Origin of the sequence: Zooshikella sp. RANM57, from assembly GCF_050749885.1 — a bacterium.
Classification (GTDB): Bacteria; Pseudomonadota; Gammaproteobacteria; order Pseudomonadales; family Zooshikellaceae; genus Zooshikella.
In genome coordinates this window covers 691,264-921,949 of record NZ_JBOIUB010000001.1, presented here as the reverse complement: position 1 = coordinate 921,949, position 230,686 = coordinate 691,264, and the positions used below count along the sequence as shown (strand labels likewise).

Annotated in this window: 190 protein-coding genes, 1 tRNA gene and 1 riboswitch (2 of these 192 running past the window's edge); of the genes, 89 read left to right on the top strand and 102 right to left on the bottom strand. The window is 39.8% G+C overall.

Going from position 1 to position 230,686, the window contains the following annotated elements; all coding sequences use genetic code 11:
* From ACQ96U_RS03530 to ACQ96U_RS03495, 8 genes are all read left to right on the top strand, one after another.
* Positions 1-536 carry the end of a flagellin gene (locus ACQ96U_RS03530; protein WP_431719852.1) on the top strand. Its footprint begins 1,537 nt before the window's first position, so the window shows 536 of its 2,073 coding nt (coding positions 1,538-2,073); its start codon lies beyond the left edge, outside the window; its stop codon occupies positions 534-536.
* Between the two features lie 57 nt (positions 537-593).
* Complete coding sequence (locus ACQ96U_RS03525) at positions 594-1,490, top strand: MBL fold metallo-hydrolase (protein ID WP_431719851.1); 897 nt, start codon at positions 594-596, stop codon at positions 1,488-1,490.
* Between the two features lie 42 nt (positions 1,491-1,532).
* Positions 1,533-3,260: a SulP family inorganic anion transporter gene (locus ACQ96U_RS03520; RefSeq protein ID WP_431719850.1), complete on the top strand. Its 1,728-nt coding sequence runs from the start codon at positions 1,533-1,535 to the stop codon at positions 3,258-3,260.
* Positions 3,261-3,392: 132 nt separating this feature from the next.
* Complete coding sequence (locus tag ACQ96U_RS03515) at positions 3,393-3,971, top strand: YdcF family protein (protein WP_431719849.1); 579 nt, start codon at positions 3,393-3,395, stop codon at positions 3,969-3,971.
* 269 nt (positions 3,972-4,240) lie between these two features.
* Positions 4,241-6,235 (top strand): methyl-accepting chemotaxis protein, encoded by a 1,995-nt coding sequence (locus tag ACQ96U_RS03510; protein WP_431719848.1) that lies wholly within the window; start codon positions 4,241-4,243, stop codon positions 6,233-6,235.
* Between the two features lie 47 nt (positions 6,236-6,282).
* Complete coding sequence (locus tag ACQ96U_RS03505) at positions 6,283-7,071, top strand: substrate-binding periplasmic protein (protein ID WP_431719847.1); 789 nt, start codon at positions 6,283-6,285, stop codon at positions 7,069-7,071.
* A gap of 202 nt (positions 7,072-7,273) precedes the next feature.
* Positions 7,274-7,843 carry a flavodoxin family protein gene (locus ACQ96U_RS03500; protein ID WP_431719846.1) on the top strand — a complete coding sequence of 190 codons (570 nt, stop codon included), beginning with the start codon at positions 7,274-7,276 and terminating at the stop codon, positions 7,841-7,843.
* Positions 7,844-7,964: 121 nt separating this feature from the next.
* The gene (locus tag ACQ96U_RS03495; RefSeq protein ID WP_431719845.1) at positions 7,965-8,864 is read left to right on the top strand and encodes a LysR family transcriptional regulator; all 900 of its coding nucleotides are present in this window, start codon (positions 7,965-7,967) and stop codon (positions 8,862-8,864) included.
* A 342-nt stretch (positions 8,865-9,206) separates the two neighbouring features.
* On the opposite strand, the gene blaOXA is transcribed toward ACQ96U_RS03495, so the two are convergent.
* On the bottom strand, positions 9,207-9,971 hold the full coding sequence (gene blaOXA, locus ACQ96U_RS03490; RefSeq protein WP_431719844.1) for a class D beta-lactamase: 765 nt from the start codon (positions 9,969-9,971) through the stop codon (positions 9,207-9,209).
* Between the two features lie 488 nt (positions 9,972-10,459).
* On the opposite strand from blaOXA, the gene ACQ96U_RS03485 reads away from it, so the two are divergent.
* Positions 10,460-11,875 carry a S8 family peptidase gene (locus ACQ96U_RS03485; protein WP_431719843.1) on the top strand — a complete coding sequence of 472 codons (1,416 nt, stop codon included), beginning with the start codon at positions 10,460-10,462 and terminating at the stop codon, positions 11,873-11,875.
* A 91-nt stretch (positions 11,876-11,966) separates the two neighbouring features.
* Here the strand turns inward: ACQ96U_RS03485 and ACQ96U_RS03480 are convergent, their stop codons facing one another.
* Both ACQ96U_RS03480 and ACQ96U_RS03475 read right to left on the bottom strand, forming a co-directional pair.
* Positions 11,967-13,328 (bottom strand): sensor histidine kinase, encoded by a 1,362-nt coding sequence (locus ACQ96U_RS03480; RefSeq protein ID WP_431719842.1) that lies wholly within the window; start codon positions 13,326-13,328, stop codon positions 11,967-11,969.
* Positions 13,259-13,930: a response regulator gene (locus ACQ96U_RS03475; RefSeq protein ID WP_431719841.1), complete on the bottom strand. Its 672-nt coding sequence runs from the start codon at positions 13,928-13,930 to the stop codon at positions 13,259-13,261. Before ACQ96U_RS03475 ends, ACQ96U_RS03480 begins: the two co-directional genes overlap by 70 nt.
* A 254-nt stretch (positions 13,931-14,184) precedes the next feature.
* Between ACQ96U_RS03475 and ACQ96U_RS03470 the strand changes: the two genes are divergently transcribed.
* From ACQ96U_RS03470 to ACQ96U_RS03460, 3 genes are all read left to right on the top strand, one after another.
* Positions 14,185-14,742 (top strand): cytochrome b, encoded by a 558-nt coding sequence (locus tag ACQ96U_RS03470; RefSeq protein WP_431719840.1) that lies wholly within the window; start codon positions 14,185-14,187, stop codon positions 14,740-14,742.
* Positions 14,743-14,929: 187 nt separating this feature from the next.
* A complete protein-coding gene (locus ACQ96U_RS03465; RefSeq protein ID WP_431719839.1) occupies positions 14,930-15,688 on the top strand; it encodes an SDR family NAD(P)-dependent oxidoreductase in 759 nt (252 codons plus the stop codon).
* Between the two features lie 20 nt (positions 15,689-15,708).
* Complete coding sequence (locus tag ACQ96U_RS03460; protein WP_431719838.1) at positions 15,709-16,314, top strand: isochorismatase family cysteine hydrolase; 606 nt, start codon at positions 15,709-15,711, stop codon at positions 16,312-16,314.
* Here the strand turns inward: ACQ96U_RS03460 and ACQ96U_RS03455 are convergent.
* Entirely contained in the window at positions 16,311-17,177 is an 867-nt protein-coding gene (locus tag ACQ96U_RS03455) for a LysR family transcriptional regulator (RefSeq protein WP_431719837.1), read from the bottom strand. The genes ACQ96U_RS03460 and ACQ96U_RS03455 overlap by 4 nt on opposite strands.
* Positions 17,178-17,285: 108 nt before the next feature.
* Between ACQ96U_RS03455 and ACQ96U_RS03450 the strand changes: the two genes are divergently transcribed.
* The 7 genes from ACQ96U_RS03450 (at position 17,286) to ACQ96U_RS03420 (ending at position 23,271) form a co-directional block, all read left to right on the top strand.
* Positions 17,286-17,699: a VOC family protein gene (locus ACQ96U_RS03450; RefSeq protein WP_431719836.1), complete on the top strand. Its 414-nt coding sequence runs from the start codon at positions 17,286-17,288 to the stop codon at positions 17,697-17,699.
* A 172-nt stretch (positions 17,700-17,871) separates the two neighbouring features.
* The gene (locus tag ACQ96U_RS03445) at positions 17,872-18,600 is read left to right on the top strand and encodes a substrate-binding periplasmic protein (protein ID WP_431719835.1); all 729 of its coding nucleotides are present in this window, start codon (positions 17,872-17,874) and stop codon (positions 18,598-18,600) included.
* Between the two features lie 402 nt (positions 18,601-19,002).
* On the top strand, positions 19,003-19,947 hold the full coding sequence (locus ACQ96U_RS03440) for a hypothetical protein (RefSeq protein WP_431719834.1): 945 nt from the start codon (positions 19,003-19,005) through the stop codon (positions 19,945-19,947).
* A 75-nt stretch (positions 19,948-20,022) separates the two neighbouring features.
* Complete coding sequence (locus ACQ96U_RS03435) at positions 20,023-20,490, top strand: GNAT family N-acetyltransferase (protein ID WP_431719833.1); 468 nt, start codon at positions 20,023-20,025, stop codon at positions 20,488-20,490.
* A 251-nt stretch (positions 20,491-20,741) separates the two neighbouring features.
* On the top strand, positions 20,742-21,554 hold the full coding sequence (locus ACQ96U_RS03430; RefSeq protein ID WP_431719832.1) for a substrate-binding periplasmic protein: 813 nt from the start codon (positions 20,742-20,744) through the stop codon (positions 21,552-21,554).
* Positions 21,555-21,713: 159 nt separating this feature from the next.
* Positions 21,714-22,442, top strand: a complete 729-nt coding sequence (locus tag ACQ96U_RS03425) for a substrate-binding periplasmic protein (RefSeq protein WP_431719831.1) — start codon at positions 21,714-21,716, stop codon at positions 22,440-22,442.
* A 103-nt stretch (positions 22,443-22,545) separates the two neighbouring features.
* The gene (locus ACQ96U_RS03420) at positions 22,546-23,271 is read left to right on the top strand and encodes a substrate-binding periplasmic protein (RefSeq protein ID WP_431719830.1); all 726 of its coding nucleotides are present in this window, start codon (positions 22,546-22,548) and stop codon (positions 23,269-23,271) included.
* Positions 23,272-23,349: 78 nt separating this feature from the next.
* Here the strand turns inward: ACQ96U_RS03420 and ACQ96U_RS03415 are convergent, their stop codons facing one another.
* Positions 23,350-27,225, bottom strand: coding sequence for a G8 domain-containing protein (locus tag ACQ96U_RS03415; protein WP_431719829.1), 3,876 nt, complete (start codon positions 27,223-27,225; stop codon positions 23,350-23,352).
* A gap of 585 nt (positions 27,226-27,810) precedes the next feature.
* Between ACQ96U_RS03415 and ACQ96U_RS03410 the strand changes: the two genes are divergently transcribed.
* Entirely contained in the window at positions 27,811-28,479 is a 669-nt protein-coding gene (locus ACQ96U_RS03410) for a hypothetical protein (RefSeq protein WP_431719828.1), read from the top strand.
* 319 nt (positions 28,480-28,798) lie between these two features.
* Complete coding sequence (locus ACQ96U_RS03405; protein ID WP_431719827.1) at positions 28,799-29,083, top strand: hypothetical protein; 285 nt, start codon at positions 28,799-28,801, stop codon at positions 29,081-29,083.
* Between the two features lie 110 nt (positions 29,084-29,193).
* On the opposite strand, the gene ACQ96U_RS03400 is transcribed toward ACQ96U_RS03405, so the two are convergent.
* The gene (locus tag ACQ96U_RS03400; protein ID WP_431719826.1) at positions 29,194-30,099 is read right to left on the bottom strand and encodes an ADP-ribosylglycohydrolase family protein; all 906 of its coding nucleotides are present in this window, start codon (positions 30,097-30,099) and stop codon (positions 29,194-29,196) included.
* 314 nt (positions 30,100-30,413) lie between these two features.
* Between ACQ96U_RS03400 and ACQ96U_RS03395 the strand changes: the two genes are divergently transcribed.
* Positions 30,414-30,980 carry a hypothetical protein gene (locus ACQ96U_RS03395; protein WP_431719825.1) on the top strand — a complete coding sequence of 189 codons (567 nt, stop codon included), beginning with the start codon at positions 30,414-30,416 and terminating at the stop codon, positions 30,978-30,980.
* 117 nt (positions 30,981-31,097) lie between these two features.
* Here the strand turns inward: ACQ96U_RS03395 and ACQ96U_RS03390 are convergent, their stop codons facing one another.
* The 5 genes from ACQ96U_RS03390 to ACQ96U_RS03370 form a co-directional block, all read right to left on the bottom strand.
* Entirely contained in the window at positions 31,098-31,460 is a 363-nt protein-coding gene (locus ACQ96U_RS03390; RefSeq protein ID WP_431719824.1) for a hypothetical protein, read from the bottom strand.
* 413 nt (positions 31,461-31,873) lie between these two features.
* Positions 31,874-33,595 (bottom strand): DEAD/DEAH box helicase, encoded by a 1,722-nt coding sequence (locus ACQ96U_RS03385; RefSeq protein WP_431719823.1) that lies wholly within the window; start codon positions 33,593-33,595, stop codon positions 31,874-31,876.
* A 322-nt stretch (positions 33,596-33,917) separates the two neighbouring features.
* Positions 33,918-34,382, bottom strand: coding sequence for a methyltransferase family protein (locus tag ACQ96U_RS03380; RefSeq protein WP_431719822.1), 465 nt, complete (start codon positions 34,380-34,382; stop codon positions 33,918-33,920).
* Between the two features lie 152 nt (positions 34,383-34,534).
* A complete protein-coding gene (locus ACQ96U_RS03375; RefSeq protein WP_431719821.1) occupies positions 34,535-39,895 on the bottom strand; it encodes a C80 family cysteine peptidase in 5,361 nt (1,786 codons plus the stop codon).
* Between the two features lie 681 nt (positions 39,896-40,576).
* Entirely contained in the window at positions 40,577-41,131 is a 555-nt protein-coding gene (locus tag ACQ96U_RS03370; protein WP_431719820.1) for a helix-turn-helix domain-containing protein, read from the bottom strand.
* 111 nt (positions 41,132-41,242) lie between these two features.
* Here ACQ96U_RS03370 and ACQ96U_RS03365 point away from each other — a divergent pair, with 111 nt between their 5' ends.
* Positions 41,243-41,983, top strand: a complete 741-nt coding sequence (locus ACQ96U_RS03365) for an SDR family NAD(P)-dependent oxidoreductase (RefSeq protein ID WP_431719819.1) — start codon at positions 41,243-41,245, stop codon at positions 41,981-41,983.
* 114 nt (positions 41,984-42,097) lie between these two features.
* Here ACQ96U_RS03365 and ACQ96U_RS03360 read toward each other — a convergent pair whose 3' ends face one another.
* From ACQ96U_RS03360 to ACQ96U_RS03340, 5 genes are all read right to left on the bottom strand, one after another.
* Positions 42,098-42,505, bottom strand: a complete 408-nt coding sequence (locus tag ACQ96U_RS03360; RefSeq protein ID WP_431719818.1) for a GFA family protein — start codon at positions 42,503-42,505, stop codon at positions 42,098-42,100.
* 65 nt (positions 42,506-42,570) lie between these two features.
* Complete coding sequence (locus ACQ96U_RS03355) at positions 42,571-43,005, bottom strand: hypothetical protein (RefSeq protein WP_431719817.1); 435 nt, start codon at positions 43,003-43,005, stop codon at positions 42,571-42,573.
* Positions 43,006-43,038: 33 nt separating this feature from the next.
* On the bottom strand, positions 43,039-43,788 hold the full coding sequence (locus ACQ96U_RS03350; protein ID WP_431719816.1) for a DUF2182 domain-containing protein: 750 nt from the start codon (positions 43,786-43,788) through the stop codon (positions 43,039-43,041).
* A gap of 46 nt (positions 43,789-43,834) precedes the next feature.
* On the bottom strand, positions 43,835-44,848 hold the full coding sequence (locus ACQ96U_RS03345; protein WP_431719815.1) for a tyrosinase family protein: 1,014 nt from the start codon (positions 44,846-44,848) through the stop codon (positions 43,835-43,837).
* Positions 44,849-45,064: 216 nt separating this feature from the next.
* Positions 45,065-45,871 (bottom strand): substrate-binding periplasmic protein, encoded by an 807-nt coding sequence (locus ACQ96U_RS03340; RefSeq protein ID WP_431719814.1) that lies wholly within the window; start codon positions 45,869-45,871, stop codon positions 45,065-45,067.
* Between the two features lie 290 nt (positions 45,872-46,161).
* Here ACQ96U_RS03340 and ACQ96U_RS03335 point away from each other — a divergent pair, with 290 nt between their 5' ends.
* Positions 46,162-46,914: a substrate-binding periplasmic protein gene (locus tag ACQ96U_RS03335; RefSeq protein WP_431719813.1), complete on the top strand. Its 753-nt coding sequence runs from the start codon at positions 46,162-46,164 to the stop codon at positions 46,912-46,914.
* A gap of 104 nt (positions 46,915-47,018) precedes the next feature.
* Here the strand turns inward: ACQ96U_RS03335 and ACQ96U_RS03330 are convergent, their stop codons facing one another.
* Positions 47,019-47,465: a MarR family winged helix-turn-helix transcriptional regulator gene (locus ACQ96U_RS03330; RefSeq protein ID WP_431719812.1), complete on the bottom strand. Its 447-nt coding sequence runs from the start codon at positions 47,463-47,465 to the stop codon at positions 47,019-47,021.
* 112 nt (positions 47,466-47,577) lie between these two features.
* Here ACQ96U_RS03330 and ACQ96U_RS03325 point away from each other — a divergent pair, with 112 nt between their 5' ends.
* Together ACQ96U_RS03325 and ACQ96U_RS03320 are read left to right on the top strand one after the other, a co-directional pair.
* Positions 47,578-48,000 (top strand): organic hydroperoxide resistance protein, encoded by a 423-nt coding sequence (locus tag ACQ96U_RS03325; protein WP_431719811.1) that lies wholly within the window; start codon positions 47,578-47,580, stop codon positions 47,998-48,000.
* Positions 48,001-48,146: 146 nt separating this feature from the next.
* A complete protein-coding gene (locus ACQ96U_RS03320) occupies positions 48,147-48,629 on the top strand; it encodes a GNAT family N-acetyltransferase (RefSeq protein WP_431719810.1) in 483 nt (160 codons plus the stop codon).
* Between the two features lie 101 nt (positions 48,630-48,730).
* Here the strand turns inward: ACQ96U_RS03320 and ACQ96U_RS03315 are convergent, their stop codons facing one another.
* The 6 genes from ACQ96U_RS03315 to purL all read right to left on the bottom strand — a co-directional run bounded on the left by ACQ96U_RS03315 (position 48,731) and on the right by purL (position 57,309).
* Positions 48,731-49,573, bottom strand: a complete 843-nt coding sequence (locus ACQ96U_RS03315) for a tetratricopeptide repeat protein (RefSeq protein ID WP_431719809.1) — start codon at positions 49,571-49,573, stop codon at positions 48,731-48,733.
* A gap of 2 nt (positions 49,574-49,575) precedes the next feature.
* On the bottom strand, positions 49,576-50,106 hold the full coding sequence (locus ACQ96U_RS03310; RefSeq protein ID WP_431719808.1) for a hypothetical protein: 531 nt from the start codon (positions 50,104-50,106) through the stop codon (positions 49,576-49,578).
* 277 nt (positions 50,107-50,383) lie between these two features.
* On the bottom strand, positions 50,384-51,151 hold the full coding sequence (locus tag ACQ96U_RS03305) for a substrate-binding periplasmic protein (protein ID WP_431719807.1): 768 nt from the start codon (positions 51,149-51,151) through the stop codon (positions 50,384-50,386).
* A 112-nt stretch (positions 51,152-51,263) separates the two neighbouring features.
* The gene (locus tag ACQ96U_RS03300; RefSeq protein ID WP_431719806.1) at positions 51,264-52,235 is read right to left on the bottom strand and encodes a hypothetical protein; all 972 of its coding nucleotides are present in this window, start codon (positions 52,233-52,235) and stop codon (positions 51,264-51,266) included.
* 85 nt (positions 52,236-52,320) lie between these two features.
* Positions 52,321-53,208 (bottom strand): PhzF family phenazine biosynthesis protein, encoded by an 888-nt coding sequence (locus ACQ96U_RS03295; protein WP_431719805.1) that lies wholly within the window; start codon positions 53,206-53,208, stop codon positions 52,321-52,323.
* A 180-nt stretch (positions 53,209-53,388) separates the two neighbouring features.
* Positions 53,389-57,309, bottom strand: coding sequence for a phosphoribosylformylglycinamidine synthase (gene purL / locus ACQ96U_RS03290; RefSeq protein ID WP_431719804.1), 3,921 nt, complete (start codon positions 57,307-57,309; stop codon positions 53,389-53,391).
* A gap of 258 nt (positions 57,310-57,567) precedes the next feature.
* Here purL and mltF point away from each other — a divergent pair, with 258 nt between their 5' ends.
* Positions 57,568-59,043 carry a membrane-bound lytic murein transglycosylase MltF gene (gene mltF, locus ACQ96U_RS03285; protein ID WP_431719803.1) on the top strand — a complete coding sequence of 492 codons (1,476 nt, stop codon included), beginning with the start codon at positions 57,568-57,570 and terminating at the stop codon, positions 59,041-59,043.
* 6 nt (positions 59,044-59,049) lie between these two features.
* Here the strand turns inward: mltF and tadA are convergent, their stop codons facing one another.
* Positions 59,050-59,613 carry a tRNA adenosine(34) deaminase TadA gene (tadA, locus tag ACQ96U_RS03280; RefSeq protein ID WP_431719802.1) on the bottom strand — a complete coding sequence of 188 codons (564 nt, stop codon included), beginning with the start codon at positions 59,611-59,613 and terminating at the stop codon, positions 59,050-59,052.
* Positions 59,614-59,702: 89 nt separating this feature from the next.
* Here tadA and ACQ96U_RS03275 point away from each other — a divergent pair, with 89 nt between their 5' ends.
* Both ACQ96U_RS03275 and ACQ96U_RS03270 read left to right on the top strand, forming a co-directional pair.
* Entirely contained in the window at positions 59,703-60,902 is a 1,200-nt protein-coding gene (locus ACQ96U_RS03275) for an HDOD domain-containing protein (protein ID WP_431719801.1), read from the top strand.
* Positions 60,903-60,959: 57 nt separating this feature from the next.
* A complete protein-coding gene (locus tag ACQ96U_RS03270; RefSeq protein ID WP_431719800.1) occupies positions 60,960-62,348 on the top strand; it encodes a class II fumarate hydratase in 1,389 nt (462 codons plus the stop codon).
* 29 nt (positions 62,349-62,377) lie between these two features.
* Here the strand turns inward: ACQ96U_RS03270 and ACQ96U_RS03265 are convergent, their stop codons facing one another.
* Positions 62,378-62,992, bottom strand: coding sequence for a hypothetical protein (locus tag ACQ96U_RS03265; RefSeq protein WP_431719799.1), 615 nt, complete (start codon positions 62,990-62,992; stop codon positions 62,378-62,380).
* A gap of 372 nt (positions 62,993-63,364) precedes the next feature.
* Between ACQ96U_RS03265 and ACQ96U_RS03260 the strand changes: the two genes are divergently transcribed.
* Positions 63,365-63,940, top strand: coding sequence for a DUF3011 domain-containing protein (locus ACQ96U_RS03260; protein ID WP_431719798.1), 576 nt, complete (start codon positions 63,365-63,367; stop codon positions 63,938-63,940).
* A 257-nt stretch (positions 63,941-64,197) separates the two neighbouring features.
* Here the strand turns inward: ACQ96U_RS03260 and ACQ96U_RS03255 are convergent, their stop codons facing one another.
* The 5 genes from ACQ96U_RS03255 to ACQ96U_RS03235 all read right to left on the bottom strand — a co-directional run bounded on the left by ACQ96U_RS03255 (position 64,198) and on the right by ACQ96U_RS03235 (position 69,951).
* On the bottom strand, positions 64,198-65,649 hold the full coding sequence (locus ACQ96U_RS03255) for a phosphatidylserine decarboxylase (protein WP_431719797.1): 1,452 nt from the start codon (positions 65,647-65,649) through the stop codon (positions 64,198-64,200).
* A 249-nt stretch (positions 65,650-65,898) separates the two neighbouring features.
* Positions 65,899-66,378, bottom strand: a complete 480-nt coding sequence (locus ACQ96U_RS03250; protein WP_431719796.1) for a DUF2569 domain-containing protein — start codon at positions 66,376-66,378, stop codon at positions 65,899-65,901.
* A 386-nt stretch (positions 66,379-66,764) separates the two neighbouring features.
* Complete coding sequence (locus tag ACQ96U_RS03245; protein WP_431719795.1) at positions 66,765-68,252, bottom strand: glycine betaine ABC transporter substrate-binding protein; 1,488 nt, start codon at positions 68,250-68,252, stop codon at positions 66,765-66,767.
* Position 68,253: 1 nt separating this feature from the next.
* The gene (locus tag ACQ96U_RS03240; RefSeq protein WP_431719794.1) at positions 68,254-69,000 is read right to left on the bottom strand and encodes an ATP-binding cassette domain-containing protein; all 747 of its coding nucleotides are present in this window, start codon (positions 68,998-69,000) and stop codon (positions 68,254-68,256) included.
* A gap of 411 nt (positions 69,001-69,411) precedes the next feature.
* Positions 69,412-69,951 (bottom strand): acyloxyacyl hydrolase, encoded by a 540-nt coding sequence (locus ACQ96U_RS03235; RefSeq protein ID WP_431719793.1) that lies wholly within the window; start codon positions 69,949-69,951, stop codon positions 69,412-69,414.
* Positions 69,952-70,346: 395 nt separating this feature from the next.
* Between ACQ96U_RS03235 and ACQ96U_RS03230 the strand changes: the two genes are divergently transcribed.
* The 5 genes from ACQ96U_RS03230 to ACQ96U_RS03210 all read left to right on the top strand — a co-directional run bounded on the left by ACQ96U_RS03230 (position 70,347) and on the right by ACQ96U_RS03210 (position 76,263).
* On the top strand, positions 70,347-71,090 hold the full coding sequence (locus ACQ96U_RS03230; protein ID WP_431719792.1) for a hypothetical protein: 744 nt from the start codon (positions 70,347-70,349) through the stop codon (positions 71,088-71,090).
* Positions 71,091-71,937: 847 nt separating this feature from the next.
* Positions 71,938-72,276 carry a UxaA family hydrolase gene (locus ACQ96U_RS03225; protein WP_431719791.1) on the top strand — a complete coding sequence of 113 codons (339 nt, stop codon included), beginning with the start codon at positions 71,938-71,940 and terminating at the stop codon, positions 72,274-72,276.
* Positions 72,273-73,448, top strand: a complete 1,176-nt coding sequence (locus ACQ96U_RS03220) for a UxaA family hydrolase (protein ID WP_431719790.1) — start codon at positions 72,273-72,275, stop codon at positions 73,446-73,448. Before ACQ96U_RS03225 ends, ACQ96U_RS03220 begins: the two co-directional genes overlap by 4 nt.
* A gap of 26 nt (positions 73,449-73,474) precedes the next feature.
* Complete coding sequence (locus tag ACQ96U_RS03215; protein WP_431719789.1) at positions 73,475-74,599, top strand: mandelate racemase/muconate lactonizing enzyme family protein; 1,125 nt, start codon at positions 73,475-73,477, stop codon at positions 74,597-74,599.
* Between the two features lie 59 nt (positions 74,600-74,658).
* Complete coding sequence (locus ACQ96U_RS03210; protein ID WP_431719788.1) at positions 74,659-76,263, top strand: BCCT family transporter; 1,605 nt, start codon at positions 74,659-74,661, stop codon at positions 76,261-76,263.
* A 51-nt stretch (positions 76,264-76,314) separates the two neighbouring features.
* Here ACQ96U_RS03210 and ACQ96U_RS03205 read toward each other — a convergent pair whose 3' ends face one another.
* From ACQ96U_RS03205 to ACQ96U_RS03170, 8 genes are all read right to left on the bottom strand, one after another.
* Entirely contained in the window at positions 76,315-76,971 is a 657-nt protein-coding gene (locus ACQ96U_RS03205; RefSeq protein ID WP_431719787.1) for a GntR family transcriptional regulator, read from the bottom strand.
* Between the two features lie 257 nt (positions 76,972-77,228).
* On the bottom strand, positions 77,229-77,762 hold the full coding sequence (locus ACQ96U_RS03200) for a cytochrome b (RefSeq protein WP_431719786.1): 534 nt from the start codon (positions 77,760-77,762) through the stop codon (positions 77,229-77,231).
* Between the two features lie 107 nt (positions 77,763-77,869).
* On the bottom strand, positions 77,870-80,305 hold the full coding sequence (locus ACQ96U_RS03195; protein ID WP_431719785.1) for a M28 family peptidase: 2,436 nt from the start codon (positions 80,303-80,305) through the stop codon (positions 77,870-77,872).
* A gap of 192 nt (positions 80,306-80,497) precedes the next feature.
* Positions 80,498-81,592, bottom strand: coding sequence for a methyltransferase (locus ACQ96U_RS03190; protein ID WP_431719784.1), 1,095 nt, complete (start codon positions 81,590-81,592; stop codon positions 80,498-80,500).
* 120 nt (positions 81,593-81,712) lie between these two features.
* Positions 81,713-81,916, bottom strand: coding sequence for an MbtH family protein (locus tag ACQ96U_RS03185; RefSeq protein ID WP_431719783.1), 204 nt, complete (start codon positions 81,914-81,916; stop codon positions 81,713-81,715).
* Positions 81,917-81,981: 65 nt separating this feature from the next.
* Complete coding sequence (locus ACQ96U_RS03180; protein ID WP_431719782.1) at positions 81,982-86,493, bottom strand: amino acid adenylation domain-containing protein; 4,512 nt, start codon at positions 86,491-86,493, stop codon at positions 81,982-81,984.
* On the bottom strand, positions 86,490-89,876 hold the full coding sequence (locus ACQ96U_RS03175; RefSeq protein ID WP_431719781.1) for a non-ribosomal peptide synthetase: 3,387 nt from the start codon (positions 89,874-89,876) through the stop codon (positions 86,490-86,492). The genes ACQ96U_RS03180 and ACQ96U_RS03175 overlap by 4 nt, the downstream gene beginning before the upstream one ends.
* Positions 89,877-89,919: 43 nt before the next feature.
* Positions 89,920-95,418 carry an amino acid adenylation domain-containing protein gene (locus ACQ96U_RS03170; RefSeq protein WP_431719780.1) on the bottom strand — a complete coding sequence of 1,833 codons (5,499 nt, stop codon included), beginning with the start codon at positions 95,416-95,418 and terminating at the stop codon, positions 89,920-89,922.
* 849 nt (positions 95,419-96,267) lie between these two features.
* On the opposite strand from ACQ96U_RS03170, the gene ACQ96U_RS03165 reads away from it, so the two are divergent.
* The 8 genes from ACQ96U_RS03165 (at position 96,268) to ACQ96U_RS03130 (ending at position 105,871) form a co-directional block, all read left to right on the top strand.
* Positions 96,268-97,479 (top strand): leucine-rich repeat domain-containing protein, encoded by a 1,212-nt coding sequence (locus tag ACQ96U_RS03165; RefSeq protein ID WP_431719779.1) that lies wholly within the window; start codon positions 96,268-96,270, stop codon positions 97,477-97,479.
* 63 nt (positions 97,480-97,542) lie between these two features.
* Complete coding sequence (locus ACQ96U_RS03160; protein ID WP_431719778.1) at positions 97,543-98,727, top strand: hypothetical protein; 1,185 nt, start codon at positions 97,543-97,545, stop codon at positions 98,725-98,727.
* A 152-nt stretch (positions 98,728-98,879) separates the two neighbouring features.
* Complete coding sequence (locus tag ACQ96U_RS03155; protein WP_431719777.1) at positions 98,880-99,905, top strand: hypothetical protein; 1,026 nt, start codon at positions 98,880-98,882, stop codon at positions 99,903-99,905.
* Positions 99,906-99,943: 38 nt separating this feature from the next.
* Positions 99,944-100,603, top strand: coding sequence for an O-methyltransferase (locus tag ACQ96U_RS03150; RefSeq protein WP_431719776.1), 660 nt, complete (start codon positions 99,944-99,946; stop codon positions 100,601-100,603).
* 326 nt (positions 100,604-100,929) lie between these two features.
* On the top strand, positions 100,930-102,408 hold the full coding sequence (locus tag ACQ96U_RS03145) for a cytochrome P450 (protein ID WP_431719775.1): 1,479 nt from the start codon (positions 100,930-100,932) through the stop codon (positions 102,406-102,408).
* Positions 102,401-103,012, top strand: a complete 612-nt coding sequence (locus ACQ96U_RS03140; protein ID WP_431719774.1) for a class I SAM-dependent methyltransferase — start codon at positions 102,401-102,403, stop codon at positions 103,010-103,012. The genes ACQ96U_RS03145 and ACQ96U_RS03140 overlap by 8 nt, the downstream gene beginning before the upstream one ends.
* Positions 103,013-103,111: 99 nt before the next feature.
* A complete protein-coding gene (locus ACQ96U_RS03135; protein WP_431719773.1) occupies positions 103,112-104,623 on the top strand; it encodes an FAD-dependent monooxygenase in 1,512 nt (503 codons plus the stop codon).
* 486 nt (positions 104,624-105,109) lie between these two features.
* Positions 105,110-105,871 (top strand): substrate-binding periplasmic protein, encoded by a 762-nt coding sequence (locus ACQ96U_RS03130; protein WP_431719772.1) that lies wholly within the window; start codon positions 105,110-105,112, stop codon positions 105,869-105,871.
* On the opposite strand, the gene ACQ96U_RS03125 is transcribed toward ACQ96U_RS03130, so the two are convergent.
* The 6 genes from ACQ96U_RS03125 to rbsD all read right to left on the bottom strand — a co-directional run bounded on the left by ACQ96U_RS03125 (position 105,839) and on the right by rbsD (position 111,741).
* On the bottom strand, positions 105,839-106,843 hold the full coding sequence (locus ACQ96U_RS03125; RefSeq protein WP_431719771.1) for a substrate-binding domain-containing protein: 1,005 nt from the start codon (positions 106,841-106,843) through the stop codon (positions 105,839-105,841). The two genes, ACQ96U_RS03130 and ACQ96U_RS03125, sit on opposite strands and share 33 nt — an antisense overlap.
* Positions 106,844-106,860: 17 nt before the next feature.
* Entirely contained in the window at positions 106,861-107,787 is a 927-nt protein-coding gene (gene rbsK, locus ACQ96U_RS03120) for a ribokinase (RefSeq protein WP_431719770.1), read from the bottom strand.
* A 91-nt stretch (positions 107,788-107,878) separates the two neighbouring features.
* Positions 107,879-108,790, bottom strand: a complete 912-nt coding sequence (rbsB, locus tag ACQ96U_RS03115) for a ribose ABC transporter substrate-binding protein RbsB (protein ID WP_431719769.1) — start codon at positions 108,788-108,790, stop codon at positions 107,879-107,881.
* Positions 108,791-108,813: 23 nt separating this feature from the next.
* Complete coding sequence (rbsC, locus tag ACQ96U_RS03110) at positions 108,814-109,803, bottom strand: ribose ABC transporter permease (RefSeq protein ID WP_431719768.1); 990 nt, start codon at positions 109,801-109,803, stop codon at positions 108,814-108,816.
* Positions 109,800-111,311: a ribose ABC transporter ATP-binding protein RbsA gene (gene rbsA, locus ACQ96U_RS03105; RefSeq protein ID WP_431719767.1), complete on the bottom strand. Its 1,512-nt coding sequence runs from the start codon at positions 111,309-111,311 to the stop codon at positions 109,800-109,802. The genes rbsC and rbsA overlap by 4 nt, the downstream gene beginning before the upstream one ends.
* 10 nt (positions 111,312-111,321) lie before the next feature.
* Complete coding sequence (gene rbsD / locus ACQ96U_RS03100) at positions 111,322-111,741, bottom strand: D-ribose pyranase (protein ID WP_431719766.1); 420 nt, start codon at positions 111,739-111,741, stop codon at positions 111,322-111,324.
* A 674-nt stretch (positions 111,742-112,415) separates the two neighbouring features.
* Between rbsD and folM the strand changes: the two genes are divergently transcribed.
* Both folM and folE read left to right on the top strand, forming a co-directional pair.
* Positions 112,416-113,138: a dihydromonapterin reductase gene (folM, locus tag ACQ96U_RS03095; RefSeq protein WP_431719765.1), complete on the top strand. Its 723-nt coding sequence runs from the start codon at positions 112,416-112,418 to the stop codon at positions 113,136-113,138.
* Positions 113,139-113,151: 13 nt separating this feature from the next.
* The gene (gene folE, locus ACQ96U_RS03090) at positions 113,152-113,727 is read left to right on the top strand and encodes a GTP cyclohydrolase I FolE (RefSeq protein WP_431719764.1); all 576 of its coding nucleotides are present in this window, start codon (positions 113,152-113,154) and stop codon (positions 113,725-113,727) included.
* 351 nt (positions 113,728-114,078) lie between these two features.
* Here folE and ACQ96U_RS03085 read toward each other — a convergent pair whose 3' ends face one another.
* The 5 genes from ACQ96U_RS03085 to guaB all read right to left on the bottom strand — a co-directional run bounded on the left by ACQ96U_RS03085 (position 114,079) and on the right by guaB (position 120,904).
* Entirely contained in the window at positions 114,079-115,668 is a 1,590-nt protein-coding gene (locus ACQ96U_RS03085) for a Na+/H+ antiporter NhaC family protein (protein ID WP_431719763.1), read from the bottom strand.
* Positions 115,669-116,007: 339 nt separating this feature from the next.
* Entirely contained in the window at positions 116,008-116,541 is a 534-nt protein-coding gene (locus ACQ96U_RS03080) for a hypothetical protein (protein ID WP_431719762.1), read from the bottom strand.
* Between the two features lie 180 nt (positions 116,542-116,721).
* Entirely contained in the window at positions 116,722-117,198 is a 477-nt protein-coding gene (locus tag ACQ96U_RS03075) for a Dps family protein (RefSeq protein ID WP_431719761.1), read from the bottom strand.
* Positions 117,199-117,672: 474 nt separating this feature from the next.
* Complete coding sequence (gene guaA / locus ACQ96U_RS03070) at positions 117,673-119,250, bottom strand: glutamine-hydrolyzing GMP synthase (RefSeq protein ID WP_431719760.1); 1,578 nt, start codon at positions 119,248-119,250, stop codon at positions 117,673-117,675.
* Positions 119,251-119,434: 184 nt separating this feature from the next.
* Positions 119,435-120,904 (bottom strand): IMP dehydrogenase, encoded by a 1,470-nt coding sequence (gene guaB / locus ACQ96U_RS03065; RefSeq protein WP_431719759.1) that lies wholly within the window; start codon positions 120,902-120,904, stop codon positions 119,435-119,437.
* A 228-nt stretch (positions 120,905-121,132) separates the two neighbouring features.
* Here guaB and xseA point away from each other — a divergent pair, with 228 nt between their 5' ends.
* The 8 genes from xseA to ACQ96U_RS03025 all read left to right on the top strand — a co-directional run bounded on the left by xseA (position 121,133) and on the right by ACQ96U_RS03025 (position 135,323).
* A complete protein-coding gene (gene xseA / locus ACQ96U_RS03060; RefSeq protein ID WP_431719758.1) occupies positions 121,133-122,494 on the top strand; it encodes an exodeoxyribonuclease VII large subunit in 1,362 nt (453 codons plus the stop codon).
* Between the two features lie 482 nt (positions 122,495-122,976).
* Entirely contained in the window at positions 122,977-123,327 is a 351-nt protein-coding gene (locus tag ACQ96U_RS03055) for a hypothetical protein (RefSeq protein WP_431719757.1), read from the top strand.
* 364 nt (positions 123,328-123,691) lie between these two features.
* Positions 123,692-124,696, top strand: a complete 1,005-nt coding sequence (locus ACQ96U_RS03050) for a DUF1015 family protein (protein WP_431719756.1) — start codon at positions 123,692-123,694, stop codon at positions 124,694-124,696.
* A gap of 70 nt (positions 124,697-124,766) precedes the next feature.
* Positions 124,767-125,897 (top strand): cysteine synthase family protein, encoded by a 1,131-nt coding sequence (locus ACQ96U_RS03045; RefSeq protein ID WP_431719755.1) that lies wholly within the window; start codon positions 124,767-124,769, stop codon positions 125,895-125,897.
* A gap of 100 nt (positions 125,898-125,997) precedes the next feature.
* A complete protein-coding gene (locus ACQ96U_RS03040) occupies positions 125,998-127,344 on the top strand; it encodes a hypothetical protein (protein WP_431719754.1) in 1,347 nt (448 codons plus the stop codon).
* Positions 127,345-127,460: 116 nt separating this feature from the next.
* Positions 127,461-130,631, top strand: a complete 3,171-nt coding sequence (locus ACQ96U_RS03035; RefSeq protein WP_431719753.1) for a response regulator — start codon at positions 127,461-127,463, stop codon at positions 130,629-130,631.
* 206 nt (positions 130,632-130,837) lie between these two features.
* The gene (locus tag ACQ96U_RS03030; protein ID WP_431719752.1) at positions 130,838-134,329 is read left to right on the top strand and encodes a response regulator; all 3,492 of its coding nucleotides are present in this window, start codon (positions 130,838-130,840) and stop codon (positions 134,327-134,329) included.
* A complete protein-coding gene (locus tag ACQ96U_RS03025; RefSeq protein WP_431719751.1) occupies positions 134,301-135,323 on the top strand; it encodes a response regulator in 1,023 nt (340 codons plus the stop codon). Before ACQ96U_RS03030 ends, ACQ96U_RS03025 begins: the two co-directional genes overlap by 29 nt.
* A gap of 41 nt (positions 135,324-135,364) precedes the next feature.
* On the opposite strand, the gene ACQ96U_RS03020 is transcribed toward ACQ96U_RS03025, so the two are convergent.
* A complete protein-coding gene (locus ACQ96U_RS03020) occupies positions 135,365-137,329 on the bottom strand; it encodes a sensor domain-containing phosphodiesterase (RefSeq protein ID WP_431719750.1) in 1,965 nt (654 codons plus the stop codon).
* A gap of 479 nt (positions 137,330-137,808) precedes the next feature.
* Here ACQ96U_RS03020 and ACQ96U_RS03015 point away from each other — a divergent pair, with 479 nt between their 5' ends.
* Both ACQ96U_RS03015 and ACQ96U_RS03010 read left to right on the top strand, forming a co-directional pair.
* Entirely contained in the window at positions 137,809-138,420 is a 612-nt protein-coding gene (locus ACQ96U_RS03015) for a hypothetical protein (protein WP_431719749.1), read from the top strand.
* Between the two features lie 152 nt (positions 138,421-138,572).
* On the top strand, positions 138,573-138,899 hold the full coding sequence (locus ACQ96U_RS03010) for a protease inhibitor I42 family protein (protein WP_431719748.1): 327 nt from the start codon (positions 138,573-138,575) through the stop codon (positions 138,897-138,899).
* Between the two features lie 73 nt (positions 138,900-138,972).
* Here the strand turns inward: ACQ96U_RS03010 and moeA are convergent, their stop codons facing one another.
* Positions 138,973-140,208 carry a molybdopterin molybdotransferase MoeA gene (moeA, locus tag ACQ96U_RS03005; protein ID WP_431719747.1) on the bottom strand — a complete coding sequence of 412 codons (1,236 nt, stop codon included), beginning with the start codon at positions 140,206-140,208 and terminating at the stop codon, positions 138,973-138,975.
* A gap of 86 nt (positions 140,209-140,294) precedes the next feature.
* On the bottom strand, positions 140,295-140,942 hold the full coding sequence (narL, locus tag ACQ96U_RS03000; RefSeq protein WP_431719746.1) for a two-component system response regulator NarL: 648 nt from the start codon (positions 140,940-140,942) through the stop codon (positions 140,295-140,297).
* A 395-nt stretch (positions 140,943-141,337) separates the two neighbouring features.
* Between narL and ACQ96U_RS02995 the strand changes: the two genes are divergently transcribed.
* The gene (locus ACQ96U_RS02995; RefSeq protein ID WP_431719745.1) at positions 141,338-142,951 is read left to right on the top strand and encodes an MFS transporter; all 1,614 of its coding nucleotides are present in this window, start codon (positions 141,338-141,340) and stop codon (positions 142,949-142,951) included.
* Between the two features lie 91 nt (positions 142,952-143,042).
* On the opposite strand, the gene ACQ96U_RS02990 is transcribed toward ACQ96U_RS02995, so the two are convergent.
* Positions 143,043-144,878 carry a histidine kinase gene (locus tag ACQ96U_RS02990; protein WP_431719744.1) on the bottom strand — a complete coding sequence of 612 codons (1,836 nt, stop codon included), beginning with the start codon at positions 144,876-144,878 and terminating at the stop codon, positions 143,043-143,045.
* Between the two features lie 433 nt (positions 144,879-145,311).
* Between ACQ96U_RS02990 and ACQ96U_RS02985 the strand changes: the two genes are divergently transcribed.
* From ACQ96U_RS02985 to narI, 4 genes are read left to right on the top strand one after another with little or no spacing between them, the layout of a single operon-like run.
* Positions 145,312-149,049 carry a nitrate reductase subunit alpha gene (locus tag ACQ96U_RS02985; protein WP_431719743.1) on the top strand — a complete coding sequence of 1,246 codons (3,738 nt, stop codon included), beginning with the start codon at positions 145,312-145,314 and terminating at the stop codon, positions 149,047-149,049.
* Between the two features lie 14 nt (positions 149,050-149,063).
* A complete protein-coding gene (narH, locus tag ACQ96U_RS02980) occupies positions 149,064-150,596 on the top strand; it encodes a nitrate reductase subunit beta (protein ID WP_431719742.1) in 1,533 nt (510 codons plus the stop codon).
* A 3-nt stretch (positions 150,597-150,599) separates the two neighbouring features.
* Complete coding sequence (gene narJ, locus ACQ96U_RS02975) at positions 150,600-151,382, top strand: nitrate reductase molybdenum cofactor assembly chaperone (RefSeq protein WP_431719741.1); 783 nt, start codon at positions 150,600-150,602, stop codon at positions 151,380-151,382.
* A complete protein-coding gene (gene narI, locus ACQ96U_RS02970; protein ID WP_431719740.1) occupies positions 151,379-152,065 on the top strand; it encodes a respiratory nitrate reductase subunit gamma in 687 nt (228 codons plus the stop codon). The genes narJ and narI overlap by 4 nt, the downstream gene beginning before the upstream one ends.
* Before the next feature lie 72 nt (positions 152,066-152,137).
* Here the strand turns inward: narI and moaD are convergent, their stop codons facing one another.
* The 4 genes from moaD to ACQ96U_RS02950 form a co-directional block, all read right to left on the bottom strand.
* Entirely contained in the window at positions 152,138-152,392 is a 255-nt protein-coding gene (gene moaD, locus ACQ96U_RS02965; RefSeq protein WP_431719739.1) for a molybdopterin converting factor subunit 1, read from the bottom strand.
* 59 nt (positions 152,393-152,451) lie between these two features.
* Positions 152,452-153,426 (bottom strand): GTP 3',8-cyclase MoaA, encoded by a 975-nt coding sequence (moaA, locus tag ACQ96U_RS02960; RefSeq protein WP_431719738.1) that lies wholly within the window; start codon positions 153,424-153,426, stop codon positions 152,452-152,454.
* Positions 153,415-153,546: riboswitch (molybdenum cofactor riboswitch) on the bottom strand. Its footprint overlaps the gene before it by 12 nt.
* A 561-nt stretch (positions 153,547-154,107) precedes the next feature.
* The gene (locus ACQ96U_RS02955) at positions 154,108-155,007 is read right to left on the bottom strand and encodes a DMT family transporter (RefSeq protein ID WP_431719737.1); all 900 of its coding nucleotides are present in this window, start codon (positions 155,005-155,007) and stop codon (positions 154,108-154,110) included.
* On the bottom strand, positions 155,004-155,888 hold the full coding sequence (locus ACQ96U_RS02950) for an aspartyl/asparaginyl beta-hydroxylase domain-containing protein (RefSeq protein WP_431719736.1): 885 nt from the start codon (positions 155,886-155,888) through the stop codon (positions 155,004-155,006). Before ACQ96U_RS02950 ends, ACQ96U_RS02955 begins: the two co-directional genes overlap by 4 nt.
* 459 nt (positions 155,889-156,347) lie before the next feature.
* Between ACQ96U_RS02950 and ACQ96U_RS02945 the strand changes: the two genes are divergently transcribed.
* A complete protein-coding gene (locus ACQ96U_RS02945) occupies positions 156,348-157,106 on the top strand; it encodes a substrate-binding periplasmic protein (RefSeq protein ID WP_431719735.1) in 759 nt (252 codons plus the stop codon).
* Between the two features lie 111 nt (positions 157,107-157,217).
* On the opposite strand, the gene der is transcribed toward ACQ96U_RS02945, so the two are convergent.
* From der to trmJ, 19 genes are all read right to left on the bottom strand, one after another.
* Positions 157,218-158,753, bottom strand: coding sequence for a ribosome biogenesis GTPase Der (gene der, locus ACQ96U_RS02940; protein WP_431719734.1), 1,536 nt, complete (start codon positions 158,751-158,753; stop codon positions 157,218-157,220).
* A 272-nt stretch (positions 158,754-159,025) separates the two neighbouring features.
* Complete coding sequence (gene bamB / locus ACQ96U_RS02935) at positions 159,026-160,207, bottom strand: outer membrane protein assembly factor BamB (protein ID WP_431719733.1); 1,182 nt, start codon at positions 160,205-160,207, stop codon at positions 159,026-159,028.
* Positions 160,208-160,882 carry a YfgM family protein gene (locus ACQ96U_RS02930; RefSeq protein ID WP_431719732.1) on the bottom strand — a complete coding sequence of 225 codons (675 nt, stop codon included), beginning with the start codon at positions 160,880-160,882 and terminating at the stop codon, positions 160,208-160,210.
* Between the two features lie 328 nt (positions 160,883-161,210).
* Positions 161,211-162,497 carry a histidine--tRNA ligase gene (gene hisS / locus ACQ96U_RS02925; protein ID WP_431719731.1) on the bottom strand — a complete coding sequence of 429 codons (1,287 nt, stop codon included), beginning with the start codon at positions 162,495-162,497 and terminating at the stop codon, positions 161,211-161,213.
* Between the two features lie 143 nt (positions 162,498-162,640).
* Entirely contained in the window at positions 162,641-163,753 is a 1,113-nt protein-coding gene (gene ispG, locus ACQ96U_RS02920) for a flavodoxin-dependent (E)-4-hydroxy-3-methylbut-2-enyl-diphosphate synthase (RefSeq protein WP_431719730.1), read from the bottom strand.
* A 6-nt stretch (positions 163,754-163,759) separates the two neighbouring features.
* Positions 163,760-164,809, bottom strand: coding sequence for a RodZ domain-containing protein (locus ACQ96U_RS02915; protein WP_431719729.1), 1,050 nt, complete (start codon positions 164,807-164,809; stop codon positions 163,760-163,762).
* Entirely contained in the window at positions 164,796-165,563 is a 768-nt protein-coding gene (pilW, locus tag ACQ96U_RS02910; RefSeq protein ID WP_431719728.1) for a type IV pilus biogenesis/stability protein PilW, read from the bottom strand. Before pilW ends, ACQ96U_RS02915 begins: the two co-directional genes overlap by 14 nt.
* A gap of 60 nt (positions 165,564-165,623) precedes the next feature.
* On the bottom strand, positions 165,624-166,751 hold the full coding sequence (gene rlmN, locus ACQ96U_RS02905; RefSeq protein ID WP_431719727.1) for a 23S rRNA (adenine(2503)-C(2))-methyltransferase RlmN: 1,128 nt from the start codon (positions 166,749-166,751) through the stop codon (positions 165,624-165,626).
* A gap of 40 nt (positions 166,752-166,791) precedes the next feature.
* Complete coding sequence (ndk, locus tag ACQ96U_RS02900; RefSeq protein ID WP_431719726.1) at positions 166,792-167,223, bottom strand: nucleoside-diphosphate kinase; 432 nt, start codon at positions 167,221-167,223, stop codon at positions 166,792-166,794.
* 169 nt (positions 167,224-167,392) lie between these two features.
* Positions 167,393-167,593: a Fe-S cluster assembly protein IscX gene (gene iscX / locus ACQ96U_RS02895; protein WP_431719725.1), complete on the bottom strand. Its 201-nt coding sequence runs from the start codon at positions 167,591-167,593 to the stop codon at positions 167,393-167,395.
* Between the two features lie 81 nt (positions 167,594-167,674).
* On the bottom strand, positions 167,675-168,013 hold the full coding sequence (gene fdx, locus ACQ96U_RS02890; protein ID WP_431719724.1) for an ISC system 2Fe-2S type ferredoxin: 339 nt from the start codon (positions 168,011-168,013) through the stop codon (positions 167,675-167,677).
* Positions 168,013-169,881 (bottom strand): Fe-S protein assembly chaperone HscA, encoded by a 1,869-nt coding sequence (gene hscA, locus ACQ96U_RS02885; protein WP_431719723.1) that lies wholly within the window; start codon positions 169,879-169,881, stop codon positions 168,013-168,015. Before hscA ends, fdx begins: the two co-directional genes overlap by 1 nt.
* Before the next feature lie 24 nt (positions 169,882-169,905).
* Positions 169,906-170,451, bottom strand: coding sequence for a Fe-S protein assembly co-chaperone HscB (gene hscB, locus ACQ96U_RS02880; protein ID WP_431719722.1), 546 nt, complete (start codon positions 170,449-170,451; stop codon positions 169,906-169,908).
* Between the two features lie 23 nt (positions 170,452-170,474).
* Positions 170,475-170,798 carry an iron-sulfur cluster assembly protein IscA gene (gene iscA, locus ACQ96U_RS02875; RefSeq protein ID WP_431719721.1) on the bottom strand — a complete coding sequence of 108 codons (324 nt, stop codon included), beginning with the start codon at positions 170,796-170,798 and terminating at the stop codon, positions 170,475-170,477.
* A gap of 77 nt (positions 170,799-170,875) precedes the next feature.
* Positions 170,876-171,292 (bottom strand): Fe-S cluster assembly scaffold IscU, encoded by a 417-nt coding sequence (gene iscU, locus ACQ96U_RS02870; RefSeq protein WP_431719720.1) that lies wholly within the window; start codon positions 171,290-171,292, stop codon positions 170,876-170,878.
* A gap of 36 nt (positions 171,293-171,328) precedes the next feature.
* Positions 171,329-172,543: an IscS subfamily cysteine desulfurase gene (locus ACQ96U_RS02865; RefSeq protein ID WP_431719719.1), complete on the bottom strand. Its 1,215-nt coding sequence runs from the start codon at positions 172,541-172,543 to the stop codon at positions 171,329-171,331.
* A 46-nt stretch (positions 172,544-172,589) separates the two neighbouring features.
* Positions 172,590-173,099 carry a Fe-S cluster assembly transcriptional regulator IscR gene (gene iscR, locus ACQ96U_RS02860; RefSeq protein ID WP_431719718.1) on the bottom strand — a complete coding sequence of 170 codons (510 nt, stop codon included), beginning with the start codon at positions 173,097-173,099 and terminating at the stop codon, positions 172,590-172,592.
* A gap of 132 nt (positions 173,100-173,231) precedes the next feature.
* Positions 173,232-174,077, bottom strand: coding sequence for a serine O-acetyltransferase (cysE, locus tag ACQ96U_RS02855; protein WP_431719717.1), 846 nt, complete (start codon positions 174,075-174,077; stop codon positions 173,232-173,234).
* A 98-nt stretch (positions 174,078-174,175) separates the two neighbouring features.
* On the bottom strand, positions 174,176-174,913 hold the full coding sequence (trmJ, locus tag ACQ96U_RS02850) for a tRNA (cytosine(32)/uridine(32)-2'-O)-methyltransferase TrmJ (RefSeq protein WP_431719716.1): 738 nt from the start codon (positions 174,911-174,913) through the stop codon (positions 174,176-174,178).
* Positions 174,914-175,267: 354 nt separating this feature from the next.
* Here trmJ and ACQ96U_RS02845 point away from each other — a divergent pair, with 354 nt between their 5' ends.
* A complete protein-coding gene (locus ACQ96U_RS02845) occupies positions 175,268-176,086 on the top strand; it encodes an inositol monophosphatase family protein (RefSeq protein WP_431719715.1) in 819 nt (272 codons plus the stop codon).
* An 85-nt stretch (positions 176,087-176,171) separates the two neighbouring features.
* Here ACQ96U_RS02845 and ACQ96U_RS02840 read toward each other — a convergent pair whose 3' ends face one another.
* From ACQ96U_RS02840 to queA, 6 genes are all read right to left on the bottom strand, one after another.
* Entirely contained in the window at positions 176,172-176,864 is a 693-nt protein-coding gene (locus ACQ96U_RS02840) for an SDR family oxidoreductase (RefSeq protein ID WP_431719714.1), read from the bottom strand.
* A gap of 104 nt (positions 176,865-176,968) precedes the next feature.
* Positions 176,969-177,883: a protein translocase subunit SecF gene (gene secF, locus ACQ96U_RS02835; protein WP_431719713.1), complete on the bottom strand. Its 915-nt coding sequence runs from the start codon at positions 177,881-177,883 to the stop codon at positions 176,969-176,971.
* 24 nt (positions 177,884-177,907) lie between these two features.
* Positions 177,908-179,770 carry a protein translocase subunit SecD gene (gene secD, locus ACQ96U_RS02830; RefSeq protein WP_431719712.1) on the bottom strand — a complete coding sequence of 621 codons (1,863 nt, stop codon included), beginning with the start codon at positions 179,768-179,770 and terminating at the stop codon, positions 177,908-177,910.
* Positions 179,771-179,855: 85 nt separating this feature from the next.
* Positions 179,856-180,188 (bottom strand): preprotein translocase subunit YajC, encoded by a 333-nt coding sequence (gene yajC / locus ACQ96U_RS02825; protein WP_431719711.1) that lies wholly within the window; start codon positions 180,186-180,188, stop codon positions 179,856-179,858.
* 70 nt (positions 180,189-180,258) lie between these two features.
* Positions 180,259-181,380 (bottom strand): tRNA guanosine(34) transglycosylase Tgt, encoded by a 1,122-nt coding sequence (gene tgt, locus ACQ96U_RS02820; protein ID WP_431720128.1) that lies wholly within the window; start codon positions 181,378-181,380, stop codon positions 180,259-180,261.
* Positions 181,381-181,436: 56 nt separating this feature from the next.
* On the bottom strand, positions 181,437-182,471 hold the full coding sequence (gene queA, locus ACQ96U_RS02815) for a tRNA preQ1(34) S-adenosylmethionine ribosyltransferase-isomerase QueA (RefSeq protein ID WP_431719710.1): 1,035 nt from the start codon (positions 182,469-182,471) through the stop codon (positions 181,437-181,439).
* A gap of 196 nt (positions 182,472-182,667) precedes the next feature.
* Here queA and ACQ96U_RS02810 point away from each other — a divergent pair.
* The 3 genes from ACQ96U_RS02810 (at position 182,668) to ACQ96U_RS02800 (ending at position 183,933) form a co-directional block, all read left to right on the top strand.
* Positions 182,668-182,754, top strand: a tRNA-Leu gene (locus tag ACQ96U_RS02810).
* Positions 182,755-183,167: 413 nt separating this feature from the next.
* Entirely contained in the window at positions 183,168-183,320 is a 153-nt protein-coding gene (locus tag ACQ96U_RS02805) for a hypothetical protein (RefSeq protein ID WP_431719709.1), read from the top strand.
* Between the two features lie 115 nt (positions 183,321-183,435).
* Positions 183,436-183,933, top strand: a complete 498-nt coding sequence (locus ACQ96U_RS02800) for a hypothetical protein (protein ID WP_431719708.1) — start codon at positions 183,436-183,438, stop codon at positions 183,931-183,933.
* A 16-nt stretch (positions 183,934-183,949) separates the two neighbouring features.
* Here the strand turns inward: ACQ96U_RS02800 and ACQ96U_RS02795 are convergent, their stop codons facing one another.
* Positions 183,950-185,560: a methyl-accepting chemotaxis protein gene (locus tag ACQ96U_RS02795; protein ID WP_431719707.1), complete on the bottom strand. Its 1,611-nt coding sequence runs from the start codon at positions 185,558-185,560 to the stop codon at positions 183,950-183,952.
* 592 nt (positions 185,561-186,152) lie between these two features.
* On the opposite strand from ACQ96U_RS02795, the gene ACQ96U_RS02790 reads away from it, so the two are divergent.
* Positions 186,153-186,326, top strand: coding sequence for a hypothetical protein (locus tag ACQ96U_RS02790; RefSeq protein ID WP_431719706.1), 174 nt, complete (start codon positions 186,153-186,155; stop codon positions 186,324-186,326).
* A 232-nt stretch (positions 186,327-186,558) separates the two neighbouring features.
* Positions 186,559-186,978 (top strand): hypothetical protein, encoded by a 420-nt coding sequence (locus ACQ96U_RS02785; protein WP_431719705.1) that lies wholly within the window; start codon positions 186,559-186,561, stop codon positions 186,976-186,978.
* 104 nt (positions 186,979-187,082) lie between these two features.
* Here ACQ96U_RS02785 and ACQ96U_RS02780 read toward each other — a convergent pair whose 3' ends face one another.
* On the bottom strand, positions 187,083-187,472 hold the full coding sequence (locus ACQ96U_RS02780; RefSeq protein WP_431719704.1) for a hypothetical protein: 390 nt from the start codon (positions 187,470-187,472) through the stop codon (positions 187,083-187,085).
* Between the two features lie 452 nt (positions 187,473-187,924).
* Between ACQ96U_RS02780 and ACQ96U_RS02775 the strand changes: the two genes are divergently transcribed.
* A complete protein-coding gene (locus ACQ96U_RS02775; protein WP_431719703.1) occupies positions 187,925-188,404 on the top strand; it encodes an RDD family protein in 480 nt (159 codons plus the stop codon).
* A 126-nt stretch (positions 188,405-188,530) separates the two neighbouring features.
* Here ACQ96U_RS02775 and lptG read toward each other — a convergent pair whose 3' ends face one another.
* Entirely contained in the window at positions 188,531-189,595 is a 1,065-nt protein-coding gene (lptG, locus tag ACQ96U_RS02770) for an LPS export ABC transporter permease LptG (RefSeq protein ID WP_431719702.1), read from the bottom strand.
* A 4-nt stretch (positions 189,596-189,599) separates the two neighbouring features.
* Positions 189,600-190,712, bottom strand: coding sequence for an LPS export ABC transporter permease LptF (gene lptF / locus ACQ96U_RS02765; protein WP_431719701.1), 1,113 nt, complete (start codon positions 190,710-190,712; stop codon positions 189,600-189,602).
* 625 nt (positions 190,713-191,337) lie between these two features.
* On the opposite strand from lptF, the gene ACQ96U_RS02760 reads away from it, so the two are divergent.
* The 4 genes from ACQ96U_RS02760 to ACQ96U_RS02745 all read left to right on the top strand — a co-directional run bounded on the left by ACQ96U_RS02760 (position 191,338) and on the right by ACQ96U_RS02745 (position 197,304).
* Positions 191,338-192,834, top strand: a complete 1,497-nt coding sequence (locus tag ACQ96U_RS02760) for a leucyl aminopeptidase (protein ID WP_431719700.1) — start codon at positions 191,338-191,340, stop codon at positions 192,832-192,834.
* A 203-nt stretch (positions 192,835-193,037) separates the two neighbouring features.
* Positions 193,038-193,487, top strand: a complete 450-nt coding sequence (locus ACQ96U_RS02755; protein WP_431719699.1) for a DNA polymerase III subunit chi — start codon at positions 193,038-193,040, stop codon at positions 193,485-193,487.
* A complete protein-coding gene (locus ACQ96U_RS02750) occupies positions 193,484-194,131 on the top strand; it encodes a hypothetical protein (protein WP_431719698.1) in 648 nt (215 codons plus the stop codon). The genes ACQ96U_RS02755 and ACQ96U_RS02750 overlap by 4 nt, the downstream gene beginning before the upstream one ends.
* A 314-nt stretch (positions 194,132-194,445) precedes the next feature.
* Entirely contained in the window at positions 194,446-197,304 is a 2,859-nt protein-coding gene (locus ACQ96U_RS02745) for a valine--tRNA ligase (RefSeq protein ID WP_431720127.1), read from the top strand.
* A gap of 86 nt (positions 197,305-197,390) precedes the next feature.
* Here the strand turns inward: ACQ96U_RS02745 and ACQ96U_RS02740 are convergent, their stop codons facing one another.
* Positions 197,391-198,137 carry a TrmB family transcriptional regulator gene (locus tag ACQ96U_RS02740; protein WP_431719697.1) on the bottom strand — a complete coding sequence of 249 codons (747 nt, stop codon included), beginning with the start codon at positions 198,135-198,137 and terminating at the stop codon, positions 197,391-197,393.
* A gap of 97 nt (positions 198,138-198,234) precedes the next feature.
* Between ACQ96U_RS02740 and glmS the strand changes: the two genes are divergently transcribed.
* Positions 198,235-200,070: a glutamine--fructose-6-phosphate transaminase (isomerizing) gene (glmS, locus tag ACQ96U_RS02735; protein ID WP_431719696.1), complete on the top strand. Its 1,836-nt coding sequence runs from the start codon at positions 198,235-198,237 to the stop codon at positions 200,068-200,070.
* A gap of 154 nt (positions 200,071-200,224) precedes the next feature.
* Here the strand turns inward: glmS and tatA are convergent, their stop codons facing one another.
* From tatA to ACQ96U_RS02715, 4 genes are all read right to left on the bottom strand, one after another.
* Positions 200,225-200,461 (bottom strand): twin-arginine translocase TatA/TatE family subunit, encoded by a 237-nt coding sequence (gene tatA, locus ACQ96U_RS02730; RefSeq protein WP_431719695.1) that lies wholly within the window; start codon positions 200,459-200,461, stop codon positions 200,225-200,227.
* Positions 200,462-200,561: 100 nt separating this feature from the next.
* On the bottom strand, positions 200,562-203,432 hold the full coding sequence (locus ACQ96U_RS02725; protein WP_431719694.1) for a DUF5336 domain-containing protein: 2,871 nt from the start codon (positions 203,430-203,432) through the stop codon (positions 200,562-200,564).
* A 567-nt stretch (positions 203,433-203,999) separates the two neighbouring features.
* Positions 204,000-204,473: a hypothetical protein gene (locus ACQ96U_RS02720; protein WP_431719693.1), complete on the bottom strand. Its 474-nt coding sequence runs from the start codon at positions 204,471-204,473 to the stop codon at positions 204,000-204,002.
* Positions 204,466-205,215 carry a winged helix-turn-helix domain-containing protein gene (locus tag ACQ96U_RS02715; RefSeq protein WP_431719692.1) on the bottom strand — a complete coding sequence of 250 codons (750 nt, stop codon included), beginning with the start codon at positions 205,213-205,215 and terminating at the stop codon, positions 204,466-204,468. Before ACQ96U_RS02715 ends, ACQ96U_RS02720 begins: the two co-directional genes overlap by 8 nt.
* Positions 205,216-205,609: 394 nt before the next feature.
* On the opposite strand from ACQ96U_RS02715, the gene ACQ96U_RS02710 reads away from it, so the two are divergent.
* The 4 genes from ACQ96U_RS02710 to ACQ96U_RS02695 all read left to right on the top strand — a co-directional run bounded on the left by ACQ96U_RS02710 (position 205,610) and on the right by ACQ96U_RS02695 (position 209,365).
* The gene (locus ACQ96U_RS02710; RefSeq protein ID WP_431719691.1) at positions 205,610-206,842 is read left to right on the top strand and encodes a hypothetical protein; all 1,233 of its coding nucleotides are present in this window, start codon (positions 205,610-205,612) and stop codon (positions 206,840-206,842) included.
* A 561-nt stretch (positions 206,843-207,403) separates the two neighbouring features.
* Entirely contained in the window at positions 207,404-207,673 is a 270-nt protein-coding gene (locus ACQ96U_RS02705) for a GIY-YIG nuclease family protein (protein WP_431719690.1), read from the top strand.
* A 103-nt stretch (positions 207,674-207,776) separates the two neighbouring features.
* Positions 207,777-208,286 (top strand): metal-dependent hydrolase, encoded by a 510-nt coding sequence (locus ACQ96U_RS02700; protein ID WP_431719689.1) that lies wholly within the window; start codon positions 207,777-207,779, stop codon positions 208,284-208,286.
* Positions 208,287-208,444: 158 nt separating this feature from the next.
* Positions 208,445-209,365, top strand: a complete 921-nt coding sequence (locus ACQ96U_RS02695) for an alpha/beta hydrolase (protein ID WP_431719688.1) — start codon at positions 208,445-208,447, stop codon at positions 209,363-209,365.
* A 26-nt stretch (positions 209,366-209,391) separates the two neighbouring features.
* On the opposite strand, the gene ACQ96U_RS02690 is transcribed toward ACQ96U_RS02695, so the two are convergent.
* Positions 209,392-210,387, bottom strand: coding sequence for a YHYH protein (locus ACQ96U_RS02690; protein WP_431719687.1), 996 nt, complete (start codon positions 210,385-210,387; stop codon positions 209,392-209,394).
* Between the two features lie 199 nt (positions 210,388-210,586).
* On the opposite strand from ACQ96U_RS02690, the gene ACQ96U_RS02685 reads away from it, so the two are divergent.
* Positions 210,587-211,396: a DODA-type extradiol aromatic ring-opening family dioxygenase gene (locus ACQ96U_RS02685; protein WP_431719686.1), complete on the top strand. Its 810-nt coding sequence runs from the start codon at positions 210,587-210,589 to the stop codon at positions 211,394-211,396.
* A 167-nt stretch (positions 211,397-211,563) separates the two neighbouring features.
* Positions 211,564-211,959, top strand: a complete 396-nt coding sequence (locus ACQ96U_RS02680; protein ID WP_431719685.1) for a DUF2007 domain-containing protein — start codon at positions 211,564-211,566, stop codon at positions 211,957-211,959.
* A gap of 36 nt (positions 211,960-211,995) precedes the next feature.
* Here the strand turns inward: ACQ96U_RS02680 and ACQ96U_RS02675 are convergent, their stop codons facing one another.
* The 5 genes from ACQ96U_RS02675 to ACQ96U_RS02655 form a co-directional block, all read right to left on the bottom strand.
* Positions 211,996-212,847, bottom strand: coding sequence for a hypothetical protein (locus tag ACQ96U_RS02675; protein WP_431719684.1), 852 nt, complete (start codon positions 212,845-212,847; stop codon positions 211,996-211,998).
* A 281-nt stretch (positions 212,848-213,128) separates the two neighbouring features.
* Positions 213,129-214,394, bottom strand: a complete 1,266-nt coding sequence (gene fabF, locus ACQ96U_RS02670) for a beta-ketoacyl-ACP synthase II (protein WP_431719683.1) — start codon at positions 214,392-214,394, stop codon at positions 213,129-213,131.
* Between the two features lie 63 nt (positions 214,395-214,457).
* Entirely contained in the window at positions 214,458-214,973 is a 516-nt protein-coding gene (locus tag ACQ96U_RS02665) for a winged helix-turn-helix transcriptional regulator (protein ID WP_431719682.1), read from the bottom strand.
* A gap of 78 nt (positions 214,974-215,051) precedes the next feature.
* A complete protein-coding gene (locus ACQ96U_RS02660; RefSeq protein ID WP_431719681.1) occupies positions 215,052-216,053 on the bottom strand; it encodes a Gfo/Idh/MocA family protein in 1,002 nt (333 codons plus the stop codon).
* A gap of 488 nt (positions 216,054-216,541) precedes the next feature.
* Positions 216,542-218,101 carry an RNA-binding protein gene (locus ACQ96U_RS02655; protein WP_431719680.1) on the bottom strand — a complete coding sequence of 520 codons (1,560 nt, stop codon included), beginning with the start codon at positions 218,099-218,101 and terminating at the stop codon, positions 216,542-216,544.
* Positions 218,102-218,430: 329 nt separating this feature from the next.
* Here ACQ96U_RS02655 and ACQ96U_RS02650 point away from each other — a divergent pair, with 329 nt between their 5' ends.
* A complete protein-coding gene (locus tag ACQ96U_RS02650) occupies positions 218,431-218,754 on the top strand; it encodes a late competence development ComFB family protein (protein WP_431719679.1) in 324 nt (107 codons plus the stop codon).
* 124 nt (positions 218,755-218,878) lie between these two features.
* Here the strand turns inward: ACQ96U_RS02650 and ACQ96U_RS02645 are convergent, their stop codons facing one another.
* Positions 218,879-220,387, bottom strand: coding sequence for a fumarate hydratase (locus ACQ96U_RS02645; protein WP_431719678.1), 1,509 nt, complete (start codon positions 220,385-220,387; stop codon positions 218,879-218,881).
* A 571-nt stretch (positions 220,388-220,958) separates the two neighbouring features.
* On the opposite strand from ACQ96U_RS02645, the gene ACQ96U_RS02640 reads away from it, so the two are divergent.
* Complete coding sequence (locus ACQ96U_RS02640; RefSeq protein WP_431719677.1) at positions 220,959-221,930, top strand: 2Fe-2S iron-sulfur cluster-binding protein; 972 nt, start codon at positions 220,959-220,961, stop codon at positions 221,928-221,930.
* Between the two features lie 146 nt (positions 221,931-222,076).
* A complete protein-coding gene (locus ACQ96U_RS02635; RefSeq protein WP_431719676.1) occupies positions 222,077-222,835 on the top strand; it encodes an enoyl-CoA hydratase in 759 nt (252 codons plus the stop codon).
* A 62-nt stretch (positions 222,836-222,897) separates the two neighbouring features.
* On the opposite strand, the gene ACQ96U_RS02630 is transcribed toward ACQ96U_RS02635, so the two are convergent.
* A complete protein-coding gene (locus ACQ96U_RS02630) occupies positions 222,898-223,143 on the bottom strand; it encodes a hypothetical protein (RefSeq protein ID WP_431719675.1) in 246 nt (81 codons plus the stop codon).
* A 152-nt stretch (positions 223,144-223,295) separates the two neighbouring features.
* On the opposite strand from ACQ96U_RS02630, the gene ACQ96U_RS02625 reads away from it, so the two are divergent.
* The 4 genes from ACQ96U_RS02625 to ACQ96U_RS02610 all read left to right on the top strand — a co-directional run bounded on the left by ACQ96U_RS02625 (position 223,296) and on the right by ACQ96U_RS02610 (position 226,654).
* Complete coding sequence (locus ACQ96U_RS02625; protein WP_431719674.1) at positions 223,296-223,853, top strand: thioredoxin family protein; 558 nt, start codon at positions 223,296-223,298, stop codon at positions 223,851-223,853.
* Between the two features lie 53 nt (positions 223,854-223,906).
* Entirely contained in the window at positions 223,907-224,884 is a 978-nt protein-coding gene (locus ACQ96U_RS02620) for a phosphatase PAP2 family protein (RefSeq protein WP_431719673.1), read from the top strand.
* A gap of 208 nt (positions 224,885-225,092) precedes the next feature.
* On the top strand, positions 225,093-225,548 hold the full coding sequence (locus tag ACQ96U_RS02615; RefSeq protein WP_431719672.1) for a methylglyoxal synthase: 456 nt from the start codon (positions 225,093-225,095) through the stop codon (positions 225,546-225,548).
* 296 nt (positions 225,549-225,844) lie between these two features.
* The gene (locus ACQ96U_RS02610; RefSeq protein WP_431719671.1) at positions 225,845-226,654 is read left to right on the top strand and encodes a hypothetical protein; all 810 of its coding nucleotides are present in this window, start codon (positions 225,845-225,847) and stop codon (positions 226,652-226,654) included.
* Between the two features lie 31 nt (positions 226,655-226,685).
* Here the strand turns inward: ACQ96U_RS02610 and ACQ96U_RS02605 are convergent, their stop codons facing one another.
* Positions 226,686-227,756: a M15 family metallopeptidase gene (locus tag ACQ96U_RS02605; protein ID WP_431719670.1), complete on the bottom strand. Its 1,071-nt coding sequence runs from the start codon at positions 227,754-227,756 to the stop codon at positions 226,686-226,688.
* A gap of 337 nt (positions 227,757-228,093) precedes the next feature.
* Positions 228,094-228,801 carry a glutathione S-transferase family protein gene (locus ACQ96U_RS02600; RefSeq protein WP_431719669.1) on the bottom strand — a complete coding sequence of 236 codons (708 nt, stop codon included), beginning with the start codon at positions 228,799-228,801 and terminating at the stop codon, positions 228,094-228,096.
* A gap of 212 nt (positions 228,802-229,013) precedes the next feature.
* Between ACQ96U_RS02600 and ACQ96U_RS02595 the strand changes: the two genes are divergently transcribed.
* The 3 genes from ACQ96U_RS02595 to ACQ96U_RS02585 all read left to right on the top strand — a co-directional run bounded on the left by ACQ96U_RS02595 (position 229,014) and on the right by ACQ96U_RS02585 (position 230,602).
* The gene (locus ACQ96U_RS02595) at positions 229,014-229,349 is read left to right on the top strand and encodes a DUF3301 domain-containing protein (RefSeq protein ID WP_431719668.1); all 336 of its coding nucleotides are present in this window, start codon (positions 229,014-229,016) and stop codon (positions 229,347-229,349) included.
* Positions 229,350-229,365: 16 nt separating this feature from the next.
* The gene (gene efpL, locus ACQ96U_RS02590; RefSeq protein ID WP_431719667.1) at positions 229,366-229,932 is read left to right on the top strand and encodes an elongation factor P-like protein EfpL; all 567 of its coding nucleotides are present in this window, start codon (positions 229,366-229,368) and stop codon (positions 229,930-229,932) included.
* 67 nt (positions 229,933-229,999) lie between these two features.
* Entirely contained in the window at positions 230,000-230,602 is a 603-nt protein-coding gene (locus ACQ96U_RS02585; protein WP_431719666.1) for a DUF416 family protein, read from the top strand.
* 79 nt (positions 230,603-230,681) lie between these two features.
* Here the strand turns inward: ACQ96U_RS02585 and ACQ96U_RS02580 are convergent, their stop codons facing one another.
* Positions 230,682-230,686, bottom strand: partial view of a hypothetical protein gene (locus ACQ96U_RS02580; protein WP_431719665.1) — the 3' portion only. 592 nt of this gene lie beyond the right edge of the window; only the last 5 of its 597 coding nucleotides appear in the window; its start codon lies beyond the right edge, outside the window — the gene reads right to left on this strand; the stop codon is at positions 230,682-230,684.

Sequence of the window (230,686 nt, the reverse complement as noted above, 5' to 3'; positions counted from 1 at the left end):
TTCGTTTAATTGCTGAAGATGGCCGGAATATTAACCTGGCCAATGACAGTGCTAATGTGACTGAGGCTGGTTTTAATGTTGCCTCCATTGGTGCCGATACAGGCTCTTCTATTTTACTAACGGGCGCAGGACAAATAGATATATCAACTCAAAACCCTTTTACCGCGATTGACCGGTCAGGCTTTCGTGTGGGTGAGTTTGGCAATGTCGAAGATGGCGAGTTATTGGAAAATATTGATATCACCACCGCCGATAATGCTACTGATGCTTTAACTTCTATTGATAATGCACTGGATCAGGTGAGTAGCCTGCAAGCTTCATTAGGTGCACTACAAAATCGTTTTCAGTCCAGTGTAAATAATTTAAGTGTGTTTAGTGAAAACTTATCTGCGGCTAATTCTCGTATCGTTGATGCCGATTTTGCAGCGGAAACTGCTGCGTTTTCCCGAAGCCAAGTACTACAACAAGCAGGTATTTCAGTATTGGTTCAAGCCAATGCGAATGCACAACAGGTGTTGGCTCTGTTAGAATTTTAAGATAACGTAATGTTAAATACCCCTGGCGAAGGGTATATAAGTAATGGAGAATTAAGCATGGACTGCGTTTTACCCATCACCCCCAATTTAGCTGTTCAACCTGAAGTTATCCCTTTTTATGACCAGCATACACAAACCCTGTCTTATATCGTAAGAGACCCTGATTCATCAGCATGTGCAATCATTGACCCTGTCGCCGATTTTGACTATGCCTCAGGTGGTTTACATTTTGCCCAAGCCGATCAGCTCATTCATTACATTGAAGAACATCATTTATCATTAGAGTGGATATTAGAAACCCATATTCATGCAGATCATCTTACCTCCGCAAATTACCTGCAACAACACATAGGTGGTAAGCTAGCTATTGGTAATAAAGTCACTGAGGTACAATATACTTTTGCCAAATTCTTTAATGATATTCACTCGCTCCCCTGTGATGGCTCACAATTTAATACGCTCTTTAATGATGGTGACTGCTTTAAAATTGGCCAGCTAACAGGCCATGTTTTACATACGCCGGGTCATACCCCAGCATGTGTTAGCTATGTCATGGGCAATGCGATGTTTGTAGGCGATACCCTCTTTATGCCTGACAGCGGTACCGCACGTACAGATTTCCCTGGTGGAGACGCGAAAATACTTTATCAATCAATCCAGCGAATATTCAGTTTACCTGATAGTATGCGTCTTTTTATGTGTCACGACTACTGTCCCGATGGACGACAGTTACAGTTCGAATCATCCGTAAAAGAAGAGCGCGAAAAAAATATTCATATTAATTCACAGATCTCTGAACAGGATTTTATTACGCTACGTCAACAGCGTGATGCCACCTTAGCAATGCCACAGCTTATTATTCCATCCTTACAGGTTAATGTTCGTGCAGGAAAGCTCCCTGCGCCTGCAGACAACGGTGCAATTTACCTTAAATTACCCATTAATGGTTTTTAACGGATAGTTACCTTTTAACAACATCATTAAAAGAAACCACTCATGCAGCCAAATTCTCGCATCCTATCCGTCATTAATCGTTTACTCCCTGCAGGACAATGGCTCAAAAACTATAAAGCAGAACACTTCAATGGTGATCTTATTGCTGCGCTTATTGTCACTATTATGCTCATTCCTCAATCATTGGCTTATGCACTTTTAGCAGGTTTACCTGCAGAAATGGGTTTATACGCCAGTATTTTACCATTGGTTTTATACGGTTTTTTTGGTTCCAGCTATAGTTTATCCGTAGGGCCTGTGGCTATTATCTCATTAATGACGGCCAGTGCCATTATGCCACTGGCCTCTGCTGAATCACCCACTTATGTCACTTTGGCTATTTTACTGGCATTTATTTCTGGGTTAATGCTTATTGTGCTTGGCATTTTTCGTTTTGGTATTATTGCCAATTTTTTATCTCACCCAGTGGTTTCCGGCTTTATCAGCGCCTCAGGCATTATCATCATCATTAGCCAGCTAAAACACTTACTGGGAATCTCCGTGAGTGGTGATAACCTAATAACACTAGGCACTACTCTTTTTCAATCAATCTCACAAATACACATCACCACCTTTCTTATGGCGATAAGTTGTTTAGGTTGCCTATGGTGGTTACGTCACCATTTTTTTACTCGCTTACCACAATGGGGTATACCTTTACATTTCGCTCAACTATTATCAAAAACGGCACCTGTCATTGTTATCAGCCTTGCGACATTAGCCACCTACCTTTTTCGACTGGATTTAACAGGCGTGGCAATTGTGGGTGAAATTCCAAAAGGCTTACCCCAATTAACCTGGCCCACCATCACCCTTGAACACTGGCAACAAATCACCAGCTCTGCATTATTGATTGCAATTATTGGGTTTATTGAATCCGTATCTATAGGTAAAACCCTTGCCGCTAAAAAACGCCAACGCATCACACCTAATCAAGAGCTTATTGGTCTCGGTGCCGCTAACTTAGCCTCTGCATTTTCAGGGGGACTTCCGGTCACAGGGGGTTTTTCACGGTCAGTTGTCAATTATGATGCAGGTGCATCAACTCCTGCCGCGGGTATATTCGCAGCCTTGGGTATTGCGATTGCCACACTCTGGCTAACACCACTGCTATATTTTCTACCCAAAGCCGCCCTTGCAGTTACCATTGTCATGGCTGTCCTCTCTCTTATCGATATCGATTTAATTCGAAAAGCATGGCAATACTCTCGAGCAGAGTTTGCAGGTATTACCACCACCCTCATTATCACCTTATTTTTAGGTGTAGAGTATGGCGTATTAAGTGGTGTTGCCATTTCAATTAGTCTGCACTTATTTAAAACAGCACGTCCACATATTGCTGTGGTTGGCGAAATACCAGGAACTGAACACTTTCGTAATATCCAACGACATAATGTCATCACTTATCCTCATATTATCTCTATTCGCGTGGATGAGAGTCTTTACTTTGCCAACACCAGCTTTTTAGAGGATAAAATTTACAGTCTGGTTGCTCAAAATACTAAAGTACAACATGTTATTCTGATGTGTACCGCGATTAATGAAATTGATTTAAGTGCACTGGAAACACTGGAAGTTATAAACCAACGATTACAAGAATTAAATATTCACTTCCATTTTTCTGAAGTGAAAGGTCCTGTGATGGATACATTACAAAAAACCACATTTACCAAACAGCTCAATGGCAATATATACCTCAGTCAACATCAAGCGATTGAAGACCTAAAATAAGCGCATTACTTTATTTTTGAATAGACCATTTTTATGTTAATACCGTATCGTCAGCTTCATAAAAAGCTTATAAAACCCCTGATATTTTTACTTATTATCGACTTACTATGCTCAATTGTCTGGTTATACTACGTGATTTATCCGCTTAATCACAATGAACTCACCGACTCACCCAACGTTGATGGCTTAATTATCCTTATGGGAGATTTTAACGATAGTTATACTGCTTTAGGAAACCAAACACTCCGCAGACTCAACTATGCCCTGACGTTAGCGAGAAAAAAAACCATTAAAAACTTTTTATGCGTTGGCGGCTCACGACCCAATAATAATATCTATGGCGCCACCCTCATGAAGCAATATTTGATAAGTCAAGGTATTGATAAAAACAATATTTTAACAGAAACACAGTCCTACGACAGTCAGACTAACTGGCAAAATGCCAGTTCAATGATAACCCAACAAGGCTGGCAAACCGTTTACTTAGTGAGTACCCCGCTTCACTTTCAGCGCTTTAAGACAATTATTGAACAAAACCCAATTAACACAGAAGTCATCTTGCAGCCCATTTCATACAAAACTGCAAAGCCCGAAATCACTTATTGGGAACTTTGGCTAAATGTCCATTATAACTGGGCAGCCAATATCAGCCTTTTTTTACCAGAGTCATTCCGTACCCGACTTTTAATGTTTATTCGACCTCAACAGTAGCGCTATCGACTGTTTATTCAAGAATAAACCACAGTAAAATTTATAATAATGCCAAGATACGACAAAGCAATTTGACAGATTATTCATTAATTCCTTTCTCTATTGAAAATATTCCTCTTTTTTTAAAGACTTATATAAACAGATCACTGACAGAAAACACGATCACATCTAAACTAAATTAATTATACCAATCATAATTCTTAAGTATTCTGAGAATAACGATAATACCCTCTGTTAAGGGCATATACGCTGCAGTCTGGATAATTAATATGCTAACGAAACTTAAAACCCGTTATAGTATCTTTCTATTCACATTTATTGTGATTATGTTGTTATTGACAATTATTGGGTTACGAGTATTCCTCGCACCGAAATTACTGACACTAGAAAGCAAACTCGTGCGAAATGAACTCACTCAGATTGGAGAAGAAATCCGTAGAGAGTTATCTCAAGTTCAGTCGCAACAGCGTTCAATTACACAATTGATTCCGGTACTTGAAAGTGAGCAAATCGATCAACTATTACCAAGTTTATTAGATCAATATGGCGAGGCAAAAGTCTTTGGTGGCGGTATCTGGCCACTACCCAATATGAGAACACAAGATCGTCAAAAACACAGTACGTTTTACCATCGTAATGCGACGGGCAACATGACCGTCAATACTTACTGGAACTCAGCAGAAGCCCCTAATTATTATGAACAGCCTTGGTATGCAAATGGACAAAATGCACCAAAAGGTGAATGCGCCTGGGCCCATGCCTATAAAGACAATGCCAGTACAGAACCGAGAACAAACTGTGCAATGGGTATTTATAAAGGAAGCTCACTTTATGGCGTAGCCACTATTGATGTCACACTTGGTTTTTTTAATAACTTAGTTGCTCGCAGTGAAAAACGTATTGGAGGTCATATTGTTATTCTTGAACAAGACGGCACGCTAGTGAGCAACACCTCGGCAATTTCCAATGACATCGTGCTAACCAAAGTGCAAGACCAGGCCAAACAAGCCAGCATTACAGCCAAATTGGCTAGTTTACCCACGCTCAATGACAGCCAATCAACGCAAGTAGAGTATGAAGGTAATGACCAGGAGAACCTCACATTATTAGTAGAACCCATTAGTGGTACACCTTGGGTTATGGCTGCCAGCGTGCCCACTTCTGCCCTACAACAACAAAGTAACACACTTATAACCTTGTTACTCTCTTTTCAAATTCCTTTATTGTTATTGTTACTGGCAACAGTTGCCTTTGCTCTTTATCGGTTAATGGCAAGACTGATTCGCTTGAAAAAAAGTATTGATGATTTATCTGCCGGTGAAGCAGATCTAACGCGTCGCTTAAGTATCGGTAAAGGCGATGAGCTTGATGATATTGCAGGGTCAATCAATAATTTTATTGCCTATCTACAAAACATGATTAGGAAAATTACTGATGCCAGTGATGATATCAACCAGTCACTCACCCAGTTAAAAACAGGCGCCAAGCACAGTGGCAATATTTTAGAATCACATGCACAAGAAACAGATCAAGTAGTCACTGCAGTTAATGAAATGAGTGCTTCATCAGATGAAGTTGCTAATAATGCAAATGGTACCGCTGATTTTATTCACAAAGTCAATGATCAAGCTGAAGAATCGAAAGCACTCGTTCAAAAAGCATCTCAAGCCGTCCAAACCCTATTAAATAATGTAGATAATGCTACTGCAGAAGTCGATAAAATGCGTGATGCAGTACAACAAATTACGCCCATTTTAGAAACAATTGCAGGTATTGCAGAACAAACTAATTTACTTGCGCTTAATGCAGCAATTGAAGCGGCCCGAGCAGGTGAACAAGGTCGAGGGTTTGCCGTCGTGGCTGATGAAGTACGAGCTTTAGCCGCCAGGACTCAAAATAGTACAGAAGAAATCAGTACTCGCCTAAGCCAATTAACTGAGAGTGTTGGCCTGGTTGTCAACTCTATTGATCACACTCGCGAAAGTTCCAATACAACAGCAGAACATACCGCTTCAGTGAATCAAGGATTAGATGAGATGGCAAATGCAGTCAATCAAATCTTGGATTTAAGTACTCAAATAGCCACGGCTGCGGAAGAACAAAGTATGGTTTCCCGCCAAATTGACAACAGTATGGTGAGCATTAAAGAAATGGTCGAGTCCCTGGTCAGTCAAGACAAAAATAATGAACAGTCCACAGAAACGCTTTCCAATGCTAATAACTTGCTCGTTCAACTCATCCAAGGTTTTAAAACAAAAGGCTAATTGATTCTGTAAAGAGCACATAAAAATGGATCAAGATTGGTATAATTATGCCTGTTAATTTTATGGTGGCGTTCTCACTTATCACCAGCATATGGCTCATTAGTTTTCCATCTATTGCCATTGCTAAACAAGCTGTTTCTTTAGTTTACAATAGTGAGCCTAACCCCCCATTTAATATGGGCAATCACTTATTAGACAAACCAGGTGTTACCATTGAAGTATTAAACAAAGTAGCCGATAAACTTAATTTAAAAATAAACTTTATGCGAATGCCTTGGAAACGTTGCTTATACTGGGTAAAAACCAATAAAGCTGATGGCACAATTGATGCCAGCTTCAAAGAAGAACGATTAAAGATTGGGGTCTACCCAATGAAAAACAACAAATTAGATCAAACCAAGCGAAATAACACACAACAGTACTCAATTTTTACAATACCTAACTCAAAGATTACACAGTTTGATGATTTACTTGATAATAAAAAAGTGAGTGTCACTTTAGGCTATTCAGTCATCTCTGAACTTTACCAAAAAGGGATTCCTCCTGATAATCTTACTGAAACTAAAGGTTCTCTGAGTAGTTTAAACATGCTTATCAATGGACGAGTTGATGCAATAGTAGACCTAGACACAAATATTGAGAATCAACGTCAACGTTATCAGTCAATGTTTAACGAAGTAATTAAGATTAGTCCTCCTGTTATCAGTAAAAATTATTATTTATTATTTTCATACAAATTTATTAGTAATAATAAAGCGCTTGCAAATCAAATCTGGTCCTCCATTGCACAAATACGAGACTCAAAAGAATACCAAGAAATTCTTGGTCACTACTAATAAATATCATATATCTTTTATTAATAAAGTTGGATTCTTTTTCATTCATTGCCCCTTACGATGTACCTTATAAACATATTCTATTCTTTCGAATGCTATAAACGAAAAGTTTGAATTCTCACCTCCACTCTTCCTTGTTATCTTAATTCCATCAAATATGACTCATGATTTTCCTAGCATACGCTCCACAGGAAGTTTAAACATGAAAAAAGTTGCTGTTGTTTACCATAGTGGATTTGGACACACTGAAGTACAAGCCCAAGCGGTTGTCAAAGGCGCAAGATCCGTATCTGGGGTAACATCAAACTTGTTTGAAGTTACTCAAGTCACTGAAAAACCTGAACAGCTCAATGCCTACGACGCCATAATCTTTGGAGCACCAACTTATATGGGTTCTCTCTCAGCTCCATTCAAAACATTTATGGATGCCTCATCCAAAGTTTGGTTTAACCAAGGCTGGAAAGACAAATTAGCCGCGGGGTTTACTAATTCTGGTAGTATGAGCGGCGATAAATTAAATAGCCTGATTCAACTTTCTACTTTTTCCGCCCAACACGGTATGCTCTGGGTTTCGCTTGGTCAAATGAATGAGTCCAGTGAGCCGGGTATTACCAATGGACACCCTGAGGCCATAAATCGCATAGGCTCTTACCTGGGAGCAATGGCACAATCTGACAACTTACCGACAAATCAAACACCACCTTCAGGGGACTTGAAAACGGCAGAATTATTAGGTAAGCGTGTTGCAGAAGCCGCAATACGTTGGCAATAGATATTTAAAAATTATTGATTTAACCTAATGCACCTTAAGTAATAAATAAAAGTTAAAACTACCCCATGAATTGAATAAAATAATAACTCTAATGATGTAACTGTATAGGCAACAGCATACGATGATAAAAACAACTCTTGAACAATGGCGTATGTTCAAAGCTGTCGTTGATCATGGCGGATTTAACCAGGCAGCAGTAATTATCCATAAAAGTCAATCGACTATTCATCATGCCGTTCATAAATTAGAGGAAGTTCTTGGGGTTTCATTACTAACCACTGAAGGTCGTAAAACGGTGTTGACTGAAGCCGGCGAGCTTATGCTAAGGCGTGCAAACTATCTGCTTGAGGAAGCCGCCAAATTAGAAGCAATCGCAGGCACGCTCGGCAGTGGAATTGAAACCAAAATAAATATTGCGGTTGATGCGGCTTTTCCTCATGAAGAACTTTATAAAGTCCTTGATACTGTCTCTGCTCAATACCCTCTGCTGCGCATCGAACTGATTGAAACTATTTTATCTGGTACTAATGAACTTGTTGCACAAGGACAAGCTCAAATTGGTTTATCGGCATTTCCTATGCCTAATGGGCTAAATGAAGAAATTTGTCAGATCAACTTTATAGCTGTTGCTCATCCTGAACATTCACTACATTCAACTGGGCGCAAACTGAAGTATGAAGATCTAAAGTCACACCGCCAAATTGTTATACGTGACTCAGCTATTAATACAAATACCGATTCAGGCTGGCTAGGAGCTGAACAACGCTGGACAGTCAGCCATTTACGAACGTCTATTGACTTAGTCAGCAAAGGTTTTGGCTTTGCCTGGTTACCAGAGCCAAGCATTAGGCCATTACTCGAAGAAGGCCTATTGCGTCCTCTTAATCTAGAGCTAGGTTTAAAGCGTTCCGCTCGATTCTTTTTAAACTTTAATGATGCCGATAAATTGGGTCCTGCCGCACGAAGTTTTATTGGTGAGTTACGTTATCAAACCCAGCATATTGTGGTTTCTGATAGTTAACTGCTTTAACTACATATTAGGTGCAAAATTTACCTTATATTATCTACGAAGGGACCTGACTATATAGGCAAACCTGTGAAGTCTACGATCATATCCAATAATAAATATTAGGGCCTGTTAACACTATTTGAATCACCACTGCCGTAGACTATTGTTTTGCTTAGCAAGGCACAACTCGTTGTTGCTCATTGTTCATTTAGAACAACTAAACTTCACACTTCGCCTAGATGAGTGCTTTTACCGTCATAATAGTGATTTTCAAATAGTGTTAACAGGCCCTAGCAGGCTTTCACTTTAAACTACAACAGTAATATACTCACTTAGCAAAAAAATACTTAAAAGCTATAACATATTTTTAGCTTTTAGTGTTTCAACTACAATTTTCTTTCGAATAGGCGCTTGCTTGATATCTGGCATATCAATATTTAATGCAAACAACCATGGACCTGACTTAGAGTCTACAAACCCGACAAACCAACCAATTTTCTGAGACCAACCTGTTTTCGCATACAATGTATAGTTATCATTGCTATCCTGAACCATTATATGTTTAAGCGTTGCAATATCTTCCTCTGCATAAGGAAGATTTTCTTTGTATACTTTTCGTATAAACTCAATTTGTTGTTGTGCAGAAATTCTTAAGTCCCCATCAAGCCAAAAACGTTGCACATCAGGACCCGTTTTTGCATTACCATAACCAATCCGCTTAAAATGACCAAGATACTTGGTATTACCTACTTGACTGGCAACTTGCTGGTAACACCATACACATGAAAACCCGAAAGCTGACTTCAACGTCTGATCTTTATTCCATGCCTCCCAACCTTTATCTTTACCATCCCACTTAAAAATAGATTTTTTCGTAATTACACCTTCATCAAGACCTATCAACGTATTTAATATTTTAAATGTAGACGCTGGTACAAAACCTTGATGACTTCTTTGCTCGTTGAAGATTAACTTGTTTTTACCATCCAAAGAAGATACAACCAACGTACCATTAACATGGTACTTATCAAATAGTTTTTTTATTGTTACATCTTCATTTGCAAAGCAAAACAGTGGTACTACTAAAATAGATATCAAACACTTCGAAAAAAAATGCATTAGATGCCTCACATGTTAATAAATTTAACTACTTTGATCACAGCACAAATAAAGTTTATGAACTAGTTATTGGAATCGGTATTATTCAATATTATGACCGAGTCAAAAAAAAGTATAGGGAAGAAAAATGATGAATTATGACCAAAAATGGCAAAACAAACATTCGTACCAAACAAAAAAATATTAACAATTTCAACTCAGAGCAAATTAAATAACATAAAAAAACCATTTAAAGAAAAATATTTAAACTAAAAACAGCCTCACACCAAACCTAAAATCCAACATAATACATTTTGATACACTATTCATTTTAATAAAACACAAAAAAAACACACCATTAATACAGCTCGCAGCAGCGTAACAAGGCCTCCCCACTTAATATAATAAATACAAATCACCTCTCAAATTCCGACCATAACAACTCTACTTATAGAATATATATTTCTTTTCGTGTTTAAATATTTACTCACAAAAACTCTGGAGGAATTATGCGAAAGAAAATACTATGCTTTACAATCGGAATGCTGTCTTCTTTTTATGTTGCTGCTAGTAGTGAAAAAGATGAAATTCTTAATGGCATTCAAAACACTAGTAAAGCATCTAATGCTGTATTTCAATCAGCACAATCTATCAATGATATAAATGAAGGGCTACTTTCTCTTGAAGTACAACTGTCTAGCAATAGCAAAGATGATGCTCAGTCAGTTATTAGCAGTTTAAAAGCCCCCATCCTTAATCAGCATATTAATAGCGATGGAAATAGTTTTTATATTGTTACAACACTTAAAGGGCTTCTAGAAATTTCTAGGAATAACCTTACCAAAACAATAAAAAGTGGTTCAGGAACAAACTTTTCTTCAAGTTCAGGTAATACATATGTACCTACAACTAGTCTTTCACCTTCAGATTATAAAGGTAAGGGTGTTAAAGTTGCTGTGCTAGATAGTGGTATAAACAATAAACATCCTCAAATTCAAGGAAAAATTATTGAGGAGTATTGTTTTCAAAGTATTAATCCAAATAATATAACATTAAGTCAAGCTATCGCCCTTGAAAAGAAATATGGTAAAGATTACGGTGCATGTGCTAATGGTTTAAAGTTTCAACAAGGTAAAGACTCTGCAGTAGATGATAATGGCCATGGTACTCATGTAACCGGTATTATTGCAGCCAGCAAATCAAGTGATCCAAATGCTGCTCCAGAAGGCGATGCTTCTCAAGCAGAAATTATCTCCATAAAAGTTACCAATAGCAAAGGGAGTTATTTAAATACAGATTTAATTGATGCATTAAATCTTCTAGCAACTGACCCTAATCTTCAAGATGTAAAAATTATTAATCTAAGCTTGGGGCAGGATTTAAATCTACCTGGCTCATGTGATAAATATGTAATCGGTGATTTACCCAAAGTAATAGAAAAACTGACCTCTCAAGGTAAAATCATTGTTGCTGCTTCAGGCAATGAAGGGTTAACTGGGGGAGAAGGTGTACCTAGTTGTTTAGATAAAACCATTTCAGTTGCAGCCCATAGTACTCACTCTAGTCCTGATTTTCAGCTTCTTGGCAATTGCGGACATGAGTCTTTATCTGAAGATGAAATTATTTGCTTTTCTAACGTGAGTAAAACTACAGACATGGCAGCACCAGGTCATAATATTATTTCACTGAATCATTTATCAAATAATACAACCATTATGTCTGGTACATCACAAGCAACACCAGCCGTAACGGCCTGCATAGCTAGAATGTTAGAGAAAAATCCAACCTTATCTCCAGCTGATGTAAAAATATATTTACAGCATGGAGGCAATTACATTAAAAAAGCTGTAGACAGTGATGCATACATCCCCAAAATGGACTGTGATGCTTCTTTAGACTTAGTACCTGCAATGACCAAAAAGTAATACCTATAAATAAATTAACGCAAGCATAATTAAGATCTTTATAGCCTCTTCCATAGAGGCATTTTATTCTTACTTACTCATTTAGATAAATTCAATCGACAATACCTTTAAAAGAGACTGTTACTTTTAACCCACTTAGTATTTGACTTTCCGTTAAAATCACTTCCCCATCATACTGAGTAACCACACCATTAACAATATTTAGGCCAAGGCCAGCTCCTTCTACACTCTGCCCTGGTACACGATAAAACCGCTGAAGCACTTTATCTCGATATTGTTCATCAATACCATGACCACCATCTTCTATAGAAAGCACCACCATTTCATCATATCTTTGACAGCTTAATATTAGCTTCACTTTGCCATCTTCACTTGATTGACCGTAACGTAATGCATTTTCTATTATGTTTTTTATAACCATCTCCATCGCAAGAGGGTCTGCTTCTACGTCAAGTGTGGTTAAACCTTGTATTTGGCAATCACACTGTTCGTGATCATGTACAAGTTCAATCACCATCTGACGTAGTAGTTCACAAAGGTCAAACCTTTCATGCTGCTCTTTAAGTAGCTCACGATTATGACTTTTAGCCAGGCTTAAAAACTGATTTGCTACGCGTACAACACGCAGTGCCGCATTGTTAATGTTTATTAGAAAACTATCTAAATTCTTATCAATCTTATGCAAGCTTTGTATTTGAGCAATAAATGCTGTTACTGGCGTTCTTAACTCATGAGTACAGGTATCTAAAAATTGTCTCTCTTTTAGCAACTGTGTTTTCATATTAAACATTAACTGATTAAGCGCTTGAATGAGAGGAAGCAACTCTTTTGTATTCGATTCATCCTGCAATGACGTTAGTTTATCAACTGAAGCACATGATACTTTTTCAGCTAATGTATTGAGAGGCCGTAATCCGGATTTAACCGCAACGTTCATGGCAAGCATGGTTAAAACAAAAATGATGAACAAAGGTAAGAATATTAAAACAACTAAAATCTTAACCGTACACCGCCTTTCAGTATCCTTAAGGCCTACCAATACACACGCATTATTTTGACAAAAAGTAGTAATAATCCACTTTTCCTGTCCTATTTTTGTGTCATAAGTTTCTTTATTACTTGGTTTATCAAATTCGCCATGACCTTGTTTAATCACAGGCTTATCATTTAGCCAGCCAAATAATATAAAATTTGGTTCCTCAGTTAATGTTAAGCCTTCAATCCCTCCCTGCTCAACAACAGCAATCCAACTTTTAGCCATTAATTGCGTTTGATGCTCAATCAATTCCTGAGTCTTATGCCAGACAACACTGTTAGAATAAATAACCTCAATAATCCAGGTTATTGTTAGCACAAGGCCAACTCTAAGTAAGAGTCGTTGTTTTAAAGATGACGTTTCTGTTTGGCGATCAGGTAACCAATTCCTCGAATTGTCTTGATGAGCTCGGGCCATAGATGCTTTCTCAACTGCGAAACGTAAACTTCAATGGTATTTTCTTCAATATCTTGATCCCATCGATACAGCGCATCAATAATCTGCCGTTTGGTTTTAACACGGCCCTGTGACTCCAGAAGATATTGAAGTAAGCGGAACTGACGTAATGGAATGACAACCTCTTGTTGATTCAGTGTGACTTGCATTTGACCTGGATCCAAGGTTAAGTTTTTATATTCAATGACAGCAGCAGCCCTTCCCATACTTCGTCTAAGTAAGGCTCTGATCCGAGCAATCAATTCATCCATATTAAAAGGTTTAATTAAATAATCATCTGCACCACTGTCTAAGCCAAGTACTCTATCTCTAGGTTCATCTCTAGCGGTTAATACTAAGACAGGAAGCGCTAAACCTTGTCGACGAATTTGATGCAAAAGTGTTAAGCCATCTCCATCAGGCAAACCCAGATCTAGCACAATCAACCCAATAGCTTTATCACTTAGTGATTTTCTTGCGTCGCTAAGACTGATTATGTGCTCTACTTGCAACGCTGCGTCACATAAACTACGAACGACGCCATCAGCAATCATTAAGTCATCTTCAACTAACAATACTTTCATTGTTATAACCACTGTAATCACTTAATCATTAACGACAGAATGTTTTTTGGGCACAGTCAGGTTCTCGTCAGATTTCATCATTATATTTGTTTTCAATAAAAAAGATATGAACTTACCTCGCCAGTAATACGTATATATTATCAGAGGTCATTATTTTATAGGAAAAATTGAGAATACTCTTCTCATAGCATCACCTTTATGTCTTACGTTAGTTCAAATTACTTTCTATAAGTCACACGTTAAAGGTAGTAAAAATGCGTGATACCAAAGAAAAACTTACATTAACAACCATTATTTTACATTGGATTATAGCTTTAGGGATGATCAGCTTAATTATTCTTGGAATATATATGACTGAAAATCATACATATGCCTTATACCCCATACATAAATCACTCGGCGTAATCCTCTTATTTATTGCACTCTTTCGTACAGTTTGGCGATTTGTAAATAAACTACCCAAGCCGGTACGGCAATGCACACCTCTGGAGTTGATTCTATCAAAGGTAGTTCATTACTCACTTATTATTGGGACCTTACTCATACCCATTTCAGGAATTGCAATGTCCACTTTTTCTGGTCATGGCGTTCAGCTATTTAATTTTGTACTGATTGAACCAAATTTAAACCCTGCCGAATCAGGTAAAGTGATTGCATTAAATACATTTTTAGCAGATGCAGCATCTTTAATACATGCTATCTCCAATTATATAGTTATTCTTTGTATTAGCTTACATATTTTGGCCGCATTAAAACATCATTTCTATGATCGAGACTCTGTTCTAAAGCGTATGCTTGGCCAACGTGTTTAACTGTACTAATTACCAACCTCAAGCCTTGTCAGAACAATGCAGACAAGGCAACTACTACTATTTACGTTCCTCATCTTACTTCAACAGAAAAACTTATGTATAGCATCAGTATTTCCAGCTAAAACAATCAATCATCTTAAGTTACAGTTCTATACTTCATGAATGTTCTTAAGTTTGGACAATATCGATGATATCTCTGAAAAATAAAACAATCCTATTGACCGGCGCCTCAGGGGGCATTGGTTTAGCCACCACTCGATGCTTATTAAAAACAGGTGCAAAGGTAGTTCTTCACTATAACAGCGCTTCAGACAATATTGAGTTACTCCGAAAAGAATTCGGCTCAAATCGTTGCAAGACAGTTCAAGCTAACTTAGCTAACCCCCAAGAGGTCAACCAACTATGGCAACATGCTGTTGACTGGCAAGGTTCTATCGATGGAATAATCAATAATGCGGCCTTTGAAAGCGCTATAACGATCGACTCCCCCTTAGAAAAGTGGCGAACTGTTTGGCAAACTACACTTGATATCAATGTTATCGCTGTTGCCGATTTATGCCGTTATGCCATAGCTCACTATCAACAACGTTCTGGTGGTATGATTATTAACTTAGCCAGTAGAGCGGCATTTAAAGGTGATTTACCTGATATGATGCATTATGCTGCATCAAAGGGAGCTATTGTTTCACTGACGCGCTCAGTGGCTAAAGCCTATGCAAAAGACAATATTTTTGCATTTATTATTGCTCCTGGCTGGGTAAATACCAATCGTATCCAGGCAAAATTAGCTAAACCCGGTAATGAAGCCTTACTAAATGAGGTACCCACTGGCAGACCCGCGCCACCAGAAGAAGTTGCAAATATCATAGCATTTTTACTGTCTGGTTTGTCTAATCATGCAACAGGTGCAACCATTGATATTAATGGGGCTTCTTATTTTCACTAATAGCAGAAAACACTGTTACCATGACCAAAAAACTTCCTGATTTAGCCAATAGTGCAGTTGTTATTATCGACGTACAGTCTGATTATATTAGTGATACGACGACATTATTAGACCAGCAACAGATTAGTCTATTTGAACAATTTCCTAAATTCCCAGAAAAAGTCAATTTACTACTGTTTAATGCACGAAAAAATAAAGTACCAGTTATTCATGTTCGAGAAAAAGATGATAACCAAATAAGTACTTGGATTCCCTGGTGGAACAAGTTGCACCCTCCAGGGAACATTGCACTAGGTGAAGGTACACCAGAACCTTATGCAAAAGAGCTGAATAATGAAAAAGTATTTATCAAGTGGACTTATGATTTATTTCATAGTGTAGGTGATGAATTTGAAGCCTATCTAAAAAATAATAATATCAAACGGTTATATATGTGTGGTGTACTGACCAAAGCCTGTGTTATGTTTTCGGCTAACTCTGCTTTCTGTAAAGGGTATGAAGTATACATTCTCGAAGACTGTTGTGCTGACCGAAGCAAAGATCACCATGAAGCAATACTTAATATTTACGATGGATATCACCTTAAAGTTATTAGCTCAAATGAATTATGGGAAAAAGTCAATTAAACCTCCTCACCATTAACCAAACTAACCAAAAAATTTATTAAACGATGATTAATCGTTTGTACTGGATATAAAAGGACAATCTCCCTTTGGTATTTTTTTATATCCACACAGTGCACCACGATATTATTTGCAATTTTTTCCAATCCCTTCCAATAAGGAACTAAACTCACACCAACCCCCTCCGATACAAGTATGGCAATGGCTTCAAGACCATCTAAGTCACATAAAGGATCCACGATTATTTTTTCACCTTCCAAGTATTCTGTCACTAATCGCCCGCCCCATGAATGTGGATCATATTGAATATAGGGCACAGTTTGCATGGCTTCTTTAATGGATAGAGATACGGACTTAGGCTTTATAAACGCGAGAGGCTCAGAGTACAGTGTTACTTTTTTGACCATTTTAGGCATATCAAACGGAGGATTGACAACAATAACAAGATCTAACTCCTCAGCCATGAGTCTTTCATACAACGAAGCTGATGTACCAGGTATTATACTTAGTTTGACATCAGGCGCTTGAGCCATCAGTTTTTTCAGGAGTGACGGTATTAACCCCGTTAATACCGTTGATATTGCCCCAATACGCAGTTCTCCTGTTAGCCCTATTGGGTCTAGATCGGTTTTTAATGCTTGTATTTCTTGCACAATTTTTCTGGCCCGAGGAACTAACCTCATGCAACTTTCTGTTGGTTTAGCCGAGTGTCCAATACGCGAGAATAGTGTTACACCTAACTCCTTCTCCAGTGCTTGGATTCGCTGACTGACAGCTGAAGACGTTAAATTTTCATGTCTTGCGGCATCAGCAATTGAACCTTTATCAATTACAGCCAGTAAACTTTTTAAAAAACGTACATCCATAAGTTTTCCCTGTGGTCAGCAACATTAATTTTCAGCTTTTGTCAGTTTCTAATGCTTATTGAATCAGTTAGGATGAATTTGATAATTCAAAACTAAGGAAAGACCATTATGCAATCACTTTTTCATCTAGCCTACCACGTAAATGATTTATCTGTAGCCAAATCCTTCTATAGTAATGTTTTAGGTTGTAAAGAAGGTAGAAGCACTGATACATGGGTTGATTTCAACTTCTTTAATCACCAAATATCACTTCACCTTGGTAAACCGTTTACCACAACCCTAACAGGATTTGTGGGTGAACACCAAGTTCCAATGCCCCACATTGGGCTCATTTTAGAGCTAAACGAATGGCAGAAACTTGCTAAGCGCCTATGCAAGGCTAACATCAACTTCATCCTCCCACCAACGATTAGATTTAAAGGCCAACCCGGCGAACAACATACTATGTTTTTCTCTGACCCAGCTGGAAACCCTCTTGAATTTAAAGGTTTTAAAAATTTTGAACAAGTTTTTGCCAAGTAACCTACTTGGCAAATTCATTAAACAATAGCTATTTCAAATTTAGTTTGCTCACATCCAATTTTTTAATAAATCCTCATACTCTAATTATAAAGGAAAAATATTTGTATCTTATGAACCCTCAGTACATCTATACTTATTTTTATGATTCATAGAGTGATAACCGTATCATTTAATGTTAGCTTTTATACATTTTTTAAAAAAGTCATATTTATACTCAGTCATTTTTATAATAAATAATATTTATGCTAATCAAATACAGGAGGTCAAAGTAGGTGTAGGTGAATGGCCTCCTTATATAAGCAAATCACTCCCCCAATATGGATCTCTTGCTCAACGAGTAAGACAGTCACTTAATGCGGTTGGTATTAATAACATCATTTTTCTCTGGTTACCTTGGAAACGAGCTTTTCATATGATTAAAACAGGGGAAATTGATGCAACACCCGGGTGGTCTAAAAATACAGAAAGAACGCAATTCAGCCTTTTTTCTGAAAGTATTGTACTTACACAATATGCACACCTATTCCACAAAAAAGACAATCCAATTCAATGGAATACGATTAAAGACTTAACTCAGTATCGATTTGTTGGTTTTATTGGCTATAACTACGATTATTTAGAAGCTGAAGGCGTCACTATTTATTATGTCAAAAATGAAAAACAAGCGCTCAATATGATATTATCGAACCGAGCAGATGTCTTTGAATCAAACTTACGTGTTGGCCAAAAAGCAATCGATCAATATTTAGCACCAGAACAAAAGTCCATGGTGAGCATCTCAAAAAAACCTATCAAACAATTCGAATATCATGTTCTTTTCCCCAAAACGACAAGGGGAGAACAAGTCAAAGAATTATTTGATAAAGGGTTCAACCTCACAAACACATCTTCACCGCAATGATATGCTTACAAGCTGTTATAAATAATTTTTTCCAACACCAAGGTACTAAAACAGCGTTAATTCCGCTTATACCCAGTTAATTTTATAGCCCCAAATAAATATTCTCTTTATTAAACCTGAAACATTCAAATAGCTAACGCTAAAATGTAATTTTTTACAAAAAATTCAAACTTACTAATACTGACACCTTTATATTTAGGACCTAGGAAGGGGTATCTGACACCTTAATACATTTGTATCAACACTGTTACACTATTTATTGTGAATCGTGTCTGTTTTTTTTGTTAGCTCACTTCCGCTTTCTACCCGCCTATATAAAATTCATACCATTATTGAATATAAAAATAAATTTAACAAAGATTAATACTGGATAATTTTTACAATCACTAAAAAGGAACCCACATGAAACTTTCTACAGTTTTATTTTCTAGCACTGCTTTTTTATTTTCGATGGCAAGCTCAAATATAGTTCTTGCAGCAGAAAAAAGTCAAAATATTGAAACAGAGACTAGGACCCCAACGTCTATTACTCGCACTTCATCATGCTCCGGCTCAGTTAGCTGTTCAACTTCTACTTCCGTCTCTACCACAGAACTGAAACCTACCTCTTCCACAACAACGAGTACTACTAGAACACGTTTTACAGAAAATAATAACTCTAACTCAAATAACCAATGGAGTTCCTGGTTTAATAATAACAACTCAAACGTGACTAAAACGTTTACAGAAACTAAAACACCTACTTCTATCACTCGCACATCATCATGTAAAGGCTCTGGTAGCTGTTCTAGCACTACATCAGTTTCTACTACTGAGTTAACACCCGTTACCAACAAAGCACAGACGCAAAATCAGGCTAAAGCAACGAATAACAACGCCGTAGACTGTTCTGCTTTTGCGGATGCTGGCAGCAAGCTTAATGGTTGGTTTTTTATTGAGTTTGACTTCTTTGGTGACTATACACGGTCTGAGCTAACACCTACTACTTCAGCAGCGTGTGCAGGTAAACAGTATTATCAGATAAACGAGTCTGGTTATGATGGTAACAAAGTCACCTTCCGTAGTTCCCATGTAGAAGGTGAGCATAAAAGCCAACCAGCACAATTCACCTTCTGGTTACGTGCAGCTGATGCTTATAACTACCAGTCCGTTGACTTCAAATGTACACTTAGCAAACGTAATGCAACAAAGTTAGGTAAAAAACTTCGTACTTATCCTAAGCAAGGTGTAGAACTAAAAGCAGACCAAATTACTAAAGTAATCTTAGATGGCCCATGCGACAGTGCATCGGTATTCTCTTCGGTCTATGGTGAATTCCAAATTATCAATGTTGAAGCAAGCTACTAATCCAATAATAATAAAGCGTTTCTTAACCTCACTCTAAACGGCACCTCTGTGCCGTTTTTTTTAATGGCGGTTTATATGATTACTTTACGATCAATGAATTCTAGTGAGTTTAAACACTTTCTTGAAAATGAAATCAATGAATATGCACAGTGGATACAATGTGCTTATAATCTATCTAAAAAAGATGCTTACTCTAGTGCAACCCAACAACTATCATCCTATAAATACAAAGAAGGCTTAAAAACCCCTAATCATAAGTTCTATATTATTGAAAATAAGCAACAGATTAATATTGGAACGTTAGTGTATTCATTCAACCAAACTGATAATTCAGTTTGGCTAGACTGTATAGAAATTGATCCATCTTATAGAAGCAAAGGTTATGGCCAAACTGCACTAAAAACTATAATCAACATGCTTAAAGAACAAGGCTATCATCATATTACACTTCACGTATACCATGACAATAAAGTAGCTCAAGCACTTTACCAAAAAAATGGTTTTGAACAGATTAGCCATATTATGGTTAAAACATTAGAATAGCATTTTATTAAAAATACTATTAAACATTAATAATTATAACAATTAGATTATCAATTATTTCATAGCGGATTTCACTCAACAAATAGTAATCCCGCAGACAAAAAAAACTCTACCCAACAAAAAAGCTTCTAAAAAACTCAAATCTATAGTATTTTTTTATAACTCGCATTTCAGATACAATAATAAAAAGCGAGTATTTTTTAGCTATACTCTGAAATCAATTCTTTACTTACATGTGAAGTTTGTGTTCTATGCCTACTATTAAACAAAACAATATACGCTTATCATTTAAACAAATAATAAAATTCAACATATTATTGAGCATATTATTCTCAACAGTGTTATTAGGCGAAGAGATTAAACTAGCGACTGTACACGAATTTCCTCCTTATAGTTTTAACACAAAGGAAAATGGTCTCTCTGGTATTGATATTGAAATAATCGCTGAACTTTTCAAACGTATGAATAGAGCTTATTCAATAAAACCTTATCCTGTACAACGAGCTCAATACTTAGTAGAAAAACAATCGCTTGATGGTATGGTGACAACAACCCCCTATATGACGGATAAATTGTCAGAGAGATTATGGCGTTCAGATACTCTTTATACGGCAACGGTATCAATCTTTATTAATCGTCAGCATAAGCCAGCGCTCAATCAACGTCTTTCACATAACAAGTTTTGTGTAAGTATTGGATTTTTAAGCAGCACATCGCCAAAGTCTGTTGGGCTAACGCAATCTGACTACCTCGATGTTCGACTTGTACAACGACTTCCTCAATTAGTCAATTTACTTGTACAAAATCAAGTTGACTGTGTCATTGCCGAAGATATCTCTTTTATTTATCAGGCAAAATTAATGCAAAAAGCCGATCAAGTATTTCTTCTTCAAGAACTAGCTGATAGAGATAGCTTTATAACCTTAAATAAAAACTTAGCCCAACAAAATCCTCAACTTACAAAATCTATTAATAGTACAATTGCTAAGCTTCAGAAAGCGCAGTTTATTGATGACCTAATTATTAAATATTTAGAATTACCACTTCGATCTTGGAAGCAGTAATAACCACTTAGCAAGTACACTTCACTCAGTAAATATACCTTATTACCTCTATTCTTATTTTTTCTTTAAAATCAATAAGTCAATATAAAGAACCTGCCTTTCATGTGGTCTATACTGTTACTCATTAGTTATTATCTACTCAATGAAAGGATAATAAGAATGAAATTAATCTTAATACTATGGCTTTCGTTACTCACAAGTCTTTGTTTTGGTGAAAAAATCACTGCTGCTGGCGATCCATGGCCTCCTTTTCTTTCACCAGATTTACCTAATCAGGGTCTTTCTGTAGCAATCGTTACAGAAGCATTTAAGCGGGAGGGATATGATCTTACAATGAATTTTGTACCCTGGGCTAGGGCCATAGATGGCGTAAAAAAAGGGAGTTACGATATATTAGTCAGCACATGGTGGACTGAAGAACGGACTAAATTTTTACTTTACAGCGATCCTTACCTAGAAAATCAGATTAAGTTCATTAAGCGTAAGGGTGATAATTTTGAATATAATGGTTTAGCAAGTTTAGATGGCAAGAAAGTCGGTATTGTTAGAGGATATGGTTATGGCGACGACTTTATGAATGCTACTAATTTTACCCACCATGAAACCAGTAACCTAATAAAGAATTTAAAAAAGCTTGTTGCTAACCGCATAGACTTGACGCTAGAAGATGAAATTGTGGCACGAGCCCTAATTATGAGTAGTGATCCTAAAATAATGGAACAAGTAGAGTTCACCAAAAACATGCTATCCACAAAAAAAGTGCATGTCACTTCAGGCTTAAAAAACAAAAAACATAAAGAAATTATTGAAGCTTTTAACAAAGGATTAAAAGCTATTAAAGGTGATGGTACCTTTGATAAGATACTAAAGGAACATAATATAAAATAGGCAACCATCATTCATTGAATACTCAATTGGATTTTGATCATATTGGCAATGTAGTTCAATGTGCAACCTAGTGTTTTTTAAAATACTCTTAGTAGCACTATCCTTGACTAGTCTGGTTAGCCATGGACAAACTTGTAATAAAAATTTCAAACATCGTTTAACAAGTACTCATCCAAAAGTAACGTTTTACTTAACGGTTGTTAGTACCAAATATCCTCCTTACTGGATTAAAAAAGGTGATTTTATAGAAGGATATGCTGCAGATATTGCTTGTGAAGTTATAGGAAATGCTGGTTTTCATTTTAAAATGCTGACATTTTCATGGGCTAGAGCCTACAAAATGGGACTTGACCATAAAAATACCATTTTAGTTTCTGTAGGAAGAACTGAAGCAAGAGAAAGTAAGCTTCAGTGGATAGGGCCTGTATCAAAAAAATTTTGGAACTCCTTTATCAAATTAAAGCAAACAACTTTGGATAAAGAATCCCAAGACCTAAAATCAATGCCTATTGTTGTCGAAAGGGACTCTTTCAATCAATCCTATTTACAAAAAAACGGGTTTAAAAAAATTATAGACATAACCCAACAAGACCAACTAATCCTTATGTTAGCTAAAGGCCGTGTTAAGCTTACATTATTTCAAGAAGATCAATTTTTTGCCCTTGCAAAAGAAAACAATTTAAAAAAAGACCAGTTTTCAATTTTACAAAGAGTATTTTCCGTTCAAGAGTATATGGCTGCCAGTCTATCTACAGAGAAAAAATATGTTAAACAGCTTAAAAAATCGTATACCGAGCTAGAAAAACAAGGAAAGATTATTCTTAGATAGCCTCTATACAACACAAATCCTTAAAATCCAACAAGTATATCCCTATAAGAGCTGCAAAAATGCAGCTCTTTTCAGTAATTACCTATCAGATATCAAGTAAACATTATTACCTGTACCTTTGGGTAACTCAGTTCTGGTTTGCAATAAAAAGCTTTGAAAATTATTAGCACCATTAAGTACATGAATTTCCATGCTTGCTACACCTGTACGCTTAAATCCAACCAAGTCAGGCACACCATCCTGGTTGTAGTCTGCCACTCGGAAACTCCAATCCTCATTAGTCGCATGCAGTGCAGTTGGAGTATGCAAAGTGAAATTTTTAAAGCCACTCTTGTTCCCTAATATATGAACCTCTGTGGTATTGGATGCACCTTGTTTTGCAATGTACCAAACATCTGCACTTCCATCATTATCGTAGTCATGCACTAAAAACTCATCAGAAGTGTTAGGAAGTAAACTTAGCGGTGTTGCGCTATGCAATAAAAAACGTTGGGGGCTGTTACCATCCACCACATGCACTTCAGTACGACCACTGCCTGTTGCATTATGCATGATAGACCAAATATCAGGTTTACCATCCGCATTATAGTCTCGAAGTGCCATATGATCATTGGTATTCAAATAGCCCAAGCCCGTGCCAGACTGAAAGATAAAACGCTGTAAATTACTCTTACCATCCATAACATGTAATTCTGTTGAACCTGTGCCTGTTCGCTGCATTTTGAATCCTGCAACATCCATATAGCCATCATTATTCCAGTCCGTCAGATCAAATTGCCAGGCTTCATCTGTTGCTTCAAGAGCACTGTTTTGAACAGATGTTGCGATCAAATCTTTGGTTCTCAACAACTGTTGAAATGTTGTTTTTCCGCCACTCCCCTGCTTATTAAGTGCATAAATACTCAGTGGCAAAGGCTGGTTTGCTCCAGGTGTGCACCCTGGATTCAAGCAGATAAACAGTGACCCCAATATTCCAGGGTTTTGAAAATTTGCACCCGCAGGTGCCTTAAAACGAATATACAAGCTACCCCTCTCATAAGCCCATGCATTTCCATCAAAAGCTTTCAATGCAGCCACTGAGCCCACAGAACCTAATTGAATCAAATTACCTGAGTAGCCATATTGTCCAGCAGGATTACCAAGGTATACATTGGCATTTTGGGGTACACCAGGTAATTCAAGCGTCACATATTCACCCACACTCATACTGTGGTAGTCAAACCTGGTAATGCTAGGAATTGCATCATGGAAGATATAACTATATGTGTACTTTCCATCAACCATTGGTAAGAGGCTAACACCCTCAATTTCTTTACGGGTTTCAGTATAACGAACACCATCACTGCGTAAAAAAGTGCTGGCTTGGCGACGCGAACTAACCAAAACTGGTGTAGGTAACCAGATTTCATCAGATGGACGTACTTCAACATAAGCATAGCGATATGAACTTTCCACACCGCTCAATCCTTGTTTTATCTGACGGCTATTATCGTCTACCAATATAGGATGATCTTGGGAAATAGCTGTCATCGCCTTACCTGTAAAAGCACCATCAACGTCATAAATAACGGCGTTGAACCAGACCGGCCCTACATAATCATTTCGATACCTTACCTGGTAACTGTTGGCAGCAACTGTTGTATTTATAAGTGAGTGCCCAGAGTATTTAATGTTAGCGCCCCACTGGTCGAACAGAGTAAAGTTTTTACGTTCAAAACCTGTAAAGTGAGAGTCTTTGATATGGACGGGACCATCATAAAGTATGTGACCAATCACAAGCCCCAAAACACCACTCGAAGCAGAGCGACCCAACGGCACAACAGACTCATAATTTTCTGAGGCACCTACCCACAGTACTTGGTTATAATCCGTGATCCATGTGCTTGCCTCTCCCTCATAATTATCCGCTACGATGAAATTGTTATAGGTACTTTTGAGACTATTACCTCCTACTCTTGAGTATGACCCCAGATAATTTTTATAAACCGTTAGCCCATTTATAACGGGTGCCTGACTTGGCATGTAATCATTATTTAAATTGGGGGTTTGTGTTGCATCATTTGCCACAGGGGCCATTCCTAATAACCAGCCATGGAAGCTTGAATGTGCCGTATTATTATCTATGTTCCCAGCAGGGAGGTTAATTACATTTGGATTTAAACCTTGCTCGTAAACAGGACTGTTAGGGTTTTGGTGGAACGCAAACCAAAAACCAGAGCCATCTGAACCCGCCGCGTGATTATTTCTCACTATATTGTTGGGATGAGTAATCCAAAAAGTGGAAGGCCCGCTGGCATTTCTTAATCGACCATCCGTTGTATCGCTAGGTAACAATGCATTTTCTTTAGCAGGTCTACGCGTGACTAGCCCCAGATTTCTAACGATTGTATTACCTATTTCATTACCATCCTCCATGAAAATAGCATGACCAAGATTGTCATAGCAGACATTATCTTCCACTCGTGCGTTGTCTGTGCCATGTATTGTGATAGCTCTGTTATAGGTATGATAAATGCTGGAATTACGAATGTACTGACCTGCAGCGTTACCTGCAAGATGCCAATGAAAAGGATATCGCCCCAGTGTGCCCCGTTGTCCCATTCTGGTTAATTCAACATTTGACAGCCGACCTATAGCCCCCCTCATCACCATAATGTTGCCACCATAAGCAAGCTGGCTACTGTCTTCATCACCTTGAACCGTTAAATTCCGTGATAAAAGACCAACCTCTGCTCGCTCGTCCAATACCCATTCCTGACCATTATCGCTATATTGTTGTAGTTTTCCGAAGTGCTTAAATGACAAGTTATCGCTAAGAGTAAGTGTACGATTATCTGAGCTGACAGCACTAATCGTAAATTCTTCAGCATGATTCATATCGAAATCTGATGAAGCAATGACGATTCTGTCACCCACTTGCCAATTCACAGCTTCTTTTAAGGTAATGGTATTGCTACCAGCAACAGCGGTTGTTTCCAGTTGTGTCCAAGACAATTGTGGTTTTCCATGCAATTCAATTCGACCACGATTCATAGCACGAATAAATTTCGAATCTGTCGTTGGATTATTACCGATTAATGTAATTGTTCCCTCTGCTTTAAAAGGGCTTCTTTCTCTGCCAATTTCCAGCACGCCGCCAGCATTTATATGAACTTCATTTGCTTCAAGCGAAAAATTTTTATTCAGAGGAACCGTTAAAGTGCCGTCTACAGTGATAACGTTAGCTTCATTTTGATCATCCATGACAATCGTGGAATTAGAAGGAATAAATATATCACTACCTGCTGTAGGTACTGTGTTTTCCTGCCAGGACGCCGCTTTTGACCACAGAGGTAACTTTTCTAACTGGATAGTATCAACCAGAGCAGTATTGTCTCCACTAGCATTTATCCCTTCCACTATTAGCGTATACGACCCAGAAGGTAACCATAAAGCAGCTGAATAATATAATTGATATTCCGCTCTCAAAGGTCTTATATTACCCGCATTGATGCCACCTAGTGTAACATTTAATACTTGTCCACTGGCTGAATTTACACAACCACGTTGTGCCGCCAACATGTTAATACGATATGCACCTTCACTAGGGACTGTAATTGTCTTTTTGGCAAACCCTGTTTTTTGTATAAAAAGTACCTGCTGTCCTTGTGGTGCCGCCGGATTACACGAAGTGAATCCTGAACTGTTTTCAGCAATACCTGAAGCGCCAGAAAAAGACCACTCAGCACTCTCAGGAGCATACTGAAACCCCCCAGAGGGAATATCTGGAGACTCAAAACCAGCCTGTTTAATGGGAATCAGCTCTTTAATGATGACCGCGGTTTCTGCAACGACTCGTTCACTTTGAATGAAAAAGACAACGACGATCAAAAAAAATTTTAACCATACAAACAAGGAAAAATTATTTTTCCTACATGCTCCATATATATGCTGTATACATCCATCAATAATCATTCAGCTACTCCCTTGTAATATATAACCTTCACAAATCATTTTTATATGTGAACTTCATAGCGATTACCCTAAGAATTTTCATTATGGGTATATTTATAACAAACAACAGAACAGTTTACTGGGTTGACCATTTTTATTTGTAATTTTTTGTAGCAGTTCTATCAGCATCAAATGATGGATAAATGCAAATCGATTTCACCCGTCACTCAAGGTAACCTAAAAGCTTAAACGATTAAGTGCTTTCTAATAGCATACAAAATAGCACTATAGTTTAGCAACTAATACTCAATATTCCTTTAATTCAGTTGTCAGCCATTTTTACAAAAAAATATTTTCTTTAGCATAAAAAAATTTAAACATATCCCCTCATAATGTTTTATTTTTTTACCTTATTAAAAATCCAATCATTTTAGTGATGCAGATCTACTTTCTAATCGTCAATTTTATTTACATCCTTATTCTTCGACTCACCCAGCTATCGTTTATTATTCCTACTTACTCAATATGACGTTTTTATGGCATATATGTTGCGTAATATATGTTCGCTTTAATCGTTGGATTGGATATTAAAGGACGAAATTAACAATGAAAGTAAATAAAGTAGTTTCAAAATTTTTTCTAATTGCTTCACTCAGTACTAGTTTAGCTGCAAATGCCAGTATTATTATTGATAACAATACAGGTGGGTACTATAACGACGGTATTGGGGATATGGCAGACTATTATGGTCCCTCTCAATTTCCTGGTGCCAATATAAGTGAAGGAGACCCTGTCATCAACCAAGCCGTTGAGCCAACTACTTTTGGTGCTGCATTCGGTAATGACTGGCTACATGGTGACTATAGCGGTGCTGGTAGTACATGGACCACCGTAAATAATATACCTGATACCTGGAAAATTAATCACGAAACAGCCATTGTCTATGAATTTACAACAAGCAGTTTCACTGATTTACATATTGATCTTGGGGTAGATAATGGATACTACCTTTGGTTTGATGGCCAGTATATCTCCGGAGCACTAGCACCAGGTCACTCTAATATCAATGAATATAATATCGACATTGCTAATGTTGCAACAGGTGATCACCGACTACAGATTTTACGTGAAGACCATGGCGTAGCTTCTGACTTTGATATTAAAGTTGATGCTAAATGTAAACCAACGCCAGTTCCTGCACCTTTTAGTATTGCACTACTTGCAACGGGACTATTAACAATATCAGTTCTTAGAAAACGTAAAACAATGCTTTAAGTTTTACCGTTCCACCTTAATTACCTATATGTATTGCACAGATAAACAAATGTGGTTAAGAGGATATCATCTATCCGATGAAAATAAGTGCTCCTAACCACTTCTGTGCAGTATCAACAAATACATAGCAAACAGCTCCTCGTAATAATCTTTACCCTTCACGAAAACACTTATTAATTTCAACATTACCACCAAACAAAACTAGCAAGTCAACCATACATCTTCAAACTATTAGAGCATTGTTTTATTGTTACTATAACCCATAATGAAGGGTATATAGTCTTTACTTGAGGTATTTAACACAAGGAAGGTAGTAACAATGAAACAAATAATACTATTTTTTATAATTTTAATTATCTCAAGCAACATTTACAGTGAAGATTTTTCTGACCCAAAAATCAAACAGTTAATCATTCAGCGATCTATTCAAGCCTATCCAGGTAATTGTCCTTGTCCTTATAACCTGGCGAGAAATGGTAGTCGTTGCGGTAAACGAAGTGCCTATAGCAAACCTGGAGGCTATTCCCCCTATTGCTATCCCTCTGATATCTCTGAGTCAGTAATAAGACAGTTCAGGGATCAACTTAAATTAACACAACAATAGGTACATTATTAAAGCGATTCTCACATACCTATTTTTTATTAATAATAACTGAAGGTTAGTTTATAATTCATCGTATGACAAAAATAACTAAACTGTCTTGTTTAGGCATATTAATAGCATACAGTTTCATATAGTTGATGGGATATGTTTAAAATATACTCTGAGTTCTCAATCTCTTCTCCCAGACTTAATAAGCTATCAACGCCATTGAAAGCCCCCCAAATTGCGCCGGCCATCGCACCGATAGTATCTGTATCACCACCTAAATTAAAAATATCAGACAGCATGCTTTCAAAACTGTCATCTCTATATTTTAATCCATAGTAAATCGCTGTTATACATGACTCTGTAGCTGTAATGCCATTACCCAAGGTCTTTTTTATACTGTCTTTTTTAACTTTTTCCGAAGCATTCATACAGTTAATGCAAAAGTCGATTTTATGGCTAAATTCCCTTGATGTGCACCAATCCGATAACAGTAATACAATAGAAGCAATAGGTTTATTTTTAAGTGCAGCTAAGACAGTGTGTGCTATAAGCTCAGCTCCCTCAATAGCCAAAGGATGTGCATGCGTTATTTCTGAGACTTTTTTTACACTCTCTTTCATCAACACCTCATCATGAGGAAAACACAATGCTACAATAGGTGCTCTCATAGCAGCCCCATTACCCAGAGAGCCTTCTTTATATTGTTTACGGTTTACTTGATGCCATTCAGCTCCACAACGTATTTGCTTAAGTAATGACGCTGCAGCAGGACCATAACCTCTTGACCAGCGATAGCTATTGGCGAATGCTTTAGCTAACGTATTTTGATCAATTGCCCCATATTTTAGGAACGTATCTGCCACATCTAAAGACATCTGAGTGTCATCGGTATACCTATACAATCCATCCTTTGTTCGCCCAATCAACTTCCATAATAGCCTTTCTATAATTCCCCCCTCATACGATGCTCCCAATGCATCACCTAATGCCAACCCCATAAAACATCCCTGATATTGGTTTAATTTCATCCTTATTCCCTACTGTTTATACTAAAGCTTGTTGACATTACTATTTTCAAACACTTTTTATCTAAATTTATAATAACAATATTAACCTTGATACAATTTAACACATATATTTTTACAATAAATCATTTTATTAAAATACATGATTTGTAATTTTATTCTCTTTGTATCCAAGTCAAATTTATTGAACCAATTGTCTTTATTTTGATGAAATAATTATTCATATAAAGGATAATTACACACCTATCAGTTGCTAACATACCATGAGTTCAAAGTAATTTGAGGCGAACTATGTGGTTGATAGTCAGGAGTGTTTCATGAAGATCATTTATAAACTAGGTATTTTATTACTATTGATAGGCTCATTATCGGGTTGCGTTTATTCGCATTGGCAGGTAGATGAGCCTGATTATTACCCAACCTCCAATAGTCAACCTCCCTCTCATCCATATAAGCGTCATGGCTACCATCACCCCGAATATCAATGCCATACCGATGCATTCGGTAAAAAGGCCTGTGGTTATGACTGTAAAGAAAGTGCTTTTGATGGTTGGATCTGTGCGTCTCATCCTGAAATGAACTGTGTGAAAGATGTAACAGATGTTAAATGTGGATATAACTGCCGAAAAGAATTTATGGATGTAAAATGTGATCAGCCCCCTCCACGACATCGATCAAGGCATAGAGGACCAAAGTATCAATGCAGGTCAGATGCATTTGGTAAAGAAGCCTGCGGTTATGACTGTAAAGAAAGTCCTTTTGATGGCTGGATCTGTGCCTCCCGTCCTGACATGAACTGTGTGAAACACATTAATGAGGTGAGATGTGGCTATAATTGCCGAAAAGAATATGGTGACATCATCTGTGATTACCCCGATAGATAAAAATGTATTTAACACATCAGGATGTACTTTTTTCCTATTTAAAATGCTGAAGCATTCATTAAAATAAACGCTTAAATATCAATTTATTTAAGCGTTTATTTTCTGAGTTCTTATTAGCTAAATTTTGCCTAAAGCATCAACAGCAATATCATATTGCCAATTATTTTTTTCATCTCCAAGTACCATACTCCCTTTACTGTCTTCAGCATCTAACATAAATGTTGGTTGCTGGACTGGGTCATCGCCACAAAGCACTTTAGTATTAACAATAAGTGATTTTTTCCCCAGCTCAGATATGAATGCGGAATATGTGCAGTTTTCATCTTGCACTTCTAACCACTTGTCTTTTGGTAACGTTAGCTCAAAAGATGCATACATTTTATCATTATGTTTTACCTGTAGATGGATTTTATACTCTTGACCTGCTATCGCATAGCTGCTTAAAAAAACCAGCAGTGAAGTACTTAATTGTTTGATCATCTTAAAAAGTATCTTTATGGGTTACTTACAAATTCTTCTCATCAGTATGACTAAATTATTTATTAAATAGTTCATAAAAATGGAAAAACCACCCTCGACTAATAATAAGTTTGTTTTAATAGAACAACTCATATTATTTTATTCAATTTAATAAGTATCTCTAAGCACCTATGCTTGAAACATAAACTATTTTCAAAATTAGTATAACCTTATGGACTACATCAGGTGATGAATTAGGCGACTTTTCCCACATTAGGGCAGATCAAGAAGGCTTAGAGGAAGTATGGTTTGACTTACCTAAACTATAGCTTTTTAAATCAACAGATTAACGAAGCATCACTGTTTAAAACTACAACAAAAAAAAGGCCATCTAATTTTGATGGCCTTTTTGCTTTCCTGGTAAAAAAGCAGCACTAACTGGAACGTTTTTCCTTTCGTGGTGCTCTTTTCTTTTTAGGTTTTCCTGCTGGAGACCCGCTATTAGGTTTCCCTTTTTTAGGGCTTGGCTTACGACGTCTTGGTGATCGCTCTACCACTTCATCCGTCAAGGTGATTTTAAGTTGTTGACCACACACCAGGGTTTTCTTCAAAGATTTTAAGATATCTTGAGGCAAACCTGCAGGCAAATCAACCGTACTATACTGCTCTTGAATATCGATACGGCCAATGAGTTTACTGCTGATATTAGCTTCGTTAGCAATAGCACCTACGATATTGTTGGGCTTAACGCCATGTTGATGGCCTACCGCAATACGGTAACGTTCCATCCCCTTATCAGCAGAAATGTCAATCTGCTTCCGCTTAGGTTCAGGCTTAAGCAGTAAAGGCTCATCACCTTGCACCAGCTTCGCCAGTGCTGCGGCAATATCCTGTGCAGGCACATTATGCTCTTGCTGATAGTCAGTTACGATTTGCAGGAAGAACTCCAAAGACTCTTCAGCGATAGTATCTGTAATTCGCTGCTTGAAACGACTAATCCGTTGATCATTAATGATTTCTGTAGATGGTAATTCCATCACTTCTATACGCTGCCGAGTTGCACGCTCTATGCTATGCAGCATCCGCTTCTCACGAGGTGCAACAAATAATATTGCTTCCCCTTTTCGTCCTGCCCGACCTGTGCGGCCAATTCGATGCACGTAAGTTTCAATATCGTAAGGAATATCAAAATTGATGACATGACTAATACGAGGTACATCTAACCCTCGGGCGACAACATCAGTAGCCACAAGTATGTCTAACTTACCTGCTTTTAAACGATCCACTGTTTTTTCACGTTGCTGTTGAGGGATATCACCATTCAAAGGTGCTGAAGCAAAGCCACGTGCTTCCAACTTTTCAGCCAACTCTAAGGTCGCAGTTTTTGTACGCACAAAGATGATCATGCCATCAAATGGTTCTGCTTCCAGCATACGGGTTAATGCATCCAGCTTGTGGACACCACTCACTAACCAGTAACGCTGACGAATGGTATCAACAGTAGTGGTTTTTACCTTAATAGCAACTTCGGTAGGATCAACCAGGTGCCTTTGCGCGATCCGGCGAATTTCATTAGGCATTGTCGCTGAAAATAGCGCTATTTGCCGCTCAGCAGGTGTTTGTTCCAATACCCACTCAACATCATCAATAAAGCCCATGCGTAACATTTCATCAGCTTCATCCAGCACTATTGTCTGTAGCTTATTCAGCTGCAACGTCCCACGCTTGATATGGTCAACGACCCGACCTGGCGTCCCCACCACAACATGAGCACCACGCTTAAGCTGACGCAATTGCCCACGATATTCCTGTCCACCATAAATAGGTAATACATGAAACCCTTTCATATGCGCTGCATAGCGTTGAAAAGCTTCAGCTACTTGAATAGCTAGCTCACGAGTTGGCGCTAACACCAACACTTGAGGTGCATTCAGCTCAAGATTAATACGAGACAACAGCGGTAGGGCAAAAGCAGCAGTTTTACCTGTACCCGTTTGAGCTTGACCAATAACATCCTGACCAGACATTACATGAGGAATCACTTGAGCCTGAATTGGAGAAGGCGTCTCATAGCCAACATCATCCAGTGCTCGTAAAACCGGAGGAATAAGGTTTAAATCGTGGAAACTGCGCGAAGAATTTTCATCAACAGACATTAAGAATACCTATACAAAAACACTCTAGTCAGGGCAGTTGTCTGTGGCATGGGCAAACCCTGAACAAAAATAAGGCGCGCATTATACGTGATTGCAAAAGGTTTGTATCGCTTTTTTCCTTTTCGAAGCGAAACCTTTGCCTCTCACATCTGCACCTTCTCTTTAATGTATAGACTATAACGGTCCCAATCAGTCACTTGTGCTCTACAAAATCACCGTTTCCTTCAGCAAATGTCCTGAAACCCATCAATAACATTGGATACTCAGGGAAAACTCATCATTGAAATATCCCTATGTCTAACAGCATGAGACTGGGGGGGGATTATAGCCAACGTCTTACACTTTGTTTGTATGCTTCATATTCATCCCCAAAAAGCGCAGACAGACATCTTTCCTCTGGCGCAATTTGAAAATGATTCATGTAAAGAACAAACACTGTAGATATCAAGAGAGAATAACCATTTGCAAGATAACACCCCCACCCCAGTAATATGAAAAAAAGACCAAGGTACATTGGGTTTCGAGTAAACTGATACACCCCTGTTTTTACCAAACACGTTGTATTTTGAGGGAACAACGGATTAACTGTAGTTTGCACACTTTTAAAATCAAAAACGCCAGCAGTGGCAACAGCTCCCCCAAAAATAAGACACAAACCTGTAAGTAACATTCTCACGCCAGCTAAGAATAACACGGGTGTAGTTAACAGTGACACCAACCACATTAATAATGCGACACCTAGAGCTACCAAAACGGGGGGAATTTTAAGTGACAGTGTTATTTTCAATGTATTATCTCAATAAGCACATCCGCAATAACATCTTAATAGCTTAAGCGGCTTAACTATTTAAACAAGTTAAACATCGAATGACTTAGATGCATCCTTGCATCTTGAATAAACTCATCCTATAAATTTAATGTCTTATATCAAGGTCATCATTACGCATGGCTTTCTGTTAATAATGGGCTATCTGTTTGCAATACAGCAGCAGAAGACACTTCACTACTCGCTTCTTGAGAACCCATTGAACTCATTGACTGTACCAATTGATTCAAACGACCCACATCATTATTGTTAACCCGTTGCTTAACTAGTGATTGGTGATCAACCTTAAAGTAAACACCATCAATGGATTTAAACATTAAGTTCCTATGCTTATTATCCTGCTGAAAGTGTTGTACAACCAACCCTCCTTTTTGATCCGCGACATCTAAGCGAAGCCAAATACTCTTACCCAGATGAATACTTTTACTGGAGTCTGCTAAGTCAAGGCTACGCGTTTTAATATCCTCGTACTTGGCATTAAACAATACGATATCCTGCTTTCCATCATCAGCGTTTGTATCTACAACCACCAATCCATCTGTCTTAGGTGTATAAATATAGACATCATGGCCATTCCCTCCAATCAAAGTATCATAGCTATAGACAGTGCCACCATTACCACCACCCTGCAAAATATTATTCTTATCATTCCCCGTTAGTCGGTCACCAAACTGACTACCCGCAAATGACACTAAATCAACATATGGGTGTATTCCAGTTGTGGCATCTCGGTCTACTACCACACCTTGTGCAGACATTGACGCATCAAACCCTGTCACCTGAAACTGATATTGATCATTATTCTGCACAAGTTTTAGGGTTAAATTGTCGCTGGTTTTAAAACGAACATGTTGCACAGACTCGCTCTGAGTCCAATACTTTAGCTTGACATTAAGTGTTCCTGAATGACCATCATTTTTATAGGTCGTGTGTTCCTCAATTTGTTGTTGATATTTCAAGATTAATTTTTCATAACGCTCAGTGTACTGTTTTACCGCATCAGAAAACGACTGAGCAGGAGGAACTCTGCTAGCAAAGGTTTTTAACCGTTCGACAGTAGGCTTACCCAATATTTTTTCAGCTGCAGAAGCATAAACCTCCCCATCTGATACCTCATAAACCTGTCCCTGAAAAGCAACAGTCCTTTCCCTCAACGCATTATCAAATGCCTGCAAAGACAATGTTTCATATTGGGATATTATATGTTTTAAAAAAGCAGCAATTTGTTGGAATTTTGCTTTATCTGCTGTCAATGATTCAATTTTTTGCTGTTGTGCTTGCTGGTTAACACGTGCGCTAAAAGTGATATCTTCGCCATTCACAGACAATGATGATAAATGGGATCGCTCTGCCCCTAGCACAATATAATCCATAGCTTTATCATGTGCACGATTATCAATTTCGACACTATTGGCTCTATCCAAATAAGACTGAACTAAATAAACGTCATTACCCTCGCCACCAACAAGCTTATCTACTTGCGCACTCGATCCATAACCGTTTAACACATTCGCCAAGGCATTACCTGTCAGCTGATCTCCCTTTGAGGTACCTGTTATTTGCCGAATATTTTCCATGCCTAGACGATTAGCATTGAATACAGCACCTGTTTCCTGTTGTGGGTCAGTAGAAGATCGATCATAAGCAACAGGCGTCAATAAGATTTTTGCATGTGTGCTCACCGCCTCTTGAGGATGCTCATTACTAAGTCCAGGCTGACGAGACACTACAGTCCTTTCCCCATTACCATTACTATGGTCTTCAGCACGATCTCCCAGTGTTGCCGAAACAAGCTCTCCCACATGGACTAAATAACCGTCTTGGGTTTTTATTTGTAAATGCTGATAATGACTGCCTTTAAACCAATTTTGGATACGCACATAATGTGTTTTCTGTTGTTTATCTTTATAAACCACCAACACATCATCACTCCAGCCCCATTTTTCCCTACCTTCTTTAACCTGCAATTTATACGCAGTAATAGCATTAAGTTCTGCATTAACAATCAGCGTATCCAAGCCTGGTTGTGTTGAGTCATCAAAATTATTAATGGTTAACCATTCTGCAGCGTTTTCCCCTGCGATATAGGTATCTGCACCTTGATCCCCAGACACCATAATTTGCTGTGGGCCTAAAATAAATAAATCATCACCAGCCAGTCCTTTCATGGTGTAGCTGTAGCTTGACAACGGCGCTCCAGCCGTTTGCTGTTGAATGGTTTGAAAAACATTATTTTTATCATTCCCTTCATAGGTTCCATTTCTAGACCCCTCGTCAGTATTTATCCCTCCTCCTTCATTACGTACAATAACCTGCTTGGTATTAATTGGGATAACCCACAACATTTTGACTGTTCTGGATTCCATCGTGATTTCAGGGGACTGACCGATACCTAATACAATATTTTGTACACCCTCTGTGTTTACAGAAAACGTCTGTCTTTTTTGTTCTCCTGACGTATCAACCATATTGTCAATAATTAACGAAGAATCATAACCCGGATCACCCAGTTTAAACTGTAAATTACCGCCATAATAAGAAGCTGGAGCACTCGCAAAATCAATGGTTGCTGGACCATTTTCATCTGTTTGATAAATACTAAAATAATTCCGATAATCTGACAGTAATGACAGCAGTTTTACATCTTCTCGATACTGATCTTCTAATGCTTCACTTTGCTGTAAAGCATTCATAATATTGCCTATCGGATGGAACTCATAAAACAGTTGCTCAATACCATTACCAAGACCTTCAAAAAATGCATCAGCACGCTGTTGCCAAGAAGCATCATCAGGTAATTCACTCAGCGCTTTTTTCACATTGTCGTATAATGTGCCAAAACCTAGTCTGGCAATAGTAAAGCCTATCGAAAATGCTTCAAATAAAGGTGACAGAGGAGAAGGTATCGATGCTAATGCACCTGTTGCTGTAGCAAAAAAATCAAGCACAAAATTGACTGTACCCCTCACTTTATCAGGATCTTTTAAATCCTCACTCATGCCATGGATACCCAACCCCACACCAATTAATGGTGTAGCTTTGGCTAATAACTTGCTAAACGCACGTATACCCGCAGCACCCGTACGACTAAACTGAGCAAACGAATTGGCTAAAGCAGGAGCCGCATTACGTGCTGCTATTTCTGATAAACCATTTGCCGTAGAAGCCGTGGCTTTCGCTAATAAATCCCCCGTACCCGTTAAAATTTTAGGGGGCATATTGGCCAGTTCACCAACACCATAAAGGGTCATTGCAGAATTCGCCGCGATAGCCTTCGCATCCCCTTTTGTTAAAGCATCAGACAGACTTTCCATCCCTTTTAGCGTCATAAATATACCTAACGCTCTTGAAGTACGCGCAGTTCCCTTTGCAAACTCCTGTCGAAAACCATTAATGACTTTTGTAGTACGAAACTGGTTTTGGTCAGTGTTTATACGCTGCGTTTTGCGTTGCCCTGCATCTTGATACTCAATAACAAGCTTACCAGAAGATAAATCAGTGCCTTCAGCAAACCCCACAAAATCTGTTGCCTGTTTTCCTAAAGAAGTCAGCTTTTGTTCAACTAAGTTTTGAATCAACTTTTGATCATTCAAACGAGCCGCTTGAAGTGTTTTCGCAGGACTAAAAAAAGCATCTGCATCCACTCCCAAAGCAGAAGTGCGAGTCTGACTCATTTGGCTCAAGGCATCTTCAATTTTTATATTTTTAATTATATCAGTATCAACCTGGCTTAATGGCTTTTCTCCCTCACCCAATGTAAATACCTGTTCACTAACACCGCCTGAACCGTTGGTTGTTACAACCACCTTATGTTGATGATCGCCAGCTTTCCAAATAACCTGACCATCCTCCATAAAACGCAGTGTTTCTTTTTGTCCCTGAGCATTCACTTTAACAACAGTGTCTTGTGCTGATATTATCACTTTAGCTTCAGGCTTAGTTGCCGCAATTTGTTCTGCAACTTGTGTCACAAATCGACTACCCTGCTGGCTATCAACGGCACCCAATCCACAACCCACTAAACTGATTTTTTTAGGTACAACCTGTTGTAATCCATGCTCTAAAAGTTTGCTGGTTAATTCCTCTGGACCCAAGCCTGCTAACGTAGAGCCATGCTGTAACAACGGATTATTGAGAGTAGCTTCTGAGTGTCCAACCAACAACATTTGATCATTGACTGTCATGGGTAATGCTGAAACAGGTTGGCCTGTTAGTGCATCCACTACTTGCCCTTGTTGAGGGTTCCACTGTAGCCATTTCACCTTATTAGCTGGGTATTTATGAAATAAACGTAACGCAGCATTAAAACTAACAACATCGCCATCCAGCTGGACAATAACATTATTTGAATATTTACTACCCGCAATTGACGATTGATCGCTCAATCGCTCTACTTGCCTTGTGGATGGACGTCGCCAATTTGCAGCCGTTAATACACGATAGTCTGTTAATTGACTCGCCGTAGGTTGTTTAAAATTTGCCTCATAAATGACTTTAACACCGTTTATTTCGCTCGGTTCAAGCCAGTTAGTTTGCTTAGTATTTATATTTTCATTGGTTCTAGTTCCATCACGATAACTAACCGCACTTTGTTGGAGCTTAACAGTACAGGAACTACATGCAGGTTTTGATATACCTATTGTTTTGTCTGTTAATGAAATATCGTTATCTTTAAAATACCTTAATAGTTGCATTTCTGCATGAGGTTTAGCAGCATCATTAGCATTTTGTGGCGTATCGCCTATACCAATAAAAACAACCCGATCAAAATCAGCGACACCTTGTAGCTCCGCTTGCAACTGATCAACCACTGCCACTCTGTTAGCAGCATGGCTACGCTGATCCGCATCCTGAAATAACGAAAATGATAAATATTTATTTTTACTATCAAGCCCAGTAAGCTTTTTCGTATTCGGGTCAATACTTACACCAAGTCTAGATTTAGTATTAGACGCTACATAAAGTGTTTTATCAACAAGTGTTACAGCCACTGTCTCATAATTGATCTCAGTTGCATCTCCTGTGGCACCCCGTCCTTTGGTTTCTGGTGATAATTGCTTTATTTTAGTAATAAGCTCAGGCGTCGCATTTGGAATTTGCTTAGGGTTTAAAAGATAATCCTTAATTTGCTCGACGGTTAACTGATCTGATCCTGGGAGATTTGCTAATACTTCCTTGGCTTGATTAACCAGTGATCCCTCTGCGTAGGCACGAATATTAAGTTGTTGACCTTCTTTTAAATAAGGTTCCCAAGCTTCAACATGTTCACGAACTTTTGTCTCAAACTTTTTTTTAGCTTCAGTAATTTGCTTGTTTTTTGCTTTATCAGGTATAGCAACACCCTCTAACCATGAATCAATATGCTCATTAGAATATGCAGAGGCTAATATAAAATTTGCTAATTTATCTTCAAAGCTAAGCGCACCAATATTTGCGCCACTGTTTACAACTTCATTTGTTTCACTATCAGGCACGAGTTTATCCTTACTACATTAAACAACTAAAAACTCAGTGAAAATAACTCCCCGTAAAACCAGAGTGGAGAGAGTAAAGGGTATTATCCCATACGAGAAATAAATACAGATTTTTGGGACGTTAAAATCTCTAAGCAGCCACACAAAAGAAAATATGTACATTGCCTGCAACGAATAAAAAGATAGCAATGCAAGAGAAAAGCATCAAAACCGAATAAAATCAACCCACTCTAAAAATAAATAGATTCACAGAGAAAATCAAACACAATATAAACACTTTTAAAAAACATTATTCCTAAAATTTAATAGAGCGATACACTACGAACACACAAACCATACAATTATTATTTTATTTTCATACTAATTATGGCAACAAGAAAATCAATAAACAAAACTTCAAATAATGTTAAGAATTCTCGTCACCTACGTTCATTAAGATGCTTATAGTTATGTATCTATGAAACATTCTACTTTGGGAACATTAGCATTTGTTTCAGATGTTAAATCATTATCACTTTGCATAATGGATATTAGAAACATAAAATATCTGATGTATCTAAACTCATTGCAGTCAATTCAATGTTGCATCGATAGCAAGTTTCCATTACACCTTTTAGTAGCCTGATGTTTACGAGAGCTGTGTCAAATTTTAGTGTCAATCAGTAGTCTAGCGGATAGAAATCAGTCTTGATAAGTAACAATAAATATACCTTTAGCTAATCCACCCGATCTATTTTCAAAGCGATGAGGCATTGAAGCGTTAAATGTAACCATTTGACGGGCTTTTACCGTAATCACCTTGTGAGCAACACAAATATTTAATTGACCTTCTTCTAACCACAAATATTTTACTGATTTTGGAACATTCGCCGAAAAAGCTGTTTTGCCAAACTCGCGAAAATAAAAATGATAAAAATCGATAGGCACTTGCCCAGCTCTTGCCATTAGCTGATGGCATACAAAGGCACTACCTCGCTTACTGATAATATTATCTTCTAAGGGCTCTACTACTTGCACATCTTGCGATCCTCTTGGTAGCTCAACAAGATCGCCCAGTCTTACATTCATTGCTGTTGCAAGCTTCGCCAATACCACAATTGTGGGGCTCGTCTGGCCACCTTCTATTTGAGATATCATCGATCGGCTTACCCCTGACCGATCGGCTAAGGATTGAAGGCTTTCTCCATTTGCCAGCCTGTAACTCTTAATAAAAGCACTTATATACTCAAAACTCATAGCAATCTGTCCAATATATTGGAAATATTCCTTTATACCGTACAACAAGAGAACAGCAAAAGATACACTTAGCCACTGAAACAATGACCAACTTTTACCAAGGATACAATCATGTCAAATCGTGTAGTCGCCATCACTGGCGGTAATTCAGGAATTGGACTCGCAATTTCAGAATGTTTCTTGCGAAATGGTTTCAATGTCGCTATCTTCGCTCAATCAATTGAACGAATGCAAAATGTACAAAAAAAGTTTCCTGACAATGTTCTGATATTTTCTGGGGATGTAAGCTCTACTACTGACGTGCAAAAATTTTACAACAAGTGCAACGAGTGTTGGGGAAACATAGATGTTGTTATTGCCAACGCAGGTGTAGCCATATCAGAGAACATACCTGAGGTTAGCGAGGAAAGTTTTGACAAAAGTATAAGCATTAATTTTAAAGGTGTATTTTTTACTGTTCAAAAATCCCTCCCCTTTCTCAATAAACAGGCCTCAATTATATTAGTCTCATCCATTCAAGCTCAGCGAGGTGTGGGTATTTGGTCAGTGTATGGTGCGACAAAAGCAGCTGTCCGCTCTTTGACTAGGTCATTTGCTCAAGAACTTGGTAGTAAAGGAATAAGGGTTAACGCTATCTCCCCTGGCGTGACTGAAACGCCTATTTTAGATAAATTCGGTTTTGATAAGGATAACCTGACAACTATTCTTCAACAGGTTACTGCTAATACCCCTCTTGGTAGAATAGGTCAACCAAATGAAATAGCTGAAGCTGCATTATTCTTAGCATCCGAATCAGCTTCATTTATAACGGGCGCTGATTTACAAGTAGATGGCGGATTAGCTCAAATATAAATTCTTTACATAATGTGTTAATGAACGCCCTGTTTATCGCAAGGATGCGACAAACAAAGCTATTATCGTTTAAATGATTCTTTATCATCAAACTTGTTAAGTATTTCCTAATAATCACACAGGTCCGTCATCACACTTCGGAATATTGTCCAGGCATTCATCCCAGCTCGCTTTACTGGAAACAAATATATGCGCATTTGGTTTTATCAATAATTGACTATTCAAGCTACCTGCGGGAACCACCAAAAGCTTGCCATTCATTTGTACACTGGGTAGTGCAGAGCCACACACCGAACAAAAACACTTCACATGTCGAGTTGATGATAGGTTAAATAACGTAGTTTTATCCTCACCTGATAACCATGTAATCTTGGCAGTGGTTGAAAAAAGATTTGCAGCATGAGCTGAACCGGTATCTTTACGACATCGTTTACAGTGACAGAGATAGAAACTTTCAAAATCACCATCAATTTTAAATTCCACATCGCCACACAGACAAGAGCCAAAATGTTCAACACTCACTTACAGATTCCTTTTTTGCATCTTCACTCGCAGCATATATTGCCAGATATACGATTTCTTTTGAGTTATCGTTGTGGTGGGACAAGTGTAAGATAGATATGATTAATGATTGCTTGCCCTGATTTATTGCCTGTTCGTTGCGGAAGTAAAATCAGTTTAAACGCTGTCGTGGAAGTGTTGACTAGCCTAGACCAAAGTTTGGAAATATTCAACACCTGATGCAGCCCATCAGAGTTAATATCTGATTGCGGACGGTTTCCATAAAATGATAACCCTCCAGCCAATACTGATGGCAGTGCAGAATCTATGGCTTTTAGATACACCTCATAATTAACACAATGTGTATCACCAAAAATACCATCGAAGTGGAGATAAGCCAAAAAAGATAACTCAGTTTTTTGTAAAGCTCGGGGTAAAACAAGATCAGCCTCGACTTTATCACCTTGCAGGGTAATCGTTTTTTTTACCTGAGCAATCAGATTAACACTTTTAATACTCATATTATCAATCCATATCGACTGATTGCATCGACTCTAAATTGAAAACCACAAAAATTTAAGCGTTAATAATAAAGACATCAATATGCAGATATAAGACAATACCTTTGTTTCAGCAGGTAAACAAGCGCGCTCATAAATCAATAACACCGTAAAAATAGCCATGAGGATTAAGCTGTGACCAGCAATCACCAACGCAGCCATGATATGCCAACAACTGCTCAGGCAGCGTAAGCCCATTTTAAGACCATAATGAATACAGTCGAGGTAAGCACGCCAGCCATTAATTCTTAACGGCATGCCGATACCGCAACTAAGCATTGCTTTACGCCGATGATAGCTAAAACACCAAAGCCCCGCAGCCAGAAAACCAACAGCGCCAAGCAACTGGCGATAGAAGTCTGTAAAAAAAACGGTATGCAGCATTAGCCCATCAAACAATTCCACAACAACGCCAGCCAAACTCCAGATAAAAAGGTAGCCCAATAGAAAAGAAAAAATTGATCTTTCTCTACGATATCGGGGCAAAGCATAGACAACAAAACGTAAAGCACTGCTCATAAGTGGTAGCATCATCGCTAACACCATCAGCTGCCAATGCCAAATTCGTAATAAATGGCTATTGAATGCGCTATCCGTCGTATGGCTATGAGTAGTATGGTGTGACACCTCCGTTACAAAAGAAGGTAACACCAGCCATAACCACACGACGAGACTAATGAAAATAAATCGCCAATGGGGATTATCTTGCCAATAGTGATGGTTATGTATACCAGCAATAGCCATTAGTCAGAACACTCGCAGTAAAGACTAATACGCCCTACATTTACTTTCATTCGCTTATCAAGAGGGCGTTGTGGTTCAAAACCAATGAAAGTGGAAATTTGGGCACCTCAAGTCTATCAATATCCGTTTCAGGTTTGGGATAGTTAGGCTGATAGGTATATCCGAGTTCCTGTGTATTAACGACCTGGCTGTTTTTCATGGTCACTTCCTCGCCCTTAGCATTATGGAAGCGAAACTCAAAATTTTGCCATATTGCAGATTGTGGATTTTCACGCCCCTGGCCAAAATCCAACCACACTTGCCAGAGCCGGTCGATGTTGGCATGGTGCAACCAGAAAATTGGATCAAGCCCAGCAGTGTCTGGATTACCCATTGCCCCACCAATGTCAGTATGTACACGGTTGTGCGGCAATGACTCCAACTGACCTGTTCGACGGCCACTGTGACTGAACCCCGTAGTCCCTCCACCAAAGTCCGTGGATATTAAATTCCCGGTAAACTCAAGCTCATTCATTGCAGGCCAAGGGTCAACGTTGCTTGACACGAGCGTGTTGTCAACTCGACCTTGAATCCATAAAAATGGGGTTTTGGGATTAGGTTCTACATTACCAAATGCAGGAGGTATATTTAGAGCCTGCTCTCGCTGAGATTCAGGCAGCTCTGTATCATAATAATCACAGTAATTCCAAAAAGGCAGCGTCCAATCTGCAGGCCCACCTAAATCAACGATGGTTTTGGCAACAATTTGTTCAAAGAAATGCAAGTACATTCGATGCCAGGATAAGAAATACCAAGTCCCATGCTGACATTGATCCCAATAGTCACTTTCTAGCAACGCGGATGATGGAGGAAAACCTGGCGCTGGACGCCAAAAATCTAAAGCCTCTTGATAATCTTCCTCAGATCCATAATTTCTGCGGTTAGGATAGCCATGAATGCCTGCTTGATACCACCAACTGCTAGGATCACTAATATCCCGTTTTTTCATCTCTTCCACTGCTTTAGAATACCAAAGTAAGGTATCGTCTTTTAGATCATACACATTTTGACGTATTCTCATTGTTATGCTCCATGTCAGCTATAAGCGAGCAGATAAAAAAATCACTCTTTCCATGCTTGCATGCGTCAATGATAAAAAGAATAGAAGAGAATTATAAATTTACATATTCATATAATTTTGCAGATAAAAAAACTTATGTGAATTTTTATAAAATGACATATCTACGACATAATAAAGACCATAATATTTAGCTTAATGCACTGTAATTTATGTAATTCACAGTCCACTTTTACGAATATCATCACCAACGAGCTCGTATTTCCCTTCACGAGATTCTATTAAATACAAATCAAATTTTCCTGTTTCTCGCAAATGGGCTATTCCCTTGTTAAAACGTCTTAATCTTTCTTTACTTTCTGGCTTTATTTTTGGAAACAAGAGATGCATTGATGTTAAAGGTTTAAGAGGCTGTGGATGATGTGTCACACGACTTACATCTTTGTTTGAAAATAATTCTCGTAATTTAGCATAACCAGCTTCAATGTCTGATGGAAACAGGTCAATGCGCTTAACCAGTAATTTTCGCCAATTAAGTTCATCAGAATAAACCCATTCAACTTTAATTATTCCTTCCTTTGAGGCGGATAAAAACGCTTCTCCATAGTTGTAAGAATTAGTTCCTCCAATCACAAACAATTTTAAGTCATTCATAGACTCCCAATCAAAATCAGTCTGCTTAAGGTGAAAAAACACATAGCCATACTCACCTATACTGTCGCTATATAAATGATGTTGTTCTCTTTCAGGCTTATGACTCCATGGAAATGAAGCATCCATTTCACCACGTTCAGACATTTTGAGTACACGACTCCAAGGAAAAAAATGAAAAACAACTTTGTCACCTGAAAACTCAAATGCTTCCTTAACAATACGAGCCGTTACTCCATAATATTTTAGTTGTGTAGAGACGTATGGAGGCCAGTCACCAGTGGCTATCACGAGTGTTTCTGCTAGGACAGAAACAGGCATGATCATCAACAAAACTAAAACTGCTGCTCTAGCTTTATTCCATATCCATCTCATACAAAATGTTCCTGTTACGGAATAGCTATAAAAAGAGAAACATCAGCTTCGTAAGTATAGTCAGAGCAATCGTATATAACTTTATCTTAATAAAAGTCATTTTCTAAAGCACCTTTGTCCAACGTCTGCATAACACCTTTTAAACACACCGTAACCATTGCTACTAGACATATATTTATTAGTTATATTTTAAAAACTGCTACTCATTAAAGTGCTATACATAATGAATTCGATTTATCACAGCTACAATTATATTATTAATTAATGACTTAAGAATAGGCACTTTGAGAATGAAGTTACATACTTTAGTATTTCTTGCTTTAGTATCATCAAGCGTAACTTTTGCAGCAGGAGCTGAAACGAATGAAGTGAGTGTTCTTATTTCGAGCAACGATGTTTCAGAACCCTTTGGATTTGGAGGTCAATCAAAAGGAGTTATTGCTGATACTTATAAAGCGATATTCAAGGATACAGGGGTAAATACGCTCATTGTACCTATGCCTGACCAACGAATAAAAAATCATATTATAAAGGGTACATACAAGAACTGGCTTAGCTGGGGAGGCATGTCGTGGTTTAGAAACTCAAAAAATATCTACTATTCAAAACAACATCTATTTGTTTCAAATGACATTATTGTTTTTAATGCGAAACCTACTGCAAACAAAATCACAACGAATGCTTTAAACGATTTAAGGCTAGGAAAAATATCTGGCTTTTATTATCGTTGGATAAATCAGAATACAATAACAAATATTGCCACTGTTGAATCTGCATTTTCAGCACTACATCGAGATAGAATTGACTGTTTTTTATTTGCATACCCGCGTATAGAATATTATTTTGCTAAATACCCCAACATTGCTCGTGGATTGAAATACGATTATATTACCAACTTGAATGAAGAAAAAATCTTTTTGATTTTTGACCAGAAACTTCCATTAAAAATCAAGTCATTAATTGACACTCAGTTAGTCAAGCTGATCAGCGACGGTACTATCGCCAGTATATTTAACAAATATCACTTGCCGTATACCCAATAATACTTTCAACCCCTATACACTTGGTACTGCTAGCCTTATAAATCAGACTAGCCCAGTCCGTTTCTAACCAGAAACGAGATAACTTCAACCTAACCTTTGACCTACTAACTCAACTTCATCAGTATTTTTTCACAAAGGTTCTTTAACTGGATAAGTTCATCTAACGTCATGTCAATCTTGCATGCGATTGCCTCAGGCACCTTCTGTGCTTTTTCTTTCAGATCAATTCCTGCTTGAGTTAAGTAAAGCTCACGAACTCGTTCATCATGCTCACCCCGCTTTCTTATAACAAACCCCTTTATCTCTAAGCGTTTGAGCATAGGCGTTAATGTACCGGAATCAAGATGCAGTTTGTGACCAAGCTCTTTAACATTGATGCCATTTTGAGACCATAGCACCATCATAACAATGTATTGAAGGTAGGTTAGATCTATCGCATCCAGAAAAGGTCGGTATGCTCGAACCACAGCATTCGCGGCACTATATAGCGGAAAACAAACTTGATTTTCTAACGCTAACCCTACTGAGGATGACTGTCTATCTGATGCCATAATGCCTCCACTCATTTAAATTGCGCACAATATAGTTGCATTCTAAAACAGAGTCACTTAAAATTGCGCACAATATAATTGTTAGCAATACATATCTTATAAGGAGCTCGTAATGAAAACACTTTATACAACCCAAGCAACGGCATCTGCAGGGCGAAATGGACAAGTCAAAACGGACGATGGACTACTTTCATTACACTTAAGCTACCCTAAAGAGCTGGGTGGTAGTGGTGAAGCAACAAATCCTGAACAACTATTTGCCGCGGGTTATTCAGCATGTTTTTCAAATGCAATCTTACACGTAGCGCGAGAGGCTAAAGTAAAGCTCTCACAAGCGCCAGTAACGGCCACAGTCGGTATCGGACCGAATGATACAGGTGGTTTTACATTAACAGTAAAGCTTGCTTCCCAGCTCGATTTACCGGATGACCAAGCGTTGCAACTTGTAACAGCAGCACATCAAATTTGCCCATACTCAAATGCTGTTCGTGGCAATATTGAGGTTGAAGTTACAGTAAATGGCCAAACGATTTAGATATTAACCTTCTGGATCACTTAAAAAGTGATTTGGAAGGTTAAACAGCGAATCATTTTTAATCTCGGCGGCTGTATGTATAATCGCATCAATATGACACTGTTTTTTGTGTCACTAACCAACGCTAAAATTATCGTCAGCCCAGTATGAAAATATCAAATCTGCAAGCCTTTCCTGAATGTATACCAGAAATTGCTCAATGGCATTACGCAGAGTGGCATACATTATATCCTCAGAAAACACTTTCTGATTTTGAGACAGACCTTTATACATCACTGAATAAGCACACCATACCGCAAACATGGGTATTACATGATGACGAAGAAATCATTGGCACAGCATCTCTTCTGAAACATGATATGAAAACAAATACAGATCTATCGCCATGGCTTGCAGATATTTTTATTCGGGTAGATAAACGCAACATGGGATTTGGCAAGCTATTGGTGAAACGTATCATCAATGAGGTGGGAAAACTTAATGTTCCCCATTTTTATCTTTTTACAGAAGATCAACACGTTTTTTATGAAAAACTGGGCTGGTCATTACTAAAAAAAGAGTTATATGAAGATCAGCAAGTTTCGATCATGAAATACACATTCAATGAGAAAGCCAATGTCAAAAAGTAATCCGCGTATTATCATATCGTAAGCCATTTCTAGCCCAAAATATCCGATATACTCATGTGTCGGATATTAAGACTCACTTTGCAGGTGATAGCACATCCACCCTAATGATTATGTGCGTATTTTTTTACTAGTTTACCAATATATTGACTTTCACTGCACATCCGACGAAACTCCACATCGACTGTATACCATTCAATAAATTGCTTCTCTTCCAGTAACGATTCTTGAATTGACCGCTGCACACCTTGGTCAGACTGCATCAGACAATATACCTTTACCAGGTTTAAATGGACTAACTTTCGTGTTGGATCCAGAGACTTCGCTTTTTCAAGGGTTTCAACTGAACGTTCATACTGACCATTTCTAAGGAACGCATAACCTTTAAATTCTAACGCAGCAACATCATTTGGTTGAATAATAAGCGCTTTTTCATAATGTTCGATTGCACCATTAAAATCTTGTTTCCTGCGAGATTCTATACCTGTTAGCAGGGCCTCTTGGAAATGCATTTCTTTTTTCTTATTTTCAATTAACCCCAAATACGTTAATGCAGTTTGGGAGTTTTTCTCCTTACCAATCATAAAATAAGTCTCAGCCTGGTCGAGATCATTTTTTAAATAAGATAATATACCCAAATTATTCGATGAAATAATGACAGCATCTTTATCGCCTAATTCTTTGGCTAGCTTATAGGAAGCTTGCAAATTTTCCTCAGCTTTCGCAAAATTGTTCAATTTCAAGTAGGCCCATCCTACAGCATTTAATACCCCTGGATTGGAGAGAGGGTCTTCTGTAGGTAGCTGCTCCAATTGAGAAATAGCCTCCTCATATTGCTCCTCCTTAAGAAGCGTTTTAACATGTTGAACGGTATCATCTGAAGAAGCCCCAACCGAAATCAGATAAAAAAACAACGCACTGACTATTTTGGTGCATTTAATATTCACTATTATTTTTCTCCTAATAAACCACCAAAACCGGAATCACTGGAAAAGCTTGCTAGCTTTTCAGCCAGAGCCTTCTCACTTACCCTTAACGCTTCTGCTTTTTTTCTTTCTTTATTTAAAGCTTCAAAAATGGTTTGGTTATCAACTAATATAATATGTTCATTTTTAATCGTTGCTGTACCTTTACCATTTTGATCTAAAGGAACGAGCGTCGTTTGAGTATAAACCAATGGCATATAAGCTGATTCTGAAGGAGAAACGGAAAACCCAATATTGGCCTCTGGTCGATACTGTAACTGAAGAACAATAAGACCTGCAATTAAAATCACACCCGAAAAAACCATGAAATATCGAGTATTTGAAAGCTGTTTATCGGCTAAATCATTCCATACTTTTAATCGGTCAGCATCAGTTTCTTGAAGGTTGACATCCAGTATCTTCTTCTGAATTGATGAGGTTAACTGATATCCAACATAAAGCATTAAAAATGCAAAACCACTGACCCCTGTGCTTAGTATTTCCACTAAATCCATAACACTATCCTTTTAATAAGCTCGTGTATGAAAATATTACCACCCCACAACACATATCATTTTATTAAACAAAACTGTAAACAACTCTTTTTAGCCCTATTAATATCAAAGATATACCCATAGTGAAGGGTATACAAATCATAAAAATAAGGGGTAGTCACTTTCGTGCTTATTAATTAGAACTGCTGGCAGGCCATGATGAGCATTTCTGTATCAATTTCCATCAGAAAACTGTCACCATTTATACTTATTCTATTGTTTCAGCAAACAAGATATCCTAGCGATATTTTTTCCATATTTGCTCTATGGTACCTGAGTCAGTAAGTTGCTTTATTGCGGAATTAAAACGGGGAAGCGCTTCAGCTTTATTGGGATGAATACGTAACATGATATCCACACTACTTACCTCATATCCCACCTCAAAGTCTTTATAATCAGGATTTTGCTTCATCAGATAAAGCGCTAGATATTTGTTGATGATAATTTGATCCAGACGGCCTAACTCAAGCATTCCTAAAAGCTGTGATTCTCTAGTCATATCTACCCGTAGAATGGTGCCACTTTGAAAAAATCGGGTAAAACTAGGGTACTGATATCCTCGAATAACACCTATACGTTTTCCTTCCAAGTCCTCAGATGCACTCACCGGAATACGTTTACCAGGTGCAAATAAAAGGATATCGACCGATTGAGCATAAGGAATCGTATACAGCCCTTGCACCTTTTCACCTGCTCTCCATACTGGATTGACACCAGGTTCAATATCCACTTGGTTTGTCTCAAACATAATCAAAGACCGAGTAAAGGGTACATCATGAAAGCTAAAGTGATCTCCCATCTTTTGACTCAAAGCATCGAAAAAGTCACTATAAAATCCTCTAAAGGAATCCCCTTCTTTGAAAAAATAAGGTGGGAAGTCTTCTTGACCATGGAGGACTACACTGAATTCTTCAGCTAAAATAGATGAATTTGGTGCCATCCCCCCAATAAGAAATGTAAAAAGAAAGCTTAAAAAAACACCTACAGACTGACACAGTGAGTTCATTGTCTTATATTTTGTAGTCAGAGTTAAATCCTACTTACCATATTATTCAGACTTAAATACTCAATCAACATGACGTTTTCACCAGCGTCTCATACCCTTCATACGCCATTGATCAATGCATTAACCACTCTGCAATTATTCGAGTAACACTTAAATTATCAAGATAGCCATAAAACTTATGAGGGTTAAGGCCATGTTCACCAACCCAAAAATTATACACAATATGATCCTGAATAAGATCAATCAGTTGGCGTTGATACATTGGATAGAAGCAGTCGGCATGGCGAATATCACGTGAGACAAAGTCATCTGCAGCAGAAAAGTTATGCCACTCACTAATATTTTTAGGATATCGCCCATCCTCAGGTTCATGAACATCATATAACTGTTTTGCAACAGCAGGTTCTCCTAATGGTGAGCCGACTGTGATCAATAAATTAACTTTTTTATCATGCAACGCGCTGTACTCACTCATACGAGATAACTTCCAAAGCACATCATAAGCCACCACACAGCCTAAACTATGTGAAATGATACAAATATCATCCCCCTTATGAAGAGCCGGCACGAGTAATTCCTGCAACCGATACCGGATTAATGAGCCAATCGTTCGATATTTAAAATAAGCACCTAAATCCGGCATAATAGAATTTATGATTTCATCATTAATTCCTAACAAGTTAACGACACGACTAATAAAATCAATACCATCATTCGCACTGGAAAAATGATTAAGTTGAAATTTTAAATGCGAGTAAGCATCAGACGACTGTTGTTTAATATCAAATAATGATTCCATCGCTGCATCATAACGTCCATTATGTTCATAGCTATAATTCCACTGAGAAAGAAAATCGGTCACAATTTTTTTCTGTGGCCGCTGATGTGAAGCCCATAGTAAAGCATTAGTAACATCCCCGTAGTAAACCAACTCAACAGGCACCACTTTACTCATAACCATTTGTGCCACTTCGTCAGAGTATCTAGATAACCCATGACTCAGCGCTTTATATACCAGTCGATATTTTTCATTCTGTTTGGGTTTTGTGGCCCTGCCATGCACTACAATAATTCTTTTTCCCATTGAGCTCCCCTCACCATAGCCCTAACACTTATCCGCACCTTTCCCTAGTAAAACGGGTATTATTTTTCTAATTATTCAGCGTTTTTTAATAATTTATTATTTCCGTAGCATCATGTTGAGCATCCCCACCGACATATACATGTATAATTTCCTGTTGCACCTCATTAAGCTTTACATGTAACAGTGAAGGAGATGGTGGCTGTAAATAATGCCCTTGTTCAATGACAAATCGCCGTTTTTTCATATTAATAAATTCATATAAAAAACCCGCTAAAATACCTGCAGCCACACCTGTAGCAGATTCTTCCTTTATACCCAAACGGGGTGCAAATAAACGAGTACTGGCATCATGCCCCTGCTGTTTTACATCCAGAGAGAATAAATAACATCCCACGATATCAAGAAATTCTGAATAGCGTTTAACCGTTTCATCCACCACCCGTGCTTTCTTCAATACAGCAGCATTTTTAAGTGGAATAAGTAAAAATGGATTTCCCGTATCACCAATGACGGGTTGTAATGGTGCCAATAAATCCCTAGAGGATAAGTTCAACCCAGCCAGTAATACCTGCTCATCATAAGCTTGCCAGATATCCAAGGGCGCGTGAAATACAGGTGTTTTTTGTTCAATAAATAGCTGGCCATCTTCAAAGTAGATTTTGCGAAGACCATCAATCGTTTCTTTTGTTGCTTCTGAGGATTGCCATTTGCCCTGCTCTCGTAACAAACTAAACACAGCAAGTGTTGCATGGCTACTATGGGCAATTTGTGCCTGTGGTGTAAAAAACTCTATTTTTACTGTTGCTGAAGATGAGCTTGAAACAAACGCTGTACGGAATGTACCAGACTTATGAGCAATCTTTTGTTTGTCTTCTTCTGAGAGATGATCTGCATCTAATACGACTGTCGCAGGATTACCACCCTCATTATGATCAGTAAAAGCATGCACTCTATGTAGTGTAATCTGGGCCATGAACCGCTCCTTGTTCAGGCAACAGGCACTGGTTAATAGTGCCTGTCTATTTCACTATTATTGGTTAAACATTGATATACACGTTTTTGGGGGTATATCAATTACACAACGCTCAGCAATAAACCGCTTCAAGTATAGCAAAATAGCTAAAGCTCACTATATCACTCATTAGACGTTATCTTAACCAAGCCAAACTCTGGCATTGCGGAACATTCTTAGCCAAGGTGCATCTTCACCCCATGCAGGTGGATGCCATGAATGCTGAACAGTACGGAATACTCGTTCAGGGTGCGGCATCATAATGGTGACACGCCCATCCGTTGTCGTTAATCCAGTAATACCCTGTGGTGAACCATTAGGATTTGCCGGATACTGTTCAGTGACTTTTCCATAATTATCAACATAACGTAAACTCACTATTCCTTCTGACTCAGCTTGTTGCCTTGCGTGGTCAGAGGCGAACTCAGCAAATCCCTCACCATGAGCAACGGCTATCGGCAAGAAAGAATTCTCCATATCGGCTAACAATATAGAAGGCGATTCATCCACTTTAACCCGGCAAAAACGTGCTTCAAACTGTTCAGACTGGTTGCGAACAAAGTGTGGCCATGCATCGGCGCCAGGGATCAGCTCTCGTAAGTTGGAGAGCATTTGACAGCCATTACACACACCTAAAGCAAAGCTATCTTCACGATTAAAGAACTCAACAAATTGATCTCTTGCACGCTGATTAAACAGAATCGACTTAGCCCAACCTTCTCCTGCACCCAACACATCTCCATAAGAGAATCCGCCACAGGCTACAAGCCCATTAAACTGGTCGAGGGTGATCTGTCCAGTAAGCACTTCACTCATATGGACATCAACAGCCATAAAGCCCGCCCGATCAAATGCAGCCGCCATTTCTAGCTGACCATTCACCCCCTGTTCTCGCAGAACAGCGATAGAAGGCCTGACTCCAGTATTAATAAAAGGCGCAGCTACATCTTCTTGAGGATCAAATGTGGTAATGACTGATAAACCAGGATCTTGCTCATCCTGCAACTGACTAAACTCTTGCTTAGCACATTCTGGGTTGTCCCTTAATGCTTGCATTCGGTAACTGGTTTCAGTCCACCACTGCTGCCATTTTGTGCGTGAACCAGCAAGCACTACGGTATCTTCAAAGGTAAAGACCAACTGTTGATCATTACTTAATGTACCCAGAGGGTGTATACAAGGTGAATCCAGCCCAGCCTTTAACAACTCGGCTTTAACGTACTCAACATCAGCCTCTTTAACCTGAATGACAACACCTAACTCCTCATTAAACAGCCCTGCCATCATTGCTTCTTGTTGAGAAACATAGCTATCAAGTGCAATCCGTAGCCCTGTACGTCCCGCAAAAGCCATTTCCACCAGAGCAACAAGCAAACCACCATCAGAACGGTCATGATAGGCAAGCAGCTTCTGCTCTTGATTGAGTTTCTGAATAGCGCTAAAGAACTGGCTTAAACGCTGAGGTTCATCAACATCAGGTGATTGATCACCGATTTGACGATAGACCTGAGCCAAAGCTGATCCACCGAGTCGCTGCATACCCCCTGCTAAATCAATTAACAGTAACTGAGAGGGTCCCTGATTAGTAACCAGTTGAGGTGTTAGCGTTTTTCTAACATCTTGCACTGGTGCAAATGCCGAAATAATCAGCGACATAGGTGCCGTCACTGATTTTTCTTCACCTTGCTCCTGCCATTGAGTACGCATGGACATTGAGTCCTTCCCAACAGGAATCGTTAAGCCTAAAGCAGGACAAAACTCCATACCCACGGCTTTAACGGTGTCATACAGAATGGCATCCTCACCTTCATAGCCTGCTGCCGCCATCCAGTTAGCCGACAGCTTAATATCACTGAGCCTGGCAATTTGCGCTGCGGCAATATTAGTGATTGCCTCACCAATAGCCATTCTTCCTGATGCGGGTCCATCTAATAGTGCTAGAGGTGTTCGCTCCCCCATAGCCATCGCTTCACCTGTGTAACTATTCAGCGTCGTTGATGTGACAGCTACATCAGCCACAGGTACCTGCCAGGGTCCCACCATCTGATCCCGACACACCATACCCGTAATTGAGCGATCGCCAATCGTGATTAAAAAGCTTTTACTGGCTACCGCAGGCAATTTCAAAACCCGCTCTATTGCTTCTTCAAGCTGTACACCTGACACGTTTAAGGGGGGAAAGCTGATCTCTCTGCGCAAAACGTTTCGATGCATTTTGGGTGGTTTACCTAACAAAACATCCAGGGAGAGATCCACAGGTTTATTCTTGAAGTGCTTGTCAGTAACCGTTAAATGTGTTGCCTCTGTTGCTTCACCCACAACGGCATAGGGACAGCGCTCTCGCTCACAAATTGCAATAAATGTTTCCAGCGCGGCGGGTGTAACAGCAAGGACATAGCGTTCCTGAGACTCATTACACCAAATAGCCAGTGGCGACATGCCTGGCTCATCATTAGGAATAGAGCGCAGTTCAAACTTACCGCCACGACCACCATCGTTCACTAGCTCTGGCAAAGCATTGGAGAGTCCCCCTGCACCCACATCATGAATAAACGCAATTGGGTTATCAGTGTCCATCTGCCAGCACTGGTCTATTACCTCCTGACAACGCCGCTCCATCTCTGGGTTATCCCGCTGTACCGAGGCAAAATCCAAATCAGCTTCACCTTCACCAGAGGCCATTGACGATGCCGCACCACCCCCCAATCCAATTTGCATCGCAGGGCCGCCCAGCACAATCAGCTTTGCACCAACAGGAATTTCACCTTTATTGACATGCTCAGCTTTAATACTGCCATGTCCTCCAGCCAACATAATTGGTTTATGGTAGCCTCTTACCTCAGCGCCTTGCTTAGTGGGTACTTGCTGCTCATAAGTACGAAAATAACCACACAGGTTAGGTCGCCCAAATTCATTATTAAACCCTGCTCCCCCTAGTGGTCCATCCAACATAATGTCTAATGCCGAAACAATGCGGTCGGGTTTACCATAGGACACTTCCCATGGCTGTTGAAACCCAGGAATATTCAAGTTTGAAACAGAAAATCCTGTGAGACCGGCTTTAGGCTTAGAGCCTCTTCCTGTAGCCCCTTCATCACGTATTTCACCTCCAGACCCAGTTGAGGCCCCAGGATAAGGTGCAATCGCGGTTGGATGATTGTGTGTTTCAACCTTCATCAAAATATGAACAGGTTGCTTATGATACTGATACTCTTTGTTTTCAGGCTCAGGGTAAAAGCGGTCAGCGGTAAATCCTTCTAGCACCGAAGCATTATCACTGTAGGCCGATAACACGCCTTCCTGATGCATGGTGTAAGTGTTTTTGATCATGGCAAACAAGGAATAATCTTGCGCTTCACCATCAATCGTCCACTGTGCATTGAAAATTTTGTGCCTACAGTGTTCTGAATTGGCTTGAGCAAACATCATCAACTCAACATCAGTGGGATCCCGTTGTAGCTGTTGATAGCTTGTCAAAAGGTAGTCGATTTCATCTTCAGCCAGGGCTAACCCTAGTTGTTGATTCGCCCGGACAAGTGCATCACGTCCTGCAGTCAAGACAGGCACTGTCGTCAGTGGAGCAGGTGCTGTTGTTGCAAATAGCTGTTCTGCCTGCACCATTTCATCCAATACCACATCATCAAAAGCTGTCTGCGTCATCCGATCATATAAACAGCTCTTGATGGCTAGTTTATCTTCACTGGTTAACGGCTCACTTGTAACCAAACAGTAGAGGGTTCCCCGCTCAATGCGTTTAATGTTACTCAGGCCACAGTTGTGAGCAATATTGGTCGCTTTGCTGGACCAAGGGGAAATTGTACCTGGCCGGGGTGTCACAAGAACCAGGGAGCCATTTAAGTCATGGCTGGCTCTTTTGGGACCATATTCAAGAAGTCGTTGAAGAAGCTGAAATTGAGAGGAGGAAAGGGAGGAAAATGTGTGGATAAAATGGCGAAACTCGGCGTATAAATCTGTAATTTTTGGCACTTTTGACCGGATTTCAGCAAGGAGTTTTAATCGGCGAAACTCGGACAAAGCAGGTGCACCGCGCAATTCAAGCATGGTAGATTCGGACCTCTTTCTTTATCGTCAGCTTGTAAAGTATCAGCATGTTGCTATACCCAGGGACTCGTCAGGTACGAGGACAAACCAGAACAACCACTAACCAGAACAGGTGTTGTGTCGGGCGCTAATCATACTGGATATACTGACTAACAGCCACTATCAACCACCCGTTCTATTTAGAATATTCCCTAAGAGTTTTCCAAATGTTGCTCGTATCAGTTAATATTTATTTTTTAAATACAAATGATTAGGTGCATGGTTCAGCAATATTGGTTTTGGCTTTCATATTATCAGCGTTGGTCCCGAGGGGTTCTTTTACTGCCCGTTGTATTGCTATTAGCAGCCTGTGAACAACCAGTCAGCACGCTTGATCAAATAAAGCAAACCAATACCCTATGGGTAATGACTCGCAATAGTCCCACCACCTATTTCCAGTGGCGCGACCAGCCCACAGGATTTGAATATGAACTCGCCAAGCTGTTTGCTAAAGACCTTGGAGTTGAACTCAAGCTGGTCACGGCCAACTCCCTGAATGATATTTTTGCCTCTATCAGCACAGGCCCTCATGAACATCGCTTTCATATTGCCGCAGCAGGATTAAGTATCACCAAAGAAAGACAACAACGTGCACGCTTTGGCCCACCCTATATGAACGTCAATTTGAGTCTAATTTATAATACGAGTCAGCCTCGACCTACGTCTTTAGCTGACCTGGTGGGTAAGCGAGTCATGGTGATGGCAGGTAGTAGTCATGAAGAGCGGCTCAAAGAAGCCAGTGAAACCCTGAATTTGACATGGGAGTCCACCACTGAGCATGAAGCCATGGACCTCATAAAAATGGTGAATGATGGAGAAATAGACTACTCCATTGTTGACTCTAATGTGCTGGCAATGAATTACATCTATTTTCCTAAGGTCCGTTCTGCATTTGACTTACAGCCCAGTGAGCAGCTTGCTTGGGCACTTTCTCCCACCGCTGATGCAGAATTTGTTGCCCGAATAACCCAGTTTTTTGAAAAAATTCGTAAAAACGGCACATTAGACCAATTGAATGAACGCTTTTACGGGCATGTTGATCAGCTGAATTATGTGGGTGTTAAAACCTTTATTCAGCAAACTCAAAAGCGTCTGCCCAAACACGAAAGGCAGTTCAAACATGTCGCCAAAAAACATGAATTAGACTGGCGATTACTTGCGGCGATAGGCTACCAAGAATCGCACTGGAGAGCACGAGCAAAGTCACCAACCGGCGTTCGAGGACTCATGATGCTAACACGCCCAACCGCAAAAGAAGTGGGTGTGAAAAATCGGCTGGATCCTAAGCAAAGTATTCAAGGCGGCGCTAAATACTTTCGGAAAATTAAAGAACGTTTATCTGAAGAGATTAAAGAGCCTGATCGTACCTGGATGGCGTTAGCTGCTTATAATGTAGGCTTAGGCCACCTGCAGGATGCACAAGACATTACCCGCAGGCTTGGTGGAAATGCGAATAAGTGGGTAGATGTCAAAAAAAGTTTACCTTTGCTTGCCAAAAAGCAATGGTTCAGCCAAACCCGTTATGGTTATGCCCGAGGCTATGAACCCGTGCTTTATGTACAAAATATTCGCCGTTATTATGACTTACTCCAATGGCTAACTGTCCCCAAAGATGAAGCCTCAACAACCGTTCAAGCAGCTCATACCCCAGGTGTTTTTGAACCAGAGAAATCCAGTAAAATTAAGTTAAACTAATATTATTCACACGTTATCTGAATTACTTTTATTATTCTGTTTAAGCTGTTTACGTGCATCACGCCGCTGTTGAAAAAATGCTTGAAGTAACAGGCTAGACTCGTCGGCTAAAACGCCCCCCATCACCTCAACCTGGTGATTCATATAATCTGCTTGTAACAACTGGTTTTTACTCTTAATAGCACCAGACTTCGGTTCCGAAGCAGCATACACCAAACGCTGTATACGGCTATGCACCAGTGCTCCTGCACACATCGTACAAGGCTCTAAGGTTACATAGAGTGTACAGTGCAATAGTCGGTAATTTTGTAACACCGCTGCCCCCTGTTGTAACGCCATGATTTCCGCATGAGCGACTGGGTTACATTGTGATATAGGCTGGTTAAACCCTGCACTGAGTAACCGTCCACGTTGTACTAAAACAGCGCCAACAGGGACTTCACCTTGTTGCGCTGCAAGCCGGGCCTGCTGGAGTGCAAATCGCATCCAAAAGCGGTCAATAACCGCTTGAGAAGCTGTTTGTTGTTGGCAGGAAGAAAGCAACTGATGGGTGAACGGGGCGTATGGCATAGAAGTTACGACGTTTTTACCGGTTTACACTGTTTATGTCTACAATTTAAGTCAGACCATGGAACGAAACACATTACAAAGGATTTGTCATGACTGCAATACAGGCTATTCCTCCCGACCTCGATCTTAAACAGTTTGATATTTTCAAGCCGCTGAGTCAGGCAGATATAATTCTTTTGTGCCATGCAGGCTCATACGTAGAAATTCCTAAAAATAAGTACATCTTCAATTTAGGTGAACAAGATAACTATGACTATTTTCTTGCTGATGGCACAATTGAGCTGATTGCTGCCGATGAACGCAGTAAAGAAATAAAAGGGGGCACCCCCAGTGCTGTTGCGCCACTCGCACGATTACGCCCTCGCCAATTTTCAGGAAAATCAAAATCAGCTGTTAAGCTTATTATCTTTGAGCATGATAAGTTAGCGCGCTTTCTTCGCCTACGGCAATCCAGCAACAATCATGATCATAGTCTTGAGCATCAAATTGCCCAGGAAATTCTGGCTGGCCATGCCATTTTGCACTCACTGCCAAAAGCGATTCAGCTCATCAAAAAGCAAGACCTAAAAGACCCTCCTATTGAAACATTGGCTCGCTCGATTGCATTTGATCTGGCAATTTGTTGCAAAATCATGGCTACTGCTAACACTCCTTTATTTAGCCCTTATCAACCAGTATGCACACTGACTGAAGCGATAAAAACCCTGGGCACTGATACCTGTATACAGCTGATGGAATATTACTGTCAGAGAGAAGTGCAATCAGAAAAAAATAGTTTTGTCCTTAAAGTCATGAGGAACATCTGGTTACAAAGTGCAGAAGTTGGCAGCCTCTGTTATTTGATTGCCAAAGACAACAAAAAACTCAATCCTGAAGCGGGCTTACTTTTAGGTATGTTAAACTTTTTGGGTCAGCTTGCTATTTTAAGTTATGGCGCTCATCATGATTATTTTGAGGAGCTGGCCAATCAGTTTACCCCTGATGAAACACAGCAAATTGCACATTTAATTTTAGAAAAATGGAATTTTCCTGTTGAGTTTTGTTCTGCCGTAAAACATAGCTGTCAATGGCAGTATCAGTCATCAAATGAACAAGATTATACATCTCTCTTAATTCTAGCTAACTTAATCATGCGCAAACGCCATCAGCCTCAAAATCAAGGGTTACCTGATGTTCTGAGTATTCCAGCAGCCATTCATTTTGATCATAACCAACTAAAAGAAGTGGCTGAAAATCGTACCTATGAAGGTGGCCCCTCAATTACTGAATATCAAAAACTACTCGCTTAATATTATTTCTTAATTCAAACATTTAAATTCAGCGAGTTCAGTAAGAGTCAAATAATTATGAAAGACAAGTTTCGTACCGTATCCGACAGTATGGGCAACTTAGAAGTCCCCATTGATGCCCTGTATGGCGCTCAAACGCAACGCGCCATCGACAACTTTAAAATCAGTGGCTTAACATTTTCATCACACTTTATTGTTGCCCTTGCCCAAGTAAAACACGCTGCGGCAGAAGCTAATCAAAGCTTAGGTTTATTGCCTGCAAGCGTAGCTGAAGCGATCTGTAAATCTGCCACTGAAATTATTCGTGGAAAGTACCATGACCAGTTCCCTATTGATATTTTTCAAACGGGTTCAGGCACCAGTACTAACATGAACATGAATGAAGTGTTGGCCACCTTAGCTTCTCGTGAACAAGAAAATACTGTACATGCTAATGACCATGTCAATATGGGACAAAGCAGCAATGATGTCATCCCTACGGCTATTCATATTAGCAGTGCACAACAGATCGCTAGTCAGTTGCTTCCTACATTGACGCATCTTCATCAGCGCCTTGCTCAGCGCGCCAGTGAACATATGGATACCGTTAAAACTGGCCGAACGCATCTAATGGATGCAATGCCCGTCACTTTAGGTCAAGAGTTAACAGGCTGGGCCCAGCAAGTTAATGATTGTCGTAATCGTATCCGGGCGGTTCTTCCTCGCTTACATACTATTGCTCTGGGTGGGACAGCTGTTGGCACAGGTATTAACACACACTCCGCATTTGCCACAGAAGCAACAGGTCGGCTCAGTGTGTTAACTGACTTAGATTTAACAATAGCACCCAGTTTTTTTACATTGATCAGCACCCAGGACACTGCAGTTGAGCTATCGGGTCAATTAAAGACCCTTGCAGTAGCACTTCTCAAAATCAGTAATGACTTACGTTGGATGAACAGTGGCCCACAGGCGGGCCTGGGTGAAATTACCCTCGCAGCTTTACAACCTGGTAGCAGTATCATGCCAGGTAAAGTAAACCCTGTTATTCCCGAAGCTGTGATGATGGCGGCCGCCCAAGTCGTTGGCAATGATGCAACCATTACCCTTGCGGGTCAGTCAGGTAATTTCCAATTAAATGTCATGTTACCCGTTATTGCTTTTAACCTCTTACAAAGCATCGAACTACTGAGTAATAGCGCCAATGCCTTGGCAGATCAAGCCATTGCCACATTTAAAGTCAATCAGGTAACGATCAATCAACCTTTATACCGTAACCCTATTTTAGTGACCGCACTTAACCCGATCATTGGTTATGAAAAAGCGGCTACCATCGCCAAACAAGCCTATCAACAAAATAGACCTGTACTTGATGTAGCGCTGGAGTACACCTCATTAAGTAAAGAGCATCTAGAGCAACTACTTGACCCCTTTAAATTGACACAAGGGGGTTTAGAGCATGAATAGATGGCAATAGCCTCATTTTTAGCTATCGGTTATGGGCTGATGTAATGCTTAAGGTTTTGATATGCAACATTTAAATGAATATCAGTAAAGGTTGGACGACACTGATAAAGCGTTTGTATGGCAAGCCCATGGATCATCGCCTGGGGGTTTTCCGCTTCCAAACGACTCATGACCGATAAAAAATAGCGCATTAAGTCTGGTTGATAGTGGTGACAAAAGTAATCGACCATAAAGGGTAAAGCTGGGTCCATCCGCTGCAAATGGTGACTTTGACACTCTGGATGCCCAGGAATTATGTCTTGATGCTGATTGATATTCTGTTCTTCCTGCTGCAATAATGCGCTTATAAACTGACGCTGGGCAGGTTCTGGTAACGTCAATAATGGCTGTATAAAGTTACTCGGTACATAGCCTGTTTGTTCTTGCCGCCAATCCTGAATAACCACTATTTTTCTACCAGGAATAGGAATATATAAATAATATTCACAAGCAGATAAATAGCCAGCAGGCTGATTTTGTAGTGTATTTGTTTGATAAATTACAACTTTCTGCTGATCTGGTACTAACCTTGCCACCTGCCAATCAGCATGAGTTAACCCTGTTACTAACATTAGCCCCATAAACAACGCTAGCCGCACAACCATTTTTTACTTCCTTTTGAGTTCTCTATACACCCTATTGTATTGGGCTATTTTATAATTCACAGTGGTTAAAACTGACCGACTATGTATCAACATACTTTCAGAGGCGGGCCACTATACTGAATTTTTCGGCCAGAACAAATGGCTTGCTTCACATATACTACGGATATCAGTCTTATAAATGCATGTGAAGTAAACAACCCTACCTACAATTAAATAGTTTGCCAGTGAGACTGGATATATTCCATATATACTCATGCATTCTTCTCACAAACAACACTTCCCCTTATTAATAACGTCATGGCTTTTGTCTATACCTATTCTTGCAGTAAGCACAACTGGATAACCTCAATATCAGCATAAGGAACCGCTAAAATGCGTTATTTACTTTTTAGTAAGCTATGCATGGCACGAAAAGTAATTATCAACCACTTAGCCAAAGGACTAGCACTCTGCAGTTTGGCGATCAGTGTACCAGGTATTGGCCAGGTACTTGATTCAAATGATATTCAAGCCTATTTGAATGATACACAATTAGCTGAAGCGGCAGGATATAAAACCATATATGTTGTTTGTGAAAGCTATAACTACCAACCTGGCGTATGTACTCTGGGTGATTTAAAAATAATTCACACCAATGTTCATAAAAAATTATCAAGATCAAGTTGTGATAACAGCGTATGGTCAACCACTGACAACCAAATTATCACCACCAAAGGTTGTCGTGCCGTTTTTCAAGTACTCGCTGAACTCAATGTAAACCCTGTTACTCTTCAATGTGACAGCAATAACTACCGCTACCATGAATGTCCATTGCCATTTCAAGTCAAAGGCGCATGGTTGAGAAAACGCAATTCTAATTCACCCTGCGAACAAGAAAAAGGTTGGGGAACTCGCAATAATATACTTTGGGTGAATAATGGTTGCCGAGGTGTATTTAACCTTTTCTAAATTCACTTCTTTGACGATAAAGTACATAATAAAAAATGTCACCGACTGCTGTAGAAATACGGCAGTCGAAAAAGAAGTATCTATTCAATTACAATCGTATTATATTGATGGCACTATGATAAAGGCTATTTTTTTCAAGCACCTTTATCCAAAGCCTGCAAATTAAAATTAATTATTATCGGAAGAAATAAAATTAAAGATTGTAAAAAAATAAATACAGCATGATATAAGTTTACCATGCTGTCGTTTTTTATAAATTAGCTATTTGCTATAGCGTACTGACTTCTAATTGGATAGTGTACATTGGTTTGAGCCGTTATATTGACGTTTGCTTTACGCTCAAAAACCATAACGCAATCAGACCCACCGAACTGGAAGTAAGAGAACATCTCACCTTTACTTAGGTTTTTACCAGTCAAACAACCTTGGATTTTTTCATTGAGAAATTTCACTTGTTGATTGTAATCCAACTTCCGCTTTTCTTCTTCCGATAACTCAATTGGCTGATGCCCTTCATCCCTTGGTGTAACAAATACAACTGAAGAAACCTGAGCCATCCCCATCGGCAGAATAGCGACTTTACCAATACTTGACTCCAATACTAACAGTCCTCGACACTGAACAAACTGATAGCCTGTATTATCCTCCGCATCCAAAAGCCGTTTTGGGGTAACAATATTCGCAGGTTCTTTATTGCCCTCTTCATCAGCGTTAACGGTAAGTTCAACCTCCAGATAAACCTGACCAGGAATAAATTTAGCTTCTAATACTTTGCCTGCTACTGGTGTATGCATTCTATGGTAATCGTATGTATTCAAGAAACTATGACAGAAAATGCCACCTTCAAAGTCATCCGCATAGTCACTATCTTGTAATAACTCTCGAATAGACCATTCAATATTTTTCACGACAATACTTGGTGGAGCAGCCAGCGGTGGGCCCACTTTAGTACTCACTGCCCATTGCCCCACAAAAGTAGATTCAGCAGGAAACACTATAACCTTATCATTTTTGGGTTGCGCTACAGGTCTTTGAACATTAATGTCTTTGAATTGACGCGCAAAAAATGCATTGAAATTAGGATACTCTTCTGGTGCTTTTTGGTAATCTTGCCATGCATATTCAGGGGCATATTTAAATGATGATAAATATTCTGTTGAAGCCGCTGTATTTAAAAAAGCTCCCCATTCAACAGCAAAGTCTCTCAACCAAAGCGAAATAGGTGATAATTCCTTGCCTTCTTGTGGTTCAATTGGACTTTGTAATGCTTCTAATTGAGGCTGGTTAAAGTAATAATAAAACTGTGTAATACGTAAATATACCGTACGCTCATGCAAAGTTTCTCCATACCAATCCCAAACTCGTATTTCAGGTATCCAAGTAACCAACACATCGACATAAAAGTAAAACTGATCTAATGTCTTTATACGATCAAGCTCTGGAATACGTTGTTTACTCACTTTTTTTATAGCATTCTCGAAAAATGCAGCATAGTAATTTGTATCAATAATAAGCTTTAACTGTTTTGTAGCTTTCTGCTGGGGGTTATAAGTAACACCGACTGGAGGCAGTCCAGACAGAAATGGCCGAGGCTGACAGGGTAATTCTTGTTCAACCTCTGCAAGTGGTCCACGTTTTATCGCATTTTGAAGATCTTGAGCTGTCGCAAGACGGTGATGTGGAGTCCCAGTGCGAAATTTTCCACTCATAGTGTTATTTCCTTATAACAATTATTAGTTTTTTTACCTTATAAAAGTATGCAACACCAGACAATATCAGGTTTATCATACTTTCTAGTTTTTATTCTTAAATCTGCAATCTTCCAGAAAGAAAACGAATAAATAGCAATGCGACACTACCTTAATATTAGTTTAACATTCAAACTAACATCTTCACTTTCTTAATTTGGTAGAAAATACATAATGTATATTTATTGATGGTTACACAATTATTAATATTCATTTTTTTACAAAAATTGCTTTTACCCTTTTTGATACGAGCATATAAGGAACCCAGACAACGACCATAAACAGTGAGCCGGTAAGCTCCTTAATGGTATCAGGGTCAAATACTGGTTCATTTGGAAGAACCAGCTTTACTGCAAACGCATCAGCAATAATAAATAACAGACTAAAAATAGCTATACTGATATAACACTTGGGAAAATGTTTATTCTTGGTGAAGAATAAATAGGCCATATATAACCAGGCTAATAACAAGCCACTATTAATTAATATCTCTCCGATAATGATAGGTGCCCACAGAAAATGATATATTTCTGTTCCTGGTGTTGTCAGTACTTCCCAAACCTCTGTTGAAAAAACATCTGAATAAGTTGTCACACCCAATATAATAATTTTGAATGGCGTGAGGACTATACTTATAGCGATTAAAATAAGCCAACCTCCGATGCCTTCAAATTTTTTTTCTTCGCTCATTTTACTACCTCTTTTAATAACCTAATACCTATACTCATCAACACTTGAGAGCGATCTTTCAAAGTAAAGGCGTCAATGGAAGTTTAACTCAAAAAGAAGTTTATCAGTTAATAAATAATTTCACTATTAATCCAGGACAAGTGTTTATAAAAATAGCTTGTGATGAATATAGATTGTACCAATGCAGTGTAAACTCGCTTTTTGCTATACATCAATCATTATTAAATAAACACCTGTGGTATTTCGATAGGCCCAGTGGTAGGCAAAAGCTGGATAATACACATCATACTGTTTGCCGCAAGGACGCGGCAAACAAACTTTCAGGAAAGGATTCATGACGTGTTCGAAGGGCATTATCCAGAAGTAGGATAAGGACGCTTAAAAAACTAACTCAGGGTATTCCGTAAATGGGCGGGAATAAAACGTCGTTCAACCCCTTCAAAAAGCCATTCTGTAAAAATAGCAAGTAATGCTGCAGGAACAGCACCAAACAACACAAGTGTTGTATCGTTCAATGAAAGCCCCATAACGATTGGTTCTCCTAGGCCTCCAGCGCCAATAAAAGCCGCTAGTGTAGCAGTGCCAATATTAATAATTGCAGCTGTTCTAATACCAGAAAAAATCATGGGAACCGCAAGCGGTATATAAACATGCCGTAGCTGCTCTCTTGGGGTTAACCCCATACCAACAGCGACTTGTTGCATAACAGGGTCTAGGGTTAACAATGCAGTTAGTGTATTACGGACAATCGGCAATAATGAGTACAAAAATAATGCAACCACCGCAGGCATCCAACCAATCCCCAGTAGTGGTATCATCAATGCTAATAGCGCAATTGAAGGTATTGTTTGTAGCAACCCCGTACAATAAACTAACATACGACTTGCTTTTGGCCGACGATATACAGCAATACTAAGTGGTATGCCTACCAGACAGGAGCATATCAAAGCCAAAATCGTCAGTTGTAAATGTTCAACAATATAACGAGGTAACAATTGCCAGGGACTATTCAGATCCTGTGATTGGGACGGTTTAGATTTAATCAATGCTTCATCAATTAAAAACTGTGCTGCAACCTCTGCGAAACTTTGATCATCATTAACAACCTGACTATTCAACTGCTGCATTTTGGCTTCATCAATACGATTAGCCAATGCTTGTAGACTGTTGATTAATGCGGGATCTGCATCATGGCGAACCAAAGGTACTGCATCGTACCGTGGGAAAAAGTGCTTATCATCCTCAAGAATCCGCAGTTGATAACGAGCAATATCACCATCTGTCGTATAAACATCGGTAATCGTAATCTGCTCATTAGCAATTGCCTGATAGGCCAAACTATGCTCAATACCCACAGGTTGATAAGATAAGTCATATGCAGCTGCTAAAGGTTGCCAGCCATCTTTGCGCTTTAAAAACTCGTGGCTAATGCCTAAACTTAAATCAGGGTGATTCACTAAGTCAGAAAGAGTGGAGATATTATTTTCTTTAGCAATTTGTTCACTAATCACTAACGCATAAGTATTATTAAAACCTAAGCGAGGTAATACATTTAAGCCTTCTTTTTTTGCATGTTGCTGTAACACTTTTAATGAAGGTGTATTTTCTAACTTCAAAATCGCTTGGGCTAAAGTCCCCGTATATTCTACATAAACGTCAATTTCGCCTTGTTTCAACGCTTCATAGGTAATAATTGTTTTGCCCAAACCTAATTTACGTTCTACATCAAAGCCATCATATGCTAGCTTTTGTGCAATGATCTCACCTAATAAATAACCTTCATTAAATGCTTTACTGCCTACCACCACAGTTTTTGCGATACTTTGTAAAGGTAATAATAAGCCTACGATGAAAAAGATAAGCCATCTACTCATATTAAATATGCTCCTGTACTAACCGAGCAACATAATCCGTGGCAGGTTGACTCACCACTTGTTCTACAGGTGCAAATTGAACAACCTCTCCTTGCTGCATTACGGCAATATGATCAGATAGTTTTACTGCTTCACGCATATCATGAGTAATAAGCAAAACCGTTCTTGGCTCTGTTTCTTGCAATCTTAAAAAATACTGATAAATATCCATACGTGTTATAGGGTCTACTGCTGAGAAAGCTTCATCTAAAAGCAGAATGGGTGGCTTTAACATCATCGCTCGGCAAAGCCCAACGCGCTGAGCTTGCCCCCCTGACAGTTCATGAGGAAACCGAGATAAAATAGCTTGATCAAGTCCCATTTTTTCAGCTAAGTAATTCAAACGCTCTTGTATAGATGATTCAGTCCACTGTTCAAGTTGTGCCAATAACACGACATTATCTGCCGCACTAAGGTGAGGAAATAAGCCAATTTGCTGGACTGCATATCCCATATGCCTTCGCCATTCTGCTTGATCAGAATGTGATACTTGCTGCCCACAAATATGAATTTCTCCATCATCAGGCTGAATCAGCCCATTAATAAGCTTTAACAAGGTTGACTTACCACAGCCACTCGCACCCACAATAGCCGTGATTTTTTCTGTTGGTAATTCAAAGGAAAAATTCTGAAACAGTGGCTGGCTATCAAAACTTAGACTAATGTTTCGCAGCTCAACGGCTGCTTTTAGCGTTGAGTCTACCTGCACAACAAACCCTTACTCATTATGATACACGCTCTCATCGTTATACCCTTCGCGGTGGGTATAGTACTGACTACACTCAGCCTTTCAGCTTAATATCCCATCGTGTATATGACCTATTTCTTAATATTTTCGCTGCATATAGGCCATTCACGCAAAAAAAAAGCGGTTATCTTGTAGATAACCGCTTAGGGCAAAACCTTAACATGCATGATTTACAAATTCAAATCCATGTAAATGCCTTATTTGCTAGTGATCACCTTCACTCGCATTGAAAACTGTAGAACTCTTAACCTCAGATAATATTCTTACCCCTTTACAAATGAACTTTGAACTTCGCGAGGTAACTTAGTTTTGCGTTAAAAAATGAATCACAATAAGTATATAACTTAGCTAAAGTTAGTATATTTTTCAGCTCTAAAAACTATACCCTAGGGTCAATCCAGCAAAATTTTGTCCACTATTTTTTTCTGTTAACCCGCCATTGGAAAAGTGCCTGGCAAATAATTCAACATTGACACCGTTATCAAATCGATACCCCACAGCTAATTTTTCTCCGAACGTAAATTTAGAACTTATTCGATCTGTTTTTTTATCTTTTATATAGGCACCTAGCCCTAATGTGAGATAGCTATTAGTTCCGCTGAGTAACGCTACGTCTTTTGAAAACCCAAAAAAATTGACATCAAATTCTTTTAAAGTCCCATCACCTTTATATGCTCCTACCTCGATATTATTTCGTGCAGGCAGTCTGAAAAACGTATCCGGTTGACTATAGGAAATAGCGCCAAAATGTAGCTTTTCAAAACCATCACTACGAAAACTTTCGCCGCCATGAATAGCCAGTTGATTACCTTTATCACCAAACATGGGGTTTACTTTAATATCTTCATCAGCATGTACGGGTAAGATAAAAATATTTATCGCAAATAAAACAGCAATAGATTCACATTTCATAGTGGCCTCATGATGATATTTCTTACGACTTATGAAGAGAAAACCAATATTGAAACAAGCATAACGTATACATAAGTAAGCTACCATCAGAGGTTCTTTAATTGACAACTTATACACAACTTGTTTTAGTAACAGGCCACACTCTAACATCTTACAGTACCCATCAATTCATCACCCATTACATTTTGCGACCTTTAATTGCCAAAAATACAAATACAGCAAAGTGTATTTATATTTATTCGCATCTCATTCAAACCTATACCCTTTTATAAAAGCGTTAAACACCACAAATAAATAATCACAATAACAAATTGCAATTCACACATTTTTTATTACACATTAACTACCATAAAAACTTAGCATTAAAAATAACGTTCCATTTGGAGTAACCTTATATGACTACTAAAACAAATTTAATTTTTGGTACTATTATTTCTTTATCGCTTATTTCCGCAGCAATCTCAAACGCCAGTACTTACAATGATAGTGATAGCTGTAAACAGTCAGGAAAAGGATACTCTTCATGCACAACGCATGCAGGGATTAACTTTAAAAATAATAAAACAAAGACTTCCAATAATAATGACTGGTCCATTCCTAGTCATTTTCCTACTAACTTTCCAAGTCATAATGATTGGTCATTTCCAGATTTCCCCGACTTTCCTGACTTCCCAAATTTTCCAAACGATAATAATTGGCCAAATACTGATGACACCAACTCAAATGTATGCCAAGACATCGCTAAAGTAGATCAGCTGAAAGGTTGGAAAACGACGGGGACAGCTAAATTAACGGGTCCTATTCAAAGTAGCATGTGTGAAGGTAAAAATGAATTTCACTTAAGCGGTTCTTCTTTACAAAATGGAGAGCTTACCTATTCACTTACATCAGGTAAACAGTACAGTCTGGATGTCATTGTGCATGGCTTAAATAATATTGCTACCAAATTGTATGTTAATGCCTGTGGCTCACAAAGCACATTATCAGTTAAAGGAGATGGAAAACAACACAAGTCAACTGGCAGAGTGAAACTCAAATCTATCTATGCTAACTGTGAGGCTATAAGAATATATACTGACTATTCTGAAAACCCCAACTACAAAATAGCTATTGATAAACTTGAAATAACAAAAATTTAGTACACAAAACGTACTAAAAAATAGTTGTTGCATAGTTCAAGATATACTCTTGAATAATAGGATATTTCATTTCAAAAAGAACAAGCGCAGAGGATGCGCTTGTCACCACTAAGATAATCACTATCCCTATGATGCTATCAATTGATTACATATAACTAAAACTTCACAAGCAAATTTTACATGAAAAACCCTTCATTGATAACTTTTGATACAAGCATGGCAAAACTATAAATATTTTCTAAAAAAATTAAAAATATCAACCAATATCAAAATAAGTTATCCAATTGTCGCAACACAACGCGAACTGCATCACATATTTATGAGAACGGCTTCACAAAACAGCAACACCCCAAACACTATAATGGGTTCTTTTGCCAAACAAATATCACTATGGATACACGTTTCTTTGAAGGTATACTGATAATTTTTGCCTTTTACCTTATTACTGGCTTAATAGCATTAGATATATACCTTTTTTATAAATATAGCTTTGCCCTATTCATACCTTTTTTTGCTATCTATAAAGGCGTAAGACAGTTTTATAAGTACATACGTTTATTATCTTAATTTATAAATCCATTTAACCCTGATAAATAAAAAAATAATTCACTCTAAAATTTGTACATTAAAATACAATCGTACCCACCAATAATTTATTTTACCCTCCTTAATAACATTTACTCTAAGTCTCATCTCTCACATTACGTCTCTAATAAGCATTCATCACTTCAAGGGTCCTCCTTGGCCCATTCTTGATTTAGATCACTGTTTTTTTCAAATGACAGAGTATGTTTATTGTCATACAATCTACAGTATTCTAAAAACAAAACTAACATGAGTCTAAGATATGAACAAAGCAATCCGCCTGAATGCCGCAGATAATGTGGCAACCCTGCTGGCTGATGCCCATAAAGGTGAACAGATCCATGTTATCTCAGCTAGCAACGGGCTAGAGGGAACCATCACCTTGCTTCAAGATATTCCTTTCGGCAACAAAGTCGCTTGGCAACCTATGGAGAAAGGGCAAACGGTTATAAAAGGGAGTTTTTCCATCGGTAAGTCAATCAAGCCTATTGCCATTGGCCAAATGGTTCATGTTCACAATGTCCGCAGCCAAAAGCTTGATATTCCCACCGCAATCATTCAGCAGATTATTCAGCAAATGAATATTCAGGAGGATGTATGAAGCATTTTCAAGGGTATTTACGTTCAAATGGTACGGTAGGTATTCGCAATCTGCTGTTAATTATTGCTGTTGATGAATGTGCCGAAGGCATTGCACGGGCGATTAGCGATAAAATAACTAATAGTGTCGTGCTCACCAACTACAACACATGCATGTATGGTGGTAATGAGGAAATGATTGCCACCCTTATCAATGCCGCCTGTAATCCTAACGTTGGTGGTGCACTGGTGATTACAATGGGGTGTGGCAGTATTAACCCTTCTATCATCACTACCCCGATTGCTACCTGTGGCAAACCAGTGGAATCACTCACCTGTATCAAGTCTCAAGGTACTCGCAGCACAATTCGACAAGGCACGGATAAAGCCCAGGCTATTGCTGACGAGATTAATCGAGCGAAGCGTGTCGAGGTGCCTGTAAGTCAATTATTTGTTGGTGTTAAATGCGGTGGCTCGGATACCACCTCAGGAATAGCCTCAAACCCAAGCGTTGGCCGTGCCGTTGATAAGCTGATTGACTTTGGTGCTTCCGCCGTAGCTGGTGAGCTTCTTGAGCTGTTAGGTTGTGAAGATGTATTAAGACACCGAGCCGTTAATGATCAAGTCGCAGATGACATTGAACAATTAATTCAAGAAGAAGAAAAGCGCTGGCATGTTGCAGGTACTGACCTGGAAACCATGAGTGTTGGAAATAGCGTAGGAGGTTTAACTACGTTAGAAGAAAAATCACTGGGAGCACTCGCAAAAACAGGGTCACGTCCAATTCAAGATATTTTAAAGATAAATGCAAAAAATATAGATAAACCTAAACAGCCCGGTTTATATCTTTCCGAAACAACCATGCTTTGCGGCGGCGCGGGGATGCATTTTGCAGCCCTTGGGTGCCAGGTAATTTTATGGACAACGGGTGGTGCTGGTTTTAATAACCCTATTGTTCCCGTAATACGCGTCAGTGGCAATCCTGCCTTAATTAATGACGATATTGATGTTGATGCCACTGGCATTATGTCCGGTACAGACAGCATCGAAGTTGTTTCAGAACAAATTTTAACGACATTAAACAACGTTATTAATGGCGAACCTACCGCTATTGAAGAAATTGGTTACGCCTATTGCACGCTGTACCAAAAGGATCAGCGAGTCGAAAAGTTATTGGGTATTGAGCCTAAATAATCCTTTCAACATTGAGAGGTTTAATCATGAAAATTACTGATGTTGAAGTAATTCATCTGCGAATACCTTCGATGGAGGAGGAATGCGAATGGGGTGAAGATGCATTAATTGTTCGAGTTCATACCAATAAAGGCATTATGGGTCTTGGTGAAGCAGATAGCTCCCCCATGGTCATTAAAGCCCTTATCGAAGCACCCAATTCAAATCTCTATTGCAATGGATTAAAAAAATTATTAATTGGCGAAAATCCTCTGGAAATAGAGCGTTTGTGGCAAAAAATGTATTGGTCATCTAACTATGTGGGACGTCGTGGCGCCGGCATTCATGCCATGAGCGCTATTGATATTGCACTTTGGGATATCGCAGCACAGTTTTATGGCGTTCCATTACATACACTTTTAGGAGGAAAATATCGAAATAAAATAAAAGCCTATGGAACCTTTATTCCTGTTGATTGTGCTCAAGAAAACATTAATTTTGCGAATAATTTGGTAAAAAAAGGGTTTACCAGTATTAAGTTTGGTGGTGGTATCTTGGGTAGTCATCCTGAAGCAGATTATCAAACCGTGAAAATCATCCGTGAGACTGTCGGTAACGATATTGAACTGCAAATTGATTTAGCTACCCGCTGGAAAACCGCCGGCCATGCACTTGCAATGTGCAAACGGCTCGAACCATTCAACCTTAATTGGATTGAAGAACCCTTATTAGCGGATGATCGCTACGGCTATCAAAAACTCGCCAACCAAGTGCCGCAAAAAATTGCGGGAGGTGAAGCGCTCACAACCCGTTATGAATTTAAAGATTTTCTTGAGTTTCACCAACCCGATATTGTGCAGCCTGATATTACCCGCTGTGGTGGTATCACAGAAATGCGCAAAATAAATGATTTAGCCCAGTTATATGGTGTGCAGCTGATTCCCCATGGTTTTAGCACAGGTATCTTGCTTGCAGCGTCGGTACATTTTCTTGCTGCAACAGAACATGGCACCCTAATGGAGTACTCAGAAAGTCCAAGCCTATTCGCTAATGACAATGGATTAGTCATTAACCCGATACGTTTCGACCAAGGTTATTTGGACGTTCCTGACCGCCCTGGACTGGGCATAGCGCTAAATGAACACATTATAAAAAAATATCAGGTGATGTAATCCTTATTAGTTGCGCATTCCTTTATTCCAACCATGAGGAATGTGCAAAGGAGATACCGATGAAAACGACAAAAAAATTAGACACTTTTCTACTCACAACCAGCCTTATCACGGTCGCGACCATTGTTATTAGCCTGACAATGTTTCCTGAAGCCGGTAAAGCTGGTGCAAACTATCTGTTTAACCTACTCACCGCCATCTTTGGCACTCCCGTATTACTGGCTGTTTTTGGTGCAGTCATTTTCCTTGTGTTACTGGGCTTCAGTAAGTATGGCAATATCAAACTAGGAGAAGGAACACCAGATTACTCAACATTCAGTTGGGTAGCCATGATGATTTGTGCTGGCTTAGGCTCTGCCACTGTGTATTGGGCCTTTGCTGAATGGGCATACTACTTCAACGCGCCACCCTTAGGTGTTGAGGCAGGAACAACCGCCGCCTATGAAATCAGTACAGCTTACAATCTATTTCACTGGGGTGTGAGTGCTTGGTCAACATACTGTATAGCCGCACTACCCGTTGCCTATCACTTCCACGTGCGTAAAAACTCAGGCTTAAGTTTATCTGCAGTCTGTTCTGCAATACGAGGCAAGAAAGAGTCCACTCCTTTATGGCGTAGTACTTGCCGCGTTATTGATACCATCTTTATTTTTACCTGTTTTGGCGGCCTTTCAATAACCTTAGGGGTTTCAGTACCTATGGTGGCTGAAATCCTTGCCTCTATTATGGGGATTCAACCTAGCTTTGGTATGAACTTATCCATCATCCTGCTTATTTCTGCAGTTTTCTCCCTAAGTTCTTATGTAGGCATTAGTAAGGGAATGGCGCGTATTAGCAGCATGAACACTTACCTGGCGATAGCGTTTTGTCTGGCCGTCTTTTTAATTGGGCCCACACTGTACATTACTAAATCTACAGTGAATGGCTTAGGTACCATGTTCCAAAACTTTATTAAGATGAGCCTTTGGACTGATCCGGTTGATAACAGTGGTTTTCCAGAAGGTTGGACTATTTTCTACTGGTTATATTGGATTACCTACACTCCATTTGTCGGCTTGTTTGTCACTAAAGTGTCCAAAGGACGTACCATTCGTGCCGTCATATCTAACATGTTAGTGAGTGGCAGTGCGGGTTGTTTCTTCTTCTTTGGCATTATTGGCAACTTTTCTCAGCATGCTAATATCACAAATACCGTAGATGTTGCGGGACTTGTTGCATCGGGTCAAGGTAACCCTGCCATTGTACAGCTACTGAATACCCTACCAATGAGTACAATATTTATTATCTTATTTGCTGCCATTTCAATATTGTTTTTAGCTACAACCCTAGACTCTGCTGCATTCACTATGGCGGCTACCGTCACCCCAGGACTCAAAGCAGGAGAAGATCCATCGCCCATGCACCGCTTATTTTGGTGTATTCTACTGGCCGCAGTGCCACTCGCTATGCTATTTATTAATGCCCCATTAAATACCATTAAAACCTGTGCCATCGTGACCTCCATACCCCTCACATTTATTTTGTGTTACATGGTGTATGGCTTTATCAACTGGCTAAAAGCAGACTATAGTCTGAAAACAGCAGAACAAATAATGCAGGAGTCAGATATTCTTCCCAAAGAAGGTATTGCCCCCCCTGCAACAATAGCAGCAACAGATAGCTAATTTGAGTGTTTTAACACAACAATTAAAGCCGAGATTACAATCTCGGCTTTTTTATTTCCGATTTTGTTTTAAATTTTTGCCCAGCTCAGTAAAGGTAGTAATATTTTCCTTTGCTAGTTTACCCGCCAATGCGGATTTTCCTTCACAAATAGCCGCCACAAGCTGTGTATGACTATTAGCACTTTCCTTAGCATCAAAGTCCAGATGAGTCATACGTATAAACATCATTAACTGATTCAATACGCTATTGTACATTCGAGCCAACCTTTGACTACCACTTAACTCGACAATCAATTGATGAAGCTGTAAGTCAAACTGGCATATTTCATCAAGGTTAACGGTATCAGACTGACACAAAGCGACATATTGCTCAAAGAATGCTTTTAACTTAGTTCGCTTTTCATCTGTTATACGTTCTGCCAGCATTTCAGCCGCCTGGCTTTCTAACGCGACCCGTAAATGATAAATCTCCCAAAGATCATCTTCAGTAAACGAAACAACACGCCAACCCGCATACGGCTTTTGAATCACTAATCCCTCGTTTGCCAGGGTATTCAGCGCCATTCTGATCGTCGTACGAGATAGCTCTAAATCTTTGGAAAGTGTGCTTTCAACTAGCTTGACACCAGCCCCATAAGCTCCAGAAATAATTTTTTCCCGAAGGTATTCAACCGCTTGTTCTTCTAGGCTCTGTTTAGAAAACTTCATTTAGTCATTAGCTCAATAATCTGAATCACTAGAAATCTAGCGTATTGCTAAAAACAACTATATTCAAGTTTTACCTACCCATCTGCAAAACTGTGTAGCTTTAAGAATGCAGTAACCAAGCCTCCAGGGAAGGCTTCACGGTGTACTCGAAAAGCATTATGCAGACGTTGAACAACGGTACTTTAGAACATGGTAAAGTTATCTGTGATTGCCCTGGTTTTTCCAAGAGGCATGATAACTACTCTAACAGATTGGGTTTAAAGCATTCTCCGAACAAGCCTGGCGCCTCTTTTAGCAAAATGATGCTTAATAACAAAAGCTATATGCCCAAGTACAAAAAAGCCAATAACCCATGCACCTATTTCATGCAATTCCATAACAACATTCATAGTCGACTCTTTTTCTTGCATAATATCAGGCATTGCAAACTGAAAAAAGTGTACATTATATGGGCTACTATCCATGATGATATAGCCTGTCACAGGCATAAATAACATAAGTATATACAGTAAGTATTGCCCTACTTTCGCATGCATTTGCTCACGTTTAGAAAAGTAAGTTGCAGGTAATTCAGGGTATTTTCCTATGTTGCGAGCCACAACTCTCAAGATCAAAAACAGCAACACCAAAATACCGCTAGCGTGGTGTAGTTGTATCATTAAAAATGTTAAACTGCCTTCTTCGCCCATCACTTTTGCATATAAAATAGTGACAAACTGAATAGCAATCAACAATGCCATTACCCAATGAATTAACCGAATAGATAATGAGTACTTTTTATAGTCATTCATTTGGCAGTTAACCTCCGTGTTTTTTAATATAAGAGCACCTCTAAGGTCGTTAACCTGTATACTATTACAGTTTTGAATGATTGAGTAGCAAAAATGATAAGTCAAAATTAATATATAATCGCCAACCCACCTTCTGGTTTTAACTTTAATCTGACTTTTTTTCCTGTCGCTATTAAATCACCTATACCTGAAGGTGCCGAATCAAGCCTCTCACGTAAAGCGGACAAGGCATTCTTTTCTGATGATCTAATAGGTGCAAAGTCAACGACTGTTAAAGTAAGTTTCTCTGAACTATCTTGAGGACCTTTCACATTCAGTACTATGCCCTCTGGAAGTAATCCAACATAATGTAATTCATTACCCTGCCACAATGGTTTTGAAGAAAGTTTATCTTCAGCAACATTGTAAATTAACTCCAATTGATGATACGGACTATCCAGCTTGACATATAAGTAAGGCGACTGTCTTCTAGACTTAACTCGAAATGCATTAACCATTGATGAATTTCTCGCCAAACCTTTATTTTCACCCTTTGCAATGCCTTCAAATGCAGTCCATGTTGTTACCAGAGGGCTTTGTATATTTATAGCATCTCGCTTTTTCATAAAAACTTGATACCACGGCGCAGGAATATACTCTGGCGCTGAATGCGGGCCTTCAACATTATTTAATACCTTAGGAGGGATTACTTCACTGCCAAACAAATCCATTGGCACAAATGCATAAAAATGGCGACTAAAGTGTTCTGACTCCCCTTGGTAAATCCAGTGATTGAGCACGCCAGGGTGGTGTTTATTATTTACAGGTAATAATAGTGACGCTAAAAACAAGACTGATAACACAAGTGAAATACCATAAATAATTCCTCGCGGACTTATTATTTGGTTCATCATAACAGACAACGGCATGACCAATAAAACCACAGGTATAGTAATTATGGCACAGCTCATAATACCAATACCATCAATAATCCAAAACGTAAGTGGCAACCAAAGCAAACAAACTGGTACCCAACACAAAAACTGCAACCAGTATATATTTTTGCTCTGGACTAAAACGTTAAACTTTAATAACGCAAGACAAAAAACAACTACCATTAATGGCACTATAAATAAATAAGACGCCACCTCCAACCTCAATGAGGTGATAAGCCCTAAAACAACATAAACACTCCATACACCCAACCAAAAGTGTAAACCACTTTGGTTTTTGATAAACTTTTTAACCAATTGTATTACTACCAGTATGGCTAATAAAGCCTGCAATGAAAGCGTTACATAAGGATAAGCACTCCAAGGAACAGCTGTTTTTGTGATGATTTTCAATAACATTTCTACACTTAATGTGAGTGCAAATGCCAAAATACAACCTACAGGTACACTAAGAAAACCTAGCCCCATTTGACCTAACTGTTTTCGCCATCCACCATTATGTTGAGCTATCCCAACACTCAACAATATAAATGCTAGACAAAGCAACAACATTACAGGCAATGTCCATTTTGCATTCCAATAAACAACCCATCGAGTTAATACATCAAAATAAACTACACTCTCTTTATTCGATGCCTGATTTAATGATTTTTCATCAAGTGAATCAATATATTTGACTAACTCAAGTACATTATTACCTTGATGTTGGACACTACCCAAATCAACATTATCTATTGCATCTAAAGGGGTATGGTAATGGTAAATATTTGAAAAAAATGCAAAGTGAGCCCCAGATTTACCTTTTGGTAAATAAACTGACATATCTGATGCATTAGGTAGATGAGAATAAATAAAAGGCGCAATGGCATTTCCTGCAGGGCGACTAAGCGCCTTAGCAACAGCCAAAGCTGTAACTGCTTGATTTGTACCAGATTCAATTAAAAAACTGAGGCCTTGATTACCTCGTGCTTCAAGGTTAATAATATAATCTACCGCTTTAAAAAGTGGATTTTCTACGAATAAAGATGCGCCAAGCAAACCTTGCTCCTCAGCATCTGTAAACAGTAAAATGATATCCCCTTTTAAGTTTCCTTGATGTAATAGTACTTTAGCAACTTCAACAAGGCTGGCTACATTAATCGCATTGTCTGCAGCACCCGCTGAAGCATTCACTGAGTCATAGTGGGCGGTCATCACGACTTTTTTTTCTGGATTTTTGCCTGGAATTATCGCTAGGATATTACTCACCAATCCACAACGATTGCCATTGCATGCTTCACCCACGTTTACTTTTGGCGATAATCCTAAAGACTTAAGTTGTTGAACCAACCTTTTCCTCACGTCCTGTTGTGCCAAACTACCTGTTGGGTGTGGTTTTTCCGGAAAGAAAATTTTTTTATAAATAGCTTGGGCGCGATTGGCAGAAAAAAGTGTATTACTGGCATCAATAGGTAATGGTTTAGGTGGTTGCAACATATAACTTACTAAAAAGATCAACACCAAAATGGAAACTACGCAGAGAAAAACGGGTAACCGATCGTTACTCTTTTCTATATCAGCTATAGATTGGTGATAACCACTCAAATGTTTTTCATGTAAGTCTGAATACATAAACTTTTGTCTATAAACATAAATAGTGATGCCATGGGAGCATACACATATAATAATAAGTAACAGGAAAAGCCGTTAATATCTCTTGTATTAACGGCTTTTCTGCCTTCAAAACGCATTAAACAGTAGTATCAGTTATTTAATAGCCATTAATTAACGCTGAACTTTTGGTATTCATTTTTAATATTCAGTTTATTTTGTTGCTTCAATAATGCCATGAGGCGTCCAGCCTTCACAGTCAATAGCTTTGGCATCTTTAAATCCGGCAGCATCTAACCATTCCATATACTGATGCCATGCGTAAATCATTCCACCTTCAGCAGGGATAGCAGCAAAATAAACGCTATCTAAAGCAGCCATGAGTGGACCATCCCCTTTATCATTAGAGATAGAATTAAAGATGATAACTTTGCCTCCAGCAGGTAATACATCCTGAGCTTTTTTCAGTAGCTCAATATTTTGCTCAGGTGTCCAAATCACTAACTGATGAGAAAATAAAACACAATCATGTCCCTGAGGAAAATGATCATGGAACATATCACATTGAACGACATGAATACGATCTTCCAAACCTGCTTTTGCAATACGTTGCCTAGCGATAGGCACTGTTCCGGCAATTTCAAGAATGGTAATTTCCAAATGAGGAAATGCTTCTGCCAGAGCAATAGCATTCACGCCAGTCCCACCGCCAACATCGATTACTTTCTTGACATTACTAAAATCTGCGTGTTGCCATAAAAGCGGGTTACTCAACTCAGACCAAGAGTGCATATAATTATAAAATGCCTGCTCCATATGAGGATTCTCTGACAAGCGATGGTATAAATCTCTGCCTGAACCACGAATACGACGAATGCCGACATTACTGTTTGTTTTTAAAGACTCACTGAAGTCAACCTGCCCCTCATAAACCACATGCTGCTCAAAACCAACGACATCTTTAAAAATTTGCCACTGTCCACCAGCAATCAGCTGCTCAATGACATCAGCATTAACATATCCTTGTTCTGTTTTTTCTGTTAATCCAAGTGAGTTTGTGCCCAATAATAGAATATCAATAGCACGGTGTTGTAAATTCAGCTTTTTAGCAATCTCTTCTTTGCTTAAATTGGGTTTCTCATGTAATAAATCTAATAAACCTATATCACATGCTGCATTCAAATACTGAAATGCAGAAGCTCCAAATAAAATAGGCGTTAAATCCTCCATCGTTAATGGTTTACGCTGATGAGCGATTGAGTGGGCATTTTCAGCAGTAGATATTACGTCTTTTTGTTGTAAACCCATTGTTTAATCTCCTTATTAATTTACATGTTACTCAAAAGTCCTATGCCCTTTAAACGGGTATAGTAAACCTTTTCAGTTTTTATTATTTCGAAAAAATAATTATGGTTTAGTAGTATTTCTTTATTCCGTACGAATAGAACGTGGTCTCATATCAACCCAAACCTTATCAATATAAGCCACGCAGTCCGAACGAACGCCCTTAAATCCTTCCTCTTTCCACCCTAAAGGACAAACCTGTTCTTTGGGCCAAATGGAGTACTGCTGCTCTTCATTCACAACAACTTTACACTCAACACGATCATCATTTGAAAGAAAGCCAGACATGTTTTTTAACTCCCTGTTTCTTCTACTAATTACCTTTTAAACAATGCAACGCCCAACACATAGCGTCACACTACTACCTTTTCAGGTGCGGGAAGAAATTGAATATCGACTAAATACTGTAAACATTGATGGGCCAGTTTTTCACTCATAGGAGGACAATTAATATCACTGTCCGCTAACGCATTAATCGTATTTTGACATTCATGTGCAGGTTGTAATTCATCCATATGCATGGGGTCTAACGCCTTTTGTGGATTAGCCTCAGCATCACGAATAAGAGGCACCAATGAATATAGCGGATGGTCAGCACTGACGGTTAATGCTTTTTCTCGCCCTTCTTCAAATGGCACAATATCAAAAGTATAACCAAATGAACGAACCCATTCGCAAAATCGTAATAAGGAGACGGGTGCCGGATTAAATAAATGATAAAAACCATCCGTATTATTTTTATTTAAGGATATATGCACTAATGATTTAGCTACATAATCAACCGGTACTGTATCAAAAATACGTGGATAATCTGGAATAATGCTCATCGGTAAAAATCCACGTAAAGCTACTAATAAATAATCATTAGTTTGGGTTGCACCGGTTTCACTATGACTAATCACCAAACCGGGTCTAAAAATAGTAATCGGAATACCACGTTGCCGACCAATATCAACCACTTTTTCGGCAACCCATTTACTCCCGGTATAACCTTCAGGCACTGATACCGGGTTTTGCAGAGGGTTATTATTTTCAATAAATGGGCGTGGACTATGCGTTGACAGTAGTACATCAATTGTTGAGACATAATGTACAGCCTTTAACTGCTTAGTACATGCCAAGCGCAGCACTTCCTGTGTACCTTGCACATTAGGTGCACGCAGCGCAGAGTAAGGGTAAACAAAATTGACTAAAGCCCCATTGTGGTAAATAGCCTGTAGTGTTTCAGCTAATGTTTCCCACTGAGTTTCATTGAGACCAAGTCTTGGTAAACCTAAATCACCCACCAAAGGTTTAATACGGTGCTCGTAACGCTCATCCCAAATGAGATACTGCACCATCACCTGACGAATTCTTGTGAATGCCTGGTTTTCACTTTTAGCTCTTACCAAGCAATAAATATCAGCCTGCGTACGTAGTAAAAGTTGTTCTAATAAAAATGCCCCCAAATACCCTGTTGCTCCGGTTAATAATACAGCTGTCGGATTTTCAAAATCACAAACAGGTAAATTACTCGGTGAAATATCATCCGCTAATGTTGCATCCTGCATTAAGCGGGAGGCATGTTGATCAGCAATAACTGCCTGCACCCCTTCACGCTGATAAAACTCAATAACTTCAACCACTCCCGCAACTGTGGGTGTACTGAAAAATCGATGAATAGGAACAGGTATGTCATACCGTTTTAACAAACGTGCAGCCAATTGCGACAAAATAATAGAAGTGCCACCCAACGCAAAAAAATCATCATGAATACTGATCTCATTAAGACCGAGTACACTGATAAAGTCCTGCGCAATCACTCGCTCTAATGCCGTTCGTGGGGCAACGAATTTACCCAACGCCACCGAACGTTCTATTTGTGTGTCAGGTAACGCCGATTTATCCACCTTTCCATTTTGCGTATGGGGTAACTGTTCTAGCAGTGTAATTATTGAAGGGGTCATGTGTGAAGGTAACAAATCAGCCAAAAATTGCTGTAAGCCTTCGGTTGTTAAGTCCATATCTTTCGTGGCCACAAAGGCGACTAATCTCGCAATACCTGAATCACTCGTGCGCACTACCACCACAGCATCGTTAACCGCAGGATGTAAACGTAATGCTGCTTCGACTTCCCCTAGCTCAATCCTGTAACCACTAACTTTAACCTGATCATCAACACGGCCTAAGTATTCAATTGTGCCATCGGCTAAATAGCAGCCTCGATCACCCGTCCGGTAGATTCTTGCACCTGGTATTTTTGAAAAAGGATCAGGCAAAAATCGCTGTGCTGTCATACCTGGTCGCTTATTGTAGCCTCGAGCTAAGCCAACACCGCCAATAAAAACCTCACCTGCAACCCCTACAGGCACAGGTTGAAAATATTCATCAAGAATATAAACCTGAACATTAGCCGTAGGTTTTCCTAATGGCACAATATCCCGCGTGGGTTCAGGATGCTCACAGCAGGTTACATCAATGGTTGTCTCCGTAGGGCCATACAAGTTCAAGATTTTGGCTGGCACCATACTGTCCAGCTTATTAAAGACTTTGCGTGGAAATGCTTCCCCACCACTCAATATATACTTTAACTGAGAGCAAGCCGCAAAACTCGATTCCTCAGCCAATAATGAAAATAACGAAGGCACGCCACCTAACAATGTAATTTCATAAGACTGGATATAATCAATCAATGCCAAGTGATCAGCACTGATTCGGGTTGGAGCAATAACAGTACAAGCACCTGCAATTAGCGGGAAAAATGTAGCCCAAATAGCAGGATCAAAACTAAATGAAAAATTCTGTAAAACCCGATCACCTTCAGCGAGCGGCCAAACAGACTGGCGCCAACTCAAATTATTAACAACACCTCGATGTGTAACCATCACCGCTTTAGGTGTGCCAGTAGAACCCGACGTATATATTAAATAAGCTAAATGCTCTGCCCTTACCGTTAACTGAAGATTAGCCCTAGCGCATTCAGCAATGGCAGGCCACTGCTGATCTATCTTAATCGTTTGCAATGACTGACCTGCTAGCAAAGGTTTTAGCGATACTTTATTTTGCAGCTCCTGCCATACTCCTTGCGCTGTTAACAAACACTGAGCATCACTATCTGAGAGCATATGCGATAGTCGTTCTTCCGGATACGCAGGGTCTAAAGGGACAAAAACCCCACCTGCTTTCAACACCGCTAACATCGCTACTGCCATTTCTACAGTGCGTTCCAGACAAATGGCTATACGCGTTTCATCAAGCCCCTCCGGTTTAGCTAATACCTGACACAAATAGCTGGCCAGCTGGTTGGCACGCTCATTTAAATCCTGATAAGTCAGCTTTTCTCCCTCACATAACACACTCAGTGCTGTAGGAGTATTCGCTGCCTGATGCTCAATAAGGTGATGTAATGCAGCATCGGGGAAAAAGTGTTGCTCAGTGGCATTCCACTCCTGTAGCAATGTAGTTTGCTCAGCTTGAGTTAAGAAAGGTAATAAATGACTCATTTGCTGAGGGTCTTTAGCAATGCTGGAGATGAGTTGAACCCAGTGTGCAAGTTGTCGCTGTATAGTCTCAGTGTTAAATAGGTCAATGTTGTAATCAGCTCTTAACTGTAAACCATCAGAAGTTTGGGAGACCGTCAACGTCATATCCGTATGCGTATTTTGCTGCGGTAAGGATAAAGCTTCTGCTTGCAGTTCACCTTTCGCAGTCATTTGCTGGTCTATACGCAAATCTTCAAATAAAAACATCACCTGATAAAAAGGTGTTCTACTCAGATCCCGCTCAGGTTGTAGCTGTTCAACCAGTGTGGCAAAAGGCAAAAAGCCCTGAGCCTTTACCGCCTTGCGCTGCGCTACAATCGAGTTCAGAAAAGCTGAAAAAGGAACCTCTTGAGTAATCTCAGTACATAAGGGCAACCAGTTATCAACAGGACCAATAATCTGTTGAAACGCTTGTTCCCGGCGATCGACTTTAATACCAATTGCAAATTTGGTTTGATTTGTATAGCGGTTTAACTGTAAAAAAACGGTACTCAGCAGTATGTCATGCAAGTCAACCGTTAAGCTCTGACACTGCTTTTGAAGACACTCCAAGACTTTATCCTCTAACCACACAACCTCAGCGGCACAATGGTTAGTTTTAATGGCAGGCCGTGGAAAATCTGTTGGTAGTTTCAACGGGGGAACATCATCTAACGCAGACTGCCAGAAACTAAGCGCTTTTTTCGCTACAGGTGACTTTAGCCAGTTACGCTCATACAGTGCAAACTCAGTAAAAGAACCTGGTTCCGCCTGTATTTTTATAGTCGAAGCCTGAGGCAAACTTGTATTTAATGCTTGGTAATTAGCAAGCAGCTTTTTAATGATCAGCTGACCCGCCGTTAAGTCCCCAGCTAAGCGTGATAGCTTAAGTAAAAGCAGGTAATGACCTTCACTTAACTCGATCAATGTTAATGCAGCGAGTTGGTCCTGGGTGATTTCCCCTGCGGTATGGTGAGACTGTGTAGCAGCAGTGTCCAACCACACTTTCAAAATATCATTGACTGTATGCTCTCCCAGTCTTGTCTCAACATTGAATGAGATATCTTTTTGCTGACAGGGAATACGCAAAGCCGTATGAGCAAAAGGCTTAAAATGACACCCCAGTACATCATGCTGACTAACCACTTCTGCCCAGCTTTGCTGAAGCCTTGCCAGATCAATGTTTCCTTTTAATTGATAAGCAAAAAAATTCAGCATGGGCATGGAGTTATCAAGCTGCAGAAGCGTCCATAAGCGCAGCTGCTCAACAGAGAGATTACTTTTACCAGACTGAAGCATCTTCTGAAGCTCCTTGCGCTTCTGGGCAACAGCCTCCTGCTCCTTAGAACTCACTAACAAACTCATGACATATTCTCCGCAAGAAGTGGGTCACTCAATAAACTATCAACCATGGCTTCTGATAAGTGCGCAAAGGGGTCTTCAACGGCAGTGGCTTCTGCTGCTTGCTGCTTTAATCGGTCGATGGCCTTACTGAGGTGGGCAATAGTCGGCTCCAGAAAAACTTCACGCATAGGTAAAGCAACGTCAAAGCGTTGCTGAACGGCCTGTATCATCTGGCCTGCTAACAGTGAGTTCCCCCCAGCCACAAAAAAGTTGTCATCAATAGATACCTGCGGGCACTTAAGCAAACCAAGCCAGATTGTTGCCAATGCTCTTTGGGTATCCGTTGAAGGTAAGCGTTTACTGGTTTGAAAGGTTTGAGAAAATTCTGTAGGCGATGGGAGCTGCTGTTTATCAATCTTGCCGTTTGGTGTCAGAGGAAACGAGGACAGAGGGATGATGACTGAAGGCACCATAAAATCAGGTAGCCTCTTCTGTAGTTCAACAAATAACGGCTGTAGCAGTAGTTCATTGTCTTGATTAAGTGATTGCGCAGTTGCTGACCACACAATATAGGCAACAATTCGTTTTGTATGATTACTGTCTCCACTACTCATAACAACCGCTTCTGCCACCCAGGGCTGAGCCAACAAGATAGCCCTGATCTCTCCTAACTCGATGCGGAACCCTCTTAGTTTAATTTGCTCATCAACTCGTCCAAGAAACTCAAGCTCACCATTAGCCAGACGCCGCACTCGATCACCTGTACGGTATAACCGTTGCGCTGTAACGGCACCTGATTCACTGTTAAATGGGTTAGGAATAAAAGCGCGTGCTGTCAGGCCTGGCTGCTGCCAATACCCTTGAGCAAGCCCCCGTCCGCCTATAAATAGTTCACCACACATTCCTGGCGCAACCAGGGATAGGCTATTATCCAGTACATGATAAGTAGTGTTATCCAGTGGTTTACCCAGGGTCACTTTTTGCTGGGGTTGAAGTTGTTTGCACAGCGACCAAATGGTTGTTTCCGTCGGCCCATATAGATTCCACACCTCAGCCCCGTTACTAAGTAGTTGACTTGCTAACTTATCGGTTAAGGCTTCCCCCCCACAAAGTGCAGTAAATGATGAAGGGGGTAGCCAACCTGCATCCGCTAACAGCTGCCACGTTGCAGGTGTGGCCTGCATCACTGAAATATGATGTTGTTGAATAATATCAATGAGTGCTTGGCCATCCCCGGCCTGCTCTCTTGCCACTAGCACAACCTGTGCTCCACTCATTAAAGGCAACAATAGTTCTAGAACCGCAATATCAAAGGCGATCGTCGTTACTGCTGCCAGTCGGTCTTCAGATTTGACGAGTGAGCGCCGATAAAATGAGGATAGAAAGTTGTTCATCCCCTCACGGGTAACCATGACGCCTTTTGGTTTACCCGTAGAGCCTGAGGTATACAGCAAATAAGCCAGTGATGTGGAATCTGAATAAGTCGATAATTCATCAATATCTACTGTTTGGGGTGAGATATTTGGTGCAGTGTCCAGCCGAGTAGGAAGCGAACCTCCAGTATCATCGTATGCATCCACTAAGGCTATATTATTGACCTTGAGATTAATCTCCTGCAGCGACTCATAATCTTGGGATGTAACCAGTAACCAATGTGGTGCAGCATCAACCAGTGTCAACTTTACTCGTGCTGAAGGATAGTCTGGATCAATAGGTACATAAGCGGCACCCAGCTTGTAAACAGCCAATAATGCAATAACCATTGCAGGTGTTCTAGGCAAGCAAATGGCAACTCGCTGACCAGCCCTCACTCCCTGAGCATCAAACCAAGCAGCCCATTGCTCAACCTGATTAACTAGCTGCTTATAAGTGAGCGATATACTTCCTGAGACCAGAGCCACCTTATCGGGATGGAGAGTTTTCTGTTGTGCTATCACAGGCCAAAAACAACTGATAGCGTCATTTGATTGCTCTTGTTGAGAGCCACTTTCCAGAAACGACAGCTCCTCCTTAGTGTTTGATACCAGAGGCAACTCAGCTACAGCACATAAAGGCGTTGTTGTAAGACTGTATAAAGCAGCACTATAAACATTAATAAATTGCCTAATCGTGTCTTCACTAAATAGCTGAGTACTGTATTCAATCAGGCCTGACCAGTGCTCCCCTTGCTCAAACATAAATAGTGACAGGTCAAACTTTGATGTCTGATAAGCAACAGGTTGCTGTTTAATCTGTAAGTCATGGCAGCTAAACTCCGCAGGTGCTCCTGCAAATAATCCAAACATTGTCTGAAAAACAGGGTTATAACTCAGACTACGCTCAGGCTGCAGCGCATTGACCAAAGCATCAAAGGGTAGCTGCTGATGATCCATTGCCATCAGTGTTTGTTGCCTTATTGCATTGAGCAACTCCAGTACTGATAAATCATCTTGCAGTAAGGCACGAACCACTAAGGTATTAGCAAAAAAACCAATAACATGGTTTAACTCATCTTGGACGCGATTGGCCACTGGCACACCGACTAAAAAGTCATCCTGGCCCGAAAAGCGATGAAGCAAAATAATATAGGCTGCTAGCAGGGTCATGTAATTAGAAAAACCATGCTTTGCATTAAAGGCAGTAATCTGGGCTTGCAATGATTCAGAAATCGTAAAGGTGGAGGTTCGTCCTGCACAAGAACGTATTAATGGTCGAGGCTGATCTGTTGGTAGGTCAAGGTAAGGAGAGGCACCGTCCAGTAAGCGTATCCAGTAATCCTCTTGCGCTTTGGCCTCAGGTGTTTGCAACCATGTCTGCTGCCAACTCACATAGTCAGCAAATTGCAAAGGTAATGCAGGTAACGGCAAGGGTTGGTCAAGCAGTATCGCCTGGTAAGCAGCCAGTAGCTCTGACACCAACTGCTCCATAGACTGTCCATCCGCAAGTGCATGATGAACACTGATATATAACGTTGCCTGTTCCTCTCCTTGACGAACTAGCACCAAGCGAACCAACTGCTGATTTTGTTCTAGTGAGGCATTTTGATTTAGCTCACTAACCAAGTAAGCCTGACGTTGTTGCTGTTCACTGTCATCGAATAAGCGCCAATCCAAAACAGATATTGTAACCGTACCATTAGGATCAATGACTTGCACAAGCTGGTCATCAAGGATTGTCAGGTGCGTACGCAGGCTTTCATGCCGTTTCACTATTTCATTCAATGCACGCTGTAAAATGACCTGATTCAGTGGTCCTTCTATACTCAGCTTTACTAACATGAGATAGGCATTTAACCACTCTGGATCCAGAGTGCCTAAAAACCACAGCCGCTGTTGACCACTCGACGCAGGAAAAACATAGCATTCTGCTAATTCCGTTAACGCTACCTGTTGTGGAGGATGCGTTGTCCTTTGCTGGTCTACCATAATTCCTTGTTACTCCCTTACCAACTGATACGTATTCCCAGCTTCACTGTTTTGAGTAAGTGACTCGCGGCTGGGCCTTTATCGATGTTGTTATTTGCTGCCCTTGCTGTTTAGTACGGGTAAGCAGCCTAGCCTGTTGAGCAATAGTGGGGGCCGAAAACAGTTCCTGTACACTCAACTTTATGCCCAACTGCTCATGCACTCGACTGGCTAGCTTGACAGCCAACAATGAGTTTCCCCCCAAAAGAAAGAAGTCATCATGCACACCTATTTTTAAAGAGTGCTCTTGAGAAGCTGCTTGGGAAAAACCAGAAGATATTCCTGACTGGCCACTTAAAAGCGCTTGCCAAATAGCATGAAGCTTCTGCTCTAACGGGGTTGTGGGTGGCAGATAATCAGATTTGTCTCTATGAGATACCATGTGATCAGTAAGAAGTGGTATTTGTTGTACCAACTGCTGGCGATCTACTTTACCGTTAGGCGTGAGTGGCAATTCATCTACGACTAAAAACTGAGTGGGTATCATGTATTCAGGTAAATAACGCCCAAGGTAAGCACGAAACGCTCTCAGCTGCTGATCTTCCTGCTCCAAAGGCTGATTTGGATAAGCTGCATTAACCACAAAAGCCACTAGGTAACGTTGGTCATCATTACCCTCACTCACTAGTACTACAGCATTGCTAACGCTAGGGTGCTGACAAAGTAACGACTCAATTTCACCTAGCTCTATGCGATAGCCCCGGAGTTTCACCTGATGGTCAGTACGTCCAATGTAGCGTAACAAACCATCATCACCTCGACGAACCAAATCACCTGTCCGGTATAAACGACTACCTTTAGACTCAGACTGAAATGGGTCAGGAATGAAGCGTTCTGCCGTCACTCCTGGTTGTGCATAATAGCCTCGAGCCACGCCTAAGCCGCCAATATATAACTCACCCACCATACCTACTGACACTTCGTTTAATAACTCATCCAATACATAAAGGGTGGTATTGGCAATTGGCAAGCCGATCGCTACAGGCTCACAGACCTGCGCTGAGAGTTTGGCCATGGCTGAATAGGTGGTAGTTTCTGAAGGACCATAAAGGTTAATCACCTGAGCGACGTCTGTTTCCTGGTAAAGCCGACGCACCAGAGAGGCTCGTAGTGGTTCTCCAGCTAAATTAATGACTTTTACTGACGGTGGAATAGCTTGTTGGCTCAACAGGCTGGCAATGGCTGAGGGTACGGTATTTATCAAAGTAACGTTTAAGGTTGGTGGTAATGAAGGAAGTTGTAAGGCATTTTCAACCAAAATGACCCCTCCCCCATGACATAACGGTACAAATATTTCAAAAATGGATAGATCAAAACACACTGAGGTTGACGCTAGAACACCAGACAGTGCCTCCTCTGTAAACTCTTGCCCTGCCCAATGTACCAAGTTTGCTGCATTGTGGTGATTGATGCTGACACCCTTTGGCTGGCCCGTTGAACCGGAGGTAAACAACACATAACACAACTGGTCAGGTTTAATTTGAGTAGTGGGACATTCGGGCACTAAGCTTGAAGAGGTTAACGCCTCGATTTCAAACACGGGGCATGTCACATTCGGTAATTGGGGTAATAGCTTCGCAGATGCGAGTACGACATCAACCTCACCAGCCTCTAAAATGTACGATATACGTGATTCAGGGTAGCTTGGATCAACGGGCACATAAACCAACCCTGCTTGTAGCACCCCTAATAAAGCAAAAATTAAGTGCTGATCTCGAGCCGTAAATAATCCAACTTTACTCTCCGCTGATAAACCGAGTGCCAGTAAATGTTCAGCAACCTGGTTAGCATGATGGCTTAACTGCAAGTACGTAAACTGTGTTTGTCCCACCGTTAATGCGATACGATCAGGCGTTTTCTGAACCTGCCGTTGAAATAAAGCTGGCAGATCATGTTCAGCCAAAACATCAACAGTTTTAGTATTATTCCATTCCGTCAAGCGCTGGTATTCATACTTAGAATAAGCTGCTGTTGACATCCAGGGTAAATCTTCCAAACCACCCGTGTGATCAAGCCAAACCCTGAGTAAGTCAACAAATTGTTCCGCATAGCGTTGCACTGTTGAGGTTGAAAGTTGACTCTGATCATAGTCAAAGGCACACCATAACCCATTAGCAGCTTGTGCTAATGTTTGAGAAAACGGTTTTGCTGCCACAGTCAGGCTGAGTAAAAACTGAGGATCAGCAAGTGGTAAAGGATAAGCCGTCAGTTCTGCTGATCCAAGCAGTAGTGTACTATCAGCTGTAAACTCCTCCATCGCCAACGCTGACAATGAAGGTAAAGAGGAATTATTTAAATAATTAAATAGCGTTTGAAATAAAGGGGTATGAGCACCATCACGCTGTATCGCAAGCCGTTCTATCATTTTAGGTAAAGGAAAAGCTTGGTGTTTGAGTCCCCCTGTCACCACTGACTGTACACTCCGCATTAATTCAGTGGTCGAAAAAGAAGTATCTATTTTTATTCTCAATGGCAGTGTGTTTACACAACAGCCCACTATTTCGGCGGCCCCTGGAAAAGTGCGATTTACAACAGGTGAGCCGATTATAAATTCGTGATCGCCTGAATAACGGTGTAGTAACACACTGTATACCGTTAACAATACAACATAAGGGGTTATACCCTGCTGATCAGCATAATCGTTTAAACGTTGATGAAGTACTGCGTTCACTTCAAATTTGTAACGCATTGCACTTGTTCTAGCCGGAAAAGGTGCATTATTTGATGGCAAAGTAGACTCTTGAAAATCAGGCAACCGAAGTTTTGGCAACTCTCCCTTCAGCTGTGCTTGCCAATATGGCCAGTCCTGCTCTCGAAAAAAATACTGATTATAATGCTGACTAAATATTGAAAAATCACTTCCTTTTAGAGAAAGCGTACATTTAGCCACATCATGCTGAGTATTAGTAGAATTGTAATGATTATATTGTTGACAAAAGTCACGAAGAAATAAAGCCATCGACCAAAAGTCAATGATACTATGGTGACAAGACAATAAAAATATAGTGTCTTGCGTTGACCGAGAAAACAGTACTGGTCTTATTAAATAATCATTTTCTAAGTCAAAAGGCTCATATGCTTTCTGAGCAACCATTGCCTGAACTTTTTTTTCAGGCAAGTCCGTAATATCAACATTAATTACATCAACTTGCGCTGGCCATAAGTGTGAAAAGAAAGGCTCATTATTCTCCACAACATAGCGGCTGCGAAGTGCAGTATGTGCACTTAATAAGTCATTTAAAGTTTGTTGTAATGCCTGTTTACTGACGACACCTTTTATTTTTACTGCACGAGCAACAATATAAGCTGTTGATTCTGGTTCCAATTGATGTAAAAACCAAAATGAACGTTGCATTTCTGTTGGTTGAAAAAGCGAAAAATTCGACAAATGAGGATTGGGAACAATAGCTTGATCAACCTTATTGGCATCATTTTTTTCAATTAATTTATTAGACAATAAGCTATCTATTTCTAAACGTAACGCCTTAAGTGATTGTTTTTTAAGTAGCAATGGCAACGGAACTTCACATTGAAAATCTTGCTCCAAATCATGCTGTAGCCAAAGTAACGACACCGAGTCAAACCCTAAATTGAATAATGTCATTGTCGGCTTAATTGAAGATATATTGATACCACAGTGTTTAGCAACATTGTCTAATAAAATTGAGTAGTTTTCCCCCAACTCTATTGAAAGTGCATTATTAATAGCTCTTTCAGCATTGCCTCTCTCAATATTCATTATTTTTTCTGGTTGGCACTCACTCACCACTGTCACCAACTTATTTTCCAAAAAGCGCTGTTTAGACGCACTTCTACGTATTTTCCCACTAGAAGTTTTTGGAATCGTGCCTGCTTGAATGAGCACCAGTCGATGAATGCTCAAGTCGAATTTTTCAGCAACTGCAGTGCGAATTGACATCACAACATCTGTACGTTGTTGTGCATAATGTTGACCTTGGAATTTTCTGGCCAATTCCTGCACCACAACCAACTGCTCACCTAAATCACTATCGACTGTAAATACAGCTGTTGATGCTGGACGTAATGCCGGATGACTATTTTCAACAACATACTCAATATCCTGCGGATAAAAATTCTTACCACGAATCACCAACAAGTCTTTTAAGCGGCCAGTAACAAATAACTCATTGTGATCAAAAAAACCTAAATCGCCCGTACGTAACCAACCTATATCAGTTTGTTTAGAATCAGGTTTTGAGTCTAATTTATGGTTCAGTTGTGCATTAAATAGTTCTGTGCTCTTATCATTCTGCCAATAGCCCTTTGCAACACTTTGCCCTTTAATCCAGATCTCACCAATCATATGCTCTGATAAGCGTTTATGTTGATTAGGATCGACTATCGCCACCTGCACCCCAGCAACAACACGCCCACAACTGACCAGCGATTTTGATAAAACACCTTGATCTACAGGCTGGATAATTTTTGACTGATAAGACGGATTATCAACAGATAAGATCCTTGTGCCTCGACCACGCACAGAACCACTAACAATTAAAGTATTTTCGGCCAAGCCATAACAAGAAGAAAAGGCATGAGAGTCAAAACCAAATGGCACAAAAGCATCACAAAATCTAGATATCGTTTCAGGTCGTATCGGTTCAGCTCCACAAAAAGCAATTTTCCATTCACGTAAGTCCAAAGGGTTGTCAGGTTTTCGGCGCTTAAGAGCCCTGAGGCACAGCTCGTAGGCAAAGTTTGGTCCACCACTAATAACATTGGTATAGTGTGAAATAATAGATAACCAACGAAGTGGGGCTTGTAAAAAATAACGAGGCGACATTAGTGTCACAGGCACCCCACCGAAGAGCGGCGTTAAAATTGCACCAATTAATCCCATATCATGGTATGGGGGGAGCCAGCTTACCACACGCGTATTTGCTTCTACTTCAAAATGGTTGAAAATACAGGATAGATTGTGCAGTAAATTGTTATGTGTAAGCACTACCCCCTTAGGTGACTGTGTAGAGCCTGATGTATATTGTAGAAAGGCAATATCATTGCCACATATAACAGGCAAATGAAAGCTCTTATTGGCTACTCTTTCAATTAAATCAGTATTTACCCACTTAAGCTTATTAGCTGAAACAATACTGTCTACAAGCAATCGAGTTTGTTCGCCTAATGTTGATGTTGTTAGTACACCAGAAACATCAGAATCTTCAATAATTGTACTTAAACGCTCTAATTGCTTATCGAGTCTGCTTTCATCTGTAGAATAAACAGGGACAGCTATCACATTCGCATATAAACATCCTATAAATGCTTCAATATATTCACTGCTGGGAGGATAAAGCAATAGCATGCGTTTACCTTTTAACCCTGCAGAGAGCAAAACATCTGCAATAGAAAGTGCTGACTGATCCAACATCTGATAGCTCATGTACTTATCTGATGTACCTTGATCAGCAATAAACGTATATGCTTCATCAGCTGAGTTATTATGTGCTCGATTCCGAAGCACTTCTACCAGTGAATTCATTTTAACATCCAGTTTTTGATATCCACTTCATTCATTTTATATTTTTTATTTTCTATATAACACTGAACGACAACGAGCAGGTTTTATGTTCTAGATAACAAGTATACAGCAACACCCTAACTATTTACTGTCTTAGTATTTTTTATACAAATCAATATGGCAGGCATTAATATATTTTATTAAAACTAAAATAATCTCTTCACCAGCACAAAGTCAATCCCTTCAGTTATAATTATTTTTCAGGAAAATTAAAATCCACTTATTCAAATAAGTAAAAAACACGTATACCAAACTAACATCTAATACTAAACTTAATTTATTAACCTTAGCTAAAATTGCAACATTCTTTAAAAGTCAAAATACGACTGACAAGTTCTTATTTATTATGCATTTCATCCAATATTCGACACTGACAGTCTATAGAAATTATATTCAGCTAAGAATTAGACTTTAGTCGTATTGACTTTAAATGTACTAAAGGTTATACAATCACTTATTAAATATAGGGATTGTGCTAATAAATTATTACCAAACTAAAGCTAAGGACATCTTTAACTGAGCGTGAAATCTATTTTCATCGCAACTTATGTCTATACATTATCATCATAAGCTTAAGTTTTACACGTATGGAGTTAACATACAAAATATACGAAGCTATGAGACTATGTTATTGTTATACAACTGAACACTTTTTCTTTTGGCTTTAAATACTAGCGCGAAGTTTTTTTTGCAGACACACAGTAAAATTAAGTTTATTCATCATAAAAAGATAAGCTACTTATATTACGGCATTAAGAATTATCAAAATAGACGCCTTTAACAAGTATAGGGATATAGGAGGAAATGTTTGTGTATAAAAGCACCTATGGGAAGCTTAATAAATTCTTATTTAACAAACAACTAAGCATTTATCTATCCTTGTTTGCCTGGCTGTTTATTGAATCTGTCAATGCGTCAAACTGTGAAAGTATTTGCTATTCAGTTAGTCATGTTGGCAACTATCAAACCTTATCCCAAGAGCAAAATCGTCCTCTATGTATCAATTTATCCTATCAAACAATTTCCCAGCGTGAGATCAATTGGATCGCGAACACAAGAAACATTTGTAGCTTAAATTTAAGCTGGACTAATATTACAGAGCTCGTTCCTTTTACATCCCCCAAAAGCATTCATGCACTTTACCTATCTGGAACACCATTAAGATATATCCAAAGCATCAAACAATTCAGTAATATTGATACTTTATATTTGGACAACACCAACATTCAATCATTACAAGATATCGCTAAATTAACAAAGTTAAAAATACTGACACTATATAATACTCCTCTACAATCGTTGAATGGTTTACAGGAACACCAAACGCTAGAGTCCCTTTTTGCAAGCCGCACGTCAATAAAAGATTTATCCCCTCTTAGAAACATTCATAGTTTAAAGCAACTTCACTTAAGAGGGGCACCTGTTCGTTCATTGATCCCTCTTTTTGGATTAAAGAAGCTTGAAAAACTAAATATACAAGAATCAAAACTAACCTCTCTAATTGGTTTAGAGAATGCTGAGTCACTTCTTGAATTAAATGCTCGTTACAGTGAACACCTTGAAGATATCTCTGCTATTCAGTCATTAACTTCACTCGAGAAACTCAACCTAGGTGAAACTCCTATCAAAGAAGTTGAAACCATTAGTAGACTTGAACACCTTAAAACGTTACATCTTAATTGGACAATAAATGTTAAGGACTATAGCCCTCTTGCCCAGCTGACTGAGCTAAAAGAACTCGAACTCAGCTTTATTCAAGATCGGTCGCTGGATTTTATTTCTAGTCTAAATAATCTTTCATCACTTTATATCAGTTTCTCTACGGTTTCTCCACTCGATACGCTCATCAATAAAACATATTTAACTCATTTAAGTTTAAGAGGTACAGCCATTCACAATGTTTTACCGCTTACCTCAATGCAACAGTTAAAATGGCTAGACCTCAGGGAAACAATACTCCCCCCAGATCAAGTTCAACAGTTAATATACCAGCTGCCACAAACAGATATACTATTTGAGTAGCTATTATACCTAAAATAAATACAACTTCATTTTGGGCATATTACATAGAATGGAACTTTAAAAGTGAACAGTACACTACCGCATAAAAACCATAAATATAAAAATAAACTTAGCATCCTATATTTACAAATACTAAGCTTTTACTTTTTAACAAGTTCAAATGCAAATGCTGAAACACCATATCATGACCAAGAAAAATATTTGTTTGACGACACCAAAAAAGTATCTGTACAAATCGAGCGTTTGAAAGCAGCTAAACGTCTATCAGACACAGGTTTGTATCTAATACAAGCTAATACTCATCTTAAACAAGCTGCAATAAACCCAGCTGTTGACCTACATATTCCTATCTATCCTCTATTTTCAGATGGTGAACGTAAAAAACGTCATATTTACCTTCCGCCAGGCACTCAAATTGATGCCACAAATATTAATAATTGGCAGTTCCCTATCGGTACAGTATTATGGAAATCATTTAGTGATAAAGACCGTTATTTAGAAACACGCATTGCTTATAAAGTATCTTTGAGTGGTGCATCAGCCAGTGATCGATGGGAATACAAAACCTATCAATGGAACGAAGAACAAACCAATGCATTTATGACCCCTGCAGATCAACGCGTGAAAGTACCCAATAGTTTTCATACAATCCCAAGTAAAGCAGACTGTGAAAGCTGTCATAGTACTCACAATGACTATGACTTTGCTTTGGGCTTTGATACCATTCAGCTCAGCGCCCATCCTCAAATGATTACTGGGGGAATTAATTTAGTAGATCTCTGGCTTAACAACCGCATAAAAACAAATAGACCAAAGTTTTTTGTACAATTAATGGACTACCAACTACCAGGCTCTTCAACTGAAAAGTGGCTGACAGGCTATATGCACACCAACTGTGGTTCTTGTCATAACAGTTATAAATATAGTTGTAGTAGTGATGAAAAACTAAACTTACGCCATAAGTTACCCATTAACGTTAATAACCTGAACGCAACAGAAAACAGCAATGTTTTAACAAGCAGTATAAATCAAACAATGGGTTCAGGTTACCTTATTGATACACATACTAAAGGCTACCAGCGTTTGCTAAATAGTGATCTATATTTACGTGTAGCTGAAAGCAATATGCCTTATGATCATGGTATAAGACGCAATATTGATCGAGAATTTTTAAAAAAACTTGAGGCCTATATCCTTAAACTTTCTGTAGCGCCAAAAATGAACAACAACATAAATTCAAATGAGTGATTATTGTATATAAATAACAAAATATATAGTATAAAAAGCTCACAACAAATAATAACACCGCACATTCATCACTAAAGATAGAGTAATTCATCTATAGGTGTTAGATAAAACCAATATACCCAAAGGGTAAATATGGAATTATGGATTTTACAATGCCTCAATCAACTAATTTTTATTTGGCTGTCCCAGAGTTAATACCTGAGCATGCTAAATTACTTGATATTTTACCCATTGTTTTAGAGACCACTAATAACTTATTAGATTTCCCCCTTACACTACCAGCTAAAAAATTTCATCAAACGCTACAAAAACACCTTAACACACTAAATACATCACACAGTGGTTTTTCTAAAGCAGATTGCATATATATAGGAACAAAAGGTAATGAAGATAATGATCATGCCTTTAATATTATTCGCTCAACAGATAACCTTTCATTACTAATGCTAAGTAGTGCGCTTGAAGCCTTTAATTTTATTTTTAAAGAAGCGATGCAAGGAGGAACAACTTTAGATCAAACACAGTGGGGACGACTTATTTATGCACTATATGCTCTTTTGAAACTGTTCAAGTCAGAGCAATCACACACTCATAATCCACCTTTAATCTCCCCTCCAGTAATGGAAAATACTCAGCGTGATGCACTTCAGCGTTGGACCAAAGGTCACTATGTATTTATGGTTTTTTGTCAAGGACTTATCATAGCCATAAATAGTTTTCGCAATGAAGTAAACGCTGGCAATACTGCAGCAGCACGCTATTATTTAGGTATAGCTACATCTATTATGTGGGGAGTTGAGTCTAGCTTCCGCTTTACTGGCGATTATACTTACAGTGAGTATGAAAAGTCTGTGCGTCCAACACTCACTCCACCCATTGCTCCTGAAGATATGAGTGGCCTACATTGGCGAGATCATGAACAACTTGTTAAACAGCTTATCAATACGAAAAAAATATTCAATCAATTACCCTCAGAGCTACATGAAAGCAGAGACTCATTTTATGAGGCCATGTCAGCAAGTTACGATGCTCATAAATTTGTTTGCACACAATTTGTTGGAGATGAATCTCCAAGCTTATTAATGCAATCCAGAAACCAAATATCTGCAGCAGATACATTAACTAATTTTAAAAAATCTCGGCTAAATACAATTCATACAAAATCAACTATTTCTTAAAATTAGTATCAACAACTATACTGTAAAGGATTAACCACATGATACATCACGTTGAAACCAATCAAACTATTCTTAACTATATCCGTGATAACTCGCTAAGAGAAAGTAGCATTCTTAAAGCACTCCGTGATGAAACGGGAGAAATGCCTGAGTGCAACATGCAGATCATGCCAGAACAAGGACAATTTATGGCGCTACTGACAAAGATCACACATGCTCAGAAAGCGCTTGAAATAGGTGTTTTTACCGGATACAGCACACTTTGTGTAGCCCAAGCATTGCCCGAAGATGGCTTACTGATTGGTTGTGATATCAATGAAGAATGGGTAAATATAGGCCGCCGCTATTGGCATGAAGCAGGAATTGATCATAAAATAAAAACCATGATTGGTGATGCTAAATCAAGCTTAACCAGCTTACTCGATGAAGGATTAGCAGGTACATTTGATATTGCCTTTATAGATGCAGATAAAGAAAACTATGACAATTACTATGAGTCTGCATTGCAGTTAATCAAAAAAGGTGGTCTGCTTATTTTAGATAACACGCTCTGGTCTGGCGCTGTTGCAGATCCATCAATAGAGGATGAAGAAACCACATCACTACGTCAAATTAATAAAAAACTTCATCATGACAATCGAGTTGAATTAAGCTTTTTACCTTTTGCTGATGGTTTAACACTTGCCTTAAAGCGTTAGTGTACATTACATCTTACAAATGGGTACCTCTCATAGTTCACTTTTTACGTGATAGCCGTGTCAGCGTTATACGTGGATCCTTATGTATTCCTACACTGCAATCCTCTGTGTTGAGCTTCCTTGCTCTCACAAAAAAACACTATATTTGGAGGTACCCAAATGCTATTAATGAGTTTTATCAGAGATAATCTCCATCGTGACTCAATATTTAAGTTTAATAAACAAATTACAAACGATAGGTAAATCTACAATAGTCCACTCATGTCTTACTCACTGTTTATTTACTAGCCCACTACTTAATCATATAAAGTATGGCGTATAACTCTATGTCTCACTTACCAACCTCCCTTAAAGCAACCACTAACGTTGAACAGACTAGTCACTCTCATCAGACTACTGCAACTACATCTAACCTTCATTTAATACCAGGTTATCGGCATACACCACTGATTGGTTGGCGTTGGCAAGGGCTTCGCATGCTAAACGATCCTATAGGTTTTTTTATGAAAACATATAAAGCCTATGGACAAATAAGCAGCTGGGATAATACTGATCCAAAATATATTGCTATCTTTGGCCCAACGTTTCACCAAGCGTTATTTACCCAGTCAAAACAGTTTATTGCAGATGCATTTAGGGAAAGTCAATTTCCGGTTGGGTCGTCCATGGAACGGCTCAGCCTGGGATTACTGAGAATAAATGGTGAAAAACACCGCCAACACCGTCGACTAATGCAACCTGCTTTCAAAAAAAACAGCATTGATCAATATCTCAATAGTATTACTTCGATCACTCAGGAAACTCTGGATACTTGGAGTTTAAACGAAGTACGTCGTATTGATCAGGATATTACTTGCTTAATCACCCGAATTTCACTCAAGACTATGTTTGGGCTTGAACAAAATCCACTGTCGAAAAAGCTCGAGCATTACATAGCACTTTTATTAAAAACAGCGGGTTCCTCCGCTACACTACTTTTTCCTGTTGATGTTCCAGGAAGCACCTACCGTAAAATGTTGCAATGTGCTGCATCTATTGAAGCAATCATTAGAAATATGATCCACCAAAAACGTAAGGCTTCAACGCAAGGTTATGATATATTATCAGCACTTATTGCAGCTCGAGATGATCAAGGGATTGGCTTCAGTGAAGATGAACTTATTGGTGAAGCATACACTGTACTATGTCATGAGAGCAGTGCCTCTGCAATTTTATGGACGTTATTTTTATTAGACCAACACCCAGAAGAATATGCCCAATTACTCACAGAGCTACAAACAACCCTTAATAGTAAACCGCCTACCATAGAAGATTTATCAAGATTAAACTATCTTGACTGGGTAATAAAAGAAAGCTTACGTTTATTTCCTCCTGCAGCTTTTGGTATTCGTTATGCTAATGAAGATGCCGAGCTAAATGGCTATCCTATCAATAAAGATACAACTATTTTTTTCAGTGCATATGTTTCGCACCGCATACCAGAAGTATTCAATCAGCCTTTACGTTTTAACCCCCAACGCTGGGCATCACTTAAACCCTCACCTTTTGAGTATATTGCATTTGGTGCAGGAGAACATAACTGTATGGGCCGCCATTTCGCCTTGCTTGAGGTAAAATTAATTTTAATTTTACTCTTACAACGTTTTAGGCCCTCACTTATTACAGGTAGCAAGGTCGATCGTTCTATGCGTATTTCATTAGTTGCTAAGCAGGGTTTAACTGTAAAACTGGAAACACCCAGTCGTTTTTTAAAAGCACCTGAAATAAAGGGAAATATTTTGGAGTCATTTGAAAAAAATGCATAAATATATAAAACGAGATCCTGGTTATATTGATATTTTTAATCGCATAGCCCCGTTATATGATCAAAAGTACGGTCAAGATTGCATAACAGCGCAAACTAAGGTGTTTAACTGGGCAACTAACAGTTATTCTACCTATCCCTCAAAAATATTGGATATAGGCTGTGGAACAGGTACTTTGTTACAACAACTTACAAATTTTTGGCCTGAATCTCAAGTTATTGGTCTTGATCCAGCCCAAGCAATGATTGAACAAGCCAGTAAAAAATTGCCGCATGCTAAATTTATTACTAAAAAAGCAGAAACAATTCCACTCGCCAATAACACCATTGATCTTGTAATCTGTACAACATCATTTGGTCACTGGCGTAACCAGCTTTCGGTATTAAAAGAAATAAATCGAGTTCTTTGCCACAGAGGTATTTTCATTCTTGCAGAGCACTGCCCTCCAAATTTTTTTGTTAAGTTTTTCCTCTATATTATTCAACGTTTACCCAATTTAAAAGCACTACCAGACATTAAAGTACTACTCAAGAAATCAGGACTAACGCCAATTCAAGAAGAGATAACCGACGATCATTTTATTATATTAAAGTCAATAAAATAAAAATATTATATACCTAATACTTCTACTACTATGGCACTTTTTTACACCTAAAATTATTCTTGATGAGTATATTTAAAGTATTTTTGTATGGAGCCAGCAATGTCAAAAACAGCAAACGTTATCATAGTAGGCGCAGGTCCAGCTGGATTAACACTCGCTACTGAACTTGCCAACGCAGGTATTCAAACACATATTATCGAACGAAGAGCTAAACCCAGTAATTTATCTCGAGCATTTGGTATTTTACCACACACCCTTGAATTACTTGATATGAGGGGACGTGCGGATATACTCATTAATAATGGGACGCCCTGGGTACATGCACCACTGGGTGATGGCAAACACAGCCTTGACTTTAGTCGTTTACAAAGCCGATTTCCATTCATGCTAATCATTCCACAGTGTAAAGCTGAAGCTCATTTTGAAGCGATGGCATTAAAAGCGGGTGTGAAAATTACTCGAGGCATGGAAGTAATCGATATAAAACAAACTTCTCAACACGTTATAACTACTGTAAAAACGGCTAAAGGTATCAACCATTTACAAGCAGACTATGTGATTGGTTGTGATGGAGTGAAAAGCACCATTCGTCAGTTACTTAATATTGAGTTTCCAGGGTTTCGCTATGACTGCACATTAAGTATTGCTGATGTTCATTTAACTTATCCTCCAGAACCTAAAGTTTATGCTCGTACCACTAAACGAGGTATGGTTGCTGTTTTTCCATTTGATGATGGATCTTTCCGCCTTATTGTACTTGACCATCACTATATGCATATCCCGGTAGAAAATCCTCTCACGCTCGCTGAACTTAATGATAGTGTACAAGGTATTCTTGGCAGGGACTTGGGCATTCATCAACCCACCTGGATGTCACGCTTTCGCAGTGAACAACGCCAAGCCGATAAGTACCAGGTCGGTCGTGTATTTTTGGCGGGTGATGCAGCCCATACTCATATACCCTCAGGCGGACAAGGTCTGCAAATAGCCATTCAGGATGCAATCAATCTAGGTTGGAAATTAATTGCTGTACTAAAAGGCCAAGCACCAACTGAGTTATTGCAAAGCTATGAACAAGAACGACGCGCAATAAATAGTAAAATACTCAAAAACACTGATAAAATATTTAAATATGAAATATCCCGTAGTCTTCCAGCTCGAATACTTCGTCATTTAAGTGTACTACTAATGACTGTTCCATTTATTCAATTATTAGTTATCAAACAACTTTCAGGTGTAACATTGCGCTACCCATTTCCAAAACAAGGATCACATAAACTAGTAGGAAAAAGAGTACCAGATATCATGTTAATTGATGAGTTTGGTCACACACATCGTATTTATGAGACGTTAAGAAGACAGCAATTTATATTAATTGATCAAACAACGAATAGCCATTTTATTAAAAACTATATCAATACTGGTAATGAACAGCTCGTAGTGTTAACAGGTCAAATTCAACCGCCACACCAATTACCATGTGCCCTATTGATAAGGCCTGATGGCTATATATTGTGGACGGCCCAATCAGAAAACAACACCACCCTACCACGCGTACTGGAAAAGTGGCTTCCTAAAAAAATACAAAAAAACCAGCCATTGGCTGCTTAATCTACATTGTAGATACAGATACTCTCTCTTAAAACTATAACTGTAAGAGAGAGTAAATTGTAAATACTCCTCTGTATATACAACTCAATCGTAAAAAATTATTTATTAATCCTAAAATTACCCTTTGGTTTATTGCTTTATTTAGCCAGTTTGTCTCGTCTTATGCATCCAACAACATGACAAAGTCATTACTTATCATTATCCCCTTCTTGTTTGACAGGCTATGGTACTCAACTATTGCGGTGTTGCTCTCCAAGCCACACACTATTAAATAAGCTTAATAAAAACGCTATTTGGTTAGATCGAATAATGGGGTGTATTTTATCACTGTTGGCATTAAAGGTTGTTTTAATATCATGATAGCCGTGGTATTAAGTGCCTAAACATTAAGTTTCGTACTACTCTTAAACATAAAGAAAAATCACTATGGATGGTGAATTGTACAACGCACAATGACAAGCATGAATTTCAAAGGCAACACCATGTATGAAACATATCTTAACATTTTTATTCATTTTGTTATGTGGTCATATCGCAATTGCTAGAACTGTAGACATTGGCTACACTCCTCATGGACTTCCTTTTGATGAAGAAAAAGGCGACAAGCTGATTGGGGGATTAATCTACGATATTGCCTCGCTTATTGTGTCAACAGCGAAGCTTGAACCTGTCTTCCATTCACTACCTGTTAATCGAATAGAAGACTTTTTAGCTTCTGGACACATTCAAATGTTGTGCTTATACAACCCCAACTGGTTAACATTTCCTGAACATTTCACTTGGGGACCAGCATTATTAAGACAACGTGAATTTTTTATTATTCGTCAGCAAGATGAAGACATTACTCATTATGAACAACTCAAAAGCTTTAATATTGGAAGTCATCTCGGCTATATCTATAGCGATACATTGATGTCACTCTTTGACGATGGCAAAGCAACCCGTATTTCAAGGCGCTCAACAGCAGAGCTTTATAAACTAATACAATTAAAGCGTGTTAATGTTATTATTGATAATGACTATTCTTTTTTTTATTTAAAAAGACAAGGTAAAGCTAATGGCTTACAACTGGCCTCCCTTATAGATAACATATACCCATTGCATTGTGCTTTAAGTCAGAAAAAGCCAAAATTAAATAAAGAATTGCTTTCTGCAATAAATATAATTGCCAACCAAAATGATGTAACAAAAGTTTTAACTCACTATAAACAATATTTACCCTCTTCGGCTAACAGAACACCGAATTGAAAGCTGTGTTTCTAAAAGTAATGTTTTTCCTTTTTTTCGTTTACGTTTAATTTTATCAACAAGTGTAGCAACGGCCATTTTTCCTAGTTCACGCTTTGGCTGAGAAATACTGGTAAGTGGCGGAATAAAATATTTTGCCATGGGAATATCATCATAACCAATGATCGATAACGCTTCAGGAACCTTCACCCCATTTTTATAAGCGGCACATATCATTCCCATCGCCATAACATCATTACATGCAAACATCGCAGTTGGGCGTTTGGTTAATGACCAAATTTCCTTAAATGCCTGTTCCCCGCTCATCGCTTCAAAATCTCCAGCGACTACCCATTCTGAATTTATGGTAAGGTTTGCTTCCTCCATAGCCTGTTGAAATCCAGCGAACCGTTGCTGACTGGGTAATTTTTCCATAGGCCCTGTTAAACAACCAATGGCTGTATGTCCTTGTTCAATTAAATAACGTGTCGCAAGGTACCCTCCTTGTGCAGAATTATCCTGAATTTTATCCATAAACTCGTTACTAGGTCCCCAATCCATAATCACTTGAGGCAAAGACTCATAGGACTCCAATAGTGAAAATAATAAAGGATCATATTCTGTGCACATTAATAGCAAACCATCAATACGCTTGGCGACTAATGTTTCCAAGTAATGACGGAGTTTTTGACGATCCCCTTCAATGGTACATAGTAAAAGCGAGTAACCCTCCTCAAAGCACGCCGCTTCTACCCCCTGTACTACTTCCGCAAAAAAAGGATTGGAGCTTGAGGTGACGAGCAAACCCAAGGTGCGAGTTTGGTTAACCTTTAAACTTCGGGCAACGGCACTGGGTGCATAGTTCAATGACTTAACAGCAGCATACACCCGCTCCTGCGTTTCTTTTGCAACAAACCGTGTATTATTCAACACATGAGAGACTGTTGTCGTAGAAACGCCAGCCAGTTTTGCCACATCTTTTATCGTTGCCATGACATAAATAGCCTTTATCAAGCTTTCTGCTGTTTACAGTACTGCTCAACCTCTGCTCGTTCGGGTATAGCACTTTGTGCACCTAGACGTGTCACACTGATCGCTGCCGCAGCTTGAGCCAAATAAATAGCCTCTGCCATCGATAGGCCTTCTGTTAATGCAACCGCTAAAGCACCATTAAATGTATCGCCCGCAGCGGTTGTATCTACGGCTTTTACATCAAACCCAGGATAATAATGCTGCTCTCCTGCGTGACTGAATAATACACCCGCTTTACCCATCGTAATTAAAACCTTTGAAATCCCTTTTTTGTGGAGCACATCAGCCGCCATTTTTGCTGAATCAATGTCATTAACCATCACCCCCGTTAAGAGAGAAGCTTCTGTCTCATTCGGTGTAATAATATCAACTGCCGCCAAAAGCTCATCACTTAATGGTTGCGCGGGTGCAGGATTCAGAATGACATTAACCCCCTGCTTTTGTGCAGACTTAGCCGCTAAGGTAACAGTTTCTATTGGCGTTTCCAGTTGCATTAATAATGTATGAACGGTCTCCAATTCTGTAAGCCAAGGCATAATAAGTGAAGGCGTTAATTCACTATTGGCACCAGGATGGAGTGCAATACAATTTTCACCTTGGCTATTAACTAAGATGAGTGCTGTGCCGGTAGGCACATCTTTAATAGCTGTTACCCGGTTTGTATCTATACCATCCATTTGAAAATCATGACAAAACTGATGACCAACCGCATCGTCCCCCACACAGGCAACAAACACGACATGGCCTTTTAAACGGGCTGCAGCAACAGCTTGATTGGCCCCTTTACCACCACCCGTTAACTGATAATGGTCACCCGCAAGGGTTTCTCCTGGTTTTGGGAAATAAGGCACTTGTAACATATGGTCAGCATTAACACTGCCTAACACCCATAAGGTATTAGCCATTACTTACTCCTAAATCAATACATTTGGGTAGGTAGAACTACACGCTTTAATGTAAAAAGCCTGGCTTTACCAGGCTTTTATATACGTCGTTTTACAAGGTAATCATCTTCAATGGTACGGAAATAGAAGACTCAACAGCTTCACCTTTCAACACTTTTGCCGCGACTTCAATACCTTTTTCACCAATTAAAGCAGGCTGTTGTGCTACAGTACCGGAGAGAGAACCAGACTTAACTGCATTCACGCCTTCGTCAGTACCATCAAACCCAACAACCAACACATCCCGTTGAGCCGCCTCAATAGCCTTAATTGCACCTAATGCCATTTCATCATTTTGAGCGAACACAGCTTGCACATCTTGATTCGCTTCCAATAAATTCTCCATGACATTCAAGCCTTTTGTTCTATCAAAGTCTGCAGGTTGGCTAGCGAGAACAGCTAAATGTTTCGCTTCAGCAGCTTTAGTAAAACCTTCACCACGATCTCTCGCTGCAGAAGTTCCAGGAATACCCTGTAATTGAATGACTTTGGCACCAGCACCAAGCTTTTCAGCAATATAGTTACCTGCTAGTTCACCACCTGCAATGTTGTCAGAAGCGACGTGTGATGAAACCTCCCCACCATTTGCACCACGGTCTAGCGTAATAACAGGGATTTTAGCTTGGTTAGCCACACGAATAGCATTCACAACGGCAGAAGAATCTGTAGGGTTAATCAAAATAGCTGCAACTTTTTTTACCGTAAGATCTTCTACATTTGCCAGTTCTTTAGCAGGGTCATTTTGTGAGTCTAAAACCAGCAGCTCATAGCCTAATGCATTCGCTTTCTGCTCTGCACCATCTTTTAAGGTTACAAAAAACGGATTATTCAATGTGGAAATAACCAACGCCAATGTTGGCTTTTCTTTGGCTTGTTCAACGGTGGCTTTTTCCTCTTTTTTATCACATCCCATTAAACCTATCGTTAACAAAATACCCGTCATTAACATTATTATTTTTTTCATTATTTCCTCCTACTGTCCATTTTTTATTTACTACGTGTATCAACCAATACTGCTAACAGAATTACAGTTGCTTTAGCAATCATCTGATAGTAAGACGATACATCTAATAAATTAAGCGCATTATTTAAAATACCAATAATCAATGCCCCAATTAATGTACCTACAATTCGTCCTTTACCGCCAGCTAAACTTGTACCGCCCAAAACAACGGCAGCAATCGCATCCAGCTCATAGCCGGCACCAGCTGTAGGTTGAGCTGAAGCCAGTCGTGCTGTTGCAATTATCCCTGCTAGCGCCGCTAGCATACCGCATAAGCTGTATACAATCAGCTTAATATTATCAACATTAATACCCGAAAGACGTGTTGCACTTTCATTACCACCTAACGCATAAATATAACGTCCTAGACGGGTATGATTTAAAATAAAATACCCCCCCGCAAATACGAACACCATTAAATACACTGGCACAGGAATACCAAGCACATAACCTGTTCCTAGCCAGGAAAACTGATCTGCGGTATGGTGAAGCCCTGTTGAAATCGGTCGGCCATCCGTAAATACCATGGTCACACCACGAAATAATGTCATCGCCACAAGTGTTGCAATAAAGGGCTGTACTTTACCTTTGGCAATAACAACCCCACTGCAGGCTCCCATAAAACTGCCCATCAGCAAGGTAATGAGTACCGCACCAATCACCGGGACCTCATAACCAATTAAGCTGGCACAAATAGCACCCGATAATGCCAAGACTGATCCCACACTTAGGTCAATACCTGCGGTCAAAATAACCAATGTCATGCCTACCGCAATAATGGCATTGATTGATGTTTGCCGTAAAATATTGAGTAAATTATCAATTGCAAGAAATTGAGGATTAAACAGAGATACTATCGCCACTAAAATGAGTAATGCTAAAAATGACTTGTGGCGAATTAAATTCTCAACAGAAAACCACTGAACCCAGTGTTCAGTTGAGCTTTTTTTAGTCGACTGTACAGGGCTATTCATACATACTCCTCTTCAGTGGTCCTACCTACTGCGTAACGCATGATATGTTCCTGATTCGCGCTTTGGCCTTCAAACTCACCCACTAAGCACCCAGAATACATAACTAGAATTCGGTCACTCATTCCCAAAATCTCAGGCATATCAGACGACACAAGAATAATTCCCATCCCACTGCGTTTTAACTCATTAATCAAAAGATATATTTCTTTCTTAGCACCCACATCAATGCCTCGTGTAGGCTCATCCAGAATTAACACCTTAGGGTTGGTTAATAATCCTTTGGCAATGGCTACTTTTTGTTGGTTGCCACCCGATAAATATTTAATTAATTGGTATGCAGAAGGTGTTTTTACTTGAAGCCGTTGAATAAAATGAGCAATAGCTTCTTGTTCTTTTGCTTTATTAATCACACCAATTTGTCGAGAAAAGGTTTTCAGTGAACTAAGCACCATGTTTTCACCGACTGAAAGCTCTGTAACAAGCCCCTCGCCTTTCCGATCTTCAGAAATATAGGCAATGCCTGCCTTAAGTGCTTGTTGTGGATTAGTGCAATGTAATTTCTGACCATTAAGGGTAATACTGCCTTGTGTCAGAGGGTTAACACCATAAATAATTTTCATTAATTCAGTGCGCCCTGCTCCCATTAATCCCGCAATACCAAGGATTTCACCTTCAAATAACTCAAATGAAGCATTTTTAACCCCAAGACCACTTAAGCCATCAACAGCCATCAGTGTTTTTTGACTGCGCTGTTGAGGTTCCCGAGGATATTGCTCAGTGAGTTTTCGGCCAACCATCCACTCAATAATTTCATCCTCATGGGTATCTTCTACAGGCACCTCTTTAATAAACTCTCCATCTCTTAATACAGTAATATCATCACATACCGTAAAAATCTCTGCCAAACGGTGAGAAATATAAACAATGCCGCACCCTGTCGCACGTAATTCACGAATAATACGAAAAAGACTTTGAGACTCTGTATCTGTTAACGCATCCGTCGGCTCATCCATAATAATAACTTTGGCATTAACAGCCAAAGCCTTGGCAATTTCAACCATTTGCTGTGTGCCAATATTTAAGCTGCCCACAGGGGTACCAGGATCCAATGATAAGCCAAGCCGCTGCAACAAATAATGCGCTTCCTGTTTCATTTTCGACCAGTCAATTCTTCCTGGCCAGCAGGTAAATTCACGACCTAAAAAAATATTTTCCGCCACAGACAGTTCAGGAAGTAAATTTAATTCTTGATGAATAATACTGATGCCTGCATCTTGAGATGCTTTTGGCGAGGAAAATACACAGTTTTTTCCCAAGTAACAAATGTTACCTGCATCAGCCTGATAAATGCCTGTTAATACTTTCATCAGGGTAGATTTACCCGCGCCATTTTCGCCTACCAAAGCCATAACTCGCCCTTGGTAAACATTAAGGCTGACTTCATGGAGTGCTCGAACCCCAGGAAAAGACTTACTTATTGACTGCAATTGTAGTATTGTTTCTGGCATTCGACCCTCACTAAAATACGACACCTGCTTTAATTATAACATTAGCATAGGGTGTAAATTCACCAGTACGTACTACAGCAGTAGCACCATGAGTATTGGCTTTAAATAATTCATGGGAAACATAAGAAATTTTAATCGAACATCCTTGCGCTTCTTCCTGCTGCTTGACGAGTTGAATAAAGGACTCATACAGTGCTGGGCTTTTAGCCGCAAATTCTTCTGCCAAAATTAACGATTCTACTTGTACTTCACTAAACACTGTGGTGCAAGTTTCAATAAATGATGGCGTACCAGGGCAAAGCGCCAAGTCAATGCGCGGCGTTGTATTAGGTATAGGTAATCCACTGTCTGCAATAGCCAACATATCATTATGGCCTAATTTAGCTACACAGTAGGATAACTCCGAATTAAGCAGTCGACCTCGTTTCATAGCTTATGTCTCTTGGCATAAAGTTTTTTATTTTTTAACCACAGCAAAAGAAATGATGAGCAGACACCTAACATTAACTCCTATAATAACGCCTGAATGGAATAGCTAAATGTCAACATCCTATATGTAAACGTTACCTGTTCCTATAAAAGCTGTTTTTTGAAAAAAAACTATTTATTTGTGTCCTTATTACGATCCACTCATTTCATTTTGACTAATGCTGAAGTTAATACACACTCTATTTTAAGCAAACGATTGCGCAATCGTTTGCCTTGCACAATAATGAATATTCTTAAATACTGTCAACTCATTTCTAATACTAAATATGCCTTAAATGATTTATAGCTAGACATAATAGTTATGAATCTAAGATCACTAACTATGTGTGTTTTCAGAAAATATGCCCACCCAACTAGTAACTTTGCTAATAACCTTTTCGTTTATAAGTCATATTTCGCCTCACTTTACGATAGAATGTCGATCTTTTGTCAGATACTGGCAATAGGCCCTAAAACCATTCGTGTAGGGTAATTTGTGCTACGGTATATTCCTACGCCGGTTAACAGTGTTATGGATGATTGGTCATACTGTTAGAGGCACAAACAGAGTTGTACATACTGTTTTTTTTGTATAAGAATAAAGAACCTGAACTCACTGAGGTATCTGTCCAAGTTATGCTGAAAGTGTCTAAATCTCCCATAGTCATTACAGGAGGAGCACAACGAATTGGCCTTCATTGTGCGCTAAGGTTTGCTGAATTAGGTCAACCTATAGTTGTCTCTTACCGCACACCAAGAGACACTCTCAAACAACTCGATAAAGCAGGTGTTACCTGTATTGCTGCTGACTTTAGTCATCCCGATGGCGTAACCGCATTTACTCGCACGCTTAATCAGCGCTTTGGTAAACTGCGAGCCATTATCCATAATGCATCAAGCTGGCATACTGAAGCAGAAGGTATTGAGCCTGCCGATCTCATGCAGCGTATGACGCAAATTCACATGGTGACGCCCTACCTTATTAACCGCCTTTGCCATAACTTGCTTTTGGCCAACAAACCTGAAGCTGCAGATATTATTCACATCACTGACTGTGTCGTTGAAAAAGGGAGCTATTCCCATATTGCATATAGTGCAAGTAAGGCAGGTATGGATAATATGACACGGTCATTTGCCAAGAACTATGCGCCGGACATTAAAGTGAATGCAGTTGCACCTGCACTGATCATGTTCAATGAAGGTGACACACCTGACTACCAGCAACAGTCACTGAACAAATCACTTCTGAAGATCGAGCCAGGAGCAGAAGTTGTTTTTGAAACATTATGCTTTTTATTAAATTCCAGCTACATTACTGGGCGCACTATCGGCCTTGACGGTGGCCGACATATTAAATAGTTGAGATTACATTATGAGCAACGAAAAAGTTCAAACTGTTCTTGCAGAAAACTTTCGCACAATTATCTCTTCGCTAGGAGAAGATCCTAATCGAGAAGGACTGCTTGATACCCCAAAACGTGCCGCCAAAGCAATGCAATTTCTCACCCAGGGGTATCATCAGGAATTAGAAAGCATTGTTAATGGTGCGATTTTTGAGTCTGACAATGAAGAAATGGTCTTAGTTAAAAATATTGAGCTTTATTCTTTGTGCGAACATCATTTATTGCCCTTTATTGGTAAGTGCCATGTAGCTTACCTACCTGCAGGAAAAGTAATTGGCCTATCCAAAATCGCTCGGGTCGTTGATATGTTTGCCCGTCGCCTACAGATTCAGGAAAACCTTACATCACAAATTGCCAAGGCAGTTGAAAGTGTTACAGGTGCTCGAGGGGTTGGCGTTATCATTGAAGCTAAACATATGTGTATGATGATGCGTGGTGTTGAAAAACAAAACTCAGTGATGAGCACATCCGTTATGCTGGGTGATATGCGTAAATCCCAAGCAACCCGCCAAGAGTTTTTAACGCTAGTAAATCACCACAACTAAGACGTTACATGAATGGCACTAAAGCCTTTTACCTCAACTGTTTTTCTTCTCCCATTAACGCCTTTATTGCGGGAACTAACCGAGGTATTGGGCTAGCCTTCAGCCAGCCGCTTTTACAAAATTCATACATTAACCGTGTATATACAAGCATAATGTGAGTGATACATGGTATCCAGGCTCTAGCAGTTATTAACCCACCCTCATTGCAGGATACCAGTCTTTTTTGGCATAAATTGATCAAAAAATAATTTGATAAAATGCTCTCTATAAAACAAATAATTTTGGGGGGCACAAAAAAGCAGGCCGAATGCCTGCTTTTTTTATCACTGAACCATCAAAACATTCGTTGCGTTATTGCTTACTAGAGATTACTTTCATGACTCCAACGGCAATGATGAAAGTGACAGCCGATGCCAAAAAGGCCATCAATGTTGACTCAGTAAAACCTAAGACTAAAAAGCCAACAGCAGCAATAAACGCAGTAATTAAGGCATAAGGTAACTGCGTTACTACATGATCAATATGATGACAGGAAGCCCCTGTTGAAGAAAGGATGGTCGTATCCGAAATTGGTGAACAGTGATCCCCAAATACTGAACCTGCTAATACCGCTGCAAACATAGGCAACATCATCGCAATTTCAGTGGCACCTGCCATATCACCCGCAATAGGTAGCATAATGCCAAACGTGCCCCAGCTAGTACCTGTAGCAAAGGCCATAATGCCTGAAACAATAAATAAAATGAGTGGTAAATACGCCAGATTAAGTACATCTTTAACCAGGCTTGCCAAGTACTTACCTGTTTCCAGTTCACCAATAATACCCGTCAACATCCAGGCAAAAACCAAAATATAAATTGCTGGCAGCATTGCCTTAAGGCCATTTTTCAAACCTTTAGCATAGTCTTCTACAGAAAGCTTTCTAAAGGCAGATAAAATGAGGGAAATAGCTAAACCACCCAAACCACCAAAGACCAGTGATTTTGCAACATCAGTCTGTTCAAAAGCACCCAGAATACTGAAAGGCTTACCATCATTAGCCAGCGCCTCAGCACCGGTTGATATCATAAAATAAATGGTAGCTACAATCAGTACAACAACAGGTAACACGAGATCGATCACTTTACCTTGTCGGTCTGTTTGCATTTCTATTGAGCCAGGAGGTGTTCCTCGATCAACGCTAAACAGCTGCCCATTATGTGCATTATGAGTGTGCTTACGCATTGGACCTATTTCCAATTTGAGCACAATAACCGCTAATACCATCAACAACGCAAATAATGGATAAAAATTCATGGGGACAATGGTGATAAAGGCTGAAAGTGCTGTATAACCAGTTACTTCATGGGCAACCAATAAACCACCAATCAGTGCAATGATATAAGCTCCCCAACTGGAAATAGGTGTCAAAACGCAGACAGGAGCAGCGGTTGAATCGATTAAATACGCCAGTTTTGCACGAGAAATATTTTGGCGATCAGTAATAGGCCGACAAATATTACCAACAGCTAGACTATTAAAGTAATCATCAATAAAGATAAAAATTCCGAGGAAAAAAGTCATTAACAACGAACTTTGTTGCGACTTGACGCGCTGCCTCGCCCACTCAGCAAAGGCATTACTCCCCCCCATCATGCTGATAAAACTAGTAATAATACCAAGCACAACTAAAAACAGGAGAATATAAATATTCCAGGTGTTTGGTGCCCCTTCTTTCCAAAATACCCAAGCATTGGGTACGCCATCTTCCCAAAACACCCCTTTAAATGCTTCGGCAGTATGCACAACGGCCGCCAGAGGGTCTATATTAGTCAGCAGCAATGCGCCAACAATGATGCCCGCCCCCAAAGAAAGTAGTACATGCCGTGTAATAACGGCTAAACCAATGGCAACGACTGGAACAAGTAGCGACCAGGCGCTGTTAATATATGTTGATTCCATGAGTTTACTAACCTTTGTTGCTAGGGTTATCTCTACCCTCAGCAGCCAAAAGCTGTTCGCGTGGCACAGTGGTCAAGATACTGAAACCATCTGAGCAACAGACTGAAGCTTCGCGTTTCACTGTATTACTGGCAAAAGCCAGTGAATCAGATATCTGTTAACCATAACCGTCAGTTTCCACTTAGTAGTAAAGTGGTCATTGAACCTAATGGAAAATATTCGCAAACCGCTTAAAACTGCATTGATCAAATTCTTGTTAATGGCTAAATCAAGCGTTCCTGGTAAGTACACCCGAATTAAACTAGGGGCATTATACTCAAGACGCTCAAAATGAACAGATCATTCAGTTACTGCCTGTAACTCATCATTAACGATGGTATAAGTCAACTGTTTACTCTGAGAAGGACAACATATACGATCTTCTTCATCATGTTGCAGCACAGACAACAGAATTTGTTGATTTTCCACCGCTAGGTTCTGTACCTTGGTACGATCACCCAAGTTAATGGCAGGAAGTGCTTTTCTTTCTTCTCCACCAAGTACCACAGATAGTTCTCGATAATAACCAGAGCCTCCAGTATCAGTGATTAATATCGCGACAATATCCAAGTGTTCGTCATTATTCACATCGGCAAGTACACGCTGGCTTGAAAGACGAACGACTAAATCCTCACCATTTTCAGCCCCTTTTTTATGACGATAGAGTCCATTACTTAAGGGAGCCCATCCGGATTTAGTAAAGGTTGTTCGATAATCAACATCTACAACATCTGTTTCAGTAAATTCAACAGGCTTGGTTTGTAATAGCTGACAGCCACTCAATACTAGACTAACTGCAAGATATACTGCCCATTGAGTCAATGACTGCATCATTCACTCCTGACAACTTATACAAAGTTAAACGTTCAAAACAACTCTGACCGTTGATTCATACCTTCTACGTTAACAGGTTAGTATAAAATAATGCCCACATAATAGTGGGCATTATTTTTTTACCCCTTTACGAGTCATGTAGTATACATCACTCAGGGTATCTCAAAAGCAAAGCTCAGTTTATAACATGCTACGTAGCATCCACACATTTTTCTCGTGCAAGCGCATTCTATCAGAAATCAACCCTGCTGAGGACTCATCGTTAGCATCCTGAGCAGTTGGTAAAACACTTCGAGCAACACGCACTACTGATTCATTGGCTTCAGCCAAAATACGTAACATGTCCTGAGCTGAAGGAACATTATCAGGCTGCTCTATACTGGATAATTTTGCAAATGCCTTAAAAGTACCTGGGGCCGGAAAGCCAAGTGTTCGGATTCGTTCTGCAATTTCATCTACGGCATTTGCAAGTTCAGTGTATTGTTCTTCAAATAACAAATGCAGATCACGAAAACTAGGCCCTGTCACATTCCAGTGAAAGTTATGAGTTAAAAGGTATAAGGTATAACTGTCTGCTAATAGTTTGCCTAAGCCGTCAGCAATCTGACCCCGAGCGTCATCTGTGATACCTAAGTTAGGTGTATGAACATCAGCCATGGTCATCTCCTTAAAGCTGTTTTCTTGCAAGGTTATTGCTAGAGGATATATTCAGTTTAATTGATAGCGAATGAACAATAAAACTAATTATCTAAATATAATTGATTAATTTTTTCTATAACAAACACCATTAAATAATAACAAAAACCTGCACTTCCTCAGCCTCCGCCAAAGAACACTATCAATCATTCATAAAAGACTAAGGTAATACAAAGTAAGCAAAAGCGAAGTTTGTTATTAAGAAAAGTATACAAAACAACATTAGTATAACAATGTTGAGCACAAACTTGATGACACTCATCATAGTAGATTCAAGTCAAAAATTGATTCGTTATGTCCCATAAAAAATAGAGTGACAAAAACACAACAGGCCAGCACTATGGCTGGCCTGACGAGTACTACTTATGTGGAGTATTTATTTACTAGAGGTAAATAAATACATTATTAACAATGATGATGTTTGGTAAACAACAATTACTCCCACTCAATCGTTGCTGGTGGTTTGCTGGAAATATCGTAAGTCACTCGTGAAACACCGCTGATTTGATTAATAATTCGGTTTGAAACCCGCTCCAAAAACTCATAAGGTAAATGCGCCCAACGGGCTGTCATAAAGTCAATGGTTTCAACTGCGCGCAGTGCAATAACATACTCATAACGCCGTCCATCACCCACAACCCCGACTGATTTTACAGGTAAAAATACCGCAAATGCTTGACTGACTTTGTGGTATAAATCGGCTTTATGTAATTCCTCAATAAAAATAGCATCAGCTTTTCGCAGTAAATCTGCATATTCTTTTTTCACTTCCCCCAGTATTCTCACCCCAAGACCTGGCCCAGGAAATGGGTGACGATATACCATGTCATAAGGTAAACCGAGCTCTAACCCTAGCTGGCGGACCTCATCTTTAAAGAGTTCACGCAATGGCTCAACCAGCTCAAATTGCATATCTTCAGGTAACCCACCCACATTATGGTGAGACTTAATCACATGCGCTTTACCTGTTTTAGCACCAGCAGATTCAATAACATCTGGGTAAATAGTACCTTGTGCCAGAAACTTAACATTGGTTAATTTAGTTGCTTCCTGATCAAATACTTCAATAAATGTATTGCCAATCACTTTCCGTTTTTGCTCTGGGTCAGCTACTCCTGCCAGTTTGGATAAAAATAATTGCTCCGCATTAGCTCGAATCACTTTTATCCCCATGTTTTCAGCAAACATGGCCATTACTTGATCACCTTCATGCAGACGCAATAAACCATTATCAACAAATACACAGGTTAACTGATCACCAATGGCTTTGTGTAATAATGCTGCGACAACAGAGGAATCCACTCCCCCAGAAAGCCCTAACAGCACTTTATTGTTACCCACTTGCTCACGGATACGCGCAATCGCATCGTCAACAATATTTGAATATGTCCAAAGCGCATCACAGTCAGCAATGCTGCGCACGAACCGCTCAAGAATACGCTTACCCTGCTTAGTGTGGGTAACTTCTGGGTGAAACTGCACACCATAGTATGCTTTTTCATCATTAGCCATGGCTGCAATTGGGCAACTATCTGTAGTGGCAACCACAGTAAAACCTTCTGGCAATGCAGTCACTTTGTCACCATGACTCATCCAGACATCCAGTGATAAGGTGCCGTCTTCTTTAACATGATCTTCAATACCTTCGAATAACCGACAGCTGTCTGCTAAATTCACCTCAGCATAACCAAACTCTCGATGATCCGAAGTGCTTACCTGACCACCAAACTGCTCTGCCATGGTTTGCATACCATAACAAATACCCAACAGCGGCACGCCAAGATCAAAAACAATTTGTGGTGCACGAGGTGTGTCATCACCCGTAACTGACTCAGGACCACCGGCTAGAATAATCGCTTTAGGGGTAAATGCCTGAATTTCAGTCGCATCAACATCATAAGGATAAATCTCACAATACACTCCGATTTCCCGAACCCGTCGTGCGATGAGTTGCGTGTACTGAGAGCCAAAATCCAAAATAAGAATACGTTGAGCATGGATATCCATTGACATAGGTGTTCTCTACTGTAACTAAATAAAATACTAATTTTTTTGCTATACGCCTTTTTCACATCACGTTGTGTACTTACTATGACCCCATCTTCAATATGGTAGCCACTAGCCTGCTTAACACATTTTAGTTTTAAAAGGTAAATAGCAAACGGGGCTGAATTTCAGCCCCGTGTTTGAGTATGTTTTAGCCCACTCGGTAATTGGGCGCTTCTTTAGTAATACTCACATCATGCACATGACTTTCTTTCATGCCTGCGGCAGTCACTCTGACGAATTCTGGTTGAGTACGCATGGTTTCAATGTCTGGGCTACCGGTATACCCCATAGAAGCACGTAAGCCTCCCATGAGCTGGTGAATAATAGCTGAAATAGGCCCTTTATAAGGTACCCGTCCTTCAATGCCCTCTGGCACCAGCTTTTCTATACCAGACTCTGCATCCTGAAAATAGCGGTCGCTAGAGCCTGTTGATTGTGCCATGGCACCTAATGAACCCATACCTCGATAAGCTTTATAACTCCGCCCTTGGTAAAGTTCTACTTCACCAGGTGCTTCTTCTGTACCCGCAAACATACTTCCCATCATCACGACATGGGCACCTGCTGCAATGGCTTTAGCCAAATCGCCAGAAAAGCGAATGCCTCCATCAGCAATCACCGGCACCCCTGTTCCTTTTAATGCAGCAACCACTTCTGCAATCGCAGTAATTTGCGGTACACCTATACCTGTCACAATACGGGTTGTACAAATAGAGCCAGGCCCAATCCCCACTTTTACCGCGTCTGCTCCCGCGTCAGCTAACGCAGTGGCTGCTGCTGCCGTCGCAATATTACCGCCAATCACTTGCACATGAGGAAAGTTTTCTTTTACCCAACGAACACGATCAATAACACCTTTTGAGTGTCCATGAGCCGTATCAACCACAACCACATCAACACCTGCAGCAACCAGAGCAGCAACTCGCTCCTCCGTTTCAGCACCTGTACCAACAGCAGCCCCAACCCGTAACTGCCCCTGCTGGTCCTTACATGCACGAGGATAATCTTGTGCTTTTTGAATATCTTTAACGGTCATCATACCGACCAACTTAAACTGCTCATCAACCACCAATACTTTTTCAATCCGGTGTTGATGCAATAGCGTTCTTACCTCTTCAGGTGTTGCACCTTCTTGTACTGTTACAAGCTTACTTTTAGGGGTCATAACCTCCGCAACTTTTTTCTGTGCATTGGTTTCAAAACGAACATCTCGACTGGTAACGATGCCCACTAATTCGCCATTTTCCATAACGGGCACGCCAGAAATTTTATTTTGGCGAGTAATGCGTATTAAAGACTCAACGGTTGCATCCGCATTAATAGTAATGGGGTCTTTTACAACACCACTTTCGTATTTTTTAACCGCCCTTACTTCGCTAGCCTGTTGCTCTATGGTCATATTTTTATGAATAATACCTAAGCCACCTTCTTGTGCCATAGCAATAGCCAAACGTGATTCAGTAACCGTATCCATGGCAGAAGACAGTAGTGGAATATTGAGCGCGATTTCCCGAGTGAGCTTAGTCGATAGTAAAACATCTTTGGGCAGAACTTCAGAATAACCAGGAAGTAATAGAACATCATCGAAGGTGAGAGCTTCTTGAGCTATGCGCAACATACCTAAATTACCGAATTGCTGGTGGGAAGATAAAATTCATTTATTATAACGTCCGCTATAAAACCTCACAACACAAAACGAGGGTTCATCATGATTTTTATTGTATCCTGCGGTAAAATCATCCGCTCTGACAACAACTTAAAGATGCAGTTAAAAAAACATTGATTAATCAATCAACTTTGTGTCCCTATTTAACACACTCATATTTTCAAATAAGGAACTGCCGTTTTGAGTATAGCTGCAACCCAAGAGACTGAAACACGCGATATTTTATCTGTTTCGGCGCTTAACCAAAGGGTCAGGCGCTTACTTGAAGTCAGCTTTGCACAAGTCTGGGTTGAAGGTGAGATTTCCAACCTGGCAATTCCCAGCTCTGGCCATTGGTACTTCACCCTTAAAGATAGCCAGGCCCAAGTTCGCTGTGCCATGTTTCGAGGTCGAAACCAGCTGCTGGGGTTTATCCCTGAAGACGGGACACAAGTATTGGTACGCGGAAAAGTAGGTATTTATGAAGGACGCGGTGACTACCAATTAGTGGTCGATTTTATGGAAGAAGCTGGGGATGGCGCCTTAAGACGAGCCTTTGAGCAACTAAAATTAAAACTGGCTGCAGCAGGCTTATTTGCTACCGAAAACAAACGCCCTATCCCTTCAGCATTGCAACATATTGCTATTATTACCTCACCTACAGGTGCTGCTATTCGCGATGTACTCACTGTACTCAAGCGACGTTTTCCAGCACTTGAGGTCACGATTATTCCCAGTGCTGTTCAGGGTAAAGAAGCACCTGCACAATTAATTCATGCGCTGGAGCTTGCCAATAGTGGTATTGGTAACTGGCAGGCCATTCTTCTCACTCGTGGCGGTGGCTCGCTTGAAGACCTATGGGCATTTAATGATGAGCAGCTCGCTTATGCCATTTACGATAGCAAACTCCCTGTTATAAGTGCTGTTGGCCATGAAATCGACATAACCATTGCAGACCTGGTTGCTGATTTACGGGCTCCAACACCATCAGCTGCAGCCGAATTGTTAAGCTTAGATCAAACAGAATTAATGGCCAATTTCCAAGGCTATCAGCAACTACTTCATGACATTATTGCAACACAGCTACAACGCCATCAGGAACGTTTACACTGGCTTCAAAAACGCATGCGACACCCTGGACAGCGTATACAAGATCAACAACAGCGACTGGATGATATAGAGTTACGCTTGCGACAGGCGATACGACATCACTTTCTCCAAAAACAAAATCAATTACACACTCAACAGGCTCGCACGCTTCAACAATCGCCACAGCAACAAATCCGTTTATTACAGCAACGTTTAACTCACCAACAACAAAGTTTAAGCAAAACAATTCAACATTTACTACCAAATTACCAACAAAAATTAGTTAACCTCGTACAACGCCTTCAAACCCTTAGTCCTCTTGCCACACTTGAGCGAGGCTATGCCATTATTAAAAAAGACCAACATATTATACGTACAACACAAGAGGTTATTCCTGGCGACCAAATAACTGCTCGGTTATCAGATGGTGAGCTTATCTGCACTGTCATCGAAACACAGCAGATAAAAAAATAGACCTTCCCGTTGTAAGTCTATTATCCAGCACTTATAAGTTATAAATTTTTTGTAGGATTTTACCTCTTTCTCAAGAGGTAAAACATTTCATTTCTTGTAGCTTTAAAACCCAAAAAACGATTTTTTTACACCATCAGTTACTTAGACCTTGTTTTACACGGCTTTTTAAAGTTTATTTAATTTATCCTAAACCTAATTTCACCATAAAAATGTGTAGAAAAAATAATTTTAGTGGTTTAGTATACAAGGTAAACTTATCTACGTGCTATTTATACAGTAAAAATGTAGTCAAATTTTCTTTTCATAAATAAATTGAAAAAGTTGAACTACAAACTGTTTGCTATGTCATATACACTTAATGGATATAATACTTATCGTTTCATCGCTGTGGACGCCCCAATGTATAGCATCTGCGTTCAACAGAGGCTAACAACGGTTTTATTGGATAAAGCAATCATGTGTAATGGATTACAGGCGTTGCTATGAAGCTCACAGTTCAATTACTGTTACTTACTCTGACGCTGCTTGCGCTTCATATTATGGAGAGTAAACTTCATAGAGGGAATACAAACTCTTTTAACAATAGTTTTCAGTTAATTTCAACTGAAAACCATATTCATAGTATACACTCACAAATTGATCATATTATTGAAGAACATGAAACGAGCAGTGACGACTGTCATGGCTGCTATGGAAATTGTTCCCCCTTAACCAAGTATAAAGGTATTTCTATTATCTGTAATACGAATCTTTATTGTGCATCTCAACCCGCTCTCCTCATAACAGGTTATTATACATTACCCTTTCGCCCACCTATCATCTTCCATGTTTAAGCTCGTTGGCAATGTCAACAGATAAACAGTGATGTCTAAAAAAAACAGACTGCTATCCGCAATTTATCATCCTTAGCAATTTCAGAAAAATAAATTGCAGCATTATGATAAATTAAAAAGCATTATCTGTTTTGCTAAAAATCTACTTTATATTTTTCAAGTAGTTATGGTGCTTTTTTTCAGACTCACTAAAAAAAGTCTAATAACATTAATAATTGCCACGAGAATACCGTTCAAACAGTAACATTAAGAAATACATTACCCTATGCCTCTACTGGTATGGGCGAGATCATTTTGTCTAAAAAAATACCTGCACATAAACAGGTTAACTATTAGCAAAAGATTTACTTTAAGAGGAAAAATCATGTTACTTCATCAAACATCTCAGAAAAAAAGCATTAGTGCTAAAACAATACTCAAAAGCAACTTTACGATGTCACATCTATTGCTTTATCGTATTTCAGGTCATGTAAAAAATAGTTTTCATTCCAGTATTGGTATTAGCTGTTATTACAATCAGTCACATTCTCATGTGAAATCTAAAATTGTTCCACATGAAAGAACAGACGAGTATCATGTCAAAGAAATTGAGCGGACCATGACATATGAAGCCATTAATTCGCCATGCTACTTGGTAACACAAAGTAAACTCTTTCCATTTAACCGCTTGTCTGCCTGGTTTGATCAATACCCACCTACTTATTCTGTTTCTATTAACGGTTTAACGCACGCTTTTATAAAAATTAACAACACAGCGTACACCAGACAGCTCATGTCTTGCCTTAATAGTATTGAGCACTTTATGATTGCAGATGGGCATCACCGTTTTGCGGCACAAAAACAGTTATTTCATAACCAAGGTGTATCTCAACCACTTCCCGTGTTTATTACGCATACTACCCAAGCGCTGGTTAAAAGTTTCGATCTGGTTGCTTCCATGAACCAACAATTCTGCTGGTTTGCATTCCTTCTTCACCTAAAACAATCTGGTTTAATTAGCTGTACCCAAATACACGAAGATTACCAAATTCTGTTTAATGGTCTGCACGCTAGTTTCAGGATAAAAAATAATGAGAATGGCAAACAATTTAGCGATTCATGCCTTCAATATACGCATATTCTAAACGCATTAAAAACATATGACGGCTTTGATGGTATCGCCAGTGAAGACTTAATAGAAAATAATGCCCAACACCATAACATAAATTCAACCAATCAACTTCGTATAAAAATAAAGCCTCCTAGCGTTTCTGCCATGTATAACACAGCATTAACGGGTTCCTTATTGCCGAAGAAGTCTACGTGCTTCCTCTTTAAACCTGTAGAGCATGTGACTCCTTTTTTAGCTGCACCTAAAAATGATTTTTGAAGGCTTTACTCAACCATAATTTTTACATACACCCAATTCTATGGGTCTAGATAATATTAAAGGGAATAAAATGTTATCTTTAGCATCTGACAACGCATCAACAATAATATCCAATAGTTTTATTGCCAAATCTGTTGATCACGCTATAGGTCATGTACCGTTTGTTCAACTGAATCGTATTCACCCTCTTTGTAAAAAGCATCGCGTTTTTATGAAACTTGAATCGTGTAATCCTTCTGGCAGTATCAAAGACAAAAATGCTGCATACCTCATTAATCAAGCGGAAAAAGAAGGCTTACTTAAACCTGGAGGCACCATTATTGAATCAAGTTCAGGGAATTTTGGTTTAGCACTCGCCAGTATTGGCGCGGCAAAGGGTTATCATGTCATCATTGTTATTGATGCCAAAACACCACCACCCGTGTTAAAAATGCTAAGCGCGTATGGCGCACAATTGGTGGAAGTTCCCTTGAACCAAGCAGATGCCGCAGGTTCAATGCAAAAGGCTCGCATGGCTAAAGCCAAAGAATTATCTCAACAAATGAGTAACTCATTTTATCCCTGCCAACACCTTAATCCTAATAATCCTACTGCACATCAAGTATACACCGCTCAGGAAATTTCAGCTGCGTTTAATCCAATGCCTGATGCGATTGTATTAGGTGTCAGTACTGCTGGGCAATTGGCAGGAATAGCTCGCCATTTTCGTCAACACTCCCCTCATACTGATATTATTTGTGTTGATGTAGCAGGTTCAGGTGTACTCGGTATGCCCCGTCATCCCTATAAAATGACTGGTCTAGGGTTGTCATTTGTACCACCTGAATTTAGTTATGATTTTTTAGACTATGGTTATAACGTCACAGACCAAATTGCTTTTTCAATGTGTCACTATTTAGCGCGAATGGAAGGATTATTATTAGGTGCATCAACAGGCGCTATCGTCAGTGCTGGTCTTGCTTATTTACAGCAACAGTCACACGATGTGTCTATGGTGCTGATTAATCCTGATCGAGGAGATCGTTATTTAGATACTGTTTTCAACCCACAATGGTTACAAAAAAATAACCTTCCCTTACTAGAACAGCACGCACTTAACGCTGCTATTCAGCAACAACTACATCCTATCTATGCGCCCCCAAAAGAACGTATTAAATCGTATTTACCCACTACATCTTTTCTAACACAGCAACAAACATAATAAAACAACCACGATAACGCTTAAAAGCATTACTTCGATTATGGATACCGGCTCCCTTCACATTAGTAAAGCATGTGAAGGGGCTATTAAGGAGTTATTTATGAGCAAGGTTAATGGCTCATCATGCTATTTACTTAAACAATTTATACCTATGGCCACCAGCGATATCGTCATGGCGCTGGGTGACCCTATTATTATATTTGTATTGGCAAGTTTACCTAATAGTACACATTATCTTGCGGCATTCGCATTAGGTAAAAGCATCGCTGTTTTTTTTGAAAGTCCTATTATTCCCATTTTACCTACAGCTAATGCCATGGCTCATCAGGCAAAAGCACGCAACCTTCTGTTTCAATTTACTTTAATCCTGAGTATTAGCCTAATGATAGGAATGATACTCATTGGTTGTTTTCCAGCCCTTTCCGTGTTCTTCCAAGTTGATAGCACCCTTTGGCAAACCGCTTCATTACTCGTGTTATTACTCTGTCCTTGGCCACTGGTTATTAGTCTACGTCGATACTGGCAAGGTCAAATTATACGTGCAGGGTTTACTCATATTATTGCCAAAGGTTCACTACTACGGTGCTTTCTATTAACGATTACAGCATTTACAATGGCCTTTTTTACCGACCAAGGCGCATGGATTGCAGCAGCCGCTTTATTGACTGGTGCGGTGAGTGAGCTGTTATTTATCCGCAATAAAATCAACAAAATTACACTACAGGAGGATCATAACGCTTCACCTTTACCTGACAATTTAATGGCAATGAGTCGTTATTACTGGCCGTTAGCACAATCAATGATTTCACTATGGGGCGCTCGTTTATTACTGCCTCTATTAATCGCGATGACAAGTACTTTAAATGTTGCCATTTGGGCTGCTGGTTGGGCATTAGTCATCAGTATCAGCAATGGTGTAAGAATGTTGCAACAACTTGTCATACGTAACATAAGCCACATCAAAAAAACAACTCTTTGCCTATTTTCGATAAGTATTGGCTGTAGCTTTAGTTTACTTTTATTTGTACTCGCTACAACCCCCTGGGGTCATAAATTCCTTCTCTATTATGCTGGCAGTCAGAATAAGCTACTCATAGGTATTCAGGATATTTTACTTGTCTGCAGCTTGCTACCATTACTTATGTCCTTACAAAACTTCTTTCAAGGTTTGCATATGGTTCAAAGCTCAACAGTGATCATTGGGCGATCAGCACTTATTGCCAACTTAACGCTAATGGCAGGCGCATTTTTCATGATGTATTTAAATGCAGCCCCTGCCTGGTTTGCCATCATTGTTTGTTTGGCTACATTACTTGAAGTTTCCTTATTAGCCTATCAATTGAAAAATAATATCAATGATGGGTACACAACGTCTCTGGTGAGACTTTTACGCATAATTCCTTTAAAAACCACAACAAGAACAAATATAAAAACGATAAACAACTAGTCACTTAAGCTTCATAATAATACAAGTAATAGTATTTACCTGAAAAAGTAGAAACCATTTTTAATAAAATATAACTATACTACTGTGAGAAAAGGATATCCTGCACAAACTCATTTATGATGAAATCAAAAAGGCATTTTTTTGCAAAGTATCTGGCAATCATTTTCTTGCCAGTAGCTATTTTAATTGCTGCTCTGACCTATTTAGGTTATGAACTTGAAAATGAGCGTATTTATAATAGGTTGGCACTTACTGGCCAAAACGTAGTCAGAGCAGGCAATACTACCGTATTAAGAAGTCTTGACTTGATCACAAGCGATGTCATTTTTCTCTCTCATGAGTCAGAACTTAACGAGTATATTAACAACCCAAAACCAGAAACCTTACATAACATCCACAGTGAGTGGATCAATTTTATTCGCTCTAAAGCCATTTATGATCAAGTACGCTGGATCGACGAACATGGGATGGAGCGAATTCGCGTCAATAATAGCAATGATGGTCAACCCACCTTTGTTCCTATAAAACAGCTACAAAATAAAGCTGATAGCTACTATTTCTCTGAGACAAACAAATTATCACGTGGTGACACTTTTCTTTCAGCACTTGATTTAAATATTGAACATCACCGTATTGAAGAACCACATAAGCCAACACTGCGTGTAAGCACACCTGTTTTTGATCGTAATAACAACCGGCGCGGTATTGTGATACTTAACTATGCGAGCGGGGATATGCTTACCTTACTGCGCTCAATAAGCAGTAACTATATCTGGCTGACGAATGCTGATGGCTACTGGTTATTAGGTCCCAGTAAACCTGATGAATGGGGCTTTATGTTTGACCATACTGATCTGACGATGGCAAACCGTTTTCCAAAAGCCTGGACCTATATTGTTAATCACGAAATAGGCAGCCTTGAGACTGAATATGGTTTTTGGACATTCTTAACCGTTAATCCATTATCAACTCAAAGCTTAGCACCTCATCATAGCCAAGAGACTTCGCAACAGACCAACCCTCTTCCTCATAACCCCTGGAAGTTAATTCACTTTACTCCTGCGAGTGAGTATTGGCCCCTGCTAAAAGAAATCCAAATTCAGTTTATGACTTCAACACTTTTACTGTTTTTGGTTTTATTAGCCGTCACATGGCGTTATTCATTAGTACAACGAACAAAAACACATGCATTATATCAAGTGGCACATTCCAATAATGCCAAACGAAAAGCAGAACAAGCGCATGTAATAGAAATAGCCAAGCATGCTTATGAATTACAAGTCGCTAAAGACAGCGCAGAACGAGCAAATCAATCAAAAACCAATTTTCTTTCCAATATGGGACACGAAATACGCACCCCTTTAAATGCAATTCTAGGCCTCACTTACTTATTGGAAAAGCAGGAAGATTTATCTTCTTCCGCTCAAAGCATGGTACAACGTATTTACAGTGCAGGTCAGTCTTTAATGGGCATAATCAATGATATTCTCGATTTTTCAAAGATTGAAGCAAACAAACTGGAAGTTGAAAGCGTGCCCTTTCAACTGTCTGAAGTGCTTGATAACCTGGCCAGCATTATGGCTACAACTGTGGGTCAAAAACCAATCGAAGTAGCCATTGCTCCACCACCACCCCATGCTGAGCACCTAATAGGAGACCCACTCCGTCTTGGACAAATCCTTAGTAATCTTGTTAGTAATGCCATTAAATTTACCGAAAAAGGAGAAGTCATTGTCAATGTTTCTCCTGTGAATAACGAGCCAGTTACTGCACCTATTTTATTACGCTTTTCTGTTATTGATACCGGAATAGGTATCCCTCAAGAAAAACAGCAACAAATATTTAACTCATTTACACAAGCCAATTCCTCACAAACACGCATATACGGAGGTACCGGATTAGGTTTAACAATTAGCCGGCACTTGATAGAAATGATGGGCGGAGAAATTGGCGTAAAAAGTGAGGTAGGAAAAGGCAGCGAGTTTTTTTTCGTTATTCCTTTTGAGTCAAGTAACCCAGCCCTCAACCAAGCTTACCCCGCATTTCACCAACATGTCTTAGTGATTGATGACAATGCTTCAGCTCGTGCATTAATCACCGAAAGTGTTGAGAGTCTGGGCTGGACTGCCCACTCATCCTCTTCAGGCGAAGAAGCGTTAAAGTTAGTAAGTCAATGTAATGACAAACCATTTGATATTTTATTAATCGACTGGCAAATGCCTGGCATGGATGGGCTGACTTTTGCTACAAAAGTAAATGACATATTCGCTCATATGTCTTTCCAGATTATCTTAATGGCCAGCGCTTATGAGCGAAAATCCCTGTATGACAACGCTCAATCTACACTTTTTGACCATGTTTTGACAAAACCTATCACCGCGTCCAGTTTATATAATGTAGTGCTTGAGGCTCAGACACGCCGCACTGCCCAGTATAAAGCTGAAAAAATACCCATACAGCGGTTAAAGGGTATTCAGGTTCTTGTCGCAGATGATAGTGAAATCAACCGTACAATGGCCCGAGAAATACTCCTTGAAGAAGGTGCTCATGTTGCACTGGCTGAAAATGGTGCAGATGCATTATCAATTTTGCGTGCACACCCAGACCAATATGATATTGTTTTTATGGATTTACAAATGCCAATCATTGATGGCTATGAGGCGATACAACAAATAAGATCTGACCCCACTATCGCCTCAATACCTATCGTTGCTATTTCTGCAGACGGCATTAAACACCAACATTCAAAAGTATTTATGGCTGGTGTTAATCAATGTATTCCAAAGCCATTTGATCACAATGAATTAGTCTATGTTACGCGCAGCCTTACTAAATTAAGTGAAAATGATATTCCTTTTATTGAGGAATACTGTGTTCAAAAAACCAATAAGTCAAACAATATTCCCTTGCTTGACATTGATGATGCAACAGAAAAGTGGAGTGAACTTGACAAGTTTTATGTTCAGTTAAAAAACTTCACAACTGATCACAACAAGGATGTACAAAAAATCTGTGATGCCTTAAGACACAATAACATTGAATCTGCAAAAATAATTACTCATACATTACAAAATGTTGCCAATAACTTATCACTCACCCGTGTTGCGCAAGACGCTCGAGCCTTAGAAATTACTTTTAGAAAAGAAGTGGAACCCAGTAAACGTGTTGATCATAAAAAAGTACAGACATTATGTTCCACCCTAAACCAGACAATCAGCACTGTAAGTGAATATCTAACAGAAAGTGCAAATACCAGCGCAAGTAAAACACCAACGCTAACCTCATAGCCCTTCGTTATGAGCATAGAATGCTGAGTTAGTTTTTAAGAATGATATCTAAAATTACACTATAATAGTATTCAATAAACCATGTTTTCAAAATGTGTTTATCCAAAAATTCACTTTCAGGTAAAAATGATCAAGTGTCTTATTAACAAATTTAATCTATACCCATATCAATAACGGGTATTAAATAACAATATGGTAGTGGATATATGACCCAAACACGCCATTTTTTTGTCAAACATTTTTTAATTTTATTTTTACCTGTTTCCTTCCTGCTTTTAGGAATTGCCTATTTTTTCTATCAAGTTCAAGCAGAACAAATTTACGGTCAACTTCGTCTTACCAGTCAAGCAAGTGTTGATGCTGGTCGGTCCACCATTTCCCGATATTTCGATTTAATCACTGACGATTTATTGTTCTTAGCAAATGAAAAAGAGTTAAATAACTTACTTAATAATAAAACACAGCTGTCGCTTAAAAATATTAAGCAGCAATGGATCAGTTTTTCTGCTGTAAAGCAAGTGTATGACCAAATCCGTTGGCTTGATGAAGAGGGTATGGAACAAGTACGAATTAACTACAATGGTGGTAATCCATATGCAGTATCAACGCAACAATTACAAAATAAAGCTAATCGCTATTATTTCACTGAAACACATAAACTTAAAAAAGATGAAATTTATATTTCTATCCTTGATCTTAATATTGAACAAGGAAAAGTCGAATTACCACGAAAACCAACCATTCGTATAGCCACGCCATTAATTAACGAAAACAATGAAAGACGTGGCATTATTGTGCTTAATTTCAACAGTACGGACATGTTGGAACAGCTCCGTATTGTTAATAGAAATCACCTTTGGCTAACCAATAATAAAGGGCATTGGTTACTTGGACCTACCCATAAGGATGAGTGGGGATTTATGTTCGAAAAGCCAGAGTTAAGTGTAGCCCATCGTTATCCTGACGCTTGGGCTAATATATCAACTAATGAACGTGCTGTATTTGAAACATCTAAAGGGTATTGGGTATATCAATCGGTGTATCCCCTTCATACTATTCAAGTCAGTAAACATAATAGTAAAGCTCAACTCGAACCAACCCCACTTCAGCTTCATAAATTCAAGTATTCCTGGTACTTAATTCATTTCACACCTCATAGACAATACTTACCTCAGCTTGAATTAAAAGCTTCACAGACCATTGCTGTAACCATGCTGCTACTCACCATTTTATTTATGGGAACACTGAAACTTACTCGCTTACAACAAACAGAGGCAATTGCCTTGAAGAAAGCCGCCAAGGCACTGGAATTACAGCGAAAAACGGAGCATACCTATGCAGAAGAAATGGCTAAGCGCGCCGATGAACTTCAAACTGCTATGAGTACGGCTGAACAAGCCAATCAGGCCAAATCAGATTTTTTATCCAATATGAGCCACGAAATAAGAACGCCCATGAATGCTATTCTTGGCATAGCCTACCTACTTGAAAAACAAGAAAACTTATCTCCATCGGCCATTGCGATGGTACGAAAAATACATAGTTCTGGACGGGCCTTACTGGGCATTATCAACGATATTTTAGACTTTTCAAAAATAGAAGCGAGTCGACTTGAAATTGAAAATATACCTTTTCAACTCACTGAAGTACTCGACAACTTAGCCAATATTATGTCGTCTGCAGTTGGTCAGAAGCCTGTTGAAGTTGTGGTAGCACCTGCACCAGAAGGCTCCGAGTTTTTAAAAGGGGACCCATTACGGCTTGGGCAAGTACTGATTAACTTAGCCAGTAATGCTATCAAGTTTACCGAAAAAGGTGAGGTCGTGGTGGGCATCACACGTGTCAACAGAGATGATCCATTCAACAACAGTGTACATCTTCGTTTTTCAATCAAAGACACGGGTATTGGTATTCCTAAACACAAGCAAAAGCAAATTTTTGAGTCATTTACCCAAGTCGATGCCTCTACCACAAGAAACTTTGGCGGGTCTGGCTTGGGACTAACCATTAGTCGACATTTAGTTAAGTTAATGGGAGGTCAGTTACATTTAAATAGTACATTAGGTAAAGGCAGTGAATTTTTCTTTACACTGTCTTTTGGCTGTAGTGATCCATCTTATAGTTCTGTGCCAGAAATGTTACATCAACGAATTTTAATTGCTGATGACAATAATACAGCGCGGATGTTACTTTCCGATACTGCCGCGAGTTTAGGCTGGAGTGCAGTGACAGTTAATTCAGGCAGTAAAGCCATTGAAGCGGTCAATAATATTCATCAACCGCCTTATGATATTTTACTGCTCGACTGGCGAATGCCTGGAGTCGATGGCCTTGCAGCCGCCGCAAAAATTAAAGAAACATTTCCAGGCTGGAAATCACCCATCATTATTATGGTGACAGCTTATGACCGCCAACAACTAATTGAGCGGCCAGAACATTATCTGGTTGATGGTATACTGACGAAACCTGTCACCAGTTCTTGCCTGTATAATGCTGTTTTAGATGCTAAAAATCATCGCTTACCCACAAAAACACAGAAGAACCGACTACCAACACAACGTTTGAAGGACATACATATTCTTGTTGTTGATGACAGTGAAATAAACCGTGATGTAGCTGAAGATATTCTGACTGGAGAAGGTGCAATTGTTGATGTCGCTGAAAATGGGCTACATGCATTAAAAATACTGGAAACTGAAAAGACATCATTTGATGTTGTTTTGATGGATATGCAAATGCCTGTGATGGACGGTTACGAAGCAACCCGAAAAATTCGCTCAACGCCATCACTTCACCACCTACCAGTTATTGCATTGACAGCTGGCGCATTTAAAAAACAACAGGATGAAGCCTTTAAGGCAGGTATCAATGAGTTCGTATCCAAGCCTTTTGAAATCAACGAACTTGTTAATGTTACACTACAGTTGTGTGGTAAAAAACTTGAAATTCCCTCCTCAAGCAATAACAAAACACAAGAAGACAACAGCCCCAATCAACCAGATATTCAAACGCCCCATATTGATCAAAAGCCTCACCTTGAACATTCGCCAGAATCCAACGAGATTAATGAAAAGCCATTAATCGATATTGAAGATGGTAAACGAAAATGGCGAAAAATTGCGTCTTACCATAAGCAGTTAAATGTATTCATCCGTAGTCATAGTGATGATGCCATACAAGTAAACAGTGCTCTCCATCAAGGTGATACAGAACAGGCTAAGGCCATTGTGCATAAGTTAAAAGGTGCTGCGGGCACCCTTTCATTATTCCGTGCAGCCAATGAAGCAGATGCTTTAGAGCATGCACTGCAAGACCCTCAACAAAATAGCCCACAAAACAATGAGAGTTTAGCTCAAGCCCTACAGGCGACAATGCAAAAAACCCTTTCTATCATTCAAAACTATCTTTCCTCTCAAGTTCACGATGTGAGTGGTCAACAACAGGCTGTACCTTTAACCGTAGAGACTGAAGAAATTAAAATGTATTGTCATCAACTTTTAGAAGCGTTAAATACAGATGATCTTGAGATTATTGAGCCACTTTTGCATAAACTTGAAGGGAAATTACCCAAAGAATTTCAGTCCAAACTAGTAACCTGCATTGAAATGTTCGACTTCCGTGGAGCCGAAATACTGATTCGCACCTTACTGGAATCAAGGACGGTAAAACATGAACAGAAAACCCATTCTATGCATTGATGATGAACCTTGTAATCTTGCGCTCGTTCGCGAAATTCTGCAGGGCAGCTATAAACTTGTTTTTGCACGCAATGGGGCAGAAGGTATTGAAGCCGTCGATAAACATCACCCATCCCTCGTGCTCTTGGATGTTGAAATGCCCGGAATGAATGGCTTTGAAGTAGCCCAACATTTAAAAAGCTCGCCTAGTAGTGCTGATATTCCGATTATTTTTGTCACCTCATTAAATCAGGAAATTGATGAGCAAACAGGCTTTGATGTCGGTGGTGTTGACTATATTTCTAAGCCAATATCACCGCCCATTTTACGAGCAAGAGTACGTACTCACTTATCCTTGGTACAAGTATCTGCTTTGGAGGCAAGTCATCGGTCAGCTATTCATATGTTAGGGGAAGCAGGCCACTTTAACGATACTGATACCGGTGTTCACATTTGGCGGATGGCTGCCTACACACGGCTTATAGCAGAAGAAGTCGGCTGGAATGAAGAAGACGCCAAACTATTAGAGCTAGCAGCCCCAATGCATGATACAGGAAAAATTGGTATTCCTGATGCAATTTTACAAAAACCAGGAAAGCTTACGAGTGACGAATGGTTGGTTATGAAAAAGCACTCCCTGATTGGCTTTAATATTCTTAATCAAAGTCAGGCCCCAGTCTTCCAACTTGCTGCAGAAATTGCCTTAAATCACCATGAACGTTGGGATGGTAGTGGTTATCCTAATGGACTCGCTAACGAATGTATTCCTGAGTCTGCACGCATTGTTGCCATTGCTGATGTTTTTGATGCCTTAACAATGCGTCGTCCTTATAAAGAACCCTGGCCTTTAGAACGTACACTAAAAACAATGGAAGAAATGGCAGACAACCACCTTGACGCGCGTTTAGTAGAAGTGTTTTTTAACATTCTTCCCCATGTTCTTGAAACCAAGAAAATTTGGGACGAACGAGAAAAAATAACTGAAAATGGAAGAATAATTGCCCAATTTAGTTAGCGTTATCAAACAATTTTATTATGACTCTAGGCATGGATAACTTATGAATACAGTGATTTAAAGTAGAAATCAGCATCCTTCACTCGCTTGGAAACGATATGATAAGGCAATGGCTTACTAATTAAAAAGCACTGTACCTGATCACAACCTAAGTCCCTTAAAATACTAAGCTGTTCATTATTTTCAACCCCTTCAGCCACTACAGCCAAACCAATATCATGACTTAGATTTATTATATTGTGTACCAGCATGCAGTCAGTTTTTTCCTGGTCAATATTGATGATAAAACTACGATCTAGTTTAACTTTATAAATTGGCATTCGTTGTAAATAACTTAATGAAGAGTAACCCGTTCCAAAATCATCAATTAAAAATTTAAATCCTAAATCTGACAGTAAATTCATATTGTTAAGCGCAGCATCAAAATCCTTTAAAATACAACTTTCGGTAACTTCAAACTGGACAGCATCACAACCCACACCAAATTCTTCAAGTACCCCCAACAAAGTAGCAACAAAATCTTTATCAACCAGCTGTACACCAGAAAGATTGACCGTAATAGGCTTACTGAAAGTACTGGAAATAGTTTTCCACTGACAAATATGCTTGCAAACTGTTTTCAGAACCCATTCTCCAATGAGCGAAATTAAACCTGTTTGCTCTGCCACAGGAATAAATTCTGATGGCGATACATCTCCTAATACAGAATCACAAAAACGTAGCAATGTTTCAAAGCCAATAATCTCTCCTGAATTTATACAAACGATGGGTTGATAAACTAAATAAAAGTTATTATTTTGAATTCCTTTCTGTAAATGTTGTTCTAAAATAAACTGGCGACTTATAAGCTGAGATGACTCATTTGAAAAGTAAACAACACAAAGATCACTGTCCATATTACTTGATTTTGAGCACATCCTTGCATTTTCAAGTAAAGTCAACGCATCTTTACCATCACCAGGATACTCTGACACACCCACTCTCACTTTTAAGTACAAATCAACGCCATTGACACAAAAACTTTTTTGAAATATTGAGCATAATTTTGAAGGAAGTGCATACTTAATATTGGTTGTATTAACCGCGTTTTTAGCTCTACGTGTAAATCCTAAGATAGCAAATTTATCTCCTTCCAAATGTGCCACAGTAAACTCTTTCTTTAATTCACTTTTCAGTCGAATTGCAACATCTTGTAAAACCTGATCACCGCACTTTCTTCCCCAAGCATTTATTAAATGTGAAAATCGACATATATTTATAATACAAATAACAATATTAGAGAAAAAGTCACTATTGAGTAGTGTTTGTTGAAACCTGTCTATAAACAACTGTTGATTAGAAAGTCCTGTTACAGGGTCATAAAATGCGTTTGAAATAGTTTGTTCTTTTAATTGAAAAACATTGTAGTTATGTAATAGCTCACTTTCTACCAGATCAGAAAAAATTAATAAATGATTTCGCTGGCGACCTGTTAGTGCTCTTGGTTTTCTATCAATAATACAACATGAACCAACGGGATGCCCCATAGGCCCTCGTAAAACAACACCCGCATAAAAACGAATATAGGGTTCACCCACAACAAGAGGATTATTAGCAAAACGACTATCTTTATGAGCATCTTCAACAACAAGAATTTCTGATTCTAAAATAGCATGTCCACAAAATGAAATATCACGTGATGTTTCAGTAGCCTGGAGCCCACATGTTGACTTAAACCATTGCCGGTGAGTGTCAACCAGTGAGACCAATGCAATAGGAACATCAAGCACATCCGCCATCAACTCGGTAATACGATCAAAACGTTCTTCAGAAGACGTATCTAGAATATTAAGTAATTTTAAGTCATTAATACGCTCGTCTTCATTGAGAGGAAGAGGAGGCTTTTTAAAAGTAACTATTTTTTCCGTTTGAACCATAAGCTTAAATACAGTTGTCTGAGTATCAACACTTAAACTTTTATTAAGATAAACGTTAAAGATAACAAACAATGATACAACTTGAGGCATTTATAATACTGTTATAATTTATATCTTTTTCCTTAATTAGCTTGTTACTTTATCGATAACACTGTTCTTTTTAGTATAGCCTATACACCCACTCTGTAACGAATAAGTCGCTGTGAAACACACCTTTCTATATCCTTTCTCAAATGGCCTTTCCATAGTGCTTACCCTATACTCATACCTCAAATCAACACGTACATCCATTTAGAACACATGCTCCACAAAAAATCCTAGTTAAATCTATTAATTAATGTACAATGCTACAGTTCAGCAAAATAAATAGCACAAGAGTGCAATATTAGTGTACGCGAGGACTGCATGTAACATCAGTAACCCATGCAATACTGGGTAGCTAGGATTATTAAATATTAATTGAGAAATCAAAGTATAGAGATAGTTATACGCTCACAACTTAAAATTATGTATAAAAATCATTCAAAATTTTCCATTAGTAGCATTAGGTCTTTGTAAAAATTCAGACAATGAATGACTCATCATTATTAAATAATTCCCAAGAAAACCCGGACTTATTCTGGGATATATCATCTATAACGAATAAAAGCAAAGCTATTCATTTTTTTCAATCTGTATCATCTTCTTTTTGTGTATATAGTCCTACAGTTGAAAAAATATACAGCAACTTTGAAGTTATTCTACCTAGAGATCATAATAGTGGCTTAATTGTCCTACCCAATCCTTTTGCATTCCATGATACCTTTAACCGTGTAAACGAGGAGGCTATAAAATCCACAGGAATTTTATTATTTCCTGGTGAAGTATTCCAAAGAAAAGGGTTAATTATCTGTCTAACACAAGCAAAAACTAAAAAAATACAACATATTGAACTTGATAGTGCATCTATTTTTCTGAACAGATTGTATCTACGTCGATTTAACACACCCTTTTTACCAATACTACTCAATGGTGACCTAAAAGAGTTTAAAGCAAACTCACCTTATTTACACTTACATAGGTTTGATCCTACCGCAGTCACAGAACTGAGTCAGTTTGAAATAAAGTCAATTAGCAATACTATTAACGAGCGATTTCAAGCGATGATCAAAAATAAAACTCACAAACGCGCTTATATTTAAAGTATAATTCACTTTGGATATGCTCTAAGAAAGTGTATGTTGTAACATCGTATCTATAGATATTAATAACCTATTATGCTTTTTAAATCCTCCCATAATCTTCTGCTACACTTTAAATAACTACTATCGGATAAGAGCAGGGATACCACATCATGAAAGAAGGATCAGGTATACTACTAAAAGAAAACTTTATCAATAGCCTTAGTGTCGGTGGCGAGCTAGCATGGTTTATCGTTGATAACAACGGTGGATCAACAGGCTATTCGTGGAAGTGTGTCGCCGACAATTCGGGTATTTATAAGCTTGTCAAACGTATTGTCTTACATCCAAGTGTATTGGCAGTAGGCGTACCTGGAAGTGTTGTGTGGCAATTTGAGGCAATTAAGCCTGGAGAAGGTCAAGTGCTCTTTCAGCTTTATCCCCCAGGCGGCATTAAACCAGTAAAAAGTATTCGAATTACCATTGAAGTAAAAAGTTAATTTGTCATAATAATGCTAAGAAATCTCTTCAAGAAGTATGACAAATTTTTTCTTATATCAAGAATAACCCGTGTCACAACAAAGGAGGTTGGAAAAGTTCAACCTTCACTTGCTCACCAGAGCTCACACTTCCTTGAACATCATCTAAAACTATAAAACAGTTAGCGTCAGTTAATGAGGACATAATTCCACTACCCTGCAAACCTGTGGATGTTACCATTAACTCCCCCTTGTTATTGGTTGTATAGCAAGCACGTATATATTCGGCTCGCCCTGGTCGCTTACGTAAATCATGGGTGATATTTGCAGATAAGTGCATTGGTGGTTGGTAATCTCCACCCTGCATTTTAGTAATTGCCGGTAATGCTAATTTATAAAACGTAACTAAAGCTGACACTGGATTACCAGGTAATCCTAAAAATAATGTTTGTGACAACTTACCATATGCGAAAGGTTTTCCAGGCTTTATTGCCACCTTCCAAAGGTGTAACTCGCCCAATTCACTAATAATATCCTTAATATAATCAGCTTCTCCGACAGAAACCCCTCCAGAGGTTATAATAACATCACACATTTCCCTCGCTTCAATTAAGGTCTCTCTTAATAATCGAGGATCATCTGCAACAATACCAAAATCATGTACATCACAGCCGATTTTTGCTAATAACGCAAGTAACATGTAGCGATTACTATCATAAATATCACCCATGTTAAGTGTTGCCCCTAAAGGTTTTAACTCATCACCCGTAGAAATTAATCCAACCTTTAATTTTCGGTACACGCTAACTTTTGGTATACCCTGAGCAGCCATGAAACCAATATTAGTTGCTGAACATTTGTGCTTTACTGGAAATAATAACTTGCCTTGTTTAATATCCTCACCTTGGACTCTGATATGATCACCTTGTGTTACTGTACCTGAAAAAGTGATTTTACCAGGACTGACTTCCTGGGCCTTTTCCTGCATGACCACAGTATCCGTGCCACCAGGTATCGGCGCACCCGTCATAATTCGTACACACTGTCCATGTTCAACAGTACTTTTATAAGGATGGCCTGCAAAAGCTTTCCCTACTAACGTAAATGGCTGATCTTGGTGGAAGCTTTTGAAGTTAATGGCATAACCATCCATTGCTGAATTATCCCACGCAGGGCTATCCATTTGCGCATATACTGGTTGAGCGAGGTACTGATTGATCGCATTTAACAACGGAACTGTCTCATAATCTGTAAGAGTATCCACAGCCGCTAACAGCATATTTACAGCCTCATCTACAGATATCAGTCCTGGCTGATTACAACAACTCATATAAACCACCTTACCCAACAATATTCAGAAAATTTGAATAACCTTCTCACTTAGCTATACCCTTCAGGATGAGCAATATCAATTATTTAATTTTTTTGTTTATTCACCATCCATACAGCAGCTTCAACTCGTGAACGCATATTCAACTTCTTTAAAAGATGTTTTACATGGACTTTAACCGTTCCATCAGAAATACCCAACTCTCGTGCAATAATTTTATTACTATAGCCTTGGGCAATTCGCATAAGTATTTCATACTCTCGACTGGTGAGTGTTGCCAACAGGTTATCATCAGAACGATCTGGCTTGCGCAGTGCCGTTGCCAACACTTCGGCTAAGCGTTCACTAATCACCATCCTTCCCAAAACGACTTGTTTTATTTTATCGAGAATATCTTCAGGCTCCATATCCTTTAATAAGTAACCATCCGCTCCCGCCCGAATACAATGAATAACATCCGCATCGTTATCAGAAACCGTAAGCATTATGATACGTGCAGTAACCCCCTGCGCTCTCATCATTCGGAGTGTTTCCAAACCATCTAAGCCCTGCATATTCAAGTCTAATAAAATTAAATCAGGTTCATTATTTTTTACAATCTCAAGAGCATCCTGTCCCCTACTACACTCAGCAATAATTTTTAGACTATCCTCTAGTTCGAGTAACTGTTTTAATCCTTTCCTAAACAATGGATGATCGTCAACCATTAAAATAGTAGCAACTTCAGAAGACATTACGTTGATCTCTAGGCATTTTTTTATGGGTATAATATTTATCGTCCAAATTTGTCATAAAACTTTACATTTAAGTGATGACTAATTTTTGATCTACATCAGCATTATGACTAATAACGATTATAGTCGATAAGGGACCTTATCCCTTATGTGAATAGTTTTTATACCCCTTAGTAAGTATTTTTAAGTATGCTTTACATATTATCAAATTAACACATTACGCTCTACCCGCAGTAATACGGCCTTTTTAACGTATTGCTTATGTAAAAAGAAATGCATTCTATATTTTGAAAATGAGAAATGCGATCTACCCCCTTCTAGGCATTGTTCCATACTCACCATCCACTCATAGTCAATTTACATTTCGTCACGCCTCATTAATGGGGGAGATTGCTATGACTGATATATCACATTGGAACCCTGAAGATACCCAACAATGGGAAAACTCAGCCAAAAATATTGCAACGAGGAACCTGTGGATTTCGATTCCATCATTATTATCTGGCTTTGCTGTTTGGTTATATTGGGGAGTTATTACCGTTCAGATGTTAAATTTAGGCTTTCCTATAGCTAAAGCTGAACTTTTCACTCTGATGGCTATTGCCGGCTTAACAGGCGCAACATTACGTATACCCAGTAGTTTTTTTATTCGTTTATGTGGTGGGCGAAATACTATTTTCTTCACAACATCTTTGTTAATTATTCCTGCTTTAGGAACTGGAATGGCTTTACAGGATAAAAATACTCCCCTCTGGATATTTCAGTTTTTAGCGCTCTTATCGGGTATCGGAGGTGGTAATTTTGCTTCTTCAATGTCAAATATTAGCTTTTTCTTTCCTAAAAAGAAGCAAGGCCTTGCACTTGGCCTTAATGCAGGACTCGGCAACTTCGGCGTCACGACAATGCAAATCATCGTGCCGTTATTCATGACCTTTGGTGCATTTGGAGCACTCGGAGGTGAACCTATGGTATTAATCAATGGCTCAGGTACTCTGATAGGAAAAATTGCTGCGGGTTCGGAGACATGGATACAAAATGCTGGCTATGTTTGGCTGCTGCTCCTGATCCCCCTCGCTTTTCTAGGCTGGTTTGGTATGAACAATTTGTGTACTCCCGAAGTGTCGCCAGATATAGGCAGTACATCAAGTGCATTCACCAAAATCACCTTTATGTTTATCATCGGCTTTCTAACCGCAAGTTTAGGATTATGGTTAATGCTACCAGAGTCTGCTAACGGCTCTGGTTGGGGTGTTCCAAAAGAAATTGTACTTATTGGCGTGATCACGGCAACCGTTTTTGCGTTAAAAAGTTTGCCTGGACAAATTAAAACAAGCTTATCCCGTCAGTATAAAATATTTAATAATAAACATACCTGGATCATGAGTATTATTTATACCATGACTTTTGGCAGCTTCATTGGTTACGCCGCGGCTTTCCCTTTAGCGATAAAAGTCATATTTGGGTATAGCCATATCATGGTTGATGGTCAGATGACCCATGATACTGCAAATCCTAATGGTCCAAGTGCACTCATGTATGCCTGGATGGGACCTTTCATTGGTGCGCTTATTCGTCCCGTAGGGGGCTGGATAGCAGATAAGATAGGTGGAGCAATAGTAACACAGTTCTGCTCTATTATTATGGTCATCAGCGCGCTGGGTGTCGCCTATTACATGCAGGCAGCTTATAACGCTGCAACACCCGAAAACTACTTTATTCCCTTCTTTATTTTATTCCTTGTTTTGTTCACTGCAACGGGCATAGGAAATGGTTCAACATTTCGTACCATTGCCATGGTTTTTCCTAAAGAGCAAGCAGGCCCCGTGTTAGGATGGACTTCTGCAGTAGCCGCTTATGGTGCTTTCTATATACCACAAGTTATTGGCGAACAAATTACCGCAACCACACCCGAAGTAGCCCTCATTGGGTTTGCAATATTCTATGCTGTTTGTGTCATTATCAATTACTGGTTTTACCTACGGAAAAGCGGCGAGTTTTACAACCCTTGATCTATATAACCCTTCGTATTGGGTATAGTAAAGAGTATATTGTCAGTAAAGCTTTCCCCCTTTGCTGACAATTATTTAAAAAATGAAAAGTCTACTTTTTTTCTTGCAAACAGTCAGGTGTAAACTCAAAGAAAACCCCTGTTCCTCCCTCTTTTAAGCGTTTAATTTCTAGCACTCCCTTCAAGTGTCGACTTCGTTCACGCATAATCGCTAAACCATAATGGTTGAGTTTGTCTGGATAATCCTTAATACCTATTCCATTATCCACAATCGAAATATTAATATGCTGATGATTATTTAAATCCAATGATATTCGTATACAATTGCCTTGTGAGTGATGTAGGGCATTCTGTACAGCTTCTCGTATTAGCTGTAATAAATGTATTTCTTCATTTGGTGTCAATGGTAAATGGTGAATTTGATAGTCCAGATTAATATTGAAATTTGGCTGTTGTTCAATGGCTTGTTTAACAGTTTGTTCTAAAGCCGCCGATAACCCCTGCTCCGGAATTTGTAGACGAAATGTTGTTAATAATTCTCTCAGTTGTTGATAGGCCGATGTAATACCTTCTCTTAATTCAGTGACAATATCCACAATATGAGGCGGTTGCTGCTCTTCAGGTAAAGCGCGTTTTAAACGTGTCACTTGAATCTTTAAATAAGACAGTGCCTGTGCAATAGAATCATGTAGCTCTCTCGCAATCACCGTTCGCTCATTCATTAATGCCATTCGCCTTTCCTGATGCAATTGTCCTCTCAGACTCAGTGCTACAGCAACTTGACTGGCAAATGACTTTATCACTTGATGCTGCCATGCTTCCAGCTCACAGTGAGCGTTTAAGGTAAACACTAACACACCATAATGATTATTATCTTTTATTAATGGATAGTGAATTTTAGGGCAATCGGCAGGTGTTACAAAGTTACCTTCAGCAGACAGACACTGCTCGCAATCGACTGGACGACAAGTGTTAGCAGAAGAATGGGTGCTAAAATGCTCATAAGGTATCTGTGCATCGGAGGTTTTCAAACATATATCTATTGCATCCACATTGATAACATCAGACAAACTTGCTAGCCAATAATCAAATGAAAAATGACTTTTACTTTTTTCATTAATATCACAAGCAACCTGATAAAGAAAATTCAGTGTTTGATTACTCCTGTTTAATGCTTCTGTTTTTTCTGTCACACGTTGTTCCAGATGGCTATACATTTGCGAAATATCAATACACATGGTATTGATGGTTTTCGCTAATAAGCCAAGCTCGTCGTCGTGATTCAAATCAATATTCTGTGAAAAATCCCCCTCACCAATCTTTCGTGCACAATATGTTAATTGTTGCAAAGGCCGTGTAACGTGCTTGTTTAAAATTTTTACTGAAAAATAGGCTAATGACACAATGGAAAACAATGCAATTATTTGAATAAGTCGTAGTGTATCAATTTTCCTTTCTGCCAAATGCTGGTACAAGTTAACCAACTGATCAATTTCTTCGACAAATACTTCTACTTTATTCTGTAATTTATCAAGCTGTAGAGGGGTCTTATAATTTTCTTTTTCAAGTTGCCTTTTTATATCATCAAACCAATGCTGTTTGACGACAGTATATTGTTTACTTAATAATGAGTTTTCATCATCAAGTGCTTGTAATAAAGCTGGAGCCGTTAAACTTTGATTAAAATCATCTAGGTACTGATTAATAGGTTGTCTTACTTGCATCACTACTGCATTACGTACCACGACATTCAACAACCTATAGCTTTGCATACGTAATGATCCTGCTATATTGACAGCTTCAGCATCTTGATCAGTACTTTCTGAAATAAAATAAGATGCAATTATCGTAACCAATGACAACAATACCAACATGGTCATAATGGCACTCATACGAAAAGTGATCGATTTTTGAAAGTGCTGTAGCATTTTATTTTTTCCTACTTAAGTATTATTAAATATACACTCTACTACGATGGATATACCACCAAAAAACCACAACGTTTCACTTTTCCCATATTACTACGATAAAACGCCGTATATTACTTAAAAAACTCACTATTTCGCCATCTTTCTCTACCTCTTAATGAGTACAAATGCCCCTATACTGTCTATCCTCCCGAAAAAACCTTTGATGCATATCAATTAGCCACATGCTCTGCTCCTTACACTTATGAATAAGCATCCTAATGAGAAAAAAGCGCCACAATTAATGATGAAAGAAATTAGTTTTATCAAATAAATATTTTTATAACGTAATTAAGAAGACAGCGCCTATCGCTCACTTATTTCTTGAGCATAGAAAAAGTTGTTACTCGCAAAATTATTTTAAGTATTTCAGCCTGCCGTTGAGGAGTTCACAATGAGCCATTTTCTAGACAGGTTACTGTTTTTCAAGCAAAAAAAATCAACATTTGCAAATGGACATGGTGAAACCACCACGGCAAGTCGTCAGTGGGAAGATGGTTACCGTCGCCGTTGGCAGCACGATAAAGTGGTTCGTTCAACACATGGCGTGAACTGTACAGGATCTTGTAGTTGGAAAATCTACGTTAAAGACGGCCTTGTCACGTGGGAAACACAACAAACTGATTATCCCAGAACTCGACCTGATCTACCAAACCATGAACCACGAGGCTGCCCTCGTGGGGCCAGTTATTCATGGTATATGTACAGCGCTAATCGTTTGAAATACCCTAAAATTCGCAAACAATTATTACAGCTGTGGCGTGATGCATTAAACCAGCATTCTGATCCTGTTAATGCCTGGCAAAGCATTGTCGAAAACCCAAATTCTGCAAAGAGTTATAAGCAACAACGAGGCATGGGCGGATTTGTACGTGCCAGTTGGGAAGAAGTCAATACCCTGATTGCTGCCGCCAATGTCTATACGGCCAAACAGTATGGTCCTGATCGTATTACCGGCTTTTCTCCCATTCCTGCCATGTCCATGGTGTCTTATGCGGCTGGTGCACGCTACCTGTCGCTTATTGGCGGTAACTGTCTTAGTTTTTATGACTGGTATTGCGATTTACCGCCAGCATCCCCTCAAATTTGGGGTGAACAAACCGATGTGCCTGAAGCAGCCGATTGGTATAACGCCAACTACATTATTGTCTGGGGTTCCAATGTGCCTCAAACACGCACACCTGATGCCCATTTTCTTACTGAAGTTCGTTATAAAGGCACAAAAACCTGTGTCATCACGTCTGATTATTCCGAATGTTCGAAATTTGCTGACAGTTGGTTAGCACCTCGACAAGGAACTGATGCAGCCCTGGCGATGGCCTTTGGTCACGTTATTTTGAAAGAATTTCACTTACAACAGCCCAGCGCCTATTTTTCGGATTATATACGACGTTATACCGATATGCCGATGTTGGTGATTCTTGATGAATATCAACAGGGTAATAAAACGGCATTGATTCAAGGTCGCTTTTTAAGAGCATCAGATTTAGCGAATAATTTAGAACAAAACAATAATCCTGAGTGGAAAACCGTAGGCATTGATCAGGATACGCAGCAAATCGTAACGCCCAATGGTTCCATAGGGTTTCGCTGGGGGGAACAAGGTAAATGGAATATAGAGCCTGTTAATAGTCAAACAGGTCAAAATACCACTCTATTGCTAAGCCTAAAAACAGCTCATGACGAACTTGCCAACGTTTTATTTCCCTATTTTGGTAGCCAACAACACGAGCATGGTTACTTTCAACATACCCAGCATGAAGCGCTACTGGCCAGAAAAGTCCCTGTTAAACGTATCACCTTAGCTGATGGCAAACAGGTTAAAGTCGCGACCGTATTTGATTTAAGCATTGCCAATTACGGTATTGATAATGGCTACAACGATGAGAACACGGCCAGCGATTATGACAGTGATATTCCTTACACCCCCGCCTGGCAAGAAAAAATTACCGGCGTTCCTCGGGCTGATGTCATTCGCATAGCACGAGAATTTGCCCGCACTGCAGATAAAACCCAAGGCCGCTCAATGATTATTGTGGGTGCCGCATTAAACCACTGGTATCACATGGATATGAATTACCGTGGACTCATTAATATGCTGATGCTGTGTGGGTGTGTGGGGCAAACAGGTGGCGGCTGGGCACATTATGTCGGTCAAGAAAAACTCCGACCACAAACGGGCTGGCTCCCTTTGGCATTTGCTTTAGACTGGCAGCGCCCTCCTCGTCAAATGAATGGCACTTCCTTTTTTTACAACCATTCAGATCAATGGCGCTATGAAAGACTACACATGTCGGAAGTCATTTCGCCCTTAGCCAACGCCAATAAATGGCAAGGCTCCATTATTGACTATAACAGCCGTGCTGAGCGTATGGGGTGGCTACCCTCAGCACCACAACTGGGTATTAATCCACTCCAATTAACGCGTGATGCAGCCTCACACCAACAGGAACCCATAGACTACACCTGCAACCTATTAAAATCAGGCCAATTAAAGTTTGCTTGTGAGGATCCAGATAACCCTCAAAATTACCCTCGAAATCTTTTTATTTGGCGCTCGAATTTATTAGGCTCCTCAGGCAAAGGTCATGAATACATGCTTCGGCATTTACTGGGAACCCGCCATGGATTAATGAATAAGGATTTAGGTGAAACGGGAGGTCAAAAACCTGAGGATATTACCTGGCGAGATGAAATTCCTGAAGGTAAACTTGATTTACTGGTTACCCTCGATTTTCGCATGTCCACCACCTGTTTATATTCTGACATCGTGCTGCCCACCGCCACCTGGTATGAAAAAGACGATTTAAATACCTCCGACATGCACCCCTTTATTCATCCGCTGACCAAAGCCGTTGACCCAGCCTGGGAAGCTCGTAGTGACTGGGATATTTTTAAAGGCATCGCCAAACAGTTCAGTCAAGTTGTTAAAGGTCATTTAGGTGTTGAAAAAGATTTAGTCACTGTTCCTATTTTGCATGATACACCCGCTGAATTAGCACAACCCTTCGGCGTAAAATACTGGTGGAAAAAAGAGTGCGAATTAATTCCCGGAAAAACTGCTCCGAATATGGTTGTCGTAGAGCGTGATTATCCTAATACTTATAATCGTTTCACATCGCTGGGACCTTTATTAGAAAAATTAGGTAATGGTGGCAAAGGTATTTCCTGGAATACCACAACTGAGGTTGAATTATTAAGTAAATTAAATCATACCTATACAGAAGATAGCCCTCGTCATCAACGTCCTAAAATCAATAGTGCAATTGATGCCGCTGAAGTTATTTTAACACTTGCACCCGAAACCAATGGTCAAGTGGCCGTCAAAGCCTGGGCCGCATTAAGTAAAGTGACAGGACGCGATCACTCACATTTAGCAACCCCCAAAGCTGATGAAAAAATTCGCTTTCATGATGTGGTTGCTCAACCTCGCAAAATTATTTCCTCACCAACCTGGTCAGGTTTAGAAGATGAACACGTTAGTTACAATGCAGGCTATACCAATGTCCATGAATTCATTCCATGGCGGACAATCACTGGCCGCCAACAGTTTTACCAAGACCATGAATGGATGCGTGATTTTGGCGAAACCCAGTGTTTATATAAACCTCCTATTAATTTAAAAACGATAGAAGGCGTCTATCAACAAAAAACCAATGGTCACCCAGAAATATTATTAAACTGGATTACCCCGCACCAAAAATGGGGCATACACAGTACCTACTCTGACAATCTATTGATGCTGACACTATCCCGCGGCGGTCCCATCGTCTGGATAAGTGAAACAGATGCCCAAAAAGCCGGTATTGAGGATAACGACTGGATTGAAGTGTTCAATATTAACGGAGCTATTTCTGCGCGTGCCGTTGTCTCACAGCGTGTACCTGAAGGGATGGCAATGATGTATCACGCCCAGGAAAAAATCGTCAATACCCCTGGATCAGAATTAACAAAAACCCGAGGAGGTATTCATAACTCTGTCACCCGCGCTGTAATGAAACCCACTCATATGATTGGTGGTTATGCCCAGCAAGCGTATGGTTTTAATTATTACGGTACGGTTGGTTGCAATCGCGATGAATTTGTTGTCGTGAGAAAAATGCATCATGTCGACTGGCTAGATAACGAGTAACGGGAGTCAAAATCATGAAAATACGTGCACAAATTGGCATGGTGCTCAATCTTGATAAATGTATTGGCTGCCATACCTGCTCAGTAACCTGTAAAAATGTCTGGACCTCCCGCGAAGGCATGGAGTACGCCTGGTTTAACAATGTTGAAACTAAGCCAGGTTTAGGTTATCCCCAACAGTGGGAAAATCAGGAAAAATGGCAAGGCGGCTGGCAACGAAATAGCAACGGTGACATTACCCCTAAAATGGGCAGTAAACGAAAAATACTGGCCAATATTTTCGCAAACCCTGCTTTACCTGAAATAGACGATTATTACGAACCTTTTGATTTTGATTATCAGCATTTACACCAAGCTAAATCCGGTAATCACCCACCAACAGCACGCCCCCGCTCATTAATCAGTGGGCAACGCATGGAAAAAATAACATCTGGCCCTAATTGGGAAGAAATATTAGGTACAGAATTTTCCAAACGACGGGCCGATAAAAACTTTGAACAAATTCAAGCCGACATGTATGGGCAATTTGAAAATACATTTATGATGTATTTACCAAGGTTATGCGAGCACTGCTTAAATCCGGCTTGTGTCGCTTCTTGTCCTAGTGGTGCCATTTATAAACGTGAAGAAGATGGCATTGTACTGATTGATCAAGATAAATGTCGTGGCTGGCGCATGTGTGTTTCAGCCTGCCCCTATAAAAAAATCTATTACAACTGGAAAAGCGGAAAATCAGAAAAATGTATCTTTTGTTACCCTCGCATCGAAAGTGGGCAACCTACCGTATGCTCTGAAACCTGTGTAGGCCGAATTCGCTATCTAGGTGTTTTATTATACGATGCTGACCAAATTCATCACGCTGCCAGTACAGAAAACACGGAAGACTTATATCAGGCGCAATGTGATTTATTTTTAGATCCTAACGACCCAGAAGTAATAAAAGCGGCTCGCCAAGAAGGCATACCAGAAGCGTGGTTAACCGCAGCTCAACAATCCCCTGTTTATAAAATGGCAATAGACTGGCAAGTTGCCTTACCACTGCACCCTGAATACCGCACACTACCGATGGTATGGTATGTCCCTCCCCTTAGTCCGATTCAAACCGCTGTCGAAGCGGGTTATGTAGGTAAAACCGGTGAAATTCCTGACCTTAAATCATTGCGTATTCCCATCAAATACTTAGCCAATTTATTAACGGCCGGCGATGAAAAGCCCGTTATTAGAGCATTAGAACGAATGATTGCTATGCGTGCCTACATGCGGGCTAAACATGTCGATCAAATCAATGATAACGATGTACTCCAGCAAGTCGGTTTGGATGAAGCCTCTGTGGAAAGCATGTACCGCTATATGGCCATTGCCAATTATGAGGACCGTTTTGTTATTCCCACCAGCCATCGAGAGTATGCAGAAAATGCATATGATCTAAAAAGTGGTTGTGGTTTTAGCTTTGGTAATGGCTGTAGTACTGGTGATAACCACGTCAACCTATTTGGTGGCAAAACAGCAACATCGCGCAATATTATTCCAGTAGTGATGAAGGAGTAAACGATGAAAAGCCTTATTATTCTCGCTCGACTACTGGATTATCCCACACCAGATATTACAAATGGTATGGATGAAATTTATCAATTCATGCGACAAGACTTTTCTTTAGACGAAAAAGTTAAGCAAGATGTGTTGTCTTTTCTTGATCACTACTCATCCTATCCATTACTGGACTGGCAAAGTGAATATGAAGGGCTATTTGATCGAAGCCGCTCTCTGTCCTTGCACTTATTTGAACATACCTATGGAGAATCCCGTGATCGTGGTCAAGCCATGGTTAACTTATTAGGTCAGTACCATCAAGCCGGATTACAACTTAATAAACAGGAATTACCGGATTTTTTACCGCTGTATCTTGAATTTGTATCAACCCAGGGCACACCACAGGCTACCGAATGGTTGCACGATATTGCGCATATTCTCAGCCTGTTAACCGCTCGTCTCCAACAACGTGAAAGTCAGTATCACCTGTTATTTAAAGCCTTACTTACGTTTGCACAAGTTAGTGTTGATTTAACAGCCGTACAACGTCAAATTGCAGACGAAGCCAAAGACGATACTCCAGAGGCTATAGACAAAGTCTGGGAGGAAGAAGCGATAAGCTTTGGCCACCAAGACGCCTTATCCAGTGTCGCTAATAATCAAACAACCCATTGCACTCACACTTCATTTCGCCCTACTGAAGCTCAGCGTAAAGACCACTATTTAGCAGTTAACTGGCTACAGGAGAAATCGCCAACACCGACTACATCTACAGTACAAACTGTGGAAGGAGAGCAGCCATGAATTATATTAATACGTTGTTATTTGCTATTTATCCCTATATTGCGTTAAGTGTATTTTTTCTTGGTAGCTTAATTCGTTACGATCGCGATCAATATACGTGGAAAACCAGTTCCAGCCAGATATTTGAAAGCCGCCAGTTACGGCGAGGTAGTATTTTATTTCATGTTGGTATCATTATGATCTTGCTTGGGCATTTTGTGGGATTACTGACTCCCACTGCCGTATGGCATGTCTTAGGTATATCCGCCAGTTTCAAACAATTAGTTGCCATGTTACTCGGTGGTATTTTTGGTTTAATCTGCTTAGCCGGGTTAATCATACTTATTAAGCGTCGCCTCACAAACCCTCGTGTTCGTGCAAATACAAACATCATGGACTTTACCATTCTTTGGTTATTACTGGCTCAACTAGTACTTGGTTTACTGAGTATTTTTGTATCGACAGGTCATATGGATGGGCAAGAGATGCTTAAATTAATGAGCTGGGCTCAGTCAATTGTCACCTTTCAGGCAAACGATGCAGCCGTATCTATTGCAAGCGTTCACTGGATTTATAAGCTACATGTGTGGCTCGGCATGACATTATTTTTAGTATTTCCTTTTAGTCGTTTAGTCCATATTTGGAGTGTCCCTGTCGGTTACTTGAATCGACGTTATCAATTAGTGAGGGCCAGAGCTCGCTAAACATTATGATTACCGTATAAGTAGCATATTAAAGGGCACCGCTAAAGAAAACCACTATTTATACGGTAATGTTCATCCCCCTGTGACAGGTGGAAAAAATGCAACTTCATCTCCAGTGTTTATCGTGGTTGTTCGCTTGACCATTTCATGATTACACGCAACTAATGTAGTTTTTTGTTGCAATAATTGTTGCCAATGTTCTCCTCGTTGACTTAATAATTCAATTAATTCTTCAATCGTTTTAACGGGTAATTTATTCAAATCAATCGTTAATTGTTCACAACCTAACTGCTCGCGTAGTTGTCCAAAAAAAAGTACGTTAATCATACTGAGTCCCAATAAAGCTTTTTAATAAAACCTGTAAGCTGAAAATGATTCACCTAACCTTATCCACCGAGCATAGAAAGGTGTTGAATCATGCCAGACTGGCCTTGATGCAATAAGTGACTGGGAGTTTTATGCGTAATAAGATGTGTAATAGCCATTGCGAGCTGTTCAGCATCCTCTTGTTGCGCATATTCTCTTAGATCAATACCCTCATTGGCAAACAGGCATAAGTGAAGCTTACCAAGCGCAGAGATGCGTAAACGATTACAGCTTTTACAAAAGTCTTTACTGTAAGGTCTGATCACGCCGATACGCCCCTGATAGTCGGGATGCCAAAACTCTTCAGCAGGACCCGCATCATGGGTTTTAATAATGGGTTGCCAGCCTTGTTTTAGCAATTTTGCAATAATTGAAGCGCCACTTACATGCTGCGCTTTAAAAAAAGCTTCATTGTCTCCGGTCTGCATCAACTCAATAAACCGCAACGTCACAGGTTGATTTTTAAGCCAATCAATAAACTGATCAATCTCTGTGGCATTATCGTTCTTTAATAGAACAGCATTAACCTTTATGGAGCTAATCCCCAAAGACTGTGCACGTTCAATGCCAGCAAGCACTTTATGCAAACGATCATGGCCTGTTATTTTCTTAAAGTTAGCTGGATTTAAGCTGTCGATACTGACATTTAATGCATCCAATCCCGCGTCATGCCATGAACTTATTACAGAAGGTAAGTTGTAACCATTAGTAGTGACGGCAACCTTTTTGATTCCGTCTATTTGTTTACATCGCGCAATTATTTCAGGTAACTCCCGTCGCAATGCAGGCTCTCCCCCTGTAAGGCGTATTTTCTCCGTACCCAAAATAGCAAACGCTTTAGCAAATACACTTATTTCTTTTAAGGATAAAAAGTCAGGAGTAGACTTGTCGCATTGAAAACCATCAGGTAGGCAGTAGTTACAACGAAAGTTGCAAATATCCGTTACAGAAAGCCGTAAATAATAAAAACGACGGCCAAATGAGTCTTGTAGCATAAAACACCTTTCCAAATTCGGGAGGCTAGCAGATTTCTCTGATAACCCAGTGGTAAAAACCACGGCCAGTACACCATGCCAATGCGGTTTAGGTGTAAAAGCTCGGAGTTTTGACGCATTAAAAATTTTAGGGGTACACGCCTAAAAAACCCTTCACTGAAGGTAATTGACAGTTACTCACCCTAGCGCTAAGTATAATGAGTCATGGCTATGGTGCAAATCGAACATCCATGCTGATCTACAATCTACCCTCACGTCAACGGTTTACCACAATTGATACAGGTTAAAACGCTCTATTACTTTTTGTGTAGCCATAGTGAAAAACCTATAAACATATTGCCTAGCATACTGTGCCTCTATCAATGAGAACACGAATTATCACTAAATATTTCATGACCATGTCAAAAAGCAATGCCTGTACCTATATGGTTGTAGACTTCCCCACAAGAGGCAGCCATACCTATCACAAAATACCATTGGAGAAGCATACCTATGCAGGGGGAGCACATGATGAAAAGCTATTAAGAAGGGTATAATATACTATGGCCTTAGTACCTAAAAGTAGGTATTTTCTAATAAGAATTATTCATTTACGCCAGTGTTTGTTGACCAAACTCAAATAAATTCAACCACTACAACGCCACTTTTTACAATACCCCATCATCATACATTCAATTACACTTATACGTCTTTAACTGAAGTATTGATGGATATTAACTTTGAATCCGGTAATCGATAGAGATAAATTGAAGCAAGTACAGTGGTAGTCCCAATGACTATGACCCATGATAACTGGGTGTCAAAGACAAGGTAATCAAACAACATCGTTAAAATGGGTACAAAGTAAAATAAAACACTGACCTTACTTGCAGCATCCTTCTGCAACATAAATAACAACAGTAGCACAGCGCCAACAGAAACTACGACAATCATCCATGAAGAAGCAACGATAAAATTAGTGTCAATGTTAGCATCCCAACCCACAAGAGAAATAATTGTTATAAACAAAACAGATGCTGCACAATATTGTAAAAATGCAGAAATGAGTGGCGGTTGATTACTTTGCTTTTGATGTACTGAGCCGATGGTAATTGCAAGTACAGATAATAAACCAAACACAATTCCCCATACGGTGATATTGCTTGTATCTTGTGCCCCCACAATAGCAATTGCCAGCCCTAAAAGTCCTATCAGCAGAAAAATATATTTGGATAGTCCTATTTGCTCCCTTCCCACAATGGGGGTCAACATCGGCTGCAAACCTAGTACTAATGCCAACACGCCAGGTGACAAATCGTAATAAATCGCCAGAAAGAAACAACTTTGATACGCGCCTTGCAACAAAAGCCCTGTAATGAATAGGCTAGAAAGGTCTTTCTTCGTTAAATATCGTATTTCTGTAAATACTGAACGAAAAAAAATACCGATGATGATGAGCAACAGAAGCAATGCTCCTGTTGCTCGTACCGCCAAAAAAGACCATACAGATGCACTGGTTAATCCCAGCTTTACAAAAATCGCCCCACTACTCCACATCACTAAAAAGAGAATCGGCGCAAACTTTTCTAATAATTTAGTCATGCTACTTGTTTTGATGTCCAATTATTTATTGAAAAGCGCTCATCTAACGCTCGCTCATGTATAAGATACCTTTTTAAGTCACGAGCTTTCTCCTCTAAGTCCTGGTGCTCCCCTTTAATACAGGCATCAATTAACCACTGATAGCACTCAGCAACTTCAATATCATAAATAAAATGATATTTTGATAAAGCAAATAATATATCCTTAAACGTTTCCTTGCTAAGAATAAGTGACATACTGTCAACAATACTCTCTTTAAGAGATTCAGGCAATGCTTGTCGTTGTTTATAGGTTGGCTTGACATCAAACACTACATTAGATGTATATTTAAAGATATCACTATCGTTAAACTCATCTTTAAAAATAAAGTCAAGACATAAAAACATGCGACTTTGAAAGGAAAAGTTTATAGCAGCATGGTTTATTCCTGCATCTAAATACCACACTTCTCCAGGTTTCATTTGAAATACACCTGTACTGTCAGAGTGGTACGAATCTTCATTATTTTCTAGTGGGATAAAAACTCTAAAATAGCTTACCCCTTTATCGAGTTCAACAAAGTCTCTATGTGGAATCACCATACCGTCAATTAAGTTTCGTGCACGCACCATGCGTAATGTTTCTATACTAAAGTTTTCTTCTATGAAACGCTTAATTTCTGGGCAGAAATCCATATATTCTGTAGGTAAACATTGATCAGCATTTTTATACTGACTATCCCCCTTCCTGCCACTACTGTTATACAACGATAAATTTTTCCAGTACCCCTGACCAAATTCATCATATTCTTCACGCTGTTTTGGAATGGCGTTTAGATAATTTACTTCGTCAATAAGTTTATAATTGTCAATATCAATAAAGCCAATTAGTCTCGATGGCATGGCAACTGCTCCCTTTACTCCTGAAAAAGATATTTTTCACTTTTTTATTGGGCACACGTAGAAAACTAAGCACAACCTTTACCAAAGAAAAAGCTTAGTTCTAGAAAGAAGTATTTTCTTATAGATCCTTTATTAAACGCATATAAAATCAAGATTTTTTCAGCATCTTGTTGCAGTTAATTTACATTAAAACCAAATATATTTGTATTAGACTTTAGTATATACAAAGCAGTCATTATTTTTACCTATCTCCACAAATAGAAAAAAGCATTAAGTAACGAATACATCAATAATTTTTTCATTATTCAACAGCCGGTTTTAGTGCTATTGAAGGAATTCTTGCTATGTATTTAAACAAAGTTATAGAACAAAATTCTTGTGCTACCCTTATATGGGTATTAACAAACCTTAACATTATGAATTGTGACGAAATATCAAACGCCAATCTCAATATGTTTAATGTTGTTGCTACTTGCAACCCTATCCACCACGGGTATGGCCGCTTGTGTAAAACCAACATTAACCTCATCTTGGATTCATCTCCCACCCTATATGCACAAAGACCCTAGTGGTGGTCTTGATCCTGTTGGGTTTGATGTAACAATTCTTAATCATGTCAGTAATCAATTGAATTGTCCGATAGAGTGGCGTAGCCAACCCTGGAACCGCTCAATGCATGAGATTGAGCAGGGCAAGCTCGATGTGCTTGCTCCAGCGTCTTATAACGCTAAACGTGCAAAGTTTGCCTGGTACAGTGCACCTTTCCGTGCCGAAAGAATGCGTATCGTCGTACTCAAAGCAACTAAAGAGCAGTGGCCTTTAACCAGCCTAGAAGATATGTTGAAACAAAACTTTAGATTGTCTTTTCATTTAGGTACATGGTATGGACCTGAGTTTGAAAAAATAGAAAAAAATCCAAATTTTCAACGCTTACTTTATTCCAACACCGATAATCAAAAACGGCTGCAAATGCTACTGCATAATCGCGTTGATGGCGTCTTAGGAGAGGTACTTTCGCTTTTGCTGGATGCAAAAAAAATGGGAGCCGAAGATAAAATAGCCGTCATTGATTACCCAATACATGATAATGAAGTTCATTTTATTTTTAGTAAAAAAACCATACCAGAAGACTTTATTCAGTCGTTTAACCAAGTATTAAAAACATACAAAGGTTCCTCAGATTACCCTACATTTAGCTATTCGCCTTCAATAAAATAATGCATTAATTATGCTTACTACATTTAAATCTACTATATAAATATCACAGCATAAAAAAAGCTGCAGTATGCAGCTTTTTATGTATATCCTTTGTTTTAAGGTATAACTTTATTATTTCTTTTTCTTCTTGCGCTTTTTTTCTTGTTTTTTTACATGCTGGACCAGCCGTTTTTTCTTGGCAACTTGTCTATCAGTCAGTTTATTCTTTTTACCTGCAAAAGGATTCTCTCCAGTCCTAAACTCAATCTGAATAGGTGATCCCACAATCTTTAATTCACGACGAAAAGTGTTTTCCAAATACCGCTGATAAGTTTGAGGTACTGCTGCAGTCTGGTTTCCGTGAACAACAACAAGAGGGGGATTTAAACCACCCAAGTGTGCATAACGTAATTTGATACGATGCCCATTAACGAGAGGCGGTTGATGTTCTGCAACAGCATCTTCCAGTAAGCGTGTCAGTCTATTACTGGACCAACGTGTCGTTGCTGCTTTATACGCTTCATTAACAGACTCGTAAAGATTACCTACACCACTCCCATGCAATGCAGAAATAAAGTGTATTCTGGCAAAATTTGCAAAGCCCAACCGGTACTCAAGCTCGTCTTTGATATCTTGCTTAACGCGCTGCTCTAAGCCATCCCATTTATTAACGGCAATGACCAAAGCTCGACCCGTTTCAATTACAAACCCTAATAAGTGAAGATCTTGCTCTACTAATCCAGTTCTAGCATCCAACACTAAAATAACGACATTGGCATCACGAATAGCCTGCAGGGTTTTTACCACAGAAAATTTTTCAATAGACTCGGCCACACGTCCGCGACGTCTTACTCCTGCAGTATCAATTAAGGTATATCGTTGCTCATTACGCTCAAAGGGGATATATACACTGTCTCGCGTAGTACCTGCATGGTCATAAACCACAACCCGCTCTTCACCCAGCAACCGGTTAACAAGCGTTGATTTCCCTACATTGGGACGCCCTACAATTGCTACTTTGGTTCCGTGCTCAGTTTCAGCTGATACAGATTGCTCAACATTTTTAATGGAGCCTTCTCCAGCAATAGAACCATCTTCAGTGGGCAGGTCACTATCAGCTAATAGTTCACCTGTAAGCAATTCTTCTGACTCAAAGAGAGGCGTTTCAACTTCAGGCCTGGGAAATAACTCCATCACCTGATTGATCATACCTCGGACATTACGTCCATGCGCCGCAGCAATACCGACTGTCTCAGCAATACCTAGTTGATAAAACTCACTTTTCGCAACATCATCATCAATGCCATCAATCTTATTCACAATCAGAAATGTAGGCTTATTTCGGGTACGTAAATGCTGCCCAATCATCTCATCAGCTGCGGTTAGTCCTACTCTGGCATCGACAAGGAATAACACAGCATCGGCTTCTTCGATAGCTTGTAATGACTGTTGAGCCATTGCTGCATCAATACCTTCTTCATTGCCAGAAATACCACCTGTATCAATGACAATGTAATCCCGATCCCCCAGTTTACCTTCTCCATACTGACGGTCACGAGTGAGTCCTGAATAGTTTGCAACTAAAGCATCCCGAGAACGGGTTAAACGATTAAATAATGTTGATTTACCAACATTAGGCCGACCGACAAGCGCGATAACTGGATTCATACCACTGAATACTCAATACAAGCAGATCACTTAACTGTACGACTTAAAGGCCGCTTTGATTAAGCCCTTGATTACACAGGTAAGCCACTACTTTATTTAATGATCAATACACTACTGCTTTGTAAAACTACTCTTCAACTCAAATCATTAGCTTTCGAAATAGTCTTACAAAGCATATCCTCTGATACCTATCAGCAGGAAGCAATTTCTACTACGAGTATAAACAAAACGGCTGCTTAACGAGTAAGCAGCCGTTTTGTTAAAATAACATATTAGTCTTCTTCTTTTAAACCTACTTTCAACGCAGCCAGTTCACCGCCTCGTCCATAGACAAAAAGCAATACACCATCAGACTGTGGAGCGACTTGAATACCATCGCCATCCACTTTAATTCGTCCGGCAAACTGTCCATCTAACTGAGACAAAAAGTGCACATAGCCTTCATAGTCTCCCACAGCAATGTAATTACTATGTGCCGCAGGAGGCGTTACTTTCCTATACTCAAGTTCAGTTTGTGTCCACTGAGTACCACCTGTCTCCTGATCGAGTGCAGTAATATGCCCATTGGTACCAGACATGTACAAGTTGCCAAATCCTTGAGTTAAACCACCATAACTTGATGCTTCCTGCTGCCAAAGCAGGCTTCCACTTCGGGGGTCTATGGCAACCGCATTACCCTGGAAGCTAACAGCATAAAGTTTATTTTCACTAAGTAACAAAGGCCCATCAATATCAACCATTCGTTCCAGTTCATTACGCCCCTTAGGAATCGCAACCTTTTGCTTCCAAATCTGGAAACCTCTATCAGCAACGAATGCTTTAACTTCACCATCAGCAAAACCACTGAAGACAGCCCCAGACACAATCAACGGTGTACTGGTTCCTTGCAAACTTAAAATGGGCTGGCTACCTTCATAAATCCACACCTGTTCGCCGTTATTGATATCAAGCGCAATCAGCTTATCATCTTTGGTATGAACAACGACAACCGAACCATCTGTCGCTGCAGGTGCTAAAATCTCACTACTTAATTGAACTCGCCATAACTCGCTACCATCCGCCTGGCTTAACGCAACCAGTTCACCCGCCTGAGTACCAATAAAGACTTTTTCATAACCCGCGGCAACCCCCCCCATCACCTTTTCATCAAGCTCAATTGACCAGTTTTCTTTGCCTGAATCAGAGTTAAGTGAATACACTTCACCTTCGATGTCACAAACAAACAACTTCCCGCCATCAATGGCCGGTACTAGTTTTACATAACGGTGACCATCCACCCCGTCACCAATCTGTTTACTCCACACTTCCTCAATATTGATGGTTTCCTCAAAATCAACCAGCGGCTTTGGCTCAAGCACAACCTCATCTTCAGAATCAAAGATGCTACATGCTGAAAGCGTCATCACCATACAGAATGTGGTAGCTATTTTTAAAGGTTGAGGTATATAGCGCATCTATGCACCTTCCTTCGCAACAGCGATGTTATCAAGCTTAACTTGAATGGTAGGGTCAACTTGCTCCGCTTTTTCTCCCGCAGCAATAGCCTTGGTATACGCTTCACGTGCTTCACTCAACTTGTTAAGTGCAACATAGAAGTCACCTTTCGCATGTTCATACGACATAAGGTAAGCTTTGGCATCAACATTGTTGATCAAATCCAGCGCTTGTTGTGCATTCTCCGCATCTTGCGCAAAAATAACCCGTGCCAGACGAAGCTGCGCTAACAGTTCAATATTTTCTTCAGGCTTTTGATCTAATACCCATTGTAGTTCCTGTTGCGCTTTTTCCAGGTCTTCATCTTTAACCCCTTGCTGTGCTCGCAAAAGGGCCGCAAATTGAGCATACGTTGAGCTACTAAAATCAGTTTTTAACTTACCCAATAAATGATTAAAAGTAGATAAGTCATCCTCAGATAATGTGCCAAACTGTCCTTTGTTAACAACATTAATAACATCTTGAAACAGTGCAGAAGCCTCAGCTGCTTGGGCATCTTGGTAGTTATTCCAGGCTTTGTAGCCAAAAACACCCGTCAGTGCGATAGCTAGCCCAACAACAATCGCAGACCCATTTTCTTTCCACCATTGCTTGATGACTTCAATTTGTTCTTCTTCAGTGCGGTAACTATCCACCCTAAGCTCCTATAAAAAGTCTGCAAAAATCTATAAAAACCTGCATGTCAGCTGCGTGTATGTTGCCTGCAAGGGACATTCTACGGTCAGCAAACCCGAAAAGCTCAAACCCGAAAAATCATGTGCTTTGGGTATGATGCGCTTAAGTAAAACGTATATGTTTAGAATTATTTGACCACAATGCCACACATTTTGTTAATCAGATTTTTATATTCTATATGAGGCATTTGGCATAAAAGCCCAGTTTTGTTAAAAAATCCTTAAAAATTACTACTTAAAACCCGTCAGTTGAAAACGTTCAACCTGACGGGTTTCTTTATTTACAAGCCTATTCCGCAAAAGACTGCTCGGCAAACCAAGCAATTGCATCAGACAGTGACATCACCTGCTGTGTACCTTCACCCCGTAACGGCTTGATGGCAACAGTACTTTCTTGAAGCTCATTTTCACCAATGATAATGGCTACATGCGCACCACTTTTATCCGCTTTTTTCATCTGGCTCTTAAAGCTTCCACCACTACAGTTCATCTGTAATCGAATACCAGGGACTTCATTACGAATAGTCTCTGCTACTTGAAAAGCATATCCCGTAATATTTTCACCTGCCGCCACCAAATAGACATCAACATGATTATACACTGTCTCTGGTACAACCTTCAGGGTTTCCAAAAGCAGAATTAAGCGCTCAATACCCATGCCAAATCCAACTGCGGGTGTTGGCTTTCCACCTAACTGCTCTACTAAACCGTCATAGCGTCCACCACCACAGACTGTTCCTTGAGCACCAAGTTCATCCGTAACCCATTCGAAAACCGTTTTCGTGTAATAATCCAATCCTCTTACCAGCTTTGGGTTGACTTCAAACTCAATACCAGCTGAAGATAGTAACGCTTTCAGCTGATCAAAATGCTGTTTCGATTCATCATCCAAATAGTCCAATAACATTGGAGCATCAGCCAGAATAGTCTGGGTTTCAGGGTTTTTACTATCCAGCACACGCAGCGGATTAGTGTAAAGACGCTTTTGACTATCCGCATCCAACTTATCCTGGTGCTTTTCCAGATAAGCAATAAGCGCTTCTCGATGGGCTTTACGGCTTTCAGGTGTCCCAAGCGAATTAAGCTGCAAAGACACCGCCTTATCAATGCCCAGCCTACGCCAAAGTCGTGCCGTTAAGATAATAACTTCAGCATCAATATCAGGACCCACCATGCCAAAACACTCTAAACCTAGCTGGTGAAACTGTCGATACCGCCCTTTTTGTGGTCGTTCATAGCGAAACATAGGACCCATATACCACAAACGCTGTACTTGGTTATGGAGTAAGCCTTGCTGTAATGCAGCTCTTACCGCACCTGCAGTACCTTCTGGACGCAATGTGATACTTTCATCATTACGGTCAGCAAAGGTGTACATTTCTTTTTCAACAATATCCGTCACTTCGCCAATAGAGCGCTTAAACAAATCTGTGCTTTCAACTAAAGGCGTACGCAGCTCGGAATAGCCATAAGCGCTCAGCACCTCATGGATATGATGCTCCACATACTGCCATAAGGGACTTTGGCTAGGGAGAATATCATTCATTCCACGAATTGCTTGAATTTGTGTGGCCAACGCTCTTTACCTATCAATTAAAGTGACAAACTAAAACCACGATGTCGCTAGACATCGTGGCCACATCATGAATTAAGGGGAAATAGTTTACGGATTATTTAAAAGACTTCCAGCACAGCGGCATACTCTTTTTATATCTCTTACTAAACTTTGATGATGGTATTGGCCTCGTCAGCCTGACGCTGAGCTATTTTTTCCCTAATTTTACGTTCCAGCTCATTAACCAAATCATTGTTGGTGACTTTATAGCTGGGCTTTCCATCTTCATAAACAAGATTATTTGGAGTACCACCTGTTAAACCAATATCAGCTTCACGCGCTTCACCAGGGCCATTGACAACACAACCAATCACAGCAACATCAAGCGGTGTCGTCACATCTTCCAGTCTGGCTTCAAGCTCATTCATGGTCTTGATGACATCAAAATTTTGCCGTGAACAGCTTGGGCAGGCTACAAAGTTAATCCCTTTTGCTCTCAACTTTAGACTTTTTAAAATATCAAAGCCCACTTTAATTTCTTGCACTGGATCAGCAGCTAACGAAACACGTAGCGTGTCACCAATGCCATCCATCAGCAGCATGCCTAGCCCAATGGATGATTTAACGGTGCCAGAGCGAAATGCACCTGCTTCAGTGATGCCTAGGTGAAGAGGTTGCTCTATCTGTTCAGCCAATAAGCGATAAGCTGCAACTGTTGTAAAAACATCTGAAGCCTTAAGACTGACTTTAAAGTCCTGAAAGTCCAATCGGTCTAATATTTCAATATGGCGTAATGCTGACTCAACCAGAGCAGCGGGTGTTGGCTCTCCATACTTTTTCTGCAGCTCTTTTTCTAATGAGCCTGCATTCACGCCAATACGAATGGGTATATTACGATCACGTGCAGCATCGACCACAGCTCGAACACGATCTTCTCGTCCAATATTACCGGGATTAATTCTTAAACAATCAACGCCATGTTCAGCAACTTTAAGCGCAATACGGTAATCAAAGTGAATGTCAGCAATTAATGGGACATTAACCTGCTGGCGAATCGCCGAAAATGCTTCTGCTGCTTCCATCGAGGGTACAGAAACACGGACAATATCCGCACCAACCTCTTCCAGCTGCTTAATTTGTCCAACGGTTGCAGCCACATCACAGGTTTCAGTATTCGTCATACTTTGAACAGAAATGGGTGCATCACCACCTACGGGTACATTACCCACCATAATCTGCCTGGATTTACGTCTTTTAATAGGAGATTCAAATTGCATAGTGATTTATTCTGAGTCCTGTCCAAGTACAAAGTGAGCTACATTTCCTCGTGAACGTCCCTCCAAATTCACGCTATTATCATTAAATTTCAGTTGCTCAACAGCGTTTACATTACCTAATACAATTTTTATAGGGCCTGAATGTGAAACACTCAGCGAATTACCTGCCTGTTTAAGGCCTGCAGCCAACATTTTATTAGTTTTCGCGTCACGAACTTCTATCCAACATTCATTTTTAAAAACGGCTTCGAGGGTATTTTCATTTTTTACCGCCGCCACGGCTGATGAAGCACTGGTATCTGTTGACGCCTCGTTATCTGTAGTACTCGTTTCATTTTCTTCAGCCACCACCTGGTCACTGGTTTGCCCGCCTGTGGCATCTTCACTGTGACTTTGTCCTTCAATCTGTTCTAGAGGTGAACGAGTCTCAGCAGTGACTGATGCCTCTGGAATGGATTGCTCTTCTTCAGCAACATTTCCAGACGTTTCGGCTGAAAGTGCATGATCAGTAGTGACTTCTTCTGCAGGGTCAGGGATTAAATCAGAAACAACATTTTCACCATCAACTGTCTCAACCGTAATTTGCTCTGCCCCTGTATCGGCATCCAATGCATCACTGTTTTGACGTTCTAGCAGGTCATATCGCCACCAAACGATAGTCATAATCACAAGAACGATGATGACTAAGTAACTAAACCACTTAACTAAAGGGGTATGAGCAGCTGCTTGGGTAGATACTTTTTGGACGGGTTCTGGACAGTGGGCTTCTGGTTTTTTTCCTGTGTAGGAATCAAAAGCTTTAGCCACATTATCGCGGTTCAAGCCTACTCTTCTTGCATAGTTACAGACATAACCTCGCGCAAAGGTTAATCCAGGTAGTTGCTCAAAGTCATCCTGCTCAATCGCATCTACATAACTGACTGATATTTTCAGTTGATTGGCAATAACTTCTTGAGCTAAACCTTGTTCGAGGCGAGCCTGGCGCAATAAAGCGCCAGGTGTTAAGACGGCTTGCTCTTGAGTGGAAACAATTTCTTCTTTCTTAAGGTTTTTCATTCGCCATCATACCTTGATACTGCTTTAGTTCAGGAGAACCAGGATACATTTTCCGCAGTTGTAAACCATAACTGGCCATACGGTCATTATCATTGAAAGCCTTGGCTATTTGTATCCCTATTAGCAGTGAACGTGCATCTTGTGAGGCAAGTTGAGTAAATGCCTTATAATGCTCTCGTGCTTCACTATAGTTGGACTGCTCATATAGCAGGTTTGACAACTCCAGATGTGAACGAGATAACTCTTTGTTTAACCGTAATGCCCGGCGAAAGCTCGCTTCAGCTCCTTCTTTATCTTTAAGCTGCAACTGGGTTAAACCCAAGTTTTCAAAGCTACGGCTCCGCTCAGTGTAATCAATATTATTAGCTGCTTTTTGGAAATATTCTGCAGCCTCTTGGTAACGTTCTATATCATACAAAAAAGCGGCATAGTTGTTATTGGTTTCAGCATCATCCCGATCTTCCCACAAGGCTTTTCGAAAATACTTTTCGGCCAATTCTACTTCACCATCTTGATGGTAAGTTAGTGCTAAAACACTCAACGCCCTAACAGAGTCACTGTCATATTTTAAAGCACGCTCTAGCTTTGCTCGCGCATTTTCGATATCACCCTGACGCAAATAGGCAATACCTAAATTCACGTAACTCTCAGCCGCTTTTTCACGGTCAATAGCCTCTTTACCACCAGTGCTGACACACCCTGTTAATTGCCATGCTAATAACCCAGTAAACAATAACGCTTTGGCTTTTCTCATTTGATCCCCCAGATAATAAGACAATTGCCATGTTGTTATTGTTATTTTTTATGATCTATCTCACACTGGCAACTGTTTCGTGTTAATTAACTGAGCTTGATGAAGATAACGTTGGCTACGACGCGTCCTGTCCTGAACTATTCCAGCTAGCTGACCACATGCAGCATCAATATCATCACCGCGCGTTTTACGTACTGTCGTATTATAGCCCGCAGCCAACAAAACCTCTTGAAAACGACGAATCGCATTATTGCTGGGCCGTTGATAGGAGGATAAAGAAAACGGGTTGAAAGGGATTAAATTTATTTTACAAGGAATATCTTTTAAAAGCGTAATGAGCTCTTCAGCATGGTGTTGCTGGTCGTTAACATCTTTAATCAGTGTGTACTCGATAGTAATCCGTCGTTTATCTGCCAAGCCATTCATATATTCCTGACAGGCAGGTAATAAAACCTCTAATGGATAGCGTTTATTAATGGGTACTAGCTCGTTTCGCAAAGCATTATTGGGCGCATGCAAAGATAGCGCTAAGGATACATCGGAGTATTTACCCAGTTCTTTTAACGCAGGTACAACACCTGAAGTACTTAATGTAACCCGTCGCTTTGAAAGACCAAAGCCAAGGTCGTCCATCATTAAGTTCATCGACGCCACCACATTATCAAAATTCAGTAGCGGCTCGCCCATTCCCATCATAACCACATTAGTAATACTTCGGTCTTGTTTATGTGGGACATTATTAAATGATTTAGCAGCAATCCATACTTGACCAATAATTTCTGCTGCCGTTAAGTCAGAGTTAAACCCCTGCTTACCCGTTGAGCAAAAACTACAATCCAGCGCACAACCTGCTTGAGAAGACACACAAAGCGTTCCACGCCCACTTTCAGGTATAAATACAGTTTCCACACAGCTGCCACTGGCAACTTCAACAATCCATTTACGTGTACCATCAGCAGAATAATCACAGCTAACAACTTTAGGGCCTTTGATTTCAGCACACTGGCTCAGTTTTGCTCTTAACCCTTTGCCCAGGTTAGTCATCTGTTCAAAGTCGTCCACGCCATAGTGGTAAATCCACTTCATAACCTGAGTTGCACGAAATTTTTTCTCACCAATAGACTCGAAATACGCCTCTAACATCGGGCGCGGCAAACCTAACAGGTTAACTTTTTGTGCATCGCTCATCGTGAATTTACCTATCGTACAGACGTGGACATCAATCAAATTAACGAGTACGAGGACATACTTCGTCGTCACTGAAGAAGTAAGCTACTTCACGTGCTGCAGATGTTTCAGAATCCGAACCATGTACTGCATTCTCATCTATAGTTGATGCGAACTCAGCACGAATTGTACCTGGTGCAGCGTCTTGAGGGTTAGTAGCACCCATCAACTCACGGTTTTTAACAATGGCATTCTCGCCTTCTAAAGCAGAAACAACAACTGGACCAGAAGTCATAAACGCAACAAGATCGTTGAAAAATGGGCGTTCTTTGTGCTCTGCATAGAAACCTTCGGCCTGCTCTTTTGACAGGTGAAGCATTTTAGTTGCAACAATTTTCAGGCCAGCTTCTTCAAAACGGCTGAAAATTTTACCAATGACATTTTTAGAAACAGCATCGGGCTTAATAATTGAAAGAGTACGTTCTACTGACATGTTTTTCTCCACAAAACCGTAACAGTTAATGGCAAATGGGTGATTGAACAATGCCCTATACCCACCATTAAACTAACTTCATTGGCAGTGGGTATAATACACAAAACCCGCGGATTATACGCAGGTTCTAGTAAAATAACAGCCTTTTGGCAGATGAAGCGTCCGTTAATCAATCAGCTTCTTCAATCCAAGCCGCTTGGATTGCTTCTAAAATTTTTTCGCCGCAACGATGAGAGTCATCATCAAAGTCTGGAAGCGCCATCACCCAATTGCGCAAGTCTACAAAGTTCACGTAACGCGGATCGACATCTTGATGCTGCTCTGCCAGTTCAATAGCAATATCATTTACATCAGTCCAGCATAAACTCATCTATCATTCACCTCGAAAGTAAGAGAGCGATCAGCCTTTTACAACATACAACCAGGCTTAATTTTGTACAGGTAAAAGTCACTAGTGTCTTTCAGAAACCTGGTTAACTGTATACTTAGGAATTTCTACGACAAGATCCGAATCACCAACCACTGCTTGACAGCTTAAACGAGATTCAGACTCCAATCCCCACGCTTTATCCAGCATATCTTCTTCCAGATCATCCGCAGGCTCCATAGAATAGTAACCTTCGCGAACAACGACATGACAGGTAGTACATGCACAGGATTTTTCACAGGCATGTTCTATTTCAATATCATGTCGTAATGCCACATCACATATAGACTCACCAGCTTCTGCTTCAACAACAGCACCCTCAGGGCATAGCTCATCATGAGGTAAAAAAACTATTTGTGGCATTAATGTTGTTCCTCAGTATCAAAATCTGCAATCGAGTGGCCTGACAAGGCTTTACTGACAGCGGCGTTCATTCTACGTGCAGCAAACTCATCCGTTATTTTGGCGGTTTGTTCAATAGACTGCTTAATAGCTTCAGCATTTTCTCCTTGAGCTAATTGCCGCAATTGAGCAACTTCATGATCGACATGCTGACGTTCTTCAGCATTTAATAGCTGCCCATCTTCAGCCAGCGCGGATGTAATCGCTTCCAGCAGTCTTTCAGCTTCTACTTGCTGCTCTTTCAGATTACGCTGGTCCGCATCATCCTGGGCATGCAGATAAGAATCTTGCAACATAGTTGAAATTAACTGATCAGAAAGGCCATAAGATGGTTTAACTTCAATGGTACTTTCAATTCCCGAACTTAACTCTTGGGCATTGACACTCAACAAACCATCAGCATCTACCTGATAGGTTACCCGCACCTTAGCAGCACCCGCAGCCATAGGAGGTATACCAGATAAAACAAAGCGAGCCAAAGAGCGGTTATGTTCTACCAGTTCCCGTTCCCCTTGCAGAACATGAATAGACATCGCCGTTTGACCATCTTTATAGGTGGTAAATTCTTGTGCTCTCGCGATTGGGATAGTGGTATTTCGATGAATAACTTTTTCCATCAAGCCCCCCATCGTCTCTAACCCCAACGACAAAGGAATTACATCAAGTAACAGCATATCGTCAGAACGCTTGTTACCTGCCAGCACATCCGCTTGGATGGCCGCCCCTAAGGCAACAACACGATCAGGGTCAATGGAAATTAAAGGCTCTCTATTCAGTAAAGAAGAAACGGCCTGTCGAACGGCTGGCACTCGTGTTGAGCCTCCGACCATGACCACTTCATTAACTTCATCAACTTTTATGTCAGCATCCCGAAGTGCTCGCCTAACAGCACGTATCGTTTTTTGAATCAGAGGCTGAAATAAGTCATCACATACTATGCGCAGCAACGTGCCTGACCAATTAAGGAAATGAACCTCAACTTCATTACTCTCCGTCAGTGCTTCTTTAGCTTTACATGCTGTTGAAAGGAGAGAGCGCTGCTCTGAAGTTGAAAGCGTTTCAGCACTCAGTCCAGCCTGCTGCATAATCCACTCAGCAATACTGTGGTCAAAATCATCGCCACCTAATGCCGAGTCCCCACCTGTCGCTAATACTTCAAAGACGCCTTTTGACAGACGCAAAATGGAGATATCAAACGTTCCTCCGCCTAAGTCATAAACAGCAATAACACCTTCCTGGCGCTGATCTAAGCCATAAGCAACGGCTGCTGCTGTTGGCTCATTTAACAATCTCAACACATGGATACCTGCAAGGCGTGCTGCATCCTTAGTCGCTTGACGTTGAGCATCATCAAAGTAGGCGGGTACAGTAATAACAGCACCCACTAAGTCCCCCCCAAGACTTTCCTTTCCTCGGGCAACAAGTACTTTTAAGATTTCAGCAGATACCTGAACAGGATTAACTTCACCGGCGCGTGTTAGCAAGTTAGGCATGCCGCCATTATCAACGAACTGGTAGGGACAATAGTTACCTTGCTGCTGAATATCTTGGAGACCACGCCCCATCATTCGTTTCACTGAAATAATGGTATTTTCAGGATCATCTGCTGCTTGCTGTTTGGCTTCAAGCCCTACTCGAACCCCGCCTGTCTGGTAATGCACCACTGAAGGTAATATATGATGACCTTGTTCGTCTGCAAGGGTCTTTGGCGAACCACTGCGAACAGCCGCTACCAATGAGTTGGTTGTGCCTAAATCAATGCCTACTGCCAGCTTTCTTTGATGCGGCTTAGGACTTTGGCCTGGTTCGGATATTTGTAACAACGCCATCTTTAATCGTTTAACTTATTTGGGTTAAAAATCGTCTAAAAGCTCTGCTTCAAGCTCAGTGACCTGTTGCTGTAATTTTGTCAAAAAGTATAATTTCTGGACGATAACAGCCGCTTGCTCAAGTGCTGTAGGATCTTTTTGATCCCAAAGATTTGAAAAGGCTTGAAACAGATCTTTCAATCGCTCATCAACAGTTGTCTGCAACTCTTGAAGAGCTACTTCAGTATCTATAGCAGAGCGTACTTCTTCCAGCGCTTCACGTAGCGCCATTTGCTCCATCAAAAACTCACTATCAAATACTGTTGTGCTATCCAACTGAGGATCTACACCCTGTAACTTCAGTAAATACTCTGCACGAAGTAAATCAGAGCGCAGTGATTGATAGGCTTGATTGATATGAGCTGTACACTGGACGGCTAAACGTTGTTGCTGCTGAGATTCAGCGGCAAAATTATCAGGATGGAATGATCGCTGTAACGCTCGATATTTTTCTGCAAGATTTGCTTTATTGATAGCAAAGCTTGGCGCAAGCGCAAACAGCTCAAAGTAATTCTGCTTTAGCTCAAGCATTCGAGGATCTCTTTACTACCTAGTTAAATTGAAAAGCTTTCACCACAACCACATTCACCTTTAACGTTTGGGTTGTTAAACTTGAACCCTTCATTTAACCCTTCTTTGACAAAGTCGAGTTCGGTACCATCCAGGTAAACTAAGCTTTTTGGATCAACGTAGAGCTTAACACCATCCTGCTCATAGAGCTTATCCTCTGGCGCTGCATCATCGACAAACTCCAGCACATAAGCTAATCCTGAACAACCTGTCGTTTTGACCCCTAAGCGAATACCATCACCCTTACCACGATTTGCCATCTGTTGACTGATATGGTTGACGGCTGCAGTGGTCATTGTGATTGCCATAAATGACTCCTCTAATAGCAATAATGCTGTAAAGGTAAGCACTTTACAGCATCGTTCGCTCCAACTGTCAGTAGCGTTTAGCCAGCAGCAGTGTTGTTAGTAATGTCAGACTCAGGCGATTGCTTGCTTTTATAGTCCTGAATAGCGGCTTTAATCGCATCTTCCGCCAACACAGAACAGTGTATTTTTACAGGAGGTAGTGCCAACTCTTCAGCAATGGTGGCATTCTTAATCTGTGCAGCTTCATCCAACGTCTTACCTTTCATCCACTCAGTCGCTAGCGAGCTTGAGGCAATTGCAGAGCCACAACCATAGGTTTTAAATTTGGCATCTTCAATCACCCCTTGACCATTCACTTTAATCTGCAAACGCATGACGTCACCACATGCTGGTGCGCCCACCATGCCCGTACCTACTGCAGGGTCTGCGATATCCATTTTTCCCACATTACGGGGGTTTTCGTAATGGTCTATGACTTTATCACTGTAAGCCATTTGGTTAACTCCTCAGCACGAAATCAGGCAAAATTATTAGTGGGCAACCCATTCAACCTTACTTAGGTCAACACCCTCTTTATACATATCCCATAAAGGCGATAGCTCTCTTAACTTATCCACGGCTGTACGCACTTTCTGAGCGGCATAATCTATTTCTTCTTCGGTTGTAAAGCGGCCAAAACTGAAGCGAATAGAGCTATGTGCCAATTCGTCAGACAGACCTAGTGCTCTCAATACATAAGATGGCTCAAGACTGGCAGAAGTACATGCAGAACCAGAAGAGACTGCCAGGTCTTTCAGCGCCATAATTAACGACTCACCTTCAACAAAGTTAAAACTTACATTGAGGTTACTGGCAACGCGCTGCTCAAAGCTACCATTGACATATATTTCTTCCATGTCCTTAATTTGATCCCAGAAGCGGTTACGTAGCTTTAGCAAGCTAGCCTGTTCAGTTGCCATTTCTTCTTTAGCAATTCGAAAGGCTTCACCCATACCGACAATTTGATGGGTGGGTAAAGTACCTGAACGCATGCCACGCTCATGACCTCCGCCATGAATCAGAGCTTCCAAACGCACTCTTGGTTTACGGCGCACATATAACGCACCAATACCTTTTGGACCATAAGTTTTATGTCCAGAAAAAGACATTAAATCGACCTTCATTTTTTCCAGGTCAATGGCCACTTTGCCAGTACTTTGGGCTGCATCCACATGGAAAATAATATTTTTACTACGCGTAATTTCACCAATCTCCGCTATATCATTAATCACACCAATCTCGTTATTGACATGCATAATGGAGACTAAAATTGTGTCTTCACGAATGGCGTCTGCTACAGTTTCAGGGTGAATAATGCCGTCTTTATCAGGGTCCAGATAAGTCACTTCAAACCCTTCACGCTCTAGCTGACGGCAAGGATCAAGAACTGCTTTATGCTCTATACGAGAAGTAATAATGTGCTTGCCTTTCTTGCTATAAAAGTGTGCAACACCTTTGATAGCTAAGTTATCAGCTTCTGTAGCACCAGAAGTCCAAACAATTTCACGAGGATCACAGTTAACCAGCTCCGCTACTTGCTTTCGCGCCAACTCCACAGCCTCTTCCGCTTTCCAACCAAAGGCATGTGATCGGGAAGCTGGATTGCCAAACACACCATCCACTGTTAAATAGTCAGCCATTTTTTGGGCAACACGAGGATCTGCAGGGGTGGTGGCTGCATAGTCAAAGTAAATCGGAAGCTTCATGAGGTTAACAACTCCAACAAAAGGCTAATCTATTCAATCAGGCAAATTATATAATCTGTGACGTATTAATGCGCTCATCTTGCGAAGGATCTAGTGAAGGATGATCTTGTTTTATTTGTTGTTTTTCATCCTGACGTGAAGCTACAAAGCGTACTTCACGGCGCGCCACCAAATCTGCGAGACTGATATTACTTAAAAAGGAATGAATTTGGTTACTTAAATCGCACCACAAGTGATGAGTAAGGCAAATATCGCCCCGCTGACAATCATTACTACCATGGCACCGAGTCGCATCAACTGTTTCATTAACAGCATCAATAACTTCTGCGACATAAATCCCTGAACTTTCACGACTGAGACGATAACCGCCTCCAGGCCCACGAACACTACTCACAAGCTGGCAACGACGTAATTTAGCAAATAGCTGTTCAAGATAAGAAAGAGAAATACCCTGACGCTCAGAAATATCCGCTAATGCAACAGGGCCTTTTTCAGCATGCAGCGCTAGATCGAGCATTGCCGTTACGGCATAGCGCCCTTTGGTGGTTAAACGCATAATATCAGTCTCTTTTTATGCTGCAGTTCATTACAAAGTCTTGCGACGTATTATGCTTTAACCAAGTAAATTGATCAAGTATATAACCCTATAAATTAGTCAAGTATGCAGTTTAACAGTCTACTGCAATTCTTAACTTTCATTCATTTCTTTAATCTTTTCTTCATGGGTGGCTTGCTCTTTACAAGAAGCCTTCACCTCAGATTCATGAGCCTCAACAGGGTGCTCACTGACACATTCAAAGTCTTCTTCTTTTAATGTCGGCAAATTGTTATCACAATAGTCTACACCCAGTTCTTTCAGTGCTTTACACATGACAACAATTTTATCATCAACCGCCAGCATATGATCCAAAATACCTGTCATGGCTTTTGCTACTGGATCAGGCATATCTGCTACACCGTAAGCATCAAATCCCATTTTGTTAGCCATTGCCTGCCGTTTTGCATCTTCTTCAGACATTTCTGCATGCTTAATAATTCTACCTGGTATACCAACAACTGTTGCACCATCTGGTACTTCCTTAGTTACAACCGCGTTTGAACCAACCTTAGCATTATCACCCACAGTAAAAGGGCCCAAAATCTTGGCGCCAGCACCTACTACTACACCATTACCCAGTGTCGGGTGACGCTTACCTTTATTCCAGGTCGTACCACCAAGTGTTACGCCTTGATAAAGCGTAACATCATCACCAATTTCAGCTGTCTCACCGACAACAACACCCATCCCGTGGTCGATAAAAAAGCGGCGGCCAATCTTAGCCGCAGGGTGAATTTCAATGCCTGTCATCCACCGCCCAAAGTTAGAAATAAATCGCGCTAGCCATTTAAAACCCTTAACCCATAATTTATGACTTAATCGATGCAGTAATACCGCATGTACACCAGGGTAATTAGTCAACACCTCAAAAGCATTACGAGCAGCAGGGTCGCGATGAAAAACGCTGGCAATATCCTCTTTGACCCGTTCAAACATAACCACTCCTGTAAAAAATGATTGTGTAGTCACTACTGGCTTTAGTCTTTGTAGCGTTAAAGCTTCATCGTTGTTTTAGCCGCCAGCATTGAGCAAAGTTATTTATTTTTAGTCTTATTCTGTGTCTGGCTCAAAATACCACGCAAAATTTGAACTTCTTGCTGCTCTAAACGAGCACGTTGATATATTCGTCGAAGTTTAGTCATCATTGAGTGTGCAGAAGCACTTTTGAGGAAATTTATTTCTTGCAGTGTTTGCTCAAGATGCTGATACAAATGCTCTAACTCTGCACTAGTGGCTAATGGTGCATCATGGCCAGAAAGAGGCTCGATTGACGGGCTTTGACTGGCCTGCAACGCTTGCATTCTAATTTCATAAGTCATCACTTGGACTGCAGCACCAAGATTAAGCGAACTGTATGTTTCATTGGCGGGAATATGGACATGTAGCTGGCACAAGGCCAGCTCATCATTTGTCAGACCATGTTCTTCTCGGCCAAATATCAGTGCAACTTCTCCCTGCTGAGCTTCAGTTAAAAGCTGTTGAACGCATTCCCGAGGATTTACCAAAGGCCAGGGTACTTTACGTTGCCGCGCACTGGTTCCAATCACCAGTTGGCAATCAGCCACAGCCTCAGCTAATGACGCCACCACTGTTGCCTGCTGTAAAATATCATCTGCACCAGCAGCCCGACTGGTAGCATAGGGGTGAGGAAACTCATCAGGAGAAACAAGCATCAGCTTTGTTAATCCCATGGTTTTCATTGCGCGAGCTACAGCACCGATATTTCCTGGATGGGAAGTATTTACTAAAACAATACGAATGTGTTCTAACACCGACCTAACTGACCTCAATTGATGATACAAATATTTAGTACCTTTACTTAGCTTACACAGTCTACTAAGCAGGTATTTATAAAGGTATTTTCTAAACAGTTTCATGCAATATTGCTTTTAGTTAGTACTTAAAGCAATGTTGCATACCAAGGTGGATAGTGACTTCTAGTGTAACAAAACCCTTGATAAGGCACTATGTAAGTTTCATATCAAAAGCTAAGGCCAAAAATCTCCTTCTTCTAAATAACCTAAGCTTCAAAGAAAAAATAAGTAATCATGCGGCTTATTGAACTGCAAAGTATTTGATATAGTTAGCGTCTTATGTTCTTTAAAACCTCAGGTAGATGAGTCGCTATGCAACCTATGCTCAACATTGCCCTGCGTGCAGCTAGAAGCGCAGGAGAAGTCATACTCCGTGGCTATGAACAATTAGACCTCCTGGAAGTGAGTGAAAAAGCTCCACACGATTTTGTTACTCAAATTGACACAGCTGCAGAACGAACCATCATCAAAACACTGCGCAAAGCTTACCCTGACCATAGTATTTTTGGTGAAGAGTCTGGTCATAGGGAAGGTAAAGACAGTGGCAAAGATTATCTTTGGATTATCGATCCACTTGATGGAACCAGTAACTTTATACATGGTATTCCACACTTTGCAGTATCCATTGCCTGCCAATACAAAGGCCGTATAGAACATGCTGTCGTACTTGACCCAATCCGTGGAGAGGAATTTACCGCTTCACGAGGAAAAGGCGCTCAACTCAATGGCCATCGCATAAGAGTAAGTAATAGAAAACAAATGCATGATGCCTTAATTGGTACAGGTATTCCCTTCCGTCAAGACCAAATGAAACACGCAGAAGCCTATTTTGGCATGATGAAAAGTATTGCTGAAAAAACAGCAGGCATTCGTCGTGGTGGTGCTGCAGCTCTTGACCTAGCGTATGTTGCAGCTGGGCGGCTTGATGGATTTTGGGAGTATGGTCTTAACCAATATGACATGGCTGCAGGTATTTTATTAATCCTTGAGTCAGGTGGATTGATCGGTGACTTTAGCGGCTCTCATAGCTACTTTGAAAGTGGTCAGGTAGCATGTGGTAATCCAAAGTGCTTTAAGTCACTCCTACAATTAATTCACCCTTTCCTGACACCCGATATGAAAAAAGCGTAAATACTTTTCGTAATACCTTTTACGAATAATTTTTAGGCTTTGCTGTCAGCTTTTTTCTTCATGATAAAAGCTGACGCCTAACTTTTTACCAGGGAATTAATTGACCATCGTAAGCGACAAAATTGCCCGATTTTTCCAACGTATTATTATCCAACACTTGCTTAATACCGTTAATAGATGTTGGTGTATCTATGAGTGCATTTGGCCCACCCATCCGTGTTTTTACCCAACCTGGGTGTATAATAGCAACCTTAATATTATCAGCCGCAAGATCAATCGCTAAACTTTTTGCTGCTGCATTTAGTGCTGCTTTTGAACTACGATAAATATAACTACCACCACTGCTATTATCAGCAATACTACCCATTTTACTACTCATCACTGCAATTTGTTTCAGCTCACTTTGCTTAATCTGGTCAAGAAAATATTTAATAAAAATAAAAGGTGCTACACTGTTTACGTGTAATACACTGAGCCATTCTTCTGCAGATATATCATTAAATTGATATCCCTTAGGTCCATATGCACCTGCATTCATAAAAAGTAAATCAATAGTCTGCTGCTTATACTTTTCAGCTAGAGCCTGAACACCTTCCTCTTGAAGAATATCAACTTGTTCAATGCTAATACTTGGGTACTGCTCTGCTAATGTTTTTAATTCATCAGCACTTTCAGGTTGACGACAACAAGCAATAACCTGCCAATTATCACTGGCATACTGCTTTACCAACTCTAAACCCAATCCTCTGCTAGCACCTGTTATTAGCATAGTTTTCATAATAAACTCCACTTACTGGACATTACCTGTCTTATTTTATGTTAAAAAAAAGCGGCAATCGCCGCTTTTTCTAAAAAGAACACTGAAGATCCTGTTAATCAATATTAAGGCATATCATCAACCACTTCTTCCTTTTCTGGAGGCAATAAATCTTCCCTACTGACTTTCATTGCTATCAACACATTAGCAGCAACATAAATTGAAGAGTATGTACCAATGACTACCCCAACAATCAGTGCAAGTGAAAAGCTTTGTAGTGATTCACCAGCAAATAACGCTAATGCAATTAACACTAAAAGTGTTGTAATAGAAGTAATCAATGTTCTACCAAGGGTTTGAGTCAATGAATGATTAATGACTTCAACGGGTGTTGCAGAGTGCATAATACGAAAGTTTTCGCGGATTCGATCAGAGACCACAATCGTATCATTCAGCGAGTAACCAATGACGGCCAAAATAGCCGCAAGTACTGTTAAATCAAAGGTGATGCCTGTCACTGCAAAAAAGCCCAAAGTGATAATCACATCGTGAATCAGCGCCAATACCGCACCCAGAGCAAACTTTAACTGAAAGCGCAAAGCAATATAGACCAGCACTACCGCTAAAGCTAACAGCATCGCGAGCCCACCTTTTTCTCGTAGCTCTTCACCCACTTGCGGCCCAACAAACTCTACACGGTGTAACTCAACGGATCCAGCAGAAGCCTTTGATAAAACTTCAGCCACTTTGTCACCTTGCTTGGGATTATCTCCTGGTAAACGAACTAAGATATCCGTCGCAGATCCATACTCCTGTACCGTTGCCTGATCATAACCCGCAGCCTTTAATTGCTCACGAATATCATCAAGACGAACAGGTTTATCATAACCCAGCTCAATCAGTGTTCCACCCGTAAAATCCAAACCATACTGCAGGTTATTTACAATCAGTGAGCCAATTGAACCAATTATTAGTGCTAACGAAAATATAATCGCCAACACCCGAGCATTCATAAACTGAATGACACGTTCATTGTTCATAGTCGTTATCCTCATGCTGGCTGATTAAATCCATAGTTTTTGCAACGGCTTACCACCAAGGAACAAATTAACCATCGCACGCGAAAAGAAAACTGCCGTAAATAGCGAGGTCACAATCCCTATCGCCAACGTCACTGCAAAGCCCTGTACAGGCCCCGTACCAACAGAGAGTAAAATAATGGCTACAATAAATGTGGTGATATTTGCATCGAGGATTGCCACAAATGCCCGGTTATAGCCTTCATGGATCGCTTGCTGAGGTGAAAGCCCTTGTAGCATCTCCTCCTTAATCCTTGAGAAAATAAGCACATTAGCATCTACAGCCATCCCCACCGTCAACACAATTCCAGCTATACCAGGTAGTGTAAGTGTGGCTGAAAACATCGATAATACTGCGACAAGCAGTACAAGGTTAAACGTCAGAGCAATATTGGCAAATACACCAAACACTTTGTAGTACACCAGCATAAAGACTAGTACTAGTGCAAATCCAACCGCAACAGACTGGAAGCCCATTTCAATATTAGCTTTTCCCAAGCTTGGGCCAATTGTACGTTCTTCAACAAAGTACATGGGGGCGGCTAGTGCACCCGCCCGAAGTAGCAGCGCTAACTCAGAAGACTCGGCAACACTATCTAAGCCCGTAATTCGGAACTGCGTATTAAGCGCACTTTGCACTGTTGCCAAACTTATAATGTGTTTTTCTTCCCGGAAAGACTGCTTAATCTCAGTCACTTCCTTGCCATTTACAACTTTTGTCACTTCCTTGGGTGGAAGTGGCTTCTGCTCAATAAAGACAACCGCCATTCGGCGCCCAATATTATAGCGCGTTGCCCGGTTCATCAGATCACCACCATTACCATTTAAGGTAATATTGACTTGTGGCCGGCCATTTTCATCAAAACTGGCAGATGCATCAGAAACCAGATCACCGGTTAAAATAACTTCGCGCTCTACATTAGCAGGTGGATTTTTATCATCTCTAAATCGAAACTGCTCAGTCGCCGTTGAGTCAGCTTTCGCTTCCATACGAAATTCAAGATTTGCCGTTTTTCCAATAATATTTTTTGCTTGAGCCGTATCTTGAACACCTGGTAACTCAACAACAATTCTATTTCTACCTTGTCGCTGAACTAATGGTTCAGATACCCCTAGCTCATTGACCCTATTACGAAGAGATGTCAGGTTTTGCTTTATTGCGTAGTCTTCGATCTCCATTAACCGAGCTTCAGCAAAATTGTAAGCCAGTAGATACTTATCACCGTCATCAATTACACGAGTGGTCAGCTCATTATGTTCTGCTTTGACCATTCGCTCAGCTTTATCACGGTCAGCGGCTGAACGAAATGCTAATTGATGTGTTTTGTCATTCAAGATAGGCGCATTGCGATAGCGAATACCTTCTTTACGCAACATGGTGCGTATTTCACTATCCAGTACTTTTAAGCGAGACTCCACCGCTTTATTCATATCTACTTCAAGTAAGAAGTGAACACCACCACTTAAATCCAACCCCAGCTTCATGGGCTCTGCACCAAGAGATGAAAGCCATTCAGGGGTTGTGGGGGCTAAGTTTAAAGCAACAATATAGTCCAAACCTAATTGGTCATGGAGATAGGATTTGGCCATCGCCTGATTATCCATTTCAGTCAGACGAATAAGTAAATTGTTGTCTCCTAGTTCAACTGCTTTGAAGGGGATTTTTGCTTCTTCAAGAATTTTCTTGGTACGCTCAACTAACTGTTCATTTACAGTTACTGAGCGGCTATTGCTACGAATTTGTATGGCTGGATCAGCGGGATATAAATTTGGTAATGCATAAATACCGCCTACCACAATAACAAACACAATAAGCAAGTACTTCCACAGTGGGTACTTATTGAGCATGGCTGTGCCCTGTTCCTTTTGGTTAGCAAACATGTCAGGGCACACAACACTAATCAGTTATTATACAAGCCCTGACGAGTGATGATTAAATGGCTTTGATAGTACCTTTAGGCAAGCTAGCCACAATTGCAGCCTTTTGGAAATTAAGCTGGGTATTATCATTAACTTGTAGTGTGATAAATTCATCAGACACTTTGGTGATTTTGCCAATTATGCCACCATTTGTTACCACCTCATCTCCTTTCTGAAGTTGAGACAACATTTGCTTATGTTCTTTCGCTTTTTTCTGTTGTGGTCTGATTAAAAGAAAATAAAAGATGGCGAAAAAACCAACCATCATCAACGTTGTCATCCAACTACCACCAGCAGGCTGACCCGCTGCAGCATCTGCAAATGCTTGTTCAATAAACAAACTCATGCAATAAACTCCTCAACATTCACTATGTCAAAACCTAAAAAATCAGCTAAATCATACCAAAACTGAGCAATTACTCAGTTTCGAGTGGAGGAACATCCATGCCACGTGCATGATAAAATGCTGTCACAAAATCGTTCAATTTACCGGCTTCTATAGCTTCACGCAAACCGGCCATTACTCGCTGGTAGTAACGTAAATTATGGATCGTATTCAATTGCGAACTAAGAATTTCACCGCACTTATCTAAGTGGTGTAGATACGCTCGACTGAAGTTCTGACAGGTATAGCAATCACAGGTTTCATCTAAAGGACCCGTATCATGTTTATGTACTGCATTTCTAATTTTTACAACACCTGCCGCTGTAAATAAGTGTCCATTTCTCGCATTTCGAGTAGGCATGACACAGTCAAACATATCAACACCTCGACGAACACCCTCAACCAAATCTTCTGGTGTACCCACTCCCATCAGGTAACGTGGTTTGTCCTCAGGCATCAATGGTGTTATACCTTCTAATACACGAAACATCTCGTTTTTAGGTTCACCAACGGATAATCCACCAATCGCATAACCATCAAAGTCAATTGATGTTAATCCTGCCAATGACTGCTCACGTAGGTTTTGATACATCCCACCCTGAATGATACCAAACAGCGCACTTGGACTATCACCATGGGCTTCTCGGCTTCGCTTAGCCCAGCGGAGGGACATTTCCATGGACTTTTTGGCTTCAGCTTCTGTCGCGGGGTAAGGCGTGCACTCATCAAAGATCATAACAATGTCAGAGCCTAAAGCACGCTGAACTTCCATGGAACGTTCTGGACTCAAAAACACCTTAGCACCATCGACAGGTGAGCGAAATGAGACTCCTTCCTCCGTGATCTTACGCATTTCCCCCAGGCTAAATACCTGAAAACCTCCAGAGTCGGTTAAAATAGGTTTATTCCAGCCATTAAAGTCATGTAAATCGCCATGCTTACTAATAATTTCTGTACCAGGCCTAAGCATCAAGTGAAACGTATTGCCCAGAATAATTTGAGCACCTATAGACTCAATATCCTTCGGTAGCATACCTTTTACAGTGCCATATGTTCCGACTGGCATAAAAGCTGGCGTTTCTACCACACCTCTTGGAAAAACCAAACGAGCACGTCGAGCCTGACCATCTGTTGTCAGCATCTCAAAGCGCATAAAGCATTCAGATCTACTCATATAATTGCTAATTTGTAACCAATAAAGTCAACAGTTTACGCATTTCTGCGGATTAACAGCATAGCATCACCGTAGCTAAAAAAACGATAATGCTCTGCTACCGCTATTTGATAGGCTTGCATGATATGCTCATAGCCTGCAAATGCGGATACTAACATCAGCAGTGTTGATTCTGGCAGATGAAAGTTGGTAATCATTAGGTCAACACACTGAAACTGATAGCCAGGAAAAATAAAGATATCAGTTTCCCCTTGATAGGGTTGAATATGACCTGAACGCGCTGCAGTTTCTAACGACCTTACTGTTGTAGTACCCACCGCTATCACTCGACCACCACGGGCTTTCGTTGTAGCTATTTGGTCACAAACAGTTTGGCTAACCTCAAGGTACTCACTGTGCATTTTATGCTCAGCAATGGTTTCAACTCTAACAGGTTGAAATGTCCCTGCTCCTACATGAAGGGTAACGAAGGCTTTTTCAACCCCCTTGGCCGCTAATTTGTCGAATAGTGTCTGCTCGAAGTGCAAACCAGCCGTTGGGGCTGCCACTGCTCCAGCAGCTCGACTATATACTGTTTGATAACGCTCTCGATCAATTTGAGCATCATCACGATCAATATAAGGTGGTAGTGGAATATGCCCAATCTTATCCAACAGAGCTAATACTGACAGATCTCCTAAAAAACGGAGTAAAAAAAGATCGCCTTCCCTACGCTCCATTTCGGCTTGTATACCTTCATCAAAACAGAGTCGTGTTCCTGGTTTCGGTGCCTTACTTGCACGCACATGGGCTAACACTGAATGCTGGTCGTCCAGAATACGCTCAACTAATACCTCAACCTTCCCCCCCGAGGCTTTGGTACCATAAAGCCTTGCAGGGATGACTTTTGTATCATTCAGTACAAGTAAGTCTCCAGGCTGCATATAGTCAACAATGTCAATGAATGACTTATGCTCTAGCGAACCAGAGTTACCATCAAGCACCATGAGGCGGCTTGCAGAACGCTGGTCAGTCGGGTAACGGGCAATCTGTTCTGCAGGTAATTCAAAACTGAAATCTTTAACGCGCATACTATTCAATTAAACCGCAAAAAACGGCCATTTTAACGGAAATAGTTTTTTGAGACATTAACTTTATCAAGACACTCGACGTACAGCACTGTTTAAATTCTAAACAGGCAACTGATTTAATTCACTTTTCCTGTCTTGCCTTAGTTTAAAAGCATTGACCTTCGCAATAGGTTTGCTATACTGCGCCGCACGTTTAGCCCGGGTGGCGAAATTGGTAGACGCAGGGGATTCAAAATCCCCCGCCTTTGCGGGTGTGTCGGTTCGAGTCCGACCCCGGGCACCATCGCCAAATGTCTGATTTTCAGACCTGCAGTTGTTTCAAATACCTAAATTTACTTAACTAGTGCGATTTTAATCGTAGACTAAACGTTGTCAGAATTTTCCGCTGACACACTACCTGATTTACCTCTCAGAAAAACTTCCTAATACTTTTCACCTTAACAGTACTGACAACATCACCAAGATTCTCCTTTCCTCTAAAGCCTCATTTGCAAAAGCATAAGTTCATACCATCGCGTTTTAGATGACAACTTTTTTCAATACTGGCTGCCTTCATTCACACAAGTTAAGCTTTTGACTTTCTATGAACTAAGAAATTAAACGATTAGTATCAATCCTTGATACCTCACTTAACAAAATATCCCCCTGAGTACAAATCAATTAATCTCCTCTCCACACCTCACAGGAGATTTTCACATGATTTCAACTCTTTTCCCTATTTCTGAGTTTCCACATTTGGTCAACTATCCTCAAACGCTGTCACCATTATGTAATAGTGGTTTTTTGTTATTCTCAGGATTAGCATTGCTTGGCATCACTGCACTTTCAATCGCAATAACCAAACAGTAACTAACTATAATTAATACGTATCGCTTATACAAAAGAATTAAAACACCTATTCTATTGACGTATTTAATTTGCGCACTAACTTTACTATTAAGTGGTATTAATAAGGATATTGATTATGACCACCGTCGAATGGATGATTATTTTTTGCGGTATCAGTGCAAGTTTCGCTACTATTCTTTATTTAGTCATACCATGGAAAGTATTGAGACTTAGTTTTGTAAAGGGTAATGACCGAAAACTAGGTTTAATATGGAGAGAAAAGGTTAAAATAATCGACTATCAACTCTCTCCAACCCCGAATCCTATTAGAACAAAAGAATTAAATACTTATATTCTATCTTCTTTATTTTTTCTTTCAGGTTTTTTAGTTTACATTTATACAACTCATACTTATTTTCCTTTCAACATAATAACCAATGAACTTTTTCATGCTTTCGTTTTAACACTCTTCTTTTGTGTTTTAACCTATTTTCTCTGGCATATACAAGATACTCTTATTAAATCATCTACAACATTCAAGCTTTGGATTATTAATCTAAGCGCAAAATTCATAATGCGTAAACATTATAAAGGCAAACACATCCCGCTTTCTTCGCACAATTTTTGTAAATAATCGACACTAAAAATTATTATAAAGTAAACTTACTAACAAGTTGCCTTAATGTTTTTACAATATCGTGCAATGCTGATGACACATCGGAAGTATGTGCAGCTTCTCGAGCAGTACTTATACTTGCCTGTTGCATACTGCTAACACGTTCTGCCATATTGATAGCCACTTTATTTTGTGCTTCTGCTGTTGCAGTTACCTGATCATTTAATGCAGAAATTACGGAAATCTGTTTTGCAATCTGTTCCAGTGTATCACTGGTTTTTTCAACCTGCTCCACAGTCAAACTAACCATCGAACTGGACTCTTCCATTGATGCAGTAATTGATGAAATTCGCTGCTGTAAACCCTGCATGCTAGCCGCAATCTCTTTGGTTGAGTCCTGTGTTTTGGCCGCTAAAGCCCTTACCTCCTCAGCGACAACAGCAAAGCCACGACCGGACTCTCCAGCTCGAGCAGCTTCAATGGCTGCATTTAATGCTAATAAGTTGGTCTGTTCTGCAATCCCCCCAATCACGTCCAAAACCTTATTAATCGAACGACTTTCCTCTGCAAGCGTTGAGATTAGCCCACTATTTTGCTGAAGCTTTTGGGTAAACTGCTGAATACAGTTAATCGTCGTTGCTGATGTTTCAACCCCGATTTTAGAGGCCTCCTGACTTTCCTGAGAAGCTTTAGCGGCCTCAGCAGCATTGTCATTAACCAGCTCAGAAAGATGCGATAAGTCCTCAATTTCAGCCTGCAACTGCTTACTCAATGACTCTTGCTCAACAGCAGCAGCCTGAGTCTGCTTCGCCAATTGTGAGACTTGATCTGCATTACTATCCAGTTGTTCTGTTGTAGTCGTCACCTTACCCAAGCCAGCCTGAAAAGACTCAAGTAAACGGTTTATAGCAGCACCCAGCATGCCAATTTCATCATTCCCATGCAACTTAACACGCTCATTCAGTAGTGCTCTTTCAGCTATAACAATCACTTGTTTAGCCTGAGATTTCAGCACTCGTATTATGTTACGGTGGATTAAAAACACGATAAGGAGTAAACCCACACCAAAAAGCACACACAACCAAACCGTTGCATTCAGTACATGCTGCTGAACCTGCCTATCCAGGCTTGCCAGAGAATATGTCACTCTAACAGCCCCCAGTACTGTTCCTTCCTCTACAGTATGACAACCCAAGCAATTGGTACCTCGAAATGAAGCTTGTGCTACCACAGGCTTAACAACCGTTATCGCTCGCTCACCTTGGTGTTGACTAATAACCACTTGTTGCTGACCCGCAATTCCCTTTTCATCTAGCACATCTTTAACTGCCTCAGAACGTTGCCCTTCTCCGAACTGCTTATTTAAGCTTGGTGAACGAATCAGTCTGGCATCCACAATATTCGGTTGTTGCAGAATTCGCTCTTGTAACAGCTGACGGTTATTGATAGTCCCCATAACCATCATCATATTCAGACTATCGAAATAACTATCGGCAGCCTGTAGCGCTTGTTGTTGCGCAAGCTCTTCACCCAGCTTTTTTTCTTGTAAGTTAGTCAACCAAAGAGTAGCCACAAGCACAATCATAAAACTTAGTGTACTCAACAGAGCAATCTTATAAGCGATTGATATAGATGACCATTTCATAAAGCCCCCACCGACCTGTCTCCCTGCACCCAGCCCATTTAACTTTTCTTATACCTAGACGTTTACTACTCCTTGCAAAAGGTCATCCTGGACCTAAATCTTTACCTCAGTTAGATTAGTGTCCCCCTTATATGTGAACGACTGCAGGCCTTTTTCTCTTCCAACTCTGCATTAAAAGTAGAATTAACAATGCTCCCTGTCTAATTTTGAAGAAACTTTCCTCTGGAGGGCAAAAAATATTAATAAGAAAAAAGCGCCACTAAACTCCAACTTAATTGCAGTCAATATCCGCTTTAAACATACTAATAACCGAAATATTGAGAAGAGTAAAAATGCTAAAAAAACGAAAAGACACGCCTAGTTAAACTGTGAATTAGACACACTTTTAAAGTTATCATTTACAGTACAATCAGTTCACACAGATAGCATAGACTCCGTCACTTGAATGGTAAAAATTTTATCCCAAAAGCATTATTTCTTTCGACAAGATAATGTTTTCCCAAATGTATAGTCGACATCCAGCACAGTTTCTATGTTTATTTGATATAACACATGTCAAGCATCAACATAATAGGCAACAAAGATAACTTCTATGGAAAGCAAAAAAACAAGCCCTAACAAGGAATCAAAAGCTAACTACCATGAAGATCAAGTCTGTTTTCGTCATGGTATTTACCAAGCACAACACCCAAATAAAAGAACTAACAAAAATCCTACTTTTATTAACACTCTCATCAAATCTGTTACAAATTGGCTAAAAAAATAAAGTTAATCACTTATAATTTGAAATATTTCACAAATAAATTTTTCTTGCTAATCCTACTAATTACCTACAGACATCTACAATTAACAAAAAATAACCCTATACTTGTAATAAAATAGCTTTTCAAGACTTTATTCACGTTATTTATGCGACAATTCGTTATCATTAATCAGGACCATTTGAAATAAAAACACTTATTTTTAACACAATCCAACTTCGACATTGCGCATAAATCATGGAACATTCAGAATTACTCAACACGTTTAAAGCGATTATAGGTAACAGCTACTCCGGTTGGCATGATGAAAATATGTATGCCGCAGCCCGGTTTCTACAAAACTTGTCTCCCGAGGATAGAGACTTTTTAGCTAATACTATTTTAAATAAACCTAAATATTGGCAAGAGCGTATTGCCAAAGTAATGCATCAAGCCACTTATAATGAGCGAATCACAATCCTTACGCGACTTCTTCACTCTCAATATCTTGATGTAGCTCTCATTGCAGCATCTGCACTAGAGAAAGCTCAAGCAGTGCTTGAAGAAGATGAGAAAAAGCGGGTTGCTGAAATTCTAAGTGGCTTACATTTACATCCACACCATATGGGCTACTATTCTCAGCTTGAAGGTTTTCTAGAACGCCTCGAAAGAGCCTGAGGTTCTTTCGAGGTAATTAGGCAATAATAATTAAAAAGAAACCGGAATTAGGAGTAATACCAATTTTGAACAGTTAACACTTTAAGACAATTGCCAATAATTGCCTAACTGATTAGTACTCGCTCTTTTTCTACTGCAGCAATAAATGCATGTGCGGCTTCTACAGGGTCAGTCACTTCTTTTGCTGTATGTCCTGTATGCTCAAACTCTAGTAGCAGATTAATGACTTCAATGCCGTATTCTGCATCTATCCAGCTGGCATACATTTGAGCTAGCTCATTTTTAGCATAAGAAAGGCCTTCGCAGGAGCTTACCAGACTATCTACACTTGCTGACATCTCTAAGCTCATTTCTAATAAAGTCTGTTGAGTCGCTTTTTCTTGCAGCCAACGGGCCGGAGACAGGTTAGTGCCAACACCTGATACCAGCCATAAATCATCTAAACAAACTCCCAGCTCATTCACTCTAACGGGTTTATTTCTTAAACTCAGCATCAATGTGTCCATAACCTTTCGTCACAACAATAAAGTGATACGATTAAAATAATAAACTTGTTTTATTTCAAGTATTACACTCCATCCAAACTTTGGGCATACTAATTGATCACTTGCGATGTGATCACAAATCAACACACAACACATAAAATTTGTTAATATAGTCGACTTGGGGTTAACAACATAAGCATGCAAGAAAGTTACTGCTTCCCCATTATGATTAATCAATCTTGAGTGTCACTATACACTGTAGCTTGAGTGTCACTCGAAAAAGTAACATAGATTCTGCAAGTAGGGTTAAAACGTCTTTACCTGTATAAAATACAATCATGAAAGCTATTTGAGGTTTTATAATCTGTCAGAAAAAGACAGGAACTTAATAATCTAAAAGTTTTTTGATGGATATACACAGGTAATACTAATAACAACCACTAGAAAGTTAGTTAATATCTATGGAAAAAACGACAACCACTCTACCTTCCGCTCCATTATGGCGACGAATTGCCGCCATGTTTTATGATACCTTGTTACTTCTTGCCTTAGCTTTACTTACAACTGGTCTATACTTGTTTGCTCTCGTACTCATTTTGGGAACAGAAGAAGTTAAGATTAGAACTGCACAAAATGCATTTGATCCTCTATTAGCCTCAATCCTCTTATTTGTTTTATTTGGTTTTTTCGCCAAATTCTGGACTGTCAGTGGTCAAACATTAGGTATGCAAGTTTGGCGGGTGAGAGTGCAAAACGCAGATGGCACAATGATTCGTTTAAACCAGTGCTTGCTTCGTTTTATGATAGGAATGGTCTCTCTTGGTTTAGGGGGCGCAGGCTTTTGGTGGATGCTAGTCGATAAAGATAAAAAAACGTGGCATGACCGTTACTCCATGTCAAATGTAGTATTATTGCCTCCTAAGCCCAAAAAAAGGTCATAAGCTAACTAGATCTCTTATCTTGCTGCCCCCAAACACACAATACAGTATCGTAGATTTCTAACTTATAACTTGGCCCCAACTCAAAACGCTGAGGCAAGGTCAATGTGTTTGATGACGAGCTTAAACTTAACCTGCTCGACGTAAGAGAATACCCCCAACCAATATACAAATTATGATCGGAGCTAAAATAGCAAGCAACGGGTGAAAACCAAAGACCAGACTTGATGGCCCCAATAAGTCCTGCAAAATACTAAACACTAGACCAACAACAACCCCCGTAAATACTCTCAGCCCCATCGTCACTGTCCGCAAAGGACCAAAAATAAATGAGATGCCAATAAGCACTAGAGCAATTACCGCTAGAGGTTGCATGACTTTACGCCAAAATGCCAGTTCATATTCGCCCGCATTTAGCCCTTGTGCTTTAAGATAAGCAACATAGGTATAAAGTCCTTGGATAGCTAAATCATCAGGCTTAACAACAACAACATTTAGCAGTTCTCTGGAAAGTGAGGTATTCCACTCCAACCTTGGGACTGTAACGGTTGTAACTTGGTCATTCTCAAACTTATTCAGGGTTAAATTCTGCAAAACCCAGTGATCACCCTGGTAAATAGCTTGCTCAGCAAAACTGGACTCAAGCAGTTCTCGCTGTTTATTAAACTTCATCCGAGTAACACCGTGTAACTTACCATTAGGTTCAACGGCATTAAAACGCATGAACTCATTCCCTTCTCTATGCCAAAGTCCCTGCTGAGTGAAGCTTTGTTCACCATCTCCACTACGCGCAACGGCTCGTCCACTATCAGCAAGCTGCTCAGTCAAAGGGGCAACATATTCCCCAATGGCTAAACCTACACAGATAATTAGCAGCGTAGGCTTTAACACTGCGACTAATATTCGCGTCAATGACACACCTGCTGCCCGCATTACGACTAGTTCACTATTACTAGCCAATGCACCTAAACCAACCAAACAACCAATCATCGCGGAAAAAGGAATAAACTGATAAATCCGTTTTGGAATCGTCAACAACGTATATTCCAATACTTCGGCCATTTGGTAGTTTGCCCGCATACTTTCTAACTGTGCAACAAAGCCAAACAGCGTATCCAGTGCAACAATGATTAATAAAACAACCAACACAGCACCAAGCACATGACGACCAATATAACGATCTAAACGACGCACTGACTTACCCCTCCTGCTCTACGGGCTGTGTTTTTCGCTTTAAAATACGTGGTAAGTTATCCTTGCTTAGAAGCAGCCATGCAACGCCAATAAAGATAAGGTGTGCAGGCCACAACACGGGAAAAACACTCACTTTGCCGTCTTCAATTGCGCCTTTTAGCCCAATCAGTATTCCAAGATAAAGCAAGTAAATTAACACCGCTGGCAGTAGTTTTAAAAAGCGTCCTTGTCGAGGATTCACTTTACTGAGAGGAACCGCCAGAAAGGTAATGACTAATACAATAATAGGCAGTGAAAGACGCCACTGTAATTCGGCCTGATGTTCTGGCTTATCAGAATGCCATAAGACACTTGTTGCAATTGCTTTTTCTTTCGGACTTTCTTTTGTTACTTTGCTTTCGGGCATTTTGATGCCGTACACTTTATACCTGGTCACTCTATAATCAGGCTGACCAGGCGTACCATCATATCGATACCCATTATGCAGCATTAAATAACGTGAGCCTGTAGCCTCATCTATTTGCTGAGTGCCCTCCTCAGCGACCAAAACTGTCAGGCGTCGTTTAGTATCATCTGGATTACTGTGCGAAATAAACACATTCCGCATACGCTGGCGGTCATCAAACAACTCTTCTGTGTATGTCACACGCCCAGCACCTTCTTGCCCCTGAAAACGACCAGGCACCAAGGTTTCAAATTCTGTCATGGCATCCTGTTGAGCAAAGATATTCTCAACATGATTTGCCCCCCAAGGACTAACAACAATCCCCATAAACCCCACCAGGATAGCAATAAACGCTGCAGGAATAAGGGTTAACTTAAGAATCTGGTTTTGACTAACGCCACAAGCCGTTAATATAGCCATCTCGCTTTCCACATAAAGACGACCATACGCGAGTAATATGCCTAAAAATAAGCCTAGGGGAATAATTAGTTCTAAAAAACCTGGCAGTCGGTAGCCCATAATGGCAAACAAAAAATCTGCCCGTAACTGCCCAGTAGCAGCCTCACCCAAATAACGGATAAAGCGACCACTCATAATAATTAGCAGCAGCACACCACTGACGGCTGCCATTGTGTAAACAACTTCTTTTGCCAAATACCGAAAAATAATCAACGGCTGACGCCCTTTTCTATAGCCAAAATTCTAAAACCAGAAAGCCCAACACTGCATAATTTGTTGTACAATCATCCAAAATAGTAAGGACAAATTAGTACCAATTTAGCTACTCAGTGCATCATCACTCAAGCACTGAGCGTGAGTCCACCAAGAACTATACCTGAGACTCCAAAGAGCAAAAAAAGTTACGCTTTTCAACCAGTTTGCTCTCTTTACTCAGACAAAATAGTACGGCACCCATTCACTCTTGTGCTAAAGGTGTGTAAATTTGTGAACTAAGGAAACTAACTGATACACTAGGTCGCCAGAAGTGTGAATGTTTTTGCAGCATTGTTCAATACAAAACATAAGAAATCTCACCACTCTTCGTTCATTATCTGCAAAGCTAATCACACCTAAGCACTTTTAACACGCCCCACAGAGGATGGTTTAAAGGAGGCTAGCCAGGCTCAGGCTAGAAAACAGTATAACCAAATGGTCAAGTGTGCTGATATTGCCATTAGTCGTTAAAGTTAAGCAACTGAATTCATTTCTGTAGCTACGCACACATAGTTACCTCTCTTTTAAACCAGTCATGACGGGGATATATCCTGCATACTGACTTATAAATAATGGAGTATTCATGGACTTCGTTACCAAATCCACTCACCCCAGTGAACAGTCAACAGACTGCTTAATTACTGCTGTTTTCGCAAATCAAACGTTATCTACAGCGGGTGAAGCACTGGACCAAGCAAGTGAAGGTTATTTAAGCCAAGTATTAAAACAAGGAGATATAACAGGTAAATCAGGAGAAGTGCTCCTACTACCTCATGTCCCAAATGCTAAAGCAAAGCGTGTATTACTGGTGGGTGCTGGTAAAGCAGAATCCTTAACCCCTAAAAAGTTCTTATCCATCGTCAACAGCGCCATCAGCAGCCTTTTGAATACTGCAAGTAAAAATGCAGTGATCACTTTAGCAGAAGATTTGATTGTTGGTGATCACGATAATTACTGGAAAGCACGACAAATTATCCAGGCTATTGGCCAGCAGCACTATTCGTTTGATCAGTTTAAAACAGATAAAAAAGCCTTAAAAAAATATGCACTGACCAAAGTTACATTCTGCCACAGTGAAAAAGATGAACAGCAAAATCTGAAAAAAGCTTGTCACCATGGCAAAGCCCTCATTAGCGGTATTTATAAAGCCAAAGACTTAGGCAATCTTCCAGCCAATGTGTGTACACCACGTTATCTAGCAAAAGAAGCAAAAGCTTTAGAGAAAGACTTTAATAACGTTAAAGCCACAGTATTAACAGAAAAAGAAATAAAAGCGCTAAATATGGGCGCGTTTCTCTCAGTCACGGCAGGCACGGAAGAACCTCCTCGCCTCATTGTCGTCGAATATAATGGTGGTAAAAAAAGCCAAGCCCCTTATGTGCTGGTCGGTAAAGGTATTACCTTTGACAGTGGGGGGATCAGCTTAAAACCTGCCGCTAATATGGATGAAATGAAGTACGACATGTGTGGTGCTGCTAGTGTAATGGGCACATTACGCACTATTGTTGAACTACAGTCACCTATTAACGTTATCGGTATCATTGTTGCCGCAGAAAACCTTCCCAGTGGGAAAGCCACTAAGCCAGGTGATATTGTCACCTCAATGTCAGGCCAGACCATTGAAATCCTGAATACAGATGCCGAAGGCCGTCTGGTACTTTGTGATGCACTAACATACGCTGAACGCTACAAGCCTGCTGCAGTCATTGATATCGCCACACTGACGGGTGCTTGTGTTGTGGCGTTAGGTGCACATACCTCAGCCCTTTGCAGTAATAATGATGAACTGGCCAACCAGCTACTCAATGCTAGTCAAAGCGCCTATGATCGTGCTTGGCAGCTTCCTCTCTGGGAAGACTATCAGGAACAGCTTGATAGTCCATTTGCAGATATGGCTAACATTGGTGGACCTAAAGCAGGCACAATTACAGCGGCTTGTTTCTTGTCTCGCTTTACCAAAAGCTACCCCTGGGCACATTTAGATATCGCAGGTGTTGCCTGGACGGGAGGTGAGAAAAAGAATGCCTCTGGACGACCTGTTCCTTTGTTAACCCAGTATCTTATTGACCAAGCCAACTAACCTTTTAACATAGCAAAATGGCTATTTTGGCTTTGAATCACTAAACTATACATCACGTGTACCCAAAGCAAGTTTCTCATGTTTCTGGGTATGCGGATGATAGAAACTAACTCGAATAAAGCGTTTCAAGTATTTCGAGCCTATCTATTCTTTCTGTCTGTCTGCTGATCTTTCCTTGCCACATACGAGTAGTAATAGTTTTTATGCCGCGAGTTGACTTTTATATCGTCCAAGGCACCACGCAAGATGCCCAATGGCAATTCGCTTGCCGACTTATTGAAAAAGCTTACAAAATGGGGCACCACATTTATATACATTTAAATACACAAGCCGATGCTCAGCTTTTTGATCAACTTCTGTGGTCTTTTCGTGCAGATAGCTTTATCCCACACCATGTTCTTGACAGGGAAAAAGCAAGTTATCCCAATAATAAAGTGGCGATTGGCTGGCAAGACCCTGCTCATCCCCCTTATGATGTTTTAATCAATTTAGCCAACACGATTCCTGAAGCATTTTCACATTTTAACCGTGTCTCAGAAATCGTTTATGGTCATGAAGAAAGTCGCAAAAACTCTCGTAAGAACTTCATGATTTATCGTGAAAGTGGTTATCCTTTGCACACACATGACTTACGAAAAACGATGCGAGAATGACTAAGCTCAAACCATCCAGAGAAAAAACAGAAGCCTTAATTCATGACCTAGAGTCGATAAGAAGCCTTTTGGATGATGAACAACCCACTTTTGCTCACACACCAAACACGCCTGCTTTCAACCTAGTCAGCGCGAATGGTGAAATAGACAATCTGGGTAGCACTAGCAAAACAGACAACACTGATGAAACAGATCTCTTTTTTGTATCTGAGAGCTTAGTGTTTGATGATGATGGCGCATCGGTTCAGCGCTATGATGACAAAATCCCCACATTAGAAGATATTGCAGAAACTGATTTACAAACAAATCAGCAAGAAATACCTGTGTTACAAGACATACCAACCCTGAATGGCTCAACAAACCCTTTTCTTCCTGTAGAGACTTTGGATAAACTTAGCAGCCTCAAATCTACCCAGCTTCACCAGGAAGCAGAACAACATAAACAGGCTATTTTTACTGAAGTGTCACAAGCAGAATCATTAAATCAAGCTAAAAAAAATAAACTGAAACGCGCTCTAGAGTTAGAGAGCGAACTTATTTTGCAAGAAATCATTGATGAATATATCCCGCAGATAGAAGCTGAGTTTCATAAACGCTTACGCTCTGAAATACAGCAGATTGTTAACCGATTTATGGATAATTAGGCCAACATTATCTTATTTCCCCGTATTTGGGGTATGACTTACATGCTATTTACGCGAGTCCATTGACTTAATCATGCTCAACACACATTAGTTTTACTAAAAACAATTAACCCGATAAGCTATTCCACTTCATTTCCTGTGTATATACCCACAATCTTTTTTAGCTGAAGGAGATGGGTATAGTCATGTGGAGATGACTAAACGCGCTACACTAAATAAATCCCCATCTCTGCACAAAACTGGCAAGCAAACCATTACCCTATGTATAATCATCGGTTTGCATTTCTGGAAAAACGGTGAGTTTAGACACAACCATGGAAAAGACCTACCAACCACACGAGATTGAGCGCTCTTGGTATCAGTACTGGGAGGAGAAAAACTACTTTGCACCCAGTGGTGAGGGTACATCCTATACCATTATGATCCCTCCCCCCAATGTCACAGGTTCACTGCATATGGGTCATGCCTTCCAGCAGTCCATTATGGATGCGCTGACGCGCTATCGCCGCATGCAAGGTTACAATTCGTTGTGGCAAGTAGGTACAGACCACGCAGGTATTGCCACGCAAATGGTGGTGGAACGCAAGCTTGCGGCAGAAGAAAGTAAATCCCGCCATGACCTTGGCAGAGATGCATTTATTGAAAAAGTGTGGGAATGGAAAGAACAGTCGGGTAATACCATCACCCAACAAATGCGCCGACTGGGTAACTCCGTTGACTGGGAAACTGAACGTTTTACCATGGATGACGGCTTTTACAACGCAGTGCAAGAAGTCTTCATCCGCCTTCATGATGACGGTTTAATTTATCGTGGTAAACGACTGGTTAATTGGGACCCCAAATTACACACCGCCATTTCAGATCTTGAAGTTGAGTCTACTGAAGAGCAAGGCAGCCTGTGGCATTTTCGTTATCCTTTAGTCGATGGCGCTAAAACGTTAGATGGCAGCGACTTTATTGTAGTCGCGACTACCCGTCCAGAAACCATGCTGGGTGATACTGCAGTTGCCGTAAACCCTAAAGATGAGCGTTATCAGCATCTCGTTGGCCAGTATGTTGAACTACCTGTAGTAGGTCGTCGTATTCCTATTGTTGCTGATGATTATGTTGACCGTGAGTTTGGTACTGGTTGTGTAAAAATCACCCCAGCTCATGACTTTAATGACTACGAAGTAGGTAAGCGCCACCAGCTACCGCTGATTAATGTCATGACGATTAATGCTAACATTCGTGAACTTGCGGAAGTCTTTAATCTGGATGGCACAGTTAATACATCTGTCAGCAATGTCATTCCAGAGCAATATCATGGTCTTGACCGCTTCAGTGCCCGCAAAAAGATTGTTAAAGAATTTGATAACCTGGGCTTTTTAGAAAAAATCGAGCCCCACTCTCTTAAAACTCCACGGGGTGACCGCTCTGGCGAAGTTATCGAGCCACTACTCACAGATCAGTGGTTTGTGAAAATCAAACCGTTGGCTGAACCTGCCATTAAAGCGGTTGAGGATGGCGATATCCAGTTCGTACCCAAACAGTATGAAAATATGTACTTCTCCTGGATGCGTGACATTCAGGATTGGTGTATTTCCCGTCAACTGTGGTGGGGTCATCGTATTCCTGCTTGGTACGACAATAATGGCAATGTCTATGTAGGTCGCTCTGAAGAAGAGATTCGCAGTAAATATAAGCTGGCAGATGACTTAGCACTAAGCCAGGACAATGATGTACTGGACACCTGGTTCTCCTCCGCACTATGGACCTTTGGTACCCTCGGCTGGCCAGAAAACACAGCGCGTCTTCAAACATTCCACCCAACTGACGTATTAGTGACAGGTTTTGACATCATTTTCTTCTGGGTTGCCAGAATGATTATGATGACGATGTACTTTATGAAAGACGAACAAGGCAACCCACAGGTTCCCTTTAAAACCGTCTATGTCACTGGCTTGATTCGTGATGAAAACGGCCAGAAAATGTCGAAAACCAAAGGTAACGTATTAGATCCTTTGGACATGATTGACGGCATCAGCCTAAAAGACCTGCTTAATAAACGTACTGGTAATATGATGCAGCCACAACTTGCGGCGCGTATCAAACAAAGTACTCAAACACAATTCCCCGAAGGTATTGCCGCTCACGGTACAGATGCACTGCGTTATACACTGTTCTCTCTTGCTTCAACAGGCCGTGATATCAATTGGGATATGAAGCGATTAGAAGGCTACCGTAATTTCTGCAACAAACTTTGGAATGCGGCACGTTATGTATTAATGAATACAGAAGGCCAAGACTGTCGTCAAAATGGTGGTGAAGTTGACTACAGCCTGGCAGACCGCTGGATTGTGTCTAAGCTTCAGAACACTGAAAAAGCCGTTTGCGATGCGATTGAATCCTACCGCTTTGATTTAGCCAGCCAAGCACTTTATGAATTTATCTGGAATGAATATTGTGACTGGTATTTAGAGCTTTCCAAGCCCGTACTGTGGGATGAAAATGCGACAGAAGACCAGCTTCGTGGTACGCGCTATACCTTAGTACGTGTGCTAGAGGCAATCCTTCGTTTAACACATCCTTTCATGCCCTTTATCACCGAGGAAATTTGGCAACAAGTGCGCTCACTGGCAGGTAAAGAAGGCGACACCATCATGTTGCAACCTTACCCCGCTTGTGATCCCAACAATATTGATGAAGCTGCTGTTGCTGAGTTGGAATGGGTAAAAGGTATCGTTGTTGCCATTCGTACCATTCGCAGTGAAATGAACATTAAGCCTAGCGCTGAAATTAGTGTGCTGCTTAATAATACCACTGAATTGGATGCTGACCGTTTAGCAAGTAATTATACCTTCCTCAAACGTTTAGCTAAGTTGGCCGATATTCAAATCTTACCTGCTGGCAGCAAAGCGCCTGATATGGTCGCAACAAAATTAGTAGGTGATTTAGAAGTACTTGTTAGCATGGCTGATCTTGTTGATAAAACCGCTGAAATTGCTCGCTTACAAAAAGAAATTGATAAGCTAACCAAAGAGCAAACTCGGTTAAACAACAAATTAACCAATGATAACTTTATTAGCAAAGCCCCTGCAGTTGTTGTTGAAAAAGAGCAAAATAAACTGAAAGAAGTTGAAAATGCTCTACAAAAATTCGCAGAGCAGCTCAGTAAAATGCAACAGTTGTAATTTTTTATAAAAAACAAGCCATTTAAATGGCTTGTAAAAAAAGGCAGCAAAAGCTGCCTTTTTTTATGAATAAATATCGTTAGTTTTTACAACAACATCCATAGAGTATTAAATGATAATTTTAACGCCTGGCTGATTGCTGCTGATTCAATCACAACAGCGGTAGGATAGTTGCCTTCCTGCAATGATATCATGGCACATTTAGGTGGATAAATAGCAACATAGCTTGCTTGCCCTCCGACATCGCCATCATCAATCCATTTTCGTTCTGAAAGAGGTGCATCTTCTCCACCTTCACCAATAGCAATAGCTCTGACGCGAATATTGCGTTTCACACGTTGTAATGTGTAATTTGGAAAAGGGCGATAAAGATATTTGCGGATGGCTTTTGAAGAATAAACATCATAGCTTCCAGATTCACTTTTTTCAGCTGTATTCAAGATATCTTTTAATACTCTCTCTATCCCTTCATCCCCTTCATAATATTTAACTTGTGGGGAGCCTGTATCAGAACGAAGGCGGTTTAAGTCAGGAATCACATCATTGACCAACTGTCGTGTTGCTGCTCGAAGATTTTCCTGTTTGTCATTCGCCAACTCTAAAAGCTTATCTGGAGGTTCTGCACAAAAATGACGTCGTTTACCTTTTGGGTAAAAGCTAACTACACCACGTTTTAGTAAATTTTTAAGAATTTCATGCGTAGTCCCTCGGTTAATACCAGATTGCTCTGCAATATCACGAATAGAAGCTGTACCCAGTGTCAATAACGCACAGTAGATATCCACTTCACGATCTTCAAAGTCGAGTTGCGCTAATACCTGTTTTATATTCATATTTGTCAATTTTCTGCTGACAATTAGTCTATTCGTTAAATTATCGGTTATATATCATCCTTCGGCAATACTAATGTCAGTAAAGGAATGACAATCAATGTGTGGTGTATTTGGCTATATTGGTAAAGACAGTGCAGTATCAACGGTGGTACAAGGTTTACAACGCTTAGAATATCGAGGTTATGATTCTTGGGGCTTAGCTATTCCAATAGAAAACAACATTGAGGTTTATAAAACACTAGATCCTCTGCATACAGCAGATACAGTACCCATCGATTTTAAAAGTACAATTGCGCTAGGCCACACCCGCTGGGCGACACATGGTGCTGTCAATATGATTAATTGCCATCCCCATGTATCCACATCCAAACAATTTGCTTTAGTACACAATGGTATTGTTGAAAACTACCAGGCACTTAAGGCTCAACTTAAATCTCAAAACATCAACTTAATCAGTGACACGGATACAGAAGTCATTGTTCGCCTCATTGAAATAGAGCTCAGCAAAATGAAACAAATCGATGAGTTCTGTGAAGAAAGCCTACTAACGGCGGATGACTATCAAGAAGCATTTGGACGGGTATTTAAAGTACTTAAAGGCCGTAATACGCTAGTTTTGATTTGTGCAAACCTAAATTTACTACTTGGCATACGCAATGGCTCACCACTGATTGCAGGCATAACCTCTGACACCAACAATAGCGATGATAGTTATAAAGAGCTTTTTATCGCATCTGACTACTATTCTTTCGCAAAGTATACCAATACTTGCCTACTCCTTGATAACTGGCAAATGATTCGCTGCGAACAAAACAACGCAAGCATTATTGACTTAAAAACGAATCAGACAATACCCAGCAACTGGCAAGAATTTGAACGTCATACATTAGAACTCTCACGGGATGGTTTTTCCCACTTTATGTTAAAGGAAATTCAAGAACAGTGGTCAACCATAACCAGAGCGACAGCCATTGACCCTCTGGCACTTGAAAAACTTATCCATGCAATGAATCAAGCAAAAAATATTTACATCACAGGGGCTGGTGCCGCCTTTTTTATTGGAGAACAAATTGCCTCCATTTTACGAGAAATAGCAAATATTTTTGTCATCCCTGTTCCTGCTTATGAGGCAAAAAGTTATTTACCTACCATGCAGGCAGATGATGTGCTTATTGCAATCAGCCAAAGTGGTGAAACGGCTGATACCCTCCACTTTATTGAACAAGCCAAACAAAAAGATGTACTGATTGCCAGTGTTGTTAATATGCCTGGGGCAATGATGTCACGCCTTTCCGACTTTCCCTTTTTAAGTAATGCCGGTCCTGAAGTTTGTGTATTATCGACGAAAAGCAGTACCTCTCAATTAGCATTTGGTTACTTGCTGGCACAAACGATTATCAATCAATATGAATCGGCAAAATGCAATATTGACCGACTCTCACATCAACTCAGTCACTATTTTACTGACGATAGTCTCCAAGCTATTGCTGATATCGCTAAAACAATTACTGGTGAACATATTTATTTATTAGGCAACCAGCCATTTATAGGTGCGAGTAAAGTTGGTGCACTTAATATTAAAGAAGCCAGTTATGTTCATGCAGAGGCCTTTGCTGCAGGTGAATTAAAACATGGTGTCATTGCACTTATCGAAAAAGGAACCCCCGTCATTTGTTTTATGAATAAGCGAAATGAAACCTATATGACAGCAATAGCCTCAGAGGTAAAAGCACGTGGTGGCATGATCATTGGTATTAGCGAACAACACAATGAGCTTTTTGATCATATGATCCACCTTCCCTCTCCTGATAATCCCGCGAATGTAATCACTCATATCATACCCTGCCAATTACTGGCCTATTACTTGGCAACACAAAGAGGATTAAACCCAGATAAACCACGAAACCTTGCAAAAAGCGTAACGGTCATATAAAAAAAGACATATACCCTCCGCTGGTGTAGAAATACAATAAAGTTTCATACTAACAATAAAGTATCTTACAGTGACCTTTCCAAGCTATGCTTGATGCATTAGCATAGCTTGGATATTGCCTAATAAACGCTCACATCCCAGTACCAAACATGCACTACTCCTCTTGTTTGTTTTGAGCGCTTGTGTCAAAGGGTTGTGTAATTTTAATTTGGGCTAATGCAGGAGAATGCGTTAAATCATTCTGTTTATCCTCATTCTCACCTAGTGCTTTTTTAAACCCTTTGATAGAAGTCCCCAAATCACTACCTAATGTACGTAATTTGTTTGTTCCAAATAATAAAATGACAATAATCGCAATAATGAGAAGCTGCCATATACTAATACCAGCCATATTAAGCCCCGTATAAAGTGAATAAACTGTTTTATGGATATTTATCTTGAAATGCATGCCAAAGATCACTTTTAAGTTAAATGATCTTGGCTTGTTTGTCTTATCGCTTCATGTGCACGTTACTTAATAGCTTACAGCCATTCCAACCACCATCAGAGTTGGGAAAGGTGACTCCTGTGATAAAGTCTAAAGACTTATCAAGGTCTCGGGTTTGAGCTTTTAATAACAAGCCCTGACGTTGAGTACGTTCGTCTGTCATACTGATAAATTCTGTCCGAGCAGAGTCAACCGTATGAGCTACAGTGGACATTTGTAGAGGCCCCTGACTGGATAATAATTCACGCTGATAGAGCTGACCATGTTCGTCTGTGTAATTAGTAACAATTGCAGTCATAATTGCAAAATTTGGATCATGATAGTCAATTGGGTTACTGTTAGTGGTTACATAGACCGTTTCCCCTTCCGTACACACACAAATATCAAAAATATCTTTTTCATCTTCATTTGATCTAAACTGTGCCCTTTGTACCAGGCCACTACCAACAATTTCGTAAAGGCGAGAGTAACTGAGTGCCCATACCTTAGACTCTGTTCGACATACCCAACGAATCTTATCCTCAGAAGGGAAATCACTTGAGGAAATATACAGCCTGTCACTTTCAGTTGGCGGACGTTGACCTGCTAACCATTTATACATATCGTCTGTGTAGTTCGTTAAACGACATAAACCGTATGCATACCCATTATGTACAGCCACACATTTTACTGAACGGATTAAATCTGACTTATCGTAAGTCCAGTCATCATAAAGATCGCGGGGCGAAGAGGATAATGAGATAGGAACAACTTGTGGTACACCATTTGTAGCATGATCATCATAGATATAAACTTGGTCACTATTGTTGCAAACAGCACCTCTGTCACTGATTGAGTCATTGAGCATAACCATATTATGGTGGCCATCTTCCCACACTAACTCATTTACATGAAATTGAAAAAGTTGGCCACGACCTTCCCAGTTTGTTTTAGCAGAGAGAAAGTACCCTGTTGACTGGTAAAAAAAACCATTTGGTTTAACGACTTGGTTTGTGTAATTCTGCAGCGGTGAAGGTGGAATATGTTTGGGGCCAAAGATTTCCCATAACCATTGCACAATAGCAACAATCCCACCAACAATAGCAAGGGCTAAGGCAATAGGACCTGCCATAGGCATACCCGCCAACGCCAGCACACCAAAAGCAACCCCTCCTAACCCTATCAGTGTATTAATCGTTTCAAAGACAATTCCTGCAATATAACCATTAATAATCGCATCAGCAAGACTGTACGCTGCAACACCTAGAGCCGCTACACCAAATACCAATGAAACCCGCTCTGCAATAGAAGCAATTTTAGACTTCATAAAAATCTGGGTAATAATTTTGGTTTCTGCACGTTGGACCCCTTTATAATTCCTAGCAAAGCCAAGATAAAAACGTGCCGCTTTAGATAAAGGTCCACCAACGTCTGCAATACCTTCTAATTGCCCTAAAAAGTAATTTTTGATTTGGGTGACTAATACCAGGTAAAGAATACCTTTTCCTGCGTCAACCACGGCACTAGAGAACGATATCAGCTCAGGTATATTCACATTGGGATTTTCATCCTCAACAGTTGTATAAATAAAGTGTCCAAGAGCAATACCAAGTAAAAACTGAAAGAGCGCGGCTTCACCATGAACAGCACCCATTGCAGACCTCTCGGCACTTAGACCTTGTTCATTAAACATAGGGTATTGGGACTTTAAGCGAGCAATAAAGTTAGGACCTACAGCACCCATACTATCTGCTGAACTCGCTTGGTCATAAATCATCGCATGGGCTATTTCGACACTGCCACTCCCATACTCATTAATAAAACGCTGCCAAAATTCACGTGTTGCACTTTCTGGCTTGAGTAGCTCATTCATCGTATCAATATGAATTTTTCGATTGTTTCTAAGCGAGTGTGCTTCACTTTTAGCCCCTATTTTGATGCTCTGGGCCATACCTAAAATAAGAGCTCCAAAATATTTCCCTTCCAGTTCATCAACTTGCTCCATGCTAAGGCGAGAGTCGGTATAAGCTAAACAACGTAACTTAGAAGAAATATTTTGCACTTTGGCAAATTTTTCAGCGACATGAAGTTTATCATCTGAGCTATCACTGATTTTATTGTCATCAATTACAGCTTGTATAGTTTCTTCAGTATTATAGTGATTATATAATTGCTCACCCCAATGGTAGCTACTATTACTGTCTTTATACGCTTTTAAGGCTGATCCAGGAAGATAAGTGCTAAATGGTTCTTCCGCATGATCAATCGCTAAATTATACAATTGAGACATCAATTCATTAAAGTCATGGGTTGATTTTGCTGTATTGTATTTAGCATTGGCTTTAATCATATCCCAGGAGTTTAAAGCCTTTCGGTCATCTGGCGTGTAGTTATTAATGTCATCCGTCACTGCATACTCTTCCTGAAGAATTTGAGAAACATAGATAGGGGCAAGTTCGGTAACAAGTGATTGATACTGGCTATGGACCGCAGAGACCCCATTTGTGTTATAAATATTCCAGTCAGGATCAAGTTTTCCATTAAATTCATGTATCACGCTATAGCGGTTATACATTTCCATCTTCATTATTTCTGTCAACATACGATTAGCAATATACTGAGCTTCATCACTTAGCTTACCCAAATTGACCCGTTCATTATTAAAGTTTGACTGGTAAGCATAAGGTAAAATATTAATTAAATTTTCAAGACTTAAACTGGTAGATGCCGTTGAAGTATTTGTATTCTGATTAACAAAAGCGGTGGCATGACCGGATAAGGGGAGCATTGTGGCAGCTGATACTACTGAACTATTAACTAAAAAGCGTCTGCGGCTAATATCAGTACTGTCACTTGGTGTGTTTATAAAAGACGAGATTCTTGTTTTTTTAAACATGTTTACCTACTCACAATAATGTCAAAGGACCTCTTGAAGTTAATCAACCCTATACACTGCAATTAGTCCTTAAACAGACTTGACCACGTTCTTTAGCAAAGAAAAGTTTGCACTTAACATTCGCAAATTAACAGTGAAAAGCAGGGAATTCCATGGAAAAACAAGGAAAAATACAAAAACCGTACATTGATAGTCAGGTTGATATTCTTTGGGTTTATCCATAAAGGAAGTACACAGTCAGATGTCTATGGATGTGAACAATCATTAATAATCTATATACATAATTTAATAGATAACTTCTGGATGGGCATGGCGTACTGCAAGCTTTAACCAATATTGATATACTTTATCTTTAATGGAATTGAGCTTTTGCATACTCATTCGCGGCGACTAAAAAAAGCATTGCGCTTTTCATCTTATACAGAGTATAGCTGAACGCTTTATGTACACAGCTAACAATAGGACGTATTTGTGAAAATAAAAAAATGATGAGAATACTGATTTAGTAAAAAAAGAGGCTTTATATCAGAAGACTACTCCAATAAATATTAGATGTTATTTATATAATTATTTATTTTTTGAGAATAAAAATACCGAGTAGTTTGGCGTGCTAGGACTTAAGTCATTGATGAATATTTCACCATCATAGTAGATAATTTTAAACTGACCAACTTTATCATGTTGGGCATTAAATAGCATATCGGTATAAGGTTGAGAATGGCGTAACGAATTTATTTGAGCTTCATGCACAATATTTAACTTGGAGTTATATGTATACATACCCTTTGCATGACGTATTATTTCACCATTTCCATCAAACAATGCTATACCATCAATGCCATCACTTTCAAAAAACAAGCGGTAATGAATCGACTGTTGCTCAACCGTCATACTCAACGTTTCTTTCCAGAAACCTATTTTCGGGTCATAACTATGAATTATTGAATTATAACTTCCAGATAAATCACTATGGTATACATTGTAAAAAACACTAATTACATAAATACTCAAGCTTACCAACAATAATAGAAAACTATTCATCAGGCGGAAACTCTTTCTTTATTTTAGTTATTGCTTGCTGTAGTTCATTCTCTGGCATAATTAGACTGTTTCCCTTATGTGTATTACTGTCAAAGAAACTGATCAAAAAAGTATCTGCGCGCTTCTCAATAAAATAGGTGCAATTGCAGGGAATTGATATCAATTTTTTTAACAAAAGGTTATCTATTTGAGTTTCTTTTTTGGTAATAAATGAATAGATTCGACGTTTATGCGTGTACTTTTTAAGCTGGTAGGCTTCGTTTATATACCCTTTTGGTATTGAGGGAAATGCTGTGTAAAAGTTTAATACTGAGAACAGCAGTAGGACCACAGATGCGAGTATAAATTTATAGCGTTCAATATATGTATAGAGATACTTTATATTATTTGTAGTTGCTATTGTATTATTTGCGTCAGTTACTAATAAAATATTAATACGATCTAATACTAATTTATACCCTATCCTGGGTATAGTTACAACAATGTCATTCTCTGCCGTCAAATAGGAAATATGGCCCCTTAGCTTTGCAATGGTTTTGGTGAGTGAAGAGTCTGTAACGAGAGATCGTCCCCATATATAGCTTTTAAGTTCTTCTTTATTAATGACCTGATTAGGTTTCGTTAAAAAAAATTCTAATGCTCTTAGCTCGCTATGGTTTAGGTAACAATGTTCATTATCAAACGTGAGAGTACTTCTATTAGTATTAAACTGAATATTTTTTACTATGGAGCCACTTTGCATGTGTTTGGATTACTCTTAGTAACAAGTTTTTTCGCTAAAAAGGCTAACATATTTACTGATGACCTGTACTCCAAAAAATACTAAATGTAGGATGACTCAGATGAATGGCAAAAGAGCTAAGAACAAGCTCATGCTGTTACTAGATATCAAGCCAGTCACTATAGCACGTCCATCATATTAATCGATTTATATATGTTGACATTATTTATTCGTTAAAAACTATTTTTATTCAAATCGTCACTTTCAATCTAACGTGCTGTCATTCCGAATATTTCCGTATAAATCCGTATTTTTCACTTTCTAATTAATATCTTTAAAGACAAGATCATTCATCAGCAAGGCTGCTGTGTAACATGTTTGATGGAATCAGTCATTTAGTATTTGAGGTAACATTATGAAGAATATGTTTAATGCTGTGTTAACGCCAATAGTAATGCTCCCACTTCTGTTCAGCCAGGAATCTTTTGCTTCAGGATCTTATGCAAGCTTAGCAGAATTCACAGATAATAATGATATTACTATTTCCTACAAGGATGATGATGGTATTACCCGTGTATATTCAGCCAATAAAATATATATGCATGAGCGAGGTGTTATTAAACGTATTGATGTAAGCAAATGCTATAGTAACAGTGAATCGTGTAATAATGCATGGCAGTCTGCGAAAGAATCCCCCATGGTTATTATTTATGACTCCATCTATGACCAAGAGGGTTATGTTGACCCTAATGACACTGACCTTCCAGAAGGAACCTTCAGGACATATTGTGTAGATTCATCATTGGATAGGATTTCCAACCTTTATGATTATAACGAAGGTCACGACATGGAGCTGATGGCAAAGCATTGGTATTTTATAAAACCTAATAATGGCAGCCCTGTCGTTGTACAAGCAGAGGACTCGCCCAGAAGAGGTGAAAGTGGTTGGGGTAGTCTAGAAAATGGTGATACCAAAGAGTGGGGTTACAAGCCTTTTGGGCCTTGGGTTACAGCTTCTTGTGTACTTCAAGGAGGTCATATTGGTTATGTCACAAAGTTTTATGAAACAGATGGTGAAGATCTTGCTAGTGATAAAATAAGGGCTTTTGAAAAAGCCATCCAAAAAACAACTGGATTATTTCTGTCGCCAGGTGGAAGCCTCCTGACCAACCTTGCCACTCACCACTTTCTTGGCTCTATTGCAGATGAGTTAACCTATTCAAGCAATCCAGATCCATACACAGCGGTATCATTTGCAGCTACTTGGGGAGCATTAAAACGTCTTAATGAAAATAACTTGAGTATTAAAGGAAAAAATCTAACGAGAGATCCAGCCAAGGAGGAAAGTATTCAACGTGTTAATGTGCAAGAGAGTGAATTCTCGAGTAAGTTTTGTCGCTACGAAACGCATGGATCAATGCACCCTAAAACAACCTATTACTCAAAATTAAAAGGATATGACGATCTAGGTTGTAATTTTAAACATGATACCGTCAATATTGGTAGTTATCCTAGTAATACGGTTTTGATAAATGATATGACAGATCGCGGTGTTAGACGGTATATGACGATAGATACAACGATAAAAGCAGCTAAAGGTACTTATACACCAAACAAAGGCTTTAAAATTATACTGACAGAAGAGTAAATTTTTGAAAAGAGCTATCATTCAATATTAAACACGCTTTATTCCAAAAAAGCACCTTTAAAAATAGAATTTTTTTTGTGAGCGCAAGGAAGCACAGCTCAAAGGATCGCAGTGTATAAGGAATACATGAGGATCCGAGTATAACGCTGACACAGTTTTCACAGAAAAAGTGCATTTTTAGAGGTGCCCAAACAGTATTGACGACGGGATCAGTACTAAATCGCCCTGCAATTGACTTCTAGCTGTACGAAATTAACAACGACAAATGAACGTATTACTACAGTAGAAACACTAACTTCCACACCTAATATTTGATCAATAATCAAATAATCACAGTGATATTCAAATAGTGTTAACAGGCCCTACAAAAAGTCATCTTCAATCAACTATGATTATGACCCATGAAATATTGACAGTTTTCAAATCATCGTATCTGTTTGATTTTTTTTAATGAATAAATTATAAAAGTATGATATTTTGTTGCTAATCTAGATACGTTTCATGGTAAAAGCCACTGTATCGTTACACATGGACTAAACAAACTTCAGTACATTATTAGTAATGAAAAAAGAACGATCGACAATACAAAACTGGTTTGTTTACCTTATTGAGTCAGATGCAGGTCTTTACTGTGGTATTACCACTGATATTAAACGACGTTTTGGTGAGCATCAGTCTGGAAAAGGTGCTAAATTTTTTCGGCGTGCAGCTCCGAAGCAAGTTGTCTATGTTGAACGTTGTGCTAATCGAACAGACGCAAGCCGACGTGAAAATCAAATAAAGCGCCTAACCCGTAAACAAAAGTTACAGCTAATTGCAAACGCCAAATAACATAACTCCCACAATGACAGTAATGTCATAATTCATCACAATCAATCCATGATTCCGCCAGACTTCTATGTTTTACTTTCAACCCTAAAGGAGGTTTGGCTTCATGTTCATTGCACATCTACCTGCAGGGTATCTCTTATCAAAATATTGGCTATCAACATTCAATGAGAATAGCGTTAACAGAAAATTATTGTTAGCTATCGGGCTATTGAGTAGCATACTGCCAGACCTTGACCTTATTTATTTTTACTGGATAGATAATCAACAGCACTCCCACCATACTTATTTGAGTCACATCCCTATTTTCTGGGCAGGGCTTTTTTTAGTTTTACTGTCTATTTCTACCATCGTGCAATCACGTGTAATAAAACATTTTGTCGTGATATCTGCCTTAAATATCATACTACATTTTATCCTAGACTCCGTAGTAGGTGATATTTTATGGTTATATCCATTTAATAGCGATCCTTATGCACTCTTTCATGTTAGTCCTAAATATGAATGGTGGGTGCTTAACTTTTTTCTTCATTGGTCATTTCTATTTGAAATCGGAATTATCATTTTTGCGTGGCAACGGTTTTTAAACAGCAAAAAAAAGTACCAAATGAGTTAGCGGGAGTCACTTTCAGAGACCAGCAAAATACAAAGCCAACCTTTCTCCTTAGCAAAAGTTTCAGTAAAATTTCGACTATACCCACAGTGAAGGGTATACATGGCCTTATGTTGGCTTTTTCCTTCCCACTTGCCCTCAGTGGCTTTGGAGTTAAAAAAATGCGCTTTGATTACTTAGAGCCAGGAATCAAAGAACTTGTAACAACGTTTGTCAACGCTAAGTCATCCTCAACAACCAAGCCATCAATAGAAGAAAGACGGAAAAGTTATATCAACAGTAAAGTGCTTGCAGGCATCAGTGAATCAGTTCATGAAGTTATCAACAAGCAATTTGACCACTTTTCGTTGACTATATTTAAACCCTCAAACCAATCCAATTTACCTATTGTTATTTATTATCACGGCGGTTGTTTTATTAGTGGTAGTGCCGAAACCCATGATCAACAGCTGAGAAAACTAGCTAACTTAGCTAATGCTCTGGTCGTCGCTGTTAATTATCGTTTAGCGCCTGAACACACCTATCCTGCAGCTCATAACGATGCATATAATGCAGCGCAACTTATCTATGAACAAGGTCATCTTTGGGGTGGAAACACGGAAGATATTACGTTGGTTGGTGACAGTGCAGGAGGCCAAATTGCCCTGATCACAAGCCTCAGACTACGGGACCAAGCTAACTGGATGCCTACACGTCAAGTGCTCATTTATCCCATGTTAGACGCAACGGCATCATCAAACAGTTATATTCAAAATGGTGAAGATTATATTATTACGAAAGATACGTTGATAAGTGGTTTTACAATGTATTTAGGTGATACTCATATTAGCCTCAAACATCCAGAAATTAGTCCATTGTTTCGTGATGATTTTAGCGGACTGCAAGAAACCCATATTATTTCAGCAGAATTTGACCCTCTTCTTAACGAATGTGAACAACTTTACCATAAACTTTTAAAAGCCAAGGTACCTGTTTACTGTCAACGATACCTTGGTGTAATCCATGGTTTTTTTCAGTTGTCAGGTATAAGTGGTGCAGCAAAACAAGCTCTAAAACAAGTGGCAAGCATTATTAAAGGGTAATGAGAAAAAACAAGGCAGTATTAGATTTATTCCACAGATAAAGGATTATCTGCTCTAACGCCTCTTAAACAAGGCAACGTATTAGGTGATTTCTCGTTTGAGGCATGATAATGATATACCTTGAATGGAAAATCTTTAGTCATCCCCACATGCCCACGACACTGGTCTAAATCCAAAGGCGGTTGCCCATTTGCATCAAGATGTGCATAGATAGGATACCCATCCATAGCAAAACCAATAAGTCTATTGTCTGTTTGAGGTACATACAAACAGCGTACATCATGTATTTTATATGTTAACAGCACATTATTAATGGTTTCAGGAAACATATGGAAATGATAAAAACCCGATGGGTCCTGATGCCCACCACAAGGATCTACTGCAGGCAAATCACCTACTGGACCTTTGCTCCCATCTGGCATCTTAGGTCCATTAACAATAGAAGGTGCAGGTCCATTAATGGGTACACCATACAACGAGACTCCCACGAGACTTAACACACTATCAATAGGACTTGGTTCTTTCCGTAGGGTAGGAGTTGCAGGTATTAAATATTTTAACGTCAAATTATAATCAGGATCAGCCTCTAAACAATATTTCTTTGTTCTATTTTTTTGGTGCACAACATCATCTGGATGAGCTATACGAACCCTGCCTTGCTCATCAACAATATCAAATCCGTCCGTTTCCATAGCCATCAGTAACTTACGATTAATCGGCTGCAATCCCGGGTTGCTCACGCCATCATAATCATAAATACCCCCAGTCTGATCAACACTTTTGGGACAATAAGGTCCCTCTGGTAATGGATTGCTTACAAAAACAAGTTCGATACAGGTCGCTTTTTTATTTGTCTCTAAAATACAGTCTTTAAAGTCAAAAGAAATTGGGTTGTTATAATACTTAAAATCACTTGGGCTCATCAAATACAAAAGCATAGGCTTGCTTTCTGGGTAACATACGTTCGGTAAGATAGTAAACACAATTAATGGAAATAATAACTTTAATTGAGGTGCTAACATAATTGTTCCACCTAAATAGTTTAAATAAGCATAGAGTGATAAAATGTTTTATATATTTTCACCACTTTCACTCTAGTGCTTCTTCATGACACACAAAAAACAACCTTACTAAGAATTAGCTATAATCAACCCTAATGTCGTACAAAAGTGTCGCAAACTATCGCAAAAAAAATCATTATTTTTACTGGAAATTTTGTAAATGAATACTCATACATCAGCAGGACCTACTATTCTCTTTTTGTCTCATGGTGGTGGTCCTATGCCACTACTTGGAGACGAAAGCCATCAGGATATGGTAAACAACTTAAAGGACATTGCAGGTACCTTACCAAAACCCTCAGCCATTTTAGTTATTAGTGCTCACTGGGAAGAAAACCAACCAACCATTACCAATGGCAAGGCACCTTCTTTAATCTATGACTACTATGGCTTCCCAGAAGAATCATACCACATCCAATACCCTGCTATAGGAGAGCCCCAATTAGCTCACACTATTTACCAACAACTAAAAAAAGATGGTATAAACGCCAAGCAGGATGAACAAAGAGGCTTTGATCATGGTCTATTTGTTCCCTTAAAGATCATGTATCCAGAAGCTGATATTCCTTGTATTCAGTTATCGTTGATGAATAACCTTAACCCTGCTGAGCATATCAAATTAGGTGAATCATTAGCCAAGACAGCAAATGACGACTTACTGATTATCGGTTCAGGATTTTCATTCCACAATATGAAAGCTTTTTATTCAGCAAGTACCCATGATATCAAAACAAAAAATGAGGCTTTTGAAGCATGGCTTATCGATACATGTTCAAATAAAACTCTTTCTGAACAAGAAAGAACAAAGCGCTTGGAAAACTGGGAACAAGCACCTCATGCTAGATTCTGTCACCCAAGAGAAGAACACCTATTACCACTGCATGTCTGTTATGGTGCAGCCAAACGAGCATGTTCACAATATTTTGAGTTAACTATTTTAAATAAGAAAGCAAGTGTTTATCGTTGGTAAATCATCCTATTCTTTTTTCATCCACAATGTATTAACATCAGAGGTAATTGATACAAATGTTCTTTCCGACTCACTATTATCTGGCAGTGAAGCCATTAAACGCAACGTTCTTGCTACATCATGGTCAATTAGGTGCTTATTGATTAATAAATCACTCTATACATAATATGCTAATAACAGTAGCGCGCTTCTCATTTCCTTACGAAGCCCAAATTGCTTGGGCAAAACTTGATGCTGAAGGCATTCCAGCTTTTATTGCTGACGAGCATACGATTAATATGCAATGGCTTTATTCAAATGCCTTAGGTGGAGTACGTTTACAAGTACCAGAAGAGTACATCGAACAAGCACACCGTATATTACGCGAGGATAGAACACATGATTTAGTTACACAGGAGGGCAGTAGTAGTATACCTTGCCCTCAATGTGGTAGTGCTGATACTGAGTATTACCCGTTTGGAAAACGTTGTGCTTTTCTTGTGTTTTTATGCATTGATTTTCCACTTTATCCGGTTAAACACGGCATAAAATGTAACCAGTGTGGGCACAAAACAAAGCTATAAATTAGCCAGTACTCTTTAAATACAACAACTTTTGCTCTACTCTCGATATTTTTGACACTGCTCTGAATCATACAACCAAAGCATTTGCCCAAACATCCCCCTAACACACTCTACGGTCATGTTGGTGTGAAGTGTCATTGTCTTAGTTTGACCATCTTTAATTACCTCAACTGCCCACTGAGTCTGTACATTAAACACTGAACTCCAACTCTTGCCATCCACTAATAAGTCTAAAAACTGAGCCTCTACCCCAGGTAAGGTTGTTAGTGTAAATGGAATTGTTTGACTAACACTCACCTTTTTGCTCGGTGAATACCCACGAAACTTGAACAATAATGAAGACGGTATGTATTCACCATTACTATTTCTTACTTTACAGTCAATGTCTCTTGAAACACTACACACAGCTTGTGCTTTGCCATGGTTTTCCACCTCTATGTCCTTAATGTTATAGCGCGTCTTTGATTCATTGGCATAAACTGGTGAAAGTGACATACCAAGCTGTTGAGCTTCAACTTCGAATTGCTTTATATCACTTGCTTTAGCATTGGGGGATAAAATACCAAAAATACGTAAATAAGACTTTCCTTGAAATAAACCACCTGCCCAGGTTTCCTTATCAATCGTTAAGCTTGGCTCACTGCCTCTTAATTCAACTCCCCCTTTTTTTGAAGCAAACCATACAAGATTTTGATCAACCGAGTCGGCAAAAAGGTAAAAGTTATCCTGAACGTCTTTACTGAAATAATTTGATACATCACGATCTGATGGACTCACTGGCTTTGCAGATAGTGATGAGGTAGAAATGATAGAAAAAGTCGATACCGAAAATAGCCCTAAATAATATAACCATTCATTGAAACCGAGGACTTTTTTACGTACGAACATAGATGTTGTCCCTAACATAAGTGCGCTCAAATCAAACGTTACTTCGCTATATTGATATAAATCACACTACTTATATCCCTGCAAATTAACAACTGAAATATTGTAATAATTAATATTATGACGCTTAGCTTTGAATACATCTAAATACATTTATTAGTACTGTAAATATCATCGGTCGTGTAAGGAAAATCCTTTTTCTTACCTACTCATTTATCAATGCCTTTCTGACTGCTTGTATTTTTGATGTGTAGAAAGACTTATAAAAAGAAGCATTAAATCATTTAATGCCAATATCGAAAGACCACACTTGCATTGACACCACCAAAACCAAAGCCATTCGACATAGCATGCTCAATTTGCATAGCTCGTGATGAATGACTCACCAAATCAATACCATCAGCAGCGGCATCTGGATTTTCTAAATTAAGCGTGGCTGGTGCTGTTTGGTGATGTAAAGCAAGTATTGTATAAATAGCTTCTAACCCACCAGCAGCTCCCAGTAAATGTCCTGTTGAAGATTTTGTACCACTTACCGCAACCTGTCGCCCATTGCCAAATACTGATTTAATCGCTTCTATTTCACCTTTATCACCAACAGGCGTTGATGTTGCGTGTGCATTAATGTGTTGAATTTGTTCCGGCTTTAAACCAGCCCGAGACAACGCCAATTCCATCGCTCTGGCTGCACCTCTACCATCTTCAGGTCCTGCTGTCATATGGTATGCATCAGCTGTGGTACCATACCCCACCAGCTCAGCTATCGGCTTGGCACCACGCGCAAGTGCATGATCAAGGTCTTCAATGACTAGCACACCCGCACCTTCTCCCATAACAAAGCCATCACGCAATGTATCAAAAGGGCGAGAGGCACGCTCTGGCGACTCATTGAATGATGTTGAAAGTGCACGGGCAGCAGCGAACCCCGCCAGACTGACTTTGTCAATGCAAGCCTCCGTACCACCACATACAGCAATATCAGCTTCATTCATTGCAATCATCCTGGCCGCATCTCCCACAGCCTGAACACCTGCAGCACAGGCTGTTACAGGTGTTCCTATTGGCCCTGTAAATCCATACTTAATAGTGATATGTCCTGCAGCCAGATTAGAAAGAAATGATGGTATCGTGAAAGGTGAAAGTCGTTTAGGCCCGCGATGATCAACCGTTCGTACCGCTCCAGCAATAGCAGGAAAACCACCAACACCTGATGCTATTACGGTGGCTGTGCGTTCCTTCTCCTGAGTAGTTTGCGGTTCCCATCCAGCCATAGCCAGTGCTTCTTGAGCAGCGGCAAGTCCAAAAAGAATAAAGCGATCCATTTTTCGCTGTTCTTTGGGGGACGCTACGAGATCAGGATTAAATCCAGCTACGTTGTCTTCAGTAATATCAGGTACCACACCAGCAATTTTTACTGGAAGATCACTGACCATATCATCAGGTAAACATCTTACTCCAGACTTCCCTTGCAAAAGTCGAGACCAATTCGTTTCAACACCACATCCAAGTGGTGAAACCAGGCCCATGCCAGTTACAACAATTCTTCGCATACGCAACTTCTACCTTACAGTTAATGAATAGATACAGATCTCACCAAATGCTGGAGAGCTATATTAGTCTGTCTGTGTAGGGTTCTTTGATTGAAGCGCTTCAAGCAGTCCAATGCGCTGCAACGTTTGCTCGGTGGCTGCAGGTCCTGGAAGTAATACAGTATTTTCCGGTGTAATACGTTCACCAGTATCAGCATCTACGACAATAGCCTGTCGTACTTCACCTGTCGCACGATTGCCCAAATGCATCGCGATTTGGTCTGATGGTAGATGACGATTTCCCCAGGCAAAAAGAGCAATAGCAACAGGATAAAAATCCCGCCCTTTAGGCGTCAAAATATATTCATAACGCGGGGGACGCTCCATATATTGATGGCGCTCAAACAGCCCTTCACTCGTCAAATGTTTTAAACGGCGAGAAAGGATATTCGTGGATACCCCAAGACTCTGCTGAAACTCATCAAAACGTTTCAAGCCTTGAAAGGCATCACGCAAAATTAAAATACTCCACCAGTCACCAACACTTTCTAGAGCACGGGCTGCTGGACATTCAAATGAAAGAAAGCTTGTTCGTTGCATCCCAAAATCATAACCAAGTAACTTCTATTATGCAAGTTACTAATGCAAACCACAAATGACGCACCTGCAAATCACTCTTTATTGAGACGTCACTAGATGAGCAAAGCCATGTTGAGTCAAACTGTCTTCCATTATTTTAATCACATGTTTTGTCACACTATGAGGTAATACGTCTGACTGTGTTTTATTTGATAAAATCAAGTCAGAAACATGGATAGCCTCAAATTGAAATCCGCCTCCTGCAATGGGTTCATCAATAGTAAATGATTTCCCTTGCCATTGAATGCTGATCTTTTTCGGATTCCACCACTTGTCATGAATCACTATTTCAAGATCAGGCCCTTTTATAATTGCCTCTCGAGGTAAAGCTGAAACAATTGATGCAGAAAGCTTGCCTCGTATTGGCGCACTAAACTCAAACTCAGCATGCTCATCAACACCAATTTTGTAGTGTGTTGATAATAAACGACTTGAAGGTAAAGGCAGTTGCCCTGTTAACTGGTAGGCTAAATTACAATATAACCACAATAAATAAACCCCAATATCAAGGGTAACCCCACCACTAAGCGATGGATTAAAAATCCAATGGTCTTCATCAAATTCGAGTTGAGTACCATTAGAGGCTTCAATTGACTGAATTTGAATAGTATTCTGTTTTAAAAAATTAAGTAATTGTTGATAGGCAGGAAATGTTACTGTTTTCATCGCTTCAAGACATAAACAGTTTTTTTCTTTGGCTAAAGCGGTAAGTTCATCCCACTCTTTTTCGTTAATGGTTGCCGGCTTTTCTATTAATACATGCTTACCTTTTTCCAGAAAAATTGCTGCAACTGATTTATGAAAAGGATGAATACTAGCGACATACACCACATCAATACTAGGATCTTCTGCTAATGCATAATAAGAATCATAACCTTTATTACATCCATATTGTTGGGCAAAAGACTCAGCTTGTTTGAGGTTCCGAGATGCAACAGCAGCCAGTTGTGCATTTGGCGTATGTTGTGTTAAATCCTTTGCAAAACGATGGGCAATACTGCCTAATCCAGCAATACCCCATTTTATGCTTGTGCTCTGCATAATAAGATTACTCATTTGTAGCCATAACTAAGACATACAAAATATACAGATTATTAGACACTTAACAAAGCAATTAGAAAAGCGGTGACAAGAAGTGTTGAAACACGTTTTGTTTTAAGCAATGTAGTTACAACTGCATTCACCGCGGTATGTCTATTGGCGACAAAAAAAATGAGACATTCCTGCTCTACCACTGAGCTACTATCTACTGTTGAGATAGGCAGGACTTGAACCTGCGACCCGGACATTAACAATGTAGTCCCATAGGCATTCGCCAATGTGACCCGTCGTATAGTGTGTAGTTATAAATTATATGCAACAAGTTTTTTTTACGAGACAGCATATACTCTAAATGTAGTCTCACAATGCATTTGCATTATTAATTAATCTACACACATTACTTTGGGCTAAATAGGTCAACAAGAAATGATTAAGATAGATATCATGGAAGGATGTAATCTTAATCGGCATTTGACCAGATGAGATAATTATAATTCTACCTGATTAATTTCATTTAGCCAACTGTTTGGTTCACCTTTTATAAAAGAATTTACGACATTAAATACATTATCAGAGAAGCCTCCTACATTTAAAATATCAGTTCGCTCCACTGCTTGTGAGTAACTATTAGGTACCACATCAATACAAACCATTTTTGCATTTGGATTACGTCGCTTTAACAACTCCCATTGCTGCATAACAGCAGTACCTGAGGAATAAGCAAAACGTGATGTAGTATCTATCCATGACTCATTATCACTAATATAAACCACAGTATCTGCATTTACATGCTTTTTATTCATCGCGACCAAAGGTGCAGCACAGTTAGTTCCTCCACCGCCAAGTTGCACTAAACGCGAAGCATTTGTTAACACCGAATCACGAGGATTTAATTTAACTTTATGCACATCTGTAGCAAATGGAATAACCTCTGCATCTGGGTTTTTAGCTAAAATAGCTGCAGCCACTAATGCCGCAACATCAATACAACGCACTTTACTGGATGCCCCAGGTCGATAACCTGTAACTGACTGCGTCATAGAACCACTCGTATCAGGCAGTACATACACTTTACCAGTAATAACAGGAACATTTTCTAAAGCAATTTCCATAGCATCTTGCAAAGCATCCATTATTTTACTTGGCACATCATCAACAGCCATATAATAGGCAGCCATCAACTGATATGGAAAAACTCGGGCTTTTTTTATTGCACGCTCATCACGTAAGCGTGATGCTATTAAATCTACAAGCGCGTCATCCTTAAACACATCATGCCGAGCAAATGTATTCAAATTCATACGTGTCATTTGCCAACTCGCCTGCCGTGCAATTTCCTGCCAGTGCTTTGTATTTAAATCAAGCGCTGTTAACAAACGAAAGTCAACATTAGGTAAACCCTCTGTTGGCTTAACCTTAAACAGCTCATAATCTTTCACAATTTGTGGTAAATATTCTGCACTATACGGTTTATCAATCAGGTAACCGTAAAATGCTTCTCGCATTTTATTAGCAGGTTTTGGCCGTACCATTTTAATTACATCTTTCAAAGAAGGTGTATTTCCTACTGAATCTTTAAATAATGCAGTTTCACCACGTTGATTAATCCACTGCTGAACCAATCGTTTTGGCAACGTACCTAATGATTTACGCCCCGTTACACCGGAACGAATTATTTGGACAAAATTACGCACCATGCGGCCATTATCGATGACTCGATTAAATACTTTGGGTAATAACTCTGGCGCTTCAATTGATAGCAGTGCAGTTAACAATGCCGGCATATCTTTCATATGCCCTTTTTCTCGCGTATAAATTGCTAACTTGGCAAGAAATTCTGGTGTAACCTGTGTTTCCAGTTCTAGCACTTTATCTAATTGCTCTTGAGCACTTGCATAATAAGTATTATTAAAACATCCAGTGATCGCATACTGCGCTAATGCATGTTCAGCGGTTAATTGATACGCCTGCCCACCAGCGCGATTTATAGTATCAGCCACTTGAACAGTACGGCTTTGTTGATTTTGAAATATTGTGTTATTTGCCATGGGCTTTTTCTCTTTTACTTCACTTATGAATTTCTATTCGAGGAATGGGTAAACTGTCTCCTTATACATCCTCTCTGTACCTACAGCACTCTGCGTGCCAGAATGGTTAAAATATATTATTTTTTATAACCCATTGATTTTAAATAATTATTATCAATTTAACACTCAGTTCTATCAGCATCACTTAAAACCTAGATTATCTATATAAATATTTTTATATTTATATAGATAGGAATTACATTTCAATTTAAGCTGTTTATCAACAGTTGCTGCACTTCAATGATCATCTACACTTTTGGTAAAGGCTTGCCCTATAAACTCAGGGTTTAATGAATGCGTGTATTGAGGTTAACAGCATGGCTTTGCAAGAAGAGTTTCATAACTATTATGAAACAATGGTCGTAGACTACATTACACAGGAATATCGTAATCAAGCTGAGATTGATGAGATGGTTGTCGATGTGGCTTGTGTTGCTCTCAATCACCTTCCTCCTCGATACATCCATCATGATATCGATATGGCCTACTACCTTTCGCCGAAAGAGCGCAAAGAGATGGAGAAAAAAGTTAGGGATGCAGTAGAAGATGCGATTCAGTTCGTCTACAAGCGTCGAAATAAAGAGGGGGAAGAACAGTCAGCTTCTGCCTCATGATGTTCAGTATTAGGTAAACACCCTGAGGCAGTACACAATATCGATTCAGTAGCTCTCTAACCGAACCTATCTCTAAGTTATAACACTAAGGTTTCCAATCAAATTTATGCTTTTGACCAGAACATTAACCTTGTTTTGCCAAAATTTTTTCCTGCCAAATTTTAGGGCCTGTTTGATGTACAGAAACACCTTTACTATCAACTGCTACCGTAACAGGCATATCCTCAACCTCAAACTCATAAATGGCTTCCATACCCAATTCAGGAAAGGCAACCACTTCGGCTTTCTTGATCGCTTTAGATACTAAATAGGCCGCACCACCCACCGCGATAAGATAGATAGCTTCGTACTTACGAATCGCTTCAATAGCCACGGGTCCTCGTTCAGCCTTACCAATCATGCCTATCAAGCCTGTTTCCGCAAGCATCGTTTCAGTGAATTTATCCATCCGTGTTGACGTTGTAGGGCCCGCAGGACCAACCGCTTCATCACGGACAGGATCTACAGGTCCTACGTAATAAATAAAACGATTGCGAAGATCTACAGGTAGTTTTTCGCCTTTTGCCAGCATTTCCGTCATTTTCTTATGGGCGGCATCACGTCCAGTCAGCATTTTTCCTGAAAGTAAAACCGTTTCACCAGGCTGCCAATCTTTAATATCTTCAGCCGTTAACGTATCTAAATTCACCCGTCGGGCTTGAGGTCCCACATCCCAAGTAATATTTGGCCACTCGTCCAGTTTAGGAGGCTGCTGTAGTCCAGGCCCTTCCCCCTTAAGCGTAAAGTGCGCATGACGGGTTGCAGCACAGTTTGGAATCATACACACAGGTAACGAGGCAGCATGTGTCGGATAATCCAGAATTTTAATATCCAACACCGTTGTTAAACCTCCCAGCCCTTGAGCACCAATACCCAGACTGTTGACGGCATCCATAATTTCCAGTCGCAATTCTTCAATGCGGTTTTGTGGCCCACGCGCCCGTAGCTCATGAATGTCAATGGGTGCCATTAACGACTCTTTCGCTAATACCGCCGCCTTTTCCGCTGTACCACCAATACCAATACCCAGCATTCCAGGAGGACACCATCCCGCGCCCATTGTTGGTACCGTTTTTACTACCCAATCAACAATACTGTCACTGGGGTTCAACATGGCCAACTTAGTTTTATTTTCTGAACCACCCCCTTTAGCTGCAACATGGACTTCCACCGTATTACCAGGCACTACCTGCATATGGATAACAGCGGGTGTATTATCTCGTGTATTAACCCGTTTACCTGCCGGGTCAGTCAGTATAGATGCTCGTAATACATTATCAGGGTGTGTGTAAGCCTGGCGTACACCTTCGTTAACCATATCTTCAACGCTAAGTGAGGCATCCCACTGCACATTCATCCCAATCTTTAGAAAAACGGTAACAATGCCCGTATCCTGGCAAATTGGACGATGTCCTTCAGCACAGAGCCGAGAATTAATCAAAATCTGGGCAAGTGCGTCTTTTGCAGCCTCAGATGCTTCTCGTTGATAGGCTTCATGAACCGCCTGAATAAAGTCTACAGGGTGATAATAAGAAATATACTGCAACGCATCTGCAACACTGGCGATAAAGTCTTCTTGACGAATAAGGGTCATGCGGATACGTACTCCTCTTGTATAAAAGATGTCCGCTACCTATAGACCTACCAAGACAACACAAAAATTAATTCTTTCAGTTCAACCATTTTGGATTGTCATCGTTAGGCTTATAACCTTCAGCGACACCTTTTAGGCTAGTTAGGCTAGGCGATGAGCAGAGTTACCTTTCTGGTGAGGCTTACTCCTGGCTCTAAGGGTCTATTTCAACGAATACCTGCTATTACTTTTGATGGTTGTCACTGGATACCATGGGAGCTATTACAGGTATGTTTTCTTCTCTTACTTAGGTCATTCACCTTCGTAATATTATTCGCCCGAAATAGTAACATATTTTTCATATCAGGCAGCACTTCCCCCTTTACAGCACTGACATCTCCAGGTAATTTCAAATTAGCTTAAGACCCAATATACCCCGCTATAGTGAAATCGAGCGGAAAAGGAAGGTATACCCTTCACAATCCATTTTTAAGGATTAGTTATGGGTATATTAAACAGAAAAAATACAACAAGTAGCGCAGGGTCTTGGCTGTAGTTATAAAGCGCTTATTGCAAGTATTGGTCTAAAACGATGCCAATTATTCAATTCAAGGATCAGAACATTCATTGTGACAAACAGCAAACACTGCTGGACAAATTACTTGCAGCAGGCTGTTCTGTGCCTTTTTCTTGTCGGGCGGGTTTGTGTCATAGCTGTTTAATGTATGCGACAGCCGGAACACCGCCAAAAGCGGCCCAACAAGGTCTAAATCAGGAACAGTTACAGAACAATGGCTTCCTTGCCTGCCAGTGTCATCCTGAAACTGATCTAGTGATACGCCTACCCAGTCGCCAACAGGATGCGATGCCAGCCATCATCACATCTGTTACCTCATTAAATCAGGTCGTTAAACAGGTACACATTTCACCCTCTAAGTTAATTGATTACCGTGCAGGTCAGCTGATCAAGCTATCCCATCAAGGGCAAGAGCGCATCTATACCTTGACTAGCCACCCAGAACTGGACCAAGAGCTTATTATTCATGTGCAACGAATTGCAGGGGGTAATGTCAGCCAATGGCTTTGTGAAGGTGCCGTAGCAGGAGATATCGTCACGCTGAGTGACTTACAAGGGGATTGTTATTATCAGCTATCCAACCCTCATACCCCTCTAATATTTATTGCAGCTGAGGTAGGTTTAGGCGCTATGCTAGGTATTATTAAAGATGCACTTTGGCACCAGCATCGTGGTCCTATTCACTTAATACACCACGTCCCCAATCCAGCAGATCTTTATTTGCAAGACTCATTACAGGCACTCTGCAAACAAAACCAGCAACTGTCTTATCAAAGTGTTATCGGTAACTGGACGGCAGAAGCTTTGAATCAACTTAATAATCTGCCGCTTTGTCACTTTTTTTTCGCTGGGGCTACACCACGGATTATGGAGTACTGGTCAACATTACAGCAGCTTGGTATTCCTCTCGCACAATGTTCAGTTACCTCATTTGGCCTGGATGAGGTATCCAACCAAGCAGTTGACAATCTAGATCTATCTTTCTAAGCTTGATTTCAAACAACCGTTTTAATTAAATTTATTCTCCGCTAGTCCACCCAATAACAACCCCCAAGAAGGGTACTAAAACCTATAATATGCCCCTCAACAAGGGTTATAAAACACATGTGTACCTACCGCCAAGGAGTTAACCCGTGAGTGATGTTCTAATAGAGCAAGAAAGTGGATGCCTCATTCTACAAATTAACCGGCCTGAGAAAAAAAACGCGCTAACCCACTCAATGTACACCCAACTCACTCAGGCAATACTGGCTGCTGACGAAGATGAATCGATTAAAACCCTTTTGCTCACCGGAAATACAGAATGCTTTACCAGCGGCAATGACATTAAAGATTTTATGCTCAATCCACCTCAAGGAAGTGACAGCCCAGTTTTTCAGTTTTTACAAGCTCTCGTTAATTTAAAAAAACCTTTGATTGCCGCGGTAAATGGTAATGCAGTGGGTATCGGCACAACACTTTTGCTCCACTGCGACTTCGTTTATGTCGGACAAAATGCTATTTTTCAATTACCTTTTGTTAATTTAGGTTTATGTCCAGAAGCAGCTGCAAGCTTTTTATTACCTAACCTGGCAGGTCATAGGATAGCGGCAGAAATATTAATGCTAGGCCAACCTTTTGACTGCCACAAAGCCAAAGAAGCAGGATTGGTCAATCAAATTATTGATGACCCAGCACAAACACTGGGAATTGCCAAACAAACAGCACATCAACTTGGCGAACAACCTACCCAAGCCGTCCTACTTACCAAAAAATTAATGAAGCAGCATATAAAATCGACAGTACAAGATGTTATGCAACAAGAAGGAGCGTTATTTGTTGAGCGGCTAAAAAGCCCTGAAGCACATACGGCCTTTAGTGCTTTTTTCAATAAAACAATACAGAAAAAATAGCCATCAGGACCTGTTTACAGGTCCATTCTTATCACGATAAGTTAAGTCTATAACTAAATCCTTTACTCAAACTGAGAGCGGCTATCTGTTTCATCACAAAGCATCGTTGCTTCAAGAATACACACCTGATGTGTTATCTGTAGACGTTCCTGAACTAAACGCTCTAATAATGTCTCATCACCAATAATATGTCGGTTGTTGATAATACACAGATTATCCGCATTATCGCGTTTTATTTGATAGGGTAACTCAAGAACTTCGTATGTTTTTAGGCCCGCAGCCATAAAACTAATTCGATACAATGGCATATTTTAAATCAGCATCTTTGTATATGATGTATTAATACCCTCAGTGAAGGATATAATGTTATAACCGCTATTAATTTAGCATAATACCTATACGCTTGCAGTATAATTCAGTTGCGGTAGGATTTATTTTCTCGCAAAAGAAAGGACTTTCTATGGCTCTAACTCCCTCTTCAATGTTACCACTCGGCACAAAAGCCCCTGATTTCAACCTTATTAATACAATTAATCAACAACCCCTATCTTTAAATCAAGTCAAAAAAGATGCAGGACTGTTGGTTATGTTTATTTGTAACCATTGCCCTTATGTCAAACATATTTTAGAGGGGCTCACAGCTTTAGGACATGACTATCTTGATCAAGAGATTGGCATTGTGGCTATTTGTTCAAATGATGCCATAACGCATCCAGATGATAGCCCTGAAAAAATGCAGCAACTGGCTAAAGAAAAACAATTTCCTTTTCCTTATTTACACGACGAAAGTCAACACGTTGCCCGGGCGTACCACGCCGAATGTACCCCAGACTTTTTTTTGTTTGACCGTAATTTATGCTGTGTATATCGAGGTCAATTTGATGGAGCTCGTCCTGGGAATACGACTCCAGTCACAGGTCAAGACCTCCGATCTGCTATGGATGCATTACTAAGCAATAACCCCATTAGCCCAGAACAAACACCAAGTATTGGTTGCAATATTAAGTGGAAAAACTAATCCAGCCAAAGTGAAGCCGCTTATTTCATATTACCAATGCGAGTGGAGTTGTAATGATCTTATCCCTAGACCTATCGATTATTGACTTTTTTCAATCTCTGCCTGCCATGATGGTGAGTGGACTAAGCTGGCTCTCAGTGCTTGGTTATGGTGAAGCTTATGTCTTAATCCTTGTACTTTTAATTTGGCGAAATCATCGCCAGCAGGCATTACCTTTATTATTACTCTTACTCTGTAGTAGTGCCCTTAATAGCTTACTTAAACTGCTCATTGCGGCTCCACGGCCTTATTGGCTTTACCCGGATCTTCTGCTCAATTTGCCTGATACCGCTTTTGGAATGCCTTCAGGGCATGCCCTGAGTGCAACTGTATTTTGGTTCGGATTAGCACTATGGATACGACATGGGCTATTTTGGCTACTCGCTGTTGTTATCGTGCTATTAACCGCGATTTCGCGTATTACTCTGGGCGTTCACTTTCCCTCCCAAACCATAGCCGGTATTTTTCTAGGCCTAATATGCCTTGGTTTTCTTCCTCGACTGAAAACGCTGTTCCACTGCAATACCTTACATCATCGCTGTTTCATACTGCTTATACCTATAGCCTTTTTACTTGTCATTGCCATTAGTTACCGTTTGATAAACCCTCCGCTCCTTGCTTCTGGCACAATGACGCTTTATCACCAAACCTTTACCGACATTATTCATAGTCCATGGTCCTTAAAAAGCTTAATTCGAGACAGCTGTCTGCTTGCAGGGCTTATTTTGGGCTATCACAGGTTAATGTTGGCAAAGCCCAGAACAGCACTCATCATCGGATATCCTCATATTCTCCTGGGACTAGGTATTGGCCTTACCTATTGGGTCACTAGCGGAATACTCATTAAAAAGTTCATGACTGATGAGTGGTTATTCTTATTAGCACAAGGTCTTCGGGGCGTTATATTAGGTTATGGCATCAGCTATTGGTTACCCTCACTTTATGCAGATAAGGGGAATCGTCCATTAAACTCTCATATTGTGGATTGTTAGCCATAATAAGGAGTTAAGTCATAGCAGTTAGACTTAACTAGTGAGATGATTTTGGGTTTAGACTTAAGTGTCTTGGTTGAAAGCCTGTTCCATTACCGATATAAACAATAGGCATCGCCATCTCGAAAAAGGAAATACCCTTAGCCAGGTGTATATCCTTTTTTATGCAAGTCTAATTTACTCCACTAATGGTTTAGGTAGGTGTGTTATGCAGTATAAAAACGCCGAAATGGATCAAATAAAAAAGATAGCTTTAGTTGCTCATGATAATAAAAAACAAGAGCTTATTGATTGGGTAAGCAAAAACCTGCAACAACTGAGTCGACATACATTATTTGCTACTGGCACAACAGGTGCACTTATAGAGTCAGAACTCAATTTATCCGTTCATAAACTGATTAGTGGTCCTCTGGGTGGAGACCAGCAAATTGGCGCTAAAATCACTACGGGCGAAATTGACGTTTTGATTTTTTTCTGGGACCCCTTTGAGCCAATGCCTCACGATCCAGATGTCAAAGCATTGTTACGCATTGCAGCTGTATGGAATATCCCTATCGCCTGTAACTTAACATCTGCAGACTTCTTAATCAGCTCACCACTCATAGAAGAAAGTTACGCACGTAGTATTCCTGATTATGAGCAATACCTAGCTTCAAGAAATTAGTACCTTTATTTAACAGTAAACACTCACTTACATCCAATTATTCCAGTTACGTGCTTGCGGGCTTGAATGGTTAAACTAAATTTATCAAAGAGTCTAACCATTATTGGTCAGGAACAGGCGATTTGAGTGCAGTCACCAGTCAAGTGAAGACATGCTCCTCAATGGGTCACTTTAATGATGAGGAAGGAGCATATATGTATCACCAAAAACTTGGCTGGCCCTTAAGGGTAGGCGCGAAGGAAAGCCCACATCAAAATGATTTGCGTGAGTAGAGTATGGTGTAAGTGAGAAACTTTATGTTGGATATTGCCTACTTCAACCCTCCTGCTCAAGGTGATCTTGACTTAAAGGCATATGATCCAAATTACACATTCAATGCCGATAAAACTCTGCTCAAAAAAGAAACTGAGCAGTTACATCATGAGTTGAGTGCTTTACAACAATGTATGCTTGCTGAAAAAAAGGCCTCGCTGTTACTGTTATTTCAAGGGCTGGATTCTGCAGGGAAGGCTCACTCCATTAAACATGTCTTTTATGGACTCAACCCCCAGGGTCTTGCGGTTCATGACTTTCAAAGCACCGTGTTAAGCAGAGCACATGATTTTTTATATCGATTTCATCAGCGGGTACCTGCTTTAGGTCATATTGCCGTATTTAGTCGCAGTTACTATGACGATATTATTCATGAACTGGAAATAACAACACAGTCACCAGACAATGCTCGATTACTCAGACAGTCCCGACATATCAATAACTTTGAACAACTGCTTAGTGACAATCACACCTTGGTTATCAAGTTTTATTTGCATATCAGTAAACAAGAACATCGACGACGCTTGATTCAACGCTTACAAGACCCAGAGAAACATTGGATGCTAGATCAGCATGACCAAGTTATTCAAAAAAACTGGAACCTATCAATCCAAGGCTGTCAGCACATTATTATGCTCACCCATTGCCTCACGAGCCCCTGGTATATCGTTCCTGCGAATCACCCCTGGTTTCGAGACTGGCTAATTATAAGCATCCTTCATCAAGCGCTATCTCAATTGGCACCTCAATATCCTCGCCCTCCTCTGCCTTTTACAGAAAAAGACCTTCCATAGCGTTTTAGTACGCTAAATGTTCAAAGAATAATTAAACCACTTTTATATGCCAGGGCTCATAACGAACGCCAAAGTGGTTATCCAGTGTATAGCGAATATTGACATAACCCAGATCTTGCAATTTTTTAAAAACATCTGTTTCCGCAAAATCCTTGGTAAAGTTTCGCTTACCTAGACCTTTGCAGCCAACATCAAAATCACCAATAGCATGGTAAGAGTGTCCAGGAGGGGCCAATGATCGCGAGGCTTGAGACAAATTCCCTTTGGAGTGAACAGCCTTCGCCATAAATAAATGCAGCTGTTTCATTACACCACGAATACCTGAAGTAAGAATAAGTGAATCCCCCACCTCAGAATGCACCTTTTTATACAACTTTTGTGCTTCGCCATGAAACAGAAAATGCCCCGTGCCAGGGATTTTACTGATGTCTTTTTCAGGAACAGCGGCAGAAAGTTGAGTAATTATTTTTTCACCAAAAAAACCATACTCTTTTGCTTCTGCAGAAAAAAGTTCATCGATAAACTCAAGCTGTTCCTTTGGAAATTCACCACGCTTTGAATACTGTGCATAGGTTTTTAGCATTGTATCCAAATTAATAATATTAAAATTACCATGCCCAACAATACGTTGAGCTTCAGTAAGGCTGGCCAGTGTTGATTTTAAAAGCTCATACCTTTGCTCGGAAAGCACAACATCGCCTTCGTGATAAGTATCAAAATTATCAATTTTAGCTTGGTAACTTTGAGCCACATTAATGGATAAAGCTTCTTGGGTATCCAGAAAGTTCAGCTGTTGAGGCTGCACATAAGATAACTGCTCTGGTTGTGTAAACTCACCTGTAGTCAGCGTATCAATAGCAAAATACTCGTGACTTTTCCCCCCAGGCACCACCAAGGCATCTTTAGTCATTGTGGGTTGAGTGGCTACGGTCTCAATAATTGTTTGCGGGATATCTTCCAGGTCGGTTAGAACAATAGGCTGCTCACCAGGTAATACAGCTTGATGCTTTACCTGCTTCGCTAACTGTCCCCACATAAACGCACACGATACGGTTACGGTTGAGCCTGTTAACACCCCTTCAAGAAAGACTCTTCGTTTCACAACTGATGAATCCCGTTTTCAAGTGTTGTGTATTGTTTTTATTGACTGGCATTTAAATATGCCAAATTCACTACTATCCAGTGTAGCTAATAAAACAGAAAAAGGACGAAAGTGATTTATAAAACCACATAAAAAAATACGCTATTAGCCGTTGTTCTTAAAGTGATCTCTAAAAGCACTAGCATAATCAGTATACGACACTCAATGCAAGTGATTCGCTCAGCAGTGGCTATTTTACCCCATTTATTGCTGAGCCTACTCACTATACCGCTATTTATAATACGGCTAACCTCCCATAACACATTGCTCAACAATCTACTATTTTCGTCCTAAAGCGCTAGTCCCCATCAGGATAGTAGCGTTGATTCATTCGCTCACAGTACTCAACAAGCACAGGTAATGACTGAGCATGTTGCTGCAGAGGAGAAGGAAATTTAGTGCACAATGTTCCTACTAGAAAAGCATGGGCAACAGCATCATAGACAGTCGGCTCCTCACCTAATACAAATGACGACCCAGTCAATAAATCAGCCACGGTTGTTAAGTCTCGACAACCCAGCTGATAAATCACATCAGGCTTATGACGACCTAGCCCTTGAGCAAGTAACTGGCGTTTCACATGCCCTCGAGTCATAAGCGAAATAAAGTTTCCAACACCTGGCGGCATATTTTCCATTAATAAGCCTTTAATCACTGGCCAGTTCGTTTTATCAACCCAACGACTGTACATTAATATCCAGTAATAGTGCTCTTCCAACATCCGACACATCATGTATCCATGTGCTAATGCTTTGATAGACAACCCCTGCTTTATATCCAGGAAAAATCGTTCTACCAAGTAATCAATAATCAAGTAAGAGTCTGCTATTAATAGATCCTCAGCTTTAATAAAGGGAAGTTTTCCATTTGGCCCTGCTTGAGGATTACGAATAAATTGAGACTTATGCTGTATATCAAACATGCGCATGAATGTTTCTACTTTCATACAGAATGGACTTAACTCGGGCAGTCCCAAGCCGGGTCCAAAGCGATATAACTTTATCATTACGCATGTCCTCTGGCTTTTTTATTATCAGTCTCACTTGTTTTAGCCAACGCTGTCAAATACCACTTCCTGTTTTGCTACCACGTACAGACAGCTTGTCGTTACCTCTTGTGACAGCCTGCTAATATACAATTTCTGTGTTTCAACATAACATGCCTCCGCCCAAGTTACGTTATACTCTTCTTTTCTATTCACTCAGTACAATTAAGACTATGGTTGAAGGATTCTTTATATGTACATGCATCGCTATTACCTGGCTTTGGCTTGATGGTATAAGATGCAAAGATATTGCCCGAGCAGCAGGTAAACGTGCATGCAATGATTTAAAACTACAACTGTTGGATGACACTGTCGCCAATATCAAAACACGACTCACCCGCAATCAACAAGGCTCAATCACTTTACTCAGATACTATCGCTTTGAGTTTACGCAAACGGGTGAGTGCCGATATAAGGGTACAGTGCAACTTGTTGGTCATAGAATTCAGCATATTCATTTAGACACCCCCGATGACCTTAAGTCGTCTCGGCAGACGTTTTTACAATAATCGGAGACTTTCCCCTATGCCAAAAGCAAGTGATTTAGCTAAAGGCCTTGTGGTAAACATAGGCAATTCACTAGGCTTGGTTCGAGATATTGAGGTGAAATCACCTTCATCTCGAGGAGCTCAAACACTCTACAAAGTCCGGTTTACCCTGATCCCATCCCAACAAAAACTGGAAAAAACATACACAGGTGATGACTGGCTTGAAGATGCCGATTTCCAGCGTCGTCAGTGCACTTTACTGTTTCGCGAAGATAACCTGCTAACCTTTATGGATACTGAAACCTATGAACAATATAGCCTGACAGCGGATACGATTGGAGATCAGGTATATTACTTACCAGAAGAAAATCAGGATATCACTGTCTTATTAGTCAATAATCAGGCAATTGCGCTTGAACTACCTGCAGCCGTTACGCTAACGATTACGGATACCAGCCCAGGCATCAAAGGTGCAACAGCGACAGGTCGAACCAAGCCAGCCACACTATCGACAGGATTAGAAATACAGGTGCCCGAATACATAACCCCAGGTGAAAAAGTCAAAGTAAATACCAATACTGGAAAGTTTATGTCTCGCGCATAAACTAAAGAGTAAGGTATAAAACAGTCATAACTATAATTGTGAGAGCGTTATTCGTTTATTAAAAGCTATGAAAACCCCTTCATTTCTTTCCACGCTAGATACATTAACTCCTCCTCAGCAAATATGTTTTGCTGCGGCCATCATTACCCGAAGCACACCAAACTATCAGCTATTTTTGGAGTTAACACAATTTGGTGATATACAGCTTTTTAGACAAGCTTTAAATCTACTCTGGGACTTTGCTTCAGGCCAACAAAATCAAGTGGCCTTGGAAAAGTGGCTACCGCAAATAGAGCAGCACATTCCAGACCGAGAAGCATTTGATATGTATGGGGTACACCCAGCCACTGATGCCATGCTGAGTTTAAGTATGGCGATGAACTGTGCCTTATCACCCAACTCAGAAGAGGTCGATGGTATTGCTCAACTCGCATTAAAAACCATTGGACAGTTTTTAAAATACAGTGAGGTCCCTGAGCTTAAAGGTACAGAGCTACAACAATACATAGAGCAACATCCATTGTATCTACAACAGCTTGATTTTTATGATGAGTTATTGGGCTCCCTTAGCAAGGTTAAAGTGACACCCTCTTTAATAAAAGAGATTAAAAACCTGGCTCGTAATGATGAAATCAGCCACTTAGGCATCAGTATTTCAGAAGACAAATAGCACTGATAAAATATTCCACCAAGAATACATACAAACTCGTTGTAAAGAACACTTACAACGAGTTTAGTGTTTTTAAAATCTAAG

Bases quoted from the DNA above. Each gene is read 5' to 3' on its own strand.
- ACQ96U_RS03525 (WP_431719851.1), top strand. From the start codon at position 594: ATGGACTGCGTTTTACCCATCACCCCCAATTTAGCTGTTCAACCTGAA.
- ACQ96U_RS03520 (WP_431719850.1), top strand. From the start codon at position 1,533: ATGCAGCCAAATTCTCGCATCCTATCCGTCATTAATCGTTTACTCCCT.
- ACQ96U_RS03510 (WP_431719848.1), top strand. From the start codon at position 4,241: ATGCTAACGAAACTTAAAACCCGTTATAGTATCTTTCTATTCACATTT.
- ACQ96U_RS03505 (WP_431719847.1), top strand. From the start codon at position 6,283: ATGCCTGTTAATTTTATGGTGGCGTTCTCACTTATCACCAGCATATGG.
- ACQ96U_RS03500 (WP_431719846.1), top strand. From the start codon at position 7,274: ATGAAAAAAGTTGCTGTTGTTTACCATAGTGGATTTGGACACACTGAA.
- ACQ96U_RS03495 (WP_431719845.1), top strand. From the start codon at position 7,965: ATGATAAAAACAACTCTTGAACAATGGCGTATGTTCAAAGCTGTCGTT.
- blaOXA (WP_431719844.1), bottom strand. From the start codon at position 9,971: ATGCATTTTTTTTCGAAGTGTTTGATATCTATTTTAGTAGTACCACTG.
- ACQ96U_RS03485 (WP_431719843.1), top strand. From the start codon at position 10,460: ATGCGAAAGAAAATACTATGCTTTACAATCGGAATGCTGTCTTCTTTT.
- ACQ96U_RS03480 (WP_431719842.1), bottom strand. From the start codon at position 13,328: ATGGCCCGAGCTCATCAAGACAATTCGAGGAATTGGTTACCTGATCGC.
- ACQ96U_RS03475 (WP_431719841.1), bottom strand. From the start codon at position 13,930: ATGAAAGTATTGTTAGTTGAAGATGACTTAATGATTGCTGATGGCGTC.
- ACQ96U_RS03470 (WP_431719840.1), top strand. From the start codon at position 14,185: ATGCGTGATACCAAAGAAAAACTTACATTAACAACCATTATTTTACAT.
- ACQ96U_RS03465 (WP_431719839.1), top strand. From the start codon at position 14,930: ATGATATCTCTGAAAAATAAAACAATCCTATTGACCGGCGCCTCAGGG.
- ACQ96U_RS03460 (WP_431719838.1), top strand. From the start codon at position 15,709: ATGACCAAAAAACTTCCTGATTTAGCCAATAGTGCAGTTGTTATTATC.
- ACQ96U_RS03455 (WP_431719837.1), bottom strand. From the start codon at position 17,177: ATGGATGTACGTTTTTTAAAAAGTTTACTGGCTGTAATTGATAAAGGT.
- ACQ96U_RS03450 (WP_431719836.1), top strand. From the start codon at position 17,286: ATGCAATCACTTTTTCATCTAGCCTACCACGTAAATGATTTATCTGTA.
- ACQ96U_RS03445 (WP_431719835.1), top strand. From the start codon at position 17,872: ATGTTAGCTTTTATACATTTTTTAAAAAAGTCATATTTATACTCAGTC.
- ACQ96U_RS03440 (WP_431719834.1), top strand. From the start codon at position 19,003: ATGAAACTTTCTACAGTTTTATTTTCTAGCACTGCTTTTTTATTTTCG.
- ACQ96U_RS03435 (WP_431719833.1), top strand. From the start codon at position 20,023: ATGATTACTTTACGATCAATGAATTCTAGTGAGTTTAAACACTTTCTT.
- ACQ96U_RS03430 (WP_431719832.1), top strand. From the start codon at position 20,742: ATGCCTACTATTAAACAAAACAATATACGCTTATCATTTAAACAAATA.
- ACQ96U_RS03425 (WP_431719831.1), top strand. From the start codon at position 21,714: ATGAAATTAATCTTAATACTATGGCTTTCGTTACTCACAAGTCTTTGT.
- ACQ96U_RS03415 (WP_431719829.1), bottom strand. From the start codon at position 27,225: ATGATTATTGATGGATGTATACAGCATATATATGGAGCATGTAGGAAA.
- ACQ96U_RS03410 (WP_431719828.1), top strand. From the start codon at position 27,811: ATGAAAGTAAATAAAGTAGTTTCAAAATTTTTTCTAATTGCTTCACTC.
- ACQ96U_RS03405 (WP_431719827.1), top strand. From the start codon at position 28,799: ATGAAACAAATAATACTATTTTTTATAATTTTAATTATCTCAAGCAAC.
- ACQ96U_RS03400 (WP_431719826.1), bottom strand. From the start codon at position 30,099: ATGAAATTAAACCAATATCAGGGATGTTTTATGGGGTTGGCATTAGGT.
- ACQ96U_RS03395 (WP_431719825.1), top strand. From the start codon at position 30,414: ATGAAGATCATTTATAAACTAGGTATTTTATTACTATTGATAGGCTCA.
- ACQ96U_RS03390 (WP_431719824.1), bottom strand. From the start codon at position 31,460: ATGATCAAACAATTAAGTACTTCACTGCTGGTTTTTTTAAGCAGCTAT.
- ACQ96U_RS03385 (WP_431719823.1), bottom strand. From the start codon at position 33,595: ATGTCTGTTGATGAAAATTCTTCGCGCAGTTTCCACGATTTAAACCTT.
- ACQ96U_RS03370 (WP_431719820.1), bottom strand. From the start codon at position 41,131: ATGAGTTTTGAGTATATAAGTGCTTTTATTAAGAGTTACAGGCTGGCA.
- ACQ96U_RS03365 (WP_431719819.1), top strand. From the start codon at position 41,243: ATGTCAAATCGTGTAGTCGCCATCACTGGCGGTAATTCAGGAATTGGA.
- ACQ96U_RS03355 (WP_431719817.1), bottom strand. From the start codon at position 43,005: ATGAGTATTAAAAGTGTTAATCTGATTGCTCAGGTAAAAAAAACGATT.
- ACQ96U_RS03350 (WP_431719816.1), bottom strand. From the start codon at position 43,788: ATGGCTATTGCTGGTATACATAACCATCACTATTGGCAAGATAATCCC.
- ACQ96U_RS03345 (WP_431719815.1), bottom strand. From the start codon at position 44,848: ATGAGAATACGTCAAAATGTGTATGATCTAAAAGACGATACCTTACTT.
- ACQ96U_RS03340 (WP_431719814.1), bottom strand. From the start codon at position 45,871: ATGAGATGGATATGGAATAAAGCTAGAGCAGCAGTTTTAGTTTTGTTG.
- ACQ96U_RS03335 (WP_431719813.1), top strand. From the start codon at position 46,162: ATGAAGTTACATACTTTAGTATTTCTTGCTTTAGTATCATCAAGCGTA.
- ACQ96U_RS03330 (WP_431719812.1), bottom strand. From the start codon at position 47,465: ATGGCATCAGATAGACAGTCATCCTCAGTAGGGTTAGCGTTAGAAAAT.
- ACQ96U_RS03325 (WP_431719811.1), top strand. From the start codon at position 47,578: ATGAAAACACTTTATACAACCCAAGCAACGGCATCTGCAGGGCGAAAT.
- ACQ96U_RS03320 (WP_431719810.1), top strand. From the start codon at position 48,147: ATGAAAATATCAAATCTGCAAGCCTTTCCTGAATGTATACCAGAAATT.
- ACQ96U_RS03310 (WP_431719808.1), bottom strand. From the start codon at position 50,106: ATGGATTTAGTGGAAATACTAAGCACAGGGGTCAGTGGTTTTGCATTT.
- ACQ96U_RS03305 (WP_431719807.1), bottom strand. From the start codon at position 51,151: ATGAACTCACTGTGTCAGTCTGTAGGTGTTTTTTTAAGCTTTCTTTTT.
- ACQ96U_RS03300 (WP_431719806.1), bottom strand. From the start codon at position 52,235: ATGGGAAAAAGAATTATTGTAGTGCATGGCAGGGCCACAAAACCCAAA.
- ACQ96U_RS03295 (WP_431719805.1), bottom strand. From the start codon at position 53,208: ATGGCCCAGATTACACTACATAGAGTGCATGCTTTTACTGATCATAAT.
- purL (WP_431719804.1), bottom strand. From the start codon at position 57,309: ATGCTTGAATTGCGCGGTGCACCTGCTTTGTCCGAGTTTCGCCGATTA.
- mltF (WP_431719803.1), top strand. From the start codon at position 57,568: ATGGTTCAGCAATATTGGTTTTGGCTTTCATATTATCAGCGTTGGTCC.
- tadA (WP_431719802.1), bottom strand. From the start codon at position 59,613: ATGCCATACGCCCCGTTCACCCATCAGTTGCTTTCTTCCTGCCAACAA.
- ACQ96U_RS03275 (WP_431719801.1), top strand. From the start codon at position 59,703: ATGACTGCAATACAGGCTATTCCTCCCGACCTCGATCTTAAACAGTTT.
- ACQ96U_RS03270 (WP_431719800.1), top strand. From the start codon at position 60,960: ATGAAAGACAAGTTTCGTACCGTATCCGACAGTATGGGCAACTTAGAA.
- ACQ96U_RS03265 (WP_431719799.1), bottom strand. From the start codon at position 62,992: ATGGTTGTGCGGCTAGCGTTGTTTATGGGGCTAATGTTAGTAACAGGG.
- ACQ96U_RS03260 (WP_431719798.1), top strand. From the start codon at position 63,365: ATGCGTTATTTACTTTTTAGTAAGCTATGCATGGCACGAAAAGTAATT.
- ACQ96U_RS03255 (WP_431719797.1), bottom strand. From the start codon at position 65,649: ATGAGTGGAAAATTTCGCACTGGGACTCCACATCACCGTCTTGCGACA.
- ACQ96U_RS03250 (WP_431719796.1), bottom strand. From the start codon at position 66,378: ATGAGCGAAGAAAAAAAATTTGAAGGCATCGGAGGTTGGCTTATTTTA.
- ACQ96U_RS03245 (WP_431719795.1), bottom strand. From the start codon at position 68,252: ATGAGTAGATGGCTTATCTTTTTCATCGTAGGCTTATTATTACCTTTA.
- ACQ96U_RS03235 (WP_431719793.1), bottom strand. From the start codon at position 69,951: ATGAAATGTGAATCTATTGCTGTTTTATTTGCGATAAATATTTTTATC.
- ACQ96U_RS03230 (WP_431719792.1), top strand. From the start codon at position 70,347: ATGACTACTAAAACAAATTTAATTTTTGGTACTATTATTTCTTTATCG.
- ACQ96U_RS03225 (WP_431719791.1), top strand. From the start codon at position 71,938: ATGAACAAAGCAATCCGCCTGAATGCCGCAGATAATGTGGCAACCCTG.
- ACQ96U_RS03220 (WP_431719790.1), top strand. From the start codon at position 72,273: ATGAAGCATTTTCAAGGGTATTTACGTTCAAATGGTACGGTAGGTATT.
- ACQ96U_RS03215 (WP_431719789.1), top strand. From the start codon at position 73,475: ATGAAAATTACTGATGTTGAAGTAATTCATCTGCGAATACCTTCGATG.
- ACQ96U_RS03210 (WP_431719788.1), top strand. From the start codon at position 74,659: ATGAAAACGACAAAAAAATTAGACACTTTTCTACTCACAACCAGCCTT.
- ACQ96U_RS03205 (WP_431719787.1), bottom strand. From the start codon at position 76,971: ATGAAGTTTTCTAAACAGAGCCTAGAAGAACAAGCGGTTGAATACCTT.
- ACQ96U_RS03200 (WP_431719786.1), bottom strand. From the start codon at position 77,762: ATGAATGACTATAAAAAGTACTCATTATCTATTCGGTTAATTCATTGG.
- ACQ96U_RS03195 (WP_431719785.1), bottom strand. From the start codon at position 80,305: ATGTATTCAGACTTACATGAAAAACATTTGAGTGGTTATCACCAATCT.
- ACQ96U_RS03190 (WP_431719784.1), bottom strand. From the start codon at position 81,592: ATGGGTTTACAACAAAAAGACGTAATATCTACTGCTGAAAATGCCCAC.
- ACQ96U_RS03185 (WP_431719783.1), bottom strand. From the start codon at position 81,916: ATGTCTGGCTTTCTTTCAAATGATGATCGTGTTGAGTGTAAAGTTGTT.
- ACQ96U_RS03180 (WP_431719782.1), bottom strand. From the start codon at position 86,493: ATGAGTTTGTTAGTGAGTTCTAAGGAGCAGGAGGCTGTTGCCCAGAAG.
- ACQ96U_RS03175 (WP_431719781.1), bottom strand. From the start codon at position 89,876: ATGGTAGACCAGCAAAGGACAACGCATCCTCCACAACAGGTAGCGTTA.
- ACQ96U_RS03170 (WP_431719780.1), bottom strand. From the start codon at position 95,418: ATGAATTCACTGGTAGAAGTGCTTCGGAATCGAGCACATAATAACTCA.
- ACQ96U_RS03155 (WP_431719777.1), top strand. From the start codon at position 98,880: ATGCCTCAATCAACTAATTTTTATTTGGCTGTCCCAGAGTTAATACCT.
- ACQ96U_RS03150 (WP_431719776.1), top strand. From the start codon at position 99,944: ATGATACATCACGTTGAAACCAATCAAACTATTCTTAACTATATCCGT.
- ACQ96U_RS03145 (WP_431719775.1), top strand. From the start codon at position 100,930: ATGTCTCACTTACCAACCTCCCTTAAAGCAACCACTAACGTTGAACAG.
- ACQ96U_RS03140 (WP_431719774.1), top strand. From the start codon at position 102,401: ATGCATAAATATATAAAACGAGATCCTGGTTATATTGATATTTTTAAT.
- ACQ96U_RS03135 (WP_431719773.1), top strand. From the start codon at position 103,112: ATGTCAAAAACAGCAAACGTTATCATAGTAGGCGCAGGTCCAGCTGGA.
- ACQ96U_RS03130 (WP_431719772.1), top strand. From the start codon at position 105,110: ATGAAACATATCTTAACATTTTTATTCATTTTGTTATGTGGTCATATC.
- ACQ96U_RS03125 (WP_431719771.1), bottom strand. From the start codon at position 106,843: ATGGCAACGATAAAAGATGTGGCAAAACTGGCTGGCGTTTCTACGACA.
- rbsK (WP_431719770.1), bottom strand. From the start codon at position 107,787: ATGGCTAATACCTTATGGGTGTTAGGCAGTGTTAATGCTGACCATATG.
- rbsB (WP_431719769.1), bottom strand. From the start codon at position 108,790: ATGAAAAAAATAATAATGTTAATGACGGGTATTTTGTTAACGATAGGT.
- rbsC (WP_431719768.1), bottom strand. From the start codon at position 109,803: ATGAATAGCCCTGTACAGTCGACTAAAAAAAGCTCAACTGAACACTGG.
- rbsA (WP_431719767.1), bottom strand. From the start codon at position 111,311: ATGCCAGAAACAATACTACAATTGCAGTCAATAAGTAAGTCTTTTCCT.
- rbsD (WP_431719766.1), bottom strand. From the start codon at position 111,741: ATGAAACGAGGTCGACTGCTTAATTCGGAGTTATCCTACTGTGTAGCT.
- folM (WP_431719765.1), top strand. From the start codon at position 112,416: ATGCTGAAAGTGTCTAAATCTCCCATAGTCATTACAGGAGGAGCACAA.
- folE (WP_431719764.1), top strand. From the start codon at position 113,152: ATGAGCAACGAAAAAGTTCAAACTGTTCTTGCAGAAAACTTTCGCACA.
- ACQ96U_RS03085 (WP_431719763.1), bottom strand. From the start codon at position 115,668: ATGGAATCAACATATATTAACAGCGCCTGGTCGCTACTTGTTCCAGTC.
- ACQ96U_RS03080 (WP_431719762.1), bottom strand. From the start codon at position 116,541: ATGATGCAGTCATTGACTCAATGGGCAGTATATCTTGCAGTTAGTCTA.
- ACQ96U_RS03075 (WP_431719761.1), bottom strand. From the start codon at position 117,198: ATGGCTGATGTTCATACACCTAACTTAGGTATCACAGATGACGCTCGG.
- guaA (WP_431719760.1), bottom strand. From the start codon at position 119,250: ATGTCAATGGATATCCATGCTCAACGTATTCTTATTTTGGATTTTGGC.
- guaB (WP_431719759.1), bottom strand. From the start codon at position 120,904: ATGTTGCGCATAGCTCAAGAAGCTCTCACCTTCGATGATGTTCTATTA.
- ACQ96U_RS03055 (WP_431719757.1), top strand. From the start codon at position 122,977: ATGAAGCTCACAGTTCAATTACTGTTACTTACTCTGACGCTGCTTGCG.
- ACQ96U_RS03050 (WP_431719756.1), top strand. From the start codon at position 123,692: ATGTTACTTCATCAAACATCTCAGAAAAAAAGCATTAGTGCTAAAACA.
- ACQ96U_RS03045 (WP_431719755.1), top strand. From the start codon at position 124,767: ATGTTATCTTTAGCATCTGACAACGCATCAACAATAATATCCAATAGT.
- ACQ96U_RS03040 (WP_431719754.1), top strand. From the start codon at position 125,998: ATGAGCAAGGTTAATGGCTCATCATGCTATTTACTTAAACAATTTATA.
- ACQ96U_RS03035 (WP_431719753.1), top strand. From the start codon at position 127,461: ATGATGAAATCAAAAAGGCATTTTTTTGCAAAGTATCTGGCAATCATT.
- ACQ96U_RS03030 (WP_431719752.1), top strand. From the start codon at position 130,838: ATGACCCAAACACGCCATTTTTTTGTCAAACATTTTTTAATTTTATTT.
- ACQ96U_RS03025 (WP_431719751.1), top strand. From the start codon at position 134,301: ATGAACAGAAAACCCATTCTATGCATTGATGATGAACCTTGTAATCTT.
- ACQ96U_RS03020 (WP_431719750.1), bottom strand. From the start codon at position 137,329: ATGCCTCAAGTTGTATCATTGTTTGTTATCTTTAACGTTTATCTTAAT.
- ACQ96U_RS03015 (WP_431719749.1), top strand. From the start codon at position 137,809: ATGAATGACTCATCATTATTAAATAATTCCCAAGAAAACCCGGACTTA.
- ACQ96U_RS03010 (WP_431719748.1), top strand. From the start codon at position 138,573: ATGAAAGAAGGATCAGGTATACTACTAAAAGAAAACTTTATCAATAGC.
- moeA (WP_431719747.1), bottom strand. From the start codon at position 140,208: ATGAGTTGTTGTAATCAGCCAGGACTGATATCTGTAGATGAGGCTGTA.
- narL (WP_431719746.1), bottom strand. From the start codon at position 140,942: ATGTCTTCTGAAGTTGCTACTATTTTAATGGTTGACGATCATCCATTG.
- ACQ96U_RS02995 (WP_431719745.1), top strand. From the start codon at position 141,338: ATGACTGATATATCACATTGGAACCCTGAAGATACCCAACAATGGGAA.
- ACQ96U_RS02990 (WP_431719744.1), bottom strand. From the start codon at position 144,878: ATGCTACAGCACTTTCAAAAATCGATCACTTTTCGTATGAGTGCCATT.
- ACQ96U_RS02985 (WP_431719743.1), top strand. From the start codon at position 145,312: ATGAGCCATTTTCTAGACAGGTTACTGTTTTTCAAGCAAAAAAAATCA.
- narH (WP_431719742.1), top strand. From the start codon at position 149,064: ATGAAAATACGTGCACAAATTGGCATGGTGCTCAATCTTGATAAATGT.
- narJ (WP_431719741.1), top strand. From the start codon at position 150,600: ATGAAAAGCCTTATTATTCTCGCTCGACTACTGGATTATCCCACACCA.
- narI (WP_431719740.1), top strand. From the start codon at position 151,379: ATGAATTATATTAATACGTTGTTATTTGCTATTTATCCCTATATTGCG.
- moaD (WP_431719739.1), bottom strand. From the start codon at position 152,392: ATGATTAACGTACTTTTTTTTGGACAACTACGCGAGCAGTTAGGTTGT.
- moaA (WP_431719738.1), bottom strand. From the start codon at position 153,426: ATGCTACAAGACTCATTTGGCCGTCGTTTTTATTATTTACGGCTTTCT.
- ACQ96U_RS02955 (WP_431719737.1), bottom strand. From the start codon at position 155,007: ATGACTAAATTATTAGAAAAGTTTGCGCCGATTCTCTTTTTAGTGATG.
- ACQ96U_RS02950 (WP_431719736.1), bottom strand. From the start codon at position 155,888: ATGCCATCGAGACTAATTGGCTTTATTGATATTGACAATTATAAACTT.
- ACQ96U_RS02945 (WP_431719735.1), top strand. From the start codon at position 156,348: ATGTTGTTGCTACTTGCAACCCTATCCACCACGGGTATGGCCGCTTGT.
- der (WP_431719734.1), bottom strand. From the start codon at position 158,753: ATGAATCCAGTTATCGCGCTTGTCGGTCGGCCTAATGTTGGTAAATCA.
- bamB (WP_431719733.1), bottom strand. From the start codon at position 160,207: ATGCGCTATATACCTCAACCTTTAAAAATAGCTACCACATTCTGTATG.
- ispG (WP_431719730.1), bottom strand. From the start codon at position 163,753: ATGCAATTTGAATCTCCTATTAAAAGACGTAAATCCAGGCAGATTATG.
- ACQ96U_RS02915 (WP_431719729.1), bottom strand. From the start codon at position 164,809: ATGAAAAACCTTAAGAAAGAAGAAATTGTTTCCACTCAAGAGCAAGCC.
- pilW (WP_431719728.1), bottom strand. From the start codon at position 165,563: ATGAGAAAAGCCAAAGCGTTATTGTTTACTGGGTTATTAGCATGGCAA.
- rlmN (WP_431719727.1), bottom strand. From the start codon at position 166,751: ATGAGCGATGCACAAAAAGTTAACCTGTTAGGTTTGCCGCGCCCGATG.
- ndk (WP_431719726.1), bottom strand. From the start codon at position 167,223: ATGTCAGTAGAACGTACTCTTTCAATTATTAAGCCCGATGCTGTTTCT.
- iscX (WP_431719725.1), bottom strand. From the start codon at position 167,593: ATGAGTTTATGCTGGACTGATGTAAATGATATTGCTATTGAACTGGCA.
- fdx (WP_431719724.1), bottom strand. From the start codon at position 168,013: ATGCCACAAATAGTTTTTTTACCTCATGATGAGCTATGCCCTGAGGGT.
- hscA (WP_431719723.1), bottom strand. From the start codon at position 169,881: ATGGCGTTGTTACAAATATCCGAACCAGGCCAAAGTCCTAAGCCGCAT.
- hscB (WP_431719722.1), bottom strand. From the start codon at position 170,451: ATGCTTGAGCTAAAGCAGAATTACTTTGAGCTGTTTGCGCTTGCGCCA.
- iscA (WP_431719721.1), bottom strand. From the start codon at position 170,798: ATGGCAATCACAATGACCACTGCAGCCGTCAACCATATCAGTCAACAG.
- iscU (WP_431719720.1), bottom strand. From the start codon at position 171,292: ATGGCTTACAGTGATAAAGTCATAGACCATTACGAAAACCCCCGTAAT.
- ACQ96U_RS02865 (WP_431719719.1), bottom strand. From the start codon at position 172,543: ATGAAGCTTCCGATTTACTTTGACTATGCAGCCACCACCCCTGCAGAT.
- iscR (WP_431719718.1), bottom strand. From the start codon at position 173,099: ATGCGTTTAACCACCAAAGGGCGCTATGCCGTAACGGCAATGCTCGAT.
- cysE (WP_431719717.1), bottom strand. From the start codon at position 174,077: ATGTTTGAACGGGTCAAAGAGGATATTGCCAGCGTTTTTCATCGCGAC.
- ACQ96U_RS02845 (WP_431719715.1), top strand. From the start codon at position 175,268: ATGCAACCTATGCTCAACATTGCCCTGCGTGCAGCTAGAAGCGCAGGA.
- ACQ96U_RS02840 (WP_431719714.1), bottom strand. From the start codon at position 176,864: ATGAAAACTATGCTAATAACAGGTGCTAGCAGAGGATTGGGTTTAGAG.
- secF (WP_431719713.1), bottom strand. From the start codon at position 177,883: ATGAACAATGAACGTGTCATTCAGTTTATGAATGCTCGGGTGTTGGCG.
- secD (WP_431719712.1), bottom strand. From the start codon at position 179,770: ATGCTCAATAAGTACCCACTGTGGAAGTACTTGCTTATTGTGTTTGTT.
- yajC (WP_431719711.1), bottom strand. From the start codon at position 180,188: ATGAGTTTGTTTATTGAACAAGCATTTGCAGATGCTGCAGCGGGTCAG.
- tgt (WP_431720128.1), bottom strand. From the start codon at position 181,380: ATGCGCTTTGAGATGCTGACAACAGATGGTCAGGCTCGACGTGCTCGT.
- queA (WP_431719710.1), bottom strand. From the start codon at position 182,471: ATGCGCGTTAAAGATTTCAGTTTTGAATTACCTGCAGAACAGATTGCC.
- ACQ96U_RS02805 (WP_431719709.1), top strand. From the start codon at position 183,168: ATGATTTCAACTCTTTTCCCTATTTCTGAGTTTCCACATTTGGTCAAC.
- ACQ96U_RS02800 (WP_431719708.1), top strand. From the start codon at position 183,436: ATGACCACCGTCGAATGGATGATTATTTTTTGCGGTATCAGTGCAAGT.
- ACQ96U_RS02795 (WP_431719707.1), bottom strand. From the start codon at position 185,560: ATGAAATGGTCATCTATATCAATCGCTTATAAGATTGCTCTGTTGAGT.
- ACQ96U_RS02790 (WP_431719706.1), top strand. From the start codon at position 186,153: ATGGAAAGCAAAAAAACAAGCCCTAACAAGGAATCAAAAGCTAACTAC.
- ACQ96U_RS02785 (WP_431719705.1), top strand. From the start codon at position 186,559: ATGGAACATTCAGAATTACTCAACACGTTTAAAGCGATTATAGGTAAC.
- ACQ96U_RS02780 (WP_431719704.1), bottom strand. From the start codon at position 187,472: ATGCTGAGTTTAAGAAATAAACCCGTTAGAGTGAATGAGCTGGGAGTT.
- ACQ96U_RS02775 (WP_431719703.1), top strand. From the start codon at position 187,925: ATGGAAAAAACGACAACCACTCTACCTTCCGCTCCATTATGGCGACGA.
- ACQ96U_RS02760 (WP_431719700.1), top strand. From the start codon at position 191,338: ATGGACTTCGTTACCAAATCCACTCACCCCAGTGAACAGTCAACAGAC.
- ACQ96U_RS02755 (WP_431719699.1), top strand. From the start codon at position 193,038: ATGCCGCGAGTTGACTTTTATATCGTCCAAGGCACCACGCAAGATGCC.
- ACQ96U_RS02750 (WP_431719698.1), top strand. From the start codon at position 193,484: ATGACTAAGCTCAAACCATCCAGAGAAAAAACAGAAGCCTTAATTCAT.
- ACQ96U_RS02745 (WP_431720127.1), top strand. From the start codon at position 194,446: ATGGAAAAGACCTACCAACCACACGAGATTGAGCGCTCTTGGTATCAG.
- ACQ96U_RS02740 (WP_431719697.1), bottom strand. From the start codon at position 198,137: ATGAATATAAAACAGGTATTAGCGCAACTCGACTTTGAAGATCGTGAA.
- glmS (WP_431719696.1), top strand. From the start codon at position 198,235: ATGTGTGGTGTATTTGGCTATATTGGTAAAGACAGTGCAGTATCAACG.
- tatA (WP_431719695.1), bottom strand. From the start codon at position 200,461: ATGGCTGGTATTAGTATATGGCAGCTTCTCATTATTGCGATTATTGTC.
- ACQ96U_RS02725 (WP_431719694.1), bottom strand. From the start codon at position 203,432: ATGTTTAAAAAAACAAGAATCTCGTCTTTTATAAACACACCAAGTGAC.
- ACQ96U_RS02720 (WP_431719693.1), bottom strand. From the start codon at position 204,473: ATGAATAGTTTTCTATTATTGTTGGTAAGCTTGAGTATTTATGTAATT.
- ACQ96U_RS02715 (WP_431719692.1), bottom strand. From the start codon at position 205,215: ATGCAAAGTGGCTCCATAGTAAAAAATATTCAGTTTAATACTAATAGA.
- ACQ96U_RS02710 (WP_431719691.1), top strand. From the start codon at position 205,610: ATGAAGAATATGTTTAATGCTGTGTTAACGCCAATAGTAATGCTCCCA.
- ACQ96U_RS02705 (WP_431719690.1), top strand. From the start codon at position 207,404: ATGAAAAAAGAACGATCGACAATACAAAACTGGTTTGTTTACCTTATT.
- ACQ96U_RS02700 (WP_431719689.1), top strand. From the start codon at position 207,777: ATGTTCATTGCACATCTACCTGCAGGGTATCTCTTATCAAAATATTGG.
- ACQ96U_RS02695 (WP_431719688.1), top strand. From the start codon at position 208,445: ATGCGCTTTGATTACTTAGAGCCAGGAATCAAAGAACTTGTAACAACG.
- ACQ96U_RS02690 (WP_431719687.1), bottom strand. From the start codon at position 210,387: ATGTTAGCACCTCAATTAAAGTTATTATTTCCATTAATTGTGTTTACT.
- ACQ96U_RS02685 (WP_431719686.1), top strand. From the start codon at position 210,587: ATGAATACTCATACATCAGCAGGACCTACTATTCTCTTTTTGTCTCAT.
- ACQ96U_RS02680 (WP_431719685.1), top strand. From the start codon at position 211,564: ATGCTAATAACAGTAGCGCGCTTCTCATTTCCTTACGAAGCCCAAATT.
- ACQ96U_RS02675 (WP_431719684.1), bottom strand. From the start codon at position 212,847: ATGTTCGTACGTAAAAAAGTCCTCGGTTTCAATGAATGGTTATATTAT.
- fabF (WP_431719683.1), bottom strand. From the start codon at position 214,394: ATGCGAAGAATTGTTGTAACTGGCATGGGCCTGGTTTCACCACTTGGA.
- ACQ96U_RS02665 (WP_431719682.1), bottom strand. From the start codon at position 214,973: ATGCAACGAACAAGCTTTCTTTCATTTGAATGTCCAGCAGCCCGTGCT.
- ACQ96U_RS02660 (WP_431719681.1), bottom strand. From the start codon at position 216,053: ATGCAGAGCACAAGCATAAAATGGGGTATTGCTGGATTAGGCAGTATT.
- ACQ96U_RS02655 (WP_431719680.1), bottom strand. From the start codon at position 218,101: ATGGCAAATAACACAATATTTCAAAATCAACAAAGCCGTACTGTTCAA.
- ACQ96U_RS02650 (WP_431719679.1), top strand. From the start codon at position 218,431: ATGAATGCGTGTATTGAGGTTAACAGCATGGCTTTGCAAGAAGAGTTT.
- ACQ96U_RS02645 (WP_431719678.1), bottom strand. From the start codon at position 220,387: ATGACCCTTATTCGTCAAGAAGACTTTATCGCCAGTGTTGCAGATGCG.
- ACQ96U_RS02640 (WP_431719677.1), top strand. From the start codon at position 220,959: ATGCCAATTATTCAATTCAAGGATCAGAACATTCATTGTGACAAACAG.
- ACQ96U_RS02630 (WP_431719675.1), bottom strand. From the start codon at position 223,143: ATGCCATTGTATCGAATTAGTTTTATGGCTGCGGGCCTAAAAACATAC.
- ACQ96U_RS02625 (WP_431719674.1), top strand. From the start codon at position 223,296: ATGGCTCTAACTCCCTCTTCAATGTTACCACTCGGCACAAAAGCCCCT.
- ACQ96U_RS02620 (WP_431719673.1), top strand. From the start codon at position 223,907: ATGATCTTATCCCTAGACCTATCGATTATTGACTTTTTTCAATCTCTG.
- ACQ96U_RS02615 (WP_431719672.1), top strand. From the start codon at position 225,093: ATGCAGTATAAAAACGCCGAAATGGATCAAATAAAAAAGATAGCTTTA.
- ACQ96U_RS02610 (WP_431719671.1), top strand. From the start codon at position 225,845: ATGTTGGATATTGCCTACTTCAACCCTCCTGCTCAAGGTGATCTTGAC.
- ACQ96U_RS02600 (WP_431719669.1), bottom strand. From the start codon at position 228,801: ATGATAAAGTTATATCGCTTTGGACCCGGCTTGGGACTGCCCGAGTTA.
- ACQ96U_RS02595 (WP_431719668.1), top strand. From the start codon at position 229,014: ATGGTTGAAGGATTCTTTATATGTACATGCATCGCTATTACCTGGCTT.
- efpL (WP_431719667.1), top strand. From the start codon at position 229,366: ATGCCAAAAGCAAGTGATTTAGCTAAAGGCCTTGTGGTAAACATAGGC.
- ACQ96U_RS02585 (WP_431719666.1), top strand. From the start codon at position 230,000: ATGAAAACCCCTTCATTTCTTTCCACGCTAGATACATTAACTCCTCCT.